The 226,056-nt window shown below is 63.8% G+C and carries 214 protein-coding genes and 4 tRNA genes (2 of these 218 running past the window's edge); 114 read left to right on the top strand and 104 right to left on the bottom strand.

Annotated features, from left to right (window positions below; translation table 11 throughout):
- The 3 genes from DPM35_RS06965 to DPM35_RS06955 all read right to left on the bottom strand — a co-directional run.
- Positions 1-643, bottom strand: the beginning of a protein-coding gene (locus tag DPM35_RS06965; protein ID WP_112126570.1) for a chloride channel protein. It extends 1,139 nt beyond the left edge of the window; only the first 643 of its 1,782 coding nucleotides appear in the window; it begins with the start codon at positions 641-643; its stop codon lies beyond the left edge, outside the window.
- 156 nt (positions 644-799) lie between these two features.
- On the bottom strand, positions 800-1,309 hold the full coding sequence (locus DPM35_RS06960; protein ID WP_112126569.1) for a cupin domain-containing protein: 510 nt from the start codon (positions 1,307-1,309) through the stop codon (positions 800-802).
- Between the two features lie 16 nt (positions 1,310-1,325).
- Positions 1,326-2,054 (bottom strand): NAD-dependent epimerase/dehydratase family protein, encoded by a 729-nt coding sequence (locus DPM35_RS06955; protein WP_112126568.1) that lies wholly within the window; start codon positions 2,052-2,054, stop codon positions 1,326-1,328.
- Positions 2,055-2,116: 62 nt separating this feature from the next.
- On the opposite strand from DPM35_RS06955, the gene DPM35_RS06950 reads away from it, so the two are divergent.
- Positions 2,117-2,590 carry a MarR family winged helix-turn-helix transcriptional regulator gene (locus tag DPM35_RS06950; protein ID WP_112126567.1) on the top strand — a complete coding sequence of 158 codons (474 nt, stop codon included), beginning with the start codon at positions 2,117-2,119 and terminating at the stop codon, positions 2,588-2,590.
- A 13-nt stretch (positions 2,591-2,603) separates the two neighbouring features.
- Here the strand turns inward: DPM35_RS06950 and DPM35_RS06945 are convergent, their stop codons facing one another.
- Entirely contained in the window at positions 2,604-2,903 is a 300-nt protein-coding gene (locus DPM35_RS06945) for a putative quinol monooxygenase (RefSeq protein WP_112126566.1), read from the bottom strand.
- 121 nt (positions 2,904-3,024) lie between these two features.
- Here DPM35_RS06945 and flhA point away from each other — a divergent pair, with 121 nt between their 5' ends.
- Genes flhA through DPM35_RS06930 form a run of 3 tightly spaced genes read left to right on the top strand, consistent with a single transcriptional unit; the run spans position 3,025 to position 6,250 of the window.
- Complete coding sequence (flhA, locus tag DPM35_RS06940) at positions 3,025-5,112, top strand: flagellar biosynthesis protein FlhA (protein ID WP_112126565.1); 2,088 nt, start codon at positions 3,025-3,027, stop codon at positions 5,110-5,112.
- Positions 5,109-5,861, top strand: coding sequence for a flagellar biosynthetic protein FliR (gene fliR, locus DPM35_RS06935; RefSeq protein ID WP_112126564.1), 753 nt, complete (start codon positions 5,109-5,111; stop codon positions 5,859-5,861). Before flhA ends, fliR begins: the two co-directional genes overlap by 4 nt.
- 5 nt (positions 5,862-5,866) lie before the next feature.
- Complete coding sequence (locus tag DPM35_RS06930) at positions 5,867-6,250, top strand: hypothetical protein (protein WP_112126563.1); 384 nt, start codon at positions 5,867-5,869, stop codon at positions 6,248-6,250.
- Between the two features lie 145 nt (positions 6,251-6,395).
- Here DPM35_RS06930 and DPM35_RS06925 read toward each other — a convergent pair whose 3' ends face one another.
- The 9 genes from DPM35_RS06925 to DPM35_RS06885 form a co-directional block, all read right to left on the bottom strand.
- Positions 6,396-7,307 (bottom strand): ABC transporter permease, encoded by a 912-nt coding sequence (locus DPM35_RS06925; RefSeq protein ID WP_112126562.1) that lies wholly within the window; start codon positions 7,305-7,307, stop codon positions 6,396-6,398.
- A complete protein-coding gene (locus tag DPM35_RS06920) occupies positions 7,304-8,404 on the bottom strand; it encodes an ABC transporter permease (RefSeq protein WP_112126561.1) in 1,101 nt (366 codons plus the stop codon). Before DPM35_RS06920 ends, DPM35_RS06925 begins: the two co-directional genes overlap by 4 nt.
- The gene (locus DPM35_RS06915; protein WP_112126560.1) at positions 8,401-9,924 is read right to left on the bottom strand and encodes an ABC transporter ATP-binding protein; all 1,524 of its coding nucleotides are present in this window, start codon (positions 9,922-9,924) and stop codon (positions 8,401-8,403) included. The genes DPM35_RS06920 and DPM35_RS06915 overlap by 4 nt, the downstream gene beginning before the upstream one ends.
- Positions 9,925-9,926: 2 nt before the next feature.
- Positions 9,927-11,021 carry a BMP family ABC transporter substrate-binding protein gene (locus DPM35_RS06910; RefSeq protein WP_181591973.1) on the bottom strand — a complete coding sequence of 365 codons (1,095 nt, stop codon included), beginning with the start codon at positions 11,019-11,021 and terminating at the stop codon, positions 9,927-9,929.
- 33 nt (positions 11,022-11,054) lie between these two features.
- Positions 11,055-12,434 (bottom strand): amidohydrolase, encoded by a 1,380-nt coding sequence (locus tag DPM35_RS06905; protein ID WP_112126558.1) that lies wholly within the window; start codon positions 12,432-12,434, stop codon positions 11,055-11,057.
- Between the two features lies 1 nt (position 12,435).
- Positions 12,436-13,095: a glutathione S-transferase family protein gene (locus DPM35_RS06900; protein WP_112126557.1), complete on the bottom strand. Its 660-nt coding sequence runs from the start codon at positions 13,093-13,095 to the stop codon at positions 12,436-12,438.
- Positions 13,092-13,937, bottom strand: a complete 846-nt coding sequence (locus DPM35_RS06895; RefSeq protein WP_112126556.1) for an aromatic ring-hydroxylating oxygenase subunit alpha — start codon at positions 13,935-13,937, stop codon at positions 13,092-13,094. The genes DPM35_RS06900 and DPM35_RS06895 overlap by 4 nt, the downstream gene beginning before the upstream one ends.
- Positions 13,934-14,584 carry a Rieske (2Fe-2S) protein gene (locus tag DPM35_RS06890; RefSeq protein ID WP_112126555.1) on the bottom strand — a complete coding sequence of 217 codons (651 nt, stop codon included), beginning with the start codon at positions 14,582-14,584 and terminating at the stop codon, positions 13,934-13,936. The genes DPM35_RS06895 and DPM35_RS06890 overlap by 4 nt, the downstream gene beginning before the upstream one ends.
- A 160-nt stretch (positions 14,585-14,744) precedes the next feature.
- Entirely contained in the window at positions 14,745-15,014 is a 270-nt protein-coding gene (locus tag DPM35_RS06885; protein WP_112126554.1) for an acylphosphatase, read from the bottom strand.
- 290 nt (positions 15,015-15,304) lie between these two features.
- On the opposite strand from DPM35_RS06885, the gene DPM35_RS06880 reads away from it, so the two are divergent.
- From DPM35_RS06880 to DPM35_RS06865, 4 genes are all read left to right on the top strand, one after another.
- Positions 15,305-15,844: a rod-binding protein gene (locus DPM35_RS06880; protein WP_112126553.1), complete on the top strand. Its 540-nt coding sequence runs from the start codon at positions 15,305-15,307 to the stop codon at positions 15,842-15,844.
- Between the two features lie 8 nt (positions 15,845-15,852).
- Positions 15,853-16,272, top strand: a complete 420-nt coding sequence (locus tag DPM35_RS06875; RefSeq protein ID WP_095817122.1) for a hypothetical protein — start codon at positions 15,853-15,855, stop codon at positions 16,270-16,272.
- Positions 16,273-16,303: 31 nt separating this feature from the next.
- A complete protein-coding gene (locus DPM35_RS06870) occupies positions 16,304-16,834 on the top strand; it encodes a hypothetical protein (protein WP_112126552.1) in 531 nt (176 codons plus the stop codon).
- 190 nt (positions 16,835-17,024) lie between these two features.
- The gene (locus DPM35_RS06865; RefSeq protein WP_112126551.1) at positions 17,025-17,309 is read left to right on the top strand and encodes an SCP2 sterol-binding domain-containing protein; all 285 of its coding nucleotides are present in this window, start codon (positions 17,025-17,027) and stop codon (positions 17,307-17,309) included.
- Positions 17,310-17,369: 60 nt separating this feature from the next.
- On the opposite strand, the gene DPM35_RS06860 is transcribed toward DPM35_RS06865, so the two are convergent.
- On the bottom strand, positions 17,370-17,894 hold the full coding sequence (locus DPM35_RS06860; RefSeq protein WP_425373347.1) for a GNAT family N-acetyltransferase: 525 nt from the start codon (positions 17,892-17,894) through the stop codon (positions 17,370-17,372).
- Positions 17,895-18,181: 287 nt separating this feature from the next.
- The gene (gene odc2 / locus DPM35_RS06855; protein ID WP_112126550.1) at positions 18,182-19,315 is read right to left on the bottom strand and encodes an ornithine/lysine decarboxylase; all 1,134 of its coding nucleotides are present in this window, start codon (positions 19,313-19,315) and stop codon (positions 18,182-18,184) included.
- 542 nt (positions 19,316-19,857) lie between these two features.
- Here odc2 and DPM35_RS06850 point away from each other — a divergent pair.
- The 4 genes from DPM35_RS06850 to DPM35_RS06835 all read left to right on the top strand — a co-directional run bounded on the left by DPM35_RS06850 (position 19,858) and on the right by DPM35_RS06835 (position 23,899).
- Positions 19,858-21,054, top strand: a complete 1,197-nt coding sequence (locus DPM35_RS06850) for an amidase (RefSeq protein WP_112126549.1) — start codon at positions 19,858-19,860, stop codon at positions 21,052-21,054.
- 2 nt (positions 21,055-21,056) lie between these two features.
- Complete coding sequence (locus DPM35_RS06845) at positions 21,057-21,959, top strand: LysR family transcriptional regulator (RefSeq protein ID WP_112126548.1); 903 nt, start codon at positions 21,057-21,059, stop codon at positions 21,957-21,959.
- Between the two features lie 76 nt (positions 21,960-22,035).
- Complete coding sequence (locus DPM35_RS06840; protein WP_112126547.1) at positions 22,036-22,704, top strand: DUF1007 family protein; 669 nt, start codon at positions 22,036-22,038, stop codon at positions 22,702-22,704.
- A gap of 7 nt (positions 22,705-22,711) precedes the next feature.
- On the top strand, positions 22,712-23,899 hold the full coding sequence (locus DPM35_RS06835) for a nickel/cobalt transporter (protein WP_112127084.1): 1,188 nt from the start codon (positions 22,712-22,714) through the stop codon (positions 23,897-23,899).
- A 65-nt stretch (positions 23,900-23,964) separates the two neighbouring features.
- Here the strand turns inward: DPM35_RS06835 and denD are convergent, their stop codons facing one another.
- The 4 genes from denD to DPM35_RS06815 form a co-directional block, all read right to left on the bottom strand.
- Entirely contained in the window at positions 23,965-24,939 is a 975-nt protein-coding gene (denD, locus tag DPM35_RS06830; protein WP_112126546.1) for a D-erythronate dehydrogenase, read from the bottom strand.
- Positions 24,940-24,941: 2 nt separating this feature from the next.
- The gene (locus DPM35_RS06825) at positions 24,942-25,148 is read right to left on the bottom strand and encodes a hypothetical protein (RefSeq protein WP_112126545.1); all 207 of its coding nucleotides are present in this window, start codon (positions 25,146-25,148) and stop codon (positions 24,942-24,944) included.
- 43 nt (positions 25,149-25,191) lie between these two features.
- On the bottom strand, positions 25,192-26,172 hold the full coding sequence (locus DPM35_RS06820) for a cation diffusion facilitator family transporter (protein ID WP_112126544.1): 981 nt from the start codon (positions 26,170-26,172) through the stop codon (positions 25,192-25,194).
- A gap of 68 nt (positions 26,173-26,240) precedes the next feature.
- Positions 26,241-26,927 carry a GNAT family N-acetyltransferase gene (locus DPM35_RS06815; RefSeq protein ID WP_112127083.1) on the bottom strand — a complete coding sequence of 229 codons (687 nt, stop codon included), beginning with the start codon at positions 26,925-26,927 and terminating at the stop codon, positions 26,241-26,243.
- Between the two features lie 82 nt (positions 26,928-27,009).
- Here DPM35_RS06815 and DPM35_RS06810 point away from each other — a divergent pair, with 82 nt between their 5' ends.
- Positions 27,010-28,194 (top strand): pyridoxal phosphate-dependent aminotransferase, encoded by a 1,185-nt coding sequence (locus DPM35_RS06810; RefSeq protein ID WP_112126543.1) that lies wholly within the window; start codon positions 27,010-27,012, stop codon positions 28,192-28,194.
- A gap of 12 nt (positions 28,195-28,206) precedes the next feature.
- On the opposite strand, the gene DPM35_RS06805 is transcribed toward DPM35_RS06810, so the two are convergent.
- Complete coding sequence (locus DPM35_RS06805) at positions 28,207-28,968, bottom strand: SDR family oxidoreductase (RefSeq protein WP_112126542.1); 762 nt, start codon at positions 28,966-28,968, stop codon at positions 28,207-28,209.
- A 241-nt stretch (positions 28,969-29,209) separates the two neighbouring features.
- The gene (locus tag DPM35_RS06800) at positions 29,210-29,941 is read right to left on the bottom strand and encodes a tellurite resistance TerB family protein (RefSeq protein WP_112126541.1); all 732 of its coding nucleotides are present in this window, start codon (positions 29,939-29,941) and stop codon (positions 29,210-29,212) included.
- Between the two features lie 213 nt (positions 29,942-30,154).
- Between DPM35_RS06800 and DPM35_RS06795 the strand changes: the two genes are divergently transcribed.
- Positions 30,155-30,517, top strand: coding sequence for a YybH family protein (locus DPM35_RS06795; protein ID WP_112126540.1), 363 nt, complete (start codon positions 30,155-30,157; stop codon positions 30,515-30,517).
- A gap of 81 nt (positions 30,518-30,598) precedes the next feature.
- On the opposite strand, the gene trhO is transcribed toward DPM35_RS06795, so the two are convergent.
- Positions 30,599-31,528, bottom strand: coding sequence for an oxygen-dependent tRNA uridine(34) hydroxylase TrhO (gene trhO, locus DPM35_RS06790; RefSeq protein WP_112127082.1), 930 nt, complete (start codon positions 31,526-31,528; stop codon positions 30,599-30,601).
- Between the two features lie 156 nt (positions 31,529-31,684).
- Between trhO and DPM35_RS06785 the strand changes: the two genes are divergently transcribed.
- Positions 31,685-32,323, top strand: coding sequence for a 2-dehydro-3-deoxy-phosphogluconate aldolase (locus DPM35_RS06785; RefSeq protein WP_112126539.1), 639 nt, complete (start codon positions 31,685-31,687; stop codon positions 32,321-32,323).
- Positions 32,324-32,538: 215 nt separating this feature from the next.
- Here DPM35_RS06785 and DPM35_RS06780 read toward each other — a convergent pair.
- The 3 genes from DPM35_RS06780 to DPM35_RS06770 form a co-directional block, all read right to left on the bottom strand.
- A tRNA-Gln gene (locus DPM35_RS06780) sits at positions 32,539-32,612 on the bottom strand.
- Positions 32,613-32,699: 87 nt separating this feature from the next.
- Positions 32,700-34,559 (bottom strand): peptidoglycan L,D-endopeptidase MepK, encoded by a 1,860-nt coding sequence (locus DPM35_RS06775; protein ID WP_112126538.1) that lies wholly within the window; start codon positions 34,557-34,559, stop codon positions 32,700-32,702.
- 378 nt (positions 34,560-34,937) lie between these two features.
- On the bottom strand, positions 34,938-36,485 hold the full coding sequence (locus DPM35_RS06770; RefSeq protein ID WP_112126537.1) for a sigma-54-dependent transcriptional regulator: 1,548 nt from the start codon (positions 36,483-36,485) through the stop codon (positions 34,938-34,940).
- A 163-nt stretch (positions 36,486-36,648) separates the two neighbouring features.
- On the opposite strand from DPM35_RS06770, the gene DPM35_RS06765 reads away from it, so the two are divergent.
- From DPM35_RS06765 to DPM35_RS06710, 12 genes are all read left to right on the top strand, one after another.
- Entirely contained in the window at positions 36,649-38,487 is a 1,839-nt protein-coding gene (locus tag DPM35_RS06765; RefSeq protein ID WP_181591943.1) for a M3 family oligoendopeptidase, read from the top strand.
- A 350-nt stretch (positions 38,488-38,837) separates the two neighbouring features.
- Positions 38,838-39,530 carry a proton-conducting membrane transporter gene (locus tag DPM35_RS06760; protein WP_112126536.1) on the top strand — a complete coding sequence of 231 codons (693 nt, stop codon included), beginning with the start codon at positions 38,838-38,840 and terminating at the stop codon, positions 39,528-39,530.
- A gap of 152 nt (positions 39,531-39,682) precedes the next feature.
- Positions 39,683-40,828, top strand: a complete 1,146-nt coding sequence (locus DPM35_RS06755; protein WP_112126535.1) for an aminodeoxychorismate synthase component I — start codon at positions 39,683-39,685, stop codon at positions 40,826-40,828.
- Positions 40,777-41,439 carry an aminotransferase class IV family protein gene (locus DPM35_RS06750; RefSeq protein ID WP_112126534.1) on the top strand — a complete coding sequence of 221 codons (663 nt, stop codon included), beginning with the start codon at positions 40,777-40,779 and terminating at the stop codon, positions 41,437-41,439. Before DPM35_RS06755 ends, DPM35_RS06750 begins: the two co-directional genes overlap by 52 nt.
- Positions 41,440-41,484: 45 nt before the next feature.
- Entirely contained in the window at positions 41,485-42,414 is a 930-nt protein-coding gene (locus DPM35_RS06745; RefSeq protein WP_112126533.1) for a heme-dependent oxidative N-demethylase family protein, read from the top strand.
- Positions 42,415-42,546: 132 nt separating this feature from the next.
- Positions 42,547-43,992, top strand: a complete 1,446-nt coding sequence (locus DPM35_RS06740; protein WP_112126532.1) for a homospermidine synthase — start codon at positions 42,547-42,549, stop codon at positions 43,990-43,992.
- Between the two features lie 86 nt (positions 43,993-44,078).
- Positions 44,079-44,453, top strand: a complete 375-nt coding sequence (locus DPM35_RS06735; protein WP_112126531.1) for an Omp10 family outer membrane lipoprotein — start codon at positions 44,079-44,081, stop codon at positions 44,451-44,453.
- A 253-nt stretch (positions 44,454-44,706) separates the two neighbouring features.
- Positions 44,707-45,165, top strand: coding sequence for a hypothetical protein (locus DPM35_RS06730; protein ID WP_112126530.1), 459 nt, complete (start codon positions 44,707-44,709; stop codon positions 45,163-45,165).
- Positions 45,166-45,415: 250 nt separating this feature from the next.
- Positions 45,416-47,512: a bifunctional metallophosphatase/5'-nucleotidase gene (locus DPM35_RS06725; RefSeq protein WP_112126529.1), complete on the top strand. Its 2,097-nt coding sequence runs from the start codon at positions 45,416-45,418 to the stop codon at positions 47,510-47,512.
- 146 nt (positions 47,513-47,658) lie between these two features.
- Positions 47,659-48,723 (top strand): ferrochelatase, encoded by a 1,065-nt coding sequence (gene hemH, locus DPM35_RS06720; protein WP_112126528.1) that lies wholly within the window; start codon positions 47,659-47,661, stop codon positions 48,721-48,723.
- Positions 48,724-48,856: 133 nt separating this feature from the next.
- Positions 48,857-49,807, top strand: coding sequence for an SPFH domain-containing protein (locus DPM35_RS06715; RefSeq protein WP_112126527.1), 951 nt, complete (start codon positions 48,857-48,859; stop codon positions 49,805-49,807).
- Between the two features lie 30 nt (positions 49,808-49,837).
- A complete protein-coding gene (locus DPM35_RS06710) occupies positions 49,838-50,302 on the top strand; it encodes an NfeD family protein (protein ID WP_112126526.1) in 465 nt (154 codons plus the stop codon).
- Between the two features lie 39 nt (positions 50,303-50,341).
- Here the strand turns inward: DPM35_RS06710 and DPM35_RS06705 are convergent, their stop codons facing one another.
- Positions 50,342-51,343 carry a KpsF/GutQ family sugar-phosphate isomerase gene (locus DPM35_RS06705; RefSeq protein WP_112126525.1) on the bottom strand — a complete coding sequence of 334 codons (1,002 nt, stop codon included), beginning with the start codon at positions 51,341-51,343 and terminating at the stop codon, positions 50,342-50,344.
- 160 nt (positions 51,344-51,503) lie between these two features.
- Here DPM35_RS06705 and DPM35_RS06700 point away from each other — a divergent pair, with 160 nt between their 5' ends.
- Positions 51,504-53,300: an outer membrane beta-barrel protein gene (locus DPM35_RS06700; protein WP_181591942.1), complete on the top strand. Its 1,797-nt coding sequence runs from the start codon at positions 51,504-51,506 to the stop codon at positions 53,298-53,300.
- A gap of 162 nt (positions 53,301-53,462) precedes the next feature.
- Here DPM35_RS06700 and galU read toward each other — a convergent pair whose 3' ends face one another.
- Positions 53,463-54,368 carry a UTP--glucose-1-phosphate uridylyltransferase GalU gene (gene galU, locus DPM35_RS06695; RefSeq protein WP_112126524.1) on the bottom strand — a complete coding sequence of 302 codons (906 nt, stop codon included), beginning with the start codon at positions 54,366-54,368 and terminating at the stop codon, positions 53,463-53,465.
- Positions 54,369-54,607: 239 nt separating this feature from the next.
- On the opposite strand from galU, the gene DPM35_RS06690 reads away from it, so the two are divergent.
- The 3 genes from DPM35_RS06690 (at position 54,608) to DPM35_RS06680 (ending at position 57,652) form a co-directional block, all read left to right on the top strand.
- Positions 54,608-55,828, top strand: a complete 1,221-nt coding sequence (locus DPM35_RS06690) for a lytic murein transglycosylase (RefSeq protein ID WP_112127079.1) — start codon at positions 54,608-54,610, stop codon at positions 55,826-55,828.
- A 114-nt stretch (positions 55,829-55,942) separates the two neighbouring features.
- The gene (locus DPM35_RS06685) at positions 55,943-57,160 is read left to right on the top strand and encodes an SGNH/GDSL hydrolase family protein (protein WP_112126523.1); all 1,218 of its coding nucleotides are present in this window, start codon (positions 55,943-55,945) and stop codon (positions 57,158-57,160) included.
- Between the two features lie 84 nt (positions 57,161-57,244).
- Complete coding sequence (locus tag DPM35_RS06680) at positions 57,245-57,652, top strand: MAPEG family protein (RefSeq protein ID WP_112126522.1); 408 nt, start codon at positions 57,245-57,247, stop codon at positions 57,650-57,652.
- Positions 57,653-57,793: 141 nt separating this feature from the next.
- Here DPM35_RS06680 and DPM35_RS06675 read toward each other — a convergent pair whose 3' ends face one another.
- Both DPM35_RS06675 and gltB read right to left on the bottom strand, forming a co-directional pair.
- Entirely contained in the window at positions 57,794-59,248 is a 1,455-nt protein-coding gene (locus DPM35_RS06675) for a glutamate synthase subunit beta (RefSeq protein ID WP_112126521.1), read from the bottom strand.
- A 198-nt stretch (positions 59,249-59,446) separates the two neighbouring features.
- Complete coding sequence (gene gltB, locus DPM35_RS06670) at positions 59,447-64,183, bottom strand: glutamate synthase large subunit (RefSeq protein ID WP_112126520.1); 4,737 nt, start codon at positions 64,181-64,183, stop codon at positions 59,447-59,449.
- Between the two features lie 492 nt (positions 64,184-64,675).
- Between gltB and DPM35_RS06665 the strand changes: the two genes are divergently transcribed.
- Together DPM35_RS06665 and DPM35_RS06660 are read left to right on the top strand one after the other, a co-directional pair.
- Positions 64,676-65,725, top strand: coding sequence for a threonine aldolase family protein (locus tag DPM35_RS06665; RefSeq protein WP_112126519.1), 1,050 nt, complete (start codon positions 64,676-64,678; stop codon positions 65,723-65,725).
- 21 nt (positions 65,726-65,746) lie between these two features.
- Entirely contained in the window at positions 65,747-66,640 is an 894-nt protein-coding gene (locus DPM35_RS06660) for an MBL fold metallo-hydrolase (RefSeq protein ID WP_112127078.1), read from the top strand.
- A gap of 103 nt (positions 66,641-66,743) precedes the next feature.
- Here the strand turns inward: DPM35_RS06660 and DPM35_RS06655 are convergent, their stop codons facing one another.
- Positions 66,744-67,211, bottom strand: a complete 468-nt coding sequence (locus DPM35_RS06655; protein WP_095806478.1) for an Hsp20 family protein — start codon at positions 67,209-67,211, stop codon at positions 66,744-66,746.
- Positions 67,212-67,713: 502 nt separating this feature from the next.
- Here DPM35_RS06655 and DPM35_RS06650 point away from each other — a divergent pair.
- The gene (locus DPM35_RS06650; protein WP_112126518.1) at positions 67,714-68,670 is read left to right on the top strand and encodes an alpha/beta fold hydrolase; all 957 of its coding nucleotides are present in this window, start codon (positions 67,714-67,716) and stop codon (positions 68,668-68,670) included.
- A 27-nt stretch (positions 68,671-68,697) separates the two neighbouring features.
- Here the strand turns inward: DPM35_RS06650 and hisN are convergent, their stop codons facing one another.
- The gene (gene hisN / locus DPM35_RS06645) at positions 68,698-69,471 is read right to left on the bottom strand and encodes a histidinol-phosphatase (RefSeq protein WP_112126517.1); all 774 of its coding nucleotides are present in this window, start codon (positions 69,469-69,471) and stop codon (positions 68,698-68,700) included.
- A gap of 349 nt (positions 69,472-69,820) precedes the next feature.
- Positions 69,821-70,777 (bottom strand): N-formylglutamate amidohydrolase, encoded by a 957-nt coding sequence (locus tag DPM35_RS06640; RefSeq protein WP_112127077.1) that lies wholly within the window; start codon positions 70,775-70,777, stop codon positions 69,821-69,823.
- 150 nt (positions 70,778-70,927) lie between these two features.
- Between DPM35_RS06640 and cpdR the strand changes: the two genes are divergently transcribed.
- The 3 genes from cpdR to DPM35_RS06625 all read left to right on the top strand — a co-directional run bounded on the left by cpdR (position 70,928) and on the right by DPM35_RS06625 (position 72,703).
- Positions 70,928-71,290, top strand: a complete 363-nt coding sequence (gene cpdR / locus DPM35_RS06635; RefSeq protein WP_006199474.1) for a cell cycle two-component system response regulator CpdR — start codon at positions 70,928-70,930, stop codon at positions 71,288-71,290.
- Positions 71,291-71,520: 230 nt separating this feature from the next.
- Positions 71,521-71,595: transfer RNA gene (locus tag DPM35_RS06630), tRNA-Val, on the top strand.
- Positions 71,596-71,812: 217 nt separating this feature from the next.
- Positions 71,813-72,703: a site-specific integrase gene (locus tag DPM35_RS06625; protein WP_245431456.1), complete on the top strand. Its 891-nt coding sequence runs from the start codon at positions 71,813-71,815 to the stop codon at positions 72,701-72,703.
- A gap of 218 nt (positions 72,704-72,921) precedes the next feature.
- Here the strand turns inward: DPM35_RS06625 and DPM35_RS06620 are convergent, their stop codons facing one another.
- From DPM35_RS06620 to DPM35_RS06610, 3 genes are all read right to left on the bottom strand, one after another.
- Positions 72,922-74,838: a DEAD/DEAH box helicase family protein gene (locus DPM35_RS06620; protein WP_146767920.1), complete on the bottom strand. Its 1,917-nt coding sequence runs from the start codon at positions 74,836-74,838 to the stop codon at positions 72,922-72,924.
- 106 nt (positions 74,839-74,944) lie between these two features.
- Positions 74,945-75,661, bottom strand: coding sequence for a hypothetical protein (locus tag DPM35_RS06615; protein WP_112126514.1), 717 nt, complete (start codon positions 75,659-75,661; stop codon positions 74,945-74,947).
- A 30-nt stretch (positions 75,662-75,691) separates the two neighbouring features.
- Positions 75,692-76,234 (bottom strand): hypothetical protein, encoded by a 543-nt coding sequence (locus DPM35_RS06610; RefSeq protein ID WP_146767919.1) that lies wholly within the window; start codon positions 76,232-76,234, stop codon positions 75,692-75,694.
- A 176-nt stretch (positions 76,235-76,410) separates the two neighbouring features.
- Between DPM35_RS06610 and DPM35_RS06605 the strand changes: the two genes are divergently transcribed.
- Entirely contained in the window at positions 76,411-76,971 is a 561-nt protein-coding gene (locus DPM35_RS06605) for a recombinase family protein (protein ID WP_112126512.1), read from the top strand.
- 143 nt (positions 76,972-77,114) lie between these two features.
- On the opposite strand, the gene DPM35_RS06600 is transcribed toward DPM35_RS06605, so the two are convergent.
- Positions 77,115-77,534, bottom strand: coding sequence for a very short patch repair endonuclease (locus tag DPM35_RS06600; RefSeq protein WP_112126511.1), 420 nt, complete (start codon positions 77,532-77,534; stop codon positions 77,115-77,117).
- A 78-nt stretch (positions 77,535-77,612) separates the two neighbouring features.
- Between DPM35_RS06600 and DPM35_RS06595 the strand changes: the two genes are divergently transcribed.
- Entirely contained in the window at positions 77,613-79,268 is a 1,656-nt protein-coding gene (locus tag DPM35_RS06595; protein ID WP_146767918.1) for an AAA family ATPase, read from the top strand.
- Positions 79,265-80,497: a 5-methylcytosine restriction system specificity protein McrC gene (locus tag DPM35_RS06590; RefSeq protein ID WP_181591941.1), complete on the top strand. Its 1,233-nt coding sequence runs from the start codon at positions 79,265-79,267 to the stop codon at positions 80,495-80,497. Before DPM35_RS06595 ends, DPM35_RS06590 begins: the two co-directional genes overlap by 4 nt.
- On the opposite strand, the gene DPM35_RS06585 is transcribed toward DPM35_RS06590, so the two are convergent.
- From DPM35_RS06585 to DPM35_RS06575, 3 genes are read right to left on the bottom strand one after another with little or no spacing between them, the layout of a single operon-like run.
- The gene (locus DPM35_RS06585) at positions 80,396-81,526 is read right to left on the bottom strand and encodes a DNA cytosine methyltransferase (protein ID WP_112126508.1); all 1,131 of its coding nucleotides are present in this window, start codon (positions 81,524-81,526) and stop codon (positions 80,396-80,398) included. The genes DPM35_RS06590 and DPM35_RS06585 overlap by 102 nt on opposite strands.
- Positions 81,523-82,734, bottom strand: coding sequence for a DNA cytosine methyltransferase (locus DPM35_RS06580; RefSeq protein WP_112126507.1), 1,212 nt, complete (start codon positions 82,732-82,734; stop codon positions 81,523-81,525). Before DPM35_RS06580 ends, DPM35_RS06585 begins: the two co-directional genes overlap by 4 nt.
- Positions 82,731-82,928, bottom strand: a complete 198-nt coding sequence (locus tag DPM35_RS06575; protein WP_112126506.1) for a hypothetical protein — start codon at positions 82,926-82,928, stop codon at positions 82,731-82,733. The genes DPM35_RS06580 and DPM35_RS06575 overlap by 4 nt, the downstream gene beginning before the upstream one ends.
- A 934-nt stretch (positions 82,929-83,862) precedes the next feature.
- Here DPM35_RS06575 and DPM35_RS06570 point away from each other — a divergent pair.
- Positions 83,863-83,937 (top strand) — tRNA-Val (locus DPM35_RS06570).
- A gap of 61 nt (positions 83,938-83,998) precedes the next feature.
- Here DPM35_RS06570 and DPM35_RS06565 read toward each other — a convergent pair.
- The 4 genes from DPM35_RS06565 to DPM35_RS06550 form a co-directional block, all read right to left on the bottom strand.
- Positions 83,999-84,292 carry a DUF1330 domain-containing protein gene (locus tag DPM35_RS06565; protein ID WP_112126505.1) on the bottom strand — a complete coding sequence of 98 codons (294 nt, stop codon included), beginning with the start codon at positions 84,290-84,292 and terminating at the stop codon, positions 83,999-84,001.
- The gene (locus DPM35_RS06560; RefSeq protein ID WP_112126504.1) at positions 84,289-84,519 is read right to left on the bottom strand and encodes a hypothetical protein; all 231 of its coding nucleotides are present in this window, start codon (positions 84,517-84,519) and stop codon (positions 84,289-84,291) included. Before DPM35_RS06560 ends, DPM35_RS06565 begins: the two co-directional genes overlap by 4 nt.
- 266 nt (positions 84,520-84,785) lie before the next feature.
- The gene (gene fcl / locus DPM35_RS06555) at positions 84,786-85,754 is read right to left on the bottom strand and encodes a GDP-L-fucose synthase (protein WP_112126503.1); all 969 of its coding nucleotides are present in this window, start codon (positions 85,752-85,754) and stop codon (positions 84,786-84,788) included.
- 215 nt (positions 85,755-85,969) lie between these two features.
- On the bottom strand, positions 85,970-87,124 hold the full coding sequence (locus DPM35_RS06550; RefSeq protein WP_112126502.1) for a dihydrodipicolinate synthase family protein: 1,155 nt from the start codon (positions 87,122-87,124) through the stop codon (positions 85,970-85,972).
- A gap of 244 nt (positions 87,125-87,368) precedes the next feature.
- Here DPM35_RS06550 and DPM35_RS06545 point away from each other — a divergent pair, with 244 nt between their 5' ends.
- From DPM35_RS06545 to DPM35_RS06480, 14 genes are all read left to right on the top strand, one after another.
- The gene (locus DPM35_RS06545) at positions 87,369-88,412 is read left to right on the top strand and encodes a LacI family DNA-binding transcriptional regulator (protein ID WP_112126501.1); all 1,044 of its coding nucleotides are present in this window, start codon (positions 87,369-87,371) and stop codon (positions 88,410-88,412) included.
- Positions 88,409-89,425 carry a Gfo/Idh/MocA family protein gene (locus tag DPM35_RS06540; protein ID WP_112126500.1) on the top strand — a complete coding sequence of 339 codons (1,017 nt, stop codon included), beginning with the start codon at positions 88,409-88,411 and terminating at the stop codon, positions 89,423-89,425. The genes DPM35_RS06545 and DPM35_RS06540 overlap by 4 nt, the downstream gene beginning before the upstream one ends.
- On the top strand, positions 89,422-91,023 hold the full coding sequence (locus tag DPM35_RS06535) for an acyl CoA:acetate/3-ketoacid CoA transferase (protein ID WP_112126499.1): 1,602 nt from the start codon (positions 89,422-89,424) through the stop codon (positions 91,021-91,023). Before DPM35_RS06540 ends, DPM35_RS06535 begins: the two co-directional genes overlap by 4 nt.
- Positions 91,016-91,789, top strand: coding sequence for an enoyl-CoA hydratase/isomerase family protein (locus tag DPM35_RS06530; protein WP_112127075.1), 774 nt, complete (start codon positions 91,016-91,018; stop codon positions 91,787-91,789). The genes DPM35_RS06535 and DPM35_RS06530 overlap by 8 nt, the downstream gene beginning before the upstream one ends.
- Before the next feature lie 10 nt (positions 91,790-91,799).
- Positions 91,800-93,311 (top strand): aldehyde dehydrogenase family protein, encoded by a 1,512-nt coding sequence (locus DPM35_RS06525; RefSeq protein ID WP_112127076.1) that lies wholly within the window; start codon positions 91,800-91,802, stop codon positions 93,309-93,311.
- Positions 93,312-93,368: 57 nt separating this feature from the next.
- Entirely contained in the window at positions 93,369-94,622 is a 1,254-nt protein-coding gene (locus DPM35_RS06520) for an ABC transporter substrate-binding protein (RefSeq protein ID WP_112126498.1), read from the top strand.
- A gap of 126 nt (positions 94,623-94,748) precedes the next feature.
- Positions 94,749-95,708: a carbohydrate ABC transporter permease gene (locus DPM35_RS06515; protein WP_112127074.1), complete on the top strand. Its 960-nt coding sequence runs from the start codon at positions 94,749-94,751 to the stop codon at positions 95,706-95,708.
- Complete coding sequence (locus DPM35_RS06510) at positions 95,705-96,649, top strand: carbohydrate ABC transporter permease (RefSeq protein WP_112126497.1); 945 nt, start codon at positions 95,705-95,707, stop codon at positions 96,647-96,649. Before DPM35_RS06515 ends, DPM35_RS06510 begins: the two co-directional genes overlap by 4 nt.
- 21 nt (positions 96,650-96,670) lie before the next feature.
- Complete coding sequence (locus DPM35_RS06505) at positions 96,671-97,786, top strand: ABC transporter ATP-binding protein (RefSeq protein WP_112126496.1); 1,116 nt, start codon at positions 96,671-96,673, stop codon at positions 97,784-97,786.
- Between the two features lie 6 nt (positions 97,787-97,792).
- Positions 97,793-99,295 (top strand): GMC oxidoreductase, encoded by a 1,503-nt coding sequence (locus tag DPM35_RS06500; RefSeq protein ID WP_112126495.1) that lies wholly within the window; start codon positions 97,793-97,795, stop codon positions 99,293-99,295.
- Entirely contained in the window at positions 99,292-100,053 is a 762-nt protein-coding gene (locus DPM35_RS06495; RefSeq protein WP_112126494.1) for a 3-ketoacyl-ACP reductase, read from the top strand. Before DPM35_RS06500 ends, DPM35_RS06495 begins: the two co-directional genes overlap by 4 nt.
- A gap of 6 nt (positions 100,054-100,059) precedes the next feature.
- Entirely contained in the window at positions 100,060-101,688 is a 1,629-nt protein-coding gene (locus DPM35_RS06490; protein ID WP_112126493.1) for a GMC family oxidoreductase, read from the top strand.
- A gap of 10 nt (positions 101,689-101,698) precedes the next feature.
- A complete protein-coding gene (locus tag DPM35_RS06485) occupies positions 101,699-102,016 on the top strand; it encodes a Dabb family protein (RefSeq protein WP_112126492.1) in 318 nt (105 codons plus the stop codon).
- Between the two features lie 93 nt (positions 102,017-102,109).
- The gene (locus DPM35_RS06480; RefSeq protein ID WP_112126491.1) at positions 102,110-103,327 is read left to right on the top strand and encodes an MFS transporter; all 1,218 of its coding nucleotides are present in this window, start codon (positions 102,110-102,112) and stop codon (positions 103,325-103,327) included.
- Between the two features lie 7 nt (positions 103,328-103,334).
- Here the strand turns inward: DPM35_RS06480 and DPM35_RS06475 are convergent, their stop codons facing one another.
- From DPM35_RS06475 to DPM35_RS06415, 13 genes are all read right to left on the bottom strand, one after another.
- Positions 103,335-104,180, bottom strand: coding sequence for an EamA family transporter (locus DPM35_RS06475; protein ID WP_112126490.1), 846 nt, complete (start codon positions 104,178-104,180; stop codon positions 103,335-103,337).
- A gap of 7 nt (positions 104,181-104,187) precedes the next feature.
- Positions 104,188-105,105: an endonuclease/exonuclease/phosphatase family protein gene (locus DPM35_RS06470; RefSeq protein ID WP_112126489.1), complete on the bottom strand. Its 918-nt coding sequence runs from the start codon at positions 105,103-105,105 to the stop codon at positions 104,188-104,190.
- Between the two features lie 231 nt (positions 105,106-105,336).
- The gene (locus DPM35_RS06465) at positions 105,337-106,887 is read right to left on the bottom strand and encodes a cation:proton antiporter (protein WP_112126488.1); all 1,551 of its coding nucleotides are present in this window, start codon (positions 106,885-106,887) and stop codon (positions 105,337-105,339) included.
- Positions 106,888-107,223: 336 nt separating this feature from the next.
- On the bottom strand, positions 107,224-108,288 hold the full coding sequence (locus DPM35_RS06460; protein ID WP_112126487.1) for an ABC transporter ATP-binding protein: 1,065 nt from the start codon (positions 108,286-108,288) through the stop codon (positions 107,224-107,226).
- Between the two features lie 11 nt (positions 108,289-108,299).
- On the bottom strand, positions 108,300-109,091 hold the full coding sequence (locus DPM35_RS06455) for an ABC transporter permease (protein ID WP_112126486.1): 792 nt from the start codon (positions 109,089-109,091) through the stop codon (positions 108,300-108,302).
- Complete coding sequence (locus DPM35_RS06450) at positions 109,088-110,077, bottom strand: ABC transporter permease (protein ID WP_112126485.1); 990 nt, start codon at positions 110,075-110,077, stop codon at positions 109,088-109,090. The genes DPM35_RS06455 and DPM35_RS06450 overlap by 4 nt, the downstream gene beginning before the upstream one ends.
- A gap of 63 nt (positions 110,078-110,140) precedes the next feature.
- Entirely contained in the window at positions 110,141-111,247 is a 1,107-nt protein-coding gene (locus DPM35_RS06445) for an ABC transporter substrate-binding protein (RefSeq protein WP_112126484.1), read from the bottom strand.
- A 239-nt stretch (positions 111,248-111,486) separates the two neighbouring features.
- The gene (locus DPM35_RS06440; RefSeq protein ID WP_112126483.1) at positions 111,487-112,659 is read right to left on the bottom strand and encodes an iron-containing alcohol dehydrogenase; all 1,173 of its coding nucleotides are present in this window, start codon (positions 112,657-112,659) and stop codon (positions 111,487-111,489) included.
- Between the two features lie 18 nt (positions 112,660-112,677).
- The gene (locus DPM35_RS06435; RefSeq protein WP_112126482.1) at positions 112,678-114,066 is read right to left on the bottom strand and encodes an aldehyde dehydrogenase family protein; all 1,389 of its coding nucleotides are present in this window, start codon (positions 114,064-114,066) and stop codon (positions 112,678-112,680) included.
- 181 nt (positions 114,067-114,247) lie between these two features.
- The gene (locus DPM35_RS06430) at positions 114,248-115,618 is read right to left on the bottom strand and encodes a glutamine synthetase family protein (RefSeq protein WP_112126481.1); all 1,371 of its coding nucleotides are present in this window, start codon (positions 115,616-115,618) and stop codon (positions 114,248-114,250) included.
- An 87-nt stretch (positions 115,619-115,705) separates the two neighbouring features.
- On the bottom strand, positions 115,706-117,262 hold the full coding sequence (locus DPM35_RS06425; protein WP_112126480.1) for an amino acid permease: 1,557 nt from the start codon (positions 117,260-117,262) through the stop codon (positions 115,706-115,708).
- 88 nt (positions 117,263-117,350) lie between these two features.
- Positions 117,351-118,889: an amino acid permease gene (locus DPM35_RS06420; RefSeq protein ID WP_112126479.1), complete on the bottom strand. Its 1,539-nt coding sequence runs from the start codon at positions 118,887-118,889 to the stop codon at positions 117,351-117,353.
- Positions 118,890-118,901: 12 nt separating this feature from the next.
- Positions 118,902-119,729, bottom strand: a complete 828-nt coding sequence (locus tag DPM35_RS06415) for an N-formylglutamate amidohydrolase (protein ID WP_112126478.1) — start codon at positions 119,727-119,729, stop codon at positions 118,902-118,904.
- Positions 119,730-119,872: 143 nt separating this feature from the next.
- On the opposite strand from DPM35_RS06415, the gene DPM35_RS06410 reads away from it, so the two are divergent.
- Complete coding sequence (locus DPM35_RS06410) at positions 119,873-120,697, top strand: MurR/RpiR family transcriptional regulator (protein ID WP_112126477.1); 825 nt, start codon at positions 119,873-119,875, stop codon at positions 120,695-120,697.
- Positions 120,698-120,724: 27 nt separating this feature from the next.
- Here DPM35_RS06410 and DPM35_RS06405 read toward each other — a convergent pair whose 3' ends face one another.
- The 6 genes from DPM35_RS06405 to DPM35_RS06380 all read right to left on the bottom strand — a co-directional run bounded on the left by DPM35_RS06405 (position 120,725) and on the right by DPM35_RS06380 (position 126,566).
- On the bottom strand, positions 120,725-121,135 hold the full coding sequence (locus DPM35_RS06405) for a GtrA family protein (RefSeq protein ID WP_112126476.1): 411 nt from the start codon (positions 121,133-121,135) through the stop codon (positions 120,725-120,727).
- The gene (locus DPM35_RS06400; protein WP_112126475.1) at positions 121,132-121,953 is read right to left on the bottom strand and encodes a ChbG/HpnK family deacetylase; all 822 of its coding nucleotides are present in this window, start codon (positions 121,951-121,953) and stop codon (positions 121,132-121,134) included. The genes DPM35_RS06405 and DPM35_RS06400 overlap by 4 nt, the downstream gene beginning before the upstream one ends.
- Positions 121,950-122,918: a glycosyltransferase family 2 protein gene (locus DPM35_RS06395; protein ID WP_112126474.1), complete on the bottom strand. Its 969-nt coding sequence runs from the start codon at positions 122,916-122,918 to the stop codon at positions 121,950-121,952. Before DPM35_RS06395 ends, DPM35_RS06400 begins: the two co-directional genes overlap by 4 nt.
- Entirely contained in the window at positions 122,911-124,077 is a 1,167-nt protein-coding gene (locus tag DPM35_RS06390) for a glycosyltransferase 87 family protein (RefSeq protein ID WP_112126473.1), read from the bottom strand. The genes DPM35_RS06395 and DPM35_RS06390 overlap by 8 nt, the downstream gene beginning before the upstream one ends.
- 204 nt (positions 124,078-124,281) lie before the next feature.
- Positions 124,282-125,319, bottom strand: a complete 1,038-nt coding sequence (locus DPM35_RS06385) for a zinc-binding dehydrogenase (protein WP_112126472.1) — start codon at positions 125,317-125,319, stop codon at positions 124,282-124,284.
- A 5-nt stretch (positions 125,320-125,324) separates the two neighbouring features.
- Positions 125,325-126,566 (bottom strand): acyl-CoA dehydrogenase family protein, encoded by a 1,242-nt coding sequence (locus DPM35_RS06380; protein ID WP_112126471.1) that lies wholly within the window; start codon positions 126,564-126,566, stop codon positions 125,325-125,327.
- A 115-nt stretch (positions 126,567-126,681) separates the two neighbouring features.
- Here DPM35_RS06380 and DPM35_RS06375 point away from each other — a divergent pair, with 115 nt between their 5' ends.
- The 6 genes from DPM35_RS06375 (at position 126,682) to DPM35_RS06350 (ending at position 131,199) form a co-directional block, all read left to right on the top strand.
- Positions 126,682-127,497: an SDR family oxidoreductase gene (locus DPM35_RS06375; RefSeq protein ID WP_112126470.1), complete on the top strand. Its 816-nt coding sequence runs from the start codon at positions 126,682-126,684 to the stop codon at positions 127,495-127,497.
- A gap of 80 nt (positions 127,498-127,577) precedes the next feature.
- Entirely contained in the window at positions 127,578-128,063 is a 486-nt protein-coding gene (locus DPM35_RS06370) for a MaoC family dehydratase (RefSeq protein ID WP_281004572.1), read from the top strand.
- Positions 128,060-129,097 carry a phosphotransferase gene (locus DPM35_RS06365; RefSeq protein WP_112126469.1) on the top strand — a complete coding sequence of 346 codons (1,038 nt, stop codon included), beginning with the start codon at positions 128,060-128,062 and terminating at the stop codon, positions 129,095-129,097. The genes DPM35_RS06370 and DPM35_RS06365 overlap by 4 nt, the downstream gene beginning before the upstream one ends.
- Before the next feature lie 16 nt (positions 129,098-129,113).
- Positions 129,114-129,890, top strand: coding sequence for an SDR family NAD(P)-dependent oxidoreductase (locus DPM35_RS06360; RefSeq protein WP_112126468.1), 777 nt, complete (start codon positions 129,114-129,116; stop codon positions 129,888-129,890).
- Between the two features lie 265 nt (positions 129,891-130,155).
- Complete coding sequence (locus tag DPM35_RS06355) at positions 130,156-130,800, top strand: TetR/AcrR family transcriptional regulator (RefSeq protein WP_112126467.1); 645 nt, start codon at positions 130,156-130,158, stop codon at positions 130,798-130,800.
- Positions 130,801-130,965: 165 nt separating this feature from the next.
- The gene (locus tag DPM35_RS06350; RefSeq protein WP_112126466.1) at positions 130,966-131,199 is read left to right on the top strand and encodes a DUF680 domain-containing protein; all 234 of its coding nucleotides are present in this window, start codon (positions 130,966-130,968) and stop codon (positions 131,197-131,199) included.
- A gap of 88 nt (positions 131,200-131,287) precedes the next feature.
- On the opposite strand, the gene DPM35_RS06345 is transcribed toward DPM35_RS06350, so the two are convergent.
- The 6 genes from DPM35_RS06345 to DPM35_RS33085 form a co-directional block, all read right to left on the bottom strand.
- Positions 131,288-131,506: a hypothetical protein gene (locus tag DPM35_RS06345; protein ID WP_112126465.1), complete on the bottom strand. Its 219-nt coding sequence runs from the start codon at positions 131,504-131,506 to the stop codon at positions 131,288-131,290.
- Positions 131,507-131,577: 71 nt separating this feature from the next.
- Entirely contained in the window at positions 131,578-132,159 is a 582-nt protein-coding gene (locus DPM35_RS06340) for a sarcosine oxidase subunit gamma (protein WP_112126464.1), read from the bottom strand.
- Positions 132,152-135,145: a sarcosine oxidase subunit alpha gene (locus tag DPM35_RS06335; RefSeq protein ID WP_112126463.1), complete on the bottom strand. Its 2,994-nt coding sequence runs from the start codon at positions 135,143-135,145 to the stop codon at positions 132,152-132,154. Before DPM35_RS06335 ends, DPM35_RS06340 begins: the two co-directional genes overlap by 8 nt.
- Positions 135,142-135,438 (bottom strand): sarcosine oxidase subunit delta, encoded by a 297-nt coding sequence (locus DPM35_RS06330; RefSeq protein WP_112126462.1) that lies wholly within the window; start codon positions 135,436-135,438, stop codon positions 135,142-135,144. The genes DPM35_RS06335 and DPM35_RS06330 overlap by 4 nt, the downstream gene beginning before the upstream one ends.
- A 72-nt stretch (positions 135,439-135,510) precedes the next feature.
- A complete protein-coding gene (locus tag DPM35_RS06325; RefSeq protein WP_095817466.1) occupies positions 135,511-136,764 on the bottom strand; it encodes a sarcosine oxidase subunit beta in 1,254 nt (417 codons plus the stop codon).
- A 48-nt stretch (positions 136,765-136,812) separates the two neighbouring features.
- Positions 136,813-136,938 (bottom strand): hypothetical protein, encoded by a 126-nt coding sequence (locus DPM35_RS33085; RefSeq protein WP_281004571.1) that lies wholly within the window; start codon positions 136,936-136,938, stop codon positions 136,813-136,815.
- Between the two features lie 30 nt (positions 136,939-136,968).
- Here DPM35_RS33085 and DPM35_RS06320 point away from each other — a divergent pair, with 30 nt between their 5' ends.
- From DPM35_RS06320 to DPM35_RS06285, 8 genes are all read left to right on the top strand, one after another.
- Positions 136,969-137,337 carry a YrdB family protein gene (locus DPM35_RS06320; RefSeq protein WP_112127072.1) on the top strand — a complete coding sequence of 123 codons (369 nt, stop codon included), beginning with the start codon at positions 136,969-136,971 and terminating at the stop codon, positions 137,335-137,337.
- A gap of 166 nt (positions 137,338-137,503) precedes the next feature.
- A complete protein-coding gene (locus tag DPM35_RS06315; protein ID WP_112126461.1) occupies positions 137,504-137,896 on the top strand; it encodes an SET domain-containing protein in 393 nt (130 codons plus the stop codon).
- A 173-nt stretch (positions 137,897-138,069) separates the two neighbouring features.
- Positions 138,070-138,336, top strand: a complete 267-nt coding sequence (rpsU, locus tag DPM35_RS06310; protein WP_042639546.1) for a 30S ribosomal protein S21 — start codon at positions 138,070-138,072, stop codon at positions 138,334-138,336.
- Between the two features lie 132 nt (positions 138,337-138,468).
- A complete protein-coding gene (locus DPM35_RS06305) occupies positions 138,469-139,320 on the top strand; it encodes a tetratricopeptide repeat protein (protein WP_112126460.1) in 852 nt (283 codons plus the stop codon).
- A 140-nt stretch (positions 139,321-139,460) separates the two neighbouring features.
- Entirely contained in the window at positions 139,461-140,039 is a 579-nt protein-coding gene (locus DPM35_RS06300; protein WP_112126459.1) for a DUF4274 domain-containing protein, read from the top strand.
- Positions 140,040-140,191: 152 nt separating this feature from the next.
- Complete coding sequence (locus tag DPM35_RS06295; protein ID WP_042639311.1) at positions 140,192-140,668, top strand: DUF992 domain-containing protein; 477 nt, start codon at positions 140,192-140,194, stop codon at positions 140,666-140,668.
- Positions 140,669-140,816: 148 nt separating this feature from the next.
- A complete protein-coding gene (locus DPM35_RS06290) occupies positions 140,817-141,299 on the top strand; it encodes a DUF992 domain-containing protein (protein ID WP_112126458.1) in 483 nt (160 codons plus the stop codon).
- 156 nt (positions 141,300-141,455) lie between these two features.
- Complete coding sequence (locus DPM35_RS06285; protein ID WP_245431455.1) at positions 141,456-142,907, top strand: MFS transporter; 1,452 nt, start codon at positions 141,456-141,458, stop codon at positions 142,905-142,907.
- Between the two features lie 31 nt (positions 142,908-142,938).
- On the opposite strand, the gene DPM35_RS06280 is transcribed toward DPM35_RS06285, so the two are convergent.
- Complete coding sequence (locus DPM35_RS06280) at positions 142,939-143,796, bottom strand: LysR family transcriptional regulator (protein ID WP_112126456.1); 858 nt, start codon at positions 143,794-143,796, stop codon at positions 142,939-142,941.
- Between the two features lie 96 nt (positions 143,797-143,892).
- On the opposite strand from DPM35_RS06280, the gene DPM35_RS06275 reads away from it, so the two are divergent.
- Positions 143,893-145,230: an aspartate aminotransferase family protein gene (locus tag DPM35_RS06275; RefSeq protein ID WP_112126455.1), complete on the top strand. Its 1,338-nt coding sequence runs from the start codon at positions 143,893-143,895 to the stop codon at positions 145,228-145,230.
- Between the two features lie 36 nt (positions 145,231-145,266).
- Here the strand turns inward: DPM35_RS06275 and coaBC are convergent, their stop codons facing one another.
- The 3 genes from coaBC to ubiE form a co-directional block, all read right to left on the bottom strand.
- Entirely contained in the window at positions 145,267-146,739 is a 1,473-nt protein-coding gene (coaBC, locus tag DPM35_RS06270; RefSeq protein ID WP_198419710.1) for a bifunctional phosphopantothenoylcysteine decarboxylase/phosphopantothenate--cysteine ligase CoaBC, read from the bottom strand.
- A gap of 74 nt (positions 146,740-146,813) precedes the next feature.
- Positions 146,814-148,388, bottom strand: coding sequence for a 2-polyprenylphenol 6-hydroxylase (ubiB, locus tag DPM35_RS06265; protein ID WP_112126454.1), 1,575 nt, complete (start codon positions 148,386-148,388; stop codon positions 146,814-146,816).
- Positions 148,389-148,445: 57 nt separating this feature from the next.
- Entirely contained in the window at positions 148,446-149,222 is a 777-nt protein-coding gene (gene ubiE / locus DPM35_RS06260) for a bifunctional demethylmenaquinone methyltransferase/2-methoxy-6-polyprenyl-1,4-benzoquinol methylase UbiE (RefSeq protein ID WP_112126453.1), read from the bottom strand.
- A 168-nt stretch (positions 149,223-149,390) separates the two neighbouring features.
- Between ubiE and DPM35_RS06255 the strand changes: the two genes are divergently transcribed.
- From DPM35_RS06255 to DPM35_RS06245, 3 genes are all read left to right on the top strand, one after another.
- Positions 149,391-150,365: an adenosine deaminase gene (locus tag DPM35_RS06255; protein WP_112126452.1), complete on the top strand. Its 975-nt coding sequence runs from the start codon at positions 149,391-149,393 to the stop codon at positions 150,363-150,365.
- Positions 150,366-150,526: 161 nt separating this feature from the next.
- The gene (gene upp, locus DPM35_RS06250) at positions 150,527-151,156 is read left to right on the top strand and encodes a uracil phosphoribosyltransferase (RefSeq protein WP_112096510.1); all 630 of its coding nucleotides are present in this window, start codon (positions 150,527-150,529) and stop codon (positions 151,154-151,156) included.
- A gap of 187 nt (positions 151,157-151,343) precedes the next feature.
- A complete protein-coding gene (locus DPM35_RS06245) occupies positions 151,344-151,910 on the top strand; it encodes a TIGR02281 family clan AA aspartic protease (protein WP_112126451.1) in 567 nt (188 codons plus the stop codon).
- A gap of 5 nt (positions 151,911-151,915) precedes the next feature.
- Here DPM35_RS06245 and deoA read toward each other — a convergent pair whose 3' ends face one another.
- The 6 genes from deoA to DPM35_RS06215 form a co-directional block, all read right to left on the bottom strand.
- Complete coding sequence (gene deoA, locus DPM35_RS06240) at positions 151,916-153,232, bottom strand: thymidine phosphorylase (RefSeq protein WP_112126450.1); 1,317 nt, start codon at positions 153,230-153,232, stop codon at positions 151,916-151,918.
- Entirely contained in the window at positions 153,232-154,035 is an 804-nt protein-coding gene (locus DPM35_RS06235) for a purine-nucleoside phosphorylase (RefSeq protein ID WP_112126449.1), read from the bottom strand. Before DPM35_RS06235 ends, deoA begins: the two co-directional genes overlap by 1 nt.
- Entirely contained in the window at positions 154,032-154,424 is a 393-nt protein-coding gene (gene cdd / locus DPM35_RS06230; protein WP_112127070.1) for a cytidine deaminase, read from the bottom strand. The genes DPM35_RS06235 and cdd overlap by 4 nt, the downstream gene beginning before the upstream one ends.
- Before the next feature lie 76 nt (positions 154,425-154,500).
- On the bottom strand, positions 154,501-155,472 hold the full coding sequence (locus DPM35_RS06225) for an ABC transporter permease (RefSeq protein WP_112126448.1): 972 nt from the start codon (positions 155,470-155,472) through the stop codon (positions 154,501-154,503).
- A 1-nt stretch (position 155,473) separates the two neighbouring features.
- On the bottom strand, positions 155,474-156,613 hold the full coding sequence (locus DPM35_RS06220; RefSeq protein ID WP_112126447.1) for an ABC transporter permease: 1,140 nt from the start codon (positions 156,611-156,613) through the stop codon (positions 155,474-155,476).
- Positions 156,610-158,142 carry an ABC transporter ATP-binding protein gene (locus DPM35_RS06215; protein WP_042639284.1) on the bottom strand — a complete coding sequence of 511 codons (1,533 nt, stop codon included), beginning with the start codon at positions 158,140-158,142 and terminating at the stop codon, positions 156,610-156,612. The genes DPM35_RS06220 and DPM35_RS06215 overlap by 4 nt, the downstream gene beginning before the upstream one ends.
- A 164-nt stretch (positions 158,143-158,306) precedes the next feature.
- Between DPM35_RS06215 and DPM35_RS06210 the strand changes: the two genes are divergently transcribed.
- Positions 158,307-158,510, top strand: coding sequence for a SlyX family protein (locus DPM35_RS06210; RefSeq protein ID WP_181591940.1), 204 nt, complete (start codon positions 158,307-158,309; stop codon positions 158,508-158,510).
- 22 nt (positions 158,511-158,532) lie between these two features.
- The gene (locus DPM35_RS06205; RefSeq protein ID WP_112126445.1) at positions 158,533-158,940 is read left to right on the top strand and encodes a hypothetical protein; all 408 of its coding nucleotides are present in this window, start codon (positions 158,533-158,535) and stop codon (positions 158,938-158,940) included.
- On the opposite strand, the gene DPM35_RS06200 is transcribed toward DPM35_RS06205, so the two are convergent.
- The 6 genes from DPM35_RS06200 to DPM35_RS06175 form a co-directional block, all read right to left on the bottom strand.
- Entirely contained in the window at positions 158,935-159,393 is a 459-nt protein-coding gene (locus tag DPM35_RS06200) for a GNAT family N-acetyltransferase (RefSeq protein ID WP_245431454.1), read from the bottom strand. The genes DPM35_RS06205 and DPM35_RS06200 overlap by 6 nt on opposite strands.
- A 64-nt stretch (positions 159,394-159,457) precedes the next feature.
- Positions 159,458-160,447: a BMP family lipoprotein gene (locus DPM35_RS06195; protein WP_112126444.1), complete on the bottom strand. Its 990-nt coding sequence runs from the start codon at positions 160,445-160,447 to the stop codon at positions 159,458-159,460.
- A gap of 275 nt (positions 160,448-160,722) precedes the next feature.
- Positions 160,723-161,049 (bottom strand): hypothetical protein, encoded by a 327-nt coding sequence (locus DPM35_RS06190; protein WP_112126443.1) that lies wholly within the window; start codon positions 161,047-161,049, stop codon positions 160,723-160,725.
- 84 nt (positions 161,050-161,133) lie between these two features.
- The gene (locus tag DPM35_RS06185) at positions 161,134-161,835 is read right to left on the bottom strand and encodes a DUF2569 family protein (protein WP_112126442.1); all 702 of its coding nucleotides are present in this window, start codon (positions 161,833-161,835) and stop codon (positions 161,134-161,136) included.
- A 104-nt stretch (positions 161,836-161,939) separates the two neighbouring features.
- Entirely contained in the window at positions 161,940-163,352 is a 1,413-nt protein-coding gene (locus DPM35_RS06180) for a bifunctional serine/threonine-protein kinase/universal stress protein (protein ID WP_112126441.1), read from the bottom strand.
- Between the two features lie 119 nt (positions 163,353-163,471).
- Entirely contained in the window at positions 163,472-164,212 is a 741-nt protein-coding gene (locus DPM35_RS06175; RefSeq protein WP_112126440.1) for a metallophosphoesterase family protein, read from the bottom strand.
- Between the two features lie 484 nt (positions 164,213-164,696).
- On the opposite strand from DPM35_RS06175, the gene DPM35_RS06170 reads away from it, so the two are divergent.
- Positions 164,697-164,786 (top strand) — tRNA-Ser (locus DPM35_RS06170).
- A 30-nt stretch (positions 164,787-164,816) separates the two neighbouring features.
- On the opposite strand, the gene DPM35_RS06165 is transcribed toward DPM35_RS06170, so the two are convergent.
- Positions 164,817-165,713 (bottom strand): LysR substrate-binding domain-containing protein, encoded by an 897-nt coding sequence (locus tag DPM35_RS06165; RefSeq protein ID WP_112126439.1) that lies wholly within the window; start codon positions 165,711-165,713, stop codon positions 164,817-164,819.
- A 197-nt stretch (positions 165,714-165,910) separates the two neighbouring features.
- Between DPM35_RS06165 and DPM35_RS06160 the strand changes: the two genes are divergently transcribed.
- The 4 genes from DPM35_RS06160 to DPM35_RS06145 are packed head-to-tail and all read left to right on the top strand — an operon-like array spanning position 165,911 to position 171,104.
- Positions 165,911-167,014: a glycine cleavage T C-terminal barrel domain-containing protein gene (locus DPM35_RS06160; RefSeq protein ID WP_112126438.1), complete on the top strand. Its 1,104-nt coding sequence runs from the start codon at positions 165,911-165,913 to the stop codon at positions 167,012-167,014.
- On the top strand, positions 167,011-168,627 hold the full coding sequence (locus DPM35_RS06155) for an AMP-binding protein (protein WP_112126437.1): 1,617 nt from the start codon (positions 167,011-167,013) through the stop codon (positions 168,625-168,627). Before DPM35_RS06160 ends, DPM35_RS06155 begins: the two co-directional genes overlap by 4 nt.
- Positions 168,624-169,412, top strand: coding sequence for a crotonase/enoyl-CoA hydratase family protein (locus DPM35_RS06150; RefSeq protein ID WP_198419709.1), 789 nt, complete (start codon positions 168,624-168,626; stop codon positions 169,410-169,412). The genes DPM35_RS06155 and DPM35_RS06150 overlap by 4 nt, the downstream gene beginning before the upstream one ends.
- A gap of 3 nt (positions 169,413-169,415) precedes the next feature.
- On the top strand, positions 169,416-171,104 hold the full coding sequence (locus tag DPM35_RS06145; protein WP_112126436.1) for an acyl-CoA dehydrogenase family protein: 1,689 nt from the start codon (positions 169,416-169,418) through the stop codon (positions 171,102-171,104).
- A 171-nt stretch (positions 171,105-171,275) separates the two neighbouring features.
- Here the strand turns inward: DPM35_RS06145 and msuE are convergent, their stop codons facing one another.
- Together msuE and DPM35_RS06135 are read right to left on the bottom strand one after the other, a co-directional pair.
- Positions 171,276-171,836, bottom strand: coding sequence for an FMN reductase (gene msuE / locus DPM35_RS06140; RefSeq protein ID WP_112126435.1), 561 nt, complete (start codon positions 171,834-171,836; stop codon positions 171,276-171,278).
- A 229-nt stretch (positions 171,837-172,065) separates the two neighbouring features.
- Positions 172,066-173,448: an aspartate aminotransferase family protein gene (locus DPM35_RS06135; protein ID WP_112126434.1), complete on the bottom strand. Its 1,383-nt coding sequence runs from the start codon at positions 173,446-173,448 to the stop codon at positions 172,066-172,068.
- A gap of 196 nt (positions 173,449-173,644) precedes the next feature.
- Between DPM35_RS06135 and DPM35_RS06130 the strand changes: the two genes are divergently transcribed.
- Positions 173,645-174,766: an NAD(P)/FAD-dependent oxidoreductase gene (locus DPM35_RS06130; RefSeq protein WP_112126433.1), complete on the top strand. Its 1,122-nt coding sequence runs from the start codon at positions 173,645-173,647 to the stop codon at positions 174,764-174,766.
- A gap of 35 nt (positions 174,767-174,801) precedes the next feature.
- Here the strand turns inward: DPM35_RS06130 and DPM35_RS06125 are convergent, their stop codons facing one another.
- The gene (locus DPM35_RS06125; RefSeq protein ID WP_342633666.1) at positions 174,802-175,026 is read right to left on the bottom strand and encodes a KTSC domain-containing protein; all 225 of its coding nucleotides are present in this window, start codon (positions 175,024-175,026) and stop codon (positions 174,802-174,804) included.
- A 90-nt stretch (positions 175,027-175,116) separates the two neighbouring features.
- On the opposite strand from DPM35_RS06125, the gene DPM35_RS06120 reads away from it, so the two are divergent.
- From DPM35_RS06120 to DPM35_RS06110, 3 genes are all read left to right on the top strand, one after another.
- A complete protein-coding gene (locus DPM35_RS06120; RefSeq protein WP_112126432.1) occupies positions 175,117-175,734 on the top strand; it encodes an alpha-ketoglutarate-dependent dioxygenase AlkB in 618 nt (205 codons plus the stop codon).
- Positions 175,735-175,816: 82 nt separating this feature from the next.
- Positions 175,817-176,212 (top strand): hypothetical protein, encoded by a 396-nt coding sequence (locus DPM35_RS06115; RefSeq protein WP_112126431.1) that lies wholly within the window; start codon positions 175,817-175,819, stop codon positions 176,210-176,212.
- Positions 176,213-176,271: 59 nt separating this feature from the next.
- A complete protein-coding gene (locus DPM35_RS06110; RefSeq protein WP_112126430.1) occupies positions 176,272-177,462 on the top strand; it encodes an NADH-quinone oxidoreductase subunit D in 1,191 nt (396 codons plus the stop codon).
- Positions 177,463-177,555: 93 nt separating this feature from the next.
- Here the strand turns inward: DPM35_RS06110 and DPM35_RS06105 are convergent, their stop codons facing one another.
- The 6 genes from DPM35_RS06105 to DPM35_RS32775 form a co-directional block, all read right to left on the bottom strand.
- Positions 177,556-177,990: a hypothetical protein gene (locus tag DPM35_RS06105; protein ID WP_112126429.1), complete on the bottom strand. Its 435-nt coding sequence runs from the start codon at positions 177,988-177,990 to the stop codon at positions 177,556-177,558.
- A 92-nt stretch (positions 177,991-178,082) separates the two neighbouring features.
- On the bottom strand, positions 178,083-178,298 hold the full coding sequence (locus DPM35_RS32145; protein WP_146767917.1) for a hypothetical protein: 216 nt from the start codon (positions 178,296-178,298) through the stop codon (positions 178,083-178,085).
- Positions 178,299-178,512: 214 nt separating this feature from the next.
- On the bottom strand, positions 178,513-179,304 hold the full coding sequence (locus tag DPM35_RS06095; protein WP_112126427.1) for a sugar isomerase domain-containing protein: 792 nt from the start codon (positions 179,302-179,304) through the stop codon (positions 178,513-178,515).
- 22 nt (positions 179,305-179,326) lie between these two features.
- Complete coding sequence (locus DPM35_RS06090) at positions 179,327-180,094, bottom strand: GntR family transcriptional regulator (RefSeq protein WP_112126426.1); 768 nt, start codon at positions 180,092-180,094, stop codon at positions 179,327-179,329.
- Positions 180,091-180,963, bottom strand: coding sequence for an ROK family protein (locus DPM35_RS06085; RefSeq protein ID WP_112126425.1), 873 nt, complete (start codon positions 180,961-180,963; stop codon positions 180,091-180,093). The genes DPM35_RS06090 and DPM35_RS06085 overlap by 4 nt, the downstream gene beginning before the upstream one ends.
- The gene (locus DPM35_RS32775; protein ID WP_245431453.1) at positions 180,960-181,145 is read right to left on the bottom strand and encodes a hypothetical protein; all 186 of its coding nucleotides are present in this window, start codon (positions 181,143-181,145) and stop codon (positions 180,960-180,962) included. The genes DPM35_RS06085 and DPM35_RS32775 overlap by 4 nt, the downstream gene beginning before the upstream one ends.
- A gap of 477 nt (positions 181,146-181,622) precedes the next feature.
- Here DPM35_RS32775 and DPM35_RS06075 point away from each other — a divergent pair, with 477 nt between their 5' ends.
- From DPM35_RS06075 to DPM35_RS06065, 3 genes are read left to right on the top strand one after another with little or no spacing between them, the layout of a single operon-like run.
- Positions 181,623-182,915 (top strand): ABC transporter substrate-binding protein, encoded by a 1,293-nt coding sequence (locus DPM35_RS06075; protein ID WP_112127066.1) that lies wholly within the window; start codon positions 181,623-181,625, stop codon positions 182,913-182,915.
- Positions 182,916-182,943: 28 nt separating this feature from the next.
- Positions 182,944-183,834, top strand: coding sequence for a carbohydrate ABC transporter permease (locus DPM35_RS06070; protein ID WP_112126424.1), 891 nt, complete (start codon positions 182,944-182,946; stop codon positions 183,832-183,834).
- A complete protein-coding gene (locus tag DPM35_RS06065) occupies positions 183,831-184,691 on the top strand; it encodes a carbohydrate ABC transporter permease (protein ID WP_112126423.1) in 861 nt (286 codons plus the stop codon). Before DPM35_RS06070 ends, DPM35_RS06065 begins: the two co-directional genes overlap by 4 nt.
- Before the next feature lie 23 nt (positions 184,692-184,714).
- Here DPM35_RS06065 and DPM35_RS06060 read toward each other — a convergent pair whose 3' ends face one another.
- Positions 184,715-185,710 (bottom strand): LacI family DNA-binding transcriptional regulator, encoded by a 996-nt coding sequence (locus DPM35_RS06060; protein ID WP_181591939.1) that lies wholly within the window; start codon positions 185,708-185,710, stop codon positions 184,715-184,717.
- Between the two features lie 324 nt (positions 185,711-186,034).
- Between DPM35_RS06060 and DPM35_RS06055 the strand changes: the two genes are divergently transcribed.
- From DPM35_RS06055 to DPM35_RS06040, 4 genes are all read left to right on the top strand, one after another.
- Positions 186,035-186,787 (top strand): ABC transporter ATP-binding protein, encoded by a 753-nt coding sequence (locus tag DPM35_RS06055; RefSeq protein ID WP_112126421.1) that lies wholly within the window; start codon positions 186,035-186,037, stop codon positions 186,785-186,787.
- A gap of 19 nt (positions 186,788-186,806) precedes the next feature.
- Positions 186,807-187,622 (top strand): ABC transporter permease, encoded by an 816-nt coding sequence (locus tag DPM35_RS06050; RefSeq protein WP_112126420.1) that lies wholly within the window; start codon positions 186,807-186,809, stop codon positions 187,620-187,622.
- Between the two features lie 55 nt (positions 187,623-187,677).
- A complete protein-coding gene (locus DPM35_RS06045; RefSeq protein ID WP_112126419.1) occupies positions 187,678-188,661 on the top strand; it encodes an ABC transporter substrate-binding protein in 984 nt (327 codons plus the stop codon).
- Positions 188,662-188,771: 110 nt separating this feature from the next.
- Complete coding sequence (locus tag DPM35_RS06040; protein ID WP_112127065.1) at positions 188,772-189,695, top strand: nucleoside hydrolase; 924 nt, start codon at positions 188,772-188,774, stop codon at positions 189,693-189,695.
- 179 nt (positions 189,696-189,874) lie between these two features.
- Here the strand turns inward: DPM35_RS06040 and DPM35_RS06035 are convergent, their stop codons facing one another.
- Positions 189,875-191,062: a Gfo/Idh/MocA family protein gene (locus tag DPM35_RS06035; RefSeq protein WP_112126418.1), complete on the bottom strand. Its 1,188-nt coding sequence runs from the start codon at positions 191,060-191,062 to the stop codon at positions 189,875-189,877.
- A gap of 197 nt (positions 191,063-191,259) precedes the next feature.
- On the opposite strand from DPM35_RS06035, the gene DPM35_RS06030 reads away from it, so the two are divergent.
- From DPM35_RS06030 to DPM35_RS05990, 9 genes are all read left to right on the top strand, one after another.
- Positions 191,260-192,159 carry a MurR/RpiR family transcriptional regulator gene (locus tag DPM35_RS06030; protein WP_245431452.1) on the top strand — a complete coding sequence of 300 codons (900 nt, stop codon included), beginning with the start codon at positions 191,260-191,262 and terminating at the stop codon, positions 192,157-192,159.
- A 196-nt stretch (positions 192,160-192,355) separates the two neighbouring features.
- Complete coding sequence (locus tag DPM35_RS06025; RefSeq protein WP_112126416.1) at positions 192,356-193,138, top strand: SDR family oxidoreductase; 783 nt, start codon at positions 192,356-192,358, stop codon at positions 193,136-193,138.
- On the top strand, positions 193,135-194,661 hold the full coding sequence (locus tag DPM35_RS06020; RefSeq protein WP_245431451.1) for a mannitol dehydrogenase family protein: 1,527 nt from the start codon (positions 193,135-193,137) through the stop codon (positions 194,659-194,661). Before DPM35_RS06025 ends, DPM35_RS06020 begins: the two co-directional genes overlap by 4 nt.
- Before the next feature lie 19 nt (positions 194,662-194,680).
- Entirely contained in the window at positions 194,681-195,592 is a 912-nt protein-coding gene (locus DPM35_RS06015; RefSeq protein WP_112126414.1) for a sugar phosphate isomerase/epimerase family protein, read from the top strand.
- Positions 195,593-195,678: 86 nt separating this feature from the next.
- Positions 195,679-196,713, top strand: coding sequence for an ABC transporter substrate-binding protein (locus DPM35_RS06010; RefSeq protein ID WP_112126413.1), 1,035 nt, complete (start codon positions 195,679-195,681; stop codon positions 196,711-196,713).
- A 199-nt stretch (positions 196,714-196,912) separates the two neighbouring features.
- Complete coding sequence (locus DPM35_RS06005) at positions 196,913-198,457, top strand: sugar ABC transporter ATP-binding protein (RefSeq protein WP_112126412.1); 1,545 nt, start codon at positions 196,913-196,915, stop codon at positions 198,455-198,457.
- The gene (locus tag DPM35_RS06000) at positions 198,454-199,440 is read left to right on the top strand and encodes an ABC transporter permease (protein ID WP_112126411.1); all 987 of its coding nucleotides are present in this window, start codon (positions 198,454-198,456) and stop codon (positions 199,438-199,440) included. The genes DPM35_RS06005 and DPM35_RS06000 overlap by 4 nt, the downstream gene beginning before the upstream one ends.
- A complete protein-coding gene (locus tag DPM35_RS05995) occupies positions 199,437-200,423 on the top strand; it encodes an ABC transporter permease (protein ID WP_112126410.1) in 987 nt (328 codons plus the stop codon). The genes DPM35_RS06000 and DPM35_RS05995 overlap by 4 nt, the downstream gene beginning before the upstream one ends.
- Before the next feature lie 251 nt (positions 200,424-200,674).
- Positions 200,675-201,397, top strand: a complete 723-nt coding sequence (locus tag DPM35_RS05990) for a Crp/Fnr family transcriptional regulator (protein WP_342633665.1) — start codon at positions 200,675-200,677, stop codon at positions 201,395-201,397.
- A gap of 79 nt (positions 201,398-201,476) precedes the next feature.
- Here the strand turns inward: DPM35_RS05990 and DPM35_RS05985 are convergent, their stop codons facing one another.
- The 4 genes from DPM35_RS05985 to DPM35_RS05970 all read right to left on the bottom strand — a co-directional run bounded on the left by DPM35_RS05985 (position 201,477) and on the right by DPM35_RS05970 (position 204,837).
- A complete protein-coding gene (locus DPM35_RS05985; RefSeq protein ID WP_245431450.1) occupies positions 201,477-201,863 on the bottom strand; it encodes a hemerythrin domain-containing protein in 387 nt (128 codons plus the stop codon).
- An 82-nt stretch (positions 201,864-201,945) separates the two neighbouring features.
- Positions 201,946-202,077: a cytochrome bd-I oxidase subunit CydX gene (cydX, locus tag DPM35_RS05980; RefSeq protein WP_112127063.1), complete on the bottom strand. Its 132-nt coding sequence runs from the start codon at positions 202,075-202,077 to the stop codon at positions 201,946-201,948.
- A 20-nt stretch (positions 202,078-202,097) separates the two neighbouring features.
- Entirely contained in the window at positions 202,098-203,252 is a 1,155-nt protein-coding gene (cydB, locus tag DPM35_RS05975) for a cytochrome d ubiquinol oxidase subunit II (protein WP_112127062.1), read from the bottom strand.
- A gap of 13 nt (positions 203,253-203,265) precedes the next feature.
- Entirely contained in the window at positions 203,266-204,837 is a 1,572-nt protein-coding gene (locus DPM35_RS05970) for a cytochrome ubiquinol oxidase subunit I (RefSeq protein WP_112126408.1), read from the bottom strand.
- 99 nt (positions 204,838-204,936) lie between these two features.
- Between DPM35_RS05970 and DPM35_RS05965 the strand changes: the two genes are divergently transcribed.
- Both DPM35_RS05965 and DPM35_RS05960 read left to right on the top strand, forming a co-directional pair.
- Positions 204,937-206,553, top strand: a complete 1,617-nt coding sequence (locus tag DPM35_RS05965) for an ATP-binding cassette domain-containing protein (RefSeq protein ID WP_112126407.1) — start codon at positions 204,937-204,939, stop codon at positions 206,551-206,553.
- Positions 206,550-208,148: an ATP-binding cassette domain-containing protein gene (locus DPM35_RS05960; protein WP_112126406.1), complete on the top strand. Its 1,599-nt coding sequence runs from the start codon at positions 206,550-206,552 to the stop codon at positions 208,146-208,148. The genes DPM35_RS05965 and DPM35_RS05960 overlap by 4 nt, the downstream gene beginning before the upstream one ends.
- An 84-nt stretch (positions 208,149-208,232) precedes the next feature.
- Here DPM35_RS05960 and DPM35_RS05955 read toward each other — a convergent pair whose 3' ends face one another.
- Positions 208,233-209,726, bottom strand: a complete 1,494-nt coding sequence (locus DPM35_RS05955) for a helicase HerA domain-containing protein (protein ID WP_112126405.1) — start codon at positions 209,724-209,726, stop codon at positions 208,233-208,235.
- 304 nt (positions 209,727-210,030) lie between these two features.
- Between DPM35_RS05955 and DPM35_RS05950 the strand changes: the two genes are divergently transcribed.
- Positions 210,031-210,285, top strand: a complete 255-nt coding sequence (locus DPM35_RS05950; protein ID WP_112126404.1) for a hypothetical protein — start codon at positions 210,031-210,033, stop codon at positions 210,283-210,285.
- A 147-nt stretch (positions 210,286-210,432) separates the two neighbouring features.
- Here DPM35_RS05950 and DPM35_RS05945 read toward each other — a convergent pair whose 3' ends face one another.
- Positions 210,433-210,915 carry a hypothetical protein gene (locus tag DPM35_RS05945; RefSeq protein WP_112126403.1) on the bottom strand — a complete coding sequence of 161 codons (483 nt, stop codon included), beginning with the start codon at positions 210,913-210,915 and terminating at the stop codon, positions 210,433-210,435.
- Between the two features lie 187 nt (positions 210,916-211,102).
- Between DPM35_RS05945 and DPM35_RS05940 the strand changes: the two genes are divergently transcribed.
- Together DPM35_RS05940 and DPM35_RS05935 are read left to right on the top strand one after the other, a co-directional pair.
- Entirely contained in the window at positions 211,103-211,468 is a 366-nt protein-coding gene (locus DPM35_RS05940; protein ID WP_112126402.1) for a RidA family protein, read from the top strand.
- Between the two features lie 27 nt (positions 211,469-211,495).
- Complete coding sequence (locus DPM35_RS05935) at positions 211,496-212,719, top strand: amidohydrolase/deacetylase family metallohydrolase (protein ID WP_112126401.1); 1,224 nt, start codon at positions 211,496-211,498, stop codon at positions 212,717-212,719.
- A 216-nt stretch (positions 212,720-212,935) separates the two neighbouring features.
- Here DPM35_RS05935 and DPM35_RS05925 read toward each other — a convergent pair whose 3' ends face one another.
- Both DPM35_RS05925 and DPM35_RS05920 read right to left on the bottom strand, forming a co-directional pair.
- Positions 212,936-214,723 carry an NAD(P)/FAD-dependent oxidoreductase gene (locus tag DPM35_RS05925; protein WP_112126400.1) on the bottom strand — a complete coding sequence of 596 codons (1,788 nt, stop codon included), beginning with the start codon at positions 214,721-214,723 and terminating at the stop codon, positions 212,936-212,938.
- Between the two features lie 206 nt (positions 214,724-214,929).
- Positions 214,930-215,877, bottom strand: coding sequence for a MurR/RpiR family transcriptional regulator (locus DPM35_RS05920; RefSeq protein WP_112126399.1), 948 nt, complete (start codon positions 215,875-215,877; stop codon positions 214,930-214,932).
- Positions 215,878-216,152: 275 nt separating this feature from the next.
- Here DPM35_RS05920 and DPM35_RS05915 point away from each other — a divergent pair, with 275 nt between their 5' ends.
- The 8 genes from DPM35_RS05915 to kdpB all read left to right on the top strand — a co-directional run.
- Complete coding sequence (locus tag DPM35_RS05915) at positions 216,153-216,986, top strand: ABC transporter ATP-binding protein (protein WP_112126398.1); 834 nt, start codon at positions 216,153-216,155, stop codon at positions 216,984-216,986.
- The gene (locus tag DPM35_RS05910; RefSeq protein WP_112126397.1) at positions 216,983-217,834 is read left to right on the top strand and encodes an ABC transporter permease; all 852 of its coding nucleotides are present in this window, start codon (positions 216,983-216,985) and stop codon (positions 217,832-217,834) included. Before DPM35_RS05915 ends, DPM35_RS05910 begins: the two co-directional genes overlap by 4 nt.
- A gap of 69 nt (positions 217,835-217,903) precedes the next feature.
- Positions 217,904-219,076 (top strand): ABC transporter substrate-binding protein, encoded by a 1,173-nt coding sequence (locus DPM35_RS05905; RefSeq protein ID WP_112126396.1) that lies wholly within the window; start codon positions 217,904-217,906, stop codon positions 219,074-219,076.
- A 73-nt stretch (positions 219,077-219,149) separates the two neighbouring features.
- Positions 219,150-220,241 (top strand): Gfo/Idh/MocA family protein, encoded by a 1,092-nt coding sequence (locus tag DPM35_RS05900; protein WP_112126395.1) that lies wholly within the window; start codon positions 219,150-219,152, stop codon positions 220,239-220,241.
- Between the two features lie 183 nt (positions 220,242-220,424).
- Entirely contained in the window at positions 220,425-221,861 is a 1,437-nt protein-coding gene (locus tag DPM35_RS05895; protein ID WP_112126394.1) for an amidase, read from the top strand.
- Between the two features lie 511 nt (positions 221,862-222,372).
- The gene (locus tag DPM35_RS05890; protein WP_040990279.1) at positions 222,373-222,462 is read left to right on the top strand and encodes a K(+)-transporting ATPase subunit F; all 90 of its coding nucleotides are present in this window, start codon (positions 222,373-222,375) and stop codon (positions 222,460-222,462) included.
- 34 nt (positions 222,463-222,496) lie between these two features.
- Positions 222,497-224,200, top strand: coding sequence for a potassium-transporting ATPase subunit KdpA (gene kdpA, locus DPM35_RS05885; RefSeq protein WP_112126393.1), 1,704 nt, complete (start codon positions 222,497-222,499; stop codon positions 224,198-224,200).
- A gap of 234 nt (positions 224,201-224,434) precedes the next feature.
- Positions 224,435-226,056: the 5' portion of a potassium-transporting ATPase subunit KdpB gene (gene kdpB / locus DPM35_RS05875; RefSeq protein ID WP_112126392.1), read on the top strand. The gene runs 472 nt beyond the window's last position; 1,622 of the gene's 2,094 nt are visible here — the first part of the coding sequence; the start codon lies at positions 224,435-224,437; the stop codon falls past the right edge of the window.

Here is a 226,056-nt window from a genome sequence, read left to right as displayed (position 1 = left end):
CCATCACCGGCGCCACATTGGCGACGGAGTAGATGCCGATGACCAGCTCGAAACCGTAGAAGGCGCCGGTCAGCGGCGCGTCGAACGCGGCAGCGATCGCACCGGCCGCGCCGCAGCCGACCAGGATGCGCACGTCGTTGCGGCGCAGCCGGAAGGCGCGGGCAAGCCGGGAAGCGATACCGGAGCCGACCTGCGTGTACCCGGCTTCCAATCCGACCGAGGCGCCGAAGCCGCTGGAAATCATCGTCTGCGCCACGATGATGAAGGTGTCGGTGAGCGACATGCGCCCGCCATAGAGCGCGTTGGCCTCGATCGGATCGACCGGCGTGCGGAACTTGCGCTTTCTGAGCCAAATGACGGAAAGGCCGAGCAACAAGCCGCCGACCGCCGGGAACATCGCCTGCACCGGGTCGGCGAGCGAGAACATTGCCGAAAGCCGGCCGCCCGGCTGCACGTCGAACAGCAGCCAGTGCATGCCTTGCACCAGCGCGCTCATGCCGGTGACCAGCGCGCCCGCGATCACGCCGACCACTCCGGCCATCAGCACGATCACGATGCCGCGCGCCTCGAGCACGGGGATCGAGCTGATCAGCACCGCGCGGAGCCGGCGGGCGTAGACTTGTGGGTCGTTTCTGGCAGGCAACGGAACGGCTCGCCGGTATGCGGAAGAAGACAGCTGCCGTGCCTGATACGCGCGGTGGCTATGCGTGGCAACCGCAATGCCGACCGCATGTGGCGCCAATTTGGCGTTGCACGAAATAGCGTTAAGAAGGCTTGCGCCGCGACAAAGGCGATAGATTTAATCAGCTATTGGGATGGTCAGCGGGCCGCAGCCGTCCGCCGCGACGAAGATCGCCAGCAGCTCGGCCGGCTCGGTGGCGCTGGCATTCTCGGCGAAAGCGTGGATCGCGCCCGGCGCTTCGAACCAGGTCTGGGCCTGCGTGTAGGTCACTGCCGGCCCGCCTTCCATCTGTGAGCGCAGCGCTCCCTTGATGACGAAGGCCGTGACGGAACCCGGATGACGGTATCGCGGCGTATAGGCACTGGGCGGGAATTCGACCAAAGCCGTGGTGATTGAATGCCCAGGCACATTCGGCAGCCTTTCGCAGGAGAGCGGCTTTACCGTGGTGCTCGGACGCGCCGCCGCCTCTTCCCAGGCATCGGCCGCCATCATGTGGATATGTGCGTCCATTCCCCCAGTGATGGCGGCTGCCCTGTTGCTTTGGATCATGGCCGTGCCAAGCAGCCCCGCCGCGATGGCGGCGACGCCGAGCAACGCTAGGCCTCGCGAAGAAACGTCTTGGGTCATGTCGGCAACCCTCCTCTCATGCGGTCAGCCGGAAATCGGCGCGCCAGCCGAGCTCGCTGACGGCCTTGTCGGTCGTGATATGGCCGTTTGGCTCAGCGACATTGAAGGCGCCCTGCGTTCCGCGCTCGACGGCAAGCAGTGCCGCGTAAGCGGCGGCGTCGACATGCACGGCCGGCTCCGCGGCGCTTTCCGCGCCGGTGCCCGGTCCGTAGAGATGGCCGTAGCGCAGCACGATGCCGGTGATCGGCGAGGCGTTGAGCACATGCTTCTCCAGCGCAATGACGCCGCCGACGCTGATGGCGCGGCCGCCTTCCGCTCCGCTGTCCAGCGGATCGGTCTCGGCATGCGGCTCCGTTCCCGGCGCATAGACCCAGGCGATGCTTTGCGCGATCAGCCGCTTTGCGCCGGCAGCCTTCGCCGCCTCGACGAGGTTGTGGGTCCCCTCGTCGCGAATGCGGGCGTTGCGTGCGACCGCCTCGGCCATTTTCGATGGATCGAGCCCGGCCGGCAGGTCTGTGAGCTGATGGATGACGATCTCCGGCCTGGCCGCCACGACCGACGCGCGAAACGCGTTGGCATCGAACACATCGACCACCACGGGATCGGCGCCGAGCGCGCGAAGGTCGTCAGCCTTTGCCGCCTGGCGCGTCGTCGCCGTCACCTTGTGGCCGGCCGCTACCAGTTGCGGTACCAGCCGGCGGCCGATCGCGCCCGAGGCGCCGGCAAGAAAAATACGATGGCCCATCGTCTTTCGCTCCTTGTTGCGATAATATCAGAGTACGAATAACATATAAGAGCTCTGATATTATGCGCAAGAAGAATCCCTCCATTCCGGCCGCCGGCGAAGGCAAGCGCGGCGAGGAAGGCTATCTGGGCTATCTGCTGCGCCAGGCAGCCGGTGCCTACCGACTGAAGGTGGAGCGGGCGCTCGATGAATTCGCCGTCACACAGGCGCAGTTCGCGGCGCTTACCATGATCTCGGCCTATCCCGGCATCTCGAACGCCGATCTGGCCCGGCTGGCGGTGCTGACGCCGCAGACGGTGAGCGTGATTGTCGGCAATCTGGAAAAGGCCGGCTCCCTCGTCCGCCGGCCGCATGCCGTCCACGGCCGCATCCAGCACCTCGACCTGTCGGAGAGCGGCCGCGCCCTGCTGAAGAAATGCCGGGAGCGCGTCTACAAGCTCGAGGGCGAACTGACCGCCGGCCTCTCCGCCGAGGAGGAACGCGCCGTGCGGCGCTGGCTGGTCAACGTTGCGACCGCGGACGCGCCGCAGCCGTAAAGCCCTCCGGCGTTCAAGTCGGCGCGCCGCCGTCCGTCTCGTAAAGCGTAAGCTTGCGATCGCTGATGCCGAGCTCCGCCCAGCTCTCGCGCCACTCGGCGATATGCGCAGACTTGAAATGCGCTTCGAGCGCGGCGCGGTCGCTCCAGGCTTCCGAAACATGGATGAGCCCGGCGTCCAGCACATCCTGCGCGTAGGAATAGTGAAGGCAGCCCGGTTCGGCCCGGCTTGCCAGGATCATGCGTTGCATCGCCGGCCTTGCCCGTTCGAGCCTGTCGGCTGGCAGCCGGATCGTGCCGGTGATCAGAAGCATTTGCCATCCTTTCGCAAGACCGTGGCAAGGTCCCGTAGCCACTCTCCCACCTTCGCGCAAGCTTGGCGGGTTACGGTCGAGGGCCTGCCTTGTGCGTGGCGGTTCTTGATTTGGGGACGACATGGCGATCAGCGAAACACTCCCGTCGGGCCTGGTGGCGAAGAACGGCCGTGACGTGTTCTTCGCGCTCGGCATCGTCGTCATCCTGGCGGTGCTGTTCCTGCCGATCCCCGCCTTCCTCATCGATATCGGCCTTGCCTTCTCGATCGCGCTCTCGGTGCTGATCCTGATGGTGGCGCTGTGGATCCAGCGCCCGCTCGATTTCTCGTCCTTCCCGACCGTGCTGCTGATCGCCACGATGCTGCGCCTGTCGCTCAACATCGCCACCACGCGCATGATCCTGTCGCACGGCAATGAGGGCACGCATGCCGCCGGCTATGTCATCTCCGGCTTCTCGAAACTGGTGATGTCGAGCGACTTCGTCATCGGCCTCATCGTCTTCATGATCCTGATCGTGGTGAACTTCATCGTCATCACCAAGGGCGCCACCCGTATCGCCGAGGTCGGCGCGCGCTTCACCCTCGACGCCATCCCCGGCAAGCAGATGTCGATCGACGCCGACCTCTCCGCCGGCATGATCGACGAGAAGACCGCGCAGTTGCGCCGCCGCGAGTTGGAGGAAGAATCCTCCTTCTTCGGCTCGATGGACGGCGCTTCGAAATTCGTGCGCGGCGACGCCATTGCTGGCCTGATCATCACCGCCATCAACATCGTCGGCGGCATCGCCATCGGCTATCTGCGCCACGGCATGGGCCTCGGCCAGGCGGCCGACGTGTTCATCAAGCTGTCGGTCGGCGACGGCCTGGTCACCCAGATCCCGGCCCTCATCGTCTCGCTCGCCGCCGGCATGCTCGTCTCCAAGGGCGGCACGCGCGGCTCGGCCAACCAGGCGGTGTTCGGCCAGCTCGGCGCGCATCCGCGCGCGCTCTATGTCGCGGCCTCGCTGCTGGTCATCCTCGGCCTGATGCCCGGCCTGCCGCTGTTCCCCTTCTTCGCGCTCGCCGGCGGCATGGCCGGCCTCGGCTACATCATCCCGCTGCGCCAAAGCCGCGCGCTTGCCGCCGCCGAAGCCCTGAAAACGCAGGAGAAAGCGAACAAGGTCGAGGAGGAGAAGAACTCGGTCAAGGCCTCGCTCGTCACCGCCGAGATCGAGCTTCTGATCGGCAAGCAGTTGTCGACCAGGCTGATGGTGGCGCATCAGGAACTGGTCTTCCGCATGTCGAAGATGCGCAAGAAATTCGCCCAGCAATACGGCTTCGTGGTGCCCGAGGTACGCGTCGCCGACGACTTCGCCATTCCGCCGAAGAGCTACCAGATCAAGGTGCACGGCACGGTGGTCGCCGAATACCAGATGCGCGTCGGCGAGATCATGGTTCTGCTCGGCACGCGCGGCGTGCCGGAAATCCCCGGCGAGGAGATCCGCGAGCCGGCCTTCGGCATGCGCGCCTATTCGGTGCTCGAAACCTTCGCCGAGGATCTGAGGCGCGAGAACTTCACTTTCGCCGACAATATGTCGGTGCTGCTCACACATCTTTCCGAGGTGATCCGCAACAACCTGCCGCAGCTTCTGTCCTACAAGGACATGAAGGCGCTGCTGGAGCGGCTCGACCCCGAATACCGCAAGCTCGCCGACGAGATCTGCACGTCGCACATCTCCTATCCCGGCCTCCAGGCGGTGCTGAAGCTTTTGCTTGCCGAGCGCGTCTCGATCCGCAACCTGCATCTGATCATCGAGGCGATCGCCGAGATCGCGCCGCATGTGCGCCGCACTGAGCAGATCGTCGAGCATGTGCGCATCCGCATGGCGCAGCAGATCTGCGGCGACCTCTCCGAAGGCGGCATGCTCAAGGTGCTGCGCCTCGGCAACCGCTGGGACCTCGCCTTCCACCAGAGCCTCAAGCGCGACGCCAAGGGCGAGGTGCGCGAATTCGACATCGACCCGCGCCAGCTTGAGGAGTTCGGCCAGGACGCCACAAAGGCGATCCGCAAGCATCTCGAGGCCGGCGAGCGCTTCGTGCTCGTCACCGCGCCCGACGCGCGTCCCTATGTGCGCATGATCATCGAGCGGCTGTTCACGACGCTTCCCGTGCTCAGCCATGTCGAGATCGCCAAGGGCGTCGAGATCAAGGTGCTCGGAACCATCTCGTGAACGCGCTCTCGCAAGGCGTCGTCATCGCCGCCTTCCTCGCCTTCTGCCGCATCGGCGCCTGCTTCATGCTGATGCCCGGCCTGTCGAGCGCCCGCGTGCCGATCCAGATCAGGCTCTTCGTGTCGGTCGCCGCCACCGGCGGCTTGCTCGCTTTCCTGTGGGACCGCATCTACCCGTTCGTCGATCCGCGCCCGCAAGTGCTCGCGCCGATGATCGTCTCCGAGCTGCTGGTCGGCGGGCTGATCGGCGCCATGACCAGGCTCTACATGGAAGCGCTGCGCTTCATGGGCTCGGCCATCGCCACGCTGATCGGCTATGGCGGCTCGGGGGGGCCTGCGATCGAGGAGCCGGAGCCGCAGGCGGCACTTGCCGCCATCATCTCGTTCTCGGCGCTGCTTCTGCTCTTCGTCTTCGACTTCGACCACGAGATCGTCAAGGCGCTGGTCGCCTCCTACCAGGTCGCGCCGGTCAACGTGTTCTTCAATCCGCAGGCGGCGCTCGTCGACGTCACCGACACGGTGTCGGACGCCTTCTTCCTGGTCATCCGCCTCGGCAGCCCGTTCGTCGCCTATGCCATCCTGGTCAATCTGACGATCGGCTTCGTCAACAAGCTGACGCCGCAGATCCCGGTCTATTTCATCTCGCTGCCCTTCGTCATTGCCGGCGGCATGATCATCTTCTACTTCGCCGTCGGCACGCTGCTGTCGCTGTTCGTCGACGGCTTCGTCGACCTCACGCTGGCAAGATAGGCGCCATGACGACGCGAAAAGACCGCCTGAAGAAACTGGTCAAGGTGCAGGAGCAGTTGAAGGCGCTGCACGAAACCCGTCATGCCGGCTTCCTTGCCGCCGCCGTCAAGGCGGAAGCGGAGGCCAAGGAGCTGATCGAGCATTTCGACACTGACAAATCGCTCGCCGGCCTCTTTCCCGCGCTCTACCACAAGCGCATCACCGACGCGCTCGGCCGGCAGCAACAGAACCTCGAAAATGCCCGCCAGGAAGCGTCGCTGGTCGCCACTGCCACGGCGCGGACCAACATGGTCGAGCGCGCCTACAAGGACGTGCGCCGCCGCGACGAACGCGAACGCTCCGACCGCGAGCGGCTCGACCTGATCACGCAGAAACGGGCCGAGGAGTAGCCCAGTAATAACCCGAAGGTGATTCACGGACGACATCGCGACCGCATTGCGCCGCATGTCGGACGCTGAATTCGAATTCCTCATTACCTGAAGCCGACATGGATTGCCGCTGGCGTTGGCCAACGCGCTTGGGCGGCGAGCGACACTATTGCTCGAAAGGCTCTCCAAGCGATGCCACGCCGTTGAGCTTGAGCAGACGCCGGTTCGAAGAAATGATGCCCAGCACAATGATTGTCACGATATAGGGCAGGCTCGATAGAAGTTGCGAAGAGACGTCCAGTCCGGTCGCCTGGGCCGCCAGGCTTGCCAGGGAGACGGCGCCGAAGAGGCAGGCGCCGAGAAAGATACGGCTGGTGAGCCAGGTGCCGAAGACGACGAGCGCGATCGCGATCCAGCCGCGCCCGGCAATCATGCCATCGGCCCACAGCGGCGTGTAGACCACGGCCGCGTAGGCGCCGGCGAAGCCCGCCAACACGCCGCCGAAGGCGACAGCGGCGAAGCGCACCGCGATCACAGGATAGCCGAGCGCATGGGCCGCCTTGGGATTCTCGCCGACGGCGCGAACGACAAGGCCGGTCTTGGTGTAGGCGAATACTGCCCAGATGGCGACGGTCGCCGCCAGCGAGAGCCACACGACGACGTCCTGGGCGAACAGGCCGCCGATGACCGGGATATCTGAAAGCCAGGGCAACGAAAGCTTCGGAAGGCCTTTGACCGTGAGGCTCTCATAGGTCTTGCCGAACAGTGCCGATAGGCCCTGGCCGAGTATGCCTATGGCGAGTCCCACCGCGACCTGGTTCGCGCGGAACCCCAGCGCGATGACGGCAAAGACAAGGGAAAGAGCCGCGCTGGCGAGGCCCGCGGCGAGGAAACCCAGGAGGTGGCCGCCGCCGTGATAGACGATGATGAAGGCGATGATCGCCCCCAAGGCCATCAGTCCCTCCACGCCGAGATTGAGGACGCCGGCCCGCTCGGCCACCATCTCGCCGAGCGCCGCCAAAAGGAACGGCGTGGCCGCCGCCAGCATTCCGGCGACGATGAACTCGAGGGCATTCATGGAGCGCTTCCCTGGGCGGCATGGCGCCATTCGAGCCGGTAGCGGACGAAGGCGATGGCGACGAGATAGGCGAGCAACAGGCTGCCCTGAAAGACCCGGACCGCGGCGACCGGCAGATTTGCCGACACCATGGCGTTGTCGCCGCCGATATAGAGGGCCGCCATGAGCAGCGCGGAAAAAATGATGCCTATCGGATGAAGTCCGCCGAGATAAGCGACGATGATGGCCGCATAGCCGTAGCCGGTCGAGATGGAGCGCTGCAACTGGCCGAGCGGCCCGGCCACCTCGGCCGCCCCGGCGAGGCCGGCCGCGAAGCCGCCGATGAGGAAGGAAATCCAGATTGCGCGGCCTTCGTTGAAGCCGGCGTATGCGGCCGCGCGCGGCGCGAGGCCGCCGACCTGCAGCTTGTAGCCCGCGAAACTCCTCTGCATGAACAACCAGGCCGCGAGGGACAGCGCGCAGGCGATAAGCAGCGAGACGTTGACGCGGGTGCCGGGGATCAGGATCGGCACCATCGCGTCGTACTGGAACATGACCGACTGCGGGAAGTTGAACCCGGCGGGGTCCTTCCAGGGGCCGAGAAGCAGGTAGTTGAGCACTTGCGCGGCAACGAGCGCCAGCATCAGCGATACGAGAATCTCGTTCGCGTTGAGCCGCACGCGCCAGAACGCTGTGAGCGAAGCCCAAAGCGCGCCGCCCAGCGCACCGAGGACGAGCATGGAGGGCCAGATCCACTGCCCCGTCGCCTGCGGGAGCCAGATGGGAATGGCCGACGCGAAGATTGCGCCGAGGATGAATTGGCCCTCGGCGCCGATGTTGAAAACCTTGGCGCGAAAGCCGATCGCAAGCCCCTGCGCGATGAGCAGTAGCGGCCCCATCTTCAGCAGGACTTCCGAGAACGAAGCCCAGGACAGGAAAGGTTCGAGCAGCATCGCGTGGAAAACGGCTACCGGATCGCGACCCATCAGGAGGTAGAGCCCGAGATTGAGCAGTGTCGCAAGGCCCAGCGCCACGGGCGGGGCGAGCAGCTTGATTGCAAGCGAGGCATGTTCGCGGCGAACCAGAACGGGAAGGAACCCCAGGGGCAGAGCGCTCATGCGGGGACCTTTTCGGCGGTCGTATGCGCACCGATCATATAGCGGCCGATCTCCTCGGGTCTGGTGTCGCGCGTCACCAGCGGCGGACTGAGCCGGCCCTGATGGATCACCTGGATGGAATCGCAGAGCTCGAACAGTTCCTCCAGTTCCTCCGAGATGACGAGAATGCCCATGCCTTTATTGCGAAGGGCGACGAGGCGCCGGCGGATGGCGGCTGCGGCGCCGATGTCCACGCCCCAGGTGGGCTGCGCCACGAACAGCAATTTCGGCGACAGCATGATCTCGCGGCCGACGATGAACTTTTGCAGATTGCCGCCCGAAAGCGCCCCAGCCTCCGTTTCGGAGCCCGGCGTGCGTACGTCATACTGCCGGATGCACTCTTCGGTGAAAGCTTTCGCCCGGGGCGTGTCGACCAGCCCGCGTTTCAGGAGGCCGGAGGGATGGGCGGTCAGAAGGCTGTTGAGGACGAGCGACATTTCCGGCACCGCGCCGCGGCCCAGCCGTTCCTCGGGAACGAAGGCGAAACCCAGCCGGCGGCGGGCGGCCGCATCGAGCACGCCGACGTCCTTGCCCATCATGAAGATACGCTCGGACTTTTCCCGCGGCAGCACTGTCTCGCCCGAGATCAGCGCCGCGAGTTCGCTCTGGCCGTTGCCCGATATGCCGGCGATACCGAGGATCTCGCCTGCCCGGACCGTCAGGCTGATGTCGGAAAGCGTCACGGCGAAGGGATCGTCGGGCCGATGGTCGAGGCCGACGATTTCAAGGCGCTTCTCTCCGCCGGAATGGGCAACCGCCGGCATGGGCTGAGGCATGTCGCGGCCGATCATCATGCGGGCGAGGTCATGCGCGTCGTGGTCGCGCGGATCCACGTGGCCGGTGATGCGCCCTCCGCGAAGGATGGTTGCACGGTCGCAGACCGCGCGAATCTCCTCCAGCTTGTGCGAGATGAACAGGATGGAGACGCCGCCGTCGCGCAGCCGCCGCAACGTCTCGAACAGCTTGTCTACGGATTGCGGCGGCAGGACGGAAGTCGGCTCGTCAAGGATCAGGAGCTCCGGTCGAGTCATCAGGCAGCGGATGATTTCCACCCGCTGCCGCTCACCGACCGAAAGCGAATGCACGTGGGCGAGCGGATCAACCTCCAGGCCGAAGTCGCGGCCGAGCTTGCGGATGCCTTGCGCAAGATCCGATTTGGCCCCTGGCACGACAAGCCGGATGTTCTCGACGACTGTCAGCGTCTCGAACAAGGAGAAATGCTGGAAGACCATGCCGATCCCCTTGCGCCTCGCATCCGCCGGGGACGCGAGGGCCAGGGGTTCTCCTTTCCAGGTCGCCGATCCCGCGTCGGGCTGCTCGACACCGTAGATCAGCTTCATCAGCGTCGACTTGCCCGCCCCGTTCTCTCCGAGGATCGCATGGATCGAGCGCGGAGCCACGTCCAGATCGATGTCTCGATTGGCATGGATCTGGCCGTAGCTCTTGGAGATGCCGCGCAGCGACAGAAGCGGGGCGGTCATGGTTACTTGGGCAGCGGCGTTGTGACACCCTTGACGTGCCAGTCCATGGCGACGATCTCGGCCTGGGTCATCGTCTTGCCGGCGGGGACGCCCTCGCTGCCGTCGGCCTTGGCGATCGGACCGGTAAAGGGCGAGAAGCTGCCGTTGGCGATCTTGGCTTCAACCTCCTTGATCTTGGCCATCATGTCGGCCGGGATGCCCGGGTTCCAGTCAACGACCTCGACAACCTTGTCGCCGACGCCCAGGAAAGCGTTGGCGCCCTTGAAGCTGCCGGCGAGGTGGGCGTCGACCGAGGCCTTGAAGAAGGGCGACCAGTCGGTCGCCACGCAGCCGAGATAGGTCTTGGGCGCGTATTTCTTCATCGACGAGTTGAGGTTGAAGGCGGGGACGCCGGCCTCCTCGCAGGCCGAAATGACGGACGGCGTGTCCTGCGCGTTGGAGAAGATCACGTCGCATTTCTGCGCCAGCAGCGCCTTGGCGGCTTCCTGCTCCTTGGCCGGGTCGAACCAGGAGTTCACCCATACGACCGAAACCTCGACATCGGGCTTCACCGCCTGCGCGCCCAAGGTGAAGGCGTTGATGGAGGTGATCAGCTCGGGGATGGCGAAGGCGGAGACGGAACCGAGCTTGCCGGTCTTCGAAAGCGCGGCCGCCGCCATCCCCATCAGATAGGTGCCCTGCGAATATTGGGCCGCGAAGGGCGAGAAGTTCGGCGCCACCTGGAAGCCGGAAGCATGCAGCACCGTGACGTCGGGATTGCGCCGCGCGACCTGCAGGGCGCCGTTCTGGTATCCGAAGGACCCGGCGATGAGGAACTTGTTCCCATCGGCGACCGCCTTGTTCATGATGCGGTCGGCGTCCGGTCCCTCCTGTATGTTCTCGATGATGGTGACCTTCACCTTGTCGCCATAGGCTGCCTTCACCGGCTCGAGCCCGTCGGCGAGCGCGCGACCCCAGCCGACATCGCCGACCGGCGAGGGGACCACCAGCGCGATGCCCAGCGGCTCGTCGGCGGCAAGCGCGCGGCTGCCCACCGCGGCAACGAGGCCGGAAGCGGCGGCGCCCTTCATCAATGTTCTGCGGGTAAGATTTATCAGCATGTCGGTTCCCCTTGCTTTTGGTTTTGGTTGCTAGAATTCCACGGTCGCGAGCGCCGCATCGGCTTGCGCGAACATCCTGGCCTCGTCGAGCCCCGGGAATTCTCCCTTGGCCCAAACGACCCGGCCGTTGATCATCGTCATGTCGGTCGGCGCGCCGATGCCCACCTTGGCCAGCAGGCTCAGCGGATCATGCCGCGTGCCGACATAGTCCATGCGCCGGGTGTCGATGGCGAAGAGGTCGGCGGCCATGCCGGGCGCCAGCCTGCCGATGTCGCCGCGCCCGAGCAGCGCCGCACCTCCCGTCGTCGCATAGCCGAGAAAATCGGCCGGCGGCGGCACCGGATGGTCGCGCGTCGACGCCGCCAGGCATTGCAGCATGTAGGCAGAATGGATGCAGTGCATCAGGTTGGAATTGTCGTTCGAGGCGGCGCCGTCGCAGCCCAGTCCGACACCGAGCCCGAGGGCCGACATCGCCGGTATGTCGGTGATCTCGGCGCCGACCAGATAGACCGGCTCAGGGCAATGCGAGACGCCGGTCCCGCTTGCCGCCATCTTGCGCAGCTCGTCGTGGGACAACTCCCAGCAATGGGCATAGAAGGCATCCGGCCCGCAGAAGCCGATCTCGGCGCAATAGTCGACCGTGCGCAGGCCGTGACGGGCCTGCATGACGGGGCTTTCGCCCTCGCCGACATGGGTGTGCATGCGCACCTTGCGGTCGCGCGCCAACGCCACCGATTCCACGAAGGTGTCGCGATAGCAGTTGACCGGCTGGCAGGGCGCGACGACAACCTGGCGCATGCCGAAGCGACCGGCATCATGGTAGGCGTCGATCAGCCGGGCGCAGTCGGCGATGAACTCGTCCGTCGTTTCCAGCATGGCGTCGGGGATGGTCGAGCCTTCCGATTTCGGCAGCGTGTTGCCGCCCCGTCCGGCGTGGAAGCGCATGCCGAGCAGTTCGGCCGCTTCGAACTGCCGGTCGATCAGCCGTTTGCCGGCGTGCCGCGGAAAACAGTATTGATGGTCGAAAGCCGTCGTGCAGCCGTGCTTTATCAACTCCGCCATCGCCGTGACCGACGCGTGGTAGAAGCATTCCTCGGTCAGCCGCGAGAAGATGGGGTAGATGCGGTCGAGCCATTCGATGACCGACAGCTTCGTCCAGTCCAGGTCGGCGCGGTTGCGCACGAAGCATTGAAAGAAGTGATGATGGGTGTTGACGAGGCCGGGATAGACAAACCACCCGGCAGCGTCCTGCGCGACGGTGCCGCCAGGCAGTTCCCCCTTGTCGAGGCCTTCGCCGATGGCCCGTATCGCCGGGCCGTCGGTCAAGACATCGACATTGCGACGGACGCGCGGACCGTCGCCATCGTCGACGATGACCGCAGCGCAGTTCTTCAACAGATAACCCGCCATGTCAGGCTTCGCCGCCTTCAGGTGAGGGCTCGGGTTTGAGCTCGTGCAGCCGGTGGATGCCGGGCATCTCGATGAAGCCGTCGATGGCGCGGATCGCCCGCGACCATAGCCGGATCGCCGGATAGGGATCGAGCGAAACGCCGCCGTCCGGAGCCAGCGCGACATAGGGAAAGCAGGCGATATCGGCGACCGTCGGTCGGTCCGACGCAAGGAAGCGCTGACCGCGGATGCGCCGTTCGACGAGGCCGGCTTCCAGTTCCCGCAGGGCCGCCGTGCCCTGCGCGCGAAGCGCATCGATATCGCCCGGACGCAGCAGCATCTCGTGCAGGCGCGCCGCTCCCAGGCTGGCGGTCAGTCGCTGCGAGAAGGAAAGCCATTGCTGGACGGTCGCCGCCTGCCCGGCCGCATCGTTGCCCAGCCATTGCGGCGCCGCCGTCGCGGCCAGGTAGACCAGCATGGCCGAGGATTCGGTAAGCACGAGGTCGCCATCCTCCAGAATCGGGATCGAGCCCGCCGGGTTGAGCGCCAGGAGTTCGGGGCCGCGATGCTCGGCGCCGGGATGGAAGTCGACGGGGCGGATATCGAGCGTCACACCGGTCAGTGCCGCCATCAGGCGCACCTTGTAGCAGCTCGGTGACAGCACGTAGTCGTAGAGCTTCATTGCGCCACCAGTTGCGCGCCGTAGGTGTAGCCGTGGCGTTTCAGCCAGCGCCGATAGGCAACCGAGGTCAGGTCGGCCCGCGTGGGAATCTCCATGCCGGGATCGAGCGGCAGCAGCCCCGGGATCTGGTTTTCCAGGATCGACCGGTCCTGGACGAAGATTGTCTGCTGGAAATGGATCAGGTCCGTCATCGGCGTTTCGTCGTCGAACAGCGCCATCCATGGCCAGACGTCGCACAGGTCTTCGGCAAGCGGCTGCACGAAAAGGGTGATGACGTCCCATTCACCCGGGCGCGGCGGGCAGGTCTTGTAGAGGATCGAGCAGGTCGGCGCGGGCACGCGATACATGTATTGCGTGGTGATGCCGCCTTGCGCCGACTTGGCGGCCTGCGGCTGGTAGAACTGCACCTGGGTCGCCCATACCTCGTCGTCGTCCTCGCGGATCTCGACCTTGTAGTTCTGCACCTCCGTATGCGGCTCGGCTCCCAATATGTCGGTATGGACGAACGGAAAATGCGCGATGTCCAGGAAGTTCTCCACCGCGCGCAGTGGCGAGCAGCGCACGCGCACCACCCCGACATCGACGAGCCGGCGGCCGGGTTGGTCGGCCTCGGGGATCGCAAACAGCGGCTTTTGCGGATCGCCGAGCGACGACCAGACATGGCCATAGCGGATACAGGCCGGCAGAACACGTCCGTTGCCGCCGGTGACCTTAGCGCTCCCGTCCTCGCCGAGCCTCACCTCGATCGGCTCGCCCATGAGGGCGGTCTTGCGTCCATGCGCATCGAGCTGGCTGACAAGGCCGACCGGATACCATTCGTCGATCATCGCGTTGCGGGTCATCGGGCGGTCCCGCTGGCCGCAACATGCTCGGCCGTCCGCCGCAGCGCCTCGGCGGCCCTCGACGCGGCGATACGCTCGCTCGGATTGCTGTCCTCGTCCACCAGAACATGCATCAGCGTCCGCGCTTTCCCTTCGGGAGCAAGCAGCAGCCGCACGGTCCGGCCATCATGCGCATAGTCGAGCAGGCCTTCAGCGGCCTTCGTCCCTGCGGCCTCCTCCAGCGCGGCGATGTCGGCCTCCACCACCATTGAGCGCAGGGGGGTAACTCCGTCGAACCGTGGCGGCCCAGCGGCGGGTTCGCCAACCGGAATCCAGATGATGCCGCCGCCATCCTCGACGGGCTGTGTCGCGACACGAATCGTGTCCGGCGGCGTCAGTGCCGGATGGGCCGGAATACGTAGGCAGTTTCCCGCCTGGGCATAGCTCCAGCCGTGATAGATGCAGGACAGGGTCTCACCGCGCACGAAGCCATGGGAGAGGCGCATGCCGCGATGAGGGCATCTGTCGGCAAAGGCCGCCATACGGCCGGAGCGACTTCGCCAAAGGGCAACCGGCCCGGCTGGGGATTGCGCTGGCATCACGGTTCCCGCCGGCAAGTCCGCGGAGAGTGCAACAGGTATCCAAGAGCCGGTCGAGTAGGGAGGCATACATCAACTTTCAAACGACACCAGCATGTTCCCGGGCGCGGCTTAGCGGTCAAGGACATGCTAAAAGACCCGGTCACGTTTGCACAACATTTCCTCACTGGCAATAATGCCCAAAAAAGGTGCATTGCACCTTTCGCAGGGACAGGCCGCAGGCCGGAAACTAGCCCGATTCGCTCTCTATCGGCACCCGGCGGATGGCCTCGACCCAGACATCGATTGGTCCAAGAGAGCACCCCATCTCCATCATGTCGACGAGCTCGGCTGGACCGGCAATGTCGAGTTCGATGCGGTCGGGACCGGCAAAGCATATTGCCTGCGCGAGCCCGAGCTTGGCGGCATGACGCTCGATCCACGGAAGGAAGGATGCCGCCTCGACATCGCCGAGGATCGTCATGTGCTCCCGCCAGAAATGGTAATTTTGCTCGCTCATAGAAGCCTCGGCAACGAAACAGATATATAGCTATCTACATTTTGCTCAATCGCTGAAGCACCTTTGGAGCGAGCTTGCTTACAGCGGCCGTTCCCGGGCAGCGCCTTGTCGACGGCGGGAAGTGGCCGTTCCGGCCCCCTACAGGGTAATCAGGATGTGGGCAGCTGCTGTCCGCATTCCGCCTCCCTTTTCCCGCAAGCCTGCCACAAGCTTCTTCAGCCATTGTGCAACTAACAAAACCGGCAAAGGGCGGACTTTTTTTGGCCATTTCCCCACCCAGCGACATCGTCATGGACGTCGCCCGCGCAGCGGAGCCGGCCGACGTCGAGGCCGCGCGTGCGGCGCTCCTCAGGCGCGCGGGTGGTGCGCCTGGCGCTTTCTCGGTCGATCCGTCCGCGACGGTCGATGCCGGCTCCGTGCTCTCGCGCGCGACTGCCGACAAGGCGGAAGCCGCCAATCCCGCGAAGAAGTTCCAGCGCTTCGAGGCGATGGTGCTGACGACCTTCATCCAGAACATGATGCCCAAGGACACCGAGGGCGTTTACGGCAAGGGCCTGGCCGGCGACATGTGGAAGTCGCAGCTCGCCGAAAAGGTGGCCGATGTCATGGCCGCGCATGGCGGCATCGGCATCGCCCGATCCATGCTCGCCGACCACTATCTCGACGGCAAGCACAAGGTGCCGGTCGGCCCCGTTGCCGGCGGACCGCAGAAAGCCGAGACCGACCAGCAGACCAGGCTTTCGACCTCGATGGTCGAGGAGCTTGAACGCAAGGCCGCGCGGTCGATGACCGGCGACGACACAACCATAAAAACGGACATCAAGATCTAGGGACCTACATGGCCGACCAGACGGACCTTTCCAACCTTCCCGCGCGCGCCAATGCATTGGAAGCGCCCGCCGCCGCACGACCCGGCAACCTCGCCGCCATCATCGGCCGCATCGAGGAAGTCGTGGACGAGGAGACCGCCGGCATCCGCAGTGGGACGGCCTATGACCTCAAGTCCTCGAACGCGCGCAAGAGCCGGTATCTTTACGAGCTCAACCGCGCCTTGAAGGGCGCCAACGAGATCGAATTCCTCGAGCAGCATCGCGAAGGCCTTTTGCGGCTGCGCCAGAAACTGGCCAAGAACGAAGCGGCGATCCTTGCCCATCTCAACGCCGTCAACGAGGTCGCCACGCTTCTGAGGAACGCCATCCAGCGCGCGGATGCCGACGGTACCTATTCGGCCGGCGAGTTCGGAATGGCCAGGGCCTGATGAACATGATCGCGGCGCAAGGACAGACCTGGTGATAAAATTCATCGCCGCCGCGCTGTGGATTTGCGCCGTGACGCTCGGCGCTGTCTTCTACTCCTTCCAGGCGGCCAGCCAGCGCGGCGCGGCCGAACCGCCGAAGCCGATGCTGGGCGGCCTCGACTACGTCAAGACCGACATGATCTCGGTGCCGCTGCTGCGCGATGGCACGATCGACGGCTATTTCCTCACCAAGCTCGTCTACACGATTGAGCCGGAGCAGATGAAGAAGCTGTCGGTCCCGGCGCAGGCGCTGATGACCGACCAGGTCTATTCCTACCTCTATTCCAATCCGCAGATCGATTTCACCAAGAAGGAATCGATCGATCTCGACGCCTTCCGCAAGTCGATCCGCGATACCATCAACACCCGCATCGGCGTCGAGCTGGTGCACGATGTGCTGATCGACCAGGTCAACTTCCTCTCCAAGGACGATATCCGCGACAACGCGCTGCGCCGCCGCAGGGGTGCCGGCGAAACCGCAGCGGCGATGACCAAGGCGTTCAAGGCCACGCCGGAGCATTGATTGCCCGGGCTCGGCACGGATGCCTCAGCCGCGCTTACTCCTGTTGCGACATGACGCATGGTGACCGCGTTGACGTTAACGTCAACTCGAAGCTATATGCGCCGGTGACAGGTGGCCGCGCCCGGGCGCGGCGCCTCGCCCAGCGGCTCGACAAGCCGGTGCGCGTCAACGCAACCAAAGGAGAACCGCCATGGGCGTTCAGGAGATTGCCGACAGGATCAGGTCGCGCGTGGCAAGCGCCGGCTTCGAACATTCGGTCAAGTTCGACACCGGCAGCGACGGCGTCATCGTCATCGACGGCGCGACCGTCTCGACCACCGATGCGCCGACCGACTGCACCGTCAAGCTCTCGCTTGACGATCTGGACTCGCTGATTGCCGGCGACCTCAACCCGACGATGGCCTTCATGGCCGGCAAGCTCAAAGTCGAAGGCGACATGACCGTCGCCATGGCGCTCAGCCAGCTGCTCGGCTGATCGTTCGCAAGAAACAACGCCGCCCATCGGGCGGCGTTGTTTCTTGTCGAATAGTAGCCGTCAGGCGACGAAGCCCGGCGCCTGACCCTTGATCTTGCGGCCGGCCGCCTTGATCGTGCCCTTGGCGCCATCCAGCGCGCCGTCTTTCAGCTCCAGCGCCAGAAGCCGGTGCCGCTCATAGGGGCCGGGCATGGCAAGCGCTCCGGTGCGATCGGCCGAGAAGCCGAACCGTCCGTAATAGGGCGCATCGCCGACGAGCAGGATCGCGCCATGGCCGAGCCGCGCGGCCTCGGCGATAGCATGCCGCATCAGCGCCGAGCCGATGCCGCCGCTCTTCAAGCCAGGCTCGACCGCCAGCGGGCCAAGCAGAAGCGCTGCGGGACCGCCCTCGCGCAGCCTCACGTCCCAAAGCCGCACCGTGCCGACGACGACGCCCAACGCATCGCGGGCCACGAAGGCCAGGCCCTCCGAGGGCCGCCGGCCGCGCCGCAGCTTCTCGGACGACTTCTTCTTGCGCTTCGGCCCCATGGCGCGGTCGAGCAGCATTTCACGCGCCGCAGCATCGCCGGCGCCTTCGCCTACGATGACAAAGGCAGGCGCATGGGCGGCCCCCTCGTCCGGCGCGCCGCGCGAGCCAGCCTGTGCCCGGAGGGCAAGGGAGGGCGCCAGCGCCGCCGAAAGACTCTTCTCCCCCGCGGAGAAAAGCTCAGCCGACGGTCCGGACGAGGGGGCAATTGCGGTGGCCTGGATGGCCGATTTGGTCAGGTATTCCATATCCGCGATCCTTCACGAGCGGAGATCTGTTCCACAAGCGAGCCCGGGCGGATGACAGCACCCACCCGGGTTGATCTGAGCGGTTTCTTGCGAACTGCTCAGATCACGTAGGATCGGAGAGGCTCGAAGCCGTTGAAGGCGACCGCCGAATAGGTGGTCGTGTAGGCTCCGGTGCCTTCGATCAGCACCTCGTCGCCGATGGTCAGCGACAAGGGCAGCGGATAAGGCGTCTTCTCGTACATCACGTCGGCCGAATCGCAGGTCGGGCCGGCGAGCACGCAAGGCGCGGTCTCCGAGCCGTCATGGCGCGTGACCAGCGGATAGCGGATCGCCTCGTCCATGGTCTCGGCGAGACCGCCGAACTTGCCGATGTCGAGGAACACCCAGCGCACATTGTCGTTGTCGGCCTTCTTCGAGATAAGCACGACTTCCGACTTGATGACGCCGGCATTGCCGACCATGCCGCGGCCCGGCTCGATGATCGTCTCGGGCAGCGCGTTGCCGAAATGCTTGCGCAGCGCCGAGAAGATCGCCTGGCCATAGGCCTGCGCCACCGGCACGTCCTTCAGGTAACGGGTCGGGAAACCGCCGCCCATGTTCACCATCTTCAAGACGATGCCTTCGTCGGCCAGCGTCGCGAACACCTTCTTGGCGTCGCCCAGCGCGCGGTCCCAGGCCGACAGGTCGGTCTGCTGCGAGCCGACATGGAACGACACGCCATAGGCGTCGAGGCCGAGGCCCTTGGCATGGCGCAGCACGTCGACGGCCATCGCCGGCACGCAGCCGAACTTGCGCGACAGCGGCCACTCGGCGCCTTCGCCGTCGGTGAGCACGCGGCAGAACACGCGCGAGCCGGGCGCGACGCGGGCGATCTTCTCGACCTCCTCGACGCAGTCCACGGCGTAGAGGCGAATGCCGAGCTGGTAGGCGCGTGCGATGTCACGCTCCTTCTTGATGGTGTTGCCGAAGGAAATGCGGTCGGCGGGCGCACCCGCGTCCATCGCCATCTCGACCTCGGCAACCGATGCGGTGTCGAAGGACGAGCCCATCGCAGCAAGGAGGCGCAGGATTTCCGGCGCCGGGTTTGCTTTCACCGCATAATAGATCTTGGAATCGGGCAACGCCTTCTCGAAGGCGCGGAAATTGTCGCGCACGACATCGAGGTCGACGACGAGGCAGGGACCGTTCGGACGTCGGGTGGCGAGGAAGTCAAGGATGCGCTGGGTAGCCATCGGGGTCTCTCCATAACGCCTTTCGGCGCGCACAAAGGCTGCGGAACGCGGGCGCTCAGCCTCGCGAACTCGCGGTCAAACAAAGGCGGGACGTCAAATCCATGGAACCAGCCGGTGGAGACCCCGGAACCATGAAATGCCGTCTCGCGGCGATGAACCTTGGCCTTGCCCGGCCTCGGTTCGCTTTGTCTGCCTTGGCTTGGATGGGAGACCCCGTCCGCACTGCCGGCAATGAAGGTGTGCCTCTTTAGTAACCCCGGTCTTTGGACAACCGGAAGAGAACCAGAAAGGCCCGCACCGTCGTTGCTTCAAGGTGTCCTCGATCTTGTGGTTGGCCACTGACCGACTGGAGTGGTTGGCTCCAGTTACCTTACCGATTGCCCTCACCATTCGAGGATCGGCGGACACCCACAGGCACGTGCGACTTTGGGCAAGCGCGATATAGGAGCGAAGGGTTTCACAATCAATAAAAATCGTAGGCCCAGGTTGTAAAATTTCTGGCATCGAACAATGTTGGTCGCACCGTATCCGGAAATCGAACGATGCCAGGAACTCAAGGACCGCTGAACGCCTTCCTCGATCTGCGCCAAATGCCTGTGGCGCATGCGGAATTGGGCCCGCTCGCCGGCCTGCGCCTGGCGGTCAAGGACATCTATGACGTCGCCGGCTACCGCACCGGCTGCGGCAACCCGCAGAAATTCGAGGAGGCGCATGCCGCCTCGCGCACCGCCGAAGCGGTGCAGGCGATCCTCGATGCCGGCGCGCGATTCGTCGGCAAGACCCAGACCGATGAACTGGCCTTCTCGCTGTTCGGCCAGAACGCGCATTTCCCCTACCCGGTCAACCCCGCCGCACCCGAGCGCGTCACCGGCGGCTCCTCTTCCGGCTCGGCGGCCGCGGTCGCGGGTGGGCTGGCGAACATTGCCACCGGCTCCGACACCGGCGGCTCGATCCGCGCCCCGGCGAGCTTCTGCGGCCTGATCGGGCTGCGCACCACCCATGGCCGTATTTCGCTCGACGGGGCGATGAAGCTGGCATCGAGCTTCGACACTTTCGGCTGGTTCGCCGATGACATCGAGACCTACGAGACGGTCGGCAAGCTTCTGCTCGGCCGCGACCCGCATCAGCACCCGCTCAACCGCCCGCTGTCGATTCGCTGGCTGGACGCCTTCGTCATGGGCCCGGCAGAGGCCGCGCAATATGCGCGCATGAAGGCGCTGGCCGCCTCTGTCATCGGCCAGCCCGTGGAGACCGAATACGCCTTCGCCTCATTCCCCGATGAGCTTTACTGGTGCTTTCGCCGCCTGCAGGCTTTCGAGGCCTGGCGCGAGCATGGCCCGTGGATTTCGGCCGGCGGCCGCCTCAGCCCGGGCGTCGAGGAGCGTTTTGCCTTCGGCCGCACCATCGATGCCAAGGCCGCCGCCGCCGAAGCGGCGCGGCGGCTGGCGTTCCGGGACGAGCTCGGCGCCCTGCTCGGCAACAACGGCTTTCTGGTCCTGCCCACCGTTCCCGGCGCGCCACCGCTCGCCGCCAGCACGCCGGAACAGTTCCAGGCCTATCGCGAAAGAGCGCTGCATCTCTTGTGCCTTTCAGGCCTTTCGGGCTTTCCGCAGATCACCTTGCCGATCGGCTCCGTCGACGGCGCACCCTTCGGCCTTTCGCTGCTCGGCCCTTCCGGCAGCGACGTTGCCCTGATACGGCTCGGCCGCAGGATTCTCGACGCGGCACGAAAGGTCTGACCATGGATACATTGACCCGCATGCGCGCCTTCATCGACGTGGTCGAGGCGGAAGGCTTTTCGGCCGCGGCGCGCAAGATCGGCCGCTCCAAGGCGCTTTTGTCGAAATATGTGCGCGAGCTGGAGGACGAGCTCGGCGCGCTGCTCTTGAACCGCACCACGCGCCAGTTCTCGCTGACCGAAGCCGGCCACACCTATTATCAGCGCGCCTCCGAGATCGTGCGCGAGGTCGACAGCCTTGCCGAGGCGGTGCGCCAGTCTTCCGGCGACGTCCGCGGCAGGATCAAGCTGTCGGCCGCCCGCACCTTCGCCGACGCGCCGATCGGCCAATCGCTGATCGACTTCACTAGGCAGCACCCCGACATCGTGCTCGACATCCATCTCGACGACCGCTTCGTCGACCTGGTCGAGGAAGGTTTCGACCTTGCCGTGCGCATCTCGCGGCTGGAGAACTCTTCGCTGATCGCCAGGCGACTGGCGCCGTTCTCAGTCAGGCTTTGCGCGTCGCCGGAGCTGATCGCCAAACATGGCGCGCCGACCAGGCCGCAGGATCTCGCCAACCTGCCCTGCATCGTCGATACCAACGGCCGCTCGCTGGCCAACTGGCGCTTCAAGGGCGAAGGCGAGGAATCCATGAGCGTCGCCGTGTCCGGGCCTATCGAGGTCAACAGCCCGATCGTGGCGAGAGCCGCCGCGCTCTCCGGCCTGGGCTTCGCCATGCTGCCCGATTTCATCGCCGCCCCCGACGTCGCGTCCGGCAAGCTGGTCACAGCGCTCGACGATCGGCTCCTGTCGGGCACCGGCATCTTCGCCGTCTACCCGCACCGCCGCTATCTGCCGGCCAAGGTAAGGGTTTTCGTCGACTTCCTGGTGCACTGGTTCCGGACGCGCGATACGGCGTCGTAGCGGTCGCGTCCCAATTTCGCCCGCTTTATGTCAACCCTCGGGCCCGCTCCCGAAATCAAAGGAATCGCGGCACGGAATGCATCTGAAACGGCAAGCAACCATGCTGGCTTCGGCCCTTGCGGCCACATTGGCCTCGGTCGAGCAGGCTGAAGTCCATCCGCATGTCTTTGCCGAAGCCCGGCTCGACGTCATCCTCAGCCAGGATCACCAAAGTGTGACGGCGCTGCGCCACCTTTGGCGCTTCGACGACCTGTTTTCGAGTACAGTGATGATGGAGTTCGACAAGAATTCCGATCTGAAACTTGACGACAAAGAGCTCAAGGAAGTGGCCGACACCGTCCATTCCTCGCTGGCCGAGTTCAACTACTTCCAGCTCGTCACCCAGGACGGCAAGGACGTGCCCATGGTGCCGCCGCCGCACCTGATGGCGAACTTCGACAACGACCAGCTGATCATCCTGTTCGAATCGCAGCCCAAGACGCCGATCAAGCTCGCCGGCAAGATCGATATCGGCGTGTACGACCCGACCTTCTACACCGCGATCGACTTCACCGACGACGCCAACCTCGCGGTCGAAGGCCTGCCCTCGACCTGCACCAAGAAGGTCATCCGCCCGGATCCGGATGAGGCGATCAAGGAAAACCAGAAGACCCTGACGGACGCGTTCTTCAACGATCCGACAGGCACAGACATGAGCAAGATCTTCGCCACCAAGCTCGAATTGGACTGCCCGCCGGAAGGATGATTTGGTGATGAAACCTTCGTTACGCCTGGCGCTTGGCCTGCTGGCCGCCACCTTGGTGATCACTCACTTGCCCGGCGCCGCGCATGCGCAGAGCTCGCTTGGCATCGGCACCAATGACGGCATGGCGCCGACCACCACGGGCCCGTTCGCCCACATTCTGATGTGGATCAATCTCAGGCAGCAGGAATTCTACCATTCGCTGGCCGCCGCCATGAAGGCGATGCGCCAGGACGGCAGCAAGCTCTGGCTGCTGATCGGCCTATCCTTCGCCTATGGCATCTTCCACGCCGCCGGCCCCGGCCACGGCAAGGCGGTGATCTCATCCTACATGGTCGCCAATGAAGTCGCGCTCAGGCGCGGCATCATGCTCTCCTTCGTCTCGGCGCTGCTGCAGGGCCTGACGGCGGTGGTCGTCATGATGCTTGCCTATTTCGTGCTGCGCGGCACTGCGATCTCGATGACCGACGCCGCCTGGTTCCTCGAAATCTCCAGCTTTGTGCTGGTCACCTTGTTCGGTGCCTGGCTGCTTTGGCGCAAGCTCGGCCCATCGGTGCTGCGCCTGTTCGGCAGGACGCCCGCCTACAGCCTGTCGGCCGCCCATGCCGGCCATTCGCATGGCGGGCATTCCCACGCACACGCTCACGCGCATTCTCATGCCGGCCACTCTCATGCGCACGCGCATGCCCATGCACTGCACGTGCATGGCGATGATGATCATCATGACCATTCGCATGCCCACGCCCATGATCATGGCGCGCATGAGCACCACCATCACGCCGCGCACGACCACCACGACCATGGCCCGGGCGAGGTCTGCGAGACCTGCGGCCATTCGCATGCGCCGGATCCGGCGATGCTGTCGGGCGACCGCTTCGACTGGAAGACCGCCTGGTCGGCTGTGGCCGCCGTCGGCATCCGCCCCTGCTCCGGCGCGCTGATCGTGCTGAGCTTCGCGCTGCTCAACGGCCTTTGGCTCGGCGGGCTGCTGTCGGTGCTGGCGATGTCGATCGGCACCGCGATCACCGTCTCGGCGCTGGCAACGATCGCCGTGACGGCCAAGAACTGGGCGGTCTATTTCGCCGGCGACGGCCGCATCGGCAACCGCATCCACTCCATCGTCGAGATCGGCGGCGCCGCCTTCATCTTCCTGGTCGGCCTGCTGCTGCTGTCGGCCAGCCTGTCGGGCGGCGCCTGATCATAAGCAGTGCCCGAAGCCGTATTGCGCTTCGGGTCAGGCGAGCATCACCCTATCGATAGACGTCAAGCTATCTTCCCGTCGAGCTCATCCTCGATATGAGCTTGGATGATTTCGTCGAAGCTCTGCTCGGCGGCAAAGCCGAGCTCCCGTGCCCTGCTGGCCTCGAACCGTGTCGGCCAGCCTTTGACGATCGCCCAGACGGTCTCGTCGGGCTGCTCGCGGATCCGCTTCGCGACCTCGGCGCCGGCAATTCGCTCCAGCGCCTCGATCTGCTCGCCGACAGTGACGGCGACGCCAGGCATTGTGAGGTTGCGGCGCGGTCCGACCTTGTCGCCGTCGATCTCGGCCGCATGGATGAGGAAATTCACCGCCGAGCGCGGGCTGGCATGGGTGTGCAGCACCGAGCGCGGCACCGGCAGGATCGCCTCCTGCCCCGCGAGCGGCTCGCGGATGATGCCGGAGAAGAAGCTGGAGGCCGCCTTGTTCGGCTTGCCGGGGCGCACGCAGATCGTCGGCAGCCTTATACCGATGCCGTCGAAGAAGCCGCGTCGCGTGTAATCGGCAAGCAGCGCTTCGCTCATCTGCTTCTGCGTGCCGTATGAGGTGAGCGGCGTCGGGTGGAACTCGTCCGGAATGACATCCGGAAACGGCGCGCCGAACACGGCGATCGACGAGGTGAAGACCAGGCGCGGCGCGAACGCCGCCAGCCGCACCGCGTCGAACAGCGCGCGCGTGCCGTCGAGATTGACCCGGTAGCCAAGATCGAAATTGGCTTCGGCCTCGCCCGATACGATGCCGGCCAGATGGAAGATCACGTCAGGGCGGGAAGCCACCAGAGCCGCCATGGCGCCGGGAGCGGAAAGATCGCCGGTATGGATCGACACATCGACGCCCGCGAGCGCCGGCGCCTGCGGCGCCACGATGTCATGCAGGTCGAGCGCCGTTATCTTGCGCCCGCGCAAGGCGCCGTCCCTGGCCAGCCGCGCGATAAGCTTGCGGCCGACCATGCCGGCCGCGCCCGTGATCAGAATTCTCATCTTCAGAGACCTTTCTTGTGCTGGCTGCGTCCGCGCAGCCACAGGACGACGAACAGCCCGACCATGAAGACCGCGGCGATGACGGCCGCCAGCACCGTCGATACCTTGCCCGCGGCCAGCATGATGACCGGCAGGAAATAGGCGGCGAGACCGAACACGAGCAGTATCACAGCCGCGGCGATCGCCGCGTTGCGTGTGTCACGATCCATCAGCAGGCTTTCCTGGCTTCGACGCTGTTAGGCATAATGGTGATCAGTGGTAGTGCCGGCGATCGGCGGGCGCGCCATGCGCGTGATCGTGATCGTGGTGGTGGTCGTGCATGTCATGGCTATCGGCGCATTGCCCGAATTCCGGTTCGACCGTGGCATGATCGATACCATGCTTTGCGGCAAGCCGTTTCTTGATGGCGCTCACGGCCAAATGCTGATTGACGCCGTCATTCAGGCAGGCGTGCAGCGTCGCCATGTTCGATGCGCCGTCGAGCGACCAGATATGCATGTGGTGCACCTCGCGCACGCCCTTGACCGCGCCTTCCAGGTCCTTGGCGATCAGGTCGCGATCGAGGCTCGCCGGCACCCCTTCGAGCAGCACATGCGCGGCCTCGCGCATCAGCGACCACGCCGTCGACAGGATGAGCAGCGACACCAGCACCGACAGGATTGGATCGATCGGAGTCCAGCCCGTCGCCAGGATGACGATGGCGGCGACAATGGCCGCGGCGGAGCCCAGCAGGTCGCCCAGCACATGCAGGATGGCGCCGCGCATGTTGAGGCTCTCGCGGTCGCCGCCATGCAGCACGAAGAAGGAGGCGATGTTGACCAGGAGGCCTGCCACTGCCACCACCAGCATCGGCCCGCCGAGCACGGGTGACGGGTGCATCAGTCGTCCCCAGGCTTCGTAGACGATCCAGAGCGCGATGACGAAGATGGCGATGCCGTTGGTGTAGGCGACCAGCGTCTTCACCCGGCCGAAGCCATAGGTCAGACGGCCCGTTGCCGGGCGTCCGGCAAGATGGAAGGCGTACCATGCAAGACCGAGCGCGATGGCGTCGGCCAGCATGTGGCCGGCATCGGCGACAAGCGCCAGCGATCCGGTGAGCCAGCCGCCGAGGGCCTCGGCGACCATGAAGCCGGCCGTCAGGCAAGTAGCCATCAGCACCCGTTTCTTGTCGGTCGAGCCATGCACATGGCCGGCGCCATGGTTGTGCCCATGCGAACCGTGGTCATGCGCCATCGCGGAACTCCTCGTTACTCACCATGATCCTATCCGAAAACCGGTTGCCCACTTTTCGGGATCATGGTTTACGCGCCAAAGTGGGAGCGGAAATCCTCCAGCCGCCGCTTCTGGACGCCTTCGCCATCGAAATTTGCCGGGTCGAGCCAGCCCTCATAGGCTTTGCGCAAGGCCGGCCATTCCTTGTCGATGATCGAATACCACGCCGTATCGCGGTTTTCACCCTTCACCACAAGATGCTGGCGGAAGATGCCTTCGAACTTGAAACCGAAGCGCTCGGCGGCGTGCTTCGAAGGCTCGTTGCGGTTGTTGCATTTCCATTCGTAGCGGCGGTAGCCGAGATCGTCGAAAAGATATTTCGCAAACAGGAACTGCGCCTCGGTAGCCGCCGGCTTGCGCGAGATCAGCGGACCCCAATAGATGTTGCCGATTTCGCCGACGCCGTTGGCGGCGTCGATACGCATCAGCGTCTGGCGCCCGGCGATCTTGCCGCTCGCCTTGTCGATGACGGCGAAGAACAGCGGATCCTCGCTCGCTTCCGCCTTGTCGAGCCACGGCTGGAAGGCCGCGCGGGTCTCCGGCGGGTAGTCGGGCAGCCAGGCGAAACGTCCGCCGACATCCGAAACCGACGAGGCCTCGTAGAGCCCGTCGCCATGTATCGCCGCGCTCAGCGGCTCGAGCCTGACTGTGCGCCCCTCGATCGCCTTGCGTTCCGGCCGCGGGCGCGGCTGCCAATTCTTCAGATCTTCCGACACCGGCCACTCCAAACCGTTGACTTTTCCCAGCGGACGCTCACAAAAACGCTCGCTCACAGAAAGAACCACAGGGACGGGAAAAATGCTCCACACGATCGCCGCTTTCGATCGTCTCGGCGAGGAAAATGCCTTCGCGGTGCTGGCGAGGGCCACCGCGCTTGCCCATCAGGGGCGCGACATCATCAATCTCGGCATCGGCCAGCCCGACTTCAAGACGCCGCAGCACATCGTCGAGGCGGCGATCAAGGCACTGCGCGACGGCCATCACGGCTACACCCCCGCCAACGGCCTTTTGGCCACACGCGAGGCCGTCGTGCGCCGCACGCTGACCACAACCGGCGTCGAGGTTTCGCCCGAGAATGTGATGATCTTGCCCGGCGGCAAGCCGACCATGTTCGCCGCGATCCTGATGTTCGGCGAGGCGGGTGCCGAGATCCTCTACCCCGATCCCGGCTTTCCGATCTACCGCTCGATGATCGAGTTCACCGGCGCGACGCCCGTGCCGGTGCCGATCCGCGAGGAGAACGGCTTTGCCTTCTCGGCGGAAGAGACGCTGGCGCTGATCACGCCCAGGACCAGGTTGCTGATCCTCAATTCGCCCGCCAATCCGACCGGCGGCGTCACGCCGCGCGCCGAGATCGAGAAGCTGGTCAAGGGCCTGGAGAAGCATCCTGAGGTCGCCATCATGTCGGACGAGATCTACGACGTCATGACCTATGACGGCGAGAAGCACTGCTCGCTGCTCAACTTCCCCGAAATCCGCGACCGCCTGATCGTGCTCAACGGCTGGTCGAAGACCTGGGCGATGACGGGCTGGCGTATGGGCTGGTCGATCTGGCCGAACGGCGACAAGGGCGCCCATCTCTATGACAAGGTGCGCAAGCTGGCGGTGAATTGCTGGTCCTGCGTCAACGCGCCCAGCCAGTTTGCCGGGATCGCCGCGATCGACGGCCCGCAGGACGATGTCGACAAGATGATGCGCGCCTTCGACAACCGCAGGAAGATTGTGGTCGAGGGGCTGAATGCGCTGCCAGGCATTTCCTGCGTCACGCCTAAGGGCGCCTTCTACGCCTTCCCCAACGTGTCGAAGACCGGCTGGAAGGCCAAGAAGCTCGCCTCGGCGCTGCTGGAGGACGCCGGCGTGGCGCTGATCGGCGGCCCCGACTTCGGCGTGCTCGGCGAAGGCTATATTCGGCTCTCCTACGCCAATTCCGAGGAAAACATCCTGCGCGCGTTGGAACGGATCGAGGCGTTTCTGAAGAAGTGACCCGTCAGGGGCCTATCCGCGCCCGACGAACGGCATCTTCGTGGCCATCACCGTCATGAACAAAACGTTCGCGTCGAGCGGCAGGCTGGCCATATGCAGCACCGCGTCGGCGACGCGCTGCACGTCCATCACCGCCTCGGCGGCGATCGAGCCGTTGGCTTGCGGCACGCCGACCGTCATCGGCTGGGCCATCTCGGTCAGCGCATTGCCGATGTCGATCTGGCCGCAGGCGATGTCGAAGGGCCGGCCGTCGAGCGCCAGCGTCTTGGTGAGCCCGGTGATGGCGTGCTTGGTCGCCGTATAGGGCACGGAACCAGGGCGCGGCGCATAGGCCGACACCGAGCCGTTGTTGATGATGCGGCCGCCCATCGGCTTTTGCCGGCGCATGGCGCCGAAGGCTGCGCGCGCGCACAGGAACGAGCCGGTGAGATTGACGCCGACCACATCGTTCCAGACCTCGACTGGGATCTCGTCGATCAGCGTCGACTTGTAGCCCATGCCGGCATTGTTGAAGAGCAGGTCGACGCGGCCGAAGGCCTCGAGCACCGTCTCGAACATATCGTCGACCTCGCCGGCCTTGCTGATGTCGCAAGCGACGGCCAATGCCTTGGCCTGCGTCTTGCCGGCATCGGCGATCGCCTCTTCCAGCAGCGTCTTGCGACGGCCGCAGAACACCGTGTTCCAGCCTGCCTGGAGCAGTGCCGTAGCGACGCTCTTGCCGATGCCGGTGCCGGCTCCGGTAACGATCGCGGTCTTCTCTGCTATGGCGGTCATCGTCGTCCTCCCGGTCATGCTCGGAAAGACGTGGCATCGCAAATGGCACGGATCAAGGCAAGCCGCCGTTGGCGATAAAGAAAGGGCCAACAAAAAGGGCGGTCATTGGCGACCGCCCCGATCTGAACCGCGCTTGGGAGGAGGAAAAGCCGGTCCGACTGATTAGAATGATGCGCTTGCTGGGTTAACGAGAGATTAACGACCGGCAGGGCGTCGCGGGATCGCGTTTACCAACGCTTACTCACCACGGCGAACCGGGCGTGCTCCCGGCCGGCACCTTGGCCGCCGAGACGGTCGCCTCGACATGATCGACCAGCGCATCCGGCAGGCCGAGCCGGCCGGCGAGCAGGTCGAGATAGCCGCGCTCGGCGCGCGTATCTGGATCGATGGTCAGACGCGAGGCGGTGTAGAGTTCCAGCTTCTGCGCATCGGTCTTGGCGCCGGCGACCAGAGTGTCGAGATCGAGTGGTCTATCGAGCTCGGCAAGCAGGAATTTTTCCGCTTCCGCGCCGATGCCGGCGAGCTTCAGCTTGTCGGCGATCTTCTTGCGCTCATCATCGTCGACATGACCATCGGCCTTCGCCGCCGAGATCATCGCCCGGACTAGGGTCAGCGTGAACTCGGCCTCGCCCTGCGGCGCCTGCGCGGGATCGAAAGCGGTATCGGCCGGCGGCGGGAGCAGTTCGGGCTCGCCGGACGCGGGCGCCTGCGCCGGCTCGTTGCCGGCCTTGTAATTCTGATAGGCCTTGTAGGCGAGGCCGCCGATCGCCGCCAGACCGCCGAGCTTGATGGCCGCGCCCGTCACCTGCCGGCCGGTGCCGGTGCCGAGCAGCACGGCGGCAAGCGCGCCGGCGGCAAGCGGATTGTCCTTCGCCATCTGCACCGCCTGCCCCGCCTTGTCGCGCACGGTCGAGCCGGTCCCAGGGATTTGCGAGCCGAGAAGGTCGTCGAGCAGCTTCTTGGGGTCGAGCATCAATGCCTCCAGAATTGGCCCGGCCGAATACGCCCGGGCAGGGTTTCGGACCGGCAAGACGTAGGCCCCGCGCCCCGACATTACAATAACTGGGCATTGCAATGACGATGGACATTTCGCCCGCCCGGCGCTGCCATCGGCGCGGGCTCCTCATGTGTCGAAACGGCGGAGTGCTTCGGCTAGGATAGCGGCAATTCTGAAAGGAGCGATCGGATGACCAATGCGCAAAACCGCGAGCCGGCGCGCGATCCGCAGGATCTCGAGCGTCTGCTGATCGATCGGCAATGGGCCGGCGACATCGAGGGCATGCTGGCGCTGTTCGAGCCCGACGCCGTCGTCGACAGCGGCGATGGCGAGCCGGTTCGCGACCGACACGCCATCCGCGCGGTGTTCGAGCAGGGCATCGCTGCGGGACGAAAGTTCCAGCGTGGCGAGCAGCGCCCTGCCCTCATCAATGGCGACCTGGCGCTGACCTCGACCAAGCTTCCCGACGGCAGCATAACCAGCGAGGTTGCCCGCCGTCAGAGCGACGGCACCTGGCTCTGGGCGATCGACCGCTATTCGGTGATTTTTTAGAGGTGTTTTGACGCAACTCCGGACGGAAGGCGACCGCGAAGTCGCCGCGCCTTGCCGCTTCACACTTTTCCTGGAATTGCTTTAGCTGCCGATATGGCGCTTGCCGCCGCGCGCTTGCGCAAGTTCGACCTGACGGTGGCGTTCGGCATAGCGCTCCCGATCCGCATCGGAACGCGCCTCGAAGCAATGCGGGCACGAAACGCCGATTGTATATTTCGGCGACAACCTATCCTCGACCGTCAGCGGATGCCGGCAGGCGCGGCAGAGCTCCGCTTCGCCCTCGGTCAGGCCATGCGAGACGGACACCCGCTCGTCGAACACAAAACACTCGCCTTGCCACAGGCTCTCTCCGGCCGGCACCTCCTCGAGATATTTCAGGATACCGCCCTTGAGATGGAAGATATCTTTGAGGCCGAGCGACTTCACATAGGCCGTCGCTTTCTCGCAGCGAATGCCACCGGTGCAGAACATCGCCACCTTGCGGCCTTCGAGCTCTTCACGGTGCTCTTCCACCCAGGCCGGGAACTCGCGGAAGCTGGAGGTCCTCGGGTCGACCGCGCCCTTGAACGTGCCGAGTGAGACTTCATAGGCGTTGCGCGTGTCGATGACGACGGTGTCCGCATCCGAGATCAGCGCATTCCAATCGGCCGGCGCGACATAGGTGCCGGCGCTGGTTGCCGCATCGATGGCCTCCACACCCATGGTGACGATCTCGCGCTTCAGCCGCACCTTCATGCGGTGGAACGGCATCTCGGCGGCGCTGCTGTATTTGACTTCCAGCCCGGCAAGGCCTTCCATGGCCTCCAGATGACCGATGAGCGCGGCAATCGCCTCCTCGCAGCCGGCGACGGTACCGTTGATGCCTTCATGCGCCAGAAGCAGCGTGCCCTTGATGCCGCGCCCGCAACAGAAGGCGGCGAGCGGCGCGCGCAGGGCCTCGTATCCGTCGAGCCGCGCGAATTTGTAAAGCGCGGCGACGCGGATTGGCTGAATTTCCTTGGTTGTCGTCATGGCCATGCCACTAGACCGTGGTTAAAGCGGTTTCAAGGCCGAGGAAATTCAGGTCATGCACGATCTGCCACGCGGCATCACGACACGCCACCCTTCGTGGACTTGGCATATTCCTTCTGCTAATCGGTTTAAACCGATCGAAATGGAGACCAGCACATGACCAGCAAGACCGAAAAGCTCCTATCGCTCCTCAACGGTCAGCCGGTTATCCCGGTGCTCAAGATCGCCAATGTCGCCGATGCCGTGCCGCTTGCCCGTGCTTTGTCGCGCGGCGGTTTGCGGGCCATCGAGATCACGCTGCGCACCGCTGACGCGCTGGAGGCGATCCGTCGTGTGGCAGCCGAAGTCGAGGACGCGGTGGTCGGCGCCGGCACCATTCTCGATGCCAGGCAGTTCGACGAAGCGGCCCGCGCCGGCTCGAAATTCATCGTCAGCCCGGGCATCACCAGCCAGCTTCTCGACGCAGCCAAGGACAGCCCGGTGCCGCTGCTGCCCGGCGCCATCACGCCCGGCGAGATCATGGCCGCGCGCGAAGCCGGCCTGCGCTTCCTGAAATTCTTCCCGGCCGAGCAGTCCGGCGGCATCGCGTCGTTGAAAGCTTTCGCCTCGCCGCTCGCCGACGTGAAATTCTGCCCGACCGGCGGCATAACGGCCAAGAACGCCGCCGATTATCTGAGCCTGCCCAATGTCATTTGCGTCGGCGGCTCGTGGGTGGCGCCCGACGATCTCATCAAGGCCGGCAAGTGGGACGAGATCGAAGCGCTGGCGCGTGAGGCGAGCAAGCTCAAGAAGTAATCGGCGTTTTCACCAGGGCAGCGCGTTCGAGGGAGCAACCACCGCCGATGCCGCAGCCAGCGCTAGAACTGACGCCAACACACTCTTCCTCATGAATATCCCCAGTTTGGAACGGACCCGTTTTCAACCCATCATCGGGCTCGGCGTTCCAGCCTCACGCTAAGTTTAGCCTGGCGTGTACTCGCTCGGAACACCGGTTGAGGCATTGCCGTGTCTGGTTCCCGCTCATGGATTCGAACCACGATTCACGCCTTCAAAGGGCGCTGTCCTACCATTAGACGAAGCGGGAAGACCTGGCGATCAAACAGGCCTTCAGGGATGAAAACAAAAAGCCGCGTTGTCCTGCAACGCGGCTTCTCCGTGTCTGGCGGGATCGCTATTTCGTCTGGAAGCGCGCGACCGACAGGAACTTCACCGCATTGCCAGTGAAACGGCTTGCATCCGGCACCTGGTCATCCGCCTGGAAGCCGGCGGTGTACACTTCGCTCGGCGGCGTATGCACGATGTTATAGGCATAACGCGGAGCCGTCGTCGGATCGGAAACCGAAGCGATGTTCACGCCGCTGCCAAGCGCCCAGCGCGCGGCCTGCGGCGGTGCCGCCACCACCATGGCCTTCGGTCCCGGCTTCAGATCGTGGGCGGACGCCCTGCCTTCCTTGGCCGTCGTCTTTACACTGCCGCCGATCGCCTGCGAAGGATCGGTCCCTGCCGGAAGGGCGGCGATGGCCTTGCGCGGCGAGGCCGCATCCGAGGGATCGTTGAACGCCGAACGCGGCTCCGGTTGCGTCAGCGACGCAAGCTGGTATTCGGCGCCGGCACCGCCAGCCTCGACGGACGCGTTGGCCTGTTCCAGAACAGCCTTGACCTCATCCTGCTTGCCGGGCTGCGGCCGGGCGGTCGGCAGCACGGAGAACGCATCGGTCGCGCTCTTGTCCTGCGAAGCCGTTTCGGCCAGCGCCAGAAGCACGTTCTTATCCTTCGACGCCAGTTCGGCCGGCGTCGAGCGATCGGGGCGCCAGGTCGGAAGCGGAATGTTGTTGACCGCCACCTGCGCCGGATCGGTGCCCGCGGCCTCGGCCGCGCTGGCAGCGCCGAACGGAACCTTGTCAGGCACGGGTGCCTGCGCGGTCGCGACCGCCTGCTCGGTCGTCGCCGAGGCATCCGCCACGGCGAACGGCACATTCTGCGGCGTCTGCTGGCCGACATCGACCTTCGGACGCGGCGCGAAATCGGGCAACGGGATTTCCTTGGGCGGCAGAGCGGCGATGATCGTCTCCGGCGTATCCTGCTGCGGCTGCTGCGAATCGTCGGCGCTGTCATCCGCGATCTGGGGGACGTTGGCGCGCTTGGCATCCTTCGGCGAAACGATCGCGATGCCCGGGAGATTGCTGTTGCGTGCCGTCGCGACGCTCGCGACCTGGACCTGCTTCACAGCCTTCGCCTGGGGCGCACCGCCGCCGTCACCGGTATCGGCATCGTCGTCTGCCTCGTCGGCGCCACCGCCGAACAAGGCGGCAAGCAATCCGCCCGACCGCTTGCCCGAGCCGCCGGCGCTGGCCAGTTCGATGTTTGGCGTGCCGGCGCCCTTACGCGCCTGATATGCGGCCAGCGCCTGCTCGTAGCCGGGCAGCGGCCTGCCGTCGCTCGGCACATGCAGCGTCTTGCCGTTCGGGAACAGGCTGACCAGTTCCTGGCGGCTGATGCCAGGCCAGTGACGCACATTGCCGACATCCATGTGCACGAAGGGTGAGCCGGAGGTCGGGTAGTAGCCGACGCCGCCGCCCTGCATCTTGAGGCCGATATTGCGCAGCTTCTTCAGCGGCACGCCGGGGATGTAGAAATCCATCGCCTTGCCCAGCATGTGCTGGCTCTTCTCGGCGACGCCGCGGCTACGCGAACGCAGCATCGCGTTGGTCGACGGCGAACGATAGCCGCAGACGACCTGGATATAGTCGGTCGCGCCGCTTTCGCGATAGGCTTCCCAGACGAGGTCGAGCAACCGCGGATCCATCTTGGTGGGCTCGTTGCGGCGCCAGTCGCGCAGGATGATGTTGATCTTGCGCAGGCCTTCCGGATCGTAGCGACCATTGCGCTTGTAGACGATCTCGGCCTTCTCGTGCGTGTGCAAGTGATAGAGCTTGAGCGTGCGAACCTCAGCCCTGGCGCCCGACATTGCCGCGGACAGGAACGCGACAGCCAAAATCACAAACGTCAGCCACCTCGGCCAGACGCTCATGTGAAAATGCCGCCCGTTTGTGTGTCGTTCGATTTTGTTCAAATCAAATGGCTTTCAGGCTGCCGTTTGTCCCCGGATTTGACCAAACGGATGCGTCGTTTTCACATCCGAATATCGATCCTAATGGTTAATCATCGTTTATTGAAGCCGAAATGCGGTAACACCGTGGCGATATCCCGTCAAAAATGATGCACAGCATTTCGTGGTAAACCGCTGGTTTAGATCAAGAATCCGGCCTCCGCCAGAACACGATCTGTTACCGTTAGCGTTAATGCGTGATCCTGGGCAACGTTAACCGCTGAAAACCCTGCGCTTTCACGTCAAAAGCGACAATTTGACTCGGATTTTAGGCGAGCAAGCTGGTTCGAGGCTTGCCTGTCATGAGGCAAGCCGGTCGACGCGACCAGCTTCGGGATCAATGCCATATTCCTTCAACTTGCGGTAGAGAGTCGAGCGGCCGATGCCCAACCGGCGCGCGACTTCGCTCATCTGGCCGTTGTAATGGTCGATCGCCAGCTTGATCATCTCGAGCTCGACATCGGCCAGCGCCCGCACATTGCCCCGCTCGTCCAGCGCCCGAAGCGTTCCGAACCGCGGCTGCGGCCTGGCCGGCGTTTCATCGTCCGACAGGGCAGATCCCGTTGTCTCTGCAACCGCCTCATCCGCTTGCCTGGCCCCTTCCGCAACCGTTTCGGCCGTGGCGTATGCCGTTTCCGCTCCCAGGTCGACCGTGCCTTCCACCTGGGCCCGGATCTGCGGGAACTCCTCCTCGGTCAGCACGTTGCCCTCGGCAAGCACCGACGCGCGGAAGACCGCATTCTCCAATTGGCGGATGTTGCCCGGCCAGTCATAGGCCTGCAGCATTGCAAGCGCTTGCGCCGATATGCCGGTAAGGCGGCGGCGCGGATCGGTCGGCGCCACCTTTTCCATGAAATGCCGGACAAGGTAGGGGATGTCGTCGCGGCGGTCGCGCAGCGGCGGCACAAAGATCGGGTAGACATTCAGGCGGTAGAAGAGGTCCTCGCGGAACTTGCCGTCCTTGACCTGCTGCAGAAGGTTCCGGTGCGTGGCCGAGATCAGCCTTATATCGACCTTGACGGTGGAGCGGCCGCCGACCGGATCGACCTCGCCCTCCTGCACGGCGCGCAGCAGCTTGACCTGAACGTCGAGCGGCAGATCGCCGATCTCGTCGAGGAACAGCGTGCCGGAATTCGCCTCGACGAATTTGCCGGTGTGCTTCTCGGTGGCGCCGGTGAAGGAGCCCTTCTCGTGGCCGAACAGGATCGATTCGACGAGATTGTCCGGGATGGCGCCGCAATTGACGGTGACGAAGGGCTTCGAACGGCGATCGCCGCTGCCCTGGATGGCGCGCGCCACCAGTTCCTTGCCGACGCCGGACTCGCCCTCGATCAGGATCGGGATGTTGGAGGCTGCCGCCTTCTGTCCAAGGCGTATCACTCGGTCCATTGCCGGGCTGCGCGTGATCATGTCCTTGAAGGTGAGATGGCCGCCGCCGCGCCGCCGCGACGCGCGCTTCATCTCGTCCTCGACAGCTTCCACCTTGAGCGCGTTGGAGATCGCGGTCTGCAGCCTGTCGGGCGACGCCGGCTTGACGACGAAGTCGAAGGCGCCGTGCCGCATCGCCGAGACGACCGTCTCGATGCCGCCCTGGGCCGTCTGCACGATGACGGGAATGTTGATGGCGCGCTCGCGCATCGCCTTCAGCACGCCGATGCCGTCGAGGCCGGGCATGACAAGGTCGAGAATGACGACCGAGACTTCGCGCGCGTTCGGCCCGTCGAGCACGTCGAGGCCAGCCTCGCCGCCATCGGTGACGATCGCGGTGTGGCCGAACTTGGTCAGCGCGGCCTCGACCAGCCTGCGCTGCACCGGATCGTCATCGACTATGAGTATGGAACCTGTCATGACTGTTCGAGTTGTCCGCCCGAGAAAATCCCCATGGATCATCTTGGCACAGGGTTCTAAATAAGGTTTCAAAAAACCCGGTGAACGAATTCCTTAGGATTTGACCGGCTTCCTCCTTCCCTCTGATTTGGCATCGATTCAAAGTTCAAAGAAGGTATTGCTGATGCGCATGGAGTTTGGTCAGCGGCTTGCGGCGCCAGCGTCCGGAATCGGCGCGGCGGAGCTTGGCGATCTGCCGGAGTGGAATCTCGCTGATCTCTATTCCGGCATGGAAGCGCCCGAATTGAAGCGCGACATCGCCAAGGCGGCCAGCGACGCCGTCGCCTTCGAGGCCCGCTGGAAAGGCACGCTGGCCGCGGAAGCCGGGCGCGGCGGCGCCGGCCGGCTGGGCGAGGCGCTGCAAGCCTATGAGGCGCTCGAGGAACTGATCGGCCGCATCGTCTCCTACGCCGGCCTCGTCTATGCCGGCAACACCGCCGATCCGCAGCGCGCCAAGCTCTACGGCGACGTCCAGGAAAAGATGACGGACGCGAGCGCCCATCTTCTGTTCTTCGCGCTTGAGCTCAACCTGATCGATGATGCGGCGATCGAGAACGCGCTGGCCGCCGACAAGGCCTTCGGCCACTACCGGCCCTGGGTGCTCGACCTCAGAAAGGACAAACCCTACCAGCTCGAGGATCGCGTCGAGCAATTGTTCCACGAAAAGTCGGTCACCGGGCGCGGCGCCTGGAACCGCCTGTTCGACGAGACGATGACCGACCTGCGCTTCGACGTCGACGGCGAGGAACTGACGCTGGAGCCGGCGCTCAATCGGTTGCAGGATACGGATGGCGAAGTGCGCCGCCGCGCCTCAGAGGCGCTCGCGGCAACGTTCCGCAAGAACCTGCGCACCTTCACCCTCATCACCAACACGTTAGCCAAGGACAAGGAAATCTCCGACCGCTGGCGCGGCTTCCAGGATATTGCCGACTCGCGCCACCTCGCCAACCGCGTCGAGCGCGACGTGGTCGACGCGCTGGCGGCGGCCGTGCGCGAGGCCTATCCGCGGCTGTCGCACCGCTATTACGCGATGAAGGCGCGATGGCTCGGCATGGAGGTGATGAACCACTGGGACCGCAACGCACCGCTGCCGGAGACGCCGAAGGCGGTGATCCGCTGGGATGACGCCAGGGACACGGTGCTCTCCGCCTACCAACGCTTCTCGCCCGACATGGCCGAAATCGCCCGCGGCTTCTTCGACCGCAGATGGATCGACGCGCCGGTCAGGCCGGGCAAATCGCCCGGCGCCTTCGCCCATCCGACGGTGCCGTCGGCGCATCCTTATGTGTTGCTCAACTACATGGGCAAGCCGCGCGATGTGATGACGCTGGCGCATGAGCTCGGCCATGGCGTGCATCAGGTGCTGGCCGCCGGCCAGGGCGCGCTGATGGCCTCGACGCCGCTGACGCTGGCCGAGACCGCCTCCGTCTTCGGCGAGATGCTGACCTTCCGCTCCCTTCTCGAACAGACCAGTGACAAACGCGAGCGCAAAGCCATGCTCGCTCAGAAGGTCGAGGACATGATCAACACGGTCGTGCGCCAGATCGCCTTCTACGAGTTCGAGCGCAAGGTGCACACCGAGCGCAAGAACGGCGAGCTGACGTCGGACAGGTTGGGCGAATTCTGGCTGGAGGTGCAGGCCGAGAGCCTGGGGCCGGCGATCAAGCTGCGCGACGGCTACGAGGTCTTCTGGACCTATATCCCGCACTTCATCCATTCGCCCTTCTATGTCTATGCCTATGCCTTCGGCGACTGCCTGGTGAACTCGCTCTACGCCGTCTACCAGAATGCCGAGCGCGGCTTTCAGGAGAAGTATTTCGAGATGCTGCGCGCCGGCGGCACGAAGCATCACTCCGAACTCCTGGCGCCCTTCGGCCTCGACGCCACCGATCCGGCGTTCTGGCAGATCGGCCTTGGCGTGATCGGTTCGCTGATCGACGAGTTGGAAGCGCTGGACAAGTGAACAGCAACGAAGCGTGCATCGGCATCTATAGTTCAGCCAAGACGCATATTAGCAAGAAACTATTCTTGCCCTAAATAGCTGTTCTTGAATAACTCTGCGGCGCATTTTCAACTGGCTTTCGACAAGCCATATGATAGCGTCCGCCCTCAAGCTCAGCCGGACGCATCGCGCAGGCCAGAGATGCCTGCCGCTCCGCCACGGCGAATGCGATGATGGCCGTCGGTCCGGACAAGACCGAACGCCGATGGCTCGATTGAAGCCGGCGGTTCCACCGACACGGAACCTTTGACGATCCTTGGCGGCAAGCGTGCCCTCCCAGCCGCGGCCGACGGATCGGACTGGAGAGGGAAATGAGCACTTTCTTCTACATGCTCCTGGCGTTCGTTGTGGGTATCCTGGTTGGCTGGTTCATCTGGGGCCGCCTGCGCGGCGAGATCGACAGTCTGCGTGGCGATCTCGATCGCACCCGAAGCGAACGCGACAGGCTGAAGGCCGACAGCGACCGGCTGAAGGGCGAGCTCGATGCCTGCGGCCGTGCCCGAGCCGATCTCGAAAGCCGGCTGCGCGAGGCGCCTTCCAAGGCAGGCGCCGCCAAGGCCGCCACGCCGGCCCCGGCGGCGCTGGTCTCGACCCCGGCGAACGCGACATCGGCAGCGACGGCGAAGCCCGCTGCCGCGAAGAAGCTGGCGGCCACGAAAACCGCGGCAGCGAAGCCCGCGGCCAAGGCAGCCGCGCCGAAGAAGGCGGCTCCCGCCAAGAAAGCCGCCGCGCCGAAGGCCGCGACCGGTAAGGCCGACGATCTGCGCCGCCTCATCGGCATCGGCCCGGTCAACGAGAGGCTGCTCAAGGGCCTGGGCGTCGCCACCTATGCCCAGATCGCCGCCTGGACCGACGCCGACGTCAAACGCGTCGAGGAGGTGCTCAATTTCGACGGCCGCATCGCGCGCGAGAAATGGATCGAGCAGGCGAAACTGCTGGCCGCCGGCGACGAGGCGGAATTCGCGCGCCAGTTCCCGACCGCTGGAACCGCTAGCAACACCTGATCAACCAGCCTATAGGCCGCAGGCGGCGTCCTAACGGGCGCCGTCTTTGTTTTGGGCCAGCCGCCTTTGCGCCGCCCGACGCCGCTCTCTCGATTGCGCCTCGCCGGCCCCCCATATAGAGCGATCGACTGAATTGTCCGCTTCCAAGGCTCATGTCCCTGCCCGCAGCCATTTTCCGCAACGACGAGAGCGCGCGTCAGCTGGTGTTCGACCGGCCGCACGAGATCATTCTCGCGCGCACTGCGGAGGAGTTCGTGCCGGCGCTCGAGCGAGCCCAGGCCGCCTCCGACTCCGGAAAATGGCTGGCGGGTTATTTCTCCTACGAGGCCGGCTATCTGCTCGAGCCGAAACTGGTGCCGCTGCTGCCCGAGGGCCGCCGCGCGCCGCTGGTCTGCCTCGGCGTCTTCGATGCGCCCGTCGAACAGGCCGTGCCGCAAAATGCGGGATCCGCCAGCAACGGCCCGATTTTCGATGCAAGGGCAACGTGGTCCGCCGAGGACTATGCCGGCCGCTTCGCCCGCCTTCACAACCACATCCGCAAGGGTGACTGCTACCAGGGCAACCTCACCTTCCCCGTCCGCGCGCAATGGTCCGGCGATCCGCTTGCCGCCTTCGACGCGCTGACCGAACGCCAGCCGGTCAAATACGGCGCGCTGGTCTCGCTCGGCGATCCGGTCGTCCTGTCGCGCTCGCCCGAACTGTTCTTCGAGATCGATGCCGAGGGCATGATCGAGACGCATCCGATGAAGGGCACCGCGCCGCGCGGCGCGACCAAGGCCGAGGATGCCCGGCTGAAGGCCTTCCTGCGCAACGACGAGAAGAACCAGGCCGAGAACCGGATGATCGTCGACCTGCTGCGCAACGACATCTCGCTGATCAGCGAGGTCGGCACGCTGGAGGTGCCGGAACTGTTCCGCATCGAGACCTATCCGACCGTGCACCAGATGGTGAGCCGCGTGCGGGCGAAGCTTCTGCCTGACATCGGTATCCGCCAGGTCTTCGCCGCGCTCTTCCCCTGCGGCTCGATCACCGGTGCGCCGAAGATCCGCGCCATGGAAATCCTGCACGAGCTGGAAGGCGCGCCGCGCGACGTCTATTGCGGCGCCATCGGCTGGATCGCGCCTGGCGGCAGGATGCGTTTTTCGGTGGCGATCCGCACCATCTCGCTCTTTGCCGACGGCGAGGCGGTCTACAATGTCGGCGGCGGCGTCGTCTTCGATTCCACCGCCGAGGAGGAGTATCGGGAGTGTCTGTTGAAAGCGCGCTTCGCGACGGGAACGGTGCCGGCTTCGAGCTGATCGAGACCATGCGCTGGGAGCCTGGTTCCGGCTTCCTGCGCTTCGAGCGCCACCTCGCCAGGCTTTATGCGTCCGCCGCCGAACTCGGCTTCGCCTGCGATCCCGAACGGATCGGCGAAGTGCTTTCGAACGCCGTCAACGGACAGCTGATTGCCTTGCGCGTGCGCCTCGCCCTGCAACGCAGCGGCGAAGCGGCGGCAGCCGTGCAGCCTTACGAACCATTACCCGCCGACAAGGTCTGGCGGCTGCAGCTGGCGCGGATCCGGCTTGATTCCGGCAACATGCTGCTGCGCCACAAGACCAGCCTGCGTCAGGTCTACACGCAGGCGCGCGCGGAATATCTCGCCACGCGCGCCGAGGAAGTGCTTCTAGCCAACGAGCGCGGCGAGCTCTGCGAGGGCACGATCACCAACCTCTTTGCCGATTTCGGCGACGGCCCGCTCGCCACGCCCCGCCTCGACTGCGGCCTTTTGCCTGGAATATTGCGCGGTGAGCTTCTGGACGAAGGCCGCGCCGTGGAAGCGATCTACAGCTTCGACGATCTGAAGGCCGCGAAGGCGATCTTCGTCGGCAACTCGCTGCGCGGGCTGATCCCGGCGCGGCTTGGCTGACCGCGCGGGAGACATAAACTGGATAACAACCAAACAGACTCGACCATCCGCCACCCGACCCATACGCCCTATGATGGATCCTCGAAGCTCTTCACCATCGGGCTGAAGCCGCTCGAATTCGATCGCTGGATCGAGGTCGATGAATTTCTCCTGCCGCATCTGGCCGAAAAGCAACGGCTCTATGCGGAAATACCGGAAAAGGTCTTCGTCGAGGAAGACGGCACGCGCGACGCCCAGAGCGAGGTGCTGGACCTGCTCGTCGCGCATCTTGCGGCGAACCATCCGCACACCCATCGCGGTGCAGGTTCTGACGTCGAGGTCGCCGGCCTTGGAAGCATAAGCGACAGGCTGCCCCCCGCCTTGCGCAAGGCACCATTGGCAAGGGCTTCGCTGCTCGTCCAGGAAGACTTGATCCTGATGCGGCGCGACGAGCGCGGCTGGCGGCTCGCCGCCGGCTCGCTCTGCTTCCCTTCATCCTGGTCGCTGCGGGAGAAATTCGGCAAGCCGCTGCAGGAGATCCACGAACCGGTGCCCGGCTTCGGACCAGGCACGCGGCCGGCCGAGCTCATCAACCGCATGTTCGACGGACTGCAGGGCCAGGCGGTCGAGCGCTTCAACTGGTCGATCCAGGCGAATGACAGGCTCTATCATCCGCTCTCCAACGTCGAGCGCATCGACCGCGCCACCAACCGTCCGAGCCGCTTCCCCGACGGCGACGTCAACGCCCATGCCTTCATCCGCGTCGAACGCCAGACGCTGCGCAAGCTGCCCGCTTCGCGCGACATCCTCTTCACCATCCGCATCCACCTCGACCCGCTCAAGGTGCTTGATGCGCATCCGGGCCGGGCAGCACTGGCGGCCTCATTCGCGCAGCAGCTCCTGGCTCTCGACCAGCAACAGCTCGACTACAAGGGTCTGACCGCCGACCGCGACCGGCTGGTTGCATTCCTCGGCCGCATGGCCGGATCGGCTTAACCACACGCCCAGAACGGCTCAGCCGGCGGTTGGCGCTTTTCGCTGGTTTATGACAATGATCTGTGGTGTAGCGCTTGGCCGTCGGGCCAAAGGCGCCCGGTTTTGCGCGTGTTTGAAGGAGTGTGCGAAAAAATGGCGAATGAAAACTGGCCCGTTTACGGTGAAATCACCGGTCCCGTCGTGATGATCGGCTTCGGCTCGATCGGGCGGGGAACGCTGCCGCTGATCGAGCGCCATTTCAAGTTCGACAAGTCGCGCATGACGGTCATCGACCCGCTCGACACCGACCGCAAGCTGCTCGACGAGCGCGGCATCGCCTTCATGCAGGACGCGGTGACCGAGAAGAACTACAAGAAGCTGCTCACGCCGCTTCTGACCAATGGCGGCGGCCAGGGCTTTTGCGTCAACCTGTCGGTCGACACCGGTTCGGTGGACCTGATGAAATTGTGCCGCAAGCTCGGCGTGCTTTACATCGACACCGTCGTCGAGCCGTGGCTGGGCTTCTATTTCGACGCCGAGGCCGACAATGCCAGCCGCTCCAACTACGCGCTGCGCGAGGCGATGATCAAGGAAAAGCAGGACAAGCCCGGCGGCCCGACGGCGGTCTCCACCTGCGGCGCCAATCCCGGCATGGTCTCGTGGTTCGTCAAGAAGGCGCTGGTCAACCTCGCCACCGACCTTGGCCTCGAGTTTTCGGAACCCGCGCAGGAAGACCGCGAGGGCTGGGCCAAGCTGATGAGGAAGGCCGGCGTCAAGGGTATCCACATCGCCGAGCGCGACACCCAGCGCACCAAGAAGCCGAAGCCGATGAATGTGTTCTGGAACACCTGGTCGGTCGAAGGCTTCATCTCGGAAGGCCTGCAGCCGGCCGAGCTCGGCTGGGGCACGCACGAAAATTGGATGCCGAAGAACGGCAAGAAGCACAAGCACGGCTCCAAGGCGGCGATCTATCTGGAGCAGCCCGGCGCCAACACGCGCGTGCGCAGCTGGTGCCCGACGCCGGGCGCGCAATACGGCCTGCTGGTGACGCATAACGAGTCGATCTCGATCGCCGACTTCTTCACCGTGCGTTCGAAGAAGGGCAAGGTCCAATACCGCCCGACCTGCCACTACGCCTACCATCCCTGCAACGACGCCTTGCTGTCGCTGGACGAGATGTTCGGCGCCGCCGGCAAGCCGCAGCCGGTCCACCACGTGCTTGACGAGAACGAGTTGGTCGACGGCGTCGACGAGCTCGGCGTGCTGCTCTACGGCCACGACAAGAATGCCTACTGGTATGGCTCGCAGCTTTCGCTGGCCGAGGCGCGCAAGCTCGCCCCCTACCAGAACGCCACCGGCCTGCAGGTCACCTCGGCGGTGCTCGCCGGCATGGTCTGGGCGCTGGAGAACCCGACCGCCGGCATCGTCGAGGCTGACGAGATGGACTACCGGCGCTGCCTCGAAGTGCAGTTGCCTTATCTCGGGCCGGTCAGGGGCTACTACACCGACTGGACGCCGCTGGATAACCGGCCGGGACTCTTCCCCGAGGACCTGGACAAGGACGACCCGTGGCAGTTCCGCAACATTCTGGTCCGATAGCGCCGGGACTGACCAGAGGCAGCGCCTTGCAATCGCCCGGAAATCGGGCGATTGAAAGGAGCGGACTGAGGAGAGGATTTTCAAGAATGACCATTGCGCGCAAACTGCTTTCGGCAGCCGCCGCGGCAAGCCTTTTGGCCGCCGCCGCCTGCACCACCACCGGTCCATCGGAACCGCCGGCCGCCGCCGCTCCCAAGGGGGTCGAAGGCAACTGGATCGACGGCACTGGCCAAGCCGTTTCCACATTCAGTAGTGGAAAATATACGACGGTTGCCGCCCAGACCGGTGAGAAATTTGCGGAGGGTACCTACACTATGACTGGCGCCACATCACTTGAGATCACAGGTACCTCATTGATTCGCCAGACGCCAATCCACACCAATTGTTTGTTGGTATCCATCAACCAACTAAACTGTACCGACGCGGCTGGGAAGAATTTCGTATTTACCCGGCGCTCCTGAACAGCCAGAAAGCAGCCCGCTCGAGTTCAGCTGACAGCGAACTCTGGCGAATGCTTGGCTAGAGCAATTTCAGGAAAAGTGTGAGCGGTTTTCCGTCCGGAATTGCGTCAAAACAAAGAGATCGAGCGTTTCACCGTTTCCGTGAAACGATGAAACGCTCTAGCGCAATTGTGAAGATCGGTTGGCGGCATTTTTTTGCCGTTGCTTAGCGAACAAAATTACTTTTGATTGCGAGCAGGGGGGGATCTTCAGAATGCGCAAACGTTTCATTCTTGCTACCGTCGCGGTCATCGCTGGCTGTCAGACCGGCCCGATGCCAAGCGCCTTCAAGCCTGGCTCTACATTCTCGCAACGGCAGTTCGATTATGACCAATGCAAGATCGCCTCTCTGAAGGAAATACCGCAGGCCATGGCGACTCAAATCAATCCTGGTGTCCACACACCGGGCACAGTGACCTGCAACACCATTGGCTCATCGACCTACTGCAATGAGATGGGCGGCCTCAATATTCCCGCAACAGCGTCGACCTATGACGTCAATGAAGGTCTGCGCGGCAGATATATTTCCAGTTGCATGATGCGAAAAGGCTATTCCATTATCGTTCGGCCGGCATGTGCTTCCGCAGAAGCCCGGCAGAAGGCGGCGATTACACCGCAGCCCACCAATCCGAACGATTATCAGTGCACGCCTGGCGTTAACCTGGATGGCTAACGAGCGCTAACGCCGTCGGTTTCATAGTTCTCTCAACATATCTTGGCGCGCACATCATCGATGCCGATATCGCTGTCTAAAAAGGGACGGCGGCGCGAGCCGCCGTCCCTTTTTAGCGCCGGCAAATATCTCCCCGATTGTGCTTGCATCAGCTGGGACCCGATGTGAACATGAACCCGAGGCTGACTGTTATTTTCCAGTCAAGCGAAGGCTTTAAGCAATGTCGAAGTCAATTTACCGGGAGACAAAGATGAAGAAGATTGCCGCCATCCTAGCCCTTTCAGCTTCGACGCTTGGCCTGTCGGCCGGCGTGTCCTTTGCCGACTACACACTGAACATCCTGCATTTCAACGACTGGCATAGCCGCATCGAAGGCAACAACAAATACGAATCGACCTGTTCCGCCGAAGAGGAGACCAAGGGCGAATGCATCGGCGGCGCCGGCCGGCTGATCACCGCAATCGCCGCGGAGCGCAAGAAGCTCGAAGGCCAGAACGTGCTCTTGCTCAATGCAGGCGACAGTTTTCAGGGCTCGCTGTTCTACACCACCTACAAGGGTGCGGTAGAGGAGGAATTCCTCAATCAGATCAAGCCCGACGCGGTGACGCTCGGCAATCATGAGTTCGACGACGGCGAGACAGCGCTTGTGCCTTTCCTCGACAAGGCGAAGTTCCCGGTCGTCAGCGCCAATGTCGTGCCTAACGACAAGTCCGGCGCCGCCGGCAAGTTCAAGCCGTCGATCGTCGTCGAGGTCGGCGGCCAGAAGATCGGCATCATCGGCGCCGTCACCAACGACACGCCGGAACTCGCCTCGCCCGGCCCGAACATCGCCATCGCCGACGACGTCAAATCGATCACGGCCGAGGTCGAGAAGCTCAAGGCGCAAGGCATCAACAAGATCATCGCGGTCACCCATATCGGCTACAGGCGTGAACGCGACGTGATCGCCAAGATCCCGGGTATCGACGTGGTGGTCGGCGGCCACAGCCACACGCTCCTGTCCAACACCGATCCGAAAGCCGAGGGACCGTACCCGACGATGGTCGACAACCCCGACGGCTCCAAGGTGCCGGTGGTGCAGGCGGCGTCCTATTCGAAATATCTCGGCGAGTTCAAGGTCGTGTTCGACGACAACGGAAACGTCAAGGAGGCTAGCGGCGCTCCGATCTATCTCGACAAGTCGATCACGCCCGATCCCACTGTCCTTGCCCGCATCAAGGAGCTCGGTGCGCCGATCGAGGCGCTGAAGAACAAGGAGGTGGCCGAGACCACCAAGGCGATCGACGGCAGCCGCGAGAACTGCCGCGCGCGCGAATGCGAGATGGGCGATCTCGTTTCCGATGCCATCCTCGACCGCACCAAGGGCCAGGGCGTCGAGATCGTCATCTCGAACGGCGGCGGACTGCGCGCCTCGATCGACCAGGGCACGGTGACGATGGGCGAGGTGCTGACCGTGCTGCCGTTCCAGAACACGCTGGCCACCTTCAAGATTTCGGGCAAGGACCTGGTCGCTGGCCTGGAAAGCGGTCTCAGCCAGGTCGAGGACGGCGCCGGCCGCTTCCCGCAGGTTGCCGGCCTCAAATATTCCTTCGACAAGTCGGTGGCGCCCAACGCCGGCCGCGTCAAATCGGTCGAGGTGATGGAGAACGGCGCTTGGGCGCCGATCAACCCCGACAAGCAGTATCTCGTCGCCACCAACAACTATGTCCGCCAAGGCGGCGACGGCTACAAGGTCTTCGCCGAGAAGGCCACGAACGCCTATGACTACGGCCCAGGCCTGGAGCAGGTGGTGGCCGACTATCTCGGCGCCCATCGGCCCTACACGCCGAAGCTCGACGGCCGCATCACCGAGATTGCGGCAACGACCGCAGCGGCTGAGCCGGCCAAGCCGGTGGAACCGGCGAAGCCCGCCGAGACCGCTCCCGCCGCCACCCAGGCGCCTGCGGCCGAAGCAGCAAAGCCGGCCGAGACCGCACCGGCGAACGCTGAGCCTGCAATGCCGGCGCTGCCTTCCGGCTCCGGCGACATTGCCGGTACACCACCGGCCGTTCCGGCTGAAGCCGCACCTGCCGAGACCGCGAAGCCGGCCGAGACGGCGCCTGCGGCTCCGGCTGCGGAACCGGCAAAGCCTACCCCTGCTCCCGCCGCCGAACCGGCAAAGCCCGCTGAAACCAAGCCGGCAGAAACAAGCCACACCGTCGCCGCCGGCGATACCTATTGGGACCTGGCAAGGAAAGCCTATGGCGATGCGACCAAGTGGAAGCTCATCTCCGAGGCCAACAAGGACTTCAAGCCGCGTCGCCTGCCGCTCGGCGCGACGCTGACCATTCCGCCGGCTGCGAAGTAAGCGGCCACTCCGGAATTCATGGCATCCGCCCGGGAAACCGGGCGGATGTTCCTTTTCCTTTGCCAAACACGATAAGGTGCGGCCAGACGCAGCATTGAAAACCGGCAGGGCATCGCTAGTTTCCGCGGCGCTATCGGAGACCGTTGATGACGCTTGCCAGCCCCACCGATGTCAAGACCGCGAGGACCGCTGGTCTGCTGCCTGCCGGCCACCCGGCGGTTAAGCAGGGCAAGGTCGGCGTCATGCTGATCAATCTCGGCACACCCGACGGAATCGAATTCGCGCCGATGTGGCGGTATCTCAGGGAATTCCTCTCCGACCCACGCGTCATCGAGCTCAACAAGGCGATCTGGTATCCGATCCTTTACGGCCTGGTTTTGACGACCCGGCCAAAAAAGTCCGGCGCCAACTATGCCAGGATCTGGAATCGGGAGAAGAACGAGTCGCCGCTGCGCAGCTTCACCCGTTCCCAGGCAGAGAAGCTCGCCAGTACCCTCGCCGATCACGCGAACGTCGTGGTCGATTGGGCGATGCGCTACGGCAATCCTTCGACCGCAAGCGTCGCGCAAAGACTGGTCGAGCAGGGCTGCGACCGTATCCTGTCCTTCCCGCTCTATCCGCAGTATTCAGCAACGACGACGGCGACCGCCAACGACCAGTTGTTCCGCGCGCTGATGAAGATCAGAAACGCTCCGGCGATCCGCAGCGTACCGCCCTATTATGATGAACCGGTCTACATCGAGGCTCTCGCTCACTCGATCGAGCGGCATCTTGGGACGTTGGACTTCGAGCCCGAAGTGGTTATCGCGTCCTATCACGGCATTCCGAAGCCGTATTTCGAGAAGGGCGACCCCTACCACTGCCATTGCCTCAAGACGACGCGGCTGCTGCGGGAAAGGCTCGGCTGGGACGAGAAGAAGCTCATCACCACCTTCCAGTCGCGCTTCGGCGCGCAGGAATGGCTGCAGCCCTACACCGACGTCACGGTCGAGAAGTTGGCGAAGGACGGCGTCAAGTCGATCGCCGTCGTCAATCCGGGCTTTTCCGTCGACTGCATCGAGACGCTGGACGAGATCGGCCGCGAAGCGGCCGAAACCTTCCATCACGCCGGCGGCAAGAACTTCGCCCATATCCCCTGTCTCAATGACAGTCCCGAGGGCATGGCGGTCATCGAGGCGCTGGTGCGGCGCGAGCTTTCCGGCTGGGTGTGACCGGCTTCACCGACAGCTCGAAACCGGTGCGCAAAACCCGCCGCTAACCAATATTGGCGATCACCTGATTGTAACGTTGCGGAAACACACTTAAGTGATTCCGTGAGGTCGCCGCCTTTGAGGGAGAAGCGAAATGGGCTTTAGCGGTTTCGATATTGCAATCATTGTCCTTGTTTTCCTTGTCATCATTCTTCTTTTCAAAGGCATCAAGACGGTGCCGCAAGGCTATAATTACACGGTGGAGCGCTTCGGCCGTTACACCAAGACGCTGACCCCTGGCCTCAACATCATCAACCCCATCTTCGAGCGCATCGGCGCCAAGATGAACATGATGGAACAGGTGCTCGATGTCCCGACGCAGGAGATCATCACCCGTGACAACGCCATCGTCGGCGTCGATGGGATCGCCTTCTTTCAGATCCTCAATGCCGCACAGGCCGCCTACCAGGTCTCAGGCCTGCAGAACGCCATCCTCAACCTCACCATGACCAACATCCGTACCGTCATGGGCTCGATGGACCTCGACGAATTGCTGTCCAACCGCGACGCCATCAACGAGCGCCTGCTGCGCGTCGTCGACGAGGCGGCGCACCCCTGGGGCATCAAGATCACACGCGTCGAGATCAAGGACATCAACCCGCCGGCCAACCTTATTGAATCGATGGGCCGCCAGATGACGGCCGAGCGCAACAAGCGCGCCCAGATCCTGGCTGCCGAGGGCTTGAAGCAATCGCAGATCCTCGAGGCCGAGGGCCGGCGGGAAGCCGCCTTCCGCGATGCCGAAGCGCGCGAGCGCTCGGCGGAAGCCGAAGCCAAGGCGACCCAGGTCGTGTCGGAAGCCATCGCCAAGGGCGACGTGCAGGCGCTCAATTACTTCGTCGCCCAGAAATACACCGAGGCGCTGTCCAAGATCGGCTCGGCGCCCAACAACAAGATCGTGCTGATGCCGCTTGAGGCGTCATCCCTCATCGGCACGCTGGGCGGCATCGGCGAGATCGCTCGCGAAGTTTTCAAGGGCGACGGCTCTTCCGGCACGCAGCGGCAGGCATCCCGCCCGCCGGTCGTCAAGCCCGGCGACAACTGATGTGACGCCGTCCGGGGTGGGAGAACATCAATGATCGACCGCATCGTTTCGGAACTCGGCCCGTGGAACTGGATGGTTCTGGGCATCGTGCTCCTGGTGATGGAAGTCGTGGCGCCCGGCGTGTTCATGCTGTGGATCGGCATCGCGGCGCTGATCATCGGCGCGGTGTCGCTGGCGATCTGGGACGCCGCCTTCTGGACCTGGCAGGTCCAGGTCCTGGCCTTCCTCGTGCTGGCCGTGGTCTCGGCCTATGTCGGCAGGCAGATTGCGGTTTCGCGCCAAGGCAGCGTCGACCAGCCGCTGCTCAACCGCCGCGGCGCCCAGATGGTCGGCCGTACGGCGACATTGACCGAGCCGATCAAGAACGGCCGCGGCCGCATCCGACTCGGCGACACGCTGTGGCGCGTCTCCGGACCCGACCTGCCGGTCGGCACGCAGGTGCGCGTGACCGGAGCGGCGGATACGGATCTGGAGCTGACCGTCGAGGCGATCTGAGCCGACTGCCGCTCAGGATGCGTTGGATCTTGACGCTGTCTAAGCGGCGCCGATGCGCAGCAGATCGTGCAGATGCACCAGTCCGACCGGACGTCCGCCTTCGACGACCATGAGGCTGGTTATGGCGGATGTGTTGATGGTCTGCAGCGCGGTCGCCACCAGAGTGTCCGGGCTGGCCGTCTTCGGCTTCCTGGTCATCACCTGATCGACGCTCATCGTCAGAAGGTCGCTGGCAATGTGGCGGCGGATGTCGCCGTCGGTGACGATGCCGACCAGCGCGCCGTCGGCGCCGGTAATCGCCACGCAGCCGAAACCCTTGCGCGACAATTCCAGGATCGCCTCCTGCATGCCGGTGCCCGACGGCACCAGCGGCAGCCTTTCGCCGACATGCATGATCTCGCGTATCTGGGTCAGGTTGGCGCCGAGTTGGCCGCCCGGATGGAAGGTGCGGAAATGGTCCGGCGTGAAACCGCGTGCCTCGAGCAGCGCGATCGCCAAGGCATCGCCCATGACGAGCTGCAGCAGGGCGGAGGTTGTAGGCGCCAGCCCATGCGGGCAGGCCTCGGGCACGGACGGCAGCAGCAGCACCACATCGGCGGCCCGCGCCAGCGCCGAGCTCTCGCCCGACGTGATGGCGATCAGCGGGATGGAAAAGCGCCTGGAATAGGCGACGATGCCCATCAATTCCTTGCTCTCGCCCGACCAGGACATGGCAATGATGGCGTCGTCCCGGGCGATCATGCCGAGATCGCCGTGGTTGGCCTCCGCCGGATGGACGAAAAAGGCTGGCGTGCCGGTCGAGGCCAGCGTCGCGGCGATCTTGGAGCCAATATGGCCGCTCTTGCCGACACCTGTGACGATGACGCGGCCGTCGATCCGCGAAATCAGGTCGATAGCGGCTGCAAAAGGCTCCGCCAAGCCATTCTCGAGCGCGGCGGCCAAAGCCGCCACACCGGCCTGCTCCGTCGCCACCGTTCTCAGCGCCGATTCGATCGCAGCCTGCCTGTTGGGCTGCTTTCTTTCTGGGGACCCAGCATGCATGGGCGAAGCGATTAGCGCTTTGCCGCGCCCCTGTCCAACAGAATTGCCTTGAGCCCCCGATTGGAAGGGCTCCGAGGAGGCTCTCTCAACCCTCCGTTAACCATCCGCATTTACGGTTCGGTAAGTATGGCGCAACCGCGCCGCGCAAGCAGTGGTGACGATGTCCGGGGGCCAGCCTGAAACGAAAATCGGTCGGAGGGGCATTGCCGTTGCAGCACTGCTGCTGACGGCGAGCGCGCTTGCCTTGCTGCGTCCGGCGCCGGCATTTTCGCAGGAAACCGAGCTGCGCGGCGAGGTATCCGAATCGGCGATACTCGCCGACCAGCAGCGCAAGGCCAGACAGTTGCGGGCGCAAGGGACGCAGGACCAGAACGCTCCCGCTTCGGTCGTCCAGGACACGGCGCCCACGACCTATCAGCCGGCAAGCCCCGGCGCCGTTCCCGACGACGACCATACGGCGAGTGCGTCGGACAGCGTCTTCGACCAGCCGCAGGCGGCCAACGATCCGCTGGCCGACACGAAGGCGCCGGCAAAGCCGCGCCGGCCTTCGACGGCAAAGCAGCGCGCCCTGAACGCCAAGGCCGACACGAAGGCGAATACCAAGACCGCCGACAAGAGCAAGGCGAAGAAGAAGACGGGCGAGGCAACCGACAACACGACCACCGCCGCGACTGCCGCCCCCGGTGGGCAGGCAGATGCCGCGGCGACCGACGACGGCAGCAACCGCCGCGCCGTCACCATCGACAGCGTCGATAAGCAGAAGCTCGACCCGGGCCAGGAGCGCACCGGCTCGATCGATGGACAGAAGGTCAAGCCGGAGGAAGATCCCTTCGCGGCTCCCGGCGTCAGGATCGGCACCTTTCTGTTCCGGCCGACGCTGGAGCAAGGCTTCACCGCGACGTCCAATGCCGATTCCAGCAGCACCGGCAAATCGGCCGTTCTGTCCGAGACGGCGCTGCGTTTCACGGCGACCTCCGACTGGCGCGAGAATTCGGCTCTGATCACCGGCTACGGCCAGTTCCGCAACACCGTCTCAGGCGAGAAGATCAACGATGCGCAGGGCCGCATCGAAGGCCAGCTCAACGTCGATCTCGACAACGAGCTGCGCGCCATCGCCAAGCTCGGCTACGAGGCGGCGCCGGAATCGGCCTCCTCGCCGGATGCGATCGCCGGTGTCACCCAGCAGCCGCTGCGCCAGACCGTGGACGGCAGCTTGGGCGTCGAAAAAAGTGTCGGCAAGATGCGCTATGCGCTGACCGGGGCGGTCTCGCATGATTTCTACGGCGACGCCGAGCTCTCCAACGGCACCACCGTGTCGCAGAAGGATCGCGACTCCACGCTCTACACCGCGACCTTGCGCACCGGTTACGAGGTCTCGCCCGCGCTGACGCCCTTCACGGAGGTCGAGGCCGGGCGGCGCGTCTATGACCTGCGCACCGACACCGACGGCTTCCAAAGGTCCTCGACCAGGCTTGGCGCGCGTGCCGGCCTCGAGCTCGATATGGGCGAGAAGCTGTCCGGCGAATTCTCCGCCGGCTGGCTGCGCGAGGCGATCGACGACAGCCGCCTGCCGGCGGTGGCGGGCCCAAGCATCAACGCCGACCTCAAATGGTCACCCGAGCGCGGCACCACCATCGGGCTCACCGGCAAGACCAGCGTCGAGACGACAACGACCGCCGGCCAGAGCGGCGATATCCTCTATTCCAGCCGTTTGACCGGCGAGCGCCAGATCCGCGCCAACCTGACGGCAAACTCGGCGCTTGGCCTCGATTGGCGCGACTATACCGGCTCCGACGGCCACGATCTGATCCTGAGCGCCGAGGCGGGGCTCACCTGGTGGCTCAATCGCTATGCCGGGGTTACCACCCGCGTCAGGACCGAGAAGCTGACCAGCAACCTGCCCGGCCGCGACTACACGGCCAACAGCGTCTATCTCGGTCTGAAGGTCCAGCGCTGAAGAGCAGCGGCAATGGCCCAAGCCTATGCCGAGATTCAGGTCAGGCCGAGACGAGAACGGTGGGTTCCGAGAACCGGAGCGGAGCGTACTCAAAGTACGTGAGCACCGGAAGCGCAGGAACCTGCCGTTCGCAGACCGGCCTCACCTGAATATCGGCATAGGCTAGAACGCGGCGCCGCGACGGTCAACCGGCCGCACCTCATCCAGCAGCGTGCGGATGACGCCGGCCATGCTGCCATTCATGTCGCTGCGCCACAGCGCGAAGGCGACGTTGGCCTCGACGAAACCTTCAGGCGAGCCGCAGTCGAAGGTGCGCCCCTTATAGTGATAGCCGTAGAAGGGCTGCTTCTTCTCCAGCTTCAGCATCGCGTCGGTCAGCTGGATCTCGTTGCCGGCGCCGCGTTCCTGGCTTTCCAGGATGCCGAAGATTTCCGGCTGCAGGATATAGCGGCCGTTGATGAAGAGATTGGAGGGTGCCGTGCCCTGCTTCGGCTTCTCCACCATGCCGGTGATGCGAAAGCCGTGATGTGTGTCCTCGCCGCGGCCGACAATGCCGTATTTATGCGCCTCGAGGGGGTCGCATTCCTGCACGGCGATGATGTTGTTGCCGGTCTCGGCGTAGAGCTCGACCATGTCTTTCATGCAGCTCTTTTCCGACTGCATGATCATGTCGGGCAGCAGCAGCGCGAAGGGCTCGTCGCCGACCAGCTCGCGAGCGCACCAGACGGCGTGGCCGAGGCCCATCGGCACCTGCTGGCGCGTGAAGCTTGTCTGTCCCGGCGCCGGCTGCAGCCGCTGCAGGCGGGCGAGCTGGTCGTCCTTGCCGCGCTGGGCGAGCGTGTCGTAGAGCTCGAACTGGACGTCGAAATGGTCCTCGATGACCGCCTTGTTGCGCCCGGTCACGAAGATGAAATGCTCGATGCCGGCCTCGCGCGCCTCGTCGACCACATATTGGATGACCGGCCTGTCGACGACGGTCAGCATTTCCTTCGGGATCGCCTTGGTGGCCGGAAGGAACCGCGTGCCGAGACCTGCGACCGGGAAAACTGCCTTGCGAACGCGCTTCATGCTGACACCCCTGCTTTTCGGCCAATTATCCGCTCGGCGGCACGCTCCGCAATCCCCCCAAACATTTTCACGCCGGAATCATTTTCACGCCGGAATGTTTGGCTACTGAACGGCCAGGTTGAATGTGAGAGCTAAAAGCCGCGACACCTCTTTTCGTTCCCGGCGGCACCTATGGTAAACTAAATACTAACCCGGTTCGGCGTTGAATGATCCTTCCTGATTTGACGAAGGAGGAAATGATGTCCGTTCGCAACACCGCGAGGCGCCTGACGGCACTGGCGACTGCAGCCGGCCTGACATTGGCCTTGCTGATGCCCGCCGGACCCGCTTTCGCCGATGTCGGGTTCCGCCAGTGGGTCGCCGCCTTCCGCGCCACCGCGGTGGCAGGTGGCGTTTCGGGCGCTGTCTACGATCAGGCCATGAGAGGCATCGAGCCCGATCCGGTCGTGCTGGAAAAGGCCCGCACCCAGCCGGAATTCACCGCCCCCGCCTGGGATTATTTCGACAACCGCGTGCATGACCAGTCGGTGGCCAACGGCCGCGCCATGGCGAAGAAATGGAAGCCTTGGCTCGATCGCATCGAGGCGCGGTTCGGTGTCGACCGCAATATCCTGCTGGCGATCTGGTCGATGGAATCCAACTACGGCGAGATCCTCAAGCGCGACGACATCATGCGCAATGTCATCCGTTCGCTTTCCACCCTCGCCTATGGCGACGCGAAGCGCTCGAAATACGCCCGCACACAGCTGATCGCGGCGCTGAAGATCCTGCAGACCGGCGACATCGACGAGAGCCATCTGATGGGCTCCTGGGCCGGCGCGATGGGCCAGACCCAGTTCATCCCGACCAGCTATCAGCGCTACGCAGTCGACATGGACGGCAATGGCAGGCGCGATATCTGGAACTCGATCCCCGATGCGCTGGCGACCTCGGCCAATCTGCTCATGAAGAATGGCTGGCAGGCCGGCAAGACCTGGGGCTATGAGGTCACCATACCGGCCGGCAAGCTGCCCGGCGGCGCAAAGACAATCGCCCAATGGCAGGCTCTGGGGGTCGTCAGGGCCAGCGGCAAGCCGTTCAAGAACCTGACCGACAAGGCGACGCTGAAAGTGCCGGACGGCCGGGGTGGCCCCGCCTTCCTGATGATCCGGAATTTCTCGGTCATCAAGGCCTACAACAATGCCGACAAATACGCCTTGGCCGTCGGCCTTCTCGCCGACGAGATCGCCGGCGGCACCGGCTTGGTGCAAGACTGGCAACGCCCCTTCACCAAGCTCAGCTTCGAGGAGCGGCAGGAGCTGCAGAAGCGGCTTTCCGAGCATGGCTATTATGAGGGCAAGTTCGACGGCAAGATCGGTGACAGCTCGAAGGCGGCCATCATGGCCTATCAGGCCAAGGTCGGCCTGACCCAGGATGGCTATCCGAGCCTTGAAGTGCTCAAATGGCTCCGCAAGCAGTAGAGCGCGCGGAATCGCCAGGTATCCTTTCAAAGACGGCAGGGATGCTGTAGCGCTTCGGCTTGCGCATGACTTTCCCGCGTCTGCCTGGTCATGCGCCAAGGGATGGAGAGGTGTTTGGTGTCGGTTGCGCGTATCAGGCATAGCATTCGCCGGGCGCCCGTCCTGATTCTCGCCCTCGCCGTGCTTGTCGTCACCGCCGCCGGCGCTTTCCACGCCCCCGCGTTCGCGCAGGAGCAAAGCCGGGGCTGGTCGCTGCGCGACCTTCTGTTTCCGCGCCGCAGCGAACGCATCGAGCCGCCTGTCGAAGTCCAGCCAAGGCCGAAACCCAAGAAGAAGCCCAAGCCGCGCCCGCCGGCGCAGCCCGAGACGCCGATCGTTGAGAAGACGAACGACGCCCGCGTCGTGCTGGTGGTCGGCGATTTTCTGGCGGGCGGGCTGGCGGAGGGCCTGGACACGGCCTTTGCCGACAATCCCGCTGTCAGGATCGTGGCCCGCGCCAACGGTTCGTCCGGCTTCGTTCGTGACGATGTCTACAATTGGCCAGCCCAGATAAAATCGCTGATCGAGACCGAGAAACCGGCGGCTGTGATCGTCATGCTGGGTTCCAACGACCGGCAGCAGATGAAGGTCGGCGACGTGCGCGAGCAGCCGCGCTCGGAGAACTGGACCAAGGAATATGAGCGCCGTACCGATGCGTTGGGCAAGGCCCTTCAGGAGACCAAGGTGCCGTTCCTGTGGGTCGGCATGCCGGCTTTTGGTGTGTCGAAGATGAACTCCGACATGCTCGCCTTCAACGACATCTATCATTCGGCCGCCCAAAGCCATGGCGGCGAGTTCGTCGATGTCTGGGACGGCTTCGTCGACGAGAACGGCGCGTTCGTCACCTCCGGCCCCGACATCAACGGCCAGCCGGTGCGCCTGCGCTCCGACGACGGCATCAACGTCACCAAGGCCGGCAAGCGCAAGCTCGCCTTCTATACGGAAAAGCCGTTGGCCAAGATCCTCGGACTGGCGGCGCCGGGAAGCATCACCACCGTGTCGGCGCCGGCCGGCGCTCCGGTCGAGGCGCCCAAGCCGGCCGCCGCGCCCGTCATCGTCGACCGCACCGCGCCGATGCTGCTCGGCGACCCGGCGCTCGACGGCGGCACCGAACTGCTGGGTGCCGCGCAGCCGGCCAGGGCCGATCCGAATCTGCCTGGCGAAAAGCTGATCCTGGAAGGCAAGGCTCCCGCTGCCTCGCCCGGCCGCGCCGACGATTTTTCCTGGCCGCCCAAGAAGCAGCCGCCCACGACGGCGGCTGCCGAGCCAGGCTCGACCCCCCTAACTCCTTGATTCAAGCCCTCACAGCAGCAATTTCGCGCCCAGGCGAACAATGGCATTATTGGATTTTGGCCGAGGTCAAAGGCGGGGGAGAATATGTCGGCAACAGCTTATTCCTTGCTCGGATTCGTAACCTGGGCGCTCTTACTGCTTATATGGATGGAGATCCTGCGCACCCATCTTGTGGTGAGCGGCCGCGTCCCCGCGAATGGTTTCGCACCGGACAATTCCGGTCTCTCGCCGTTCTTGCGGAGGCTGGCGCGCGCCCACGCCAATTGCATAGAAGGCCTTCCGATATTCGGAGGTCTCATGGCCTTGGCCATGATGAGTTCGCGCGCCTCGATCACTGATCCGCTCGCATATTGGCTTCTCGGCGCGCGGCTGGTGCAGTCAGCCATCCATTTGGCGTCGACAACTCCGACCGCTGTCAAAGCGCGATTCTCGGCATTCGCAGTCCAGATGGCCATTGGCCTCTATTGGGCAATCAAGCTGCTGACCAGCTAGGGCGCCTCACCGCTCCATGGGAACGGGCGAAACGCTCAAACAGTTCTCTTCTCTCCGCCAGGGCGAAGTCGCCTAGCCTATCCATTCACACTTGTGCTCGAACTGACGGTGACAGCGGCTCATCGGCCACAGATAGCCGGTTCAGCGCGGCAGCACCGTCGATCCCATCAGCGCCTCGTCGATCGAGCGCGCCGCCTGACGGCCCTCGCGGATCGCCCAGACCACCAGCGACTGGCCGCGCCGCACGTCGCCCGCCGCATAGAGCTTGTCGACGCTGGTCCTGTAGTCGCGATCATTGGCCTCGACATTCCGCGAGCGGCGGCTGTCGGTGACGACCTTGATCTTGCCGTCCAGCTCCTTCATCAGGCTGTCGCCCGCCGGCCCGGCAAAGCCGATGGCGATGAAGGCGAGGTCGGCGCGGATGACGAATTCGCTGCCGGCGATCGGCTTGCGCTTCTCGTCCACCTCGCAGCAGCGCACGCCGGTCAATTGGCCGTCCTCGCCGATGAATTCGAGAGTTGCCACCTGGAATTCGCGCTCGGCGCCCTCGGCCTGCGAGGAGGACGTGCGCATCTTGGTCGCCCAATAGGGCCATACGGAGAGCTTGTCTTCCTTCTCGGGCGGCTGCGGACGGATGTCGAGCTGCGTCACGCGCACCGCGCCCTGGCGGAAGGCGGTGCCGATGCAGTCGGACGCGGTGTCGCCGCCGCCGACCACCACGACATGCTGGCCGCCGGCGATGATCGGGTGCGAGGGCCAGGCCACCGACTGGATCGGCTCGCCGCCGACGCGACGGTTCTGCTGCACCAGATAGGGCATGGCGTCGTAGACGCCGCTGAGGTCGCTGCCCGGGATGCCGGCCGGACGCGGAGTTTCCGAGCCGCCGCAATAGAGCACCGCGTCGAATTCCTCGATGAGGTCGGCCGCCTTCATATCGACGCCGACATTGACGCCGCAATGGAAGGTCACGCCCTCGCCCTGCATCTGCTCGATGCGCCGGTCGATATAGTGCTTCTCGATCTTGAAGTCGGGGATGCCGTAGCGCATCAGCCCGCCGGGGCGGCTCTCGCGCTCATAGACATGCACGTCATGCCCGGCGCGGCCGAGCTGCTGGGCCGCCGCCATGCCGGCGGGGCCGGAGCCGATGACGGCAACCCGCTTGCCGGTCTTCTTCTCCGGCGGATAGGGCCGGATGTGGCCGGTTTCATAGGCCTTGTCGGCGATCGCCTGCTCGACCGTCTTGATGGCGACCGGGATGTCCTCGAGGTTCAGCGTGCAGGCTTCCTCGCAGGGCGCCGGGCAGATGCGGCCGGTGAACTCAGGGAAATTGTTGGTCGAATGCAGGTTGCGGATCGCGCTGTCCCAGTCGCCATTGTAGACGAGGTCGTTCCAGTCCGGGATCTGGTTGTGGATCGGGCAGCCGGTCGGCCCATGGCAGAACGGAATGCCGCAATCCATGCAGCGCGCGGCCTGTTTCTCGACCTCCTTGTCCGACATCGGCAGCGTGAATTCGCGGAAATGCCGGATGCGGTCGGAGGCCGGCTGGTACTTGTGCACCTGCCGGTCGATCTCGAGAAAGCCTGTTACCTTGCCCATAGTCCAGTCCCTGCTGTCCGAAGGCACGCTTTTTGTCGCGCACCCGTTAACCCCATAAGGCCGCCGTGGCAACCGCACCTTGTTGGAGCATGACCTTCGCCGAAAACCGGTTCCCACTTTGCGGGGTCATGCTCTCGGGGTCAGGATTGTTGGTGAGGATGCCGGCCGGAAAGTCATCTTTCCGGCCACGCCCGATGCTTATTCCGCTGCCACGCTCATGCGCATGCGTTCCATCTCGATCAAGGCGCGGCGATACTCCACCGGCATGATCTTGCGGAATTTCGGCCGGAAGTTCTGCCAGTTCTCGAGGATCTCGCGGCCGCGCACCGAGCCGGTGTAGTGGACGTGGTTCGAGATCAGCTGGTAGAGCCGTTCCTCGTCATGGCTGGTCATGTCGCCCGACACGTCGACGCGCCCCTTGTGGTCGAGGTCGCCGCCGTGATGGAGCAGCTTCTCCATCAGATCGTCCTCTTCCGGAACCGGCTCGAGCTCGACCATTGCCATGTTGCAGCGCTCGGCGAAATCGCCCTTCTCGTCCAGCACATAGGCGACGCCGCCCGACATGCCGGCCGCGAAGTTGCGCCCGGTCTTGCCGAGCACGACGACGATGCCGCCGGTCATGTATTCGCAGCCATGGTCGCCGACGCCTTCAACGACAGCCGCCACGCCCGAATTGCGCACGGCGAAGCGCTCGCCGGCCACACCGGCGAAATAGGCCTCGCCCTCGGTGGCGCCATAGAGCACCGTGTTGCCGACGATGATCGAGTCGGCAGCCACGATCTTGGCTTCTTCCGGCGGGCGGATGACGATGCGGCCGCCCGACAGGCCCTTGCCGACATAATCATTGCCGGCGCCGACCAGCTCGAACGACACGCCGCGCGCGAGAAACGCGCCGAAGGACTGGCCGGCCGTGCCGGTGAGCTTCACCTGGATCGTGTCCTCGCGCAGGCCCTTGTGCTTGAAGCGCTTGGCGACCTCGCCCGACAGCATCGCGCCGGCGGAGCGGTCGACGTTGCGGATCGGCAGCTCGATGGTGACGGGCTGCTTGGCGTCGAGCGCCGGCTTCGCCAGTTCGATCAGCTTGCGGTCGAGCACATCGTCGATCGGATGCTTCTGCCGCTCGGTCCAGTGCAGCGCCTCATGCGGCGCATCGGGCTTGAAGAACATCTTCGAGAAGTCGAGCCCGCGCGCCTTCCAGTGCTGGATCACGTCGCGCTTTTCCAGGAGGTCGCTGTCGCCGATGATCTGGTCGAGATGGGTGAAGCCCATTTCTGCGAGCAGCGCCCGCACCTCTTCCGCCACATAGAAGAAGAAGTTGATGACGTGCTCCGGCGTGCCCTTGAAGCGCTTGCGCAGAACGGGGTCCTGCGTCGCCACACCCACCGGGCACGTGTTGAGATGGCACTTGCGCATCATGATGCAGCCGGCCGCGATCAGCGGCGCGGTCGAGAAGCCGAACTCGTCGGCGCCGAGCAGCGCGCCGATGATGACGTCGCGCCCTGTGCGCAGGCCGCCATCGACCTGCAGCGCGACTCTGCTGCGCAAGCCGTTGAGCACCAGCGTCTGATGCGTTTCGGCAAGGCCCATCTCCCATGGGCTGCCGGCGTGCTTGAGCGAAGTCAGCGGCGAAGCGCCGGTGCCACCGTCATAGCCGGAGATGGTGATGTGGTCGGCGCGCGCCTTGGCGACGCCCGCCGCGACCGTGCCGACTCCGACTTCCGACACCAGCTTGACCGAGACATCGGCCGCCGGATTGACGTTCTTCAGGTCGTAGATCAGCTGCGCCAGATCCTCGATCGAATAGATGTCGTGATGCGGCGGCGGCGAGATCAGGCCGACGCCGGGCGTCGAGTGCCTGACCTTGGCGATGGTCGCATCGACCTTGTGGCCGGGCAGCTGGCCGCCCTCGCCGGGCTTGGCGCCCTGCGCGACCTTGATCTGCATGACGTCGGAATTGACCAGATATTCCGCCGTGACGCCGAACCGTCCCGAGGCGACCTGCTTGATCGCCGAGCGTTCCGGGTTCTTGCCGCCGCCAGGCAGCGGCAGATAGCGGTCGGCCTCTTCGCCGCCCTCGCCGGTGTTCGACTTGCCGCCGATCTGGTTCATGGCGCGCGCCAGCGTGGTGTGCGCCTCACGCGAGATCGATCCGAACGACATCGCCCCGGTCGAGAAGCGCTTGACGATCTCGGCCGCCGGCATGACGTCCTCGATCGCGACCTTCTTGCGGCCGGTTTCTTCGGCCAGCTTGATCTTGAACAGGCCGCGGATGGTTTGCGCGCGCGCGGTCGCGCTGTCGATCTGCGCCGAATACTCCTTGAACGTGTCCCAGGAGCCCTGCCGCACGGCATGCTGCAAGGTAGCGACCGCATCCGGCGACCACATATGCGCCTCGCCGCGCATGCGGAACATGTACTCGCCGCCGACCTCGAGGCTGTTGCGCAGCACCGGATCGCTGCCGAAGGCATCCGAGTGGCGGCTGAGCGTCTCGGTGGCGATCTCGTCCAGGCCGACGCCTTCAATCAGCGTCGCGGTGCCGGTGAAATACTTCTCGACGAAATCGGACCTGAGCCCGATGGCGTCGAAGATCTGCGCGCCGCAATAGGACTGGTAGGTCGAGATGCCCATCTTGGACATCACCTTGAGGATGCCCTTGCCGATCGACTTGATGTAGCGCGAGACCACCTCGTATTCGTCGACCTCGGCCGGCAGCTCGCCGCGCTTGTGCATGTCGAGCAGCGTGTCGAAGGCAAGATAAGGGTTGATCGCCTCGGCGCCATAGCCGGCGAGGCAGCAGAAATGATGGACTTCGCGCGGCTCGCCGGATTCGACGACGAGGCCGACCGACGTGCGCAGCCCCTTGCGGATCAGGTGGTGGTGCACCGCCGCCGTGGCCAGAAGGGCCGGAATGGCGATGCGGTCCGGACCGACCTGACGGTCTGACAGGATGATGATGTTGTAGCCGCCGGCGACCGCCGCCTCGGCCCGTTCGCAGAGCCGGTCGATGGCGCCCTGCATGCCGGCCGCACCCTCGTTCGAGCCGTAGGTGATGTCGATCGTCTTGGTGTCGAAACGGTCCTCGGTGTGGCCGATGGAACGGATCTTCTCCAGATCGCCATTGGTCAGGATCGGCTGGCGCACTTCGAGCCGCTTGCGGCGCGACGTGCCGACCAGGTCGAAGATGTTCGGCCGCGGCCCGATGAAGGACACCAGGCTCATCACCAGCTCCTCGCGGATCGGGTCGATCGGCGGATTGGTGACCTGGGCGAAGTTCTGCTTGAAGTAGGTGTAGAGCAGCTTCGACTTGTCCGACATCGCCGAGATCGGCGTGTCGGTGCCCATCGAGCCAACGGCTTCCTGGCCGGTGGTGGCCATCGGCGCCATCAGAAGCTTGGTGTCCTCCTGTGTGTAACCGAAGGACTGCTGGCGATCGAGCAGGCTGACATCCTTGCGCAGCGCGCGCGGCTCGACCGGCTTCAAGTCTTCCAGGATCAGCTGCGTGTTGGCGAGCCAGGTCTTGTAGGGATGCCTGGTCGCGATCTCCGACTTGATCTCCTCGTCGGAGACGATGCGGCCCTTGGCGAGATCGATCAGAAGCATGCGGCCGGGCTGCAGCCGCCACTTCTGCACGATCTTTTCCTCCGGCACAGGCAGCGCGCCGGCTTCCGACGCCATGATGACGCGGTCGTCGTCGGTGACGATGTAGCGCGCCGGGCGCAGGCCGTTGCGGTCGAGCGTGGCGCCGATCTGGCGGCCGTCGGTGAACACCACAGCCGCGGGCCCGTCCCACGGCTCCATCAGCGCCGCATGGTATTCGTAGAAAGCCTTGCGGTCGGCGTCCATGAGCTTGTTGCCGGCCCAGGCTTCCGGGATCAGCATCATCATGGCGTGGCTGAGAGAATAGCCGCCCTGGAACAGGAACTCGAGCGCGTTGTCGAAGCACGCCGTGTCCGACTGGCCCTCATAGGAGATCGGCCACAGCTTCGAGATGTTGTTGCCGAACAGCTCCGAATCGACCGAGGCCTGCCGCGCCGCCATCCAGTTGTTGTTGCCGCGCACGGTGTTGATCTCGCCGTTGTGAGCGACCATGCGGTAGGGATGCGCGAGCTTCCACGACGGGAAGGTGTTGGTCGAGAAGCGCTGGTGGACCAGGATCAGCGCCGTTTCGAAGCGCGGATCCTTCAGGTCCTTGTAATAGGCGCCGACCTGGTAGGCGAGGAACATACCCTTGTAGACGATGGTGCGGGCCGACAGCGACACGCAATAGGCGCCGACATCCTTGTTGTCGTTCTCGGCGTAGATACGGCCCGAGATCACCTTGCGCAGCAAATAGAGCCGCGCCTCATACTCTTCGTCGTCCGGAATGTCGGCCGTGCGGCCGATGAACACCTGCCGGTGGAAAGGCTCGGAGGCCACGATATCGGGTGCCTTGGACAGCGAAGAATTGTCGACCGGCACGTCGCGGAAGCCGATGAGCGGCAGCCCTTCCGACTGCGCCGATTCGGCGATGATCTCCTCGATATGCGCGCGAAGCGCCGCGTCCTGCGGCATGAACCAATGGCCGACGCCGTACTGGCCGGCCGGAGGCAGTTCGACGCCCTTGGCCGCCATCTCCTCGCGGAAGAAGGCGTCCGGGATCTGCACCAGCACGCCTGCGCCGTCGCCGACCAGTGGGTCGGCGCCGACGGCGCCGCGATGGGTGAGGTTCTCCAGCATCGCCAGACCGTCCTCGACGATCCGGTGCGACTTCACGCCCTTCATGTTGGCGATGAAGCCGACGCCGCAGGCGTCATGCTCGTTGCGCGGATCATAGAGGCCCTGCGCGGCAGGGCCGTTGGTGGTTCGGCCGGCTTTGGTCAGGACGGTATTTTTAACGACTGCCGCTTTCGTCTGCGCGGCCTGGCCGTTGATCGCAGATGGCGTCAGTTCCGTCATCGTCCTATCCTCCGTTCTCCACCTTGGCCCTGACTGTCTGAGGGCGCTGGTTTGCCTTGGGAAGCACAAGGCTTCCCCTTGATCCTTGCTGCACGTCTCGCGAAATCCATCGAACCATACGGCTATACGCCCGGTTCGCATCCGGTATCGTACAGGCCAGAGCCGGGCCGTCTACCCGCCGCTCGCGACAATGGCCGGAATGGCAGCAATGATACGCCAGTCCAGCCTGTTTTGTGCGACAAAATAAGACAGCACTACTGTCCTAAATTTTTTTATGGCAGAAATCAGGGACCTGCACAAGACCGATTCACAAAAAACTTGGGCGTGCCGCGACACAAAATTTCGTGACGAGCGCGGCAAACGCAAGCTTTGGTCCGGGTCTTTCGAGGCGATGCGCTGGCTTCACCGCTTTGCCGGCGATTGGCCCTTGCGCTTCGCCTGCCGAAGCGGTCAAGTCCCGCCGCTTTTGCCAATCACGATACGGACCTCTCGATGTTCTTTGCTTCCGACAACTGGGCGGGCGTCCATCCCGACATTTCGGCCAACCTGTCCCGCCATGCCGACGGCGTTGCGACCGCCTATGGCGACGGCGATCTGGACCGGGCCGTCTATCGCCGCTTCAACGAGATTTTCGAGCGGGAAGTGCAGGTCTTCTTCGCCGCGACCGGCACCGCGGCGAACGCGCTTTCGATGGCCGCGTTGAACCGTATCGGCGGCATCGCGCTTTGCCATTCCGAAGCGCATATGAATGTCGACGAGTTCGGCGCGATGGGTTTCTACACCGGCGGCGCGCGCATGGCGCCGGTTCCCGGGCCGCTGGGACGCATCAATCCCGAGGCCCTTGACCGGGCTATAAAGCGCTATTCGCAGGATCTGGCTCCGGCCGGTCAGCCGATGGCGGTCACCATCACCCAAGCGACCGAGGTCGGCACGGTCTACAGCGTCGACGACGTCAAGGCGATCGCCGAGGTCAGCCGCCGCCACAAGTTGCCGCTGCACATGGACGGCGCGCGCTTCGCCAATGCGATTGCCGCGACCGGTGTCAGCCCGGCCGAAATGACCTGGAAGAGCGGCGTCGACCTGATCTCCTTCGGCGGCACCAAGAATGGCTGCTGGATGGCCGACGCAGTGGTGATCCTCAATCCGGATGTCGGTAAGGACCTGCGCCTGCAGCGTCAGCGCGCCGGGCAGACCTTCTCCAAGGCGCGCTTCATCTCGGCCCAGTTCGAAGCCTATTTCACCGACGATCTATGGCTGCTGATGGCCGGTCACGCCAATCAAATGGCCGCGCATCTGGCCGAGACGATCGAGGACGCACCGACGGGCAGGCTCGCCTGGCTGCCGCAGGCCAACGAGGTGTTCGCGATCCTCAACCGCGAGACCGCCGACAAGCTGCAGGCGGCCGGCGCCAAATTCTATGAATGGGGCGTCCCACAGGGTTTTGATGGCCATCTCGGCGACAATGAAGCGATCTACCGCTTTGTCGCCAGCTTCGCGACCACGACGCAGGAGATCGACCGTCTCGGCCAGTTGCTTGGCTGAATGACAGTCAAAGGCAACCGGATGACCAGACCACCTCTCGGCTCGACGATGCGGCTGATTCGCCCGGCGCCGAACGTGCTGGGCTTCTATGACGGCCGCGTCGAAGGCGTTCGTATCTGGTCGGACGAGCCGAACTGGCTCGACGACGGCGCCTATACGCTCGGCATCTGCACCTATGCGATCGTCGATGGATCGCAAGCGCTCGTCTATGACACGCATATCTCGCCCGCCCACGCCCGCTTCATCAGGCACACGCTCGATGGGATGGGCGTGACCTCGATACGCGTCGTGCTCAGCCACTGGCATGACGACCATATTGCCGGCAACGAGGTATTCCAGGATTGCGAGATCATCGCCAACGGCCTCACCGCCTCGGCGCTCGAACGAGGCCGCGCCGAGATCGAGGGCGGCAATCCTCCGATCAGGCCGCTGGTGCTGCCCAACAGGACGTTCGAGAACAGCCTCAGCCTCACGGTGGGCGCGATCCCGGTCGAGCTACGTCAGGTCGAAATCCACAGCCATGACGGCACGGTGCTGCTGATGCCCGACGCCGGCTTGCTGCTGGCCGGCGACACGCTGGAGGATTCCATCACCTATGTCTCTGAGCCGGAGCGTCTGGAGGAGCACTTGATCGACCTCGAGCGCATGTCCGGTTGGGGGTTCGATCGGATCCTGCCCAATCATGGTTCCTTAGAGACAATCAAAGCCGGTGGCTATGACAGAAGCTTCATCGCCGCGACCGAGGCTTATCTCCGAAAGCTGCTCGCCTGCCGGCAAGACCCCGACCTGGCGAAACAGGATCTGAAGACCTTCGGCGCCGACATGTTTGCAACGATGGCGGTTGAATATTTTGCGCCCTATGAAGCCGTGCACCGACAAAACGTGGAGGCCGTTATCAAGGCAAAGCGCCGGTAATGGGCCCAGGCCAGAAGGCCGTTGGCGATGGCACAATAAAAAGCGGCGCCTTTCGGCGCCGCTTGCGTCTCAGCAGCGAGACGGGCTTGCATGGAGCCCTCGATTACGCGGCCGCTTTCGCCTCGATCTGCTTGGCCTTGTCCGAGGACGAGGTGATCGCGATCTTGCGCGGCTTCAGCTCCTCGGGAATGTTGCGCTTGAGGTCGACGAAGAGCAGGCCGTTCTTCAGCGTGGCGCCCTCGACCTCGACATGGTCGGCGAGCTGGAAGCGGCGCTCGAAAGCGCGCGACGCAATGCCGCGATAGAGCAGCTCGGAACCCTCGCCATTGCCCTCTTCCTTGCGCTCGCCCTTGACGGTCAGCACGTTGCGGTGGGCTTCGATCGAAATCTCGTCTTCCGAGAAGCCGGCAACGGCCATCGAGATGCGATAGGCGTTTTCGCCGGTGCGCTCGATGTTATAGGGCGGGTAGGTCTGCGCGGTCTCGGGCTGGCCGAGCGAATCGAGCATGGTGAACAGCCGGTCGAAGCCGACGGTCGAACGATAAAGCGGGGAAAAATCAACGTGACGCATGAGGTGTTCTCCTGTTGAGCAACATGGTTTGCGTATGACCTGGTGCGAAACCCTCGAAAGGCGTTTCGGATAGGCCAGCGGCCCCGACATCGGCGGCCGCAAACTTCATTTGGGAAGCGGAGAAAGCCATTTCAAGGCTTTTTGACCGGCGCAAAACCGCCATGTTGATGAACGGCGGATGAACTGAGGCTTCGGCATCCGTTCAGCCGGGCTTTGCTAGGTTTCGGTCAAGTCAGGCAATTCGGGAAAAGCGCGAGGCGCGTTCCGACCGGAATTGCGTCAGAGACAAGCGGTGCCTTGATCCCGGCGCCGCGACGAGGCCGAACCGGGTGCAACGTCCCTTCCTCCCGGATCGACAGAGGCCGGAAGTGCGCCGCAGGCACTTCCGGCCTTCCCGTTTCAAGGCGGTTGCATCTCGGCGCCTTTGCTTTTGCCGCCCGGCCGTCTATCACCATGCCGACGCCTTGTCCGCCCGGGCAAAGAACAACCAGCGACTCGCCGAATGACGGATCTTTTCCATCTGACCGAGGACAATCCCGCGCCGCAGAAGCCGGCGGGCGGCTTCTTCACCACGCGTGACGGCAAGAAGATCCGTTACGGCGTCTTCGCTGCGGTCGCCCGCCCGCTGCTGGGCACGGTGGTTCTGCTGACCGGACGCAACGAGTGCATCGAGAAATATTTCGAGACCATCCGCAATCTCGCCGATCGCGGCTTCGGCGTCGCGATCCTCGACTGGCGGGGCCAGGGTGATTCCAGCCGCCTGCTGCGCGACCGCCAGCGCGGCCATGTCCGCAGCTTCCGCGACTATACGCGCGACCTGGAGCAATTTTTCGAAGAGATCGTGCTGCCCGACTGCCGCGGCCCCTACTATATCCTCGCCCACTCGACCGGGGCGGTGATTGCGCTGCTTGCCTCGCCGTCCATGGTCAATCGGGTGCGGCGCATGGTGCTGCTGGCGCCTTTTCTGGAGGTGCCGGACATGCCGGTCTCGATAGCCACGGTGCGGCGCGTGTGCGCGATCTTCTGCGCGCTTGGCCTCGGCTGGCTCTACGCGGCGATCGGTCCGCGGCCGAAAGTGCCGCCGCCTTTCGAGGTGAACAAGGTGACCTCGGACCCGGCGCGTTACCGCCGCAATGTCGGAATCTACGAGGCCTGGCCGCAGCTCGCGCTCGGCGGCCCGACCATCCGCTGGCTGAAGGCCGCCGCCGCCGCCGCGGAAGCCGTCAGCGATCCGGATTTCATGGCAAGGGTCCGGGTGCCGACTCTGATCGTGGCCGCCGGCGCCGACCGGGTGGTCTCGACCAAGGCGGTGGAGGCCTATGCCAGGAAACTACGGGTCGGCTCGCTGTTGATGATCGACGGCGCTGAGCACGAACTCCTGCAGGAGAAGGATTTCTACCGCGAGCAGTTGCTCGCCGCCTTCGATGCCTTCATTCCGGGCACCGGCGACGCTCCCTGATCGCGGTCGAAACCAGGCCGCGGCGGATCAGCCGCGCAGCGCAGCCATTGCCGCGGCATGCAGCTCCGGCGTCGCCGCAGCCAATATATCGCCGCCCTTCTCCGCCGGGCCGCCTTCGAAAGTGGTGACGACGCCGCCGGCCTTCTCGATGATCGGGATCAGCGCGACGATGTCGTAGGGCTTCAAGCCCGGATCGGCGACGATGTCGACGCAGCCCGCGGCCACCATGGCGAAGGCGTAGCAGTCGGTTCCGTAGCGGGCGAGCTGGACCTTCGTTTCGAACTGGTCGTAGCGGTTGCGCGCTTCGCCCTTGAACAGGGCGGGCGTGGTCGTGAACAGCGTCGCTTGCGCGAGGTCGGTCGTCTTGCGGGTCGAGAGCTTGCGCGGGCCGCCCGGTCCTTCGTAGTGCGAGCCGGAGGCGTTGGCATAGAACAGCTCGCCGGTGAATGGTTGAGACATCATGCCGGCAACCGCGTCGCCGTCGGCCGTCAACCCGACCAGCGTTCCCCAGACCGGAAGGCCGGAAATGAAGGCGCGGGTGCCGTCGATCGGGTCGATCACCCAGACATGCCGGTTGGTGATGTTCTGGCTGCCATGTTCTTCGCCGAGAATGCCATGGTCAGGATATTCGGCGGAGATCAGCGCCCGGATCGCGCGCTCGGCTTCGCGATCGGCCTCCGTGACCGGGTCGAAGCTTCCGGCCTCCTTGTTGACGACCGCCCCCTGGCTGCGGAAGCGCGGCAAGGTTTCCGCTGCGGCGGCATGCGCTATGCGCCGCATGAAATCGGTGCTGATATCCAAGTCATTCTCCCCGTCGCGGCCTTCGCCAGCCGCTCTATCTCGCAGAACAGGCACACTGAAGTCTCGTCAGTCGCCCGTTTTCTGTTGCCTGAATGCCACATTCGAGCCGCCGAAGCGGAATTTCCACATCATATTGAATTAAAAAACTCTGCTGTCGATTGACATTTGTGCGCCGCACAATAATTTTGCCATTGGACAGGTTTTCCTGTCCATGCCCTCCTTGGGCGTTTCCTCCCTAGACTTCGACCGTGTCGTGAAAACGATGCGGTCTTTTTTTCGAGCAATTCCGGGAGAAGCGCGAGGCGATTTTCCGTCCGGAATTGCGTTTATAAAGAACTCGGGCGCGCTGTTATTCCGCCGCCAGCGGCAAGTCGACGAAATGATGGTCGGGCATCGACATCAGGTCGGCCGCGAAGCGGGTCAGGTCGCAGGCCAGGGCGTCGAAACCGGCTGATTTCTGGAACGTCCGTTCGTCCATGTAAAGCCCGCGATTGACCTCGATCTGCAGCGCATGCAGATGCCGCGCCGGTCGTCCGTAATGCTCGGTGATGAACCCGCCGGCATAGGGCTTGTTGTGGGCGACCGTATACCCCATGCCGACAAGCAGGCTGATCGCCATCTCGGTGAGCGCCGGCGAGGCCGAGATGCCGAACCGGTCGCCGATGATGAAGTCGGGCCGCACGCCATTGTCGCCCACGCGGATCGAGGCCGGCATCGAGTGGCAGTCGATCAGCACGGCATAGCCGAACCTGGCATGCGTCCTGGTCAGGAGCCGCTTCAGCGTCTCGTGATAAGGTTTGTATACCGCCTCAATGCGTCCCACTGCCTCGGCCAAAGGCAGCCGGCCAGGATAGATGTCGAGCCCCTCGCCGACCAATTTCGGCACCGTGCCCAGCCCGCCGGCGACACGCGCCGAGCGGATGTTGCAGAAGGACGGCACCGGCTCCGCGAACATGCGCGGATCGAGTTCCCAGGGCTCGCGGTTGACGTCGAGATAAGCGCGCGGAAAATTGGCGGCCAACAGCGGCGCGCCGAGCGGCACGGCGCCGCCAAAAAGCTCCTCGACATAGCAGTCCTCCGACCGGCGGATGGCGTTGCGGTCGAGCCGCGCCATGGCCAGGAACCGCTCCGGATAATGGCGGCCGCTATGCGGTGAGTTGAACAGAAAAGGGACGCGCTGTTCGGCGCCCGATCGGATTTCGAAGGGTGGAACGACCGAAAAATCCTCGGCTGCCGTCTTCAATTTGTGCGAACCAGGAAACAGCACTGCATCATGACGCAAAACTTGCCACCTTGCGTGCGGCATGTCCAGCATTTCAGGCGGCGAAACCACGCCCCGAACAGCATCTGGCATGCCCTTCATTCACTTGATGTTTACCGGCTCCATCTCATATACAGGATGGTTAACGGCCTAGCCCGGCGGCAGGCTTGGGGCGGGTGATTCGGACGGGACATGATGGCACGCATTCTGCTGGCGGAAGACGATGACGATATGCGCCGCTTCCTCGTCAAGGCGCTGGAACGCGCCGGCTACCAGGTAAGCGATTTCGACAATGGCGCCAGCGCCTATGAGCGGCTGCGCGAAGAGCCCTTCTCGCTGCTGTTGACCGATATCGTCATGCCGGAAATGGACGGCATCGAGCTCGCCCGCCGCGCCACCGAGATCGATCCCGACCTCAAGGTGATGTTCATCACCGGCTTCGCCGCCGTCGCGCTCAATCCCGATTCCAAGGCGCCCAAGGACGCCAAGGTGCTGTCGAAGCCCTTCCACCTGCGCGATCTCGTCAACGAGGTCGAGAAGATGCTGCAGGCGGCCTAAAGCATGTCTCCCGAAAGTGGTAACCGGTTTCGGGACAAAGACATGCGCAAAATCAAAAAGCCAAAGCGCATGGAGCGAATCTGAAAGATCGCGACGCGCTTTAAGCGCCTCCGGCCCGTATCGGGCCGTGCATCGGCAGACACTTCGCCGATGCGACAAACGGAAGCCGTCTTTCCACATTCCCGCTATTGACGTGCCGGATCAAAAGTGGTGTATGCGCGGCGTCGGATGGGCGTGTAGCTCAGCGGGAGAGCACTGCATTGACATTGCAGGGGTCACAAGTTCAATCCTTGTCACGCCCACCATCCAAGCCTCTGATTTCTCTTAGCAAATCAGGCAAAAGCGCCTTTTGAAGACCCTCGAATTCGCTGCTGGTCACACTCTGGTCACAGCAAAGGGTCCGTCATGGCTACAATCCGCAAACACCGGGACAAATATCAGGTTCAGGTTCGTAGGAAGGGTTTCCCTCCGATCTCACGCTCGTTTCACAAACTGGCGGACGCCAAGGAATGGGCGAGACACATGGAGACGCAAGCCGATCGCCAAGAACTCGCGCCGAGCCGCAAGGAACTCAAAGGGATCACCTTAGGGGACCTCGTTCGACGTTACCGTACCGAGATCGTAGCCTCCAAGAAGGGCGCTGACATAGAGACGATCGTCCTCGACGCCTTCCTACGTCACCCCATCTGCCGGAAAAGCCTTGTCGATCTGGGTACGTCAGACTTCGCCTCCTATCGTGACGAGAGGCTGAAGACCATTGCCGCCACATCGCTCAAGCGGCAGTTGGCGCCAGTCAACAACATGTTCGAGCTTGCTCGGACCGAATGGAAAATCCCACTTAAGAACCCCTTGGTCGACCTTGCGCTGAAAACGAATGACAACAGGCGTGAGCGGCGGCTCCGGGAAGGCGAGATGGGCCGATTGGTCGAGGCCGGAAAGAAAACTCGCAACCCTTTCGTTCTCCCAGTGATCCGTTTCGCCATCGAGACTGCGATGAGGCGTAGCGAAATCCTGAAGCTTCGGTGGTGCGACATCGACTTGGCACGTGGCACCGCAACCATTCTGGAGACCAAGAACGGCCACTCACGGAATATTCCATTGACATCTGGTGCGCTCGACGTCGTGAGGACGTTGGCAGCTCCAACGGGACAGGAAAGCTTTTCTCGGGTGTTCCCTTTGTCGGCGCTTGCTCTTCGGCTGTGCTGGGACAGGCTCACCGAAAGAGCGGACATCAATGATCTGAACTTCCATGACCTCAGGCACGAGGCCATCTCTCGACTGTTTGAGCTTGGCCTGACGGCGCCAGAGGTAGCGTCAATCAGTGGCCATCGAGACATGAGGATGCTGTTCCGATACGCACATGCCAGTCATGCGTCCATTCGAGCCAAGCTGGCCGTCTGCGGTATAGGATGAGAAGTTTGCCGCCGAGACAGCCGCTATCCTGATCAGGAAAAAGGTGGGAGGACGCAAGGCGATGAAACCTTTTGTCTTCCCACAATCGCATGGCCGGTGCCAGGTCAACGTTGGCACCTGGGTACCTAACGAGCTCAGCTCGGCGTGTCTCTTAACGTTCTGCCATCATCCATGGGACCATGGTGGGCGCTATCTTCCAGTATAGGGGCCACCCACCATTAGGCCTTGATCAACCAACCGTTGGCTCCCCTTCCGGTCTTGCCGTTGTGGTGGAACGTGATGCCCATCTCACCAAGAGTTGCGGTGATGCGGTGGGCTCCGTCTCGGAGCAGACGCCCAAGTTCCTTCATCTTAGACGATGGCCAGCCGAGTTCTGACTTGACCGTGATCATCGACGTCTCTCCGGAAGGGCGGTATCGCATGTAGGAGATCAGCGGATCATAACCTTCGGCCTGTCGAACGCTGACCGCATCGCCGTCGAGGTTGAAGCCCCAAGGGACAACGTTGATCCCAGGCATCTCGGTGGTGATGTCCCTTAAGATCGAAGCGCCCAGCCGACTTTCCGGGAGGACGACGTAGACGTCAGTTGGGGGGCAATCACCTTCGGCGTTGATGACCTTCCGACAGCGAACCCTATTGATCGCCTGGATCACGGAGACCGTTATCTGCTTCTGTTCCATGACTTTCCGAACGTCATCGTAGTCATTCCATGACGGCGATGCGAACCACCCATTTTCAGGCAACCCTTGAAGGGCAATGAACGTGCCTACTGCCCATAGGTCACCGCGATAAGGGAGGCCGAGCACAACAGCAGTGTCAAAGTCCTGCCAGTCGTTCTTGCCGTCGATCGCACCCCAGTGCGCTATGGCGTATCGCGAGAACTTCGGCTCCAGCGTGAGGGCCTTCGGCTCAAGGGACTGGTGGAGACAAACGAGCACGGACCTCTCCTTGCTGGATTTCTCCAGTTCTTTGATGACACGAGGTAGTCGAGCGGCGCCTTTCTCCTTCATGCTGCCTTTGCCGAGCCCGTTGGCGTTGGTAACATGCAGCGTGACATTGCGATATCTCCGAGCCTTGGACGGGATCACCGGGCGAACCGCTCGCTCTCCTAGCAACTCCCAGAGCATGTTGTGCGCAGCAGTTGCGTCGAGGACCACAGGGCCTGGAAGTTCCACCGGGATCAGCAACTCCGAATTGTTGATCGTGTCCCAGTCACCTGATCGCTGATAATATGCCCACCCACTGAGAATGCTTTCGCATGATCGTAAGGTGTTCGTCGCCTGCTCTGTGAGGCGTCGACGATCCAAAGGGCTCTCCTTGCGGAGGATCATCATGTCGAGGGGAAGCCTTGAGACCTCGTCGATCAGCCCGGCAAAGGAATGCTCCTCCGACCAGTCGATCTGACTGGCCCTTGGATCACGCCAAAGCAAACCCTGCCGCGCTTCGAGGCGATCGAACTCCAAGAATTCCAGTGTTTCCCGTAGAGACTTGATCGCTTGGACAGCCACATTGTGACGCAACCTCATCGGCTGGTCGATCATGGCAAGCACGTTGCTAATGTCCTGCGCCTTGACTTGGTAATGTTCGACGATGTTAGCAAGCGCCTCGTCGATTATGGTGAGGCGGCGTTGACCACCCTCCCATTTAACAAACTCGTCCCATTTTCCCTGCTGGTTGCGACAGATCGCTTCGACCGCCCTCTGGTACGCCGAATGCGTGATCACCAACACGTCTTTGTCGCCACACCGTCCAGCGGCGATCTTGTTCTCGGAGTGCCTGGCGATCGCCACAGGTCTCCCTGCAAGCTCGTTGATCGACGCAACGATCTCGTTAGCCTGTTCGATCGTCCTAACGACAACCAAAATGCCCGTGCAGTTCGACGGAGCGCCCGCCGCATTCAGTTCCGCCATCATGGCGCTATAAACAATCAGGCCCTGGGTCTTGCCCGTGCCGGTGGCGGGTTCGAGTACCCTCCAGCGTTGGTCGCCGGTCAGGATGGCCTCGTTGAAGGTTGCTGCCGTGATCTGCCAGAGTTGCTCCAAGGCTGGGTTGGACCTGTTGCCGAGAGCGGACTCCCAGTGTGTTTTCATGTGACGTGCGAAGTCGATTGGTGCCACGGTATTGCGTGGGGCCATTTGGTGTTCCTCTGATTTGAAGGAGTCAGGAGCCGCTCGACGGCGACATAGGAGAAGGGCGCCAAGACTGAGCTTGGCTATCCTCATATGACACGCCAGCTAAGTATCAGATTTTTCTTAGATATTCGTCTTCAAGCTTCCGTATAAGACCTTGCCGCTTCTTTACCGAAAGGTAGGTCTCGTCGAACAGCCAGATCGGATCATAGGGGTTGGACAATTGTTCGATACGCTGTTCGAACGCTCGTTCGTCATGCCCGGGCAACCAAGTCTGCGGCGCTTCTCGTATCTTCGACATTAACGGCTGAACCCGTGGATCATTGAACGCCTTACGCGCCGCCCGATCAAGCAGCCCACCCTCGCGCCCGGGTCGAAAGGTTGGGAGAGCAATGAGCCCTATCGTCATCTGATCGAACAGATCACCATTCTGCAAGAACACCGCTTCCGCTGCTGCGTAGTTAAGTCGGCGATCGGCAAGCCGTCGAATCTGATGCATCACATAGCCGAGCTTCTGCGCATTCATCCGGCGCAGCGGCCTACCTGACTGGCTTCCTTGACGGAGAGCCGCATTCACCGCCGGTGCCTTACGGTGTTCCCTCAGGCGGTCCCTGAAGTACTTCAACCGGCCCCTCGGCCCTCGGTCGAAGCTCTCGGCCTCAAGCGGATCGATAACTCGTGCCCACCAGTCCAAAATCATGCGGTCCCGATAAGGATGATCGAGCGCCGTATCTGCCAGCATCAGGTTAGCAACATAGGTATAGGTCGATTGGCGGACACGCTGTCGCCTTTTCTTGAGGATGGCATTCTTGATCTCCTCAAGGTGCATCACCCGAGGTCCTCTTTAGGAGCAATCCGATCAGGTAGCATCGCTCACCTCAATCCACGCTTCGTCGCCCCGCAAGACCGCCGAAATACGCGATTCACATACCACCGAGAGTGAACGAGAAATCTCGCTCCGCAGCTCTTCGAATCTAGCCTGGATGCCACAGATAAGCGCAAACGATGCCGCCGAGTTCACGCCAGATCGCCTGAGGTAGGCAACTGGCTCTTTGAAATACATCAGTTCCGACACCGGGCGATGGCCATACTGAGGTCCGAGGGCGCGGGAAGTTTCGTACCGGCCGAAAAAGCGCGGTTCAAATTCCTGGCTCTTGTAACACACAGACTCGTAGCCGACCGGCTGCCATTCAACCACCAGGTTTCCGAGCTGATTCAGCAAAGGGAAAACCTCGACTTGCGGTCTTGAAACAAGCCAATTGGCTGAATCCATCAGCGCCTGAATGTGGTCACGTTGAACCCCGAAATCGTCCTTCGCTTGTTGCGCGAGACGATCATCAGTGGCGTTTGTGGGGAGACCGATCATTTGCGCCAACTGGAGGAACTGATCGCTCTTTTTCATGCCCTCTACCCCCTGTGCCAAAGCGTCTCGATCTATCGGCCGGTTTGACCTAATGCAAGGAATTCTCTGCCGCCGCTCGTCCACAAAGGTATAGGTTTTCAGCCCACTGCCGTTGACCGTACACTTTGCGTCCAGTAAATGGGTGTCCATCAATCTCTAAAAGGAAAGGGTACAATATGGCAGTTGTTGGGTATGCCCGAGTGAGCACCAGCGGTCAGGACTACGCAACGCAGGTCACGAGGCTGAACGCCGAAGGGGCCGACAAAATTTTTAGTGAGAAGAAGTCGGGGGTTGACGGCAAGCGGCCCGAATTGGCCCGGTGCCTGGATTACGTCAGAGAGGGCGACACGCTACTGGTAACCAAGCTTGACCGACTAGCGCGAAGCACTGCTGACCTCTACCGCATCGTTACCCACCTCAGTGACAAAGGGGTTGCGTTCAAGGTTCTGGACGACAACCTCGTCGACACCACTACCCGAACGGGCAAGCTGGTCATGGGCATATTGGCGTTAATCGCCGAGTTCGAGACCGACATCCGCAAGGAACGGCAGATGGAGGGGATCGCCAAGGCGAAGGCAGCGGGGCGCGTCGGGGGCAGACCTAAGACAATAGACGCAACGATGGAGTTGAGGATTGTTGAGCTGCGAAAGCACGACCTGAGCATCCGAAGAATCGCAGCTGAGATCGGAGTGTCCAAGGCCTCGGTACAGAAGGTATTGGAGCGAACGAGCCAATAGGCGAGTACGTTAGGGAAACTCCGAACTTAGAGGCACCCCCCCGGGGGGATTGGCCGTTGCGACTATATGCGAATAGCGAAACAGATTTTTTGCTGGAAATGTCCGCCTACCAGGGAGCTGAGATCGACGGAGCAGGACTAATGTTACGATCTCCTGGGGCCTAGAAACTCAATTAGGCGCGCCTCCAAAGCAGCGCCGTCGGCAATCTCGCATTCCCAAATCGTCAAGACATCCCACCCGCTGGACGTAAGTGTCGCCAGAGTAGCCTTGTCGCGCTCTCTGTTTCGACGAAGCTTCTCGGACCAGAACTCGATACGGGAGGAAGGCGCGGTTGAACGCTTGCAACCCTCGTGTCCGTGCCAGAAACAACCATGCACGAAAATGACTTTGCGTCGCCGGGTAAAGACAATGTCAGGCGTTCCAGGGAATCGTTTAGAGTGGACAATGAAGCGATACCCAGCGCCATGAAGTAGCCGCCTAACCCGGAGCTCAACCCCGGTATCCTTCCCTTTCACCTTTGCCATAAGGGCACTGCGCTGCTCAGGCTTCAATCTGTCAGCCATGCTATGTTCTCATGTGAACGATTCGGCGGCAAACACTAGGTGCCCCGTATGATCTTCGAGCATTAGGAGGGCAACACTTTGTCTTGGCCAACAAGCAATCACGAAAGCCCAGACGTTCATCTGGAAATTCCAACGGTCAACGCCCCTCACTACCTTTGGAGCATTCTGCGAGCAGATGGGCTTTCATTTCGTGCTGACGGCTATCGCGAAGTGAGATCGAACCTTCAAATTGCGATTGATCTGTTTGGCAGGAGTCAAACGCCCGGCCAAAAGCCAAGTGCCGACGTCAGCGAGCAACGTCTCCGCACTTGGAAGAAGGCGTTTGAGGACATGGGTATTCTCACCGTCAGGGAAGACAAGGTCCAAGCCACGCGATTTGGCAAGGCGATCATGGATGGTTGGACGCGGGTCGACGACGCCCTACAAGGTGCCAATAGTCGCATCGCGCTCTTGGGCGCAGAGGTCGCCAATCGTATCCGCCTCGCGCCCCCCGGCAAAATTCCTGAAGGAGTCCCTGAAGACTCTGACCTACTTCCCATCCGAGCCATCTGGCGCGCTTTTCGCAATCTCAATGATCGGCTGCACTGGCAAGATGTAAATCGAGCCCTGGGTCAAGTGCACTATGAGAGCAGCGTGCCTGCTGCGATCGCTCAGATTCAGGCGTTCCGAAAGAAGTATGATGGGGTCTACGATGCGACCACCCTTCACGAACTTGGCCCAGCCGCTCTTTCAGACGATCCCCGGTTGATCACACCGTGGCTGAATAGAGCTAGCGTCGGGGGACTCCTCTTCTCCAGCGAGGCAGATACCGACGGCTTCCGGACCCTTAATGATACCGGTCGAACAATCGTGGACGATTTGCTGGCACAAGTCCCCCCGGGGCTGCCAAACGGTGCCGACTACCAAACGTATCTCGACTACCTCATGGAGCCCGTTCAGATCGCCGAATCACCCATCGCACCGGAGGATAAGCCTTTAGTCGACTCCATTGCGCAAGCTGCGTCGGAGTTCGGAGGTTTCAAATTTATAGTGCTGTCTGGGCTACCGGGTACCGGGAAAACAAGGCTTGCAAGGCTTGTCGCTGAGAGACTCACCGGTGGCGATGATTCACGCATCGCTGAAGTCCAATTCCACGAGAGCTTCTCTTACGAAGACTTTGCAGAAGGCTTTGTACCTCGAAAGGATGGCTCCGGATTTGAGCATAGGCCGAAGGTCCTTCGGATTATCAATGAACGAGCCATGGCTGATCCCATGCAAGTGTATGTGTTGATCGTCGAGGAGTTCACGCGAGCCAATTCCCACTCAGTGTTGGGCGAGCTGTTGACCTACATCGAGCACCGTGGGCGACCCTTTCAATGGTCTGTTTCGCAAGAGCAGTCATTTATCGCCCCCAATCTCGTCGTCATTGCGTCGATGAACCCCCGGGACAAATCGGCGCTCCAGCTCGACGCGGCTGTAAAGCGTCGGATGCACATAATACCGGTAGGGCCTTCAGTTGAGGCGCTCTCAAGTGTGCTCGGACATTTGGACGAGCCGACGCGAGAAAAGCTTCTGGAATGGTTTTCAACCTATGTCGGAATACTTCCCTTCGGACATGGCTTGTTCGCCAACCTGGCGGACGGGTCGGCTATCACCAAAGCTTGGCACGGGACGATCGCTCCACTGCTTCAGGACCCAACCGGAGCGATTTCACCCGCCTATCAACAAGCTCACGACGATTTCCCCCTGAAGTGACGCTAAAGCTTTCACTCCGCGAACGAGGCGCGCCCATCGCCGTGGGGCTGGGCGAATGGCAAAGCTATGGCCTTGACGATACCGTCGGAAATTTGGCGGGAGCAGGCATCATCCGCATAGAACGGTCCTCGGACGCCGTTCTGCTATTTCCGTCTCACTACGTGGGAGATATGAGGGCGCCCAATGTCCATCTCTCTGTTTCCCCCAAGGACGAGGATTTCTTTCGAGCACTTCAAACGCTTTCCTGGGAGTTCGTCTCGAAGCAGGCCCAAGAGTACGAAGGAAAGCCGATCGGAAACCCGGGCGACGACCTGGCCACGCCGTTCGTCCAATCTTTAAGCAAAAGCGTCGAGGATGGGTTGCCATGGCAATACCAGAAACATACTGAGGCCACCTCGACCCCTAGGGGAAAGCCACAGTTCTCTTCCTCAATCGCCAAATTTATCTCACGCGGTATCCTGCATAGGTTGGTTGTCACGCGCCAGACGCGGCGGCAGTTACAGGCATTTGGCGACGTCATATGGGCCGCATACCGCAGTCTTCCAAGATCCCCTGGGGCATCCCCTTCCCTGATTAGTCTGGCTGCGATGCTGATGGAGGCGGTCGAGATACAACGGGATCTATCCCTTGCGGACGCGATCGAGACAGGCCGGAGCCTCTTGGCGCAGAATGGTCTGCCATTAGAAAGCTCTCGGACGCTGTTGTCTGCCGCCTTAGCCTTGCTTGAGCTTCAATCCTCCACGGGTATGGCATCGTACCCGCTGCCTTCAGGGATCGCTTTGTTTGTCGATCTTGAGCGTGTCTGGGAACAGGCGGTCGCAAGTCTGGTCCAAGCCTCGCAACTGGGTGCCGGTTCCCAAGTGTCGGTTCACGGACTTGCGAAATCACAGGTACGCCTGTTTGGAACTCAGGGACCTATCATCAACCCAGATGTTGTCGTTCGCAGCATGGGATCGATATGGGCCATCGCCGACGCCAAGTACAAGGTGATGACAGACGGCGAGCAATTTGGTCTAGCTCCCGACGTATACCAACTCACCTGCTACACCGAGCGAACAGAAGCTCAAATAGGGCTCCTGGTTTACGTTGGAACTAGCGACAGCTTTCGCGAAATCGGAACGACCCACTCAGGCTGTCGTTTGTACTCCGTACGCATTTCGGCGGGAAGGCTGCTGTCGGATCGCCAACTGGCCCTGGCGAACCTGGGGCAAACGTTCCGCATCGCGTAATGTTTCAGCTAGGGCTTTCCCGATCGCTTTCGCCATTGCGGGTGCGACGGCGTTTCCAATCTGCCGGGCCACGTCTTTCTTTGGGCCTACGAAAACAAACTCGTCCGGAAATGACTGGAGACGTGCGCCTTCCCGAGCGGTGATGTTCCTGTTCTCGGCGGGGTGGGCAAAGCGGCCTCGCGTGAAATTATCAAACATAGCTGTAATAGTTCCCGCAGGACGATCCCACCAGAGTCGACCATACACGTCCAAATGACGATGGCCGTTATCGTTGCGGTGGCATCGGAGTTGTAATGCCTTTGGTACGTCTAATCGCCCACCCCCCTCGGGCACATAGCTTAGGCGCTCCAGATTGCTCTTGGAGACCAACACCAAACGGTGATTTCGAAATCTCGGATGTTCCGAGCCGTCGTGAGGTGGTGACGGCAGGTCGCCAATCGCTTGGCGAACGGTCCGGAAATTTGCAGGCTCATGGGTAGGCTCTGGAAACAAGAAGTGCTCCGAAACGTCACCACGAATCGCAACCAGCACCGCCCTGCGACGAGACTGCGGGACGCCGAAGGAGGCAGCATCCACCACCCTTTTGGTGTAATTGTAGCCGGTCTCTTCCAACATGCGCTCAACCACTTGAAGGTGATGTTGCCCGCGTTTACCGAAGAGTGTTGGGACATTCTCCATTACAATCGCTTTGGGAAGTATGCCTGTGGCAATTGCAGCAAAGCGTACTGTGAGATCGTTTCGAATATCGCTTGCGGCCCCTCGTCTCTGGATGGACCAGCCTTGGCAAGGAGGCCCCCCCGCAACGACATCAACGTCGCCAACGTGTGTTCGAATAAGACTTACAACCTCGCTTGGCTGCATCACCGAAAGGTCCATTTGGCGAATGTGGGACCCCAGGTTGGCCGAGTAGGTCGCGCAGGCGTATGGATCGAAGTCTGCAGCAAACGAAGGCTTAAACCCAGCTTGCTTAAAGCCAAGCGACAGTCCCCCCGCGCCCGAGAAGAGGTCTACCAGTTTCAAATCAATCATGCTGCCAAGCCGGGAACTGCTGAGTTATGGCGCAACTTGCGCTTCATGGAAGCGAGAGAGGATGAGATCGACTTGGTAATTGGCTCCGTCACGTCCTCTCGTTCGCTCGCTCCAACACCGCCTCCAAACCATACTGATCCAATGTGCTTAGCGAGGGCGCGAGAAAAGATTGGCGAAACGGCGTTGCCAATCTGCTTGAACTTGTCGTCAAAAGGCCCCTCAAACATGAAGTCCTCAGGAAATCCCTGTAATAATGCTGCTTCGCGCACCGTGAGGCCACGGTCTTGCGAAGGGTGAACAAACCTGCCGCAGGATGGGGTTCGGCACCTCGCCGTGATCGCTACAGCTGGGCGATCCCACCAAAGGCGTCCATACACATCCCTAAACCCGTCGACGCGTGTGTGACATTCCGGCCCTACCCCGGGGGGCAACGAGCGACGGCTCCCGCCATCCTTTGGTATCAGACGTAGAATGTTAAGCGTTTCCGGGCGGTGTTTTGATGTGATGTGCATAGGATCAGTTTGATCCCGCTCGCCCGCCCGCAACGGCGGTAGTTTTTCGATGGCATCACGGACGGTCAGAAACCTGTCGGGCTGCACAAACGGCAACGGCATCTTTACCCGCTTCGTGTCCCGACTTGCCATTACCAAGGCACGATACCGCTCTTGCGGAACGCCGAAGGTGGCGAGGTTCTCCACCCGTGTACGCATAGCATATCCAAAGGCGCCGAGGGCTTCCTTGAGTTCAGAGAAATGCTTCCAATGCTCCAGATAAAGCATCTCTGGAACATTTTCCATGACTACCAAGTCAGGTTTCAGTATTTCGACAATATCCGCAAAAGACGAAAGCAAGTTATTCCTATCGTCTTTGCGCCTGTCTTTCTTTCTGTGTGAGCTAAAGCCTTGGCAAGGGGCGCACCCTATTAAGATCAAGGGAAGTTTCGCGTCGTATCCCCATTCGGACAACGCTTGGCTCAACACAGATGGACTGCTGAGGCGACGGATATCGAGTTCAAGACAAGGCCGTCCGAGCATTTTTCGGTAGGTGGCAGCCGCGTGGGGATCAATATCCAATCCACCTAGAAGTCGGTACGAAATATGTTCATTCCGGTCCATGAGAAATCCGAGAGACATCCCGCCGCACCCAGAAAAAAGGTCAATCACCTGCACAATTGGGGGACCATTCTCCACAGACTGACGCTTGGTCATTTTTTGTCCCTCGCCCTTGGTTTGCGTCTTAGATTCGACTGCTGGTCAGAGAGTTGGGGAATCGCTTCTTTGGCGAGGTAGTCTCGAACCAACCGCGCAACGAGCGTCGACTTCTTAAATCCACGCTCGTGGCAGTGTGCCGTAAAACGCGCATCCAAATCCTCATCCAGCAGGACGGTAATGCGCACGCTCATAGGAAATGCGCCTCCAAAAGGGACAAGAACACAACCGGAACAACGTTGTCAAGCATAGTCCGCATTAATTCACACTAGTGCGCACAAGTGAGGACCCCAGGATTGAGACAAATCAGGGTTCTGTGGTACGTTTGACGCGCTCACGAGCCCGCAAGCGTTGCCGTACGAATTTCCCTCGGCTCGGAGTGGGTATGGTCACCGCGCATGCCCCTGTCATGCGAATCACATGCGACACGATACCACCAGTCTCATCGCTCGGGCAGCGCAGCAGGTGACTGGCCGCATCTCTTAAAAGCGATGCCCCCACGGGCGTTGTCGCGCGAGCGGCTGAACTCCTATATGCTTCTCGGAAGCATCGGAGTGGACCTATGGTTTGGAGCCATGGCTTCGTCATTGACTACCTAACAAAGCGCCGGGAAGACCTGGATACTACCCCGTGGGACACAAGGTACAACGGAAGGCAAGCAGCTGGCGGCGCCACTGCTCCGAATACGCCAAAGCCAAAGCGGCGCCGCCCCAAAAAGAAGCGTGGAAGTCGCAATTTCGCGGGATTGGCTAATCCATACCGCGCTGAGGCTCAGCGCCTCTTCATATTGTGGACTCGCGAGGTAGCGAGGCTGGAAAAGATGGGGGCGATCGCGGCAGAGGCAATCGGTTACATGGAGCACTACCGTAGCGAGATGCTATCCTGGTCGGGTGAGCATTAGGGCTTATCGGGTCCTAAAGACGCCCTGCGAACAACGGCAAAGCAGCACTTTGGTCCCCACGGTGAGAAGGCGAGATATCCTCGGAAGGGACTGGTCGTGGTCACATTCTGGTCACATCGCCCCTCGATTCAGCTATCGATTATCCTGTCTTGCGCATCCAGAGCAGTCTAGGTATAGGTAGCGAAGCAGTTGAATTCATTCGGCCTTTTAGGAGCGCGGCTTCGGATGGGCGTGTAGCTCAGCGGGAGAGCACTGCATTGACATTGCAGGGGTCACAAGTTCAATCCTTGTCACGCCCACCATCCTTCTCATAACTCAGGATTTTGCGGGCACAAAACCCCGCATTCGGTGCCCAGCAGCACGCTACCCGAGATCCCCTTCGAACATCACAAGCGTGCGATTCGACGCCTTCAGCGCGAAGCCCATGGCTTCCTCATAGGCCGGGTCGGCATAGCAGGCCTTGGCGATTTCCAGGGACGGGAATTCCACAAGCACCATGCGCTTGGCGTCACGCGCCTCGACGAGCAGCGGCGGCTGTTTCGTCGTGTTGGTCCGCGCCTGGTATTTTTCGCCGATCGGTTTCCAAAGCCGGGCGTATTCGGCCTGCGCTTCCTGATCCGAAATCTCGGTTCCGACGATGAGCCAATATCCCTTCACGCTGAAGCGCTCCCTAATGATTGCCGCCCTACACCATGAACGCGCCGCCGCTGACGTGCAACAAATGTCCGGTGACGGCTCAGCTCGCCCAGAATAATTTCCGCGGCTCTCGAGCCGTCGAACAAGGTTTTCACGTCGACGAGGGCGATATCGCCCATCGTCGATGCCACGAACGCATAGACGCTGCCGCCTGCATAGATTGTCCGGCAGCGCGCCATCAGCCTCATCTCAACGCCCTGAGCGTCTCATCCTGAAATTCCGCCGATCCCAGATCATCGCTCAGCAATGCGCCGGTTTGCGAATTCTCGATAAAATCGGCGGAGAATATCTGTCGACCTTCTCGACCGAGTGAAACTCGTCGTCATGCATCGGCCAACCAGGTAAAGCCGAAGCGATAGCCAAGCGTGTCGGGAAGGACTTTGCGTGGACCATGGCCAGAAGGCGGCCGCCCAGACCGCCCTCCCTGGTCATCGCTATGAGTTTCGACTGAGGATCATCCGGGGCCAAGACGGATGTCGCCTCCCTCGACATGTTCAAGGAACCACGCATAGGTCTGGTCCAATCCACGTCGAAGCGAATATGCCGGTCTCCAGCCGGTTGCGAACAGGCGCGACACATCCATCAGCTTGCGCGGCGTGCCGTCGGGCTTCGTCGGATCGAACGCGATCGAGGCGGCGGCGCCGACGACCGATACGACGGTGCTGGCGAGCTCCGCGATGGTGACGTCCTCGCCGCTCCCGACATTGACGTGGCCATCGTCCGCATAGGTCTTCAAAAGCCAGACAAAGGCGTCTGCGGCATCGTCGACATGCAGGAATTCCCGCATCGGCCGGCCCGACCCCCACACCTGCAGGGTCTGTTGGCCGGTGCGCTTCGCCTCATGCGCCTTGCGCATCAGCGCCGGAATGACATGACTGCTGCCCAGATCGAAATTGTCGCCCGGACCATAGAGATTGGTCGGCATGGCCGAGATGTAGTTGACGCCATATTGCCGCCGGTAGGCCTGGCAGAGCTTCAATCCGGCGATCTTGGCGACGGCATACCATTCGTTGGTGGGTTCGAGCGGACCGGTGAGCAGGGCGTCTTCCGGGATCGGCTGCGGCGCAAGTTTCGGATAGATGCAGGACGAGCCGAGGAACAGCAGTTTCTGCACCTCGCTGCGAAAGGCGGCTTCGATCACGTTGGTCTGCACGACAAGGTTTTCGTAAAGAAAATCCACCGGGTAGCTGTCATTGGCCATGATGCCGCCGACCTTTGCGGCAGCCATGATCACCGCATCCGGCCGGCGGTCCTCCATCCATCGGCGCACGCCACCCTGGTCGAGAAGATCGAGCTCGCTGCGCGCGACGGTCACGATCTCGCAGTCCTCGCTTGCCAGGCGGCGCACCAGCGCCGAGCCGACCATGCCGCGATGACCGGCGACGAAAATGCGCTTTCCTTTAAGGTCGAAGCTCTTGTCCATGGCGCGCATTCCTAGGTGGAACGGCCGTCACGCCGTGCGTGGTTGCCGGCGCGCTGGGTCTGTCCTCGACCGCAAGCCCGGCCGGACAAACCCGTTTTGCCCGGTCGCACCGTCATTGAGAGCCACTTTGCCGGCCATTGCCGCGTTCATCCCTGAATTCGGCAAGCGAATACAGATTTGCCAGCGGAACGCAAATCCCGCGTGTGGGGATCGGTTCAGATGCCGGCCGTCGCCAGCAGGGTCTTCATCCGGGCCACGGCAACATCGGGATCGGCAAGCAGGCCTGCCTGGTCGGCGAGGCGGAACACGTCCGCATAGTGGCATATGCCGCGTGCCGACTGCATGCCGCCCACCATCGTGAAGTGGCCCTGATGCCCGTTCAGCCACGCCATGAAAACGATGCCGGCCTTGTAGTATTCGGTCGGCGCCTCGAAGATCTTTCGCGACAGCGGCACGGTCGGCGCCATCAGCGTGTCGTAACCGGCCTTGTCACCTGCCGCCAGCTTCGCCAGCGCGGCATTTGCCACGGGCGCGATGGCGTCGAAGATGCCGAGCAGCGCATGCGAATGCCGCCTGCCGTCGCCGGCGATCAGCTCCGGGTAGTTGAAATCGTCGCCGGTGAACATCACGACTCCCTCGGGCAGCCGGTCGCGCAACTCCACTTCCTTGCCGGCATCGAGCAGCGATATCTTGATGCCCTCGACCTTGCCGGCATGCCGCTCGATGATGGCGACGACCGTGTCGAGCGCCGCACCGAAATCGTTGCTGCCCCAATAGCCCTTGAGCGCCGGATCGAACATGTCGCCCAGCCAGTGCAGGATGACCTTGCCTGACGCCTGGGAGAGCATACGGTCATAGACGCGGGCATAGTCTTCCGGCCCTTTTGCCACCGCCGCCAGCGCGCGGCTCGCCATCATGATCGCCTTGCCGCCCTCGCCTTCGATGAAGGCGAATTGCTCTTCATAGGCGCGGATGACGTCGTCGAGCGTCTTGGCCGCCGCAGGCGCCAGATGATCGGTCCCCGCCCCTGAAGCAAGGTCGGCGCCAGGCACTGTCCTGGCCTCCGCGATCGAGCGGCGGATCAGTTCCTTGGCGCTCGCCCAGTCGAAACCCATGCCGCGCTGAGAGGTGTCCATGGCCTCGGCGATACGAAAGCCGAGCCGCCACAGATGATGGCGGAACGCCATGGTCTTGTCCCAGTCGACCGCCGGCCGCGACCACGGATTGGTCATGGCGATGGGGTCGGCGACGACATGGGCGGCGGCATAGGCGATACGCGAAAAACGCGCGCCCTTGCTCGGCTCGACCGGCTTGCCGACAAGCCGGTAGCTAGTCCGGTCGCCGTTTGCCGCAGGCAAGATGATGTCCATGGAACTCTCCCGTTGCGGTCGCTATAAATGGAACGTTCCAATAAATCAAGGACCTTTATGATCCAAAGGCGCGCGAGCCAGCCGGCTGGGTCGCTTGGCGGAGAAACCCTTATATCGGCTGCCATTTTGAACCGCTCCAATCAATTTTTCGAATCTGGCGGGAAATCATGATTGACTCTGATTTGGAACGGTGATTAGAACGTTCCAATAAATTCGTACAAAAGACGCGGAGGAAGGGACGAGGATGGCCAGCCGGGCCAAGGCTACGATCCTGGACATTGCCCGCGAGGCCGGCGTGTCCAAATCGACGGTGTCGCTCGTGCTGCAAGGCAGCGGGCTCATCCGGCCTGAAACCGCGGTCAAGGTGCGCAAGGCGATCGAGGATGTCGGCTATGTCTACAACCGCGGCGCCGCCAATCTGCGCAAGGCCCATTCCAACGTCATCGGCATGGTGATCAACGACCTCACCAACCCCTTCTTCGCGGAGCTTGCGGTCGGCATGGAGCGCGTCTTCCAGGCGGCCGGCGTCGTCCCCTTCATCGCCAACACGGCGGAGAATCCGGTGCGCCAGGAAGAGGTACTGAAATCGATGATGGAGCAGGGCGTGGCCGGTCTGATCGTCTCCCCGGCGCGCGGCACGACGCCTGGTGCATTCCGGCGCATCGAAGCGGCGGGTGTGCCCGTGGTGTTCGCCATGCGCAGGCTGCCCGAGAGCCGCATACCGGCAATCGCGCCCGACAATCATCGCGGCGCCTGCCTTGCCACCGAGCATCTGATCCGCAAGGGCCATCGCCGCCTCGCCTTCTTTGGCGGCTCGTCCGATCTCGTCGTCTATCAGGAGCGCCTGGGCGGTTTCCTCGAAGCCTGCGAGGCGTTCGCCATTCCGGTTGCCGACCGGACGATCGTCGAGGGCGAGACCAGCCGCAAGGGCGGCATGGCCTGCCTGGAGACGGCGCTGGCCATTTCCGAACCGCCGACAGCGGCCCTTTGCTTCAACGACGCGGTTGCCTTTGGTGTCATGCTGGCATTGCGCAAGCGCGGCCTGGAAGCGGGAACGGACTTCGCCGTCGTCGGCTTCGACGACGTCGCCGAGGCCGAGCATTACAGCCCGGCGCTGACCAGCGTTGCCGTCGACACCGCGGGCCTCGGCGAGCGTGCCGCCCACGTGATGCTGAAGATGATCCAGTCGCGCACCACGCGCGCCGAGGACCATATCGGCGCCGTCAGCCTGGTCGTGCGGGAAAGCAGCGGTCCGAACCGCAACAGCCAAGTGGGAGACGCGGCATGAGCGTGCGATGGGGACTGATCGGCGCCAGCACGATCGCAAAGCAGTTCATGATCAATGCTATCCGCGCGCAGGCCGATGGCGAGGTCGCTGCCGTGATGAGCTCGAGCGCCGAGCGCGCAGAGGCTTATGCCAGCGAAAATGGCATTCCTGCCGCCGTCTCGTCCCTCGACGCGCTGCTCAGCAAGGAGATTGACGCCGTCTACATCTCGACCACCAACGAATTGCATCTCGAACAGGGCCTTGCCGCCATCAAGGCCGGCAAGCATGTGATGTGCGAGAAGCCGCTGGCACTGACCAGCGCCGATGCGAAGAAGATGGTTGCGGCAGCCAGCAACGCCGGAATCATCTTCGGCACCAACCACCATCTGCGCAACGCCGGCGCACATCGCGCCATGCGCAAGGCGATTGCCGCCGGCCGCATCGGCAAGCCGATCGCGGCGCGCGTCTTCCACTCGGTCTTCTTGCCGGAAAACCTGCAGGGCTGGCGCATCACCAGACCCGAGGCCGGCGGCGGCGTGGTGCTCGACATCACCGTGCACGACGCCGATACGCTCCGCTTCGTGCTCGGCGACGATCCGGTCGAGATCTCGGCCTTCACGCAATCCGCCGGCATGGCCGGCGGCGGGCTGGAAGACGGCGCCATGTGCATCTGGCGCTTCAAGTCCGGCGTCATCGCCCAATCGCATGAGGGCTTCACCACCCAATATGCCGGCACCGGCTTCGAGGTACACGGCTCGGAAGGCTCGCTCATCGCCACCAATGTCATGACGCAGAAGCCGGTGGGCTCGGTGCTGCTGCGCACGGCTTCCGGTGAGGAAGAGCTGAGCTTCGACCGCGAGGACCTCTACACCCGCTCGCTGCGCCAATTCCACGCCGCGATCCGCGGTGAGGGCCAGCCTTCCGCCACTGGCGAGGACGGCATCTGGTCGCTGGCTTCGGCCGAAGCCGCACTGCAGTCGGCCAAATCAGGCAAAGCCGTCAAGATCGACCCGAAACTCGGGAGCATGAATTGAGCAAGGTCGTTTCCGCAGCGCAGGCGGCAAGCCTGATCAAGGACGGCATGACCGTCTCGGTGTCGTCGTCGAGCGGCCTCGGCTGCCCGGACGCCGTGCTTGCCGCGATCGGCGAGCGCTTCGACGCGGAAGGCCATCCGCAGGCGATCACCACGCTGCACCCGATCGCCGCTGGCGACATGTATGGCGTCAAGGGCATCGACCATCTCGCAAAGCCCGGGCTGTTGAAGCGTACGCTCTGCGGCTCCTACCCATCCGGCCCCTCCTCCGCAGAGCCGCCGCAGATCTGGAAGATGATCGGCGACAATTCGGTCGCGGCCTACAACGTACCGTCGGGCATCCTGTTCGACATGCATCGCGAGGCCGCCGCCAAGCGTCCGGGCGTGCTGACCAAGGTCGGCCTCGACACTTTTGCCGATCCGCGCCATCAAGGCTGCGCCATGAACGCGGCGGCCGGCGAGCCGATCGTGTCGGTGCAGCAGTTCGACGGCGAGGAATGGCTCTATTTCCGCGCCATCGTGCCCAACATCTCGATCATCCGCGCCACCACGGCCGACGAGCGCGGCAACCTGACCTACGAGCATGAAGGCGCCTATCTCGGCGGGCTGGAACAGGCGCTTGCGGCCCGCAACAATGGCGGCATCGTCATCGCGCAGGTGAAGCGCGTCGTCGAGAACGGCACGCTGAAGCCGCATGACGTGCGCGTGCCCGGCGTGCTGGTCGACCACATCGTCGTGGCGCCCGACCAGTTGCAGACGACGCAGACCCCTTACGATCCGGCGATCTCCGGCGAAATCTTCCGGCCGCTATCGAGCTTCCGCACCCCGGAGATGAACATCCAGAAGGTCATCGCGCGCCGCGTCGCGATGGAATTGCGCGACGGCATGGCCGTCAACATCGGCTTCGGCATCTCCGCCAACGTGCCACGCATCCTCTTGGAGGAAGGACAGCACGGCAAGGTCACCTGGGTGATCGAGCAGGGAGCGGTCGGCGGCGTGCCGCTGCTCGACTTCAAGTTCGGCTGCGCATCGAATGCCGAGGCGATCATGCCCTCGCCGCATCAATTCATCTACTTCCAGGCAGGCGGCTTCGACGCCTCGCTGCTCTCCTTCCTGCAGATCGACCGCCACGGCTCGGTCAACGTCTCGAAACTTTCGGCCCGGCCGCATGTCACGGCCGGCGCCGGCGGCTTCGTCGACATCACGTCGCGGGCGAAGAAGATCGTCTTCTCCGGCTTCTTCAATGCCGGCGCGAAGCTTTCGTTGGCCAATGGTGCGATCCGCATCGACCAGGAAGGCAAGGTCAAGAAGGTGGTCGAGGAGGTCGAGCACATCTCCTTCTCGGGAAAACGCGCCGTCGCTCAAGGGCAGGACATCACTTATGTCACCGAACGCTGCGTGATGAAGCTGACGCCCGATGGCCTGATGGTCACCGAGCTTGCACCCGGCATCGACCTCGAACGCGATGTGCTGGCGCAGGCCGAAATCCCGCTCGCTGTGGCGAACGACCTCAAGGTGACGCCGGCGGCGCTCTATCAGGACCGGCCGATCGGCCTGTCTCTCAATGGCGGCGCTTCGCTCGGAGGCGCGCATGGCTGAGCTTGTCACCTTCGAAAAGGACGGCGCCATCGGCATCGTCACGCTGCGCCGACCGGAAAAGTTCAATGCGCTCGATATTCCGATGCTGCACGCGCTGGAAGCGGCGCTTGACGAGGCGGAACTGGCCGAGGGCGTCCGCGTCGTTCTCATCCGCGGCGAAGGCAAGGGCTTTTGTGCCGGCGGCGATGTCGAGGCCTGGGGCGCGATGAGTGCTGCTGATTTCCAGGTGCAATGGGTGCGCTACGGCCACCGTGTCTTCGACCGGCTGGCGCGGCTGCGGCAACCGACCATCGCGGTTCTGTCCGGCCATGCGCTGGGTGGCGGGCTGGAACTGGCCGCGGCCTGCGACTTCCGCGTCGCCGAAGCGCAGATAAAACTCGGCTTCCCCGAAACCTCGATCGGCGTCGTTCCCGGATGGTCCGGTACCCAGCGCGCCGTGCGCCGCTTTGGTGCACAGATCGTGCGCCGGATGGCGATCGGCGGCGAGATTTTCCTGGCGGCTGATGCGCTCGCGCACGGTATCGTCGACCGGCTGGTCGAAACCGGCAAGGCTTTCGACGAAGCCAGGGCCTGGGCCGAAAAGATCGCCGAGCGCGGCCCGCTGGCGACAGAGGCCGCGAAGCTGATGATCGGCGTTGCCGAGGGCGAGGAAGACGCAGCCGCGACCGAGGCGCTGGCCAGCGGCTTCATTGCGCTGACAGGCGACCTCAAAGCCGGCGTCGGCGCCTTCAAGGCCAAGCAGAAGCCGGCCTTTTCGAGATCCTAGAGAAGACATGATGAACGCACCGCTCAACATCGCCATGCCGAAAGAGGCGTCCCAGGCGCCGAAGGCCTACAAGCTCTTGATCGACGGCAAGCATGTCGAGGCCCGCGATGGCCGAACGATCGAGCGCGCCAGCCCCGGTCATGGTTTTGTCGTCTCGCGCTACGCCGAGGCAGGCGCGGCTGAAGTGGAAGCTGCCATGCAGGCCGCTCATAAGGCTTTCGAAACCGGTCCCTGGCCGCGCATGAAGGCCTCGGACCGCGCCGCGGTTCTGCTCAAAGCCGCCGACCTGATCGAGACCCGGCTGGAGGAGATCGCCCGCCTCGATGCGCTGGAATCCGGCAAGCCGATCGCCCAGGCGCGCGGCGAGATCGGCGGCGCGATCGACATCTGGCGCTATGCCGCCTCGCTTGCCCGCACGCTGCATGGTGAGAGCTACGCCAATCTCGGCGACGATATGCTGGGGGTGGTGCTGCGCGAACCGATCGGCGTCGTCTCGATCATCACGCCGTGGAATTTCCCCTTCCTGATCGTCAGCCAGAAGCTGCCCTTCGCGCTCGCGGCCGGCTGCACGGCAGTGGTGAAGCCGAGCGAGATGACCTCGGCCTCGACCTTCGTGCTTGGCGATATCCTGCTCGAAGCCGGCTTGCCGGCCGGTGTCGTCAACATCCTCGCCGGTTTCGGCGCCGATGTCGGCGCGCCCATGGTCAGCCATCCGCTGGTCGAGATGGTCTCCTTCACCGGCTCGACCCGCGTCGGCAAGACGACCATGGCCACGGCGTCCAATTCGCTGAAGAAGGTCTCGATGGAACTCGGCGGCAAGAACGGCCAGATCGTGTTCCCCGATGCCGACCTCGAAGCAGCGGCGGATGCCGCGGTGTTCGGCGGCTTCTTCAACGCCGGCGAATGCTGCAATGCCGGCAGCCGCCTGATCGTGCATGAGGCGATCGCCGACGATTTCCTGGCCGCGGTCAAGACGCTGTCCCAAAAGGTCCGCGTCGGCGATCCGCTAGACGACCGCACCAAGGTCGGCGCCATGATCTCGGTCGACCACATGGAAAAGGTGGCCGGCTATGTAACGGCGGCGAAAACCGACGGCGGCAACGTTTTCACCGGCGGAGCCCGGCTTGCATCCAACGCTGGGCAATATCTCGATCCGACCATCATCCGTAACGTCACGGAGGATATGGCGATCGCGCGTGAGGAAGTGTTCGGCCCGGTGCTGTCCGTGCTGACTTTTGAAACGATTGAGAAGGCATTGCACATTGCCAACAACACGCCCTATGGTTTGTCTGCAGGGGTGTGGAGCGCCAGCATCGACACCTGCATGTCGGTGGCGCGCAGTGTGCGTTCGGGGACGGTTTGGGTGAACACGTTCATGGAAGGTTACCCCGAGCTGCCTTTCGGGGGCTACAAGCAGTCCGGTCTGGGACGCGAACTCGGCAAACGCGCCGTCGAGGATTATACCGAGGAAAAGACCATTCAGTTTCATCGCGGCCAGCGCACCGGATGGTGGGTCGGCTGAGTTGGGAGACGCCGGCGGACACCGCCGGTTATGTGAATGCAACAAGGGAGGTAGTACATGTTGCGCAAACTGCTTATCGGAACGGCTCTTGCGACGAGCTTTGCGTTCTCGGCGCATGCCGCGGACGTCAAGGAAGTGCAGATGCTGCATTGGTGGACGTCGGGCGGCGAAGCGGCCGCTCTGAACGTGCTGAAGCAGGATCTGGCCAAGGAAGGCTATGCCTGGAAGGACGTGCCGGTGGCCGGCGGTGGCGGCGACGCCGCCATGACCGCGTTGAAGGCGATGGTCGCGGCCGGCAACTATCCGACCGCTTCGCAGATGCTCGGCTATACCGTGCTCGACTATGCCGCCGCGGGCGTCATGGGCGACCTGACCGAGACCGCCAAGAAGGAAGGCTGGGACAAGTCGGTTCCGACGGCCCTGCAGAAGTTCTCGGTCTATGACGGCAAGTGGGTTGCCGCTCCGGTCAACGTCCACTCCGTCAACTGGCTGTGGATCAACAAGGCGGTGATGGACAAGATCGGCGGCACCGAGCCGAAGACCTTCGACGACTTCATCGCCCTGCTCGACAAGGCCAAGGCGGCCGGCGTCATCCCGCTCGCGCTCGGCGGCCAGAACTGGCAGGAAGCCACCATGTTCGACTCGGTTGTTATGTCGACCGGCGGACCGGAATTCTACAAGAAGGCGATGAACGACCTCGATGACGAGTCGCTCAAGTCCGACACGATGAAGAAGTCGTTCGACAACCTCGCCAAGCTCATCAAATATGTCGACCCGAACTTCTCCGGCCGCGACTGGAACCTCGCCACCGCCATGGTCATCAAGGGCGATGCGCTGGTTCAGGTCATGGGCGACTGGGCCAAGGGCGAGTTCCACGCCGCCAAGAAGACCCCTGGCACTGACTTCCTCTGCTACCGCTTCCCGGGCACCGACGGCACCGTGATCTACAACTCCGACATGTTCGGCATGTTCAACGTTCCGGAAGACCGCAAGGCCGCCCAGGTGGCGCTTGCCACCGCCACTCTGTCGAAGAGCTTCCAGTCGGCCTTCAACGTGGTGAAGGGTTCGGTTCCGGCCCGCACCGACGTGCCGGACACCGACTTCGACGCCTGCGGCAAGAAGGGCATCGCCGACCTGAAGAAGGCCAATGAAGGCGGCACGCTGTTCGGCTCGCTGGCTCAGGGCTATGGCGCCCCGCCGGCCGTCGCCAACGCCTACAAGGACGTCGTTTCGAAGTTCGTCCATGGTCAGATCAAGACCTCCGACGAGGCCGTGACCGAACTGGTCAAGGCGATCGACGACGCCAAGTAAGGTTCGCTTGAACTCAGGTCTCCCCCGCTTCGGCGGGGGAGGTCCTCCTGTCGATGAAAGGTGTGGGACAACCCTGGTGCGTTTTTGCGCCGGGCGGTTTCCGACCAACCGGAACTGGACAAGCCGATGAGCACAGTTGCCGAAACCCAGATCAAGCTGACACCGGAGCACGACGCCCGTCCCGGCGCATCGGTCCGTTCGCGGCTGCAGGACCTGTTGCCGAAGATCGTTCTGGCGCCGAGCTTCGCGGCGACGATCGTCTTCGTCTACGGCTTCATCCTGTGGACGATCTATCTGTCCTTCACCAATTCGAAGACCTTCCCGTCCTACGACATCACCGGCGCCCGCGCCTATCAGCGGCTGTGGCGGTGGACGTTTGAGAGCGACCCGCCTTCGAGCTGGTATACCTCGATCACCAATATGGGCATTTTCGGTTTCCTCTATATCCTGATCTGCCTGGCGCTCGGCCTGTTCCTGGCCATCCTGCTTGACCAGAAGATCCGCGGCGAAGGCGTGCTGCGGCCGATCTACCTCTACCCGATGGCGCTCTCCTTCATCGTCACCGGCGTCGCCTGGAAGTGGTTCCTAGATCCCGGCCTCGGCCTGGAGCAGACGCTGCACCAATGGGGATGGACGAGCTTCCACTTCGACTGGATCAAGAACAAGGATTTCGTCATCTACACGGTGGTGATCGCCGGCGTCTGGCAGGCTTCCGGCTTCATCATGGCGATGTTCCTGGCCGGGCTGCGCGGCATCGACGGCGAGATCATGAAGGCGGCGCAGATCGACGGCGCCACCACCTTCCAACTCTACCGCCGCATCGTCATTCCGCTCTTGAGGCCGGTGTTTCTGTCGGCCTTCATCGTGCTGGCGCACCTCGCCATCAAGTCGTACGACCTGGTCGTGGCGCTCACCAGCGGCGGCCCCGGCGGCTCGGCCTGGCTGCCCTCCAATTTCATGTATGAGTTCACCTTCAAGCGAAACGAAATGGCGGTCGGCTCGGCCAGCGCCGTGATCATGCTGATGACGCTGACCGCCATCATCGTGCCTTACCTCTATTCCGAGCTCAGGGAGAAGCCGCGATGAGCGCTGTCACCTCGCCTGCCCGTCCGGCTTCGAGCGGCATAAGCGCCAGGACGATCAACCGCATCGTCATCTACGGCCTGCTCGCGCTGTTCGCGATCTTCTACCTGATGCCGCTCTTCGTCATGCTGGTCACTTCGTTCAAGACCATGGACGAGATCCAGAACGGCAACATGCTTGCGCTGCCGCAGTCGCCGACCATCGCGCCATGGTTCAAGGCCTGGGGCGAAACCTGCGTCGGCCTTACCTGCGCCGGCATCAAGGGCTACTTCTGGAACTCCATCAAGATGGTGGTGCCGGCGGTGCTGATCTCCACGCTGCTCGGCGCCTTGAACGGCTATGTGCTGACCAAATGGCGCTTCCGTGGCCACACGCTGGTCTTCGCGATGATGCTGTTCGCCTGCTTCATCCCGTTCCAGTCGGTGCTGCTGCCGATGGCGACGATCCTCGGCAGCATCGGCCGCTTCGGCGTCAGCCTGCAGAACGCGACGGGGTTCAATTTCGGCCTCGGCAACTCGACGGTCAATCTTGTCTTCGTCCATGTGGTCTACGGCCTGGGCTTCACCACGCTGTTCTTCCGCAACTATTACGAGGCCTTCCCGACCGAACTGATCAAGGCGGCGCAGGTCGACGGCGCCTCCTTCTTCCAGATCTTCCGCCGCATCATGCTGCCGAACTCGATGCCGATCTTCGTCGTCACCGTCATCTATCAGTTCACCAACATCTGGAACGACTTCCTGTTCGCCTCGGCCTATGCCGGCACCGGCGATGTGATGCCGATGACGGTGGCGCTGAACAATGTCGTCAACACTTCGACCGGCGTCGTCGAATACAATGTCAACATGGCCGCGGCGATGATCGCGGCGCTCCCCACCCTGATCGTCTATGTCGTCGCCGGCCGCTATTTCGTGCGCGGGCTGATGGCTGGCGCGGTCAAGGGCTGACCCCATTCGGAAGGAACGACCATGGCTTTTCTGGAAATTGATGGGCTGAAGAAGCGCTTCGGGAATGTCGAGATCCTGAAGGGCATCAATGTCGAGCTCGAAAAGGGCGGCTTCCTGGTGCTGGTCGGTCCGTCCGGCTGCGGTAAGTCCACGCTGCTCAACACCATCGCCGGTCTCGAGAACATCACCGAAGGCGAGATCCGCGTCGACGGCCGCGCCATCAACGACCTGCACCCTTCGAAGCGCGATATCGCCATGGTCTTCCAGAGCTACGCGCTCTACCCGAACATGACGGTGGCCGGAAACATCGCCTTCGGCATGGAGATGCGCGGCGTGCCGGCGGCCGAGCGCCAGGCGGCGATCGACAAGGTCGCCAAGATCCTGCAGATCGGCCACCTGCTCAACCGCAAGCCCAGCCAGCTTTCCGGCGGCCAGCGCCAGCGCGTCGCCATGGGCCGGGCGCTGGTGCGCGACCCGAAGCTCTTCCTGTTCGACGAGCCGCTCTCCAATCTCGATGCCAAGCTGCGCGTCGACATGCGCATCGAGATCAAGCGCCTGCATGCCACCACCGGCACGACGATCGTCTATGTCACGCACGACCAGATCGAGGCGATGACGCTAGCGACCAAGATCGCGGTCATGCGCGATGGCGAGGTGCAGCAGTTCGGCACGCCGGCCGAGATCTACAACAATCCGACCAACATCTTCGTCGCCGACTTCATGGGCTCGCCGGCGATGAACCTGATCCCGGCCAAGATCGACGGCAATGGCAGCGGACTTTCGGTCGTGCTCGACCGCGAGGCGCGTCAGCCGATCGTGCTGCCGATGCCCGGCGCGCCAGCCGGCCTTGCGGCCTTCAAGGACAAGCAGGTCATCTTCGGCGTGCGCCCTGAAGCGCTGACCGATCCGGAAGGCGCCGAGCGCAATGGTTCCAGCATCGCCACCGCCGACTGCCACATCGAGGTGGTTGAGCCAGCGGGATCGGACACCTTCGCAGTCACCAATCTCGGCGGCAAGGGCGTGGTGGCGCGGCTGAGAGCCGATGCCAGGATCCAGCCCGGCACCAGCACGCCGCTGGCCTTCAACCTCAGCAAGGCGGTGTTCTTCGACCCGGCGACCGAGAAGCGCATCCTTTAAAAAGCTATGGCAAACCCGGATATCGTCATCATCGGCTCCGGCATCGGCGGCGCCACGATCGCCTCCGGCTTGGCCGGCAGCGGCGCCTCGATTCTGATACTGGAACGCGGCGAACCGCTTCCGGCGACGCCGCATGCGCGCTCGACGCGATCGATCTTCATCGACGAACACTACCGGCCGAAGGAAATGTGGCGCGAGGCCGGCGGTGCGGCCTTCAACCCTGGCAACTACTATTATGTCGGCGGCAATTCGAAATTCTTCGGCGCGGTCCTGATCCGCTATCGCAAGGAGGATTTCTCCGAGCTCGAGCATTTCGGCGGCGTCTCGCCGGCCTGGCCTTTTTCCTATGACGAATTCGAGCCATGGTACTCGAAGGCCGAGCAACTGTTTCGCGTGCGCGGCACCCTCGGCGAAGACCCGACCGAGCCGTTCCATTCGATCCCCTATGCCTTCAAGCCGGTGCCCGACGAGCCGCCGATCGCGCGCGCCCGCGCCGAGCTGAAGAGCCTCGGACTGCACCCGGCTTCGCTGCCGCTTGGCGTCGACATCGAGACCTGGCTGAAGGACGGCAGGACCGGCTGGGACGCCTTCCCCAACACCGGCCAGGGCAAGATCGACGCCCAGACCGGGCCCCTGACCGAAGCGCTGAAGGACCCGAATATCCGCCTCGAAACCGGCGCCCAGGTCGACTGGCTCGAAACCGCGCCTGACGGCAAGTCGATCGCCGCCATCCACTACACGCAAGATGGCGCGCAAAAAACGCTGTCGCCGAAGCTGGTGATCCTGTCGGCCGGCGCGATCAACTCGGCCGCCATCCTGCTGCGCTCGCCCTCGGCGAAAGGCAAAGGCCTCGCCAACAGCTCCGACCAGGTCGGCCGCAATTTCATGAACCACAATTCGAGCGCCATGCTGGCGATCGACCCGCGCCGCCGCAACGACAGCGTCTACCAGAAGACGCTGATGCTCAACGACTACTATCTGTCGGACGGCAATGGCGGCAAGCCGCTGGGCAATGTGCAGCTGCTCGGCAAGATCGACGGCAACATGCTCAAGGCCAATGTGAAGACGATGCCAAAATTGGTGCTCGATTTCATGGCCGGCCACGCCGTCGACTGGTACCTGATGTGCGAGGACCTGCCAGATCCCGAAAGCCGCATCATGGTCGACGGCAAGGAGATCGTCATGCAGTGGCGGCGCTCGAACATGCAGTCGCTCGAAGGCCTGACCAAGGTGATGCGCGAGAACTTGCGCGCCTGCGGCTATCCGATCGTGCTGTCGCGCCCTTTCGACAAGCGCACGCCCTCGCATCAATGCGGCACGGTAAAGATGGGCAACGATCCCGCCACCTCGCCGCTCGACCCCTTCTGCCGCGCTTACGATCACCAGAACCTGTTCGTTGTCGATGGCGGCTTCCTGCCGACCTCGGCCGCGGTCAACCCGGCGCTGTCGATCGCGGCGCAGGCGCTGCGGGTTGCTGACTACCTTCGCAAGACGGAGCTTGCCGCATGACCCGCCCGGCAGCCATCGTCACCGGCGGCGCGCGCGGCATAGGGCTCGCCTGCGCCGAGGCGCTTGCCGATGCCGGATTCGACGTCCTTGTCGCCGATCTTGCCGAAAAAGCGCCAGACAAGCTCGCCACCAACTTTGCGGCTCGCAGCGCGAAATTCGCCTACTTCCAATGCGACATTGCCGATCTTTCCGTTCATCAAAGAATGGTCGAAGCCGCGATCAACGCCTTCGGCCACATCGATTGCCTGGTCAACAATGCCGGCGTCGGCGCGGTGGTGCGCGGCGATTTGTTGGAACTGAAGCCGGAGAATTTCGACCGCGCCTTGAACATCAACCTGCGCGGCACGGTGTTCCTCAGCCAGGCGGTCGCCAAGGCCATGCTGGCGACACCTGCTGTATCAGCTCGGTCGATCATCACCATCACTTCGGTCAGCGCCGAAATGGCTTCGCCGGAGCGCGCCGACTACTGCGTCTCGAAAGCCGGCCTTTCAATGTGGGTGAAGAACCTGGCGCTGCGGCTCGCACCCGAGAATATCGGCGTGTTCGAGGTGCGGCCGGGCATCATCCGCACGGATATGACTGCTGCCGTTTCCGCCAAATACGACGCGCTGATCGATGGCGGCCTGGTGCCGGCAAAACGCTGGGGCGAAGCCGCCGACATCGGCGGCGTTGTTGCCGCGCTCGCCTCCGGCAAATTCGGCTTTTCGACCGGATCGGTCATCGATGTCGACGGCGCGCTCTCGGTGCCACGCTTGTGAGGAACAATGGCTGACTACATCATTGTTGGCGCCGGCCCGGCCGGCTGCGTTCTCGCCAACCGGCTGAGCGAAGACCCGGCCAATTCCGTGCTGCTCCTGGAAGCCGGCGGCAAGGACTGGCATCCGCTGGTCCACATGCCGGCGGGCTTCGCCAAGATGACCAAGGGCATCGCCTCCTGGGGCTGGTCGACCGTGCCGCAGAAGAACATGAAGGACCGCGTCTTCTGGTACACGCAGGCCAAGGTCGTCGGCGGCGGCTCGTCCATCAATGCCCAGATCTACACGCGCGGCAACGCCCGCGACTATGACGCCTGGGAGAAGGAAGAAGGCCTCGCCGGCTGGGGCTATCGCGACGTGCTGCCCTATTTCAAGCGCGCCGAGAACAACCAGCGCTTCGCCAATGATTTCCATGGCGACCAGGGTCCGCTCGGCGTGTCGAACCCGATCTCGCCGCTGCCGATCTGCGAGGCCTATTTCCGCGCCGGGCAGGAAATGGGCATACCCTTCAACCCGGACTTCAATGGCGCTGCCCAAGAAGGCGTCGGCTACTATCAGCTGACGCAAAAGAATGCGCGGCGCTCGTCCGCCTCCGTCGCCTATCTGAAGCCGATCCGCGCCAGGAAGAACCTGACGGTCAGGACCGATGTTCTGGTCACCCGCGTGGTCGTCGAGAAAGGCCGCGCCATCGGCGTCGAGATCGTCGACAAGCCAGGCGGTGAAAAGACCATCCTGCGCGCTGAACGCGAAGTGATCGTCTCCTCAGGCGCCATCGGTTCGCCCAAGCTCCTGATGCAATCGGGCATCGGCCCGGCCGACCATCTGAAATCGGTCGGCATCACTCCGGTGCACGACCTGCCCGGCGTCGGCTCCAACATGCAGGATCATCTCGACCTCTTCGTGATCGCCGAATGCACCGGCGACTATACCTACGACAACTACGCCAAGCTGCACCGCACCTTATGGGCCGGACTGCAGTACCTCCTGTTCAAGAATGGACCCGTCGCCTCCAGCCTCTTCGAGACCGGCGGCTTCTGGTACGCCGATCCGACCGCCGCCTCGCCCGACATCCAGTTCCATCTCGGCCTCGGCTCCGGGATCGAGGCCGGCGTCGAGAAGCTGAAGAACCCGGGCGTGACGCTGAACTCCGCCTTCCTGCGCCCGCGCTCGCGCGGCACGGTGCGGCTGAAAAGCGCCGACCCGGCCGACCACCCGCTGATCGACCCGAACTATTGGTCCGACCCATATGATCGAGACATGTCGATCAAGGGGCTCAGGCTGGCGCGCGAGATCATGCGGCAGAAGGCGCTGCAACCTTATGTGCTCCGCGAGGTGCTGCCCGGCCCGAGCCTGCAAAGCGACGACGACCTCATTGACTATGCCTGCCGCACTTCCAAGACCGATCATCACCCGGTCGGCACCTGCCGCATGGGCCATGACGCGATGGCCGTGGTGACGCCCGATCTCAGGCTGCGCGGCATCGAAAATCTCCGCGTCTGCGATGCGTCGGTGATGCCGCGCGTCCCCTCCTCCAACACCAATGCGCCGACCATCATGGTCGGCGAAAAGGGCGCCGACCTCATCCTCGGCCGCGAGCCGCTGCCGCCGGCCGTGTTCAAGGGCAACCAGGCGGCATGAGGCATCAACGATGATCCGGCATTGCGTCTTCGTCCGCTTTCGCGACGACGTTCCTGAAACCGAACGGGCGGCGATCCATGCCGATCTCGAAGCACTGCGCGCCGTCATCGACGGCATGGGCAAGGTGGAGTTCAGCGCCAATGTCAGCCCCGAGCCTTTCGCGCGCGGCTTCACATATGGTTTCACCATCGATTTCCGCGATGCGGCCGCCCGCGACACCTATCTGGCGCACGAGGCGCACCAGCGCGCCGGCGCGCGCCTTGTCGCCGCCCTCGAAGGCGGCACCGAGGGGTTGATGGTCATCGATCTCGAGGTGACGCAAATGTGACCGCTCGCCGGCTTGAAACCGGCAGCTGTCCCGTTCTCTTTTGCCCGCCGTGGAACATATCGCTCCTTTTGGGAATGCAAAAGGAGGACCGCCTTGAACCTCACCAGCGAACAGAAGAAAACCGTAGTCGCATCCTTTCTGGGCTGGACGCTCGACGCGTTTGATTTCTTCCTTCTGACCTTCCTGCTCACCGATATTGCCGCTGAATTCCAGACTGATGTCCCGGCCGTCTCCAAGGCGCTGTTCTTGACCTTGGCCACGCGCTTCATCGGCGCGTTCTTCTTCGGCATGCTTGCCGACAGATACGGCCGCAAGCCTATTCTGATGCTGAATATCGTCAGCTATTCGGTGATCGGCGCCTTGGCCGCTTTCTCGCCCAACCTCGGCATATTCCTGGCGCTGCGCGCCCTGTTCGGCATCGCCATGGGTGGCGAATGGGGCTTGGGCAGCTCGCTTGCCATGGAATCCATTCCCCCCAACGCGCGCGGCATGGTCTCGGGCATCCTGCAATGCGGCTATCCGGCCGGCTACCTGCTGGCCGCTGTCGCTTACGGACTGCTCTACGGGCAGAAGATCGGCGACTTTACCATCGGCTGGCGCGCCATGTTCCTCTTGAGTTTCGCGCCGGCGCTGATCGTGCTGTTCATCCGCTCGCATGTGCCGGAATCGCCCGCTTTCGTCGAAGGCCGTTCGCAGGCGCGGCCCGGTCTTCTCGAAACGCTGCGAAAGCACTGGGGCATTGCCCTCTATGCCGTCGTGCTGATGATGTTCTTCAACTTCTTCAGCCATGGCACGCAGGACCTCTACCCGACCTTCCTGAAGAAGCAGCACGGCTTCGATCCGCACACGGTGAGTTGGATCACCATCGTCGCCAATATCGGCGCCATTGTCGGCGGCCTCGCCTTCGGCGCGCTGTCGGAGAAGATCGGCCGCATCAATGCCATCACGCTGGCCTGCGTGATCGCCCTGCCGGCGATCCCACTCTGGGCCTATACGACCACACCCTTCATGCTGGCGATGGGCGCCTTTATCATGCAGGTGGCCGTGCAAGGCGCCTGGGGCGTCATCCCGGTGCACCTCAACGAACTTTCGCCGGGCTCCGTGCGGGCGACCCTGCCGGGTTTCATCTATCAAGCCGGCAATCTGGCTGCTTCCTATGGCGGCCCCTACCAAGCCGGCATCGCCGAAGCGCCGGGAGGCAGTTACGGCTACGCGCTGGCGCTGTTTGCCGGCGTGGTCGCAGTCTGCATCATCGTCGTCATCCGCTTCAGCCCCGAGAAGCGCGGCAAGGTGATGACCGTGCTCGGGTGACTGGCAATCAACCCATTCTCAGCGCGATGACGCCCGCGACGATGCCGAGCGCGGCCGTGGCGCGCCAGGCCGTCATCTTCTCGCCCAGCGCCAGCACCGAGATTAGCATGGCGAACAGGATCGAGGTCTCGCGCAGCGACGCGACCGAGGCGATCGGCGCCTTGGTCATCGCCCACATGACGATCCAGTAGGCGGCGCCGCTGAGCACGCCGGTGAACAGCCCTGCCTTCCAGTAGCGCGCCAGCACGGGCAGCGACCGTGGTCCGCGAAAGGCGACGCACAGCACCAGCGCCCACGTCGCATCACAGACGAACAGCCAGGCGGCGTAGCTCGTCGCGGTCGCGGCGAGCCGCGCGCCGCTGCCGTCGGACAGCGTGTAGCTGGCGATGAAGATCGACGTGCCGAGCGCGAAGCCGACGGCGCGCAGATTGAGCCTCTCCAGATGCGCGCCGCCGCGAAACGACATGACCAGCGTGCCGATCGACAACAGCACGATACCCACGATGGCGAGCGGCGCAGGCACCTCCCCGACCAACACGATGCCGCCCAGCGCCGAAAGCAGCGGCGCGGTGCCGCGCGCCAGCGGATAGGTCTGGGCGAAATCGCCCGCCTTGTAGGCGCCGATCAGGAATGTCCGGTAGCCCATGTGGAAGAAAACCGAGGCGAGGATGAATGGCCAGACCTCGGCCTTCGGCACTTCTACGAAGGGCAGCACCACGAGAGCCGCAGCGCCCATGCCGAGCGTCATCAGCGTGATCGACAGGAAGCGGTCGAGATGCACCTTGACCAGTGCGTTCCAGATCGCATGCATGGCCGCCGCCGAGAGCACAGCCAGGAAGACGAACAGCGTCATGCCCGCCTCACCTGCCCGCCAGACTTGAGCCGATGCCCGGCGTTTCCAGGTCGATATCGACCCTTAGCGGAAAATGATCGGATGCCACCGCGCCGACATCGGCTGTTACCGAACGGACGCGCCCGGCCAGCATGCCGCCGACGAAGCAATGGTCGAGCCGGCGTTTTGCCAGCCTGCCGTCGATGATCTTTTCATGCGTGTGGAAATCCGGCCCGGGCTCGCTGGCGACGGCGGCGGCATCGACGAACCCGTCGATATAAGCGGCGCCGGGATGATAAGGCATGCTGCCGGTAATACGCCGGTATTCGGCGCTGCCCGGCTCCATGTTGAAATCGCCAAGCCAGATCGCCGCCTGGGGGTTTTCGGGCTCCGCCTGGCCGTTGCTCCAGTTGCGCTGCGGCTCGTCGTCGGCGCCGCTCCACGGGCCGCCGTCGGATGGCGCTCGACGATGCTCGGCAAGCAGATAGTCGATCTGCTCCAGCCGCTCCTCGGCCGCGATATGGGAAAGATGCAGCGAGAACACCCGCACCGGTCCCGCCGGTGTGCGGATCATGCATTCCAGCGCCGCGTTGCGGGTGTTGAGCGGTCTCAGCGTGCGGCGCATCGGCAGCGCGTGCAGCCGCGACCAGACGATCGGCAGCCTCGACAGCACCATCGTACCGAACTGCCGCCGGCGGTTGACGACGCGGCCGTCGCGCTTCTCGCTTGCGTCCATGTCGAAGGCGGGACCATAGGCACAGTAATAATCGGGCAGCAGGCTGGAAAGGATCGCGGGCTGGTCGTCCTCATTGCTGCGCTGCCAATGGCGCTCGACCTCCTGCAGCGCGATGATGTCGGCGCCGTCAACCAGCCTGGCGCAGCGGGAAAGATCGTAGCGCCCGTCGCTGCCGTAGCCATACTGGATGTTGTAGCTGATCAGCTTCATTGATTAACCGGCTCACTTCCGATGATCGCAGTAGCCCCTCGCCGCCAGCGTTTCAATGGACCGCGAGCGCGAGCGGAATAGTCCAACGGATGCCGGCGAACCGCCGTCGCCACACCGTTTCACTGTTCCATGGACGGCGAACCGCTCTATCTCCCTGTTTTTTGACGCAATTCCGGGCGGACGCTAGGGTGAAGTCACCGACCCCAACCGCCCACGCTTTGCTGGCCTCCGTCAGGTGGTGAGCGGCTGGTAGCTTCCTGCGGGCGACGCCGCCAGTTCCGACCAGTCGATCTCTTCCTCCAGCCGATGATAGGCCTCGTCGCCGATCGTGCCGTTGCGGCGCAATTCCTCCAGCGTGTCGCGCTGCCGGTTGATCGCATAAAGGCGCAGGCGGTCGTATTCGGTTGCCGCCTCGGCATTATCCGGATTCTCCGCGATCTGGCGCTGCGCCTCATATTGCTCGCGCACCACGGCAGCCGCGGCCGACGTCTTGCGGCTCAGCACGTCGAGCGCCGCCTGCATGATGGCGACGCGTGCCTGGGCAACTTCCCGGTCTATCGTCGTGTCGCGCTCGAAGTTGAGCCAGCGCAACAGCGGCTTCAGGCTGATGCCTTGCAGCACCAGCGTACCGAGAACGACCGCGAAGGCGGCCAGCACGATCGGGTCGCGGCCGGGAAAACCGGGCGGCAGGGCAATGGCTGCGACCAACGTCACCAGCCCGCGCATGCCGCACCAGCCGACAAGCACGGCGCCCCGAAACGTCGGCGCGTCCCGCTTTCGGTCTTCGCTTTTGAAGCGGAAAGACCGCCGCATGATCGCGACGTAGCCCTGCACCCAGACGATGCGCGCCACGATGACGACGGCCAGCACCGTCGCGGCGAACAGAAAGGCTTCGCCTTGCCCGTCGCCGGAGAGCCGACCGACGATCGACCGCGCCTGGAGGCCCATCAGCACGAAGGCCAGGACGTTGAGCACGAACACCGCCGATTCCCAGACCGAATAGGTGCTGACGCGTCGTCTTGCCGAAATGTGGCGCGGCGCGGTGCGGGCGATGGTGATGGCATAGACGACGATGGTGATGATGGCGGAAAGGCCGAGCTTGTCGGCAATGATCCAGACGGAGAAGGTTCCGGCGAACTGCACCACGGTGCTGCTTGCCGCATCCTCAATGCGCGTCAGCGTGAGCAGCGACACTCGGCCGAACAGATAGCCCGCGACGACGCTGCCGATGGTTGCAAGCAGGATGACGGGCACCGCGTCTTTGAGCATGACCGAGCCGATGGCGGCCGAAACCGATATCCGGTAGATGAGCAGCGCGGTGGCATCGTTGAGCAGGCTCTCGCCCTGCAGAATGGCTGTGATGCGGTGCGGTACCTTGAACTGGCCGAGCACGGCGCTCGCCGCGACCGCGTCGGGCGGAGCGACGATGGCGCCGAGCGCGATTGCCGCCGCGATCGGCAGACCGGCCATTTTCCAGCCGACGAAGGCGACCACCACCGTGGTGAAGACGACCGCGCCGAGCGCCAGAAGCACCAGCGACAGCCGGTAGCGTTTCAGGTCTCGCAGCGAGGTGTCATAGGCGGCGTCGAGAAGCACCGGCGCGATGAACAGCGCCAGCGCCAGTTCCGGATCGATCTCGATCGTTGGCGCGCCCGGCACGAAGGCAAGCCCAACGCCCGCAAGCGCCAGCAATGACGGATAGGGAACCTCCAGCCGCCGCGATAGCGCCGTCAGCGCGACCGCGATGAGAAGCAGGACCAGGGTGAGCTCGAAAAGGGCCATGGTTCATCGTAGCGGCGAAGCACGAAGCTTGGCAGTACCTTGAGACAGGATACTGTTGATTTATCGAACGCGTCGATATCGCGCGGTCATATGGACTTTGCACGGGCTCAAAGAGCTTCAGTACAGCTGGCGAGGCTGTGCCGAGAAATCAGGTCAGGCCGAGTCGAAAATGGTGGTTTCTGAGAACCGGCCTACGCCGTAGCCTTCATATAGCGGAGACACTTATGAGTGCTTCGGCCGGCGAAGGCCGGAGCGGAGCGGACTTTTCGTACGCGAGCACCGGAAGAGCAGGAAACCGCCATTTGCAGGCCGGCCTCACCTGATTCTCGACATAGGCTAGTGCAGGACCAGCATATCGCCCGACGAGAAGGAAATGTCCGCCTTGTCGCCGACGACTGGAGGCGGCGTCGTGGAATTGTTGAAGGTGTCGAGCGACACCGTGTTGCCGCCGATGCCGACGCGCACGCGGATGACCGAGCCGAGGAAATGCACTTCGGCGATCTCGCCCGACAGGCTGGCGTCATGACCGGGCTGCCGCCCCAGCGAAATCGCTTCCGGCCGCAGGGCGAGCGACAGCGTGTCGCCGGACTTGGAGCCGTTGAGCTTGCCCTTGAGCGAGACTTCCTGGCTGTTGACCTGCACCTTGCCCGAGGCGGCGTCGGTGACCTTGCCTTCCAGCACGTTGAGCGTGCCGACGAAATTGGCGACGAACTTGGTCGCCGGCCGGTTGTAGATCTCGAACGGCGTGCCGACCTGCTCGGCCTTGCCGCCATACATCACCGCGATGCGGTCCGAGATCGACAGCGCCTCTTCTTGGTCATGCGTGACGAAGATGGTGGTGATGTCGAGCTTCTTCTGGATCGAGCGGATTTCCTCACGCAGCGACACGCGCACCTTGGCGTCGAGCGCCGACAGCGGCTCGTCGAGCAGAAGCAGTTTGGGTTTTGGAGCAATTGCCCGCGCGAGCGCGATGCGCTGCTGCTGGCCGCCGGAAAGCTGGTAGGGATAGCGATCGGCCATTTGCGGCAGCTTGATGATGTCGAGCATCTCGGCGACTCGGGAATCGATGGCCGCCTTCGACATGCCCGCCACCTTGAGCCCGAAGCCGATGTTCTGCGCCACCGTCAGATTCGGGAACAGCGCATAGGCCTGGAACACCATGCCGACATTGCGCTGGTTGGGCTTCAACCGGGTGATGTCCTTGCCGCCGACGACGATCTTGCCGGCCGACGGCTCCTCGAAGCCGGCGACCATGCGCAGCACCGTCGTCTTGCCGCAGCCGGACGGGCCGAGGAAGGAGACGAATTCGCCCGGTGCGACATCAAGATTGAAATCCTCGACCACGGTCGTGGCACCGAAGGATTTCCGCACATGCTGGATAGAGAGAAACGGCTCGGCCATGGCTTTTGCTTTCAGTTCGGTCGGTTCGCCGATTTCGGCGCGAAACGGGACAGGATCTGGATCAGTGACATACAGCCCCAGGTAATGGCAAAGGCGATGATGGCAAGCGCCGCCGGTTCATAGGCGCGGTTGGCGCCGATGTTCTGCAGATAGGGGCCGAAGGCCGGGCGATTCAGCAGGCTGGCCATCGTGAACTCGCCGATGACGATGGCGAAAGTCAGAAAGGCGCCGGAGAGCACAGCGATCAATACGTTTGGCAGAATCACCCGAGTAATGATCGTGGACCAGCCCGCGCCGAGGATCTGGGCCGCTTCCGTCAGCGTGCGCACATCAATGGTGCGAAGGCCTGTATCCACCGCCCGATACATATAAGGCAGCGACAACGTCGCGTAGCCGATCACCAGCAGGGCGTTGGTGGCCGTATCGTTTGCCAGGAACGGCAGCGGCGAATTCGAGCCGTACATTCTGATGTAGCCGAACACGATGACGATTGCCGGGATGACCAGCGGCAGCAGCGTGATGAACTCGACGATCGGCCTGAGCTGCGGCAAGCGCAGCCGGATCCAGTAGGCGGCCGGCACCACGATAAGCACACCGAGGATGATGGTGAAGAGGGCGGCGACCACCGAATACATGAAGGTCGCTTGGAAGCGTGCGTCGCCAAGCACGATCTGATAGGCGTCGAAGGAATAGGCCCCGCGACGCATGCGCATGGAGAATTCAACGGTAGCTATTAGCGGAATGAAGAAATAGGCCGCACCGAGCGCGAAAACGACCCAGGCCCAGAATCTACCGGACTTCATTTGAGCCACCTCTCCGAACGGGTACGGAACCAGATGTAGAAGACATTGGCGAGGCCGGTGATTAGAATCATGCCGAAGGCGATCGCGTAGCCGAGATGCGCGTTGTGCAACACATCGCCGCGGATCTGCGCGTAGAGCACGATGGGAATTATGTTCAGCGAAGAGCCGGTCAGCGCATAGGCGGTAGCAATGGCCCCGAAGGCGTTGGCGAACAGCAGGATGACCGTGCCGAGGAAGCTCGGCCAGATTACCGGGATGACCACCATGCGCCAGTATTGGGCCGTGGTCGCGCCCAGCGTCGCTGCGGCCTCGCCCCATTCCTTCTTCAGCCCGTCGATCGCCGGAGTGATGATGACCACCATTAGCGGGATTTGGAAATAGACATAGGTCAGCGTCAGGCCCCAGAACGACAGGATATTAAAGCCATGTGCGTAGAGGTTGAAACCGAGCACGGTATTCAGGATCACCGTGGCGAGACCCAGCCGGCCAAGCGTGGCAAGGAAGGCGAAAGCCAGCGGCACGCCGGCGAAATTCGACGCAACGCCTGAAAACGTTAGCGTCGCCGAGCGTATCCACTCCGGCAATCCCCCACGCACGATGGCGATGGCAATCGCCAGGCCGGAAAATGCGCCGATCAGTGCCGAGGCCAAGCTGACCTTGATCGATATCCAGTAGGCAGCCAGAATCGTGGGCAGTTGGCAGTTGCCAGGGGTCCAGGAAAGCCAGGATGCACCTTGGCACTGCAGATAGATCGACAGGTTTGGTGGATCGAAAATGCCGACGATGTTGGCAAGCGTGAACTCACTGGCGTCGTTCTGGAAAGCGCCCAGCATCAGGTAGAGGGTGGGCAGGATCAGGAACATGACCGCGAAGATGAAGAACGGTGCGACGCCAAACCATTGCGTCGGCAGCCTTCGGCTTCGCGCATCGGCGGGCGGCGCGGTCTTTCCCGCAATGGCCTGGTTGGAAAGCGAGAGATCGGTCATGCGCCGGCTACCGTTTCTGGGAAGCTCCGGGCGGCCTTGTGGCCGCCCGGACGATTTGCATGATTACTTCACGTTGGCGCCGACGACAGCGTCCCAGTTCTTGGTGATGGCTTCCTTGGCCTTGCCCTGCTCGTCGAGCGTCGGGAACACCGCGGAGGCATAGGCTTCGGCCGGCGGCAGCTTGGCCATCACATCGGCCGGAAGCTTGCCGTTCTTGGCGAGGTCATTGAAGCGGATCGGATGGCAGTAACCCTTCAGCCAGCCGATCTGACCCTCGTCGGAGTAGAGATACTCAAGCCAGAGTTTGGCGGCGTTCGGATGCGGTGCATAAGCGCTGATCGCCTGCACATAGACGCCGGCGACGACGCCGGTCTTCGGCACGACGACGTCGACCGGCGGGTTGCCCTTCAGCGTGTCGCGGCCGGCAAGCGCGTTGTAGTCCCAGGTGACCAGGATCGGGGTCTGACCTTGGGCCAGCGTGGCTGGCTTGCCGATGACCGGCACAAAATTGCCAGCGGCATTGAGCTTCTTGAAGAAGTCGAGACCTGCAGTGCCGGCTGCTTCACCAGCAGCGGCACCACCGGACAGGCCGGCGGCGTAGACCGCCTGGATCGCCTGGTTCGAGGCGCGCGGATCCCCGGCGAGGGCGACGGTGTTGGCATAATCCGACTTCAGCAGATCTGCCCAGTCAGCCGGAGCTTCCTTCACAAGATCCTTGTTCACCAAGAAAGACAGCACGCCGTAATAGTCGCCCGTCCAAAAACCATCGGCATCCTTGGCGCTGTCCGGGATCGAATCCCAGGTCGATACCTTGTAAGCTTGGATCAGGCCGTCTTTCTTGGCGGTCGGACCGAACGACAGGCCAACGTCGATGACGTCGGGCGCCTGGGGGCCCTTGTTGTCCTTGTTGGCCTTGATCGCCTCGACCTCGTCGCCCGAACCGGCGTCCGGATTGAGCTCGTTGATGGTGATTCCCGGATACTTGGCCTTGAAACCGTCGATCACTGCCCCGTAGCCACACCAGTCATGCGGAAGCGCGATGGTGGTGAGCTGGCCTTCCGCCTTCGCGGCCTTGACGAGATCGTCCAGCGAAGCCGCGGACGAAATCACCGTCGACGCGAAGAGCGCCGCGGCCGAGAGGGAAAGCACTTTCCCCGTGAACTTGAACATGTGTTCTCTCCGTTGAACTGGCGCTGTTGGGCGCCTGCGATGCGGGTATCGTTTCCGTGTGACAGCCAGATGAAGGCTTTTTGAAACCGAAGCCCACAGCGAAAAAAGTTAACTCTTTTTAACGGACTGTAGCAATTAGCCCGCACTTAATTTTCCGGCTAATGGTTAGCTGCCTTGATTTTGCCCCTCCCTTTCCTCGAGTGTTCCCTTCTTCAACTTTTGGTATTGAAAGCCGGCTCTCAGACAGAGCCGGCGATCGCATTTTCCAGCAGCGTCAGCGCCGCCTTCTTGGTGAGCTTCACGGGGTTGCCGCCGGCGGTCGGATCGACCACCGCCATGTCGGCGATCAGCGTCTTGCGCTTCTTGTCCATGTCGAGCCCCTTGATCAGGCCGGGCAGCGCGTGCGGCACCTTGAGTTCCTTGCGCAGCTTGATGATGGCCTTGGCGAAACCATCGAAGCCGCCCTTGATGCCGCAATAGGCGGCGAGCCGTGCGATACGGTCCTCGATCGCCTCGCGATTGAAGGCCAGCACATAGGGCATGAACACCGCGTTGGTCATGCCGTGATGGGTATCGTAGAGCGCGCCGATCGGATGCGACAGCGAATGGATGGCCCCCAACCCCTTCTGGAAAGCGGTGGCGCCCATGGCTGCCGCGCTCATCATATGGGCGCGCGCGACGAGGTCCTTGCCGTTGGCAAAGGCCTTCGGCAGGTTCTCGAACACCAGCCTTATGCCTTCCACCGCGATGCCGTCGGCCATCGGATGATAGCCCGGCGCGCAATAGGCCTCCAGGCAGTGCGCAAGCGCGTCCATGCCGGTGCCGGCGGTGATGAAGGGCGGCATGCCGACCGACAGTTCCGGATCGGCAATGACGATCGCCGGCAGAAGCTTCGGATGGAAGATGACCTTCTTGGTGTGGGTCTCCTCATTGGTGATGACGCCGGCGCGGCCGACCTCGGATCCCGTGCCCGCCGTAGTCGGAACCGCGATGATCGGCGCAATCACGTCCGAATTGGCCCGGGTCCACCAGTCTCCCACATCCTCGAAATCCCATACAGGCCGGGTCTGTCCGGCCTGGAAGGCGATCAGCTTGCCGAGGTCGAGCGCGGAGCCGCCGCCGAAGGCGATGACGCCGTCATGCTTGCCCTTCTTGAACACCGCGATGCCGGCGGTGAGATTGGACTCGACCGGGTTCGGCCTCACTTCCGAGAAGACGCCATACGGGATCTTGGCATCGTCGAGGATCTTCAGTGTCGAGGCGACGACGGGCAGCTTCGCAAGGCCCGGATCGGTGACGAAGAGCGGCCGCTTGATGCCCGTCGCATTGAGCACATCAGGCAATTCCTTGATACGTCCGGCGCCGAAGCGGACGGTGGTGGGGTAGTTCCATTTGGAGATGAGCTTGGACATTTTCTGTCTTTCGAAAGGTCAGATCGTTTCGCGCAGGTGATAGGATTTCGGCCGGGTCAGATTGTCGTAGCCGATGGCCGAGAGCGCCGCGCCCTTGCCGGTGTCCTTGACGCCGGTCCAGACCAGCGCCGGATCGAGATAGTCGCAGCGGTTCATGAACACCGTCCCGGTTTCGACACGGTCGCCGATCGCCACCGCGCGCTCGGTGTCGCGCGTCCAGATCGAGGCTGTCAGCCCGTACGGGCTGTCGTTCATCAGCGCGATCGCCTCTTCGTCGTTGCGCACCTTCATGATGCCGACGATCGGCCCGAAACTTTCCTCGCGCATGACGCTCATCTGGTGATCGACATTGGTCAGCACTTCCGGCGCCAGATAGGGCGAGCCCGGCTTGTCGTTCTCGACCTTCATGTTGATGTGCGCCTTGGCGCCCTTGCGCAGCGCCTCGGCCTTCTGCTCGCGGATCAGGTCGGCAAAGCGCGCCTGCGCCATCGGACCCAGGGTCGTCGCCTGTTCCAGCGGATTGCCGACGACGTAGTTCTTCGTCTCGGCAACAAAACCTTCGACGAACTCGTCATAGACCTTCTCGTGCACATAGACGCGCTCGATGCCGCAGCAGCACTGGCCGGAATTGTAGAAGGCGCCGTCGACAAGGTTGGCGACCGCATGGTCCAGCTGGGCGTCGGGCAGCACATAGGCGGGGTCCTTGCCGCCGAGCTCGAGGCCGAGCGTCATGAAGGTGCCGGCCGCGGCCTTCTCGATGGCACGGCCGCCGCCGACCGATCCGGTGAAGTTGACGTGGTCGATCTTGCCCGAGCCGAGCAGTTTCTCGGTCTGGGCATGGTTCATGACGAGGTTCTGGAACAGGCCCTTGGGCAGGCCGGCCTTGTCGAAAGCCTGCTGGAAGCGTTCGCCGACGAGCAGCGTCTGCGCCGCGTGCTTGAGGATGACGGCGCTTCCTGCCATCAGCGCAGGCACGATGGTGTTGACGGCGGTGAGATAGGGATAGTTCCACGGCGCGATCACCAGCACGACGCCGAGCGGCACCTTCTTCACATAGCGCCGAAAACCGTCCTTCGGATTGGAGGCCATGACCGGCTTCAGCGCGGCCTCGGCGATCTCCACCATATAGTTGGTGCGTTCCTTGACGCCGCCGAACTCGCCACCATAGCGCACCGGCCGCCCCATCTGCCAGGCGATCTCGGGCACGATCTCGTCAGTCATGGCGACGAGCGCCTCGAGCATCGCCAGCATGTATTTGCCGCGCTCGACGACCGGAGTCTCGGCCCACTTTTCCTGCGCCGCCCTGGCGCGTTCGACCGCGGCGTTGATCGCCTGGTCGGTCGCGACCGGCCGCTCGGCATAGATCGAACCGTCGATGGGTGATTTCAGCTTGACCGTTTCGGTCATTTTATAAGTCCTCGCAGTTTTACAACAATCGATATGCGCATGGCCTGCCTTCATCCGCTTGCCGGCACCTTCTCCCCGTATGGTGACGGGGGAGAAGGGAAGCGTTGCGACGCCGGCTACCCTCTCCCGTTCTCACGGGAGAGGGTAAGGGTGATGGGCAGCGCCGACCCTAACGCGGCCCTTAATACCGCTCGAAGCCCCGGTGCAGTTCCCAATCCGTGATGCGGCGATCGTATTCGAACTGCTCCCAGCGGGCGGTGTGCACATAGTGCTCGATGACGTCGTCGCCGAAGGCCTGCTTCAGCATCTTCGACTTGGCCAGCGTCTCGGTCGCGTCACGCAACGTCTTCGGGATCTCCGGCAGCCGCGAAGCCTGATAGGCGTCGCCGACGAAGGGCTTCTGCAGCTCCAGCTTCTCGTCGATGCCGGCGAGGCCCGACGCGATGAGCGCCGCGAAGGCCAGATAAGGGTTTAGGTCGGCGCCGCCGATGCGGCACTCCATGCGGATCCCCTTGGTGCCCTCGCCGCAGAGCCGGAAGCCGGCGGTGCGGTTGTCCTCGCTCCACATGATCTTGGTCGGCGCGAAGGTGCCTGCCTGGAAGCGCTTGTAGGAGTTGATGTAGGGCGCCAGGAACCAGGTGAACTCCTTGGCATATTTGAGCTGGCCGGCCGCCCATTGCTGGCCAAGTGTCGACAACGTCCACTCGGCTTGTCTGTCGAAGAACAGGGGCGTCTTGCCGTCGGCGCTCCACAGCGAATTGTGGATGTGGCTGGAATTGCCGGCGAGCCCGTAATTGTACTTGGCCATGAAGGAGATGGCCTTGCCTTCGGAATCGGCGATCTCCTTGGCGCCGTTCTTCAGGATGACGTGGCGGTCGGCCATGTCGAGCGCCTCGGCATAGCGCACATTGATCTCTTCCTGGCCTGGTCCCCACTCGCCCTTGGAGTTCTCGATCGGGATGCCGGCGGCCTCCATTTCGTTGCGAAGCCGGCGCATGACGCCTTCTTCCTTGCTGGTGATGCCGATCTGGTAGTCGCCGATATAGGGCGAGGCGCTGTCGAGCCCCTGCCAGTGCTTCTTGCGGGCGGACTCGTAAGTCTCGCTGAATAGGTAGAATTCGAGCTCGGAGGCGAAATAGCCGATATAGCCGCGCTCCTGCAGACGCTTGACCTGCTTCTTCAGGATCGCGCGCGGCGAGTGACCAAGATCCTCATGCGTGTGATGGTCGAGCACGTCGCAGATGACCAGCGCCGTCTTTTCCAGCCAAGGAATGCGCCGCAGCGTCGACAGGTCCGGCTTCATGACGAAATCGCCATAGCCCTTCGACCAACTCGCCGCCTTGTAGCCCGGCACCGGCTCCATATCGATGTCGCAGGCGAGCAGATAGTTGCAGCCATGCGTCTCGCCATGCGCGGAATCGACGAAATACTGAGCCAGGAAGCGTTTTCCCGAGAGCCGGCCCTGCATGTCGACGATGCAGGCGAGCACCGTGTCGATCTCGCCATTCGAGACCGCCTTCTTCAACTGATCGAACGAGAAATTCCCGGCCATTCCTTTGGCGCTCCAGTGCTTGGTCGTTGAGAGGGAGAAACGAAGCCATGGCCGGCACAAGGCCGGCCACAGTCCATAATGCGCATATCAGTGGCCGGTCTCGCCGACCGCCTGTTCGGCCGCCTTGATCGCCGCCTGTCGGGCCGCGATGATGTCGCCCAGCGGCGGACCCTGGAAGCGGTTGCGCTCGAAGGCGAACCAGACGATCGCCGTCAGGATGAAGAAGCCGACGGTGATATAGAGCGCCCAGTCGTTCGGCGGCTGGATGCCGATGACGAAGATCAGGATCATCGACACGATCGACAGGAAGGCGAACAGCATGAAGATGCCGCGGCCCATGTTCCACGGCCCCATCTTGTCCCACTTCGGCGTGCCCCAGGCCATCATGCCGAGCACGATCGGCACGGTGAAGGAAAGGAACAGGAAGATGACGGTGCAGGACACCACGATCGTATAGGCCGAGGTGCCGGCGACCGAGACGACCGACGACCCCCACACGAACAGCACCGACAGGATCGAGGCCGTCCAGATCGCGGCCACCGGCGTGCGGTAGGTCGGGCTGACCTTGGCAAGCGATGCCGAGCCTGGCAGGCCGCCGTCGCGCGAGAAAGCGAAGATCATGCGCGAGGCAGAGGTCACCGTGGCAAGGCCGCACAGGAGCTGCGAGATGAACACCACGAGGTAGACGAACTCCTTGACGCCGGTGCCGACGCGCTGGTCGAAGGCCCAGAAGAACACGTTCCAGCCCTGCTTGGCAGCGTCGTCCATGTTCGGGATCATCAGGACGAAAGCGGCGAGGAACAGGTAGCCGAAGACAGCCGACCAGATCACGGACATGACCATCGCGCGCGGCACCGACGAGGCCGCCTTGATGGTTTCCTCCGACGTATGCGCCGAGGCGTCATAGCCGGTGATCGTATAGATCGGCAGCAGCAGGCCGAGCGCGAAGACCCAGGCGTTCGACACCTGCGGCCACACGCCGCCGCCGGCATCGCCGGAATAGTTGTGGAAGGTGAAGAGACGGCCGAAATCCCAGGTCTCGGCCGAAAGCAGGCAGACCACCGCGATGAGGATCGAGCCGAAGAAGATCAGATAGCCGGAGAAGTCGGTGAGCTTCGCCGTCAGCTTGATGCCGAGGTGATTGATCAGCGCCTGGGCGCCGGTGATGATGACCAGGAAGATCATCTGGTTGGTCAGCGTGCCCTCGATGCCCAGCGCCGGGCCGAAGGCGCCGACGAAGAACGTCCAGGTGCCGACATTGATGGCGCCGAGCACGGTGATCAGGCCGAGCAGGTTGAGCCAGGCCGTCACCCAGCCGGTGCCGCGATTGCCGAGGATCGAACCCCAGTGATAGAGGCCACCGGCCGTGGGATAGGCCGAGCTGATCTGCGACATGGCCACCGCAAAGGTCAGCGACACGAAGCAACCGACCAACCAGCCGATGCCGATGCCGATACCGCCGGCACCGGAGGTTGCCTGGGCCAGCGAGTTGATGCCGCCGGACAGGATGCAGATGATGGAGAAGGAAACCGCAAAGTTCGAGAAGCGGCTGAGCCGCCGCTCCAGCTCCTGGGCGTAGCCCATGCTGTGGAGGTGTTTTACGTCCTCCGCCTTGTCTGACTCGGTATAGCCCGGTGTCGTCATGTCGGAATTCCCCTATGGTTCTTGGCTGGCCGGTGCTGCACGTCGATGCCCGATCGGCCTGGACCGATCGGGCGGCATTGCGTCGCCTTTAGCTCGCTGTCTGGCCGACGGCTTTTTCCGCCGCCGCTATCTCCGCGGCGCGACGAGCGATGTCGGCACCGATAGGCGGACCCTTGAAGCGCCGCGATTCAATACCGAACCACAGGACCACAAGCAGAATGATCAGGCCGATGGCGTAGTTGATCAGGATGTCGAAGGGCGGTTGGATGCCGGCATACATCAGCACCAGGACGCCGAGCACGGTAACGATGGCGAAAGGCTTCGACCAGACGCCGAGACGGAACGGGCCGAATTCGGTCCAGGTCTTGCCTTCCGCCAGCAGGCCCGCCGCCACCGGCATGGCGTAGGAGACATAGAGGAAGAGAGCGCAGCCCGCCGCCAAAGCTGCGAAAGCCGGCGAATAAAGCGTGGCGGCGATCGACAGCACGACGCCGAGCCAGATGGCAGGCACCGGCGTGCGCCAGGTCGGCGAAACCTGCTTCCACAAGGACGACCCCGGCAGGCCTCCGTCACGCGAGAAGGCGAAGATCATGCGCGAGGTCGACGTCAGTCCGGCCAGAGCGCACAGGTAATTCGACACCACGATGGCGATGCCGAGCAGATCCTTCAGCCAGGTCGGCGCCGGCAGGTTGTTGAACAGGTTGAACCAGGCATTGCCGCCATCCTTGGCGGTCGCCACGAGATCGGGGCTCGCGACGACGAAGGAAACCGCCATGACGAAGCCGAAGATGAGAGACCACAGAACCGCGTGGATCATGCCTCTGGGCACAGCGACGCGCGCATTGTGCGTCTCCTCGGCGGTATGCGCCGAGGCGTCGAAGCCAGTGATCGTGTAAAGCGGATAGAGGAGGCCGATCAGGAAGGCCACGAATGCCGTGCGGGCTGACGGAACGTAGCCGCCGCCAAGATCGCCGGTCGTGTTGACGAAGGTCGTGAACCGCGACAGCTCGAAGCCATGCGCGCCCCAGATCAGGAAGGTCAGTGTCAGCACGACCGCGACAACGAGGATGAGGTAGCCCGAAAAGTCGGTCAGCATCGTCGTCGTCTTGATGCCGAGATGGTTGAACAGGCCCTGGGTGACGGTGATGATGACGACCGCCGTCGTCTGCTGCCAGAAGCCCCAGGTCGACGTGTCCCAACCGAAGATCGGCCCCGCGACCAGTCCCTGGAACAGCAGGTAGACGCCGACATTCACCGAAGCGACGACGAAGATCAGGCCGAGCAGATTGATCCAGGCCGTCGCCCAGCCCCAGCCGCGCCCACCGAGAATCGAGGACCAGTGGTAGAGGCCGCCGGCGGTGGGATAGGCCGAGCCGATCTGGCCGAGCGAAGCCGCGACCACAAGCGCAAAGAGACCGCCGATGATCCAGCCGACGGTCGCCTCGAAACCGCTGCCGGTCCCCATGGCCAGCGGGAACGACGTGATGCCGCCTGCCAGGATACAAATGATCGAGAAGGAGATGGCGAAGTTGGAGAAGCCGCTCATGCGGCGGGCCAATTCCTGGGCATAGCCCATGCTGTGAAGGATTTTTACGTCCTCCGATTTCTCTGCGTGATCCGTTGTCATGTTGGAGTTCCCCTATAGTTCTTGGCTGGCCGTTCGTACTGACTTTCCCATTGTGCGTTGTCGTGAGCCCCTGGCCTCCCCGGGCTCCAGATCAGAAAAGATGCCCGTGAGCAGATCCGCCCATTTCCGCTGCCCGGTCTCGCCGGCGATTTCATCGTTGCGGATTTCGATCATCGCGCAGGCAAGGCCGCGCGAGCGCGCATGCCGCTCCAGCGTGAAATAGACGCGGTCGGCCGGCGAATAGGGTTCGTTGACGCCGACGGTGACGCCGGAAAGCCGCTGCAGCGCCGATATCAGCGGCGCTGCCAGCCTGCGGTCCTCATCATGGATGATGCCGATATGCCAGGGCCGGCTCTTGCCCTTGTAGACCGGCGTGAAGGAGTGCACCGAGACCAGCCGCGTCTCCTGTCCACGCGCAAGCCGGCCGTCGATGATCCCCGCGATCGTGTCGTGGAAAGGACGCCAGGACAGATCCACCCGCGCGGCGCGCTGCTTCTCGGAAAGACCGGCATTGCCGGGAATGACTGTCGTCTCGCTGACCGGTGGAACGAGGTCGGGCGCATCGAGCGGCCTGTTGCAGTCGATAACGAGCCGCGACACGCGGGTCTCGATCAGGGTGGCGTCGAGCGCCTCGGCCATGCGGCTGGCGACGGGCAGCGCGCCCGGGTCCCAGGCGATGTGGCGCGAAAGGTCCGCGGCCGGCAGGCCGAGCGTTCCGAATTCGGCGGGCAGGAAGTTGGAAGCGTGGTCGCAGGTGAAGACGAAGGGACTGGAGCCGCCGGGGTTGGACACCCTTACGGTCTCAGACGGTGCAAGGCTGGCGGGCCGAGCTTTCTCCATATCGTCCCCTGCGGGACACTGTATCTTATGTTACGTATTTTGTCTCATTGCGTCCCTGTGAATGATTTCATACAGTTTGACCGGCTTTGTCAAACGCGAATTCGGGAAAACGGCGGCGGCGGGTCAACGGGTGGGGGAAAACCATGATTTCCAGCATTGCCGAACTGATTTCTGACCGCATCGGGGCGATGCCGGCCGGCGAGCGCCGCGCTGCCCAGACGCTGATTGCCAACTATCCTTTGACCGGGCTGAAGACGGTCGCCGAATTCTCGGCCGCGGCCGGCGTATCCTCGCCGACGATCCTGCGTTTCGTCGCCAGACTGGGTTTCCAGAACTACCCCGAATTCCAGTCGGCACTGCAGGATGAGCTGGCGGCGCAACTGCAGTCGCCGGCCTCGCGCACGCTCAATCCAGGCTCGACCGGCGGCGCTGTCTCGCCGATGCTGGAGGCAACGCTCGACAATTTGCGCGAGACGTTCCGCCACCTCACCGACAAACAGCTGGCCGACATCGCGGCGCGGCTTGCCGAGCGGCGCGGCAAGACCTTCCTCATCGGCGGCCGCTTCACCGATCCGCTGGCGCGCTACATGGCCGCCCATCTCGCCATCATCCAGCCGGATGTCTACCACCTCGCCGGCCAGGAAAGCATCTGGCGCGATCGGCTGATCGACATGGGCAGGCGCGACGTTCTGGTGATCTTCGACATCCGCCGCTACCAGGAAAGTCTCGTCCGCTTCGCCGAAAAGGCGCATCACCGCGGCGTGCAGATCATTCTCTTCACCGACCAGTGGCTGTCGCCGATCGCCCGCTTCGCGCGCCATGTGATCGCCGGGCGCACAGCGGTGCCTTCTGCGTGGGATTCGTCCGCCGCTCTCTTCGTCGTCGCCGAGACACTGATCGGCGCGGTGACGAGGCAATTGGAAGCGGCAGGCGCCAAGCGCATCCGCGAGCTCGAAAGCTTGCGCTAATATTTCGGCCTTCGCGAAAATCCTGACTCACCGCACCAGCCGCCCCTCGATCGACCAGCGCGCGGCCAGGAAATTCAGTACGGCCGCGACCACGACGCCAACGATCTTGGCCGGCCACACGCCGATGGCCCCAGCCAGTGCTGCGATCGAGAGACTGGAAACACCAAGCGAAATCAGCGCTCCCAGCGAGACGAAGCGCAGGAAGGAGTGGTGCAGCCGGATGTCCGGGTCCCGCTCGAACGACCAGAAGCGGTTCGCCACGAAGGAGAAGAGGACCGCAACGAACCAGGCGCCGACATTGGCGGCCAAAGCCGGTACCGCGAGCTTGAGCAGCAGGAAAAATGCGGTGAGGTCGATGCCGGTGTTGACCAGCCCGACCAAGGCGAAGCGAACGATCTTGCTGCCGGTCGAACGCTGCGGCTGACCGGCATTACTCATGCGCCGCCGTCCATGACGCGCACTCCGGCCTTGTCGAGGATGTCGCCGAAAGCCTGCGAGGAAAGAACCGTGTACTCAACCTCGCGCACGGCTTGCATCGGGTCCCGCGCGCGCAAAATGTCGTCGACATGGCCCGGATGGCACATGAACACGCCTTGTTCGGGCAAGGTCTTGATTGCAGCGCGCAGCGTTGAAGCGAACTTCTCAGGCTGCCGCCAGTCATAGATACCGGAAAGCGGCGTCATGACGCTGAAGCCAGCCCGTCGCATCGATCCGTTGAAGCCGGCGGCCAGAGCGGCGACCGCCGCGATCTTGGGCGCCGCCGCATCCATGCCCGGAAGTCCCGGTGCCCCTCTCAGCGCCGGTTTGCGCGCGCTTGCCCCGAACCGCGCAAGCAACCAGTTTCGCACCATGGGAAGAAAATGCACATGCTGGTGTCCGTCGATATAGTCGGGCGGGCCGGCCAGCATTTCGACGAAGCGGCCATATTGCGCGTCGAGTTCGGCGTGAACGTCCCGCTCGTCGATGCGCCCGCGCCGCACCGGCAGCGCAAGGGAAGACAGCCCGGGCAGCTTGCCTTCCGGCGCGAGGCTGGAGGGGCCGGCCGCGGCAATCTGATCTGTAAGGGTCAGATGCAGCCCGATGGCAGCCCTGCCGCGAAAGGGCCTGATGCGCGCCGCCGCCGCCTCCCACTCGGGAAAACCGGTCATGCAGCCGGTTCCGGTCAGGCGGCCGCGCTCGATCAGCTCGAGGATCGCGTCCGACACGCCCGGCGCCAGCCCGTAATCGTCGGCGATCAGGCGGATGGGCCGGGTCATTTGCCGGGGGTGACCTGCTCGGCGGCGTTGCCGTACAGGACATCGCGCACGATGTAGACGGGCCGGTCCTTGCTTTCGCTGAGCGTGACCCAGACATATTCGCCGATCAGGCCGAGCAGCGCCAGGTTGAGGCCGCCCAGCAACACGACGGCGACCATGATGCTTGGATAGCCGGGCACGGCGATACCAAAGAAGAGCACCTCGAAGACCACTTTCACGCCGTAGGCGAGACCGGCAAATGCCGCCAGCAATCCTATGAGGCTGATGATGCGCAGCGGGATCACGGAAAACGAGGTGAACCCTTCGATCGAGAACGCGATCAGGTTGAACCGGCTCCATTTCGACGTGCCGCCGGCGCGGCTTTCCGGCGAATAAAGCACCGCCTTCTGGCGAAAGCCCGCCCAGGCGAACAGGCCCTTGTTGAAACGACGCTTGTCGCGCACGCGGGTCAAGGCACGCGCCACCGCGCCGCGCATGACGCGGAAGTCCCCGGCATTTTCGGGGATATCGAAACGCTGGCTGCTGTTGATCAGCTTGTAGAAAAGCCGCGCCAGCTGGCTGCGCCGCCAGCTTCCCTCGCGCCGGTCGTTCTGCGCAAAAACGACATCGATCTCCGGGTTGTCGACCAGCTCCCCGATCATCTTCAGGCTGATGTCCATGGAATGCTGCAGGTCGGAGTCCATGATCAGGACCAGGTCGCCGCGGGAATGGTCGAGGCCGGCGAGCACCGCCGCTTCCTTGCCGAAATTGCGGCTGAGCCGCACGATCTCCCAGGAGCCGGACAGCGCTGCCGCGAACGTCTCGGCGCTGCCGTCGTGGCTGCCGTCATCGACGAGTATCTTGCGCACCGTCATGCCGAAGCGCTCCGCCACGGCAGCCTCGAGCCTGTCGAGCAGCCCGACGAAGGCGATCGCGGATTCGGCCTCGTTGAAGAACGGCGCGATGACGTCGAGCCTCTCAGCCATGCGCGACGGCTCCCGCGGCCGGCATATTCTGTTTGCCTCGCGCCCAGAACCAGCCGATGAGCAGGCAAGCAACAATGCTGATGCCGATTGGCCAGAACCACGGGTGGAAAAGGTCGTGCAGCCGAGTATCGACACTGGTCAGTCCCGTGACGAGGAGGAGCGCAGCCAGTAACCGTCGCATGATCACGGGTCCTTTCTCCCGCCACAGCAAAGCAATGGACAGGCCTGCCGGCACCGCCACCATGGCATAAGTGTTCTGCTCGACCCGCGGATTGAAGACGCACATATAGGACGCCGCGGTGAGGAAGATGGCCAGACCGCTGACGTTCGGGTCCAACCTGCGGTCGAATTGGAGCACCACCCACAGCGTAAGCGAGCCCGCGACGACGCGCACGATTGTCGCGTCTAATGCCGGGAGCGTCATCCCGAACCTTGTGAAAGGCGCCGTGAAATCGGCCGGGACGAAGGGGCCGGTCGGGTCAACAGTCATCGAAGTGAGCATCCGGAAGAAATCGTAATACTGGGCGTTGATATAGCCTGCGGACGCAAAGCCGTAGGGGATGACGAGCACGACAATCACCGCCAGCGCCAGGACCGGTATCAGCCTGGGACGCAGCGCGCCCGCCAGCAGCAGCATGATGATCGCCGTCGGCTTGGCGGTGATCGCAAGCATGGCCCAGAAGAAGCATTCGGCGCGGCGCCCCTCGAGTGCCGACAGCGTCAGAAACCAGCACGCCCCGGTAAGCAGGATCGTCGCCTGGCCATTGCGAAGCGCTGCCAGCGAAACCGGCAGGGCGAGGAAGAGACCGAAGGACAGGAGCCATGCCTGCTCCTCGCCGCCCACCTTGCGCACCTGGCGCATCGCGGCAAAGGTCAGAACGCCGAATCCGATCATGTGCCACAGCAGATCGCCCACATGCGGCCCAAGCTTCATGAGTGGAATGTAAACCACGGCAAAGGCGGGCGCGTAGAGAAAACCCATGGCAACATGGACTTGGTAAAGAGGGCGCGCGGCGACAAAAGCTTCGCTCCCATTTCTATAGATCGGCACGACCGAATGGGCGCTCGGCGCCCACCAAGTCATGGCAAGGACGACTGCAAAAGCTCCGACCCACAGCAAGAGTCCCAGACGGTCGAAAACCGGCTTGGTAATCACCATAGCGCACCCCGCGTTCCGACCAGGAAGGCTTTCCCATCGCCGCTTGATCTTCAGCGCCGGCCAGATATCACGTCCAAGCGGAATAGAAAATCCGATGCCGGCGCGGGACGCAAAGGATTGGGGAACAGCGGCATTTTTCTGCCGCGCACCAGTTGATCACGGCTTTGTGTTCAAAGGCGTTGGCCGATAAATGCGAGCGGCCGTTTACGGTCTGATAAACACCTTTCCGTTGGGCTTTGCGAGCTCGGCTGGCAGCCGTGCCATCGCCTCGTCCAGCGGCACGACCGCCGTGACGTCGGTCGACCAGCGTCCGTCGGAAAAGCGCTTCTGCGCCTCCAGCACCGCCGGACCCAACCTGTCGCGGAACTGGCGCATCCATTCGGCCAGCCAGAAACCCTCGACGCGTTTGTGCTGGAAGATCAGTTGCCCCGGCTCGCGGATCACCGTCGGCTCGGCGTCAAGCCGGCCATAGACGATCCAGCGCGCGCGTTTCGGCATGGCATTGAAAATACTCGAAGCCAGCGGGCCGGTGACCGCGTCGAGGAAGATGCGCGGCTGCTCGGCCTTCATGGTTTCGCGCAGCACGGCCTCGAAATCCGCCGCCTTCTCATTGAGCACATGGGCGGCGCCGAGGGTCTTCAGCAGTTGGATCTGCTCGTCACGGCGCACGGTGACGATCGGCCGGAAACCTTCCTCCTTCGCCAGCCCGATGATCAGCTTGCAGAGCTGGCTGGCGCCGGCGGTCATGATGAAGGCCTTTTCGCCCTCCTGCTTGACGATGTCGAACATGGCCAAGGCGGTCAGTGGGTTGACGATCATCGCGGCGCCGTCCTCGTCGCGCACCGTGTCGATCAGCGGGATGCAGGACGCGGCCTCGGCAACGGCATAATCCGCCCAGGCGCCCCAGTTCGACACGCCGGTGGCGAAGGCGACCCGCTTTCCCGCCAGGCTCCTGGCATAGGGATCATCGCCGGTGGCGACGACGACGCCGACGCCTTCAAAGCCCGCCGGACGGCCCTTGACCCGCGGCTGGCCGTACTGGCCCTTGATGAAGGCGATATCGGAGGGGTTGATCGAGGCGAGGCTGACCTTGATCAGCGCCTGTGTCGGCCCGGGCACCGGCACGGCTATGCTGCCGGGCTCAAGGTAAGGCTCCATCGCCTCCAGCGCGGCCGCGGAAGGCGTCTTCGTATAGCCGTCGCCGACAAGCAGCAGACCCCGCATTTGCGATGGAAGCGTCATGGCTGTCAGACCTTTTCCTGCGTGTATTTCTTCAGTTCCGTGCGCGCCACCTGGCGCCGGTGCACCGCGTCCGGCCCGTCGGCCAGCCGCAGCGTCCTCAAATGCGTCCAGGAGCGGGCAAGCGGCGTATCCTGGCTGATGCCTTGCGCGCCGAACATCTGCACCGCCTCGTCGGTGACCTTCAGCGCGACGCGGGGTGCCACGACCTTGATCTGGCTGATCCAGGGCGCCGCCGCGCGGGCGTCTCCCTGGTCGATCATCCACGCAGCCTTCAGGCATAAGAGCCGCGCCATCTCGATCTCCATCCGGCATTCGGCGATGATGTCGAAATTGGCGCCGAGCTTGGCCAGCGACTGGCCGAAGGCCTCGCGCCGCACCGAGCGCTGGCACAGCATCTCCAGCGCCATCTCGGCCTGGCCGATGGCGCGCATGCAGTGATGGATGCGGCCCGGCCCCAGCCGCCCCTGCGCGATCTCGAAGCCCCTGCCCTCGCCGAGGATCAGGTTCGCCGCCGGCACCCGCACATTGTCGAATCTCAGATGCATATGGCCATGCGGGGCGTCGTCGTCGCCATAGACCTGCATCGGCCGCAGCTTGGTGATGCCCTTGCTGTCGGAGGGCACCAGGATCATGGAGTGCCGGCGATGCTGAGGTTCCTCGTCCGATCCGGTCCTGACCATGACGATATAGATGGCGCAGCGCGGGTCACCCGCGCCCGACGCCCACCATTTCTCGCCGTTAAGCACATAGTCGCCGCCCTGCCGCTCGCAGCGCATCGAGATGTTCGTCGCATCCGAGGAGGCGACGTCCGGCTCGGTCATCAGATAGGCCGAGCGTATCCGGCCCTCCAGCAGCGGCTCCAGCCAGTCCCGCTTGTGCGCCTCCGAGCCGTAACGCTCCAGCACCTCCATGTTGCCGGTGTCGGGTGCCGAGCAGTTGAAGGTCTCCGCACCAAGATTCGCCTTGCCCATCTCCTCCGCCAGATAGGCATATTCGACGGTGGAAAGACCGTAGCCGCGCTTGGAATCGGTCAGCCAGAAGTTCCACAACCCACGCTCCCGCGCCTTCTTCTTCAAGCCTTCGAGGATCTCGGTCTGCCTGGCGGTGTAGGCCCAGCGGTCGCCCTCCTTGCCGATTTCGGCCAGAAACTCCTCGCCGAGCGGCGCGATCTCGTCGCGAACCATCGCCGCCACACGCTGGTGGATCGGCTTCAGCCGCTCGGTCATGCCGAGATTCATGTCCGCCATCGCTTCCGGTCCCTTTCGCAGATAAATCTTTACCCGTGGCAAGGATGACCGTACTTCGGCTAGCCTTGTCAACGCGAGTCCCTCGCCGGTCTGATCGAGGGTGCGGAGGAACGCAATGAGCTATCTGGACAAGCTGTTCTCGGTCGCCGGCAAGACCGCGCTGGTGACGGGCGCGGCGACCGGCATCGGCCGCATGGTTGCGACCGGTCTGGTGCGCGCCGGCGCTCATGTGATGATCGCCTCGCGCAAGGGTGAGGATTGCGCCAAGGTCGCCAACGAATTGAATGCGCTCGGCGGCTCCGGCCAGGCCGAGGGCTTTGCCGGCGACGTGTCCAGCGAAGCGGGCATCGCCGCTCTGGTCGCCGAGGTCAAGGCGCGCACGGAGCGCCTGCATATCCTGGTCAACAATGCCGGCATTTCCTGGGGCGCGCCGCTGCAGGATTTCCCTTACCATGCCTGGGCCAAGGTGTTTGGCGTCAACGTCACCGCTGTCTTCCACCTGACCAGAGAACTCTTGCCGCTGCTCGATGCCGCGGCAAGCGACGAGGACCCGGCCCGCGTGATCAATCTCGGCTCGGTGATGGGCACCCAACCGCTGGCCGACGATGCCTATTCCTACGCGGCTTCGAAAGCGGCGGTGCATCATCTGACGCGCACACTGGCAATCGAGTTCGCCGCCCGCCGCATCACCGTCAACGCCTTTGCGCCCGGTCCTTTCCACAGCCGCATGACGGCCTTCGCCACCGCGACCGAGGAACAGGCGAAACATGTTGGTAACCATGTTCCGCTCGGCCGCATCGGCGTGGCGGATGACATTGCCGGCGCAACGCTTTATTTGTGCAGCCGTGCCGGAAGCTATGTCACCGGCGCCATCCTGCCGATCGACGGCGGCCAGTCGGTGCAGCATGGAATGACTTTGTTCAAGGAGTAAGTCGCCCGATTCAGGGAATCGGGCGGGGTTCAAGGAATAAGACTCCCGGTTCAAGAAATCCGGGCGGGGGTGCGGAGGACATGAGCGTGGAACCGATCAGTCTCGATACGCTTCTGGCAAGCGTCGGCAAGGAGGTCGGCGTCTCGCCCTGGCGAACGGTGACGCAGCGCATGATCGACCAGTTCGCCGATGCGACCGACGACCACCAGTTCATCCATTGCGATCCGGAGCGCGCCGAGCGCGAGACGCCGTTCGGCGGCACCATCGCGCATGGTTTCCTGTCGCTGTCGCTTTTGTCGGCGATGACCTTCGAGACCATGCCGCCGCTCGAAAACACCAAGATGGGCGTCAACCACGGCTTCGATACGCTGCGCTTCCTGGCGCCGGTGAAGACGGGCTCCCGCATCCGCACCCGCTTCGTGCTGGCGGACGTCAAGGTGCGGCCATCCGGCTGGGTGCAGACGGCGCATGACGTGACCATCGAGATCGAAGGCTCGAAGAAGCCGGCACTGACGGCGCGTTGGCTGACCTTGACGCTGATCGAGCGTCAACCCGAGAACGTATGAGCGGCGACGCCGGCGCCTTAGACCGGGCGGCGCTTGCGCCCTATCTCAAGGCGCATATTCCGGGTTTTGCCGGCCTTTCCGCGATTGAAAAATTCAAGTCCGGACAGTCCAATCCGACCTATCTGTTGACTGCAGCCAGCGGCCGCTATGTGTTGCGCGCAAAGCCGCCCGGACAATTGCTGAAATCCGCGCACCAGGTCGACCGCGAATTCCGGGTTATGCTGGCGCTTGCCGGCACGGTTGTGCCGGTGCCGCGCATGCTGCATCTCTCGGGCGAGGAATCGCCGATCGGCCGCATGTTCTACGTCATGGAGTATCTCGACGGTCGTATCTTCTGGGATCCGTCACTGCCTGACGCCTCCGGCAATGACGAGCGCGCGGCGATCTACGATGCCATGAATGCCACGCTCGCCGCCCTGCACGATGTCGATGTTGGCGCCATCGGCCTTGGCGATTTCGGCAAGCCCGGCAGCTATTTCGAGCGCCAGCTCGCGCGCTGGACCGGCCAATACCGGGCCTCCGAAACGGAAACCATAGCCGATATCGACAGGTTGGTCGCGTGGCTCGAGACCCATATGCCGGCCGATGACGGCCGCGTTTCGCTTGTCCATGGCGACTACCGGCTGGACAACATGATGTTCGCGCTTGATGCGCCGAAAGTCATCGCGGTGCTCGACTGGGAGCTGTCGACGCTCGGCCACCCTTTCGCCGACCTCGCCTATCAATGCATGCAATGGCGGCTGCCGCATGCCTCGGGCTTTCGCGGCCTCGGCGGCGTCGACCGCGCCGCCGTCGGCCTGCCGTCCGAGGAGGCCTATGTCGCAGCCTATTGCAAGCGGCGCGGCATCGGGAAGATCGACAACTGGACCTTCTTCCTGGCCTTCTCATTCTTCAGGCTTGCGGCGATCTGCCAGGGCGTCTATCGCCGCGCGCTGGACGGCAATGCCTCCAATCCCGAGAAGGCCAAGACCTACGGAGAGGCCGTCAAACTGCTTGCGGCGCTGGCAGTGGAACTGATCGACAAGAAGAGCTAAAGCGGAGAGCGGATAAATGGGCCGTTTCAACGGGGCGACCGTCCTCATCACCGGCGCGACGGGAGGCCTCGGCAGCGGCGCGGCAAAGGCCTTTGCCGCCGAGGGCGCGCGCCTGGTTCTTTCCGACCTCAACGAGGCCGCGCTTGCCGATTTCGCCGCAACCCTCGATGCCGAGACGGCGACCCTTGCCGGCAACATCGCCGATGAGAAGCTCTCGCAGGATCTTGTGCAACTGGCCGTCGAAAAATTCGGCCGGCTCGATATCGCCGTCAACAATGCCGGGATCGTGCACGACTTCGTGCGCCTGCCGCAGGTCACATCCGAGGAGGCGCGCCGCGTAATCGAGGTCGACCTGCTCGGCGTCTTCTATGCCATGAAGCACCAGATCCCTCAGATGGCGCGCCAGTTCAGGGAAAGCGGCAAGGGCGGCGTCATCGTCAACATCGCCTCGGTCGCCGGTCTCTCCGGCGCGCCCAAGCTTTCGGTCTATGCCGCCGCCAAGCATGGCGTCGTCGGGCTGACCCGCTCGGCGGCGGTCGAATACGCCAGCAAGGGGATTCGCATCAACGCGGTCTGCCCGGCGCATACGCGCACGGCGATGGTCGACGGATTCGTCCGCTTCAGCGGAGCGCCTGAAACCGAAGCGCTTGCCGAGCTCACGCGCGGCGTGCCGATGAAGCGTGTCGGCGAGGTCGACGAGATCACCACCGGCATCCTGTTCCTCGCCGACCCCGCCAATTCCTTCATGACCGGCCATGCCCTGGCGCTCGACGGCGGAATCGGGGCGATCTGAGCAATTCCAGGAAAAGTGGCTTTGCGGTTTTCCGTCCGGAATTGCGTCTAACAAAGAGCAATTCCAGGAAAAGTGCCTTGCGGTTTTCCGTCCGGAATTGCGTCTAACAAAGAGCAATTCCAGGAAAAGTGCTTGCGGTTTTCCGTTCTGAATTGCGTTGAAACAGAGGTTGGAGCGCACGCAAGGGAACCAGCCTGCTCTCTTGTCCGTTTCCGTACAGCGTATATAATTTCGTCAGGCAACCAACGATAAAAGGCAGCGGACATTGACGCTGAGCGTTCAGAAACGCCGCGAAAAGCAGAAGGCGGAGCTTCGCTCCGAACTCGTCGCGGCAGCTCACAAGCTGGTGCAGGAAGAAGGCTACGAAGGCCTGACCATTCGTAAGCTCGCCAAGCGCGTCGGCTATGCGCCGATGTCGGTCTATTCCTATTTTGCCGACAAGCAGGACATCCTGTTCGCGCTCGCCGAGGACGCCTTCGAAACGCTGGCCCGTCGCATCGAGGAACACCCCGCCGACGACCCGGTCGAGGCGCTCAAGGCGGTGATGACCGAATACGCCGCCTTCGGGCTCGGCAATCCCAACGAATACCGCACCGTCTTCATGACCGAGAAAACGCGTCTGCCGGAAGGCCGCAGCTACGAGGACATGGAAGAGGGCAATCCGGCCATGAAGGTGCTGATCAAGCGGGTCGAGGCCTGCGTCGCCGCCGGCAAGCTCAAGGGCGACCCGCGCGCGATCGCCACCATGCTGTGGACCGTCGGCCACGGCACGATCTCGCTGCTGATCACCTTTCCGTTTTATCCTTTCGGCGACCCCGAGGCCTATGTGAAGCGCATGTGCAATTTCATGGTGGCCTCGCTATCGGCGCAGGACATTCCACCGCTCACCGAAACACCGGTCGACTGCTGACCGGCGTTTGCGCCGCTTTTCCGTGATGCCGACCGCTTGGATTCGCGGCGACGAATTCTTACGTTCAAGAAAAGTTGTCGTACGCGTACAAATTCCCTCTTGAATTCGGCTTCCGTTAACCGTATGTGTACGTTGTATCGTACATGTACGAACTGGAGACGGAAAATGAAGAAGACCATCCTCACCTTCGCCGCCGTTCTGGCGTTCTCGGGGGCCGCCTTTGCCGGCGCGAGCCAGCCGGCCAAGCATGCCCCGGCTGCTTGCACCCAGACCAACGCCAATGTGGCCCTCGATTGCACTGCGACCGGCTCCGTCGAAAAGGCGGACACCAGCAAGACCCAGCCGAAGAGCCCTAAGCTTGGCATCGACGTCAACCCGTGGTTCGTGCCCGGCCTGTAAGCGCTACTGGTAAGATTTCAAACGAAAACGGGCGGCACTTGGCCGCCCTTTTTCGTTTTGCCTCTCGCCCCGAGCAATCTGCCCGAGCCTATTTCTTGCGCGGTTTCGTTCCCGTCACGGTCTTGGCCGGCTTTGCCGGCCCTCCGGGGATAGAAGTGCTCGTGATCGACACCGGGTCGCTGGCCGGAAATGTGTCCTCGAGGCCTTCCTCGAGTTCTTCTTCTTCGATCTCGCGCTGCTTTTCGAGCTCCAGTGAGCGGACGGCCGGAGTCTTCTTGGGCGATTTCGGCGCGGTTTTGAACGGCATCGGCAATCTCCTCGCAAGCCGCGGAAACGGGCCGGACCAGCGATGGTTCCCCGCACCAATCGCTGCGAGGATCAGTTCGCCGCGTCGCTCGCCGCTTCCGACAGCAAAGTAAAGACATAGTCCGAGAAGGAACGCCAGCATTCCACGCGGAACGCATCGGCCGCGGTGCGCAGCAGCACGATCTCGGATTTGCCCAAGATGGTGCGCGAGGCCGCACCCGCCGGGAAAGCCTCGAGCGACAGGTCCTGCGGACAACCCGAATTGACCGTCACGGCGGCCGCTGGTCCGGCAACCGAAATCCCAACATTGCGGTGCGAGATGCCGACCGCTGAATGCAGCGCGGTCACCTTGGCGCAGTCGGCGAGCGGATCATTGCCGGCCTCGTCGATGATCATCCATTCGTCCGGGCCGAGCCACAGCGCGGTGCGCCCGTCGTTCATGGCCGAGGTCTTCGGCTTGACCGGCAGCGTCACGCCGAGCGCCTTGGAGAGCGCGGCGATCGAAGCCTGCGGCGCGCGCAGCGAGATGCGTTCGGCCGGCGGCAGCATCTCCACCTTCACGCCGGGCGCCGACAGCGTGCGGCCGGCAAGCGCAGGACGCCGTTCGACGGAAGCGGATGCGGCAGCTTTTGTCTTGGCGGCAGCCTTAGCCATTGAGGCGTTCTCCCTTCTCGTCGACGAACACCATGCCGGTGACTTCCACCTCGATCGTGCCGTTCGGCATCGGCACATAGAGCGTCTGGCCCATGCGGTCGCGGCCACCGGCGACCAGCGCCAGCGCGATCGAACGGCCGCAATTCTCCGACCAGTAGCTGGAGGTGACGTGGCCGATCATCTTCATCGGGATCGGCTGCTTCGGATCCGCGACAATCTGCGCGCCCTCTTCCAGCACGACCTTCGGGTCCTTGGTCTTCAGCCCGACAAGCTGCTTGCGGCCCTTGGCCACCAGGTCCGGCCGGGTCAGGCCGCGGATGCCGACGAAGTCGGTCTTCTTCTTGCCGACCGCCCAGTCGAGCCCGGCATCGTTCGGCGTCACCGTGCCGTCGGTATCCTGACCGACGATGATGTAGCCCTTCTCGGCGCGCAGCACGTGCATCGTCTCGGTGCCGTAGGCGGTCGCGCCATGCTTCTGGCCCTCGGCCCACAGCGCTTCCCACACAGCCTCGCCGTAGTCGGCCGGCACATTGACCTCGAAGCCACGCTCGCCGGTGAAGGACATGCGGAACAGCCTTGTCGGCACGCCGCAGATCTTGCCCTCGCGCACCGACATATGCGGCATTCCCTCGTCCGACATATCGATGCCTTCGACCAGCGGCGCGATGATGTCGCGCGACTTCGGCCCTTGCACCGCGATCACCGCCCATTGCTCGGTGATCGAGGTCAGCCAGACATTGAGATGCGGGAACTCGGTCTGGAGGTAATCCTCCATATGATTCATGACACGCGGCGCGCCGCCCGTGGTCGTCGTCACGTGGAAACGGTCCGGCGCCAACCTGCCGACGACACCGTCGTCATAGATGAAGCCGTCCTCGCGCAGCATGATGCCGTAGCGGCAGCGGCCGGTTTCCAGCTTCTCCCACGGATTGGTGTAAAGCAGCTCCATGAACTTTGCCGCGTCCGGCCCGACCACCTCGATCTTGCCGAGCGTCGAGGCGTCGAACAGCCCGCCCACTTTTCGCACCGTCACGCATTCGCGGTTGACGGCGGCATGCATGTCCTCGCCGGCCTTGGGGAAATACCAGGCGCGCTTCCAGTGGCCGACATCCTCGAACACCGCACCTTGGCGTGCCGCCCAGCCATGCGTCGCCGTGCGCCGGGTCGGGTCGAACAGCGCGCCGCGCGCGTGCCCGACGATCGAACCGAAGGTCACCGGCGTATAGGGCGCGCGGAACGTAGTGAGGCCGACCTGCGGGATCGGCTTGCCAAGCTCCTCGGCGGCGATCGCCAGGCCATGCATGTTGGACGTCTTGCCCTGGTCGGTCGCCATGCCGTTGGTGGTGAAGCGCTTGACGTGCTCGATCGAATGCATGCCTTCATGCACCGCCTGGCGGATGTCCTTGGCGGTGACGTCGTTCTGGAAATCGACGAAGGCCTTGACCGTGGTGCCCGGCCCGGCGCCGGGGGCGGCGCCCAGCATGCCGCGCGACCAGCTCTCGCCGGCATCGACCTTCGGCTTGGCGCTCTTCCCGGCCTTGCCGCCGGCTTCCTTCGCCGCCTTGGCTCCGGCCGCATAGGCCTCGTCGACCGTTGCGTCCAGCCCATCGGTGCCATTGCAGGCGCCGACCGAGATGCAATCCTGCGCGTAGGTGCCGGGCACGAAGCGCCTGGTCTCATCGTTGAAGGCGACCTTGCCGCGCGACTGGGAGAACAGATGCACCGACGGCGTCCAGCCGGCCGACATCAGGATCGCGTCGACCGGGATGGTGCGTCCGCCGCCGCCATTTTTCGGCTGCACGGTCATGGATGACACGCGCAGCTTGCCGCCGGCACTCACCACCGCGCGGCCGAAATTGATCTCGATGCCGAGCGCCCTCGCCTCGTCGATCACCGGTCCCGATGGATTGTCGCGCAGGTCGACGATGGCCGCGATGTTGACGCCGGCCTTCTTGAGGTCGATCGCCGCTGCATAGGCGGAATCGTTGGCCGTATAGACGCCGACATTCCTGCCCACCGCGACGCCATAGTGGTTGAGATAGGTGCGCGCGGCGGACGCCAGCATCACGCCAGGACGGTCGTTGTTGGCGAACACCATGTGCCGCTCGATGGCGCCGGTGGCGATGACGACGCGATTGGCGCGAACCTGCCACAGACGTTCGCGCGCCAGGTCGCGGCCCGGGCTCTTGAGATGGTCGCTGACCCGCTCGACCAGGCCAACGAAATTCTGCGCGTAATAACCAAAGGCCGTGGTGCGGGAGAGCACCCGCACATTGTCCATAGCCTTGAGCTTCGCGATCGCGCCTTGAGCCCATGCGTAGCCTTGCTGGCCGTCGATCCTGGCGCCGCTCTCGAAGCGCAGGCTGCCACCGAATTCGGCCTGTTCGTCGGCGAGGATCACCCGCACGCCCGTTTCGGCGGCGGCAAGGGCAGCTGCAATGCCGGCAGCGCCGCCGCCCAGCACCAGCACCTCGCAATGCGCATAGCGCGCGGCATAGTGATCCGGATCCGGCTTCTCTGGCGAAACGCCGAGGCCCGCGGCGGCGCGGATCTTCGGCTCGTAGAGATCCTTCCAGGCCCATTTCGGCCACATGAAGGTCTTGTAGTAGAAGCCGGCCGAGAACATCGGCGATGCAAGGTCGTTGACCGCGCCGACGTCGAAGGCGAGCGACGGCCAGCGGTTCTGCGAATTGGCGGTCAGCCCGTCATAGAGCTCCTGGACGGTGGCGCGAACGTTCGGCGTCTTGCGCGCATCGTCGCGCACGATCTGCACCAGCGCGTTGGGCTCCTCCGCGCCGGCCGACAGGAAGCCGCGCGGCCGGTGGTACTTGAAGGAACGGCCGACCAGATGCACGCCGTTGGCAAGCAGCGCCGAGGCCAGCGTGTCGCCCTCGATGCCGGTGTAGGACTTGTCGTCGAAGCTGAACGAGGCGGTCTTCGCCTGGCTGAGGCGCCCGGCGCCTGAAATGCGGAACATGGCGTTCATTTCGCGGCTCCAGGCAGCTTCGCGGGCTTCGGCTCGCCGGCCTTGTAGGTCATGACGAACTTGTCGGTGACGGTGTCGCGAACCGCGTTGAAGAAGCGCGCGCAGCCATGGATATGCCGCCAGCGCTCGTAGATGACTCCCTTCGGATTCGCGCGGATGAAGAAGAATTTCTCGAAATCGTCGTCGCTCTCGGCGGCAATGTTGGTGGGGCGCGCGATATGCGCCTCGCCGGCATTGCGGAACTCGAGTTCCGGGCGCTCTTCCTCGCAATAGGGGCAGCGGATGAGAAGCATCTGGGTGATCCTAAAACCTGTCGTGGCCGACGCGCGCGCCGGCCGGTTGATCGCAAATCGGCTGAGCCATCATCAGTGCGCCACCGCGGCGGCGGCGGCCTCGTCGATGAGACGGCCGGTGCGGAAGCGCTCGAGCGTGAAGGGCGCGTTGATCGGGTGCGGCTCGTCCTTCGCGATCGTATGCGCGAAGACATTGCCCGAGCCGGGCGTCGCCTTGAAGCCGCCCGTGCCCCAGCCGCAATTGACGTAAAGGCCCTTGACCGGCGTCTTCGCCAGGATCGGCGAGCGGTCCGGCGTGACGTCGACGATGCCGCCCCATGAGCGCAGCATCTTCATGCGCGTGAAGATTGGGAACATCTCGCAGATGGCGTCGAGCGTGTGCTGCAATATGTGCAGGCCGCCGGTCTGCGAATAGGAGACATACTGGTCGGTGCCGGCGCCGATGACCAGCTCGCCCTTGTCCGACTGCGAGATATAGGCGTGCACGGTGTTGGACATCACCACACAGGGCACCACCGGCTTGATCGGTTCCGAGACCAGCGCCTGCAGCGGATAGCTTTCGAGCGGCATGCGCACGCCGGCCATGTTCATGATGACCGAGGAATGGCCGGCCGCCACCACGCCGACCTTCTTGGCGCCGATGAAGCCGCGCGTCGTCTCGACGCCGCTGACCGCGCCATTGGCCGCGCGCTTGATGCCTGTGACCTCGCAATTCTGGATGATGTGCACGCCGCGCGCCGAGGCGCCGCGCGCATAGCCCCAGGCGACCGCGTCGTGCCGTGCCGTGCCGCCGCGCCGCTGCAACGCCGCGCCCATCACCGGATAGCGCGCTTCCTTGGAGATGTTGAGCGGCGGACAGAATTCCTTCGCCTGTTCCGGCGTCAGCCACTCATTGTCGATGCCGTTGAGCCGGTTGGCATGGATGTGGCGCTTGAACACCTGCACGTCGTGGACGTTGTGCGCCAGCATCATGACGCCGCGCGCCGAATACATGACGTTGTAGTTGAGCTCCTGGCTGAGCCCGTCCCACAGCTTCAGCGCATGGTCATAGATGCCGGCGCTTTCGTCATAGAGATAGTTGGAGCGGATGATGGTGGTGTTGCGGCCGGTGTTGCCGCCGCCGAGCCAGCCTTTTTCGAGCACCGCGATGTTGGTGATGCCGTGCTCGCTCGCCAGGTAATACGCCGTCGCCAGCCCGTGGCCGCCGGCCCCGACGATGATGACGTCATATTCCTTCTTCGGCTCGGGCGAGGTCCACTGTTCTTCCCAGCCCTTGTGACCGCGCATCGCCTCGCGGGCAATGGCGAATACCGAGTATTTCTTCACGTTGTAGCCTCGCGCCAAAAATCGCGGATTTCGTCCGGGCCTCTCCCGTCACGCGAGGTCTATCACTAGCGAAACCGCGATGTCATCCTTGCGCTGATTGCGACGGCGCTTGCCGCTTTGCGCCATGCCGAAAGGATGGCATCCGGGCTGGCAGCCGCGACCGCGATCGGCCATACCGACTGCTCCGAGACCTGGAGGATGGATATGGGCAACGCCTGGTGGAATCTGACCTTGCGCTTTCTGCTGGAACTTGCGGCGCTGCTTGGGCTCGGCATGGCCGGCTGGAGCCTGTCCGAGGGGTGGTGGCGATGGATCCTCGCCTTGGCCTTGCCGCTTGTTGCGGCTGCGCTGTGGGGAACCTTCGCGGTTCCCGACGACCCAAGCCGGTCAGGCCGCGCGCCGGTTCCTGTGCCGGGCGCGGTGCGGCTGGCGGTGGAGCTCGCCATACTGTTCGGCGGCGCCGCAGCGTTCTATCTGGCAGGTCATGCGGCCGCAGGCCTTGTCATGGCTCTGCTGATCGCCCTCAGCTACGCCTTCTCCCTGGACAGGCTGGGCTGGCTGTTGAGGCAGTAGGGCGATAGCGGCCTTTGCCGCGGCCAAAGCCGGACGCTTCGATCAACCGGACGTGATCCGTGAGGCGGACGACGGACATGCTCATCCGCTGAAATATCGCGATACGGCCTTGCATTCCGGTCCGTTTTGACGATTTTTCGTTTCCCGTGGAAAACGGACCGGAACGATGCTGCTGATCAGGACCTATGTTGCCCAGAGCGCCATAGAGGGCGTCGGCGTCTTCGCCGCCGAGCCGATCCGCAAAGGCGCTTCGATCTGGCGGCTCGATCCTGACTTCGACCGGCTGATCCCGATCGAGAAATACGAGGCGGCGCCGCCTCATCTGCGCGAGCTGCTCGACCGCTACGCCTATCCGAGCCCGGACAAGCCGGGCTTCATGGTCTATGAGGTCGACAATGGCCGCTTCATGAACCACTCCGAGCGGCCGAACACGGACTTCTCGCAATATGGCGGCGCCACCGCCATTCGCGACATCGCCGCCGGCGAGGAAATCACCTGCGATTACGGCGAGTTTTTCGAGGATTTCGCACGCCTCCATCTGGCGGCGGTGGAAGGCTGAATCGCGGCTTGGCGCACCGCTCCGGTTTTTGATCGCGCTTTCCCGCAATCAGCGGTGGACATCCCGGCCTGATTCTGCTATCAGCCGCCACAATTCGCGGTGCAACTCGCCGCGGAGGCATCTCGGCTATGGCCGATTGCCTAACGATTTCAAACCCGAAGACAGGATTGCCCGTGCAGGTACTCGTCCGCGACAACAACGTTGATCAGGCGCTTCGCGCGCTGAAGAAGAAAATGCAGCGCGAAGGTATTTTCCGCGAAATGAAGATGCGCGGTCACTATGAGAAGCCGTCCGAGAAGCGTGCCCGCGAGAAGGCGGAAGCCGTGCGCCGCGCCCGCAAGCTGGCACGCAAGCGCGCCCAGCGCGAAGGCCTGCTGCCGATGACCCCGCGTCCGGCTCCGGCCGGTGCTGGCGGCGCGCCGCGTTCGCCGCGCTCATAACGCCTATTTTTCGTCCTTTTCGAAGGATACCGAAGGTGGCGCGATGCGGAATCGCCGCCACCTTTTTGTTTATAGATTCGAGCCGGTTCGGAGAGGGAACGGACTGACGGCGCTGCGGCAGTGAGGACAAAGATGAACGCTATTACCGTGGAGCGTGGAACCGCTCTTCGCGGCTTCGCCCTGACGGCGGCCCTGCTTTCGGGTCTGATGCTTGCAGCATGCCAGACGGCGCCGACGGGTGAGTTCAACTCGATCGACAAGGCGCAGGGGTCCAGCGAGAACATCTCCTCGCTCTCGGCGGTTATCCAGCGCAATCCGCAGGATCCCGAGGGCTATAATGTGCGCGGCTCGGCCTATGGCCGCGGCGGCCAGTACCAGGCGGCGCTGAAGGACTTCAACCAGGCCATCCAGCTCAATCCGAACTTCTACCAGGCCTACTCGAATCGCGCGCTGATCCAGCGTTTCCTCGGCAACCAGCAAGCGGCTCTGGCCGACTACAATCGCTCGATCCAGATCAACGCCAATTACGATGCCGCCTATATCGGCCGCGGCAATCTCTACCGCAAGGCGGGCCGCACCCAGGATGCCTTCAACGACTTCCAGAAGGCGATCCAGCTCGACACGACCGATGCGCGCGCCTACCACAATCGCGGCCTGATCTATCAGAGCCAGGGCCAGCACAAATTCGCCATCGAGGACTTCTCGACCGCCATCTCGCTGGCGCCGGACGCCGCCGAGCCCTACAACGGCCGCGGCCTCTCCTATCTGGCGACGGGCGACGAGGACAACGCCTTCTCCGACTTCAACATGGCCATCAAGCTCGACGGCAAGAATGCCGAGGCCTGGGCCAACCAGGCGCTGATTTACGAACGGCGCGGCGACAAGGTGAGAGCGGCCAAGTCCTACCGCGAGGCGGTCCACCTCGACCCGAATTACCAGCCGGCCAAGGACGGCCTGTCGCGCACCGGCGGCAACGCCAGCTGATTTTCCAGCCGACGCGCCGCGCCGGCCCTCGAAATCGTCCATTGGTCGGGCCTGCGGCAGGCAAATCGCAACCATTGCGTGTCAAGGTAGCGGATGAAATCCGGCGAGCACCGGCATTCGCGACATCCGGAACGGCACCGATGGATGAGAACGAACTCGGCATCCGACGGCAGATCGCCTGGCTGGAAACAGCTTCGCCCGACGATTGGCACCGCGCCGTTCTCGACTTCAACTGGGATTGGGACATCGACCCGCTGTTCTGGATCGCGCGCCAGCCGCAATGCGATAAGGCCATGGCATTGACCATGTTCTGGAAAGGTCAGCCGGTCTGGTATCTCCTTATGGCCTTGGAGAATGGCGGGTCGGACACCAACCGGGAGCCGCTCTGGGACATGCTGAAATTCACTGCGCAGCGCATCAACGCCAAGGGCTATGTCCGTTCGAAAATCGCCTACGACGTGGATGAATACACGCGCGACGATTTCGAGGAGTTGGTCGAAAAGGCGAAGCAACTAACCCACCCGCCGATCAAGCCCCACCCGGACATGAAGCGCGCCCTTCGAGGGCGGCGGATCGTCAACGACATCGACTTTTACCGGCGCTATCCCAAGGATTTCCACGGCACCGTGCTGATCGAACTGCCGGACCACGGCGATCCGGAGAACGTGGGCCCCTTGGGCAAGGTCTGGTCGGCGCTTGAGAGCCTGTGGCGCCACTGAACGCTCGAACATCCCAAGCCCTTGTCATCGCATGTTAACCGTCGATGGCGATGCGTTAACCTTTGCCATGTTCGCGCCAAGTTTTCGGCGGAACGCTCGGCGCACCTCGCTCGTTTAAGCCGGGGCAAAATTTTCGCGAAAGGACCTTTCCAATGATCAAATCTCTTGCCTGTGCCGCTGCCGCGCTTGCCGCCACGGTCCTCGCTTCTCCGGTCAGCGCCGGCACGCTCCGGCTCGGCACGCTCGATTGCACCATCGATGGCGGCGTCGGCTATGTCATCACGTCCAACAAGGGTGTGTCCTGCACCTTCCGTCCCTATCATCACGGTCCGGCAGAGCAATACACCGGCATGATCTCCAAGCTCGGCGTCGACCTCGGCCAGACGCATCAGGGCCAGCTGGTTTGGGCAGTGCTTGCCGGCACGCGCCATCATGAGGCAGGCGACCTCGCCGGCAGCTATTACGGCGTCAACGCCGAGGCTTCCGTCGTGACCGGCGGCGGCGCCAATCTCCTGGTCGGCGGCCTCGACGGCGCCTTCATGCTGGAGCCGCTCAGCGTCCAGGCGCAGACCGGCGTCAACCTGGCCGTCGCGGTCGCGTCGCTGGATCTGGTCCACTCCTACAAATAGGCGCTCAGCCGCCAACGACATCCGCCTATACGCGCGGCCCGGAACAGGACATTGTAGCCGTTCCGGGCCGCATGCTTTTGAGCAATTCCAGGAAAAGTGTGACACGGTTTTCCGTCCGGAATTGCGTCAAAGAGAAGAGGGGGGACATATGCCGAGGATCATCGCCGCAGCCGCTATCGTGATTGTTGCACTGGCCGGACAGGCTCGAGCGGAGACCGGCGGCGTCGAGCTCGGCGTGCTGGATTGCGCCATTGGCGGTGGCACCGGCTTCGTCTTCGGCTCCAGTAAGGATCTGAGCTGCACCTTCACGCCGGCGGACAAGACCTTTGCGCCGGAAGCCTATTTCGGCGCCGTCAACAAATACGGCCTCGACATCGGCACCACCAGCCAGAGCGTGATGCGCTGGCTGGTGCTGACGCCCATGAACAACATCTACGCTCCGGGTGCGCTCGCCGGCGACTATGTCGGCGCCAGCGCCGAAGTGACCGCCGCGGTCGGAGCCGGCGCCAATCTCCTGGTCGGCGGCACCGGCAACGCCTTCACCCTGCAGCCGCTCAGCATCCAGACCCAAACCGGCCTCAACATCGCCATCGGCGTTAGCCAGTTCCAGCTGCGCAGCATGGCGAACTGACTGGCCGTCAGGACCAATCAAGCGTTCCTCCCGCGACAAGCGAAAAAAGGCCTCTTGAGCTCAACTGCGATTGAGGTTCTACAAGCCCTGCCGAACTGGATCTGGCGCCCATTCGCGATGCGGATGAGGCTGCGAATCATAAGGCAGGAGATCGACGTGACGGCAGCAAGCAACAACAAAGCAGGCGGCGATAAGATAGATTGGCGCGCGCTGTGGGCAAGTGGCGACCTGGCGCGCTTCTGCTTCATCAGCCTCGGCATCCTGCTGCATGCGACCAACGAGACGATGGTGGCGACGGTGATGCCGGCCATGGTCGGTGAACTGGCCGGCGTGCAGTTGGTCGGCTGGTCGCTGGCGATCTACGAGCTTGGCGCCATTGTCGCCGGCGCTGCGGCCGGCCGGCTGGTCAGCTATGTCGCGCTGCGCTCCAACATGACGGTCGCCGCCCTGCTCTACGCGGCCGGCGCGCTGATCTGCGCCACGGCCCCCGCCATGCCGTCTTTCCTCGCCGGACGCTTGGTCGAGGGGCTCGGCGGCGGCGCGCTCGTATCGCTTGCCTTCGTCTCGGTCGAACGGCTGTTTGCGCGCAACATCTGGCCGCAGCTCTTCGGCATCATGTCCGCGATCTGGGGTGTCGCGGCCTTCAGCGGCCCGATGCTCGGCGCGATCATGACCGAGTTCCTGTCATGGCGCTGGGCCTTCGGCGTCTTCACTTTCGGTGGCGCGGCAATGGCGCTGGCGAGCTTCATCGTGCTCGACACGCCCGAAGCAACGAAGCCGCAGGCGGGCAGCGGCATGGCGCCACCCTTCCCCTATCCGGCGCTCGCTTGTCTCGCCCTCAGCGTGGTGCTGATCGCCGCCGCCGGCATCGACATTGCCCTGTTGCGTTCGTCGCTGCTGCTCCTGCTCGGCCTGATCGGCCTGGCACTGTTCTTCCGCATCGATGCCCTGAGGCCGCGCTCGCGTCTCTTCCCGTCGCCCTTGTTCTCGTGGCGCTCGCCGCTTGGCAGCGGCATGACGATGGTCGCGGCATTCTCCGTGGCCACTTGCACTTTCACCATTTACGGGCCGCTGCTTCTGACCACCCTGCACGGCATTCCGATCCTGACCACCGGCTACATCATCGCCGCCGAATCGATCGCCTGGTCGATCCTGTCGATTCTCATCGCCAATGCGCCGTTGGAGCGTGAGCGCATGATCATCGTCGTCGGCGCGCTGATGATTGCCTCGGGCCTCGCCGGCTTCGCCTACACCATTCCGGCAGGTTCGATCCCGCTGATCCTGCTTTGCGCCCTGCTGCAGGGCGGCGGCTTCGGCGTCTCCTGGCCATTTCTGACCCGCGTGATCGTCGCCTCGGCGCGAGAGGGCGAACAGACCATCGCCTCCGCCGCCGTGCCGACGATGCAACGCATCGGCTATGCGGTGGGTGCCGCCCTTGCCGGCATTATCGCCAATGCCTGCGGTTTTTCCGAAGGCCTGAGCCGCGAGGCGGCCGCGACCGTCGCCGGCTGGCTGTTCCTGGCTTTCGTGCCGCTCGGCATTGTCGGTTGCCTGGCGGCGTTCAGGATATCTTCGAGAGCGAACCGGCCGCAATTCGCCGCGGGCTGACGTGACCGAGAAGCCGCAAGGCGGCAAACCCTCAAAGCGACGGCAGAACGTTGCGGATGTGACGGGCAAAGGCCGTGGCCGCGGGTGATCGTTGCGCTTCGGCGAAAACGATCACAATGCCGAGCCCGGGCAGCGGAGGAAGCGGAGCGCCGAGAATATGGAGGTCAGGCGGCACAGCCCCCTCGGCCATCACGCTGATCGCCAGGCCTGACCGTGCAACGGCGATCAGCCCGGCAAGGCTGTTGGAGGCATAGGCTATCTTGTAGCGCAGGCCGGCGCGGGTCATGGCCTCGCAGGCCCCCTTATGGTCGATCGCGTTCGACGCGGCCAGGGCGAGCGGAACAGTGTCGCCGAAATCGTAGAGTTCCAGGGTTGGCCGGCTGCCGACCCAGACCAGGGACTCCCTGCGCACCACATCCGGCGCATCGCTTGGATTGGGTGTGGAAACGAGCGCCAGATCGACCTGACGCGCATTGATGAGCGTGCGCAGTTCGACCGTCGGCGCCGAGACCACCTTGATCTCGACATCGGGATACATGGTGCCGAAACTCTTCAAGAGCGCCGGGAAGAACGCGCTCAGGTAGTCTTCGGGGCTGCCGAAGATGATAGACCCATGCAGGCCCTTGTCGGAAAGCGCCGAGATCGCCTCGTCATGAATTTTGAGGAGGCGCTCGGCATAGGCCAGAAATCTTTCGCCGCTCCCGGTGAGCCGCACGCCGCTGCCGCTGCGATGAAAAAGGCTTTGGCCAAGCGCTTCCTCCAGCCGCTGGATCTGCATGGTCACGGCCGATTGCGTACGCCCGACCTGCACGGCCACGGCGCTCAGCGTGCCGGAATGCGCCGCACGCACGAATGTCGACAAGAGCTTGAGATCGAGCGGAGCCTGCATATCAAATCCATTGATATCCGGATTTGACTACTATCAATTTTACTGCACGCGCGCCAACCGCTATTTGTTGCCAATCAATGTGGTGGAGCTGGAACGATGTCGAAGAACCAGGATCACGGTTTTTGGAATGCGGCGCAAAAGCATCTGATACGCTACGGTGGCAGCTTCGAGCCGGCAATCATCGAGCGCGCCGCGGGATCCTTCGTCTACGACGCCGACGATCGGCCGATCCTCGATTTCACCTCCGGCCAGATGAGCGCGCTGCTCGGGCATTCTCACCCCAGGATCGTCTCGACGGTGAGCCGCCAGGTCGGTCAGGTCGCGCATCTGTTCAGCGGCATGCTGTCCCGTCCCGTGGTCGAGCTTGCCGAGCGCCTTGCGGCGCTGGCGCCGGGGCTCGACCGGGTGCTGCTCCTGTCGACCGGCGCGGAATCGAACGAAGCCGCGATCCGCATGGCCAAGCTGGTGACCGGCAAGCACGAGATCGTCGCCTTTTCGAAGAGCTGGCACGGCATGACCGGCGTCGCGGCCTCCGCGACCTACAGCGCCGGCCGCAAGGGCTATGGGCCGGCAGCGGTCGGCTCGCTCGCGATCCCGGCGCCGAACAGTTTTCGGCCGCGTTTCAAAAATGCCGACGGCTCGCTGGATTGGCAGACCGAGCTCGACGATGCTTTCGATCTGGTCGACAGCCAGTCGACAGGCAACCTGGCCGCCTTCGTCGCCGAACCGATCCTGTCGAGCGGCGGCATATTGGAGCTGCCGCAAGGCTACCTGGCGGCTCTCCAGCAGAAGTGCCGCGAGCGCGGCATGCTGCTGATCCTCGACGAAGCGCAGACCGGCATCGGCCGCACCGGCCATATGTTCGCCTTCCAGAGGGACGGCGTCACGCCGGATATCCTCACGCTCTCCAAGACGATCGGCGCCGGCCTTCCGCTGTCGGCCGTCATGACGACGGCCGAGATCGAGGAGGAAGCGCACGCGAAAGGCTTCCTGTTCTACACCACCCATGTCTCCGATCCGCTGCCGGCAGCCGTCGGCCTCGCCGTGCTCGATGTGGTCGAGGACGAAAAGCTGGTCGAACGTGCGCAGCGTCTCGGCGCGCAGCTCTTCGCCGGCCTGTCCGGCCTGAAGCAGCGCTACGAATGCGTCGGCGACGTGCGCGGCCGCGGCCTGCTGCTCGGCGTCGAGATCGTGAAGGATCGCAAGGACCGGGTTCCCGACCATCAGCTTGGCGCCGCGATCGCGGCCGAGGCGTTCCGGCGCGGTCTCAGCATGAACATCGTCAAGCTTCCCGGCATGGGCGGCGTCTTCCGCATCGCGCCGCCGCTGACGATCTCCGAGGAAGAATTGGAGCTCGGCCTGAAGATCATTGCCGAGTCGATCGAGACCGGGCTCGCGGCGAACACGAGCCGTCCAGGCATCGCCGCCGAGTGAGGTCGAGGGCCGGCGACCGAAGCGCCAGCTTCGGCCTCACACCACGACGGTCTGCAGCCGCTCGGCAATCAGCGCGGCAAGCCGCGCCGCCACCTCGTCCTTGCCCATTTCCGGCCATTCCTCGACGCCGCTCCTGGAGACGATGCGCACCTTGTTGCGGTCGCCGCCCATCACGCCCGACGGTCCGATGCCGCTTTCATGCGAGACGTCATTGGCGACGATGAAGTCGGCGCCTTTCTTCTTCAGCTTGGCTTCGGCATTGGCGATGAGATCCTGCGTCTCGGCCGCGAAGCCGACGACAAGGCCCGGCCTCTGCGCATGATGGCCGATGCCGGCCAGGATGTCCGGGTTCTCGACCATTTGCAGCGAAGGCGGCCCTTTGCCCGCCACCTTCTTGATCTTCTCGCCGGCGGCATTGGCCGTGCGCCAGTCGGCAACTGCCGCGACAAAGACGGCAGCATCCGCCGGCAGCAGGCTCTCGACCGCTTGCTTCATCTGCGCGGCCGTCTCCACACGCGTGGTCGCGACGCCGGCGGGGTCGGGGATGTTCACCGGACCGGAGACCAGCCGCACATCGCCGCCGAGCTTTGCCAGCGCGGCAGCGATCGCATGGCCCTGCTTGCCGGACGAGCGGTTGGCGATGTAGCGCACCGGGTCGATCGGCTCGTGCGTCGGTCCCGAGGTGACGATGATCCGGCGGCCGGCAAGCGGCTTCGGCTTCTCGTCGAGCATCGCCTCGATCGCGGCGACGATCTCCAACGGTTCGGCCATGCGGCCCTCGCCGGCTTCGTTGCTTTCCGCCATCTCGCCCTTGCCGGGGCCGACAAAGGCGATGCCGTCCTTCTGCAAGGTTGCCCGGTTGCGCCGCGTTGCCGGATGCGCCCACATTTTCGGATTCATCGCCGGCGCGATCAGCACCTTCTTGTCGGTGGCCAGAAGCACCGTCGAGGCGAGGTCGTTGGCATGGCCGTTGGCCAGCTTCGCCATCAGGTCGGCTGTGGCCGGCGCCACGACCAGCAGATCGGCCTCGCGCGACAGCCTGATATGGCCGACATCGTGCTCGTCCTTGCGGTCGAACAATTCGGTGAAAACATGATCGGCCGAAAGCGCGCCGACCGACAAAGTGGTGACGAATTCCTGCGCGGCCGATGTCATGACCACCCGTACGAAAGCGCCGCGCTCGCGCAGTCGGCGGATCAGGTCGAGCGATTTGTAGGCAGCGATGCCGCCGCCTATGATCAGCAGGATGCGCTTGCCGGAGAGTGAGCCTCGCGGGACCGGCTTGCCCGATGCCGCGACAACCGGCGTCGCCCGCTCCTTCGAACCTGTCAGCGCGCGAAGCTTCTCCTCGATCTGGCCGATGCGGTCGGCCTGCCCCGCCCGGCCCTCGACTGCGGCGCGGATCATCGCCCGCGCCTGCTCCTCCATCGAGCAGCCATTTTCGGCGGCGAGCTGCCGCAGCAGGTCCTTGACCTCATCGTCCAGATTGCGGATCGTGATGCTGGCCATGTGATTGCACTCGCTTTTCAGACAGCGCATGCAATGATAGCAATGCAATCAATTGGCGGCAAGCCGATTGGCGCTCAGAGCAGCTTCCACGCGATGTAGATCAGCGTCAGCGCGATCACCCACAGCGCCACGCGACCGGAGCGGGTGTGGCGCGCCTCCGCCCTCCCTATGGCGTGCGCGGTCGCTTCGTCGAAGCGCAGGCCGTTCTCGGCCATCAGGTCGATCTCGCGCGACAGCCGGTCGGTGCGGGCTGCGAGGTCCGGCGCCTGGCGCGCCAGTGCCAGCAGCGCCTTGGCGCCGTCCCGTGCATCGGTGAGCAGCCCTCGCGGGCCAAGATTGCCGGCGATCCAGTCGCCGACCACCGGCTCCGAGGTCTTCCACATGTTGAAGGCCGGATCGAGCGTGCGCGCGACACCTTCCACCACCACCATGGTCTTCTGCAGCAGGATCAGCTCCGGCCGCGTCGCCATGTCGAACAGCTCCGTGACCTCGAAGAGCAGCGTCAAAAGCTTCGCCATCGAAATGGTGTCGGCCGACTGGCCGTGGATCGGCTCGCCGATGGCGCGGATCGCCTGCGCGAAGGCCGAGACATTGTGCTGGCGCGGCACATAGCCCGCCTCGAAATGCACCTCGGCGACACGCTGATAATCGCGCACGATGAAGCCGTAGAGGATCTCCGCGAGGAAGCGCCGCTCCTTCTTGCCGAGCCGCCCGGCAATGCCGAGATCGACGGCGACGATGGTGCCGTTCGTCTCGACGAACAGGTTTCCAGGATGCATGTCGGCATGGAAGAAGCCGTCCCGCAGTGTGTGCCTGAGGAACGACTGGATGAGGTTGGCGGCAATCGCCTTGAGGTCATGACCGGCCGCGGCAAGGCCGGCGATGTCGTTCATCTTGACGCCGTCGATCCACTCCATGGTGAGCACGTCGCGGCCGGTCCGTTCCCAGTCGACCGCCGGCACGCGGAATCCCGGATCGTCCTTGGTGTTCTCGCCGAGTTCCGAAAGCGCGGCCGCCTCGAGCCGCAAATCCATCTCGATCCTGGTGGTCTGCGCCAGCGTCTGCGTCACCTCGATCGGGCGCAGCCGACGCGACGAGGGGATGTATTTTTCCTGCAGGTGGGCGGCGAGGAAATAGCTTTCGAGGTCCTGAAAGAAGCGGTGCCGCACGCCGGGCCGGATGACCTTCACCGCCACGCGCGAAGCAGTACCCTCACGCACGACCTCGGCGCTGTGCACCTGCGCGATCGAGGCCGCCGCTACCGGCTCGCCGAAGCTGGCATAGAGGTCGTCGATCGTGCGTCCGAGCGAGGCCTCGATCGCATGCACGGCCTCCGCCTTCGGAAAGGTGTGCATCTTGTCCTGCAACAGCGCGAGATCGAGCGCCATGTCGTTGCCGACGACATCGGGCCGCGTCGCCAGGAACTGGCCGAGCTTGACATAGGAGGGTCCGAGCCGCACCACCGCGCGCGCCAGCCTATCGCCGCGCTGATAGCTCAGCGCCCGGCGGCGGGTGAAAAGCCGCGCCACGCTCCAGCCGAATTTCGGCATGCCGGAAAGCTCTTCGCCCGGCAACGCCGCGACGACGCCCTCGCGGACCAGCACCCAGCCGGCCCTGGCGAGCCTGAAGGCGGCGCCGATGCTGCTCATTGGCCATCCCGATTCAAGAGGGCCTGTTTCAAGGGGGCCTGCTTCAAAGGTCCAGCCTCAAAGCTTCCAGCCGGAATGAAGGGCGGCGATCCCGCCCGAATAGTTGCGGAAGGTGACGCGATCGAAGCCGGCGCGCGCGATCATCGCCGCGAAATTCTGCTGGTTAGGGAACTTGCGGATGGATTCGACGAGGTAGGAATAGGGCTCGCCGTCGCCGGTCACCGCCTTGCCGATCCTGGGGATCGCGTTGAACGACCAGGCCTCATAGGCCTTGTCGAGCAGCGGCATCTCGACCTCCGAGAATTCAAGGCACAGAAACCGCCCGCCGCGCTTCAGCACGCGATAGGCTTCGGCAAGCGCCACCTCGATGCGCGGCACGTTACGGATGCCGAATGCGATCGTATAGGCATCGAAGCTGTCGTCCCCGAAAGGAAGCTCTTCGGCGTTGGCCTCGACGAAGTCGGTGTTTGCCGCAAGGCCCAGCTTCTCGGCGCGGTCGCGGCCGACGGAGAGCATCGAGCCGTTGATATCGAGCACCGCGGCGTGGGCCTGGCGCTGGCTGGCCTCGACGATGCGGAAGGCGATATCCCCGGTGCCGCCGGCGACATCGAGCACCTTCCAGCCCGGCCGCTTCGGCGGGTTCAGCCAGGCGACCATCGCGTCCTTCCACAAGCGATGCAACCCGGCCGACATCAGATCGTTCATCAGGTCGTATCGATTGGCCACCTTGTGGAAGACGTCGTTGACCAGGGGCTGCTTCTCGCCTGCCCCGACCTTCCTGAAACCATAGGAGGTTTCCATGCCGCCCGCGGCCGTGGTTCTCTCAACTGACATTATTTTGATCCGTCATAAAACCGGCGGGACCATAGCCGATCGATGGTGCCGACGCTATTGTCCAAGGCGCGGTTTTCGGCCGCGCTTGCAAAACCCGGTCGAGAAAGGTCCCGCATGATTTTCCGGCCAGATTCCGTGCGAGAACAGCATACCGGGCGGAATGACCGCATGATTTTGAAGGCCGAGTTGCACTGCCACATCGAAGGGGCGGCGGCACCGGAGCTTGTCGTCAGCCAGGCCCGCAAATATGGCAAGGACCCTTCGCCCTATATCCAGAACGGCTCCTTCGTCTGGCACGATTTCACCTCGTTTCTCGCCGCTTATGATTTCGCTTCCGACCTGTTTCGCACGGAAGACGATTATGCGCGCCTCGCCGACTATTATCTGACCAGCCTCGCCCGCGACGGCGCCATCTATTCCGAGGTCTTCACCTCGCCGGACCATGCGATAAAGGCCGGCCTCTCGCCAAAAGCCTATACGGATGCGCTGGGCGAAGGGATGGCCCGCGCCAAGGCCAAGACAGGGATCGAAGGCCGCATGATCGTCACCGGCGTGCGCCATGTCGGGGTCGAGGCGATCGAACAGGCGGCGCGCTTCGCGGCGCGCTGCGGCCATCCGCTGGTGACCGGCTTCGGCGTCGCCGGCGACGAGCGCATCGGCGATTTCGAGGACTATGTGCGCGCCTTCGAGATCGCGCGGGAAGCGGGCCTCGGCATCACCATCCATGCGGGCGAGTTGATGGGTTGGGAAAGTGTCCAGGCCGCCCTCGACCACATCCGCCCCTCGCGCATCGGCCATGGCGTTCGCGCCATCGAGAACCCGGATCTCGTCCGCCGCATCGCCGCCGAGGGCGTGGTGCTGGAATGCTGCCCGGGCTCCAACATCGCGTTGAAAGTGTTCGACAGCTTCGCCGACCATCCTTTTCCGGCGCTGCGCGCCGCCGGCTGCAAGGTGACGCTCAACTCCGACGACCCGCCCTATTTCTGGACCTCGCTGAAGCGCGAATACGATATCGCCGCCGAGCATTTCCGCATGGACGACAAGGCGCTCACCGCCGTCACGAGGACGGCCATCGAGGCAGCCTTCATCGACAGGAAGACCAAGGCGATCCTGCTCAGCCGATTGGACGCGAAGGCGCGGTGAGTGAGTAGGGAGTAGTCGGTAGTCAGTAGTTATGGATTTGGCTGAGCGCGCATAGAGCGGTTGAAGGCCGGAGCTTTCCCCGAGGCGAGGACTCGCAAATCGGCTCACTATTCACTACTCACTACAGACCATTACCCACTGCGAACCAGTCGGAGCACATCATGCAGGGCGTCACCGTCGTCGACCACCCCCTTGTCCAGCACAAGCTGACCATCATGCGCAAGAAGGAGACCTCGACGGCCGGCTTCCGACGGCTGTTGCGCGAGATCTCGCTGCTGCTCGGTTATGAGGTGACCCGCAATCTCGAACTGACGACCACCATGATCGAGACTCCGATCGAGGAGATGGAAGCGCCGACGCTCGAAGGCAAGAAGCTGGTCTTCGCCTCGGTGCTGCGCGCCGGCAACGGCCTGCTCGAAGGCCTGCTCGATCTGGTGCCGGCCGCGCGCGTCGCCCATATCGGCCTCTACCGCGACCATGACACGCTGGAAGCGGTCGAGTATTTCTTCAAGGCGCCGAGCGATCTTGCAGACCGCCTGGTGATCGTCGTCGATCCGATGCTGGCGACCGCCAACTCTGCGATCGCGGCGATCGACAAGCTGAAGGGACGCGGCGCCACCAACATCCGGTTCCTGTGCCTGCTTGCCGCGCCGGAAGGCATCGAGCGCTTCACCAAGGCGCATCCGGACGTGCCGATCTTCACCGCCTCGATCGACCGCCAGCTGAACGACAAGGGCTACATCATGCCCGGCCTCGGCGACGCCGGCGACCGCATGTACGGAACAAAGTGAGCGCATCCGTTTACCGCGCGTTTACACAACCGCGCGGTTCCGGCGCACGTTAAAGCTCAAAACACCATGTCGGCCTAAGGATGCGGCCTTCGGGAGCAATTCCGGGAAAAGTGTGAAGCGGTTTTCCGTCCGGAATTGCTCCTGAACAAAGGGATCGAGCGGTTCAACGTTTCCCCTAGGGGCATCCATGCTGCGCAAGCTTCTCATCCTCGGCATCTTTGCCGGAACCTCGGCCTCGATTCCGATCGTCTTTCAGGCCAATCCGCATCTGGTGGACGGCTTGCTGAAATCGACCGATGCCTCGCAGCCGGCGGCGCCGAAGGCCGAGCCCCAGGTCAATCTCGTCTCGGTCCCGGCCAAGCCGGCTACGCCGATGCCGCTTGGCCGCCAGGTACTGGTCAATGCCGATGGACGCGGCCATTTCACATCGCAGTTCAAGCTCAATGGCCGGCAGATCGACGGCATGATCGACACCGGCGCGACACTGGTCGCCATCAACAGCTCGACCGCTCGCAGGATCGGCATCTCGCTCAATCCGTCAGATTTCAATCAACAGGTGAACACCGCCAATGGGGCGATCAAGGCCGCCGTCGTGACGGTCGACCACCTGCAGATCGGCAAGATCTCGGTCGACAACGTCCAGGCGATGGTGCTTGACGACCGGGCGCTGCAGACCAACCTGATCGGTATGAGCTTCCTGCAGCGGTTGCAGAGATACCAGGTCCAGGACGGCGCGTTGCTGCTCGTTCAGTAAACTGGTCAGCGCGGCAATATTCGCCTGAGCACCGCCTTTTCGGCGGGTGGCTTGGAACTCCCGATCGTGTAAGCGGCACGCACGGCCGCCGCTGCCGCCTCGGCCTCCGCGTCGGTACGGGCATGGACCAGCGCCAGCGCCTCCCCCGAGCGCAACTCCGCGCCGACCGGCAGCAGCCGGGTCAAACCAACCGCATGATCGATCTTGTCGTCCGGGCGGGAACGCCCGCCGCCAAGCGTCACGACGGCAAGCCCGATATCGCGCGTGGCGATTCCGGTCACAAAGCCGGCCTGTTCCGCTTTCACGGCCAGTTCGACCGGCGCCGCCGGCAAATAGTCTTCCGGTTTCTCGATGAAATCGACGGGGCCGCCAAGCACTGCCACCATTCGCGCGAAGACGGCCGCTGCACGGCCTCCGGCAAGCGCCTCGGTGGCGCGCCTGAGACCATCTTGCTGCGACGAAACCAGCCCCGCCGATTGCAGCATCTCGGCCGCCAGCGCCAGCGTCACCTCCTCCAGCCGCTTGTCGCGAAAACGGCCGGTGAGGAAATCCACGGCATTCTTCACCTCGACCGCGTTGCCGGCAGCCGAGGCCAGCGGCTCGTTCATGCCCGTCACCAGCGCGAATGCGTTCAGGCCGGCGCCGTTGGCGACCTCGACCAGGCTGTTCGCCAGGGCGACGGCATCGCGCGACTTTTCCATGAAGGCGCCGTTGCCGACCTTGACGTCGAGCACCAGCGAGCCCAGGCCCGCGGCCAGCTTCTTCGACAGGATCGAAGCGGTGATCAGCGGTATGGATTCGACCGTGCCCGTCACGTCGCGGATCGCGTAGAGTCGGCGGTCGGCGGGCGCCAGATTGGCCGTCTGGCCGATGATGGCGCAGCCGGTCTCGAGCACCGTCTTGCGGAAAAGCGCCACGTCAGGCTGGCTGGCATAGCCGGGGATGGCATCCATCTTGTCCAGCGTGCCGCCGGTGTGGCCGAGGCCGCGCCCGGAGATCATCGGCACATAGGCGCCGCAGGCGGCGACGATCGGCGCCAGCATCAGCGAGACATTGTCGCCGACGCCACCCGTCGAATGCTTGTCGGTGACCGGGCCCGGCAGGTCGGACCAGTCGAGCACATCGCCGGAATCGCGCATGGCGATCGTCAACGCCACCGCTTCCTCGCGGCTCATGCCGTTGAGGAATACGGCCATTGCGAAAGCGCCGATCTGGCCCTCGGAGATGGTGCCGGCCGTCAGCCCCGCGACGAAGGCCGCGATCTCATCGGCTGCGAGTTTGTGGCCGTCGCGCTTGCGGCGGATGATCTCCTGCGGCAGCATCAGTCGGGCAGGCCGTCCTGGAAGACGCGCCGCAGGATCGTCGCCAGCCGTGCGCCGCCGACCGGCGCCATGTCCTTGGTTTCCTGGTGCGACAGCTCCGCTCCGGTCATGCCGGCCGCCAGGTTGGTGATCACCGAGCAGGCAGCAACCTTGAGACCGAGGAAGCGAGCGAGGATCACCTCCGGCACGGTCGACATGCCGACGGCGTTGGCGCCCATGACGCGCGCCATGCGGATCTCGGCAGGCGTCTCGAAGCAGGGGCCGGAGAACCACATATAGACCCCCTGATGCAGCGCCGTGCCGGTCGCCTTCGCCGCCTTTTCGATCGCGCCGCGCAGGCCGGCATCATAGGCCTCGGTGAGGCCGACGAAGCGGCGGTCGCTCGGCTCGCCGATCAGCGGGTTGGAGCCGGAGAAATTGATGTGGTCGGTGATCAACATCACCGAGCCAGGTCCCATGTCGGGATCGACCGAGCCGGCGGCGTTGGTGAGGATGAGATGCGAGATGCCGATGCCGGCCAGCACCTCCAGCGCCGGGCGCATCGCGGCGGCGTTGCCATGCTCGTAATAATGCGCGCGGCCGGACAGCATCAGCACCGGTGTGCCGGCGAAATAACCGGCAACCACCTCGCCGGCATGGCCGGAAACGCCGCTGCGTGGGAAGCCCGGCAGCTCCGCATAGGAGATGCGCCTGGCATCGTTGACCTGGTCGACCAGCCCGCCAAGGCCGGAGCCAAGCACGAGCGCCGCCGTGGGCGCCAGCCCGTCCAACTTCTCGACCAGATGATCCAGCGCTTCCATCATTTCAGGATATCGCCCCTGAAGCCGTAGGGCAGCATATCGCCCATGGTGACCGTCTCGGCCACGCCGGTGTCGTCGCAGAGATAGAGCTTCGTGTCAGGCTGGCAGAATTCCGCCAACCGCTGCCGGCAGCCGCCGCAGGGCGAGCATTTGGCCATGCGTTCGGCGATCACCGCGATCTCGACGATCCTGCCGCCGCCGCCCATGATGTAGTGGCCGAGCGCCGTCGTCTCGGCGCACCAGCCTTCCGGGTAGGACGCCACCTCGATATTGGCGCCGGTGAAGACACGCCCGTCCTCGGTGCGAAGTGCGGCACCCACCGGGAATTTCGAATAGGGCGCATAGGCTTTGCCCATCGCCGTCTTCGCCGCCTCGAACAGATCATGCGACATACGGTTCTTCTCTCCCACGATCTTGTTCAAATGCCGGTCGCCGCCGAACGAAAATCCAGCCTCAGCGTTCGCGGCCTCAGCGTTCCTTGACATAGGGCACGCCGCCGGCGCGCGGCGGGATTGCCTTGCCGATGAAGCCGGCGAGCAGGATGACGGTCAGCACATAGGGCAGCGCCTGCATGAACTGCGCCGGCACCTTGCCGACAAGCGGCAGTGGCGAGCCCTGCAGGCGGATCGAGGCCGCGTCGAGGAAGCCGAACAACAGGCAGGCGAACATGGCATTGACCGGCTTCCATTTGGCGAAGATCAGCGCCGCCAGCGCGATATAGCCCTTGCCCGCCGTCATGTCCTTCACGAAGCCGCCGTTCTGGACCATCGACAGGTAGGCGCCGGCAACGCCGGTCAGGATACCGGTGCAGATCAGCGCGCGATAGCGCAGCCACGCGACCGAGATGCCGGCGGTGTCGACGGCGGCCGGGTTCTCACCCACCGCGCGCATTCTCAACCCGAATCGGGTGCGAAACAGCACCCACCAGGTGAACGGCACCATGGCGAAGGCGAAATAGACCAGGATCGAGTGGCCGGAAATCAGCTCGGCATAGATCGGGCCGATGATCGGCACACCCTTGATCGCATCGGCGCCGGGCCAGGTGATCGCCTCAAAGCGTTCGCCCGGCTGCAGCGCCGGCGTGCGCCCGCCTTGGCTGAACCAGGCCTGGCCGAGAATGATGGTCGATCCGGCGGCAACGAAGTTGATGGCGACGCCGGAAACGATCTGGTTGCCACGATGCGTGATCGAGGCGAAGCCGTGCACCAGGGCGAAGGCGACCGAGATCAGGATTGCCGTGCCGAGGCCGATCAGCGCCGAATGGAAGACGGCGGCGGCGGAAGCCCCGGCAAAGGCGCCGACCAGCATCTTGCCTTCCAGCCCGATGTCGAAGATGCCGGCCCGTTCCGAATAAAGGCCCGCCAGGCAGGCTAGCAGCAGCGGCACCGAGAGGCGGATGGTCGAGTCCAGCACCTGGACGATTGCGTTGAACATGTCCATCTCAGGCCCCTGTCCCCCTGACCGCCTGCATGCCGACCGACTTCGGGCTGATCGAGGCGAAAAGCGCCTGGATGTAAGGCCTGAACATATGTTCCAGCGCGCCGGCGAACAGGATGACCAACCCCTGGATGATGACGATCATGTCGCGGCTGATCGCCGGCATCTCGAAGGCGAGCTCGGCGCCGCCCTGGTAGAGCATCCCGAACAGGATCGCCGCCAGCACGATGCCGACCGGATGCAGCCGGCCCATCAGCGCGACCGCGATGCCGACATAGCCGGCGCCGGAAACGAAATCGATCGCGACATTGTGCTGGTCGCCCATGACGGGGTTGAGCGCCATCATGCCGGCCAGCGCGCCCGAGATCATCATGGCGGTGATGATGATGCGGGTTTCCGAAATGCCGGCGTAGCGCGCCGCCTTCGGGCTGTGGCCATAGGTGCGCATTTCATAGCCGAGCCGGGTGCGCCAGATCAGAAGCCAGACCAGGAAGGCCATGACCAGAGCCAGCAGGAAGCAGATGTTGAGCGGCGCCGAGCGTATCTTGGCGCCGAACAATTCGATGACCCAGTTGAGCTTTGGCAGTTCCGCGCCGGCAAGGAAATTGCGCGTCTGCGGCGCCTGCGAGCCGGCCGGCTTCAGCGCGCCGACCAGCAGATAGACCATCGTCGAGGCGGCGATGAAGTTGAACATGATGGTGGTGATGACGATGTGCGAGCCGCGCTTGGCCTGGAGATAGGCCGGGATCAGGCCCCAAAGCGCGCCGAACGCCGCGGCGGCCACGATCGCGATCGGAAAGATCACCCACCAGGGCAGCACACTGTCGAAGCTCAGGCACACGAGCGCGATGCCGAGGCCGCCTATATAGGCCTGGCCCTCGGTGCCGATGTTGAACAGGCTGCAATGCGCCGCCACCGCTACCGACAGTCCGGTGAAGATGAAAGTGGTGGCATAGAACAGCGTGAAGGCGATGCCCGTGCCCTTGCCGAAGGCGCCCTCGACCAGGATGACGGCGGCGCGGAACGGGTTTTCGCCGACCAGCATGACGACGAAGCCGGCGACGATGAAGGCAACCGACAGGTTGATCAGCGGGATCAGCCCATAATCGGCCCAGGCCGGCAACTTTGCGTAAGGCGTGCTCATTCGGCGGCCTCCTGGTGTTCCACACCGGCCATCAGCAGGCCAAGCTCGCCTTCGGTCGCGTCCGGGCCGCGCTCGCCCACGACACGGCCGGCAAACATCACCAGGATGCGGTCGGAGAGTGAGCGGATCTCGTCGAGCTCGACCGACACCACCAGCACGGCCTTGCCCTGGTCGCGCATGGCGATCAGCCGCTTGTGGATGAATTCGATGGCGCCGACATCGACGCCGCGCGTCGGCTGGCCGACGATCAGCACGCCGGGGTCCTGTTCCATTTCCCGGGCCAGCACGATCTTCTGCTGGTTGCCGCCGGAGAAATTGGCCGTCTTGAGGCGTGGATTGGCGGGGCGGATGTCGTATTTCTCGATCTTGTCCTTGGCGTCGGCCATGATGGCATCGACGTCGAGGAACGGCCCCTTCAGATAGCGCTCGTCGTCGTGATAGCCGAGGATGGAATTCTCGTTCTCCTCGAAGGCGAGCACCAGCCCGACATGGTGGCGGTCCTCCGGCACATGGGCGAGCCCGCGGTCGCGCAATTCGCCGGGATCGGCCTTGCCGGTGAGGTCGATCGGCTTGCCGTCGAGCATCACCTCGCCGGAAACCGCATGCCTGATGCCGGAAATCGCTTCGAGCAGTTCCGACTGGCCGTTGCCGGCAACGCCGGCGATGCCGACGATCTCGCCGCCGCGCACGTCAAAGGAGACGTTGTCGACCATGGTGACGCCGCGCTGGTCCTTCACCGTCAGGTTCTTCACCGACAGTTTCACCGCGCCGGCTTCCGACTGACCTTTCTCGACCCTGAGCAGCACGCGCCGGCCGACCATCAGCTCGGCCAATTCGCCGACCGTGGTTTCCTTGGTCGTCCTGGTCGCCACCATGGTTCCCTGGCGCATCACCGAAACCGTGTCGGTGATCGCCATGATCTCGCGCAGCTTGTGCGTGATGAGCACGATCGTTTTTCCCTGGTCCTTCAATTGCTTGAGGATGCGGAAAAGGTGGTCGGCCTCGGCCGGCGTCAACACGCCCGTCGGCTCGTCGAGGATCAGGATCTCGGCGCCGCGATAGAGGGCCTTGAGGATCTCGACGCGCTGCTGCAGGCCGACCGGCAGCTCCTCGATGACGGCGTCGGGATCGACCTCCAGGCCGTATTCGCGTTCCAGCCGGTCAAGCTCCGAGCGCGCCTTGGTTATGCTGCTCTTCAGCAACGCATCGCTTTCGGCGCCGAGGATGACATTTTCCAGCACCGTGAAATTGTCGACCAGCATGAAATGCTGATGGACCATGCCGATGCCGAGCGCGATGGCGTCGTTGGAGGTGTGTATCGAAACAGGCTTGCCGCCGACGCGAATTTCGCCGCTGTCGGCCTGGTAGAAGCCGTAGAGGATCGACATCAGCGTCGACTTGCCGGCGCCGTTCTCGCCGACAATGCCGTGGATGGTGCCGCGCGCGACCTCCAGGTTTATGTCGCGGTTGGCGCGCACCGCGCCAAAGCTCTTGTTGATGCCTATGAGCTCAATTGCGGCTTGCGCCATGCAGCCTGTCCCACTCAGGTTTTTTTATCGCTTGGTCAAAATGCCTAGCATGATGCCCAGCCCGTGCCAATTGGCCTTTCACTCTCGACAAATCCCCGCGCGCTTGTCAATTTCGAAGGTGGCCGAGAGCTTCACATTCACAGAAACCCGGGTTTTGAATAACCATGCCTGACGATCGGCTGACGACGCTGGAAATCCGCACCGCTGAGCAGGAAAAGACCATCGAGGAACTGTCCGGCCAGATCGCCGAACAGTGGAAGGTGATCGAGCGCATGGAGCGCAAGCTCGCCGCCTTGACCGACCGGTTCCTGGAGCTGGAGGAGCAGACCGCACCCGATGTTCCGGTGACCAAGCCGCCGCACTGGTGAGGAGCCATGGGGAAAGACGGCCATGTCCAGTGAAAGCGACCGGGTCGCTCGGGCCGGCGACTATGTCTTTGGCCTGATGAACGACAGGGAACGCGCCCGCGCCGAGCGCGACCTCGAGATCGATCCCGCCTTTCGCGACACGGTGCTGCGGCTCGCCGAGCGCTTGCGCGCGCTTGACCCGGCTACGCCCGAGGCGCGCGGCAATCGCTGGGAACTGGTCACCCAACGACTTGCCGAACTGCCGCAGATGCAGGCGCGGCTCGCCGGCCTTGCCGCTCCCGAGTCCGAACCGCCGCCGGTGATGATCCACCGGCTCGAGCGCAAGCCCTACGGGGTCGGCCTGCATTCGCTTGGCGGCAGGCTTGGTTTTGTCATTGCGCTCGCCCTGCTGGCAGCGTTCGCGCTCGGCTATATCGTCGGCACCTTATAGTTCACGCGACATCAGAAGCATCGGCCCGCCGTCCTGCTCGAAAGTCTCGACCGCCGACCAGCCAAGCGCTTCGTAGAATGCGCGCGCTTGCCAGGTGTAGAGATAAAGCCTGCCGACGCCGGCCGACGCGGCATAGGCTTCGACGGCCCTGACCAGCGCCGTGCCGACACCGCTGCCCCGAAATGCCTCCTCGACGATCAGCCCGGCCAGCCACGGCGTCAGATTGTGCGGCGAGTCGATTTCGTTGCGGACAAGCAGGCAGCTTCCGACAGGCCGGCCGTGGTGGCGAGCGACGAACGCCGCCTCGAACCCATCGCCGGCGATCAGCCGGCGCAGGCCGGCTATGTCCTCGTCGAGCGTCCGGCCGGAACCTTCAAAGAAAGCCTCCAGGCGGAGCCGCGCCACTACCTTGACGTCGCCTTCGGCCATGGTTTCGATCGTCGGCCGCATCATCTCCTCTCAAAAATGAAACCGCCGGGCACTGGCCCGGCGGTTCAAACCCTGCTTCAGCTGCCGATCAATAGGGGCACTTGTTGTCAGCGGTGTAGTCGTGCACCTCGATCTTGCCGGCGATGATGTCGGCCTTGGCCTTTTCGACCGCGGCCTTCATCTCGTCGGTCACCAGCGCCTTGTTGTTGTCGTCCATGGCGTAGTCGACGCCGCCCTCCTTGAGGCCGAGATTCTGGAGGCCGCCCTTGAAGGTGCCGTTCTTGCCGTCCATGAAGGCGTTGTAGACGGCGACGTCGACGCGCTTCATCATCGAGGTCAGCACCTTGCCCGGCTGCAGGCCGTTCTGGTTGGAATCGACGCCGATGCCAAGCTTGCCGGCATCCGCCGCCGCCTGCAGCACGCCGACGCCGGTGCCGCCGGCAGCCGCGTAGACCACGTCTGCGCCCTGGTCGATCTGCGTCTTGGCGATCTCACCGCCCTTGGCCGGGTCGTTCCAGGCGGCCGGCGTATCGCCGGTCATGTTCTGGATGACGTCGGTGGCACCCGCCGACTTGGCGCCGCCGACATAGCCGCATTCGAACTTGCGGATCAGCGGGATATCCATGCCGCCGATGAACCCGACCTTCTTCGACTTCGACGCCATCGCCGCCAGGATGCCGACGAGGTAGGAGCCCTCGTTCTCCTTGAACACCAGCGAGCGGACATTGGGCAGGTCGACGGCATCGTCGATGATGGCGAAGTTCAGGTCCGGATAATCTTTCGCGACCGCTTTCAGCGCGTCTTCCCAGGCAAAACCGGCCATGACGATCGGGTTGCGGCCGTCCTCGGCGAAGCGGCGCAGCGCCTGCTCGCGCTGCGAGGCATTCGAGACTTCGAACTCGACATAGGCGACACCGGTCTCGGTCTTGAATTTCTCGGCGCCGTGATAAGCGGCCTCGTTGAAGGATTTGTCGAACTTGCCGCCCAGATCGTAGAGGATGGCCGGCTGCACGTCCGCGGCGAAAGCCGGAAGAACCATTGCGGTTGCGGCCAGAAGGCCGAGAACGATACGTTTCATGTGATCCACACCCTGTCGGTTATTTTTGCGTTCTGCGCCGCCTGCCCGCCCGGTTCTCCGGCAGGCTGGCAACGCCAGGCAGGAAGTGTTTGCCCCTCCCGCTCGCGGCCAATCTGGCACGGCGCGAAACAAAATTCACGTGGAATTTTGACCTGTTGGAAAAAGCGGTTACCGGGGGTCCGGCGCGGCTCTTTGAGCAATTCCGGGAAAGAGTGACGCGGTCAGGCTCGGCGGTTTCGCCTTAGCCTTCCGTCCAGAATTGCGTCAGAGAGCCTTCAGGGGCTGGGAGCGAAATCCGCGCCCCGGCGCTTGCGCCGGTAGCCGATGGCGTAGAGCAGGAAGGCAAGCACCGCGAACACTGCTAAACCGGGCTGCGCGAGCACCCAGGCGACGGCGCCATCCCACACCAGCGGGCTTGCCTTGGCGCGCACGAAGCTCTCGAAGGCGGCGCGGGTGTCGGGTGAGACCGCCAGCCAGCTTGCATTGAGCGGCGTCATAACCAGCGAGGAGGCAGCGACCGAACGTGTCGTGTCGATCACCGCCATGATGACGGAAATCGACAGCGCAACCATGGCCGCCAGCCGAAAGATGAAACGCAACATCGACGCTCTCCCCGGGAAGGCTCCCGTCTACCCCGCCATCGACATAGAGCGTGCGTGGTTCCCGCGCAATCGCGGACCATGAAATTAACGAGCCCGCGCCGGTCTGCGCCGGTTGACCCGCCAGATCGCGAAAATGCCGCCGGCGATCGCCCCGACGATCAGGCCTCCCAGCCCGATGAAAGCCGCGAAAAATCCGCAGGCGCCCTCGAAGCAGCTCATATGGGTCAGGTCCGCTATCAGCGAACCGGCGAAGAATCCGGCGCAGGCGCCGATCGCGCCGCCAAGGATGATGCCGAGCAACGCGGCGAGGATCGAGACGAAGACCGGCGGCCGCTCGGTCTCCGGATTGGCGTAGACCGTCTCGGCCCCGGCCCCGTTGCGCAGGAGATAGATACAGAGCAGGCCGATGGCGATCTCGGCGACGGTGAAGCCCAGCCCCTCGGCCGAGAAGACGAAGTCGGACACGAGCAGCACATAGGCCTGGCGCAAGAGGATCCAGATGATGATGGCGACCTGCCAGATCGTGTAGTGGCGCGGGAAACGGGCCGACCGGTTGAAGGCGAGACCAAGCAGGTACAGCCCCCACAGAATGGTGATGACGCCGCCGGCGAGGCCGCCATAGATCAGGAAGAGAACGTTATCCGGCAGGCTGAAGTCGCCGATCAGCCGCCAGTTCGAGATCAGGCCATAGCCCGAGAGCCCCATGACGATGACGAGCCAGGCCACCGGGATGAAGGAAAGCCCGCTGTCCGGCCGCCCCGCGGGTTGCTGGTCGATCGATGCCATGTCAGGACAATGCCCCTCGCAAAGCCCAATGCAATTCTGGGAGCAGTCGACAGGCAGGCAAGGCCGAAGTCAAGCTCGGATGGTCTTGCGGAGCACCGACCACCTCACGGCCGCAGCCGCTTCTCTTCCTCGACCGCTTTCAATCGCACGACCGACACCGAGCAAAGGGCTCGCGCCACGACCTTGGTCGACACGCTGCCGAGGTGGCGGCGGATTGCCGAAGAGGATCGGGCGCCGACGACGATGTGCCCGACATCATTGTGCTCGGCATAATTGAGGATCGCGTCGGCCGGACTGACCGCCTCCAGCACGTGATAGCTTATACGGTCCTCCGGCAGATGCAGCGGGCGCGCCCAGTCCTTCAACGCGACCAGCCGCTGCAGATAGACTAGGCGCCCCGATTCATCGACATCCGGTGTCTTGCCGACGATCTCGGTCTTCAACACCGTCACGCAGGCCAGCCAGGAATCCTGGCGTGCCGCAAGGACACGCGCGGTTTCGTTGCGAACCTCGCCCGCCAGCGCATCGCTTCCGTTGGCAAGGTCGACCGCGGCCAAGACGATCGGCGGCCCGGCGCGCGCCGCGGAGCTGGCCGCCTCGCCCACCAGCGACTTCTCGTCCGTCCTGTGGAAAAAGTTCCTGATTGCGCCCCAGGTCCCTTCGTTCGATGGCGCGCTCTTCCTGGCGACCACAACCTGATCGGGATTCCTGAGATCCGAGAGAACATGCGCCGCTTCGCCATAGCGCTTGGATCTGTCGACTTCCATGCATCGCAGAATGACGGCCTCCAGCCACCTCGGTATCGCCTTGTCGATATCTCGCGGCGGCTTGGGCGCATGATAGAGCCTGCGCTTCATTCCCGCGAAGGTGGCCGGACGCCCGAACGGCTCCTCGCCGGTGGCGAGCTGATAGAGGATGCAGCCCAGCGCGAATATATCGCTTGCGGGATCGGACCTCTCGCCCAGCACCTGTTCCGGCGACATATAGGCCGCCGTGCCCATCGGCACGGAACTCTCTTCGCCGAGAAGATCCGGAAGCTCTGCATGGCGGGCGAGGCCGAAGTCCAAAAGCACGGCGCCGCGCTCGGCCACAATGATGTTTTCAGGCTTGAGATCGAGGTGGACGACCTTCTGGCGGTGCAAGGCGGCGAGCGCCTTCGCAATTTCGCCGCCGATCCTTGCCACCTCGTCCGGCGGCTGTGGCGCGCGGTTCGTCAGTTCCGCCAGAGCGACGCCGGCGACGAACTCCATCGCAATATAAGGAACCTTCGCCAGGCTTCCGGATGCCGCGAAGCGTGGCACATGCGGACCAGACAGGCGTTTGAGGATCAGTTCCTCGGCTTCGAAGCCGAGAATGACGGAAACGTCTCCGCCCGGGTCAAGAAACGGTATCTTCAAGAGAAGCGGGAAATCGAATTTCGGATTTCTCGCCCGCCATAGCGTCGCCATGCCGCCGGATTGAAGCCGTTCGACGAGCTCGAAACCATCGATGCTTGCCCCTGCCTCGAACTTCTGCATCCATCGCCTCCAGGCTGACCAGAGCAATTCCAGGAAAAGTGTGAGCCGTTTTCCGTCCGGAATTGCGTAAAAACAAGGAGATAGAGCGGTTCGCCGTTTCCGTGAAACGGTGAAACGCTCTAGCGGCCGATCTTCAAGCGCATGCCAAGCCACCCGGGCAAGCCTGACGCCTGAATCTTGCGAGCGGTTTCTTCATGATCGTAAGGAACGCGGACCATCGTCACCTCGCGCCGGTCCGTGTCGAGAAGCGCGAAGCAGGCGGCCGGGTTGCCGTCACGCGGCTGGCCGACCGCCCCAACGACGACAAGATGCCGCCTGAGCTCGGACAAAGGCGCCCCCACATTGTCCAGCGGCCGAAAATGAACCGGCCGGCTGCCGGGCAAAGCGTAGTAAATGGCTGGAATGTGGGTATGGCCACAGAAGATGAAGCGGGCATCGCTCGAGGAGAGGCAGTGTTCCGCCGCGTCGACGTCGCGTATGTACAGCCATTTTTCCGGCCGTTCCGCGCTGGCGTGAACATAGAGCCGGTCCGAGGATCGTGACGAGAGCGGCAGCTGCGCAAGAAAATCGAGATGTGCCCGGGCGAGCCGTTCGCGGGTCCACTCGATGGCGATCCGCGCGTTCTCCGTCATGTCGGTCCGAACCAACGCCGCCGCTTCATCGTGGTTGCCCTTGATGCAGAATGCACCGCCCTCCACCAGATCGGCGGCCTTCTCGATCACATAGACGGGATCGGGCCCGTAGCCGACCAGATCGCCAAGCAGAACCAGCTGGTCCGGTGCCTGCTTCCGAACGACGCCGAGGATTGCGTCGAACGCCTCACGGTTGGCATGGATGTCAGACAGGATCGCGATGCGCATTCAACCTTGTCCCGGGAAGCGGGCAACATAGCAAGGCGACGGCTGCAAGGAATTTGATCCGGCTCAATACCCGCGCGAGCTTGCGGCCGAGCTTCCCCCGCCAACTGGAGTTACCTTGTCGACTTCCACGACATTGGCTGCGGATCGGCTGTCCGGCCTCTGACGCACTCTGAAACCAGGCCGCACGCTTAGGCGCGAACGGCTCCTGCGGGTCAGCCACTCACATCACGCGAACGCGCAGCACGCCTTCGTTAAGGCGGCCTTCGGGGCCATCCACGGCCAAAAGCTTTTGCAACGCCATTATGGCTTGGCATTCGCTTTCGGATCGACTAGATGAGCCCCGCGCCTGTTTGCCTAGACGGCTAGCGGCGCAGGGAAGGGTTGCCCGCCGGTTGAAGGCACACCACATATCCGTAAAGGACTTCCCATGGGAGCATCTCCCCAACCCGCGCGGCGGAACCGGCCGGCGCGAGATGTCAAGGACGGAGAGGTGGCCGAGTGGTTGAAGGCGCACGCCTGGAAAGTGTGTTTACGGGAAACCGTAACGCGGGTTCGAATCCCGCTCTCTCCGCCATAGCTTCTTAATAATCAATTTTTCAAATAGTTAGCCAACTCGATTGCGAGCCGCGGCTTCGAGCAGCCAGTCGACGAAAAGCGCGGCGTCGGGATGCGGATCCCTTCCGAGGGGCTCCAACAGGTGAAAGGCCTCGTCAATCGGAACTTCGAGATCGAATGGCGCGAACAGCCTGCCGGATTTCCGTTCTCGGTTGGCAACAGACAACCGCCCGAGTGCCACGCCGCCACCTTCTGCCGCGATCTCGAAGGCCGTCAAGGAGGTGTCGAGTTGCAAGCCTTGTCCCGGGTCGACCATTTTTGCCTTGGCGGCATTCAGCCAGATCCCCCAGCCTTCCTGGTATCCGAGCACATGCAGTAACCGGTGTTCCCGCAGATCGTCGGGCCGGTTCAGTGGTCGTTTCGCGATGAGGCCAGGGGCGCAGAGGGGCGTAATGGTCTCCCATGTCAAACGGTGACTCCGCACGTTGCTCCAACCGCCAGTGCCGTACTGAATGTCAAGATCAAAGACGTCAGTATCGAAGGCATCGTTCCAGACACTCGAGATAATCCGGATATTCTTGTCGGGATTGCAGTCCAGAAATTCCGGGAGACGGGGCGCCAGCCAATTGACCGCGAACGACACCGCGCATCGCACTGTCAGCTCCTTCGCTCGGCGCCCACCGAATACCTCACGGGTACCGACAGCCAGACGCTCGAATGCGTCGCGCACCTTCGGTAGGTAGGCCTCCCCGGTCTTGGTCAGTTGCAGGCTGCGGGGGTGGCGGATGAAGAGCTGATGCCGCAGGCTGAACTCGAGCGATTTGACGTGCTTGGAGATGGCAGCCTGAGTGAGATTTAGCTCCTTGGCAGCATCGGTGAAGCTGAGGTGGCGCGCTGCGGCTTCGAAGGCTCGCAGCCAAATGAGAGGCGGCAGATCGAGCTGCATCTAGTCATCTCCAACCTATGTATAACAGAAACAGGGTCATTGTCTGCGAAACGGTTGTTTGACGCAACACGCGTTGCCGAGACATTCAAGGCTCACCTGCGCCGGCGGGACCAAGTGAGCCTCCACTTCCGAAGCTCAGAGCTGTCCCTGATGAGGAAGGCGGCAGGTACCGCCGATAATGCAGCCCGAGGGATCCAATGTTCTCGTTCTTCCCAACTGCCCGCGTTCGTCCATCGCCCTTCTTTGAAGCCGCCGTCGCGGAAGGCATGGTGGCTGCGAATGTCTACAACCGCATGATCATGCCGACATCGTTCGGCGACCCGGAGGGAGAATACTGGCGGCTGATCAACGGCGTCTCGCAATGGGATGTCGGTGTGGAACGCCAGGTGCAGCTCAAGGGACCGGACGCAGGCCGGCTGGCACAAATCCTGTCGCCGCGCGATCTCTCGGCCTGTAAAATTGGCCAAGGAAAATATGTGCCGCTTTGCAACCATCGCGGCACGATCATCAATGACCCGATCTTGTTGAAGCTCTCCGACGACCTCTATTGGCTCTCGATTGCGGACAGCGACATCTGGCTTTGGGCCAGTGCCATTGCGGCGGAACGCGGGCTGAATGTCGAGATTACCGAACCCGACGTCTCGCCCATGGCCCTGCAGGGACCCAAGGCCGAGGATGTTGTGGCCCATGTTCTGGGCGATTGGGTGCGCGCGCTGAAGTACTTCTGGTTCAAGGAAACCGAGATCGACGGCATTCCGATAGCGGTGCAGCGATCTGGGTGGTCCAAACAAGGCGGATTTGAGATTTATCTGAGGGATGGGACGCAGGGCACGAAGCTCTGGAACATCTTCAAGGAAGCGGGCAAGCCCTGGGGGATCGGCCCTGGCGCACCGGCAACTGCCGAACGCACCGAGAGCGGACTTGTGTCGGTGGGAGGCGACACCGACGACGAAACCAATCCCTTCGAAGTTCGGCTCGGCAAGTATGTCGATCTCGACGTTCCCGACGATGTTGTTGGGATCGGAGCACTCCGAAAGATTGAAGCCGAGGGACCGAAGCGGCATCAACTGGGTCTCATCTTCGATGCCTCGATGCCGGTGCCGTTTGGCGCCAAACGTGAGGACATCACCTTCGACGGCACCAAGGTCGGCGTGATGACGCATTGCACGTGGTCGCCCCGAATGAAGGCCAACATCGGATATGCCTTGATATCGACCGATGTGAAGGCCGGAGCGACGGTCAGCGTCAATCGCGCGAACGGTTCGATGGCGGCGCGGCTGGTGGAGCTTCCTTTCCTATGATTGACGAGGCGCCTTATCTCCGACCTCGGGCCGCCAATCACGTGCCGTTGACCCCGATCTCATTCCTCTACCGTACGGCTGATGTTTACCCTGATCGCGTGGCAATCATCGATGAGGATCGTCGCTTCACCTGGCTGGAAGTGCGCCGCCGCTGCGAGGCTCTGGCGGCGGGCTTGATCCGTTTGGGTGTCAAGCCAGGCGACGTCGTTTCGGTCCTTGCCCCCAACACGGCTGAGATGTTTGAGGCACACTTCGCCGTCGCGATGGCCGGCGCGGTCCTCAACACCATCAATATCCGCCTCGATGCCGAGACGGTTGCCTACATTCTGGACCACGCGGAAGCGCGCGTTTTGATGGTCGACAGGCAATGCCGGCCATTGGCCGAGGCGACGCTTGCACGAGTCACAGGCGCCATGCCGACCTTCATCGATCTGGGCGGACCTGGGGATGGTCCGGCCGGATGCATCCGCCACGCGGATTTGGTTCAGTCCGAAGCCCCAGCCTTCGTGCCGCTACTGCCGGCCGACGAATGGCAGACCCTGTGCCTGAACTATACATCCGGCACCAGCGGGCGGCCCAAAGGCGTGCTCTACCATCATCGCGGCGCCTATCTCATGGCACTGGGCACCATCGCGGGATGGGGACTCTCGGGCCATCCGACCTATCTTTACACAGTGCCCATGTTCCACTGCAACGGCTGGGGGCATGCGTGGACCATGACCGCGCTTGCAGCGACGATCGTCTGTTGCAGGCAGATCTCGGCCAAGGCGATCGTCGGGGCCATCGAGGCTTTCGGTGTCACCCATTTTGGCGGGGCGCCCGTCGTGCTCGGCATGCTGGTAGAGGCCGCCGAAGCAGAACTTTTTACACTCCCGCATGCGGTTCGGGTCATGACGGCCGGAGCGCCGCCGCCTGCGGCCATTCTTGAGAAAGTCGAAGCGCTGGGCTTCGATGTGATGCAAGTGTACGGCCTCACGGAAACCTACGGCCATGTCGTCCAATCCATCTGGGACCAGGCATGGGACGGTTTGGATTTCACCAGACGCGCGATGATGAAAGCGCGCCAGGGAGTGCGTTTTCCCACAACGGAATCGGCCGAGATTTGGGACGCTCAATCCGGAACGCGCCTGCCCCAGGATGGCAGCGCGATGGGCGAGATCGTGCTGCGCGGCAACACGATCATGAAAGGCTATCACAAGGACGAGGCAGCCACGGAAGCTGCCTTTGCAGGCGGAGTGTTCCACACTGGCGACGTCGCCGTGCAGTATCCGGACGGCTTCCTCGAAATCAAAGACCGCATCAAGGACATCATCATCTCTGGCGGGGAGAACATTTCCTCGATCGAGGTGGAGTCTGTTCTCTACCGGCACTCGGCCGTCAGCGCCGCCGCTGTCGTGGCCAAGCACGATGTCAAATGGGGCGAAACACCTTGCGCTTTCGTGGAGCTCAAGCCTGGTGCAAATGCCACCGCGGATGACCTGAACCAGTTCTGCCGGCAACATCTCTCCGGCTTCAAGATTCCAAAGCATTATATCTTTGAGACCTTGCCCAAGACTTCGACGGGGAAGATCGAAAAGTACAAGTTACGTGAACGGGCCAAGGCTTTTCCATGATGAAACAACAATACCTCACCATCGAGACGGAAGGCGCTGTAACCGTCGTGACGCTGGCACGCGAGGATAGGCGCAATGCCATTAGCGAAGACATGCTGATGGAGATCGAAAACGTGTTTCGGGCGCCGCCCCGGGGTACGAGGTGTTTCGTGCTTTCGGCCAGGGGCGCACATTTCTGCGCCGGGCTGGATCTGCGGGAGCATTATGAGAAGGACCGCTCTCCAGTCGAATTCATGACGATGTGCCAAGCCTGGCACCGAACCTTCGACCTCATTCAATTCAGCGGCATCCCCGTGGTCGCCGCGCTCAAGGGGGCAGTCGTGGGCGGCGGCCTCGAACTGGCGGCGGCGGCGCATGTCCGCGTAGCAGAGGAGAGTGCCTTCTTTGCTCTTCCGGAAGGCCAGCGCGGCATCTTCACGGGCGGCGGCGCAACGGTACGCGTAGCCCGCATCATCACGCCGGCGCGCATGATCGACATGATGCTGTCGGCAAGGACCTACGACGCCCGACGCGGGCTGGATCTTGGCCTATGCCATGAAGTGGTTGGTGACGGCCAAGCCCTCGCCCGTGCCAAGATGCTGGCTGCGCAGGTTGCCTCCAATCCCCCAACCACCAATTTTGCCATTGTGACCGGCATATCCCGCATCAATGACATGTCCACCACGGACGGCCTGTTTGCGGAAGGCCTGCTTGCCGCAGCCGTGCAAACCAACCCGGATATCAGGGAGCGGCTCGAGGCCTTCTTTTCCAAGAAAACCGAGCGTCTCGAACCGGGGACCAGGTGACAGATGACCTATCGACCGCCTGTGTCCCAGATTCTTTTGGCGATGCAGAGCGCCGGGAAGTTCGGCGCTCCTCATTATGCCGATCTCTCTCTCGATGATGCGCAGGCCATCATTTCCGAGGCCGGGCGTTTTGCCGCCGAACGTATCGCCCCCTTGAACCAGGTCGGCGACCGGCTTCCGGCATCCATCAACGACGGGATAGTCACAACACCTCCGGGTTGGCGCGCAACCTATCGGGACTGGTGCGCAGCTGGCTGGAACGGCTTAGCGGGCCCTGCCGACCATGGCGGGCAAGGCCTTCCCATGTTGATGGCCGTGGGATGCACCGAACTGTGGAACTCGGCTTCCATGGCCTTCGCTCTCTGCCCGCTTCTGACGGCAGGTGCCATCGAAGCGATTGCGGCGCATGCCTGCCAGGACCTCAAGGATCTTTACCTGCCCAAGCTCGTGTCCGGAGAATGGACCGGCACCATGAACCTCACGGAACCGCAGGCTGGCTCCGATCTTTCGGATCTACGCTGCCGAGCGGAACGGTTGGGCGACGGCACTTACTCCATCACCGGCAGCAAGATTTTCATAACGTATGGCGAGCATGATTGCGCGTCCAACATCGTGCATCTGGTCTTGGCGCGACTTGCCGATGCGCCTGCCGGCACCCGGGGAATCTCCCTGTTTCTCGTCCCTAAATTTCTGCCTGACGGAGCACGCAACGACCTGCGCTGCCATTCGCTCGAGCACAAGCTCGGCATACACGGTTCACCGACCTGCGCCATGACCTATGGTGACAACGGCGGCGCGAAAGGATGGCTGATCGGAAAAGAGAACCGCGGCCTCAATTGCATGTTCACGATGATGAACAACGCGAGGCTTCTTGTTGGCGTCCAGGGAGTTGCGCTCGCCGAGCGGGCCACGCAGATGTCGGTCGCGTATGCAAGGGAACGGCGCCAGGGAAGCGTTCCGGATCAGCGAGCAGGCGCGAGCGCAATAATTCATCATCCTGACGTCAAACGAATGCTCCTTGAAATGCGGGCCAAGACCGCTGCTGCACGTCTGCTATGCATGGCCACCGCCTCTTGGATCGACGGGAGCCTGAAAGCAAAATCAGCTGATGACCGACGGCTTGCGCATGCAAGGGCCTCTCTATTGACACCGTTGGCCAAAGCCTACTCGACGGAGATAGCGGTTGAGGTAACGTCAACTGCAATTCAGATCCACGGCGGAATGGGATACATTGAGGAGACGGGCGTTGCGCAGCTTTATCGCGACGCTCGTATTCTGCCGATCTACGAAGGCACCAATGGCATACAGGCCATTGACCTTGTCTCGCGAAAGCTACGTCTGGAAGACGGCGAGACGCTGTTTGACGCCCTGAAATCCAGCCGGGAGGGACTGGCGATCGTTGCCGGCGAACCGCTCGCAAGCCGTATTGTGTCTGAAATATCGGAACTGGCGAAGACGCTATCCAAAGCGCCCGACAGCGTCCAGTCGCTGGCGGCCGCAATGCCACTCCTCCGCGCCTTGGCCGCTGTCATTGCCGGGGGATATCTGGCGGAGAGCGCGGCTCTAGCACAAGGCGGCGCCAATGAAAGTGAGGCCCGCTATTTCATCACTGTTGAATTGCCGACCGCGATGGCTGCAGCAAAATCCGCATTATCGGGAGCTGGGATCTTGGCAACATATGATCTCCAGTAGCCTTTACCTGCGGTGTCAGGCGGCGTCACCGCAGGACCGGGCGAGATCGTCCATATGCCTAAAGCCCAGCAGGTCACGATCTGCTCGCACGAGCAGGCGCGGTTCCAGTGGTGGCCGCGTATTGGCTATGGCCTCACCCATCGGGAAACGTCCTGCGGCCAGAGGCCCCGGCTATTCGGCCGCGACCCGCTGACCGCCCGCGCGCAGCAGCGCATATCCCGCTTCCTCGACCGCCTGCGCGGCGCGTTTGCGGATCGCTTCGGACACAAGCACGCCGTCGGCGAAATCCTTGTCCGTCGCATAAACTCCCGTCGGCAAGGCAAGCGCCTCGAAGAAGCCGAACAGCGGCCGCAGTTGATGCTCGACGATCAGCGCGTGCCGTTCGCCCCCGCCGGTGGCAAGCAGCAGCACCGGCTTGCCCCTGAGCGCGGACGGATCGAGCAGGTCGAAGAAGTGCTTGAACAGGCCCGTGTAGCTGCCCTTGTAGGTCGGCGACCCGACCACCAGCACATCGGCGTTGACGACCTTGTCGAGGACGTCGCGGCCCTGCTGATCGAGATCGCGCGCCCATTTGGCGCTGCCGAGCGAGGCTCCGACGTCCTCGATGTCATAGGTGCTGGCGGACAGATTGTTGCGGACCGCGATATCCCTGACGACATGCTCCACAAAGCCGCGCGTCTTCGACGGCCGCGTGAAATTTCCGGAGAAACCGACAACGGTTGGATTGGGCATGCTGTGGCACTTTCTCGGTAGGTCGACGCCAAACGTCCAATGTCTATAATTTTTATAGACTCCGACCCACCTTAGAAGGAACCGTCGACCCTTGGAGAGCTCCCCGCCGAACAATTTTTCCATGGATCGAACAGATTATGGATACCGACGGCGAGACGCGCATAAGCAGCTTGCCGTTCAGCAGGGGAAAGAGGGCGCCAAAGACATCGGGCGCCGTCCTCGATCGTCTTCAGCCGCCCTGCGGATGAACCTGCGGCAACGCCGCGTCGAGCGACCGCTCGAACGCATCGACCAAAGCGTCGATCTGCGCCTCGGTGATGATCAGCGGCGGACAGAAGGCGATCGCGTCGCCCATGTTGCGCGAGATGACGCCGTTCTGCTGCAGGAAGCCGTTGACCAACGCGCCGAGCGCCGCCGGCTTGCCCCAGGGCACTTTGGTCGCCTTGTCGGCGACGAGCTCGACCGCGGCGATGAGGCCGACCCCGCGCACCTCGCCCACCAGCGGATGCGAGGCGAGCTTGCGCAGCCGCGCCTGCAGATGCGCGCCGACCTTGCGCGCATTGCCGACTAGGTCGCGCTCCTCGATCACCTTGATGTTCTCCAGCGCGACGGCCGCGGCCACCGGATGACCGCCACCGGTGAAGCCGTGGCCGAAGGTGCCTATGCGGTCGCTCTCGTCGGCGATCGGCTCGAACACCTTGTCGTTGATGAGCAGCGCCGAGATCGGCAGGTAGGACGAGGAAATCTGCTTTGACAGCACCATGATGTCGGGCTTGATGCCGAAGGTCTGGGATCCGAACATCTCGCCGGTCCTGCCAAAACCGCAAATCACCTCGTCGGCCACCAGCAGCATGCCGTATTTCGACAGCACCGCCTGGATCTTCTCCCAATAGCCGGCCGGCGGGACGATGACGCCGCCGGCGCCCATGATCGGCTCGCCGATGAAGGCGGCGATCGTTTCAGGCCCCTCGGCAAGGATGAGCTTTTCCAACTCGTCTGCGAGCCGGGCGGAGAACTGTTCCTCGCTCTCGCCGGGCTGGGCCTCTCGCCAGTGATGCGGCGTCGACGACGTGTGCAGGATATTGGCGATCGGCAGATCGAAGGAGAGATGGTTGTTGGGCAGGCCGGTCAGGCTCGCCGAGGCGATGGTGACGCCATGATAGCCGCGCTTGCGGCTGATGATCTTCTTGCGCGCCGGCTGTCCAAGCGCATTCGAGCGATACCAGATCATCTTGATCGCGGTATCGTTGGCCTCGGAGCCGGAATTGGTGAAATAGGCCTTGCTCATTGGCACCGGCGCCATCTGCACCAGCTTCTCGGCCAGGTCGATCAGCGGCGAATGCGCCTTCGAGCCGAAGTCGTGATAGAAAGGCAGCTTCGACATCTGTCTTGTCGCGGCTTCGACCAGCCGCTTTTCCGAGAAGCCGACGGCGACGCTCCACAAGCCCGCCATCGCCTCGATGTAGCGGTTGCCGGCAATGTCCTCGACATAGACGCCGTCGCCCTTTTCGATCACCAGCGGCCCCGTTTCCTGATGCTTGCGGGCATTGGTGTAGCCATGCATGTGGTAGCGGATATCGCGGGCTTCGGGGGAATTCGGTCTGGCGTCCATTGTGGTGGGGTCCTGTCTTGGGGGGCCAAAGCGGAAATAGGACGAGCTTCCTCGTTGAGAAATCCGAAAATTCCGCGTTGCATTGTCGCGGCTGATGCCTCATCGCGAAGGCTGATCGCAAGAGCCGCGAAGCCGGGATCGATAGCGCCAACAAGCCGCGACCGTCGCGGAACTGATGGCGCGGCAGGGTTGGAGCATGGAACAAGTCGATTGCATCGTCGCCGGCGCCGGCCTCATCGGCCTGGCGGTCGCGCGCGCCATGGCCGCCCAAGGTCTCGCCACGCTGGTCCTCGAAGCGGCGGACGCCATAGGCACCGAGACGAGCTCGCGCAATTCCGAAGTCATCCATGCCGGGATCTACTATCCGCAAGGGTCGCTGAAGGCCCGGCTCTGCGTCGCTGGCCGCGACATGCTGTACCGATACTGTGCGGAACGCGCGATTCCGCATCGCCGCGCGGGCAAGCTTATCGTCGCGACCGACGAGGCCCAGGACCCCGTGCTTGCCACGATCCAGGCCGGCGCCGCTGCCTGTGGCGTCGACGATTTGCGCTTCGTCTCCGCCGCCGAAGCGCAAGCACTGGAGCCGGCGCTTCACTGCACCAAGGCGCTGCTTTCGCCTTCCACTGGCATCATCGACAGCCACGCGCTCATGCTCGGCCTGCTCGGCGACGCGGAGGACAGCGGCGCGACGCTGGCGCTCAACACGCCCATCGTCTCAGGCCGCGTCGGGCCGAACAGGATTGTGGTACGGACGATGGACGCGGCGAGCGGCGAGCAGTTCGAGATCGCAGCACCGCGCCTTATCAACGCGGCCGGCCTGGGCGCTGTCACCTTGGCAGGCTCCCTTGAGGGGTTTGGCCAACAATTCCTGCCGACGCTTCGGTATGCCAAGGGTAATTATTTCTCGGTTGCCGGGCGCGCGCCCTTTTCACACCTTGTCTATCCCGTGCCTGAGCCCGGCGGACTCGGCGTCCATCTTACTCTCGATCTTGCGGGCGCCGCACGCTTCGGACCGGACGTCGAGTGGACGGACACGATCGACTATCGCGTCGACCCGGCGCGCGGCGAGCGCTTCTATGCCGCGATCCGCAAATATTGGCCCGATCTGCCCGATGGCAGCCTACAGGCGGCCTATAGCGGCATCCGGCCGAAGCTCTCGGGCCCAGGCGACGCCAACAGCGATTTCGTCATCCAGGATGCCGCAACGCATGGCATCGACGGCCTCGTCAACTTGTTCGGCATCGAAAGCCCCGGCCTGACTGCAAGCCTGGCGATTGCCGAGCATGTGATGCGCATCGTCGCGCCCAAGACGGGCTGACGGCGCCGCGGCGTCAAGACACGGCGCCCTGGCGCTCATTGCCGGCGTCCACGTCCAACCAGGCGGTATCTGAAGCGATCGCGCACGAATTCGTTGAAGAATTGGCCTTTTGAGAAAGCTGCCTTGAAGGCTGTGTAGGTCTCGGGTTCCACATCCTCATAGTCGTAGCGGTTGCCGCTCGGAACGAACCATACCGAAAGGACTCGCCGCGACGGATCGTATTGAATGTTCTGGATTGCGGTGGAAGGCATGGCCGGCATCCCGTTCCCAACCTAACCCTTCGCGCATCTCCAGGTTCCGCGGGCCGGGAGTGGCCTTGCATACGTGCTCCGATCGCCTATCTGAGCCGCATGTCATCAGCCAGACGCCCGACCAAGCAGAGCGCCTGCCATGGCGATCTCTTTGGTGCGCCCGGACGCGCGCTGCCCGCAAGCCTACCCGAAGGCTTCTCCTACCATCCGGACCTGATCACCCGTGGCGAAGAGCACGAACTGGTCCGCCATATCCGCGGCCTGCCTTTCAAGCCGTTCGACTTTCACGGCTATCTCGCCAACAGGCAGGTCGTCGGCTTCGGCCTGCGCTATGACTATGAGCGCCGCCAGGTGCTCGACGCGCCGCCCATTCCGGATTTCCTGCTGCCGCTGCGCGCCAAGGTCGCCGAATTCGCGGGCATCGCGGCGAGCGAATTCGCGCAGCTGCTGATCAACGAGTATCGCCCGGGCGCCGGTATAGGCTGGCATCGGGACAAGCCGCATTTCGAGCTGGTCGCCGGCGTTTCCCTGCTGGCGCCCTGCAGCTTCCGGCTGCGCCGCAGGAACGGCACGGCATGGGACCGGGCAACGATCGACGTCGAGCCCAGGTCGGTCTATCTCATGGCGGGACCGGCGCGAAATGAGTGGGAGCACTCCATCCCGCCTGTCGAACAACACCGCTACTCCGTCACCTTCCGGACAATGCGCATCTCTTAAGTGGTCGCTGTCACGGCTTTCCGGGAACCATCACCCGGCCCCGGGGTTGTGTCGTCAGATTTCGAGATCGAAAGGAAAGACGATGCGCACGCTGACGATGGTCCTGATGCTGTCGGCAATGGCAATGGCGCAGCCCGCTTCTGCTCAACGCGCCGATCCGCAGCCGCCGCAAGCCCCGCCTCCTGCTCAGGAGCTTATCCCGGACCAGCCGCAGCCCGGCCAGGACGATGCCGCCCAGAACGTCACCAACATCGTCGTGGTCGCGATCGAGGACCTGCCTTCGGAAGTGAAGGCGCAGGCGGAGGCCATCGTCACCAGGACGACGGCCAAGGAGCTGGCCAAGCTGCAGAGCTCGGTCGATGCTTCGCCCGCGGCAACGTCGGTCCTGCATGCGAACGGGCTGAATTCCTCGCAGGTCGTGGCCGCCAACATCGACGGTGACGGCACGCTGACGCTGATCATCCAGACGACGGCCTGACCGGCCAGCGGCCGAGCGACCGCGTCCCGCCTTCGATCCTCACCCTTGCGGAGGTCGCCATGACCGAAGCCGCGGTTCGCAACTTCACCCTGAACTTCGGGCCGCAGCACCCGTCCGCGCATGGCGTGCTGCGGCTGGTGCTGGAATTGGACGGCGAGATCGTCGACCGCGCCGATCCGCATATCGGCCTGCTCCATCGCGGCACCGAGAAGCTGATCGAATACAAGAACTACCTGCAGGCGCTGCCCTATTTCGACCGGCTCGATTATGTCGCACCGATGAACCAGGAGCATGCCTTCTGCCTTGCCGCCGAAAAGCTGCTGGAAATATCGGTTCCCCGACGCGGGCAACTCATTCGCGTGCTGTTTTGCGAGATCGGCCGGTTGCTCTCGCATCTTCTCAACGTCACCACCCAAGCCATGGATATCGGCGCGCTGACGCCGCCGCTTTGGGGTTTCGCCGAACGCGAGAAGCTGATGGTGTTTTATGAACGCGCATCCGGCGCCCGCATGCATGCCAATTATTTCCGCGTCGGCGGTGTGCACCAGGATCTGCCGGAGCAGCTCCTGGACGACATCTGGGATTTCTGCGATCCGTTCCTGAAGGTCTGCGACAATCTCGAAGGCCTGCTTACCGACAACCGCATCTTCAAGCAGCGCAACGTCGATGTCGGCGCGATTTCGCTCGATGACGCCTGGGCCCTGGGTTTTTCCGGCCCCATGGTGCGCGGCTCGGGCGCCGCCTGGGACCTTCGCAAGGCACAGCCCTATGAATGCTATCCCGAGATGGAGTTCGATATCCCGATCGGCAAGAACGGCGACTGTTACGACCGCTACCTGGTGCGCATGGAAGAGATGCGCCAGTCGGTGCGCATCATGCGGCAGTGCCTGGAGAAGCTGCGCTCACCCGATGGCCAGGGCCCGGTCGCGGTGCCCAATCGGAAGATCACGCCGCCGTCGCGCGCCACCATGAAGCGCTCCATGGAAGCGACCATCCATCATTTCAAGCTTTATACCGAAGGCCACCGCGTGCCGCGTGGCGAGGTTTATGCCGCGGTTGAGGCGCCGAAGGGCGAGTTCGGCGTCTACCTGGTCTCCGACGGCAGCAACATTCCCTATCGCTGCAAGATACGCGCGCCATCCTTCGCCCATCTCCAGGCGATGGACTTCCTGTCGCGCGGGCACATGCTGGCGGATGTCGCGGCGATCATTGGCTCGCTCGACATCGTCTTCGGCGAGATCGATCGCTGACGAGATCGATCGCCGACGAGGAGGAGAGCCCGGCGCCTCCCCATCTCTTCCATCAACCGTCGAGCTCGGCACGGTCTCGCCGACGGAACCGCCTTAATGCATGAACACAGCTCTCAGCCACGCAAGAATGCCCGCCCCCGGAGAGACCGCCGCGCGCACGCGCGACGCCGCCCAGCGTGCCGGCATGTTGGCGCCGACATGGCAATGGCAGACAACCTCATGCAGTTGCCAGTCGCTCATCTCGAAGAAGCGCTTGGCTTCACCGTAAGTGTCATCCTGCAGGCCCTGCGCACGGAAGATCGGATCTTCGAATGCGACGGTGATCGCCGATCCGTCGGTGCGCATTCTTTCACGCACGTCGGGTGGAGCGTATTCGGTGCCCGCCAACGCCGTGAGGCGGCGGCCGGGGCTTTGTTCGAGAAGTTGTGCCCAGCGCTCAAGGCGCTGGCCCCGATTGGCGATGAGAGCCGGTGCTTCGGCATGAACGTCGGCAACGGCGTTGATTTGGTCAAGGGTTTGGTGCTTCACGGCCGTCTCCTGTATCGACAGACAATCACCCGCCCGCAATGGGAATTAAGGCGCCGACCGGCGCCGGCAAGAGCCGAAACGGACGCGCGGAATCATTTGATCGTCACCTGTCGCAATCTCGCGGCGCGATCGTGTGGGAACCATCCGCTGGCGCGGCCGTTCTGCCAGCTTGCGCCGCCGATCGCCCCCGACGAAACGTCTGAACGTGGCGATCGCCCCCACCATTTCAGGTCGGGCAGGACATCCCGCCTGTCGGGATCGCGCAGAGCCAGCCAAGGCGCCGAGCGGAAGGATAGAGCGATGGCCATTCTCCCCAATCCGGACCCGTCTCCAACGCCGGTGCCCACGCCTCCGCCCATCCCGGAACCCAAGCCGATGCGCGAGCCGGATCCGGATCGACTTCCCGATGAGGAGCCGGTCCCCAATCCCGATGAGAATGACGCCCCGCCCAAGCATTCCACGCCCAGGCGGCGCCAACCTTGAATGGCTCATAGGAGGCGGCGGACACGCCTCCCGCGCCTTTCATTCGCCGCGCATCGTCGCCTGAAAGGTCGGCAGGTGCTTCTTCTGCGCCTCGATCATGCGCTCGCGGTAGACCCCATAGATGACGTCGGTGTCGTGTAGCGTCACGCCCGCGATGGTCGGCGAGGCGAACACCGGCAGCTCGATGCCGCGCTTCGACAGTTGCTCGGCCGTGCGCGCCAGGAGCTCGTGCGCCATGACCATCGCCAGCACCGTCGACGAGCCCGCCACCGGGCGGCTCCAGCCTTCGACCGGCACCACCGCGTCCTCGATCGGCGAGCAGGTGTCGATGACCAGGTCGGCTGCATCCGCCAGCCTTTTGCCGGAAGAATGCGTGGCCGGCTTGTCGAGATTGTTCTTGCTGGTGACGGCAACGACGAAGATGCCGCGCTTCTTGGCATAAAGAGCCGTGTCGATGCCGGACGAATTGCGGCCGCTATGACCGAAGATGATGATGGAATCGCCCTTGTTCAGCGGCTGATGATCCAAGAACTTCTCGGCATATTTTTCGGTCCGTTCCAGCCACAGGAGCTCGCGCACGCCGCCGGCGCCGAGCACGTTGTGCCACATCACGCGCGGGTCGGTCAGCGGGTTGAAGCCGACGAAGCTGCCATAGCGCGGGAACATTTCCTGCGCCGGCAGCACCGAATGGCCCGAGCCGTAGAGATGCACCAGTCCGCCATTCTCCAGCGTGTCGGCGAAACGGCTCGCCGCCTGGCCGAAGGCTTCGGCATTCGCCTTTGAAGCCTGTTCGAGAAGAGCGGTGAGGCGTGGGATATAGAGATCGGACACTTTGGTACTCCTGTTGATCGTGTCAGCTTCTGGTGTTTGGGAGGCGGCCGGCGCGCAGCGTCGAACGGATCTCGTAGCGGTCGCCGCGCATCACCGAGACGGTGAATTCGAACGGACCGCGTTCGTCGATGGTGATGCGCTCGACGACGAAGGCGGGACTGCCCGCGGGCAGTTCGAGCAGCTCGGCATCGGCCGCGCTGACCGCGCCGACGCGGTAGTTCTCGCGCGCCTCGACCGGCACGATGCCGTATTGCCGCTCCAGCGCCTCGTAAAGCGAGCCCTTGAGCAGACCGGCATCGAGGAAGCCCGGTACGCGCGCCGCCGCCAGCTGCGCCGTCTGGATGCCGATCGGCTCGTTGTTGCCGAGCCGCAGCCGCCGGATCCGCACGATGGGATCGCCCTCCTCGATCTCCAGTGCGCCGGCCGCAGCCGCATTGGCCGTCGTCAGGCTGCAGTCGAGCAGGCGCGAGCCGGCGACCACGCCGATATTGCCCATCTCCTGCGTGAAGGAGGTGAGCTCGCGCGTGCCGGCGACCAGCGTGGCCGACCGCACAAAGGTGCCTCTGCCGTGCTCGCGTCTGAGCAGCCCGCTTTCCTCGAGGTTGCGCAGCGCGTGGCGCAGCGTGATGCGGCTGACGCCGAACAGCGCGCAGAGCCGGTCCTCGGCCGGGATCTGGTCGCCGGTCGCCCACTCGCCGCTCTTGACGATGGCGCGGATCGCCTCCTCGACCTGGTACCAGAGCGGTTCCGGCCGCCTGCGGTCCGGCTGCTGAAAGCTTGCTTCGCTCATCGGATCTGTCTCCACCCGCTTCCCGCCTGTCCGGCAAGCGCAGCACCCACCAGGCCGGCGCGAGAGCCGAATTGTCCAGGCTTGAGTTCGATGCCGCGCAGATGCGGCGGCAATTGACGCCTGAGCGCCGCAAGCAAAGGCGGCCCGATCACGTCCAGCGCGTCCGCCAGGCCGCCTGAGACCAGGATGACACCTGGGTCGAGCAGCGCCACCGCGCCGGCGAGCGCGGCGCCAAGCCGTCGCACGGTGTCCTCCACGGCGGTAAGCGCGGCGGATTGCCCGGCGCGAGCGGCGGCAATCAACTCGCCGCCATTCGCAAGCCCAATCTGGCTGGCAAGCGCATCCAGCGCGCGTCCCGAGGCGACGCGCTCCAGCCAACCGCTGCGTCCATCGCCCTGATCCTCGGCATCGGCGCACGCCCAGCCGAAGGAGCAGGCGCCGCCATGCGCGCCGGCGACGATGCGGCCATTGGCCAGCACCGCCGAACCGATGCCGGTGCCGATGGCAAGCAGGATCGCATCGGACACGTCCTTGGCCGCGCCCTCGGCCGCTTCCGCCAGAAGCGCGATCTGCGCGTCATTGCCGGTCGCGACCCGCAAATCAGGGAACAAGGCCTGAATGTCGACGCCATCGAGCCAGGGCAGATTCGGGATCCAACGGCAGATCGACCCTTCGGTCAGGCCAGGCACCGCAAGCCCGAGCGCTTCGGCATCAGCTGCGACGGCAAGCGCGCGAACGCGCGTGACGAAGGCGTCGAGACTGCCCGGCGCCGGCTCGTGGACTGGCGGCGCAAGAGCGCCGATATCGCCGGTATGTATGGCGGCACGCAGATTGGTGCCGCCGAGATCGATGGCGAGCACCCGTGTCATGTCTCGCGGCTCCGATCGGCGGGCGGCGCGAACAATCCGCTGCCGGCATTCCAGGAATGCGAGGCCGCCGCGAAGGCTTGCGCATGGCGCGTACCGCGCAGGCAGCCGCGCAGCCGGTAGAGAGCGCTGTAGTAGTCGACATAGGGGAAGCTGCTTAAGCCCCGCGCCAGCTCATATTCCATCACCGCCTCGTGCCAGGCGTCGAAACCGGCGCTGACACCGACGAGATGCTCAGGCCGAAAACCCTCGTCGTCCTCCCAGTTCTCGCCGAACAGCAGGAGCTGCGACGTATCATGCCGAGCGCGGCGCGCCTATGGATTGAAAGCATGCTCATTGCCGGTCCTCCCATTTTTCGGTCGTGAGGCATTCATGCGGCGCGAGGCCGCAAAGGGTCATTCACTTTCCGGAAAAATCATTATAACGACATGATGCCAGCCACAAGTGCCTGAGCGTCATGGACTGTTTCACGCAGGTAGCTAACCTGATAGAAAGGCGAAAGATAATATATTGATTTATAATGATAATTTTACTGAATTGCTGCCCCGGAGGATTTTTGGCTTACAAAACGCTGTCGAACGGTGGCACGTAAGGGGCTTGCGCCTTTGCTCAAACTTGTCATAACGTCATGGCTCTTGTTGTGGCTTGTGTGGAGGATGCCGATGTCGCTTGCCTGGATCTCGAAGCTGGCTCTCGCCGCGGGGCTCGTTGCGCTGCCCGCGACCGGATGGGCGCAATCGGTCAACATCTCCTACCTGACGCATTGGTCGCCGGAAACGGTGGCGCTGCTCGAGGCGGCGGCCAAGGATTTTTCCAAGCAGAATCCCGATGTCGCCGTCACCGTGCGCGCGGTTCCTTTCGGCGATCTCTTGACCACGCTGCGCTCGCAGGGCGGCTCCTCCGACGGCCCGACGATCGGCGGCATCTACGATCTGTGGCTGCCGGAGCTGGCCAAGGACAAGCTCGTCGCCCCTGCCCCCGATGCAGTTGCCAGTGAGGTGAAGAGCGCCTGGCCGGCCGGCGTCGTCAGCGCTGCTTCTGTCGGCGGCACGCTTTACGGCATCCCGAACGAGATCGACGTCTACGCGCTGAACTACAACAAGGAACTGTTCAAAGCGGCAGGCATTGCCGCCCCGCCCAAGACATGGGCCGAATTCAAGGATGCCGCCGCCAAGCTGACCGACAAGGACAAGGGCCAGCAGGGCTTCGGCATGATCAACTCATGGGCGGCGGGCGTGGTCCATCCTTTCGCGTCGCTCCTCGTCTCCAATGGTGGCAACCTGGTCAAGGATGGCAAGCCGGCGCTGGACAGTCCCCAGGCCGGCGAGACCTTCGCGCTCTACGAAGACTTGATAAAGTCCGGCGCGAGCAATCCCGCGATGGCGACGGCCGACGCCAACACAACCGGTCCGTTCCTCGACAATTTCGTCTCCGGCAAGACCGGCATGATCATCATGGCCAATTGGTGGGAAAGCGCGCTGAAGACCGGAATGGGCGACAAGTTCGCCAACATCGCCACCGCGCCGATCCCGGTCGGCCCGAGCGGCGACAAGCCGCATTCTATCTCCTACTCCTGGATGACCGTCGTCAACGCCAAGGCGGGCGAGGCCGAGCAGAAGGCGGCCTGGCAATTCCTCGCCTGGCTGAACAGCCCGAAATCCGGCAAGAACGGCGCCTCGGCCATGTCCGACATCTTGATGTCGATGGGCATCCTGCCGTCACGCACTTCCGACATCGAGGCGCACAAGGACAAGCTCGGCTCGGAGTTCCTCTCCGGCTACGTCTCCGTGCTCGCCGATGCGCGGCCCTTCCCCGTCGTGCTCGGCGGCCAGGAATTCTCGGAATCCCTGCAGCAGACCCTCGAGGCGTTGCAGTATGGCCAGGTCTCGGCCAAGGATGCGCAGGCGAACGCTCAGGCCGATGCCACCTCGATCCTGGAGCGCGCCGCCAAGTAAGTTCGGGTCGCTGACCGGAAGCAGGTGAATGGCCAAAGCTTTTCGTGCCTCGGCGGGCATCATGCTTGCGCCCGCCGTGACATTGATCGGCGTGTTCGTGCTGCTGCCGATGCTGCTCACCATCTGGCTGTCCTTCCAGGACTGGTCGACGCAGACACCCTTTTCCGAGGCGAGCTTCGTCGGCTTCGGCAATTTCAACGAGATCTTCGGCCCCACCTCGGTCGGCCGTGACTTCAAGACCGCGCTCCTCAACACCGCGATCTACACCGCGCTGTCGGTCGCCCTCATCCTGCCGCTGTCGGTGGTCTTTGGGCTGCTGGTCTATCAGCGCGAGGTCGCCGGCGGCACGGCGCTGCGCACCGTGCTGTTTTCGACCTACATGGTGCCGATGATCGCCGTCGCGCTGGTCTGGTCGAAGCTCTACTCGCCGAGCGAGGGCCCGCTCAACCAGCTGCTCGGCCTGATCGGCGTCGGCCCGCAGCCCTGGCTCTCCTCGCCACGTTCGGCGCTGGTTTCGATCGTGTTGCTCAATGTCTGGCAGCAGGTCGGCTATTTCACCGTGCTCGCCATCGCCGGGCTGACGCAGATCCCCGGCAGTCTTTATGAGGCGGCGACGCTGGACGGCGCCAACGGCCGCGAGCAGTTCCGCTTCATCACGCTGCCCCTGCTGCGCCGCACGCTTCTCTTCAGCGCCGTCATCGCCATCATCAACGCCGTGCAGGTGTTCGAGCCGGTGGCGCTGATCACGCAAGGCGGACCGGTCGGCTCGACCAACGTGCTCACCTACCATGTCCGCCGCGTCGGCATCGAACGCGCGCAGGGTGGGCTGGGCTCCGCCATGGCGGTGATGCTGATGCTGTCGCTGATCGTCTGCGTTTCGGCGCTGTTCTCACTTGTCAACCGCAAGGACGGCGAATGAGCGCATCAACCCGATCGCTCGCCCGCAAGCGCCCTTCGGGCCGCAAGGCGCTGCTTGCGACCGCAATGCTTCTGGTCGCCGTAGCCTCCGCCTTCCCGCTCGCCTGGATGGTGCTCTCCAGCCTGAAGACGCCGGCCGAGACCATGCAGGTGCCGCCGGTCTGGATCCCGCGCACACCGACCCTGGAGGCCTATGAGAAGGTCGCCGGTGTCATCAATGTCGGCAGGTCAATGTGGAATTCTTTGATCATCGCCTCGGTCACCACGGCCGGCATCCTGGTCACCAGCATGATGGCTGGCTACGCCTTCGCCAAATATTCCTTCCCCGGCCGCTCGCTTTTGTTTTCCGTCCTGATCGCCACCATGTTCCTGCCGCCGATCGTGACGCTGATCCCGCTCTACCGCATGGTCGGGTCGCTGGGCTTGAGCGCCAGTCTGGCCGGCATCATCGTGCCCAACCTCGCCAACGCCTTCGGCATCTTCCTGATGCGCCAGTTCATCGCCGGTGTACCCGACGACCTCATCGACGCCGCGCGCATGGACGGCGCTTCCGAGCTGCTCATCCTCTACAAGATCGTGGCGCCGAGCGTGGCGCCGGCGATCGCAGCGCTCGCGCTCTTCGCCTTCGTCTATCACTGGAACAGCTATCTGTGGCCGCTCACCGTGTTGCAGGGCAATGCCGACGCCTATCCGATCGTCATCAGCCTCAGCCGGCTGCTCAGCTACAACCGCGGCGCCGTCAACACCGGCCTGGTGATGGCCGGCGCCACGCTCGCCGTGCTGCCGCCGCTGGTGCTCTTCGTCTTCCTGCAGCGCTTCTTCGTCGATTCGATCGTGGGGTCGGCGATCAAGGGATAGAGCCAAGCAGCCGTCCGGTGCCGTCAGGTCGTCTCCCGCAGGATCACAGTCGGCTCCATCAGCACCATCCGGCGCGGCTGCGTCGGATCATCGAGAAAATCGATCAGCGCATCCACCGCCAGTTGACCGGCCTCCGAAATGCGCCGTTCGACCGTCGACAGCGGCCTGACCAGAAGCGGCGCGATGTAGATGTTGTCGAAGCCCATCACCGCGCAATCCTCGGGGACGCCCAAGCCCCGCTCGCGCAGTGCGACCGTGGCGCCCATCGCCAGCATATCGCTCATGCAGCACATGGCGGAAAAGCTGGTGCGGTCGAGCAGCGTGCGGGTGGCCATCAGCCCGAAGCGATGATTGAACGCGCCGCACTCGATCAGGTCGGGATCGATCGGCAGCCCGGCCTCGCGATGCGCCCGCTCATATCCCGCCCGCCGGATCTTGGTGTTCGAGGCTAAGGGATTGCCGCTGACGAAGGCTATGCGCTTGTGTCCGGCCCCAATCAGATGGCTGGCCGACAGGAACGCTCCTGTCTCATAATCCGTATCGATGCGCGCGGCGAGACAATCGAGCTCGGGTATCTCGCGGTCCATCGAGATCAGCGGAATCCGGAGCCTTTCCAGCAATCCGGCGTCCGGGATCAGATCGCTCGCGGCCATCACTATTCCGTCGACGCCATGGCTTGCAAGGAAGGTGAGATGCGCCGCTTCCTTCTCGGGATCGCTGTCGGAATTGCACAGGATCGTCGAATAGCCGCGCTCGCGCGCCGCGACATCGCAGGCGCGGACGAGCTCGGTGAAATAGGCGTTGAGGATGTCCGGCACGATGATGCCGATAACGCGCGAACTGCGCGTGACCAGCGAGCGGGCAATCGAGTTGGGCGTGTAGTTGCGCTCCCTGGCGAGGGACCAGATTTTCTCCCGGGTCTCCTCGCTTATGAACTGGTCTTTTCGGTTGAGCACCTTTGAGACCGTTGCGGCCGAGACCCCCGCCTGGCGGGCGATGTCCTTGATCGTGATTGCCACATTCCCTCGCATGTCGACGAACAGCAAACGGTCGCCAGCCCCCTGTCGGCAGATCGCCATGCGACTAGCATGGATCGCGTTTCCAAGAAACAAGGTCGCGCCATCCACAGCCCTTGCCGCCGATTTGACAGCGGTCCTGAAACCATCTAGGTAAACGTTTACTTACGTGAGTTCAATGTTGTTTCTGGCAATGAGCAGCCTGGCCGATGCCCAGCCAGGCCTGCCCGGCGCCGGAGGGGAGGACCTATGCCTTTTCGAGCCTGCCTGCTTCGAGAGGATCGCTGAATGCCGGATCCGCGTCAGCCGCCCAGCGAGCCTTTGCCAATGCAATCCGCCTCCACCAAATTGTCCATCGGGGACCTCAACGTCCGTTTCGGTTCGGTTGTCGCGTTGAAGGATGTCAGCCTCGACATCGCCGACGGCGAATTCGTCTGCATCCTCGGCGCTTCGGGCTGCGGCAAGAGCACGCTGTTCAACGTCGTCTCGGGCCTGCTCAAGGCGACGTCGGGCAAGATCGTGCTCGACGGCCAGGATGTCTCCAACCGTCCCGGCCAGGTCGGCTACATGCTGCAGAAGGACCTGATGCTGCCCTGGCGCACGGTGCTCGGCAACATCACGCTCGCCGCCTCCCTCACGCGCGGCGCCACCGCCAAGGACCGCGACGAAGCCGCCGAACTCGCCAGCCGCTATGGCCTAGGCGATTTCCTCAACCACTATCCGCACGCGCTGTCGGGCGGCATGCGCCAGCGCGTCGCCATGATGCGCACCATCGCCGCCGGACGCCAGGTGATGCTGCTCGACGAGCCATTCGGCGCGCTCGACGCGCAGACGCGGCTCGGCATGCAGCAATGGCTGCTGCAGCTCTGGCGCGACCTCAAGCGCACCATCCTATTCGTCACCCACGATGTCGACGAGGCGATCTATCTCGCCGACCGCATCGTGGTGATGACGCCGCGGCCGGGCCGCATCGCCGACATCCTCACCGTCGACCTGCCGCGGCCACGGCCGCTGGAAGTGCTGACGACCGACACCTTCGTCGGCCTGAAGCGTCAGATCATGCAGCACCTCTACCACTAAGCGCGGAAGAGCCACCCAAATGAACACACGCTTTGGCGCGGCGGCAGGGCCGTTCCTGATCTGGGTCGTCGCCATGGTGCTGATCCTGGTCGCCTGGCAATTGCTGGTCTGGGCCACCGGCCTGCCGCCCTATGTCATCCCGCCGCCGGCGCTCGCCTTCTCGACGCTCCTCGACAACTGGCCGCGGCTCTCGGTGCTGACTGGCCAGACGCTTTACGAAACCGCGATCGGCTACCTGCTCGGCGCCGTCATCGGCTTCCTGCTCGCTTTGGCGATGGGCCAGATCCGTGTCGTCCAGCGCCTGGTGATGCCGGCGCTGATCATCTCGCAGGCGGTGCCTATCGTCGCCATCGCGGCGCCCTTGGTCATCATCTTCGGCTTCGGCATCACGCCGAAGCTGATCATCGTCGCCTGGATCGTGTTCTTCCCGGTCGTCGTCAACGTGCTCGACGGCCTGGCTTCGGTCGACCGCGACATGCTCAACCTCGCCCGCCTGATGGGCGGCGGGAGTTTGCGCACCTTCGCCATCGTCAAGCTGCCCGCCTGCATCGGGCCGCTGTTCTCCGGCCTCAAGATCGGCGCGACCTATGCGGTGACCGGCGCGGTGATCGGCGAATGGACGGCTTCGTCCAAGCAGGGTCTCGGCACCTATCTGCTCACCGCCAACGCGCAGATGAACACGGCCGGCGTCTACGCCGCCATGCTTCTGCTCACCGTCATCGGCGTCGGCTCCTTCCTGCTCGTCTTCGGGCTGGAGGTGCTGATGACGCCGTGGCGCTCCCGCTCCACCGCGCCCGCATGGGCGCAATGGAAACCGTCGCAACCCGCTTCGTGACGAACCAGGAAATCTCGAAACGCCAACCAACGACAACAGGAGGAGTTCAGTGCATATGACCTATACGAAATTGCTCTCGGCAACCGCGGGCCTGCTTGCCCTTGCCACGGCCTTCGGCGCGGTTCCGGCCAGCGCCGCCGACCTCACCACCGTCCGCTTCGTCTATGACTGGCCCAGCGCCGACTTCGAGCTGATCCCGACGCTGGTCGGCCAGCAGAAAGGCTTCTATGAAGCCGAAGGCATCAAGGTCGATGTCATCTTCCCGCCGGACTCGCAGACCACCGCGCGCCTGCTTGCGGTCGGCCAGGCCGAGATCGGCTTCGAGGCCACCACCGACGTGGTGTTCGGCGCCGCGCAAGGCATTCCGATCACCTCGGTCGGCCTTTACACCAAGAGCAACAATTGGGGCCTGTTCGGCCGCCCGGACGAGCCGCTGTCGCTCGACAATCTGAAGGGCAAGTCTATCGCCATCTACACCGACTCCTGGACCAAGGCGATGATGCCTTTCGTGCTCAAGGCCGCCAAGCTGACCGAGGACGACGTCAAGCTGATCATCGCGCAGGATTCAGACACCAACCTGCTGCTCGCCGGCAAGATCGACATCGCTACCAACACCGAGAACTATCTGGTGCCGCAGGTGCAGGAGACCCTGAAGAAGGACCCGACCGCCCTGGTCGGCAAGGCCGCCGGCGCGCCCGATGTGCCGGTCTGGACCTACACCGCCTCCACCGACTACCTGGCCGCTCATGGCGATGTCGCCAAGAAGTGGATGCGCGCCACCATCAAGGCGACCGAGTGGGCGGCCGAACATCCCGAGGAAGCGGCCGAGATGTTCACCAAGGCTTACCCCGAGGGCGGCAGCCTTGCCTATAACGTCTCCGGTTGGAAGCTGACCGCGGCGCTGATGAAGGGCGACAGCGGCTACATGATGCAGGAAGACAAGAACTGGCTGCCGATCGCCCAGGCACTCAAGGATACCGACCAGATCAAGGAGGTCCTTCCTGGTTCCAAATACTACACCAACGAACTGCTGAAATAGAAAGCGGTTTTCGTCCCGTCGGCCCGGCGGCGCGCTTCGCATGAACCACGACAAGGCCGCCCTCAGTGGCGGCCTTTTTCAACGCGACACAGAAAATGGACTTTTCAGGCATGGCCAAGAGCAGAATCATCGTCGATTGCGACCCCGGCGTGGACGACGCCATTGCGCTTCTACTGGCGTTTGCCTCGCCCGGCGAGATCGAGATCGTCGGCATCACGACGGTCAACGGCAATGTCTCGCTGCCGTTGACCACGCGCAATGCGTTGCGCATCACCGCGATGGCCGGTCGTCAGGATATTCCGGTCTATCCCGGTTGCAGCCGTCCGATTATCCTGCCGGGCCATCCGAGAGAGCCCTCTGTGCACGGCCTCGACGGCCTTGGCGATCTCGGCGTGGCCGATGCCACCCACGAGGCGGAGCGCCAGCACGCCGTCGACTTCATCATCGACACGGTGCTGCGCGAGCCCGGCCAGATCACGCTTTGCCCGATCGGGCCGATGACCAACATCGCGCTGGCGCTGATTAAAGAACCGTCCATCGCCGGCAAGATCAAGGCCATCGTGTTGATGGGTGGCGCCGTTTTCAGCCCGGGCAACACCGCGACAGATGCCGAATTCAACATCTGGATCGATCCGCACGCGGCGCAGGTCGTGCTGTCATCCGACATCCCGATCACCATGTTCGGGCTGGACGTCACCCGCCACGCGACGCTGACCCAGGAGAGGTTCGAACGGCTGGAGCGCGGCAGCAGCCCGATCATGAAGACGGCTATCGCCATGATGCGCTACTATGGCAGCGGCGACGCCAGCCTGCATGACCCTTGCGTGACCGCGTTCCTGATCGACCCGACGCTGTTCAAGGGCGTCGACGCGGCGATCGAGGTCGACTGCGATCCCGCCGGCACCTACGGCCGCACACGAGCGACGCCTATCGAGAACGGCGCCGGCAAGGACCGGCCGACCTGCCACGTTATCACCGAGGTCGACGACGAACGGCTGTTCCAGCTTATCGACCAGCGGCTGCGGCTCCTCTAGAGCAATTCCAGGAAAAGTGTGAGCGGTTAAGTTCGGCGTCTTCGCCGTAACCTTCCGTCCGGAATTGCGTAAAAACAAAGAGATAGAGCGGTTCGCCGTTTCCGTGAAACGGTGAAACGCTCTAGTTCGAAGGGCCCAGTCTCTTTCGAAGGGCCCAGTCTCTCGGCAGCGTCCGGCGGTCACCCCCCAAACCGCGCCGGCGTCCAAGCTCCTCTGGCCGCGTTCGACTCCACCGCCGCGGCGACGAACTTCACGCCGCGCGCGCCGTCGACCACATCGGGTACCTGTGCTGTCCGCGCGGCATCTTCCATTCCGCCCGCGCGATGCGCGCGGATGATGTCAGCGGCGTCGCGATAGAAATTGGCGAAGGCCTCGATATAGCCTTCCGGGTGCGCCGCCGGCATGCGCGAGACGCGCCGGGCTTCCGCCGTCGCGCCATGGCCGCCGCGCACCAGCGTGCGCGATTCCTCGCCATAGGGCGAGAAGCGCAGTTCCTCCGGGCGCGATCCAGACCATTCGAGCCCGGCCTTCTCGCCATAGATGCGCACTGAAAGGTCGTTGTAATGGCCGGGCGAGGTCTGGCTGGCGAGGATGGTGCCGCGCGCCCCGCCTGTCCAGCGTACGAGCACATGCGCGTTGTCGTCGAGGCGGCGACCGGGCACGGCGGTGAACAGATCGGCCGAAACCGCCTCGGCCTCGAAACCGGAAATGAAGCTCGCCAGATTGAAGGCATGCACGCCAATATCGGCGAGCACCGCCGACTGCCCGGCGCGCGCCGGATCGGTGCGCCATTCCGCCTGCTTCTGGCCCTCGGCGTCGATCGGTTTGGTCAGCCAGTCCTGGATATAGGCGGCATGCAGCGACACGATGCGGCCGAGCTCGCCCGCCGCCACCATCTCGCGCGCCTGGCGCACCATGGCGTAGCCGGTGTTGTTGAGCGTGACGACGAAGCGGCGCTGCTTCGCTTTGGTCAGCGCCACCAAGGCTTCGGCCTCGCCAAGCGTCGTCGACAGCGGCTTGTCGCAGATGATGTCGATGCCGGCTTCGAGGAAGGCGGTGGCGATCGGTGCGTGCAGATGGTTGGGCGTGACGATGACCACCGCCTCGATGCCGTCCGGTCGTGCCGCCTCGGCCTTGGCCATGGCATGGTAGTCGGCATAGCTTCGCTCCGGCGCGATGCCGATCTCGGCGGCGGAGGCCGCGGCATTCTCGGGATCGGAGGACAATGCGCCGGCGACCAGCGCGATCTGGTCGTCGAGCCGCATGGCGAGGCGATGCACCGCGCCGATGAAGGCATTGCGGCCGCCGCCGACCATCCCGACCCGAAGGCGTTGGCGTGTGGTTCCGTCCGCTGTTGCGTAGACCATGATTGAGATTATCCTCCCGATTGCAGCGATGGCCCGCCGTGGTGCGGACCATAGGCAGCCCACCGTCGTTTTCGAATGATATTTCTATTTTTTGTTTTGTAAAACGATCGTGCCGCGCTAGCGTTTCTCGTGGCCCAATTGATGGGCCGCATCCGGAGGGAGGTTCGGGTGTCTCAAGCCGTCTTCGGGTACGTCGCATGAGTGGCCATCGCGGCGCGGCCGACGAACCGTTTGCGCATAGTATGGAGACGGCTGCGAGAAAGCGAAGCCGTTCGCTGGCGGCGCTGGGCTACACCAAGCCGCAAACCTATGAAGAGCTGCGGGCGGTGCTTGCGTCAGGCACCGTGCATTTCCCCAAACGGCTTCGCCAGGTAGCGATCTTCCTCTGGCAGCATCCGAGCGAGGTGGCGCTGGGCTCGATCGCGCAGGTGGCCGACCAGGCCGGCGTGCAGCCCTCGACCCTGGTGCGCTTCGCGCAGATCTTCGGCTATTCGGGCTTTTCCGATTTCCAGCTCCTGTTCAAGGATCGCATGAAAGGCTCCTGGCCGGATGCGCAAGGCAGCCCGGACAGGGCCGAGGAGCCGAATGCCGACCTGCATTTCCTTAGTGGCATGGTCGGCGCCTGCCAGGCCTCGCTCGGCCGCATCGGCAATGATTTCGATATCGCCGGTTTCGAGACGATGGTCGATCATCTGGCGGCGGCCGAGCTGATCTACGTCATCGGCAGCAAGCGCGCCTTTCCCGTCACCGCCTATTTGTCGCTGACGCTGTCGCAGCAGGGCGTACGCAATGTGCTGGTCGACAATGTCGGCTCGACCGCGCTCGACCAGGTCGGCTGCATCACGCCGCGCGACGCGGTGCTCGCCGTGTCCTTCAGCCCCTACAATTCGATCACGCCCGACCTCGTCGCCGTCGCGCATGAGCGCAAGGCGCGCATCCTCACCATCACCGACAGCACATTTTCGCCGCTGGTGAAACTCTCCGACACCTGGCTGGAAGTGGTCGAGCAGGATTTTGGCGGGTTCCGTTCGCTCGCCGCCTCGCTCGCGGTCGGCATGGCCTTGGTCCACGGCGTCGTCGCGCGCCGGACAGGCTGACAAGAGCAATTCCAGGAAAAGAGTGAGCGGTTAAGTTCGGCGTCTTCGCCGTAACCTTCTGTCCGGAATTGCGAAAGACAAGGACATAGAGCGGTTCACCGGTTCCATGAAAACGGCGAACCACTCTGAGACGATTGACTAAAGAGAACTATCGTTCCATATTTGAAAAAATAGAAACTTTGTTCCGGGAGGAGGAATGGAGGTTCGTCTCGACGACAAGGTGGTGATGGTCACCGGCGCGACGCAAGGCATCGGCCGGGCGGTTGCCGAGACGCTTGCGCGCTCGGGCGCTGCCGGGCTGCTGATAACCGGCCGGGACCAAAAACGCGGCGACGCTGTTGCCGCCGAACTGATGGCCATGGGTGCCGCCACCGTTTTCGCTGCCGCCGACCTCGGCGATCCCGAAGCCCCGGCGCGGTTGGCCTGGGCCTGCATTGAACGCTTCGGCCGCATCGACGGTCTCGTCAACGCCGCGGGCCTCACCGATCGCGCGTCCTTCGTCGACGCCACGCTCGACGATTGGTCGTCGCTGTTTGCCGTCAACGCCCGCGCGCCTTTCTTCCTCATGCAGGCGGCGATCGCCGACATGAAGAAGCGCGGACAGGGCGGCGCGATCGTCAACATCTTGTCGATCAACGCGCATTGCGGCGCGCCGGAGCTTGCCGTCTATTCCGCCACCAAGGGCGCGCTGGCGACGCTGACCAAGAACGCCGCCAACGCCCACCGCTTCGACCGCATCCGCGTCAACGGCATCAATGTCGGCTGGACCGACACCCCGGCCGAACGCATCATGCAGGCCGAGACGCTGGGCCACGGGCCGGGCTGGCTCGACGCGGCCAATGCCACGCAGCCCTTCGGCCGGCTGTTCTCCGTCACTGACATCGCCAACCTTGCCGTCTTCCTGCTTTCCGATGCGGCCGGCCCGATGACCGGGACGCTGGTCGACCAGGAGCAATGGGTGATCGGAGCCAACCGGTGAGCGCCGAGAACCTCAGCCCTGCCCTATTGGGTCGCTTGCCATCCGAGGTCCGCAAGCCGGCTTACGATCGCACGGCGCTGAGGCCGGGAATCGCCCATATCGGCGTCGGCGCCTTCCACCGCTGCCACCAGGCCGAATACACCGACGACCTCCTGGCGAAGGATTTCGACCGCTGGGGACTGGTCGGCATCAACATACGCCCTCCTCTGCTGGCCGACACGCTGGGGCGGCAGGACGGTCTCTACACGCGGCTCATCCGCCAGAACGACGAAGTCGAAGCGCGTATCGTCGGCAGCATCATGCGCGTCGTCGACAGTCAGGACAATGCCGCGCCGGCGCTGGACGTGCTCGCCTCGCCCGAGATCGAGATGGTCACCATGACGGTGACGGAGAAAGGCTATTGCCACATCCCCTCGAGCGGCGCGCTCGACCTTGACCACCCCGACATCGTCCACGATCTCGCCAATCCGCAAACGCCGCGCAGCGTGCCCGGCATCCTGGCAAGGGCGCTGGAACTGCGCATGGCCACGCATGGCCGGCCGGTGACGCTGCTGTCCTGCGACAACGTCCCGACCAACGGCACCATCCTCGGCAATGTCGTGCGCACATTCGCCGAGCGTCGCGGCGGGAAGCTGGCGGACTGGATCGAAGCCAATGTCGCCTTCCCCTCGGCCATGGTCGACCGCATCGCGCCGGCGCCGACCGCGGCCGATATCGACACGGTCGAGCAGCGCTTCGGCTACCGCGACGGCGCCGTCGTCGTCGGCGAGCGCTTCCGCCAATGGGTGATCGAGAACCGCTTCGCCGGACGCGTGCCGCGCTGGGACCTTGTCGGCGCCAGCTTCGTCGACGACGTCACACCATTCGAGCATCTCAAGATGCGGGTGCTGAACGGCGCCCAGACGACGCTCAGCTATCTCGGTGTTTTGGGCGGTTTCGAGCACACGTTCGAGGCGATAGCCGACCCGCTTCTGGCAGACTTCGTCCGCCGCATGCTGACTGAGGAAACACTGCCGACGCTGATGCCCGTGCCCGGGATATCGCCCACGGCCTATGTCGAGCAGAGCCTGTCGCGCCTCACCAACACCGCGATCCGCCATCGCAACCACCAGATCGCCACCGACGGCTCGCAGAAGATAGTGCAGCGCCTGCTCAACCCGATCCGCGACCGCCTGGCGAAGGGCGGGGGCATCGAGCTTCTTTCGGTTCCCGTGGCAAGCTGGATGGCCTATCTGATCAAAGCGTCGGCGCGCTTCGGCCGCGCCTGGCAGGTATCCGACCCCTTCGCCGAAAGAATTGCGACAATCGCCGACCGCATTGGTTCGAACAGCAAACTGCTCGCCGACGCGATCTTGGGAATCGACGCTGTCTTCGACCCGTCCTTGGCCGCCAACGCGATGTTCCGCGCGCATGTCGTCGCCGACCTCGACGGCCTGCTCTCGAATGATCCGATAGGCTTTGTCAGACAAGTCTGTTCTGGGCCAACAGATGCGCCGTTGAAGCAGCCGGCTCGATCTGCATAGTTTGGTATTGGGAGGCATCATGAAACTTGGACTGCTCACGGCACCATTTCCGGATACTGCTCTCGGCGAGGTCGCCGACTGGGCGCGCTCGGCCGGTTTCGAAGCGCTGGAAATCGCCTGCTGGCCGAAGACTTCCGGGGCCAGCCGCCGCTATGCCGGCACCAGCCATATCGACGTGGACATCTCGGCAGCTGAAGCCAAGGACATTGCCGCCGGGCTTGCCGGCAAGGGCCTGGCCGTCTCCGGCCTCGGCTTCTATCCCAATCCGCTCCATCCCGACCGGACGCATCGCGAGGCGGTGATCGATCACCTGAAGAAGGTGATCGTGCTGGCGAGCCGCATGGGGGTCTCGCTTGTCAACACATTCTGCGGCGGCGACGCCTCGAAGCATGTCGACGCCAACTGGGAGGACGCGCAAAAGGTCTGGCCGGCGATCATCGCCCACGCCCGCGAGCACGGTGTAAAACTCGCCTTCGAGAATTGCCCGATGATCTTCAGCTATGACGAATGGCCGGGCGGGCACAACATCGCCTACTCGCCTTACATCTGGCGCCGCATCCTCGAAGCCTGGGGCGGCGATGTCGGCATGAATTTCGACCCTTCGCATCTCGTCTGGCAGATGATCGACAAGGAGCGCTTCATCCGCGAGTTCGGCAAGAACATGCTGCATGTGCATGCCAAGGACCTGATGATTGATCATGATGGTTTGTACGAGCGCGGAATCCTTTCCGCTGGCATAGGCTGGCAGGTGCCGCGCATGCCGGGGCTTGGGGACATCGATTGGAGCAGGATTTTTTCGGGCCTCTACCGGGCCGGTTATGACGGGCCGGTCATCATCGAGCATGAGGACCGGCGCTTCGAGGGGACGGATGAGAAGGTCAAGCGCGGCTTCCTGCTTGCCCGCGACGTGCTGCGCCCCTTCATCAAATGACGAAAAGCTTGGCGCCGGTCGCATCGGCGCCCAGGAAATGAAGACATCGAACTGAACCGAAAAGATCAATGTGGAGGAGTACTGACATGAAGAAACATCTGACCGTGGCCTCGCTTCTTGCCGGCGCCGCCTTGCTTGCCTCGGTGGGCGCCTCGGCCGCAGCCGGCAAATACACGATCGGCATTTCCAACACCGTGCAGGGCAATGGCTGGCGCGAGGAGATGATCTGCGCGATGAAGGCGCAGGCGCTCGCTTCCGGCGAAGTGGCCAAGCTCAACATCGCCCACCGCAACACCGACGCCGCCGGCCAGCTCGAGGACATCCGCAACCTGATCAGCGCCAAGGTCGACGCCATCGTCGTCAACCCGGCCGATCCGGCCGGCATCAAGGCAGGCCTCGAGGAAGCCACCAAGGCCGGCATCGTTGTCGTCGCCGTCGACCAGGCGGTGACCGAGCCCTCCGCCTACATCATCTCCAACAACCAGGAGCAGTACGCCTATCTCGGCGCCAAGTGGCTGTTCCAGCAGATGGGCGGCAAGGGCGAGGTGTTCTATATGCGCGGCGCCGCCGGCGCTTCGGCCGACAGCGACCGCGACAAAGGCTTCAAGAAGGCGCTCGCCGAATTCCCCGACGTGAAGGTCGCGCAGGAAGTCTTCACCGGCTGGCAGCAGGATCAGGCCAAGCAGCAGATCCTATCCTTCCTCGCCACCGGCACGCCGATCAACGGCATCTGGACCTCCGGCATCGACAACGTCATCGTCGACGCGCTGGTCGAGCAGCAGGCGCCCATGGTGCCGGTCGTCGGCGCCGACAATGCTGGCTTCGTCGGCCAGTTGAACACGGTCAAGGGTCTGGTCGGCGCGGCCGTCACCAATCCCGGCTCGATCGGCGGCGCCGGCGTGACGCTCGCCCTGCAGATCCTCGACGGCAAGAAGCCGGCGCAGCAGACCGTGCTGGTCAATCCGGAACTCTGGGAAAACGCCACCGACGCAGGCAAGGCCAAGCTGAAGTCCGCCGCCGATCCGTCGCTCAGCCCCGAATGGCCGGTTTCGATCTCGATCCCGGACTGGACGACCTACACCAAGGACCAGATCGTAGCCTGCAAGGGCCCGGGCGAATAAGCGCTTGATCTGACCGAAGCGCAAGGACGCTGGACCAAGGTCTGGCGTCCTTGCCATTTGATTTGGCACGCATAGTTTGAGCCTTCGAGCATTCCAGGAAAAGTGTGAGCGGTTTTCCGTCCGGAATTGCGTAAAAACAAAAGGATAGAGCGGTTCGCCGTTTCCGTGAAACGGTGAAACGCTCTAGATCGAGAACGCTTTGACCACCAACCCTCTCCTCGACGCCACCGGTGTCGCGAAAAACTACGGTGCGGTTGCAGCGCTGCGCAACGCCTCGCTGTCGGTGCCGCCTGGCGAAGTCCATGCGCTGATGGGCGCCAACGGCGCCGGCAAGTCGACGCTGGTGAAGATCCTGACCGGCGCGATCAAGGCGGATGCCGGCCGCATCCTGATCCGCGGCAAGCAGCTCGATGTCCGTTCGCCCGCCGACGCCCGCCGCGCCGGCCTGCTGCCGGTCTACCAGGAACCGTCGCTGATCCCCGACCTCGATGTCCTGTCCAATCTGCGGCTGACCGGAACCCCGGTCGAACCCTTCCGCGCCTGGGTGCGCGAGCTCGGCATTCCTGACCTCGACATCCGCGAGACCGCCCGCAATATCCCCCTGGCCATCCTGCGCGTGCTCGACCTGGCGCGCGCGCTCGCCGTCGAACCCGACGTGCTTCTGCTCGACGAGATGACCGCGGCGCTGCCGGCGAACCTCGCCGAGAAGGTGCTGGAAGTCGTGCGCCGTCAGGGCGACGCCGGCCGCTCGGTCATCTTCATCTCGCACCGTTTCGTCGAGATCTCCGCGCTGTGCGACCGCGCCACCGTTTTGCGTGACGGCTCGACGGTCGGCGTCGTCGACATCGAGCCTGGCATCGAGGAAAGAATAGTCGAGATGATGCTCGGCACCCGCATCGAGAAGACGCGCGTTGCCGCGCGCGCGGCGAATGATGTGGCGGTTGCGGCCGGCGGCCGTCCGCGCCTGTCTGTCCGCAACCTGCAGCTCGGCACCAAGCTTAACGACGTCTCCTTCGATCTCGCCAATGGCGAGGTCGTCGGCGTCTTCGCGCTCGAGGGCCAGGGGCAGGACGAGCTCTTCGCAGCACTTGCCGGCTCGATCCGCCCGACCGGCGGCACGATCGACGTCGACGGCGCGCCGGTGAAATTCTCGCATCCGAGCGACGCCATCCAGGCCGGCATCGCCTATGTGCCGGGCGACCGCACCGAGGCTTTGGCCATGCAGCGTTCGGTGCGTGAGAACATCGCGCTGCCCTTCAGCGCCGGGCTGCGCAAATGGGGGCCGATCCGCATGCGCCGCGAACAGGTGGTGGTTTCCGGCGCCATCGGCAGATTGCAGATCGACACCCGCGCGCAGGGCGAGGTGCAGCGCCTTTCCGGCGGCAACCAGCAGAAGGTGACCATCGCCCGCTGGATCGCGGCCAATGCCCGCACCATCCTGTGCTTCGACCCGACGCGCGGCATCGATGTCGGCACCAAGCAGGAAATCTACAAGCTGCTGCGCGAGCTCGCCGGCCAGGGCAAGTCGGTGCTGTTCTACACCTCCGAAATGGAAGAGGTGCAGCGCGTCTGCGACCGCGTCATCGTCATCTTCGGCGGCCGCGTCGTCGACACTTTTTCGGTCGAGGAGGCCGATGAGCCGGCGCTGATGCGCGCCGCCTACGGCCTGCCGCGCGGCGCCAGGGCCGATGTCGGCATCCTTGCCGAGGTCAAACCCGCCTCCGATGCGGAGGCCGCGTCATGAGCCGCTTCTTCCGCAACCAGGGCTGGGTCGCCGGCCTCTTCGCCCTGCTGATCTTCCTCTTCGTCGTCACCAAGCTGATCCAGCCGGGCTATGGCAGCGGCGACTTCGGTTCGCTCGCCCGGGCAGTCCTGCCCTATGCCTTCGCCGTCGCGGCCCAGACCGTCGTCGTCATCGCCGGCGGCATCGACCTTTCGGTCGCCGCCATGATGGCGCTGACCAGCGTGACCGCCGCTTCGATGATGAACGGCGCCAGCGAGGAATACGCGCTCTTCGTCGTGCCCTTCGTGCTGGCCATGGGGCTGGTCCTCGGAGCGCTGAACGGCATCCTCATCGTCGTCACCCGGGTGCCCGACATCGTCGTCACCCTCGCCATGCTGTTCGTTTTGCAGGGCGCGGCGCTGCTCGTGCTCGGCGCGCCCGGCGGTGCCGCCGCCGAATGGCTGAAGGCAAGCGTCATCGGCACGGTGCCGATCCCCGGCCTGCCCGATTGGGCCGACGCCTGGGTGCCGAAGGCGCTGGTGCTGCTCGTCGTCTGCCTCTGCATCATCTGGATTCCGCTCAGGCGTTCACGCCTCGGCCTCTCCATCTACGCCATCGGCAGCAACGAGCTCGCCGCCTTTCGCAGCGGCGTGCCGGTGGCCCGCACCAGGATCATCGCCTATGCGCTCTCCGGCCTGTTCGCGGCGCTCGGCGGCCTGTCGCTCACCATCAGCACCGGTATCGGCGCGCCGATACCCGGGCCTTATCTGCTCGCCAGCGTCGCCGCGGTGGTGTTGGGCGGCGTCGCGCTCGGCGGTGGCAAGGGCGGCCTGCTCGGCCCGATCATCGCCGTCTTTGTGCTCCGGCTGGTGCGCACCGACCTGACGCTTCTGGCCATCGATCCGAACGTCACCGCCATTATCGAGGGCGCCATCATGGTCGCGGTCGTGATGTTCGGCGCCTTCATCACCATGCGGAGCCGCCCGGCAGGAGCAACGCCATGACCGACATCGCGACCATGCCCCGGCCCGTTTCGTTCGGCCGCCGCCTGAAGCGTATCATGGCGGACCGGCCGCTGATCCCGCTGATCATCCTTTTGATCATCCTCGTGGTGATCCTGCAGATCCTGCGCCCCGGCATCGTCAACGAGCGCTGGCTCGCCAACACGGCGAAATTCGCCATTCCGCTGGCGATCCTCGCCGGCTGCCAGACCATGACCATGCTGACTGGCGGCATCGACTTGTCCGTCGGCACGGTGGCGACGATGAGCGCCTTCATCATGGCGACCCAGATCGTCAACCAGGATCCGGCGGTGGCGTTCCTGCTGGCCATGCTGCCCGCGATGCTGATCGGCCTCGTCAACGGCGTTGGCGTCGGCGTGTTCCGGGTGCATCCGCTGATCATGACGCTCGGCACCAGCTTGATCGGCACCGGCTTCCTGCAGGTCTACCAGCGCACCGTGATCGCGTCCGGCGCCAAGATCCCGGATTTCCTCAACTGGCTGGGCACGGGTGTCACCTACGGTTTTCCCAATGCGCTTCTCCTGTTCGTGCCCGTCGCCGTGCTCATCGTCTTCATGCTGAACCGCACCGGCTTCGGCCGCCTGCTTTACGCCGTCGGGGACAATGAACGCGCCGCACGCCTGTCCGGCGTCCGCTACTGGCAGGTGATCACGGCGCTCTACGTCCTCTCCAGCCTGCTCGCCGGCATCACCGGCCTGCTCTATATCGGCCTGATCAAGGCGCCCTCGCTCTCGCTCGCCGAACCGCTGGTGCTGCCTTCGGTGGCCGCCGCCGTCATCGGCGGCACCTCGATCTTCGGCGGCCGCGGCGGCTATACCGGCACCATCATCGGCGCGCTGATCCTGACCGTGCTGACGACGCTGCTCACCATCCTGCAGATGCCCGAAGGCGGCCGGCGCATCCTGTTCGGCTTCATCGTGCTGTTCGTGACGGCGGCCTATCTGCGGATCGTCGAGGACCGCTAGAGCAATTCCAGGAAAAGTGTGAGCGGTTTTCCGTCCGGAATCGCGTAAAAACAAGAAGATAGACCATTTCACCGTTTCGGTGAAACGGTGAAATGGTCTAGCCCGCGCACGGCTCACTCCGCCGCCCGATGGGGATGATGTCCGACTCGAGCTCGGCGATGCGACGATGACCCAGGCGCGGACAGCTGCGACGCTTTCGCGTCCCGGCCTGCGTTGCCGCTGAGGGGCGGGAACACTATAGATGTTCCATCGTGCGCGAAGATATTCACACGGCAGGCGTCCCTGTACTCTGCGTTTCATGCGAGGCGCGGCATCGTGGCATATGCGGCGCGCTCAACGCCGGGCAGCTTGTCGATCTTGCCAAATCGACGAAACGGCACAAGGCCGAGGCCGGCAAGGAGCTGGTGGGCGATTCCACGAGCGTCGAGCGTTTCTCGAACGTGCTTTCAGGCGTCGTGAAGCTGACCAAGACGCTTTCCGACGGCCGCCAGCAGATTGTCGGCCTGCAATTCGCTCCCGATTTCCTCGGCAGGCCCTTCCAGAGCGAGAGCACGCTCAGCGCCGAGGCCGCGACCGACGTCGAATTGTGCTCGTTCCCGCGCCAGGCGCTGGAGCGCATGATAAAGGAGCAGCCGGACCTTGAGCATCGCCTGCTCGAACAGAAGCTGCGGGAGCTTGACCAGGCGCGCGACTGGATGGTGGCGCTCGGCCGCAAGACGGCCTCCGAGAAGATCGCGAGCTTCCTTTTGATGATCGCGCGCAACATCGATCCCGCCGCCGGGCCGGAACGGCGCGGCGCGGCCTTCGATCTGCCGCTGTCGCGCGCCGAGATTGCGGATTTCCTCGGTCTCACCGTCGAGACGGTGAGCCGGCAGATCACCCGCCTGCGGGGCGAGAGCGTCATCCGTGTCGAGAACAACCGCCACGTCATCGTCGACGACATCGGGCGCCTGGCCGCGCGGGCCGGAGACTGATCCCCGCCGTGTCCCTTTAGAGCAATACCAGGAAAAGTGCGTAGCGGCTTTTCGTCCGGAATTGCGTAAGAACAAATACTTACTGATTGCCGAGAACCTTCGGCAGCACGTGGTCGCGCTCAAAGGCAATGTGGCGGCGCAACGATTCGAAAAAGGCGCGCAGCATATAGCCGAACGCCTCGGGATTTTCGATCTGCCGCCCGTGGCCATAGGCCAGCAGCGCCTCGCTGAGATCCGCCGCCGCGCTTTCATCCTCCATGTGCTCGAGCTTCAATCGCGCGACGGTGTCTTCCTCGCCCGTCTGTCGCGCAAAGGCAGGGAAGACGACCTCTTCCTCGAAGCGGTGGCACTCGCGCAGCAGCGGCAACAGGTCGGCCGCCACGGCGAGACACTGGAGCCGATCGACCCGCGACGGCAGGTCGTCGGCGATGCCTTCGAGCATGTGGCAGAGCGCGAGCTTCTGCATATGCGCCCGCCTCATATCCGCCGGGCTGTGCAGCGGCTCCGGCCCGGCGCCCGTCATGATAGCTCCTCCGTCACGCCCAGGCTCAAGGAGTGGGCAATGAGAGGGTGTCCTCCACGGGTTCTTCGCGAACCGTGCGCAACTCGTACCAGAGCGCGTTGAGGATGCCGACGGAGGCCGCCAGCCCGAGGCCGAGTATCCAGGAAAAATACCACATGGTCAGAAGCTCCGGTTTGATCAATAGGCCGACGAGCCCGCTTTCTCGATGCTCTTTTCACCGACCTTGCCCCACAGCACCCTGTAGACCCAGGCGGTGTAGGTAAGGATCAGCGGCATGAAGATCACCGTGGCAACCAGCATGTTGCGCAGCGTGGTGCGGCTCGACGAGGCGTCGAAGACCGCGAGCGAGTGGCCGGGGTTGCTGCTCGACGGCAACAGGATCGGGAACATTGCGAGGCCCACCGTGGCGATGATCATCGCAACGCCGAGCTTCGAGGCAAGGAAAGTCCACCCTTCGAGCCGCGCCTGGAAACCGGCGGCGGCAAGCAAGGGCGCGGCGACGCCGAGCGCGGGCACGATCCACAGCAGCGGATGGGCATGGAAGTTCGCCAGCCAGGCGCCGCTGTCCGCCACCACGGTCTTGACCAGCGGATTGGAGGGCCCGTCCCAGACGATCGGCGACGTCACGCGGTAGCCGCCGAGCAGGCCGAGCCAGACCAGCACGCCGCCGCCGGCGAACAGCACCGCCGTGATGATCGCGGAGCGCGTGCCGACGGCGCGAGCGCGCTCGGCGACGCTGCCTTCCGCCTTGAACGTGAGCCAGGCCGCGCCATGCGTCACCAGCATGGCGAGCGAGACCAAGCCGCAATAGAGCGCGAGCGGATTGAGCAAACCGAAAAGGCTGCCTTCATAGACCGGGCGCAGGTCCGGCGTGAAATGGAACGGCACGCCCTGCAGCGTGTTGCCCACGGCGACGCCGAAGATCAACGCCGGCACCGCGCCGCCGACGAACAACGCCCAGTCCCAGCGCGTGCGCCAGGCCGGATCGGGCCTTTTCGAGCGATATTTGAAGCCGACGGGACGCATGATCAGTGCCAGGAGCACCAGGAACATCGCGAGATAGAAGCCGGAGAAGCTCACCGCGTAAAGCGCCGGCCATGCCGCGAAGATGGCGCCGCCGCCGAGGATGAACCACACCTGATTGCCTTCCCAGACGGGCCCGATCGTGTTGATCGCCACGCGACGCTCGGCATCTGTCTTGGCCACGAAGGGCAGAAGCGCGCCGACGCCCATGTCGAACCCGTCGGTCGCGGCGAAGCCGATCAGCAGCACGCCGAGCAGTATCCACCAGATCACGCGCAGCGATTCGTACTCGAAGAGAAATTCGATCATCGTCGTGATCCTTTCACTCTGCCGGTTGCAATGCGGGATCGGCGCCCGCACGCAGATCATCGATGACCTGCGCGACCTCCGGTCCCTTGCGGATGGCGGCAAGCATCAGCCTGACCTCGATGACGGCGAGCACGCCATAGACGAGCGTGAAACCGGCAATGGTGAGCAGAAGGTCGGTCACGCCGAGCTCCGAGGTGGCGAGGAAGGTCGGCAGCACGCCGTCGATGATCCAGGGCTGGCGGCCGAACTCCGCCACGAACCAGCCCACCTCGGCGGCGATCCAGGGCAGCGGCATGGCAAGCAGCGCGGCGCGGAACAGCCAGCGCGGCGCTTCGCTCTCCCGGCTCGTGTGCCACAGCGACACCGCGAACAGCGCGGCGAGAACGAAGCCGCAAGCCACCATCAGGCGGAAACCGAAGAAAAGCAGCGGCACGTAAGGCACCGTCGACCAGGCCGCGTCCTTGATCTGCTGTTCGCTCGCCTGCCTCGGATCGGGCAGGTAGCGCTTGAGCAGCAGCGCGTAGCCGAGATCCTTGGAGCTGGCATCGAAGACTGCGCGGGCGGCGGTGTCGTTGCGGTCCGCCTTGATTCTTTCCAGCGCGTCGTAGGCCACGACGCCGTTGCGGATGCGAGCCTGCGCATGGGCGACGAGTTCGTCGATGCCGGCGATCTGCTTGTCGAACGAACGGGTGCCAATGATGCCCATCACCCATGGAATACGGATGGCGAAATGCGTCTCGTGGTCGTTTTGGCTCGGGATACCAAACGCAGTGAAGGATGCGGGCGCCGGCTCGGTCTCCCACATGGCTTCGATGGCCGCGAGCTTCATCTTCTGGTTGTCGGTGAGCGCATAGCCGCTTTCATCGCCGAGCACGATGACGGACAGCGCCGATGCCAGGCCAAACGCCGAGGCGATCACGAAGGAGCGCTTGGCGAGTTGCACATGGCGCCCGCGCAGCAGATACCAGGCCGAGACGCCAAGCACGAAAGTGGAAGCGCAGACATAGCCGGCCGAGACGGTGTGGACGAACTTTGCCTGCGCCACCGGATTGAAGATCACCGCCATGAAGTCCGTGACTTCCATGCGCATCGTATCCGGGTTGAAAGCCGAACCGACGGGATTCTGCATCCAGCCATTGGCGATCAGGATCCAGAGCGCGGAGAAATTGGTGCCGAGCGCCATCAGCCAGGTGACGATCATATGCGCGCGTGGCGAGAGCCGGTCCCAGCCGAAGAAGAACAGGCCGACGAAAGTGGCTTCCAGGAAGAAGGCCATCAGCCCCTCGATGGCGAGAGGCGCCCCGAACACGTCGCCGACATAGTGCGAGTAGTAGGCCCAGTTCATGCCGAACTGGAATTCCATGGTGATGCCGGTCGCGACGCCGAGCGCGAAGTTGATACCGAAGAGCACGCCCCAGAACTTCGTCATGTCGCGCCATATGGTGCGGCGGGTCATCACATAGACGGTTTCCATCATGGCGATCAGGATGGAAAGGCCGAGCGTGAGCGGGACGAAGAGGAAGTGGTAAAGGGCAGTTAGGGCGAACTGCAGCCGGGAAAGGTCTACGAGGAGAACGTCGGCCATGGGAGTATCCTTTCTGGGTACGCCCTCATAACGCGCGGAGGATATACTCGACTTGACATGAATCAATTCGTTTCGCCTGGCATGTGACAAAAGGAGTGCATGAACATAGCCGCCCTTCCCGCATCGTCCCCTGATCCCGGCGCCTCGGCGCCAGCCACGTTCACGGCGCTCTCCGCTGCCGAGCGATTGGCAAGGCCCGGACTGCGTAGTGTTCTCGCCTTGCAGGTGCTCCGCACCGTGCTCAGGCTCGGCTTTGCCGCTACGGCGGCGATGGCCGCTGGCCGGCTCGTGATGGGCGAGACGGTCGATCCATGGCTTGTCGCCGGAATGATCGCGCTGCTCGCGGCCGCATGCGTCGCCGGATTCGCCGCCGAAAGGTTGCAGGCCTCCGCGGAAAACGCCGTTTCGACGCGCCTGCGGGCGCTCGCGGGCGAGCGACTGGGCAAGATGCCGGCGCGGCAGCTGCAGTCGCTCTCGACGGGCGCCTTGATCGTCTCGATGCAGCGCCATCCCGAGTCGATCGCCGCGCTGGTGGTCGGCCATCGTGCCGCCACGACCATGATGGCGGTCGGACCGTTGCTCGCCGCCATCGCGCTTTGCTTCGTTTCCTGGCAGGCCGCGCTGCTGGTCATCTGCCTGACGCCGGTGATGATCCTGTTCTTCGCGCTGGTGGGGAATGCGATCCGTCGGCGCGCCGACGCCCAGGAGCGTGCCTTCGGCCGGCTGGCGGGCCAGTTCGCCGACCGCGTCCGCACGCTGCCCACAATTCTTGCCAACCACGCGACGGCAAGCGAGGAGGCGAAACTCGGCCGGCGCCTGGAGGGCTACGCTGGCGAGACGATCGGTCTGCTGCGTATAGCCTTTGCCAATGCCGGGATCATCGACTTCTTCGCCTCGCTCTCGATAGCGATCCTCGCCATCTTCCTTGGCCTGGGGCACCTGAAGCTTGCGACGATCCCGGGCTTCTCCAATCTCGAGCTCTGGCAAAGCCTGTTCATCCTGATGATCGCACCGGAATATTTCGCACCGTTCCGTGGCTTCTCGGAGCAGTACCATGCCAAGGCGGAAGGGCTGGCGGCGGCCGCCGCGCTGGACCTGCTGCTCGACGCGGCGCCGGTCACGGCCGGCGCCTTGCCGGTGCTCGACCGGTTGTGCCTGACATTGCCGGCGCATGGCCTCGTCGCCATCGTCGGCCCGAGTGGATCGGGAAAATCGACGCTTCTGCGCCGTCTCGCCGGGCTCGAGCCGGGCGCCATGCCGACGCCGGCAACCCGTCCGCTGGCCGCTGAAGAGATCGCCTGGGTTTCGACGGACGCCTACGTGCCCGAAGGAACACTGTCGGAGGCCATTTCGTGGAATGGCGGCGCGCTGGACCGGAGCCGGCTGGAAAATGCCGCCCGCGCGATCGGGCTGCTCGACGACGCGCTGCTGCCGGGCGGTCTCGATGCAAGGCTGGACAAGGGCGGCGCCAATCTTTCGGGCGGCCAGCGACTTCGCATCGCGATCGCCCGCGCGCAGCTTTCCGGACGAACCGTGCTGGCCGACGAGCCGACGGCAAAGCTTGACCGCGCGACCGCAGAGGCCGTGCGGCGCATGCTGATCGGGATTTCAGGGGCGAGGCTGGTCGTCGTGGCGACGCATGACCGGGACCTTGCCGCCGCCGCCGACCTGGTTGTGGATCTCACCCGTGACGATGCCGTTGAGGTGGCTGCATGAGCACCGCGTATCAGTCATCGAGCCGGAAGTCGTGGCGGCTGGCGACGGGTTTTGCCTTCACCGCGCTGGCCTGCGCCATATTGCTGGGCGGCGTTTCCGCCTGGCTGCTCGGATCGGTATCGATCGCCGGCCTTTCCGTCGCCGCTTTCACTTTCAACTTCCACATCCCCGCGGCCTTCATCAGGCTGTTCGCAGTCGGCCGCACCGTCGCCCGCTACGGCGAGCGGCTGACCGGCCACAAGGCCGCGCTCACCGATCAGATATCGCGTCGCGTCGAGCTGTTCGCCGCGATGGCGGCGGCGCCGGCAGTGCGCCGGGCCGGATGGCAGCTGGGCGACGATTCACGGCTTGCCGACTATCTGGACGACGTCGAGGACCTCGACTTCGCGAGGCTGCGCGCCGGCCTGCCGGCTCTGACGCTCGCCTGTGGCCTCGCGGTCCTGATCGCCGGCTCGGCGGTGCTGGCACCTTTATCCCTTCTGCCCATCACATTCTTGCTGCTTGCCATCCTGTTCGCGGGGAACCGGGTGGCCAGAGCTGGCGCCATGGCGTGGGATGAGACCAGGTCGCTGCGTCGCGGGGGCGCGAGCCGGCTTGGCGCGGCCATGGCGTCAGCCGTACCCCTGAAGGTGGAGGGCGCCTGGAACCGCGAATGCGCTGAGGCCCTTGCCGCTCTCTCTCGCGCCGACGGCGCGCAGCTTGCCCTTCGCCGGCTGCAGGCCACGCTGGACATGATCGCCGCGGCCTTCGGTCCGGCTGCCGGCGTCAGCGTGATGGCGGCTGCCTGGTATGCCGGCGGACAAGGCAGCGAACTTCTCGCGCCCATGCTGCTCGCCTTCTCCTGGCTGGCGCTGGGCGAAGCTATCAACGGCGGATCGCGTATGCTGGTTGCCGTGCTTCGCCGCAACGCGGCTCGCGCCGAGATCGGCCAATGGACACGCGGCACCGCGTCCGACAGGCGCGAATTCGCGCCGGATAACATCAAGCCCGGCCTCCTGCGTCACGGCGCCCTGCAGCGCCGCGCGCCCGACGGTCGGGCGATTGGAATGCCCATCTCCGTGCTCCTCGCGCGGGGCCAGCCGACGGTGCTCGTCGGCGCAAGCGGCTCGGGCAAGACGAGCCTGCTCAAGCAGATCGCGGGCTGGATCGGTGACGATGCCTTCGCCGCCGGCGACCGCATCCTGCCGGCAGGCGAGCGGCGCGCGCTCGTGTCCCTCGTCCTGCACGACGCGGTCGTGCTCGAGGACACCGTCCGCGCCAATCTCTTCGCCGGGGATGTCCCCGACGCAACGCTGTGGCGCGCGCTCGAAGCCGTCGAGATGGACGGCCGTATCCGCGAAGCGGGCGGGCTGGACAGCTGGGTCAGGCAGGACAGGTTCTCGCTCGGCGAAGCGCAGCGCATCAATCTCGCGCGCGCCTGGCTGTCATCCCGCCCCCTCGTGCTGCTCGACGAGCCGACCGAACACCTCGACGAGGTGCAAGGGGAGCGTATCCTCGAGCGACTGCTCGCCCGCTTCAGCGATAGGATCGTCGTCGTCTCCACCCATCGCGCGCCGCCGCTTCGCGATGTCCGCACGATCGAGCTGCAGCCGTGAACGCGGCCGGCGACCGATGGAAGCGGGCTCCAGGCCCCTGGCCTTAGGGTGATCGGCTGCCCGTTCGGTACCCCGCGGCGGTTGTCATGCCGCTGGGCTGTCCTGCTCCGCGGCATTGGGATCGCCCGGCGCCGTCGCCCAGGCGAGTTCGACCAGCGTCACGGTACGCCGCCCGATACCGTCGACCTGGCAGACGATGAGGCCCTGTTCCTCGATATAGTCGAGCAGCCGCCGCGCGCGGCGCAGCGAGTGCGAGCCGTAGGCCCGCGCGATCGCCGCGTCGCTCGGGCAGGGCCAGCCTTCCTTGGCGGCGCGGGCGATCATCATGAACACGCCCTGCATGTCCTCCGGCAGCAGCGAGGCGCGCACGGAGACGTCCCGCCACGCATCGTCCTCCGCCATGTCGGAGCCGACGCCGGCGCGGGCCCGCGTCAGCATGCGGCGGAATTCCGAAAGGTCCGGCACCACCGAGGCAAACCCTTCGATGCGGCAGCGGACCACGAATTCCTGATAGAGCACGCCGATGACGCGGAAGCCGGCATCGGGCTCGGCCAGGATGGCGCGCAGGACGCGGTCCATCCGCTCGCGACGTTCGGCGAGATCCTCGGCGCTGGGCTGCGGCTCCGCCGGCTCGGGGCGGATATCCAGCGGCGCGGCCTTGGCCGCCATCAACTGGTCGAGCAGGTCAGGCGAAGGCCGCCGTTGCGGCCGCACCGTCTCTGGCGGCGGCGCCGCAAGGATGATCGAGCGCGCATCCTCGAGCGCTGCTTCCGGCAGCGGCATCAGCCGCGGCGTGCCGTTGCGCGGGCTGGTGTCGGTCTGGCCGATGCGCACGCCGAGCGGACGGCGCGACAAGGCGGGCCCAAGCGCCATGAAATGCCCGCGCTCCAGGTCGCGGAAGGCTTCGGCCTGGCGCCGTTCCATGCCGAGCAGGTCGGCCGCGCGCGCCATGTCGATGTCGAGGAAGGTGCGTCCCATGAGGAAGTTGGAGGCTTCCGCCGCGACATTCTTGGCGAGCTTCGCCAGCCGCTGCGTGGCGATGATGCCGGCCAGCCCGCGCTTGCGGCCGCGGCACATCAGATTGGTCATCGCGCCGAGCGAGAGCTTGCGCGCCTCGTCCGAAACCTCGCCGGCGGCGGCGGGCGCGAAGAGCTGCGCCTCGTCGACGACCACCAGCATCGGATACCAGTGGTCGCGCGCGACCTCGAACAGCCCGCCCAGGAAAGCCGCGGCGCGCCGCATCTGATTCTCGGCGTCGAGCCCCTCGAGGTTGAGCACGGTCGAGACGCGGTGGATGCGCGCCCGCTCGCCCGCCGCCTGCAGGCCGCGCTCGGTATGCTCCTCGGCGTCGATCACCAGATGGCCAAAGCGTTCGCCCAGCGACACGAAGTCGCCTTCGGGGTCGATGATGGTCTGCTGCACCCAGGGCGCGCTCTGTTCGAGCAGCCGACGCAAGAGATGCGACTTGCCGGAGCCCGAATTGCCCTGCACCAGCAGGCGGGTCGCCAGCAGTTCCTCAAGGTCGAGGGCCGCCGGCGCGCCTGCGCTCGTCTGCCCCATCTCGATTGCAACCGTCATATTTCGACTCAGAACGCCTCCATGCGCGCAAGCGGGCTTATCAACCGAAGCCGGGCGCGTCGAGCATGGCCGCGCACGGCCGGGGCGGTGTTCCACATTTAAGGGCGAGCGTCAGCTCGTCCCTGTGGGCGAGCGTCAGCTCGTCTCGTGGGTGAGCGTCAGCTCGTCCCTAAGGGCGAGCGTCAGCCCGGGCGAATGGCGGCAGGCTGCCGCCGCCGGCACTGGTCGGACCACCATTTCGCTGGCGCAATCCAGCCATTGGCGTATCATCTTTGCAGGGAGGGTTCATGGCAGGAGGAGGCCAATGAACGTCGCTGCGGAAGTGCCCGTCATGGACCCGACGGTGCAAGACCTTGTTTCGTCTGCCCTTTCGAAATTTCGCGCAGGCGACACCGTATCCACACGCGCCATGCTCGATGCCATACGCCATGCCGATCCATCCTGCGAGGACAGTGATGACCATCTGGTCGAGCTGATCGTGATGGCCGCCGTTGGTAAGACCATGGGTGTCGTGTTCGACCACCGCTCGCCTGACGAGCGGTTGCCGCGGCTGTCATAGGCTCCGAAGCGTCTGCCTGCAGATATGTGAGCGCCGGAAGCGCGGGAACCCGCTGTTTGCAGGCCGGCCTCACCTGAATATCGGCATGCCTTTGTTTTGATGCATGTCGTTGTCCCAGAACCGCTGCACACTTCTGGGCGACATGCCTTAGCCCAGCGGATGCGGCATGTAACCGACAAAACCGGCGATCTTCCAGCGGCCGCCCACCTTGCGGCAGAAATAGAGCGTCTGCCATTTCAGCCGGAAGACGCCGCCGTCGGCCTTGGCGATTGAGCCGTCGAACTTCTTGTGCAGCACCGCGCGATCGCCGTCGACATCGAGGTCGCGCATGTTGGTGACGCGGAAAATCGCCTCGCGCAGCGGCTCGGCGAATTTCGTCGCTGCTGTCTCCTTGGCCTGTCGCAGCCATTCGTCGCGATAGACCTCCAGCCTCGGAAACTGCAACCGCCAGGCGTCGGCATTGTTGAGGAAATGCGCATGCATGCCGAAGAAACTCTCGGCGATGAAATCGTCCTCGACCATCGACCAGTCCTGCCCGAGGAAGGCATCGATGTCGCGCCGGACCAGCATTTCCCACAGCGCGTGGCGATCGGCATCGCCTTCCGGAAACGGATTCTTGTCGAAGGTCATGCTGGATCTCCCCTCATATCGCGCGGCCGCGAAAGCGGCATCGACCGCAAGATGCTAAGGCTTCTGTAATAAAGCAACATGAATTTCGAAAAAATGTTGCTTTCCGACATTGCCTCTATGAGGATCATACCGACAAGGGTAGACGGCTATGTGACCTGTTCCCATCAGTCGACAAAAGGAGGCTCACTTGCCCAAGCAATGCTTTGGAAAATCGCATGTTCCGCTCTCGCCCGCCGTGCGCGCCGGCGATTTCGTCTATGTCTCCGGCCAGGTGCCGGTGGGCAGCGACGGGCTGGTGGTGAAGGGCGGCATCGCCGAGCAGACCGAGCAGGTGCTGCAAAACGTCAGCGCGGCGCTGGCGCTGGCCGGCTGCACCATGGACGATGTGGTTAAGACGACGGTCTGGCTGGAGGACGCGCGCGACTTCGGCACCTTCAACACCGTCTATGCAAAACATTTCTCGAAGGATCCGCCGGCGCGCACCACCGTCGAATCCCGCCTGATGATCGACATCAAGATCGAAGTCGAGGCCGTCGCCTACCGGCCGGTCTGATTGCGGTCAAAAAACCCGGAGGCACCGATGCAGTTCGATCTCCTGATCAAGGGCGGGCGCGTCATCGACCCCGCATCGGGCCTGGACGCGCAGCGCGACGTTGCCGTTGCCGATGGCCGCGTCGCAGCGATCGAGGCCGCCCTCGATGCCGAGCATGCCGCACAGGTGGTCGATGCCAGGGACTGCATCGTCACGCCGGGCCTCGTCGACCTGCACAGCCACGTCTATTGGGGCGGCACCTCGCTCGGCGTCGATGCCGACCGGCTGGCCGCCAAGAGCGGCACCACCACCTTCATCGACGCGGGCAGCGCCGGAGCGGGCAATTTCCTCGGCTTTCGCCGCCATGTCATCGAGCGCTCGAAAGTTCGCATCCTCGCTTACGTCAACATCTCCTTTGCCGGCATATTCGGTTTCGCCAAAACAGTCTCCGTCGGCGAATGCAGCGACCTCAGGCTTTGCGAGCCGCGCGAGACGGTGGCCGCGGTGCGCGAGCACGCCGATGTCGTCGTCGGCGTGAAAGTCCGCTCCGGCAAGCATGCCGGGGGGACCAGCGGCATCGCGCCGGTCGACCTCGCGCTCGAAGCCGCCGACAAGGTCGGCCTGCCGCTGATGGCGCATATCGACGAACCGCCGCCCGGCCGTTCTGAAGTGCTCCCGAGATTGCGGCGCGGCGATATCCTCACCCACTGCTTCCGCCCGTTCCCCAACGCGCCGGTCTTCGCCTCCGGCGCGGTGCGGCCGGACATGCGGCTGGCGCGCGAGCGCGGCGTCATCTTCGACATCGGCCACGGCATGGGCTCCTTCGACTTCGAGGTGGCGAAGGCGATGCTCGCGGAAGGCCTGGCGCCCGACGTCATCTCGAGCGACGTGCATCTCTACTGCGTCGACGGGCCGGCCTTCGACATCCTGGTCTGCATGTCCAAGCTGATGGCGCTCGGCATGCCGCTGGTCGAGGTGCTGCGCGCGGCGACGGTGAACCCCGCGCGGGCAATCGCCCGGCCCGAGCTGGGTGCGTTGAAGGTCGGAGGCATCGGCGATGTCGCGGTGCTGAGGCAGCAACCTGGCCGCTTCACCTTCGTCGACGCCGTCGGAGCGTCATTGGTCGCGGACCAGCGGCTGGTCTCCAACGGCATCGTCATCGCCGGCAAATGGTGGCCGAACGACACGCCCGACCACAACGAGACCGAGCGCGTCGAAGCGCATGCGCATCATACGCATGTGGATGTGGCGGCCAGGCATTTTGGGAAGTGATTGGCCGATCTCCTCCCTCGTGGCGAGATACCCGGCAGGCCTGCGGCGGCTTCGCGTTTGAGCAGCGCCTTCCCCCACTCCGTCGCCGCTTCGCGGCGCCACCTCTCCCCCTCCGGAGGGAGAGGAAGGGAGCCAGCTGGAATAAGCGCGACTTTCCTCTCCCCCGTCGATCGCGGGAGAGGTGTCGAGCGAAGCTCGACGGAGTGGGGGTCGACCTTACCCAGCATTACTCGGCTCGCCGTAAACCGGCGTCGCAATCCCTTCCATCCGCGCTTTGAGCTGCAGCGCCACATATTTCGAATAGAACCGCGACAGCGCCAGGTTGCCGCCATGGAACCACAGCGCTTCCTGCGCGGTCGGCTTCCACATGTTGCGCAACTCGCCCTGCCAGGGACCCGGATCGCCCTTCACGCCCGAGCCGAGGCCCCAGCACGGGCCGACCTTGTCGGCGACCTCGCGCGAGACGATGCCCGCCACCGTCTCGTTCATCGACTGATAGCCGGTGCAGCAGACGATCGCGTCGACTTCCAATTCGCTGCCGTCTTCGAGCAGGATGCCGCTCGGCGTCAGCGACTTGATGCCGACGCCGCTCTTTACCTTGATCTCACCGTTGAGGATCAGCTCGCAGGCGCCGACATCGATGTAGTAGCCGGAGCCTGTCCGATAGGCCTTCATCAGCAGCCCGGTCTCGTCCTCGCCGAAATCGATGGCGAAGCCGCTGTCGCTGAGGCGCTTGTAGAAATCCGCGTCGCGCGCCCTGATCACATCATAGAGCGCGCGCTGGCCCTTCGGCACCAGCGCGAAGGGCGTGGAAGCCACGATCATGTCGGCCTTGTCGGTGGTGATGCCGCTCGCCAGCGCCTTTTCGGAAAAGATCTCGAAGCCGACATCCATCAGCGTGTCTGACTTCACCACCGTCGTCGGCGAACGCTGGACCATGGTGACCTTGGCCCCCGCTTCCCACAGATCGACGCTGACATCGTGGCCCGAGCTTGCCGCGCCGATCACCGCGACGCGCTTGCCGCGGAATTTCTCGCCGGTGGAATATTGGCTGGAATGCAGAAGCTCGCCCTTGAAGCTGTCAGCGCCCGGCAATGCGATCTGCCGCGGCGGCCCATAGGCGCCGGTGGCGAAGACGATATGCTTCGGCTTCAGCGTGATGCGCTGGCCGACGCGGTCGACCACCACGGTCCAGACCTTTTCGGCCTCGTCATAGGCGGCGCTGATGCATTTGGTGGCGACCCAATAATTCAGTTCCATGACGCGCGTGTACATTTCCAGCCAGTCGCCCATCTTGTCCTTGGGCGTGAAGACCGGCCAGTTTTCCGGGAACGGAATGTAGGGCAGATGGTCGTACCAGACCGGATCGTGCAGCACGAGCGAGCGGTAGCGGTTGCGCCAGGAATCGCCGGCGCGCGCATTCTTCTCGATGACGAGCGCGGGGACGCCGAGTTGCCGCAGCCGGGCGCCAAGCATGATGCCGCCCTGCCCGCCGCCGATCACCAGGCAGTAGGGTTGCTCATGCACGCCAAGATCGCGCGCCTCTCGCGCCCGTGCTTCCGCCCAGGTCTCACGCTTGGGGTCGGCCTTGTGGCGAATACCGAGCGGCCGCGCCGGGCCCTTTTGCTCCTCAAACCCCTTCAGCTCGCTCATCGCCGTGAACAGCGTGCGGCAGCGGCCGTCCTTGAGCCGCAGGATGCCCTCGCCCCGCGCGACCGCCGTCTCGAAGCTGAACCAGGCCTCTATCGTGCCTTCATCCGTGCTCGCGTCGCCGGATAGGCGCCAGTGCGACGGCTGGGCCGTCGAAAGCGTGGCTTTCAGCATCTCGCGGATCGCGGCCTGCCCTTCCATGGTCTTGATGTTCCAGGTGAAGGTCAAAAGATCGCGCCAGTAGCAATCCTCCGCGAAGAGGTTCGCCGCCGCCTCGATATCGCCGGCCTCCAGCGCCCGGCCGAACGAGCCGAGCCAGGTTGCCGCCTGTTGCGATGGTGCGATGTCGAGCATTCTTCTTCGTTCCCCTTTTTCAGTTCGAAAGCCGGCGGCGCCGATCTTCCCTTCTTCCCTTGTGGGAGAAGGTGTCGCCGAAGGCGACGGATGAGGGGTGCTCCAGGGAATGCCGGCGTCTCACTCGGCTGGAACACCCCTCATCCGTCTCGGCGCTAACACGCCGATCCACCTTCTCCCACAAGGGGGAGAAGGAAGAACCTGCCTCAATCCCCGAGCGGCTCCATCTCCTTGCCTGTCCGATGGATCTGCGCGTTGTATTTGATGCGGCGCACGGTCTCGCGCGCCGGGCCATCGATCTTGTAGGCGGTCGCCACCGCGAGCAGATCGATGGCCGCCAGGAACGCGTAGCGGGACGCGGTCGGCTTCAGCGTGTCTGGATATTCGGGCACGGCAACCGTCAGCCGCACGTCGCAGACCTTCGTGAGCTCGGTGTCGGGCGCCGTCACGCAGATCGCGTTGGCGCGGTAATGCTTGGCGAGTTCCACCGCCTCGATCACCTCGCGCGTGCGCCCTGTGGCCGAGATCGCGATCACCAGATCGCCGGGCTTGAGCGTCGAGGCGGTCATGCGCATCAAATAGGGATCACATTGCGCGCTGATGGTGATGCCGTAGCGGAACAGGCGGTATTGTGTCTCCTGCGCCAGCGCCGACGAACTGCCGCCGAGGCCGAACACCGTCACCTGGCGCGCCTTGGCGATCAGTTCCGCCGCCTTCTGCAACTGTCCCGGATCGATCTGCCGCTCCGCCTCCTGCAGCGCGCGCCGCGCTTCGCCGAACACGGCGTTCCAGAACGGCATGCCGCTGTCGCTGTTCGCGGGCTGCGGCTTGGTGGCGAGATAGAGCGCGCCGACGACGAGGCTCTGCGCCAGCTTCAACTTGAAATCGCGCACGCCCTCGCAGCCGATGGCGCGGCAGAAGCGGGTCACCGTCGGCTCGCTGACCCCCGCGCGCTGGGCCAGCGCGGCATTCGACGCATCGACCGCATATTTGACGTCGTCGAGCACGACGTCCGCAACGCGGCGCTCGGCCGGCCGCAGCTCCGCATAGCTGTCCTTCACCTGCGAGATGATATCGGGAAAGCGCCTGACGTGATCGTGCCGGTCGCCGTCTTCGTCCGCAATTCGCAGCACCTGGCTGTCAGCTTCGGTCATTGGCCAGTCCTCCCCAGCCCGCTTCGGGAGCCATCATCTTCGCGATTATCCACCCGCTGGCCATAGGCAATCAACCGAGCCAAGTATGTAGGAAAGTAACACACATCGCAAGCGAGGAAAAAGAACTGTAAAATCATACCGTTGTGCAGCAAATGATGGAAGCTGATGGCTTGGCTTCTCCGTCGCCGCTTGACAGTAAAGTAGGATAGTTACAGACTGATTTTGCGGACGGATGGGCCCTCGGGCAACGCATCGCGCAGTCTCCGAGGGGGAGCATGAGTACGGCAAGCGCAAGAACGCCGAAGCTCGGCGTGCAGGCAGCGACCAAGGTCTATCAGACAGGTTCCGGCGATCTTCTGGCGCTGGATCGCTGCAGCCTGGATGTCCAGCCCAACGAGATCGTTTCAATCGTGGGCCCCTCCGGCTGCGGCAAGACCACGCTGCTGTGGTCGATGTCGGGCCTGCACCGGCTGACCGGCGGCGCGATCCTTCTCGACGGCAACGAAATCACCGGACCGCGCCCCGAGATCGGCATCGTCTTCCAGGAAGCGAACCTCCTTCCCTGGCGCAATCTCGACGCCAACATCAACTTCCCGTTCGAGATCAAGGGCGAGAAACCCGACCGCGCCTGGATCGCCCATCTCTTGCACCGCGTCGGGCTGGATGGCTTCGGCGGCAAGTTCCCGCGCGAGCTTTCCGGCGGCATGCAACAGCGCGCCGCGATCGTGCGCGCGCTGGCGCTGAAACCTTCCGTGCTTTTGATGGACGAGCCCTTCGGCGCGCTCGACAGCTTCACCCGCGAGGAGATGAACCACCTGGTCGAGGAGATCTGGCTCGACACCAAGACCACCATCGTCTTCATCACCCATAGCATCGAGGAGGCGATCTTCCTCTCCGACCGCGTCGTGGTGCTCACCACGCGTCCGGGCCGAGTTGCCAAGATCTACGACGTGCCGTTCGCGCGCCCGCGTTCGTTGGAGATCATGGCGACGAAGGAGGTCTTCGACCTCACCAACCGCATCAAGATGGACATCGTCGGCGAGCGTCGGCCGCAGGCCAAGGAGCAGCCGGAGCACAAGAGCGCTGAAATCGTGAGGATCAGGCCGTGAGCGGGGGCGACGCCATTCCGGAATTCTCGAAGGCGAAGTCAGGCGGTGACGGGCAGGACGTCAGCCTGACCAATCTCTCGGCCTTCGCCAGCGGCCCCGGCATCAAATCCGGCGCCGAGGTGGCGGCGATCCTCGCCGTGGCGGTGGTGATCATCGGCGGCATCGAGCTGGCGCTGCGCCTCTTCCACGTGCCGCAATACATCATGCCGCCGCCGAGTTCGATCGTTTACGCGCTGTTCGACGAGTTCCCGCTGATTGCGCCGCATCTCGGCTATACGCTGGTCGAGCTCATCTCCGGCTTCGCCATCGGCGCCGTCGTCGGCCTGGTGATGGCGGCGGTGATCACGCAGTTTCCCTTCGCCGAGAAGATCGTCGCGCCTTACATCCTGATCCTCGTCACCACGCCGATGCTGGCGCTGGTGCCGCTGCTCATCCTGCGTTTCGGCTTCGGCTACACGCCGCGCATCATCGCGGTCGCTCTGGCTGCCGGCCCGATGGTGATGATCAATGCCGCGACCGGCTTCCGCCGCGTCGATAGCGCCAAGATCGCCTTGGCCCGCTCCTATGGCGCCAGCACGTTGCAGATCTTCTGGAAGATCCGCGCGCCGATGGCGCTGCCGATGATCCTGGTCGGCCTGATGATCGGCGCGATCTTCGGCCTGCTCACCGCGGTCGGCGCGGAGATGGTCGGCGGCGGTTTCGGCCTCGGCAACCGGCTCACCTCCTATTCGTCGATGATCCAGATGCCGCAATTCTTCGCGGTGGTGCTGATCCTGTCGACGCTCGGCATCCTGATCTACGTGCTGTTCTTCCTGATCGGCAAGAAATGGGCGAGCTGGGAGACCTGAGCACGGAAGGATGAAGGTCGCCCGGGAGGCGGGCGAAGGCAAGGCAAGCTATCAACAAAGGGGAATGCCATGACCAACGACAATCCGATCCACTCCAGTGTTCCGGCCGGCATCAGCCGCCGCTATTTCCTGCAGGTGACGGCGGCCGGCGTGGTGACCGCCACCGCGCTCGGCGCGTCTGGCCTGAGGGCCAGGGCGGCGGCTTATGAGAAGTTCACCTGGATCTCGCCGCGCGGCACGCTGGAAGTGCTGGACGACTACCCCTACTGGTCGGCGAAGAAAGCCGGCTATTTCGGCGACCTCAGCACCGACATGCAGCCCGGCCCGTCGGACGGCACCGCGACGGTGAAGTTCGTCGATGTCGGCCAGGCCGACATGGGCTTCCCCTCGCCGGGCGTCTTCTCCTTCGCCATCCAGAACGGCATGAAGCTGAAGTCCGTCTTCCACATGGGCGCGCGCGACACCTTCAGCCTCGCTTTCCGCAAGGGCCAGGGCACCAACAACCTCAAGGACCTTGAGGGCAAGACCATCCTGCTCGGCTCCGCTGCCTGGCAGGCGATCGTCGACCCGCTGCTGGCGGCCCAGGGCGTCGACATCAAGAAGGTGAAATATGTCGAGGCCGGCTGGCCGACCTGGGGCACCGCGCTCGCCGGCGGTCAGGGCGACGCGGCGCTTTCTTGGGAAGGCTTGCGCGCCGAGTGGATCGCCAAGGGGCTCGACTTCGAATACTGGCTGGGCGTCAAGAATTCCAAGCTGCCGGCCAACACCTTCGTCGTGCGCGCTGCCGACCTCGAGGACGCCGACAAGAAGGCCTTCCTGGAGAAGTATCTGCGCGGCTGGGCGATGGGCCTGGAGTTCGGCTACCAGAACCCGCGCGCCGCGGTCGAAGCCGTGTTCGAGCAGTTCCCGACCTTGGCCAAGAACCTCGGCCCCGAGCTCGGCACGACCTCGATCCTGCAGCAGATCAACGTCTTCCGCGGCGACATGGACAAGCGCGGCGGCTGGGGCTCGCACGACATGGCGAGCTGGCAGGGCTTCTTCGATGAAATCCTCAAGATCGGCCAGATCAGCGCGCCGGTGAAGGCCGAGGACGTCTGCACCAACGATCTGATCCCGGCCGCCAACGATTTCGACAAGGCCAAGGTCAAGGCCGATGCCGACGGGGTCAAATTGTCGGAAGGCTTCGCCGCGCTCGACGTCGACAAGATCAAGGCGCACCTGTTCGACTCCGCCGTTAAGTAAGGCCAACGCCATGACCACCGGGCGGCGCGAGGCGCCGCCCGCAGTTCCTTCAAAGAGCATTGGGGAGGTTTCGATGGCCGACAAGGTGAAAATTCTGGTGGTTGGTCTGGGCAATATGGGCGCTTCGCATGCCAGCGCCTATCACCGCTCGGAAGGCTTTGAGATCGTCGGCATCATGAGCCGTTCGATCAAGGGCAACAAGAAGATCCCGAAGGAGCTCGCCGGTTACCCGCTCTATGAGGATTTCGACCTGGCGCTGAAGGAGACGAAGCCGGATGCGGTCTCGATCAACAGCTGGCCGAACACGCATGCCGAATACGCGCTGAAGGCGATTGCCGCCAACTGCCATGTCTTCATGGAAAAGCCTCTGGCCACCAACATCGAGGACGCCGAGAAGGTGGTGGCGGCCGCGCGGGCGAAGAACCGCAAGCTGGTGCTGGGCTACATCCTGCGGGTGCACCCGTCCTGGATCAAGTTCATCGAGGTCGGCAAGACGCTTGGCAAACCGCTGGTGATGCGCCTGAACCTCAACCAGCAGAGCAGCGGCACCGCCTGGCATTGGCACAAGAACCTGATCGATTCACTGATCCCGATCGTCGATTGCGGCGTGCACTATGTCGACGTCATGTGCCAGCTGACCGGCGCCAAGCCGGTGCGCGTGCACGGCATCGGCGCAAAACTCTGGGCGGAGGCCGACAAGCAGAATTACGGCCATCTGCATGTCACCTTCGATGACGGCTCGGTCGGCTGGTATGAGGCAGGCTGGGGCCCGATGATGAGCGAGACGGCCTATTTCGTGAAGGACGTGGTCGGTCCGAAGGGTGCCGTCTCGATCGTCGCCGGCCAGGGGGCGAGCAGCGCCAAGGATGCCGAGGACTTGTCCGACTCGGCCGACATCGACCGCCATACCAAGACCGACGCGCTGAAGATCCACTATGCGCAGGTCGACGGCGATAAGAATTTCTCCAAGCCCGACGAGATCGTCAGCATGGAGGACGAGCCCGGCCACCAGGAACTGTGCGACCGCGAGCAGGCCTTCTTCCTGCGCGCCATTCGTGAGGACCTCGACTTGACCGAGCAGATGGATGCGGCGGTGAACAGCCTGCGCATCGTGCTGGCGGCCGAACAGAGCATCGCGGAGAAGCGGACCGTCGAGCTGGCTTGAGCTTTCTCTGTCACCAGTCGCGCCCTCATCCGGCCGCTTCGCGGCCACCTTCTCCCCGGCGGGGAGAAGAGGTTGGCGCCGGCGCTGAAAGCCTCCTCTCCCCGCCGGGGAGAGGTCAGCCGAGGCGAAGCGGAGGCCGGGTGAGGGTGAGTCCGGCGGTCGGCAATCATAAGGGAGGCACACATGGCCGCGATTTCGCGGAGCCTGCTCGAAACCTACAGAGATTCCGACGCGCTGGGCCTGGCGGGCCTGGTGAAGCGCGGCGAGGTCGCCCCCGCTGAACTGGTCGAGGCCGCGATCACCATGATCGAGCGCCTCAACCCGTCGCTCAATGCGGTCGTCCACCGTCTCTACGACATGGCGCGCAGCCAGGCGGCGACCGTGGATAAGAGCGCGCCGTTCGCCGGCGTGCCTTATCTCCTCAAGGAGCTCGCCTCCTCCTGGAAAGGCGCGCCTCTCACCAACTCCTGCTTCTACCTGAAGGACTTTGTCGCCGATTCCGACAGCGAGGTGGTGCGCCGCATCAAGGCGGCCGGGCTCGTCCTCGTCGGCAAGTCCAACGCGCCGGAAAACGGCTGGTCGATCACCACCGAGCCAAAACTCTACGGCACGACGGAAAACCCGTGGAAGCAAGGCATCACGCCGGGCGGCTCGAGCGGGGGCGCCGCGGCTGCGGTCGTCACCGGCATGGTGCCGATCGCCGAGGCCAGCGACGGCGCCGGCTCGATCCGCGTGCCGGCGTCCTGCTGCGGCATCGTCGGCCTGAAGCCGTCGCGCGGCCGCGTCAGCCTCGCGCCCTACGGCGACTATTGGTATGGCGGCGCCTATTTCCTCTGCTGCTCGCGCACGGTGCGCGACACCGCTGCCTATCTCGACGCGGTGGCCGGCGCCCTGCCCGGCGACGCCTACACGCCGCCGGTGCCGGCCGAAAGCTGGCTCAACCTCTCCGCGCGTGCCCCAAAGAATTTGCGCATCGGGTTTACCGTCACGCCACCCAACGGCGCCGCGATAGACCCTGAAGTCAAGCAGGCGGTGCTTTCCACGGTCGGCGCGCTCGAACATCTCCGCCATGATGTCGAGGAGCACGACATGCCGCTCGATGCCGATGCCGCATGGAAAACCTACACCGACATGACCAACGTGCAGACGGCCGCCACCTTCGGCTTCCTCGAAACGCTGGTCGGCCGGCCCGTGACACCGAAGGATGTCGAGCCGGTAACCTGGGCTGTCATCGAGAGCGGCCGTGCGACCAGCGGCATCAAGCATATTTCCGACGTCGAGCAGCTGAGGCTGATCGGCCGCGATATCGTCGGCGACCTCAACCCCTATGACATCTTCATCACCCCGACACTGACGCAGTTGCCGCGCCCGCTGGGCTATTACGATATGTCGGAGACCGATCTCGACCGTTACAATGCCAAATGGGGCGACGCGGTCTTCAACTTCCCGTTCAACATCTCCGGCCTGCCGGCGATCTCGCTGCCGCTTGGGCATTCGGCCGCCGGTCTGCCGATCGGCATCCAGCTCGTCGGCCGCTATGGCGACGAAGCGACGGTGCTGGCGCTATCCACACAGTTGGAAGGCGAGATGCCCTGGAAGGATCGGCGGCCGGCGCCGTAGATGATCACCTTGTCGAGCAAGGCTATCAACGTCGGTTGGGGTAATCAGCGCAAACGCAGGTAAAGAGCTGAAGGCGCATGAACCTCGTCATTCCAGGGTCCGCGTGCGTCGCTTCGCTCCTTGCTCCGCCCGTGGATGACGACCGCGATAGATATCTCGGCCAGTCGTCAAGGCATGGAGTCTGCCGACGCCCATTGACCAACCGGAGCTTCGGACGGGGTCGCTCAAAACGCCTATAAAATTCCTATATCTTTCCCATCCGCCCCGTCTCGAACCTTTATGGCGATCGGGTCCATATTTTCCTTCGAAAAACGCTTTGATCGCCGTCGCCGCCAAGGTGACGTGCGCCCGCGTGCAGTTTTGAGCCCGCTACCGCGAGCCTGAAAACACAAAGTGGAAAAAGGAAGACCTGTAATGGACCTGATAGTTCTCGGGATCGGGATTTTGTTCTTCGCCCTGTCCTTAGCCTACGTCAAAGCCTGCGACAGAATCTGAGTGCGAGGATCGGATCATGCTTCTTGATTACATCCTTGGCGGCGCGGTGACCTTGTTCCTGCTCGCCTACCTCACCTACGCCCTCATCCGCCCCGAGCGTTTTTAGAACGCCCCGGCGCCAGGCACGGAAAGCCATCCCAATGACAATCTACGGCTGGATACAGATCCTTATCTACTGCGCCATTCTCGTCGCGCTCGTTAAGCCGCTCGGCTTCTACATGCACCGCGTTTTCAACGGCGACCGCACCTTGCTCTCGCCCGTGCTCGTCCCGATCGAGCGCGGCCTCTACCGTCTCTCCGGGACAAGCGAGAAGGAAGAGCAGCATTGGGCCGTCTATGCGACGGCCATGCTGCTCTTCAACCTTGTGGGCCTTGTCGTTCTCTATGCGCTGCAGCGGCTGCAGGCTGTACTGCCCTACAACCCGGCAGGCATGACCGCGGTCGATCCGCAGCTCGCCTTCAACACCGCCGCGAGCTTCGTCACCAACACCAACTGGCAGAATTACGGCGGCGAAAGCACGATGTCCTACCTCGTGCAGATGGCGGGCCTCACCGTCCAGAATTTCGTCTCGGCCGCCGCCGGCATCGCCATCGCGATCGCCCTGATCCGCGGCTTCGCTCGTGCTTCGGGCAAGTCGATCGGCAATTTCTGGGTCGATCTCACCCGCTGCACGCTCTACGTGCTCCTGCCGATGTGTATCGTGCTGACGCTGGTCTATGTCTGGCTCGGCATTCCGCAGACGCTTGGACCTTATGTCGACGCCACCACGCTGGAGGGCGCCAAGCAGACCATCGCGCTCGGCCCGGTCGCCTCGCAGGTCGCCATCAAGATGCTCGGCACCAATGGCGGCGGCTTCTTCAACGCCAATGCCGCGCATCCCTTCGAGAATCCGGATGCGATCTCGAACATGATCCAGATGCTGACGATCTTCGCGCTCGGCGCCGGCCTCACCAACGTCTTCGGCCGCATGGTCGGCAATCAGCGCCAGGGCTGGGCGATCCTCGCTTCGATGGGTGCGCTGTTCATAATCGGCGTCATCGTCTGCTATTGGGCCGAGGCCGCCGGCAACCCGCTGGTCCATGCGCTCGGCATCGACGGCGGCAACATGGAAGGCAAGGAGACCCGCTTCGGCATTGCCGCCTCGGCACTGTTCGCGGTCATCACCACGGCTGCCTCCTGCGGTGCCGTCAACGCCATGCACGATAGCTTCACCGCGCTCGGCGGCATGATCCCGCTCATCAACATGCAACTTGGCGAAGTCATCGTCGGTGGCGTCGGCGCCGGTTTCTACGGCATCCTGATGTTCGTGGTCATCGCCGTTTTCGTTGCCGGCCTGATGGTCGGCCGCACGCCGGAATATCTCGGCAAGAAGATCGAGGCCAGGGAGGTCAAGATGGCAATGCTCGCCATCCTGTGCCTGCCGCTGGCCATGCTGATCTTCACGGCCATCGCCGTGGTCCTGCCGAGCGCCGTCGCGTCGATGGCCAATGGCGGCCCGCACGGCTTCACCGAAGTGCTCTATGCCTATACCTCGGCGGCCGCGAACAACGGCTCGGCCTTCGGCGGCCTCACCGGCAATACGCCCTGGTACAACCTGACCATCGCCGTCGGCATGCTGATGGGCCGCTTCCTGGTCATCATCCCGGCTCTAGCCATTGCCGGCTCGCTGGCGGCAAAAAAGACCGTGCCCGCTTCGGCCGGCACCTTCCCGACCGACGGCACGCTGTTCGTCGGCCTTCTGGTCGGCGTCATCATCATCGTCGGCGGCCTCACCTTCTTCCCGTCGCTCGCCGTCGGCCCGATCGTCGAGCATCTGGCGATGATCCATGGACAGACCTTTTGAGATGACCATGCCCCGCTTCAACGACATACGTCGGAACGACGGTCACCACACCGGTGACGGAGCGCCAGACAATGGAAGGGACGAGAAACCTCGTCCTTTCCCAACGCTTTCGACCTTTCTCGGTATGGCGGCCGTTCTGTTCCTGCTGTGGCTGCTGGCCGTCGGCCTTCCGCACCTCCTCCCGAAGACCGAACACCCGGCGCCGTCCAACATAACCGATACTGGAGCCTCGAAATGAGCCCGTCCAAATCCGCGAGCATTCTGGATGCCCGCATCCTGGTGCCCGCCATCGCCGGCGCCTTCCGCAAGCTGAACCCGCGCACGCTGGTCCGCAATCCGGTGATGTTCGTCGTCGCCATTGTCTCGCTGCTCACCACCGTGCTTTTCATCCGCGACCTGATCACCGGCGGCGGCGATCTCGGCTTCACCTTGCAGATCATCATCTGGCTGTGGTTCACGGTGCTGTTCGCCAACTTCGCCGAGGCCGTCGCCGAAGGCCGCGGCAAGGCGCAGGCCGACTCGCTGCGCAAGGCGCGCACCGAGACCCAGGCCAAGCTGCTCAGCAACGGCGACCGCGCCAAGTTCAAGCTGGTGCCGGGCACCAGCCTGAAGGTCGGCGATATCGTGCTGGTCGAGGCCGGCGACATCATCCCTTCCGACGGCGAGGTGATCGAAGGCGTGGCCTCCGTCAACGAAGCGGCGATCACCGGCGAGTCGGCGCCCGTCATCCGCGAATCCGGCGGCGACCGTTCCGCCGTCACCGGCGGCACCCAGGTGCTGTCCGACTGGATCCGTGTGCGCATCTCCGCCGCCTCCGGCCAGACCTTCCTCGACCGCATGATCTCGCTGGTCGAGGGCGCCGAACGCCAGAAGACGCCGAACGAGATCGCGCTCAACATCTTGCTGGTCGGCATGACGCTGATCTTCGTGCTGGCGACCGCGACCATCCCGAGCTTCGCTTCCTACTCGGGTGGCTATATCTCGGTGACGATTCTGGTTGCCCTGTTCGTGACGCTGATCCCGACCACGATCGGCGCGCTGCTGTCAGCCATCGGCATCGCCGGCATGGACCGCCTGGTGCGCTTCAACGTGCTTGCCATGTCCGGCCGCGCCGTCGAGGCCGCCGGCGACGTCGACACGCTGCTGCTCGACAAGACCGGCACCATCACGCTTGGCAACCGCCAGGCGACCGAGTTCCGTCCGGTCAAGGGCGTCACCGAGCAGGAGCTGGCCGATGCGGCCCAGCTCGCCTCGCTCGCCGACGAGACGCCGGAGGGCCGCTCGATCGTCGTGCTGGCCAAGGAGAAATACGGCATCCGCGCCCGTGACATGGCAACCTTGCACGCGACCTTCGTGCCCTTCACCGCCCAGACCCGCATGAGCGGCGTCGACATCGATGGCTCGTCGGTACGCAAGGGCGCCGTCGATGCGGTGCTCAATCACGTCAACCAGGCGACCGTCGCAGCCCATGGCACGCGCCCGACAAGCGACACAATCCGCGATCTCCAGGCTGTTGCCGACGAGATCGCCAAGGCCGGCGGCACGCCGCTGGCGGTCGAGCGCGACGGTCGCCTGCTCGGCGTCGTCCACCTCAAGGACATCGTCAAGGGCGGCATAGCCGAGCGTTTTGCCGAGCTGCGCAAGATGGGCATCCGCACGGTGATGATCACCGGCGACAATCCGCTCACGGCGGCAGCGATCGCCGCCGAGGCCGGCGTTGACGACTTCCTTGCCCAGGCGACGCCTGAGAACAAGCTGTCGCTGATCCGCGAGGAGCAGGCCAAGGGCAAGCTGGTCGCCATGTGCGGCGACGGCACCAATGACGCGCCGGCGCTCGCTCAGGCCGATGTCGGCGT

Origin of the sequence: Mesorhizobium atlanticum, from assembly GCF_003289965.1 — a bacterium.
In the GTDB taxonomy this organism is placed as follows: Bacteria; Pseudomonadota; Alphaproteobacteria; order Rhizobiales; family Rhizobiaceae; genus Mesorhizobium; species Mesorhizobium atlanticum.
This window is presented reverse-complemented; position numbering and strand designations above follow the sequence as displayed.

What these genes read in the sequence shown, in the direction of transcription:
- DPM35_RS06960 (WP_112126569.1), bottom strand. Translation starts at nt 1,309, where the DNA reads ATGACCCAAGACGTTTCTTCGCGAGGCCTAGCGTTGCTCGGCGTCGCC.
- DPM35_RS06955 (WP_112126568.1), bottom strand. Translation starts at nt 2,054, where the DNA reads ATGGGCCATCGTATTTTTCTTGCCGGCGCCTCGGGCGCGATCGGCCGC.
- DPM35_RS06950 (WP_112126567.1), top strand. Translation starts at nt 2,117, where the DNA reads ATGCGCAAGAAGAATCCCTCCATTCCGGCCGCCGGCGAAGGCAAGCGC.
- DPM35_RS06945 (WP_112126566.1), bottom strand. Translation starts at nt 2,903, where the DNA reads ATGCTTCTGATCACCGGCACGATCCGGCTGCCAGCCGACAGGCTCGAA.
- flhA (WP_112126565.1), top strand. Translation starts at nt 3,025, where the DNA reads ATGGCGATCAGCGAAACACTCCCGTCGGGCCTGGTGGCGAAGAACGGC.
- DPM35_RS06930 (WP_112126563.1), top strand. Translation starts at nt 5,867, where the DNA reads ATGACGACGCGAAAAGACCGCCTGAAGAAACTGGTCAAGGTGCAGGAG.
- DPM35_RS06925 (WP_112126562.1), bottom strand. Translation starts at nt 7,307, where the DNA reads ATGAATGCCCTCGAGTTCATCGTCGCCGGAATGCTGGCGGCGGCCACG.
- DPM35_RS06920 (WP_112126561.1), bottom strand. Translation starts at nt 8,404, where the DNA reads ATGAGCGCTCTGCCCCTGGGGTTCCTTCCCGTTCTGGTTCGCCGCGAA.
- DPM35_RS06915 (WP_112126560.1), bottom strand. Translation starts at nt 9,924, where the DNA reads ATGACCGCCCCGCTTCTGTCGCTGCGCGGCATCTCCAAGAGCTACGGC.
- DPM35_RS06905 (WP_112126558.1), bottom strand. Translation starts at nt 12,434, where the DNA reads ATGGCGGGTTATCTGTTGAAGAACTGCGCTGCGGTCATCGTCGACGAT.
- DPM35_RS06900 (WP_112126557.1), bottom strand. Translation starts at nt 13,095, where the DNA reads ATGAAGCTCTACGACTACGTGCTGTCACCGAGCTGCTACAAGGTGCGC.
- DPM35_RS06895 (WP_112126556.1), bottom strand. Translation starts at nt 13,937, where the DNA reads ATGACCCGCAACGCGATGATCGACGAATGGTATCCGGTCGGCCTTGTC.
- DPM35_RS06890 (WP_112126555.1), bottom strand. Translation starts at nt 14,584, where the DNA reads ATGCCTCCCTACTCGACCGGCTCTTGGATACCTGTTGCACTCTCCGCG.
- DPM35_RS06885 (WP_112126554.1), bottom strand. Translation starts at nt 15,014, where the DNA reads ATGAGCGAGCAAAATTACCATTTCTGGCGGGAGCACATGACGATCCTC.
- DPM35_RS06880 (WP_112126553.1), top strand. Translation starts at nt 15,305, where the DNA reads ATGGACGTCGCCCGCGCAGCGGAGCCGGCCGACGTCGAGGCCGCGCGT.
- DPM35_RS06875 (WP_095817122.1), top strand. Translation starts at nt 15,853, where the DNA reads ATGGCCGACCAGACGGACCTTTCCAACCTTCCCGCGCGCGCCAATGCA.
- DPM35_RS06865 (WP_112126551.1), top strand. Translation starts at nt 17,025, where the DNA reads ATGGGCGTTCAGGAGATTGCCGACAGGATCAGGTCGCGCGTGGCAAGC.
- odc2 (WP_112126550.1), bottom strand. Translation starts at nt 19,315, where the DNA reads ATGGCTACCCAGCGCATCCTTGACTTCCTCGCCACCCGACGTCCGAAC.
- DPM35_RS06850 (WP_112126549.1), top strand. Translation starts at nt 19,858, where the DNA reads ATGCCAGGAACTCAAGGACCGCTGAACGCCTTCCTCGATCTGCGCCAA.
- DPM35_RS06845 (WP_112126548.1), top strand. Translation starts at nt 21,057, where the DNA reads ATGGATACATTGACCCGCATGCGCGCCTTCATCGACGTGGTCGAGGCG.
- DPM35_RS06840 (WP_112126547.1), top strand. Translation starts at nt 22,036, where the DNA reads ATGCATCTGAAACGGCAAGCAACCATGCTGGCTTCGGCCCTTGCGGCC.
- DPM35_RS06835 (WP_112127084.1), top strand. Translation starts at nt 22,712, where the DNA reads ATGAAACCTTCGTTACGCCTGGCGCTTGGCCTGCTGGCCGCCACCTTG.
- denD (WP_112126546.1), bottom strand. Translation starts at nt 24,939, where the DNA reads ATGAGAATTCTGATCACGGGCGCGGCCGGCATGGTCGGCCGCAAGCTT.
- DPM35_RS06825 (WP_112126545.1), bottom strand. Translation starts at nt 25,148, where the DNA reads ATGGATCGTGACACACGCAACGCGGCGATCGCCGCGGCTGTGATACTG.
- DPM35_RS06820 (WP_112126544.1), bottom strand. Translation starts at nt 26,172, where the DNA reads ATGGCGCATGACCACGGTTCGCATGGGCACAACCATGGCGCCGGCCAT.
- DPM35_RS06810 (WP_112126543.1), top strand. Translation starts at nt 27,010, where the DNA reads ATGCTCCACACGATCGCCGCTTTCGATCGTCTCGGCGAGGAAAATGCC.
- DPM35_RS06805 (WP_112126542.1), bottom strand. Translation starts at nt 28,968, where the DNA reads ATGACCGCCATAGCAGAGAAGACCGCGATCGTTACCGGAGCCGGCACC.
- DPM35_RS06800 (WP_112126541.1), bottom strand. Translation starts at nt 29,941, where the DNA reads ATGCTCGACCCCAAGAAGCTGCTCGACGACCTTCTCGGCTCGCAAATC.
- DPM35_RS06795 (WP_112126540.1), top strand. Translation starts at nt 30,155, where the DNA reads ATGACCAATGCGCAAAACCGCGAGCCGGCGCGCGATCCGCAGGATCTC.
- trhO (WP_112127082.1), bottom strand. Translation starts at nt 31,528, where the DNA reads ATGACGACAACCAAGGAAATTCAGCCAATCCGCGTCGCCGCGCTTTAC.
- DPM35_RS06785 (WP_112126539.1), top strand. Translation starts at nt 31,685, where the DNA reads ATGACCAGCAAGACCGAAAAGCTCCTATCGCTCCTCAACGGTCAGCCG.
- DPM35_RS06775 (WP_112126538.1), bottom strand. Translation starts at nt 34,559, where the DNA reads ATGAGCGTCTGGCCGAGGTGGCTGACGTTTGTGATTTTGGCTGTCGCG.
- DPM35_RS06770 (WP_112126537.1), bottom strand. Translation starts at nt 36,485, where the DNA reads ATGACAGGTTCCATACTCATAGTCGATGACGATCCGGTGCAGCGCAGG.
- DPM35_RS06765 (WP_181591943.1), top strand. Translation starts at nt 36,649, where the DNA reads ATGCGCATGGAGTTTGGTCAGCGGCTTGCGGCGCCAGCGTCCGGAATC.
- DPM35_RS06760 (WP_112126536.1), top strand. Translation starts at nt 38,838, where the DNA reads ATGAGCACTTTCTTCTACATGCTCCTGGCGTTCGTTGTGGGTATCCTG.
- DPM35_RS06755 (WP_112126535.1), top strand. Translation starts at nt 39,683, where the DNA reads ATGTCCCTGCCCGCAGCCATTTTCCGCAACGACGAGAGCGCGCGTCAG.
- DPM35_RS06740 (WP_112126532.1), top strand. Translation starts at nt 42,547, where the DNA reads ATGGCGAATGAAAACTGGCCCGTTTACGGTGAAATCACCGGTCCCGTC.
- DPM35_RS06735 (WP_112126531.1), top strand. Translation starts at nt 44,079, where the DNA reads ATGACCATTGCGCGCAAACTGCTTTCGGCAGCCGCCGCGGCAAGCCTT.
- DPM35_RS06730 (WP_112126530.1), top strand. Translation starts at nt 44,707, where the DNA reads ATGCGCAAACGTTTCATTCTTGCTACCGTCGCGGTCATCGCTGGCTGT.
- DPM35_RS06725 (WP_112126529.1), top strand. Translation starts at nt 45,416, where the DNA reads ATGAAGAAGATTGCCGCCATCCTAGCCCTTTCAGCTTCGACGCTTGGC.
- hemH (WP_112126528.1), top strand. Translation starts at nt 47,659, where the DNA reads ATGACGCTTGCCAGCCCCACCGATGTCAAGACCGCGAGGACCGCTGGT.
- DPM35_RS06715 (WP_112126527.1), top strand. Translation starts at nt 48,857, where the DNA reads ATGGGCTTTAGCGGTTTCGATATTGCAATCATTGTCCTTGTTTTCCTT.
- DPM35_RS06710 (WP_112126526.1), top strand. Translation starts at nt 49,838, where the DNA reads ATGATCGACCGCATCGTTTCGGAACTCGGCCCGTGGAACTGGATGGTT.
- DPM35_RS06705 (WP_112126525.1), bottom strand. Translation starts at nt 51,343, where the DNA reads ATGCATGCTGGGTCCCCAGAAAGAAAGCAGCCCAACAGGCAGGCTGCG.
- DPM35_RS06700 (WP_181591942.1), top strand. Translation starts at nt 51,504, where the DNA reads ATGTCCGGGGGCCAGCCTGAAACGAAAATCGGTCGGAGGGGCATTGCC.
- galU (WP_112126524.1), bottom strand. Translation starts at nt 54,368, where the DNA reads ATGAAGCGCGTTCGCAAGGCAGTTTTCCCGGTCGCAGGTCTCGGCACG.
- DPM35_RS06690 (WP_112127079.1), top strand. Translation starts at nt 54,608, where the DNA reads ATGTCCGTTCGCAACACCGCGAGGCGCCTGACGGCACTGGCGACTGCA.
- DPM35_RS06680 (WP_112126522.1), top strand. Translation starts at nt 57,245, where the DNA reads ATGTCGGCAACAGCTTATTCCTTGCTCGGATTCGTAACCTGGGCGCTC.
- DPM35_RS06675 (WP_112126521.1), bottom strand. Translation starts at nt 59,248, where the DNA reads ATGGGCAAGGTAACAGGCTTTCTCGAGATCGACCGGCAGGTGCACAAG.
- gltB (WP_112126520.1), bottom strand. Translation starts at nt 64,183, where the DNA reads ATGACGGAACTGACGCCATCTGCGATCAACGGCCAGGCCGCGCAGACG.
- DPM35_RS06665 (WP_112126519.1), top strand. Translation starts at nt 64,676, where the DNA reads ATGTTCTTTGCTTCCGACAACTGGGCGGGCGTCCATCCCGACATTTCG.
- DPM35_RS06660 (WP_112127078.1), top strand. Translation starts at nt 65,747, where the DNA reads ATGACCAGACCACCTCTCGGCTCGACGATGCGGCTGATTCGCCCGGCG.
- DPM35_RS06655 (WP_095806478.1), bottom strand. Translation starts at nt 67,211, where the DNA reads ATGCGTCACGTTGATTTTTCCCCGCTTTATCGTTCGACCGTCGGCTTC.
- DPM35_RS06650 (WP_112126518.1), top strand. Translation starts at nt 67,714, where the DNA reads ATGACGGATCTTTTCCATCTGACCGAGGACAATCCCGCGCCGCAGAAG.
- DPM35_RS06640 (WP_112127077.1), bottom strand. Translation starts at nt 70,777, where the DNA reads ATGCCGCACGCAAGGTGGCAAGTTTTGCGTCATGATGCAGTGCTGTTT.
- cpdR (WP_006199474.1), top strand. Translation starts at nt 70,928, where the DNA reads ATGGCACGCATTCTGCTGGCGGAAGACGATGACGATATGCGCCGCTTC.
- DPM35_RS06625 (WP_245431456.1), top strand. Translation starts at nt 71,813, where the DNA reads ATGGAGACGCAAGCCGATCGCCAAGAACTCGCGCCGAGCCGCAAGGAA.
- DPM35_RS06620 (WP_146767920.1), bottom strand. Translation starts at nt 74,838, where the DNA reads ATGGCCCCACGCAATACCGTGGCACCAATCGACTTCGCACGTCACATG.
- DPM35_RS06615 (WP_112126514.1), bottom strand. Translation starts at nt 75,661, where the DNA reads ATGCACCTTGAGGAGATCAAGAATGCCATCCTCAAGAAAAGGCGACAG.
- DPM35_RS06610 (WP_146767919.1), bottom strand. Translation starts at nt 76,234, where the DNA reads ATGAAAAAGAGCGATCAGTTCCTCCAGTTGGCGCAAATGATCGGTCTC.
- DPM35_RS06605 (WP_112126512.1), top strand. Translation starts at nt 76,411, where the DNA reads ATGGCAGTTGTTGGGTATGCCCGAGTGAGCACCAGCGGTCAGGACTAC.
- DPM35_RS06600 (WP_112126511.1), bottom strand. Translation starts at nt 77,534, where the DNA reads ATGGCTGACAGATTGAAGCCTGAGCAGCGCAGTGCCCTTATGGCAAAG.
- DPM35_RS06585 (WP_112126508.1), bottom strand. Translation starts at nt 81,526, where the DNA reads ATGATTGATTTGAAACTGGTAGACCTCTTCTCGGGCGCGGGGGGACTG.
- DPM35_RS06580 (WP_112126507.1), bottom strand. Translation starts at nt 82,734, where the DNA reads ATGACCAAGCGTCAGTCTGTGGAGAATGGTCCCCCAATTGTGCAGGTG.
- DPM35_RS06575 (WP_112126506.1), bottom strand. Translation starts at nt 82,928, where the DNA reads ATGAGCGTGCGCATTACCGTCCTGCTGGATGAGGATTTGGATGCGCGT.
- DPM35_RS06560 (WP_112126504.1), bottom strand. Translation starts at nt 84,519, where the DNA reads ATGAGGCTGATGGCGCGCTGCCGGACAATCTATGCAGGCGGCAGCGTC.
- fcl (WP_112126503.1), bottom strand. Translation starts at nt 85,754, where the DNA reads ATGGACAAGAGCTTCGACCTTAAAGGAAAGCGCATTTTCGTCGCCGGT.
- DPM35_RS06550 (WP_112126502.1), bottom strand. Translation starts at nt 87,124, where the DNA reads ATGGACATCATCTTGCCTGCGGCAAACGGCGACCGGACTAGCTACCGG.
- DPM35_RS06545 (WP_112126501.1), top strand. Translation starts at nt 87,369, where the DNA reads ATGGCCAGCCGGGCCAAGGCTACGATCCTGGACATTGCCCGCGAGGCC.
- DPM35_RS06540 (WP_112126500.1), top strand. Translation starts at nt 88,409, where the DNA reads ATGAGCGTGCGATGGGGACTGATCGGCGCCAGCACGATCGCAAAGCAG.
- DPM35_RS06530 (WP_112127075.1), top strand. Translation starts at nt 91,016, where the DNA reads ATGGCTGAGCTTGTCACCTTCGAAAAGGACGGCGCCATCGGCATCGTC.
- DPM35_RS06525 (WP_112127076.1), top strand. Translation starts at nt 91,800, where the DNA reads ATGAACGCACCGCTCAACATCGCCATGCCGAAAGAGGCGTCCCAGGCG.
- DPM35_RS06520 (WP_112126498.1), top strand. Translation starts at nt 93,369, where the DNA reads ATGTTGCGCAAACTGCTTATCGGAACGGCTCTTGCGACGAGCTTTGCG.
- DPM35_RS06515 (WP_112127074.1), top strand. Translation starts at nt 94,749, where the DNA reads ATGAGCACAGTTGCCGAAACCCAGATCAAGCTGACACCGGAGCACGAC.
- DPM35_RS06510 (WP_112126497.1), top strand. Translation starts at nt 95,705, where the DNA reads ATGAGCGCTGTCACCTCGCCTGCCCGTCCGGCTTCGAGCGGCATAAGC.
- DPM35_RS06505 (WP_112126496.1), top strand. Translation starts at nt 96,671, where the DNA reads ATGGCTTTTCTGGAAATTGATGGGCTGAAGAAGCGCTTCGGGAATGTC.
- DPM35_RS06500 (WP_112126495.1), top strand. Translation starts at nt 97,793, where the DNA reads ATGGCAAACCCGGATATCGTCATCATCGGCTCCGGCATCGGCGGCGCC.
- DPM35_RS06495 (WP_112126494.1), top strand. Translation starts at nt 99,292, where the DNA reads ATGACCCGCCCGGCAGCCATCGTCACCGGCGGCGCGCGCGGCATAGGG.
- DPM35_RS06490 (WP_112126493.1), top strand. Translation starts at nt 100,060, where the DNA reads ATGGCTGACTACATCATTGTTGGCGCCGGCCCGGCCGGCTGCGTTCTC.
- DPM35_RS06485 (WP_112126492.1), top strand. Translation starts at nt 101,699, where the DNA reads ATGATCCGGCATTGCGTCTTCGTCCGCTTTCGCGACGACGTTCCTGAA.
- DPM35_RS06475 (WP_112126490.1), bottom strand. Translation starts at nt 104,180, where the DNA reads ATGACGCTGTTCGTCTTCCTGGCTGTGCTCTCGGCGGCGGCCATGCAT.
- DPM35_RS06470 (WP_112126489.1), bottom strand. Translation starts at nt 105,105, where the DNA reads ATGAAGCTGATCAGCTACAACATCCAGTATGGCTACGGCAGCGACGGG.
- DPM35_RS06465 (WP_112126488.1), bottom strand. Translation starts at nt 106,887, where the DNA reads ATGGCCCTTTTCGAGCTCACCCTGGTCCTGCTTCTCATCGCGGTCGCG.
- DPM35_RS06460 (WP_112126487.1), bottom strand. Translation starts at nt 108,288, where the DNA reads ATGGCCGAGCCGTTTCTCTCTATCCAGCATGTGCGGAAATCCTTCGGT.
- DPM35_RS06455 (WP_112126486.1), bottom strand. Translation starts at nt 109,091, where the DNA reads ATGAAGTCCGGTAGATTCTGGGCCTGGGTCGTTTTCGCGCTCGGTGCG.
- DPM35_RS06450 (WP_112126485.1), bottom strand. Translation starts at nt 110,077, where the DNA reads ATGACCGATCTCTCGCTTTCCAACCAGGCCATTGCGGGAAAGACCGCG.
- DPM35_RS06445 (WP_112126484.1), bottom strand. Translation starts at nt 111,247, where the DNA reads ATGTTCAAGTTCACGGGGAAAGTGCTTTCCCTCTCGGCCGCGGCGCTC.
- DPM35_RS06440 (WP_112126483.1), bottom strand. Translation starts at nt 112,659, where the DNA reads ATGTCCAAGCTCATCTCCAAATGGAACTACCCCACCACCGTCCGCTTC.
- DPM35_RS06435 (WP_112126482.1), bottom strand. Translation starts at nt 114,066, where the DNA reads ATGACCGAAACGGTCAAGCTGAAATCACCCATCGACGGTTCGATCTAT.
- DPM35_RS06430 (WP_112126481.1), bottom strand. Translation starts at nt 115,618, where the DNA reads ATGGCCGGGAATTTCTCGTTCGATCAGTTGAAGAAGGCGGTCTCGAAT.
- DPM35_RS06425 (WP_112126480.1), bottom strand. Translation starts at nt 117,262, where the DNA reads ATGACGACACCGGGCTATACCGAGTCAGACAAGGCGGAGGACGTAAAA.
- DPM35_RS06420 (WP_112126479.1), bottom strand. Translation starts at nt 118,889, where the DNA reads ATGACAACGGATCACGCAGAGAAATCGGAGGACGTAAAAATCCTTCAC.
- DPM35_RS06415 (WP_112126478.1), bottom strand. Translation starts at nt 119,729, where the DNA reads ATGGAGAAAGCTCGGCCCGCCAGCCTTGCACCGTCTGAGACCGTAAGG.
- DPM35_RS06410 (WP_112126477.1), top strand. Translation starts at nt 119,873, where the DNA reads ATGATTTCCAGCATTGCCGAACTGATTTCTGACCGCATCGGGGCGATG.
- DPM35_RS06405 (WP_112126476.1), bottom strand. Translation starts at nt 121,135, where the DNA reads ATGAGTAATGCCGGTCAGCCGCAGCGTTCGACCGGCAGCAAGATCGTT.
- DPM35_RS06400 (WP_112126475.1), bottom strand. Translation starts at nt 121,953, where the DNA reads ATGACCCGGCCCATCCGCCTGATCGCCGACGATTACGGGCTGGCGCCG.
- DPM35_RS06395 (WP_112126474.1), bottom strand. Translation starts at nt 122,918, where the DNA reads ATGGCTGAGAGGCTCGACGTCATCGCGCCGTTCTTCAACGAGGCCGAA.
- DPM35_RS06390 (WP_112126473.1), bottom strand. Translation starts at nt 124,077, where the DNA reads ATGGTGATTACCAAGCCGGTTTTCGACCGTCTGGGACTCTTGCTGTGG.
- DPM35_RS06385 (WP_112126472.1), bottom strand. Translation starts at nt 125,319, where the DNA reads ATGACGCTTCCATCGCAAATGCGGGGTCTGCTGCTTGTCGGCGACGGC.
- DPM35_RS06380 (WP_112126471.1), bottom strand. Translation starts at nt 126,566, where the DNA reads ATGGCGGACATGAATCTCGGCATGACCGAGCGGCTGAAGCCGATCCAC.
- DPM35_RS06375 (WP_112126470.1), top strand. Translation starts at nt 126,682, where the DNA reads ATGAGCTATCTGGACAAGCTGTTCTCGGTCGCCGGCAAGACCGCGCTG.
- DPM35_RS06370 (WP_281004572.1), top strand. Translation starts at nt 127,578, where the DNA reads ATGAGCGTGGAACCGATCAGTCTCGATACGCTTCTGGCAAGCGTCGGC.
- DPM35_RS06365 (WP_112126469.1), top strand. Translation starts at nt 128,060, where the DNA reads ATGAGCGGCGACGCCGGCGCCTTAGACCGGGCGGCGCTTGCGCCCTAT.
- DPM35_RS06360 (WP_112126468.1), top strand. Translation starts at nt 129,114, where the DNA reads ATGGGCCGTTTCAACGGGGCGACCGTCCTCATCACCGGCGCGACGGGA.
- DPM35_RS06350 (WP_112126466.1), top strand. Translation starts at nt 130,966, where the DNA reads ATGAAGAAGACCATCCTCACCTTCGCCGCCGTTCTGGCGTTCTCGGGG.
- DPM35_RS06345 (WP_112126465.1), bottom strand. Translation starts at nt 131,506, where the DNA reads ATGCCGTTCAAAACCGCGCCGAAATCGCCCAAGAAGACTCCGGCCGTC.
- DPM35_RS06340 (WP_112126464.1), bottom strand. Translation starts at nt 132,159, where the DNA reads ATGGCTAAGGCTGCCGCCAAGACAAAAGCTGCCGCATCCGCTTCCGTC.
- DPM35_RS06335 (WP_112126463.1), bottom strand. Translation starts at nt 135,145, where the DNA reads ATGAACGCCATGTTCCGCATTTCAGGCGCCGGGCGCCTCAGCCAGGCG.
- DPM35_RS06330 (WP_112126462.1), bottom strand. Translation starts at nt 135,438, where the DNA reads ATGCTTCTCATCCGCTGCCCCTATTGCGAGGAAGAGCGCCCGGAACTC.
- DPM35_RS33085 (WP_281004571.1), bottom strand. Translation starts at nt 136,938, where the DNA reads ATGGCCGATCGCGGTCGCGGCTGCCAGCCCGGATGCCATCCTTTCGGC.
- DPM35_RS06320 (WP_112127072.1), top strand. Translation starts at nt 136,969, where the DNA reads ATGGGCAACGCCTGGTGGAATCTGACCTTGCGCTTTCTGCTGGAACTT.
- DPM35_RS06315 (WP_112126461.1), top strand. Translation starts at nt 137,504, where the DNA reads ATGCTGCTGATCAGGACCTATGTTGCCCAGAGCGCCATAGAGGGCGTC.
- DPM35_RS06305 (WP_112126460.1), top strand. Translation starts at nt 138,469, where the DNA reads ATGAACGCTATTACCGTGGAGCGTGGAACCGCTCTTCGCGGCTTCGCC.
- DPM35_RS06300 (WP_112126459.1), top strand. Translation starts at nt 139,461, where the DNA reads ATGGATGAGAACGAACTCGGCATCCGACGGCAGATCGCCTGGCTGGAA.
- DPM35_RS06295 (WP_042639311.1), top strand. Translation starts at nt 140,192, where the DNA reads ATGATCAAATCTCTTGCCTGTGCCGCTGCCGCGCTTGCCGCCACGGTC.
- DPM35_RS06290 (WP_112126458.1), top strand. Translation starts at nt 140,817, where the DNA reads ATGCCGAGGATCATCGCCGCAGCCGCTATCGTGATTGTTGCACTGGCC.
- DPM35_RS06280 (WP_112126456.1), bottom strand. Translation starts at nt 143,796, where the DNA reads ATGCAGGCTCCGCTCGATCTCAAGCTCTTGTCGACATTCGTGCGTGCG.
- DPM35_RS06275 (WP_112126455.1), top strand. Translation starts at nt 143,893, where the DNA reads ATGTCGAAGAACCAGGATCACGGTTTTTGGAATGCGGCGCAAAAGCAT.
- coaBC (WP_198419710.1), bottom strand. Translation starts at nt 146,739, where the DNA reads ATGGCCAGCATCACGATCCGCAATCTGGACGATGAGGTCAAGGACCTG.
- ubiB (WP_112126454.1), bottom strand. Translation starts at nt 148,388, where the DNA reads ATGAGCAGCATCGGCGCCGCCTTCAGGCTCGCCAGGGCCGGCTGGGTG.
- ubiE (WP_112126453.1), bottom strand. Translation starts at nt 149,222, where the DNA reads ATGTCAGTTGAGAGAACCACGGCCGCGGGCGGCATGGAAACCTCCTAT.
- DPM35_RS06255 (WP_112126452.1), top strand. Translation starts at nt 149,391, where the DNA reads ATGATTTTGAAGGCCGAGTTGCACTGCCACATCGAAGGGGCGGCGGCA.
- upp (WP_112096510.1), top strand. Translation starts at nt 150,527, where the DNA reads ATGCAGGGCGTCACCGTCGTCGACCACCCCCTTGTCCAGCACAAGCTG.
- DPM35_RS06245 (WP_112126451.1), top strand. Translation starts at nt 151,344, where the DNA reads ATGCTGCGCAAGCTTCTCATCCTCGGCATCTTTGCCGGAACCTCGGCC.
- deoA (WP_112126450.1), bottom strand. Translation starts at nt 153,232, where the DNA reads ATGCTGCCGCAGGAGATCATCCGCCGCAAGCGCGACGGCCACAAACTC.
- DPM35_RS06235 (WP_112126449.1), bottom strand. Translation starts at nt 154,035, where the DNA reads ATGATGGAAGCGCTGGATCATCTGGTCGAGAAGTTGGACGGGCTGGCG.
- cdd (WP_112127070.1), bottom strand. Translation starts at nt 154,424, where the DNA reads ATGTCGCATGATCTGTTCGAGGCGGCGAAGACGGCGATGGGCAAAGCC.
- DPM35_RS06225 (WP_112126448.1), bottom strand. Translation starts at nt 155,472, where the DNA reads ATGGACATGTTCAACGCAATCGTCCAGGTGCTGGACTCGACCATCCGC.
- DPM35_RS06220 (WP_112126447.1), bottom strand. Translation starts at nt 156,613, where the DNA reads ATGAGCACGCCTTACGCAAAGTTGCCGGCCTGGGCCGATTATGGGCTG.
- DPM35_RS06215 (WP_042639284.1), bottom strand. Translation starts at nt 158,142, where the DNA reads ATGGCGCAAGCCGCAATTGAGCTCATAGGCATCAACAAGAGCTTTGGC.
- DPM35_RS06210 (WP_181591940.1), top strand. Translation starts at nt 158,307, where the DNA reads ATGCCTGACGATCGGCTGACGACGCTGGAAATCCGCACCGCTGAGCAG.
- DPM35_RS06205 (WP_112126445.1), top strand. Translation starts at nt 158,533, where the DNA reads ATGTCCAGTGAAAGCGACCGGGTCGCTCGGGCCGGCGACTATGTCTTT.
- DPM35_RS06200 (WP_245431454.1), bottom strand. Translation starts at nt 159,393, where the DNA reads ATGATGCGGCCGACGATCGAAACCATGGCCGAAGGCGACGTCAAGGTA.
- DPM35_RS06195 (WP_112126444.1), bottom strand. Translation starts at nt 160,447, where the DNA reads ATGAAACGTATCGTTCTCGGCCTTCTGGCCGCAACCGCAATGGTTCTT.
- DPM35_RS06190 (WP_112126443.1), bottom strand. Translation starts at nt 161,049, where the DNA reads ATGTTGCGTTTCATCTTTCGGCTGGCGGCCATGGTTGCGCTGTCGATT.
- DPM35_RS06185 (WP_112126442.1), bottom strand. Translation starts at nt 161,835, where the DNA reads ATGGCATCGATCGACCAGCAACCCGCGGGGCGGCCGGACAGCGGGCTT.
- DPM35_RS06180 (WP_112126441.1), bottom strand. Translation starts at nt 163,352, where the DNA reads ATGCAGAAGTTCGAGGCAGGGGCAAGCATCGATGGTTTCGAGCTCGTC.
- DPM35_RS06175 (WP_112126440.1), bottom strand. Translation starts at nt 164,212, where the DNA reads ATGCGCATCGCGATCCTGTCTGACATCCATGCCAACCGTGAGGCGTTC.
- DPM35_RS06165 (WP_112126439.1), bottom strand. Translation starts at nt 165,713, where the DNA reads ATGCAGCTCGATCTGCCGCCTCTCATTTGGCTGCGAGCCTTCGAAGCC.
- DPM35_RS06160 (WP_112126438.1), top strand. Translation starts at nt 165,911, where the DNA reads ATGTTCTCGTTCTTCCCAACTGCCCGCGTTCGTCCATCGCCCTTCTTT.
- DPM35_RS06155 (WP_112126437.1), top strand. Translation starts at nt 167,011, where the DNA reads ATGATTGACGAGGCGCCTTATCTCCGACCTCGGGCCGCCAATCACGTG.
- DPM35_RS06150 (WP_198419709.1), top strand. Translation starts at nt 168,624, where the DNA reads ATGATGAAACAACAATACCTCACCATCGAGACGGAAGGCGCTGTAACC.
- DPM35_RS06145 (WP_112126436.1), top strand. Translation starts at nt 169,416, where the DNA reads ATGACCTATCGACCGCCTGTGTCCCAGATTCTTTTGGCGATGCAGAGC.
- msuE (WP_112126435.1), bottom strand. Translation starts at nt 171,836, where the DNA reads ATGCCCAATCCAACCGTTGTCGGTTTCTCCGGAAATTTCACGCGGCCG.
- DPM35_RS06135 (WP_112126434.1), bottom strand. Translation starts at nt 173,448, where the DNA reads ATGGACGCCAGACCGAATTCCCCCGAAGCCCGCGATATCCGCTACCAC.
- DPM35_RS06130 (WP_112126433.1), top strand. Translation starts at nt 173,645, where the DNA reads ATGGAACAAGTCGATTGCATCGTCGCCGGCGCCGGCCTCATCGGCCTG.
- DPM35_RS06125 (WP_342633666.1), bottom strand. Translation starts at nt 175,026, where the DNA reads ATGCCGGCCATGCCTTCCACCGCAATCCAGAACATTCAATACGATCCG.
- DPM35_RS06120 (WP_112126432.1), top strand. Translation starts at nt 175,117, where the DNA reads ATGTCATCAGCCAGACGCCCGACCAAGCAGAGCGCCTGCCATGGCGAT.
- DPM35_RS06115 (WP_112126431.1), top strand. Translation starts at nt 175,817, where the DNA reads ATGCGCACGCTGACGATGGTCCTGATGCTGTCGGCAATGGCAATGGCG.
- DPM35_RS06110 (WP_112126430.1), top strand. Translation starts at nt 176,272, where the DNA reads ATGACCGAAGCCGCGGTTCGCAACTTCACCCTGAACTTCGGGCCGCAG.
- DPM35_RS32145 (WP_146767917.1), bottom strand. Translation starts at nt 178,298, where the DNA reads ATGGCCATCGCTCTATCCTTCCGCTCGGCGCCTTGGCTGGCTCTGCGC.
- DPM35_RS06090 (WP_112126426.1), bottom strand. Translation starts at nt 180,094, where the DNA reads ATGAGCGAAGCAAGCTTTCAGCAGCCGGACCGCAGGCGGCCGGAACCG.
- DPM35_RS06085 (WP_112126425.1), bottom strand. Translation starts at nt 180,963, where the DNA reads ATGACACGGGTGCTCGCCATCGATCTCGGCGGCACCAATCTGCGTGCC.
- DPM35_RS32775 (WP_245431453.1), bottom strand. Translation starts at nt 181,145, where the DNA reads ATGGAATATGAGCTGGCGCGGGGCTTAAGCAGCTTCCCCTATGTCGAC.
- DPM35_RS06075 (WP_112127066.1), top strand. Translation starts at nt 181,623, where the DNA reads ATGTCGCTTGCCTGGATCTCGAAGCTGGCTCTCGCCGCGGGGCTCGTT.
- DPM35_RS06070 (WP_112126424.1), top strand. Translation starts at nt 182,944, where the DNA reads ATGGCCAAAGCTTTTCGTGCCTCGGCGGGCATCATGCTTGCGCCCGCC.
- DPM35_RS06065 (WP_112126423.1), top strand. Translation starts at nt 183,831, where the DNA reads ATGAGCGCATCAACCCGATCGCTCGCCCGCAAGCGCCCTTCGGGCCGC.
- DPM35_RS06055 (WP_112126421.1), top strand. Translation starts at nt 186,035, where the DNA reads ATGCAATCCGCCTCCACCAAATTGTCCATCGGGGACCTCAACGTCCGT.
- DPM35_RS06050 (WP_112126420.1), top strand. Translation starts at nt 186,807, where the DNA reads ATGAACACACGCTTTGGCGCGGCGGCAGGGCCGTTCCTGATCTGGGTC.
- DPM35_RS06045 (WP_112126419.1), top strand. Translation starts at nt 187,678, where the DNA reads ATGACCTATACGAAATTGCTCTCGGCAACCGCGGGCCTGCTTGCCCTT.
- DPM35_RS06040 (WP_112127065.1), top strand. Translation starts at nt 188,772, where the DNA reads ATGGCCAAGAGCAGAATCATCGTCGATTGCGACCCCGGCGTGGACGAC.
- DPM35_RS06035 (WP_112126418.1), bottom strand. Translation starts at nt 191,062, where the DNA reads ATGGTCTACGCAACAGCGGACGGAACCACACGCCAACGCCTTCGGGTC.
- DPM35_RS06030 (WP_245431452.1), top strand. Translation starts at nt 191,260, where the DNA reads ATGAGTGGCCATCGCGGCGCGGCCGACGAACCGTTTGCGCATAGTATG.
- DPM35_RS06025 (WP_112126416.1), top strand. Translation starts at nt 192,356, where the DNA reads ATGGAGGTTCGTCTCGACGACAAGGTGGTGATGGTCACCGGCGCGACG.
- DPM35_RS06015 (WP_112126414.1), top strand. Translation starts at nt 194,681, where the DNA reads ATGAAACTTGGACTGCTCACGGCACCATTTCCGGATACTGCTCTCGGC.
- DPM35_RS06010 (WP_112126413.1), top strand. Translation starts at nt 195,679, where the DNA reads ATGAAGAAACATCTGACCGTGGCCTCGCTTCTTGCCGGCGCCGCCTTG.
- DPM35_RS06000 (WP_112126411.1), top strand. Translation starts at nt 198,454, where the DNA reads ATGAGCCGCTTCTTCCGCAACCAGGGCTGGGTCGCCGGCCTCTTCGCC.
- DPM35_RS05995 (WP_112126410.1), top strand. Translation starts at nt 199,437, where the DNA reads ATGACCGACATCGCGACCATGCCCCGGCCCGTTTCGTTCGGCCGCCGC.
- DPM35_RS05985 (WP_245431450.1), bottom strand. Translation starts at nt 201,863, where the DNA reads ATGCAGAAGCTCGCGCTCTGCCACATGCTCGAAGGCATCGCCGACGAC.
- cydX (WP_112127063.1), bottom strand. Translation starts at nt 202,077, where the DNA reads ATGTGGTATTTTTCCTGGATACTCGGCCTCGGGCTGGCGGCCTCCGTC.
- cydB (WP_112127062.1), bottom strand. Translation starts at nt 203,252, where the DNA reads ATGATCGAATTTCTCTTCGAGTACGAATCGCTGCGCGTGATCTGGTGG.
- DPM35_RS05970 (WP_112126408.1), bottom strand. Translation starts at nt 204,837, where the DNA reads ATGGCCGACGTTCTCCTCGTAGACCTTTCCCGGCTGCAGTTCGCCCTA.
- DPM35_RS05965 (WP_112126407.1), top strand. Translation starts at nt 204,937, where the DNA reads ATGAACATAGCCGCCCTTCCCGCATCGTCCCCTGATCCCGGCGCCTCG.
- DPM35_RS05960 (WP_112126406.1), top strand. Translation starts at nt 206,550, where the DNA reads ATGAGCACCGCGTATCAGTCATCGAGCCGGAAGTCGTGGCGGCTGGCG.
- DPM35_RS05955 (WP_112126405.1), bottom strand. Translation starts at nt 209,726, where the DNA reads ATGACGGTTGCAATCGAGATGGGGCAGACGAGCGCAGGCGCGCCGGCG.
- DPM35_RS05950 (WP_112126404.1), top strand. Translation starts at nt 210,031, where the DNA reads ATGAACGTCGCTGCGGAAGTGCCCGTCATGGACCCGACGGTGCAAGAC.
- DPM35_RS05945 (WP_112126403.1), bottom strand. Translation starts at nt 210,915, where the DNA reads ATGACCTTCGACAAGAATCCGTTTCCGGAAGGCGATGCCGATCGCCAC.
- DPM35_RS05935 (WP_112126401.1), top strand. Translation starts at nt 211,496, where the DNA reads ATGCAGTTCGATCTCCTGATCAAGGGCGGGCGCGTCATCGACCCCGCA.
- DPM35_RS05925 (WP_112126400.1), bottom strand. Translation starts at nt 214,723, where the DNA reads ATGCTCGACATCGCACCATCGCAACAGGCGGCAACCTGGCTCGGCTCG.
- DPM35_RS05920 (WP_112126399.1), bottom strand. Translation starts at nt 215,877, where the DNA reads ATGACCGAAGCTGACAGCCAGGTGCTGCGAATTGCGGACGAAGACGGC.
- DPM35_RS05915 (WP_112126398.1), top strand. Translation starts at nt 216,153, where the DNA reads ATGAGTACGGCAAGCGCAAGAACGCCGAAGCTCGGCGTGCAGGCAGCG.
- DPM35_RS05905 (WP_112126396.1), top strand. Translation starts at nt 217,904, where the DNA reads ATGACCAACGACAATCCGATCCACTCCAGTGTTCCGGCCGGCATCAGC.
- DPM35_RS05900 (WP_112126395.1), top strand. Translation starts at nt 219,150, where the DNA reads ATGGCCGACAAGGTGAAAATTCTGGTGGTTGGTCTGGGCAATATGGGC.
- DPM35_RS05895 (WP_112126394.1), top strand. Translation starts at nt 220,425, where the DNA reads ATGGCCGCGATTTCGCGGAGCCTGCTCGAAACCTACAGAGATTCCGAC.
- DPM35_RS05890 (WP_040990279.1), top strand. Translation starts at nt 222,373, where the DNA reads ATGCTTCTTGATTACATCCTTGGCGGCGCGGTGACCTTGTTCCTGCTC.
- kdpA (WP_112126393.1), top strand. Translation starts at nt 222,497, where the DNA reads ATGACAATCTACGGCTGGATACAGATCCTTATCTACTGCGCCATTCTC.